The 230,686-nt window shown below is 50.1% G+C and carries 201 protein-coding genes and 2 tRNA genes (1 of these 203 cut by a window edge); 105 read left to right on the forward strand and 98 right to left on the reverse strand.

The features are described 5' to 3' along the window. From BLQ88_RS15305 to BLQ88_RS15340, 8 genes are all read right to left on the reverse strand, one after another. The coding region (locus tag BLQ88_RS15305; RefSeq protein ID WP_090152367.1) for an ISAon1 family transposase N-terminal region protein at nt 1-242 on the reverse strand (242 nt) is incomplete at its 3' end. Nucleotides 243-475: 233 nt separating this feature from the next. Next, nucleotides 476-551: transfer RNA gene (locus BLQ88_RS15310), tRNA-His, on the reverse strand. Nucleotides 552-676: 125 nt separating this feature from the next. Further along, nucleotides 677-1,282, reverse strand: a complete 606-nt coding sequence (locus BLQ88_RS15315; RefSeq protein ID WP_090151600.1) for a superoxide dismutase — start codon at nt 1,280-1,282, stop codon at nt 677-679. 64 nt (nt 1,283-1,346) lie between these two features. Continuing rightward, complete coding sequence (locus BLQ88_RS15320) at nt 1,347-1,823, reverse strand: nucleoside deaminase (protein WP_229212706.1); 477 nt, start codon at nt 1,821-1,823, stop codon at nt 1,347-1,349. Between the two features lie 47 nt (nt 1,824-1,870). Further along, the gene (locus BLQ88_RS15325; protein ID WP_176885000.1) at nt 1,871-5,206 is read right to left on the reverse strand and encodes an Ig-like domain-containing protein; all 3,336 of its coding nucleotides are present in this window, start codon (nt 5,204-5,206) and stop codon (nt 1,871-1,873) included. An 896-nt stretch (nt 5,207-6,102) separates the two neighbouring features. Next, nucleotides 6,103-9,159, reverse strand: a complete 3,057-nt coding sequence (locus tag BLQ88_RS15330; RefSeq protein WP_090151606.1) for a serine hydrolase domain-containing protein — start codon at nt 9,157-9,159, stop codon at nt 6,103-6,105. A 183-nt stretch (nt 9,160-9,342) separates the two neighbouring features. After that, nucleotides 9,343-10,053, reverse strand: a complete 711-nt coding sequence (locus BLQ88_RS15335; protein WP_090151609.1) for an ATP-binding cassette domain-containing protein — start codon at nt 10,051-10,053, stop codon at nt 9,343-9,345. Between the two features lie 166 nt (nt 10,054-10,219). After that, nucleotides 10,220-11,335 (reverse strand): acyltransferase family protein, encoded by a 1,116-nt coding sequence (locus tag BLQ88_RS15340; RefSeq protein WP_090151613.1) that lies wholly within the window; start codon nt 11,333-11,335, stop codon nt 10,220-10,222. 231 nt (nt 11,336-11,566) lie between these two features. Here BLQ88_RS15340 and BLQ88_RS15345 point away from each other — a divergent pair, with 231 nt between their 5' ends. Continuing rightward, nucleotides 11,567-12,040: a hypothetical protein gene (locus tag BLQ88_RS15345; protein WP_090151616.1), complete on the forward strand. Its 474-nt coding sequence runs from the start codon at nt 11,567-11,569 to the stop codon at nt 12,038-12,040. 113 nt (nt 12,041-12,153) lie between these two features. Then, nucleotides 12,154-13,281 carry an ATP-binding protein gene (locus tag BLQ88_RS15350; RefSeq protein WP_090151619.1) on the forward strand — a complete coding sequence of 376 codons (1,128 nt, stop codon included), beginning with the start codon at nt 12,154-12,156 and terminating at the stop codon, nt 13,279-13,281. Between the two features lie 26 nt (nt 13,282-13,307). Here the strand turns inward: BLQ88_RS15350 and BLQ88_RS15355 are convergent, their stop codons facing one another. The 5 genes from BLQ88_RS15355 to asnS all read right to left on the reverse strand — a co-directional run bounded on the left by BLQ88_RS15355 (nt 13,308) and on the right by asnS (nt 21,004). After that, a complete protein-coding gene (locus BLQ88_RS15355; protein WP_090151622.1) occupies nt 13,308-14,975 on the reverse strand; it encodes a complex I subunit 4 family protein in 1,668 nt (555 codons plus the stop codon). A 29-nt stretch (nt 14,976-15,004) separates the two neighbouring features. After that, on the reverse strand, nt 15,005-16,972 hold the full coding sequence (nuoL, locus tag BLQ88_RS15360; RefSeq protein WP_090152371.1) for an NADH-quinone oxidoreductase subunit L: 1,968 nt from the start codon (nt 16,970-16,972) through the stop codon (nt 15,005-15,007). Nucleotides 16,973-17,034: 62 nt separating this feature from the next. Then, entirely contained in the window at nt 17,035-18,246 is a 1,212-nt protein-coding gene (locus tag BLQ88_RS15365) for a serine hydrolase domain-containing protein (protein WP_090151626.1), read from the reverse strand. 96 nt (nt 18,247-18,342) lie between these two features. After that, complete coding sequence (locus BLQ88_RS15370) at nt 18,343-19,479, reverse strand: T9SS type A sorting domain-containing protein (protein WP_090151629.1); 1,137 nt, start codon at nt 19,477-19,479, stop codon at nt 18,343-18,345. 85 nt (nt 19,480-19,564) lie between these two features. Further along, complete coding sequence (gene asnS, locus BLQ88_RS15375) at nt 19,565-21,004, reverse strand: asparagine--tRNA ligase (protein ID WP_090151632.1); 1,440 nt, start codon at nt 21,002-21,004, stop codon at nt 19,565-19,567. Nucleotides 21,005-21,196: 192 nt separating this feature from the next. On the opposite strand from asnS, the gene BLQ88_RS15380 reads away from it, so the two are divergent. From BLQ88_RS15380 to BLQ88_RS15390, 3 genes are all read left to right on the forward strand, one after another. Beyond that, nucleotides 21,197-21,835 (forward strand): hypothetical protein, encoded by a 639-nt coding sequence (locus BLQ88_RS15380; protein WP_229212707.1) that lies wholly within the window; start codon nt 21,197-21,199, stop codon nt 21,833-21,835. A gap of 18 nt (nt 21,836-21,853) precedes the next feature. Further along, the gene (locus BLQ88_RS15385) at nt 21,854-22,633 is read left to right on the forward strand and encodes an enoyl-CoA hydratase/isomerase family protein (protein WP_090151638.1); all 780 of its coding nucleotides are present in this window, start codon (nt 21,854-21,856) and stop codon (nt 22,631-22,633) included. Between the two features lie 88 nt (nt 22,634-22,721). Next, a tRNA-Arg gene (locus BLQ88_RS15390) sits at nt 22,722-22,795 on the forward strand. Between the two features lie 450 nt (nt 22,796-23,245). Here the strand turns inward: BLQ88_RS15390 and BLQ88_RS15400 are convergent. Next, complete coding sequence (locus tag BLQ88_RS15400; protein WP_090151642.1) at nt 23,246-23,668, reverse strand: helix-turn-helix domain-containing protein; 423 nt, start codon at nt 23,666-23,668, stop codon at nt 23,246-23,248. Nucleotides 23,669-23,769: 101 nt separating this feature from the next. Here BLQ88_RS15400 and BLQ88_RS15405 point away from each other — a divergent pair, with 101 nt between their 5' ends. From BLQ88_RS15405 to BLQ88_RS15430, 6 genes are all read left to right on the forward strand, one after another. After that, nucleotides 23,770-24,168: a hypothetical protein gene (locus tag BLQ88_RS15405; protein WP_090151645.1), complete on the forward strand. Its 399-nt coding sequence runs from the start codon at nt 23,770-23,772 to the stop codon at nt 24,166-24,168. 153 nt (nt 24,169-24,321) lie between these two features. Continuing rightward, entirely contained in the window at nt 24,322-25,605 is a 1,284-nt protein-coding gene (locus BLQ88_RS15410) for a S41 family peptidase (RefSeq protein WP_090151648.1), read from the forward strand. 104 nt (nt 25,606-25,709) lie between these two features. Continuing rightward, nucleotides 25,710-26,798, forward strand: coding sequence for a tail fiber domain-containing protein (locus tag BLQ88_RS15415; protein WP_090151651.1), 1,089 nt, complete (start codon nt 25,710-25,712; stop codon nt 26,796-26,798). Between the two features lie 137 nt (nt 26,799-26,935). Next, entirely contained in the window at nt 26,936-27,265 is a 330-nt protein-coding gene (locus BLQ88_RS15420) for an ArsR/SmtB family transcription factor (RefSeq protein ID WP_090151654.1), read from the forward strand. Nucleotides 27,266-27,319: 54 nt separating this feature from the next. Continuing rightward, complete coding sequence (locus tag BLQ88_RS15425; RefSeq protein ID WP_229212708.1) at nt 27,320-27,832, forward strand: DUF6428 family protein; 513 nt, start codon at nt 27,320-27,322, stop codon at nt 27,830-27,832. A gap of 31 nt (nt 27,833-27,863) precedes the next feature. After that, the gene (locus tag BLQ88_RS15430; protein WP_090151657.1) at nt 27,864-28,277 is read left to right on the forward strand and encodes an arsenate reductase ArsC; all 414 of its coding nucleotides are present in this window, start codon (nt 27,864-27,866) and stop codon (nt 28,275-28,277) included. A 9-nt stretch (nt 28,278-28,286) separates the two neighbouring features. On the opposite strand, the gene BLQ88_RS15435 is transcribed toward BLQ88_RS15430, so the two are convergent. Then, complete coding sequence (locus BLQ88_RS15435; RefSeq protein WP_229212709.1) at nt 28,287-29,327, reverse strand: acyltransferase family protein; 1,041 nt, start codon at nt 29,325-29,327, stop codon at nt 28,287-28,289. A 194-nt stretch (nt 29,328-29,521) separates the two neighbouring features. Here BLQ88_RS15435 and BLQ88_RS15440 point away from each other — a divergent pair, with 194 nt between their 5' ends. Further along, complete coding sequence (locus BLQ88_RS15440; protein WP_090151659.1) at nt 29,522-30,967, forward strand: ATP-binding protein; 1,446 nt, start codon at nt 29,522-29,524, stop codon at nt 30,965-30,967. A gap of 159 nt (nt 30,968-31,126) precedes the next feature. Here BLQ88_RS15440 and BLQ88_RS15445 read toward each other — a convergent pair whose 3' ends face one another. The 3 genes from BLQ88_RS15445 to BLQ88_RS15455 form a co-directional block, all read right to left on the reverse strand. Continuing rightward, nucleotides 31,127-31,462 carry a tRNA-binding protein gene (locus BLQ88_RS15445; RefSeq protein ID WP_090151662.1) on the reverse strand — a complete coding sequence of 112 codons (336 nt, stop codon included), beginning with the start codon at nt 31,460-31,462 and terminating at the stop codon, nt 31,127-31,129. Between the two features lie 138 nt (nt 31,463-31,600). Beyond that, nucleotides 31,601-32,077: a PDDEXK-like family protein gene (locus BLQ88_RS15450; protein ID WP_143016855.1), complete on the reverse strand. Its 477-nt coding sequence runs from the start codon at nt 32,075-32,077 to the stop codon at nt 31,601-31,603. After that, on the reverse strand, nt 32,061-32,366 hold the full coding sequence (locus tag BLQ88_RS15455; RefSeq protein ID WP_143016856.1) for a hypothetical protein: 306 nt from the start codon (nt 32,364-32,366) through the stop codon (nt 32,061-32,063). The genes BLQ88_RS15450 and BLQ88_RS15455 overlap by 17 nt, the downstream gene beginning before the upstream one ends. A 208-nt stretch (nt 32,367-32,574) precedes the next feature. Between BLQ88_RS15455 and BLQ88_RS15460 the strand changes: the two genes are divergently transcribed. The 4 genes from BLQ88_RS15460 (at nt 32,575) to BLQ88_RS15475 (ending at nt 35,793) form a co-directional block, all read left to right on the forward strand. Beyond that, nucleotides 32,575-33,183, forward strand: a complete 609-nt coding sequence (locus BLQ88_RS15460) for a gluconate 2-dehydrogenase subunit 3 family protein (protein WP_090152374.1) — start codon at nt 32,575-32,577, stop codon at nt 33,181-33,183. Nucleotides 33,184-33,197: 14 nt separating this feature from the next. Then, complete coding sequence (locus tag BLQ88_RS15465) at nt 33,198-34,913, forward strand: GMC oxidoreductase (RefSeq protein ID WP_090151669.1); 1,716 nt, start codon at nt 33,198-33,200, stop codon at nt 34,911-34,913. Between the two features lie 317 nt (nt 34,914-35,230). Continuing rightward, on the forward strand, nt 35,231-35,572 hold the full coding sequence (locus BLQ88_RS15470) for a PadR family transcriptional regulator (protein WP_090151672.1): 342 nt from the start codon (nt 35,231-35,233) through the stop codon (nt 35,570-35,572). Then, entirely contained in the window at nt 35,569-35,793 is a 225-nt protein-coding gene (locus BLQ88_RS15475; protein ID WP_090151675.1) for a hypothetical protein, read from the forward strand. Before BLQ88_RS15470 ends, BLQ88_RS15475 begins: the two co-directional genes overlap by 4 nt. On the opposite strand, the gene BLQ88_RS15480 is transcribed toward BLQ88_RS15475, so the two are convergent. Then, nucleotides 35,794-37,179 carry a choice-of-anchor A family protein gene (locus tag BLQ88_RS15480; RefSeq protein WP_229212710.1) on the reverse strand — a complete coding sequence of 462 codons (1,386 nt, stop codon included), beginning with the start codon at nt 37,177-37,179 and terminating at the stop codon, nt 35,794-35,796. A 535-nt stretch (nt 37,180-37,714) separates the two neighbouring features. On the opposite strand from BLQ88_RS15480, the gene BLQ88_RS15485 reads away from it, so the two are divergent. Further along, complete coding sequence (locus BLQ88_RS15485; protein ID WP_090151679.1) at nt 37,715-40,150, forward strand: ABC transporter permease; 2,436 nt, start codon at nt 37,715-37,717, stop codon at nt 40,148-40,150. A 33-nt stretch (nt 40,151-40,183) separates the two neighbouring features. Here the strand turns inward: BLQ88_RS15485 and BLQ88_RS15490 are convergent, their stop codons facing one another. The 8 genes from BLQ88_RS15490 to BLQ88_RS15525 form a co-directional block, all read right to left on the reverse strand. Next, the gene (locus BLQ88_RS15490; RefSeq protein ID WP_090151682.1) at nt 40,184-42,349 is read right to left on the reverse strand and encodes an ArnT family glycosyltransferase; all 2,166 of its coding nucleotides are present in this window, start codon (nt 42,347-42,349) and stop codon (nt 40,184-40,186) included. Nucleotides 42,350-42,474: 125 nt separating this feature from the next. Then, nucleotides 42,475-43,422: a D-2-hydroxyacid dehydrogenase gene (locus BLQ88_RS15495; RefSeq protein WP_090151684.1), complete on the reverse strand. Its 948-nt coding sequence runs from the start codon at nt 43,420-43,422 to the stop codon at nt 42,475-42,477. A gap of 10 nt (nt 43,423-43,432) precedes the next feature. Beyond that, a complete protein-coding gene (locus BLQ88_RS15500; RefSeq protein ID WP_090151686.1) occupies nt 43,433-44,587 on the reverse strand; it encodes an ATP-binding protein in 1,155 nt (384 codons plus the stop codon). A 165-nt stretch (nt 44,588-44,752) separates the two neighbouring features. Continuing rightward, on the reverse strand, nt 44,753-47,134 hold the full coding sequence (locus BLQ88_RS15505; RefSeq protein ID WP_090151689.1) for a M1 family metallopeptidase: 2,382 nt from the start codon (nt 47,132-47,134) through the stop codon (nt 44,753-44,755). 27 nt (nt 47,135-47,161) lie between these two features. After that, on the reverse strand, nt 47,162-47,788 hold the full coding sequence (locus BLQ88_RS15510; RefSeq protein WP_090151691.1) for a HupE/UreJ family protein: 627 nt from the start codon (nt 47,786-47,788) through the stop codon (nt 47,162-47,164). 227 nt (nt 47,789-48,015) lie between these two features. Beyond that, the gene (locus tag BLQ88_RS15515) at nt 48,016-49,689 is read right to left on the reverse strand and encodes an IPT/TIG domain-containing protein (protein WP_090151695.1); all 1,674 of its coding nucleotides are present in this window, start codon (nt 49,687-49,689) and stop codon (nt 48,016-48,018) included. Nucleotides 49,690-49,772: 83 nt separating this feature from the next. After that, nucleotides 49,773-52,655, reverse strand: coding sequence for a TonB-dependent receptor (locus BLQ88_RS15520; protein ID WP_090151697.1), 2,883 nt, complete (start codon nt 52,653-52,655; stop codon nt 49,773-49,775). Between the two features lie 113 nt (nt 52,656-52,768). Continuing rightward, nucleotides 52,769-54,262 (reverse strand): M14 family zinc carboxypeptidase, encoded by a 1,494-nt coding sequence (locus BLQ88_RS15525; protein ID WP_090151700.1) that lies wholly within the window; start codon nt 54,260-54,262, stop codon nt 52,769-52,771. 281 nt (nt 54,263-54,543) lie between these two features. On the opposite strand from BLQ88_RS15525, the gene hisH reads away from it, so the two are divergent. The 13 genes from hisH (at nt 54,544) to BLQ88_RS15590 (ending at nt 66,402) form a co-directional block, all read left to right on the forward strand. Then, entirely contained in the window at nt 54,544-55,131 is a 588-nt protein-coding gene (gene hisH, locus BLQ88_RS15530) for an imidazole glycerol phosphate synthase subunit HisH (RefSeq protein WP_090151703.1), read from the forward strand. 21 nt (nt 55,132-55,152) lie between these two features. Then, entirely contained in the window at nt 55,153-55,875 is a 723-nt protein-coding gene (gene hisA / locus BLQ88_RS15535; RefSeq protein ID WP_090151706.1) for a 1-(5-phosphoribosyl)-5-[(5-phosphoribosylamino)methylideneamino]imidazole-4-carboxamide isomerase, read from the forward strand. Nucleotides 55,876-55,878: 3 nt separating this feature from the next. Continuing rightward, nucleotides 55,879-56,652, forward strand: coding sequence for an imidazole glycerol phosphate synthase subunit HisF (gene hisF, locus BLQ88_RS15540; protein WP_090151709.1), 774 nt, complete (start codon nt 55,879-55,881; stop codon nt 56,650-56,652). 92 nt (nt 56,653-56,744) lie between these two features. Beyond that, the gene (gene hisIE, locus BLQ88_RS15545) at nt 56,745-57,386 is read left to right on the forward strand and encodes a bifunctional phosphoribosyl-AMP cyclohydrolase/phosphoribosyl-ATP diphosphatase HisIE (protein WP_090151713.1); all 642 of its coding nucleotides are present in this window, start codon (nt 56,745-56,747) and stop codon (nt 57,384-57,386) included. Nucleotides 57,387-57,399: 13 nt separating this feature from the next. Beyond that, nucleotides 57,400-57,735, forward strand: coding sequence for a phage holin family protein (locus BLQ88_RS15550; RefSeq protein WP_090152376.1), 336 nt, complete (start codon nt 57,400-57,402; stop codon nt 57,733-57,735). A gap of 60 nt (nt 57,736-57,795) precedes the next feature. Further along, on the forward strand, nt 57,796-58,134 hold the full coding sequence (locus BLQ88_RS15555) for a phage holin family protein (protein WP_090151717.1): 339 nt from the start codon (nt 57,796-57,798) through the stop codon (nt 58,132-58,134). A 97-nt stretch (nt 58,135-58,231) separates the two neighbouring features. Continuing rightward, complete coding sequence (locus BLQ88_RS15560; RefSeq protein ID WP_090151719.1) at nt 58,232-58,636, forward strand: hypothetical protein; 405 nt, start codon at nt 58,232-58,234, stop codon at nt 58,634-58,636. Continuing rightward, a complete protein-coding gene (locus BLQ88_RS15565; RefSeq protein WP_090151722.1) occupies nt 58,633-59,406 on the forward strand; it encodes a phosphoglycerol geranylgeranyltransferase in 774 nt (257 codons plus the stop codon). Before BLQ88_RS15560 ends, BLQ88_RS15565 begins: the two co-directional genes overlap by 4 nt. 149 nt (nt 59,407-59,555) lie before the next feature. After that, complete coding sequence (locus BLQ88_RS15570; protein ID WP_090151725.1) at nt 59,556-59,744, forward strand: hypothetical protein; 189 nt, start codon at nt 59,556-59,558, stop codon at nt 59,742-59,744. Nucleotides 59,745-59,812: 68 nt separating this feature from the next. Then, the gene (locus tag BLQ88_RS15575) at nt 59,813-60,427 is read left to right on the forward strand and encodes a SprT family zinc-dependent metalloprotease (protein ID WP_229212711.1); all 615 of its coding nucleotides are present in this window, start codon (nt 59,813-59,815) and stop codon (nt 60,425-60,427) included. Further along, nucleotides 60,405-63,782, forward strand: coding sequence for a type IX secretion system sortase PorU (porU, locus tag BLQ88_RS15580; RefSeq protein ID WP_090151728.1), 3,378 nt, complete (start codon nt 60,405-60,407; stop codon nt 63,780-63,782). Before BLQ88_RS15575 ends, porU begins: the two co-directional genes overlap by 23 nt. A 103-nt stretch (nt 63,783-63,885) precedes the next feature. Further along, nucleotides 63,886-65,043 carry a type IX secretion system outer membrane channel protein PorV gene (porV, locus tag BLQ88_RS15585; protein ID WP_090151731.1) on the forward strand — a complete coding sequence of 386 codons (1,158 nt, stop codon included), beginning with the start codon at nt 63,886-63,888 and terminating at the stop codon, nt 65,041-65,043. A gap of 78 nt (nt 65,044-65,121) precedes the next feature. Further along, entirely contained in the window at nt 65,122-66,402 is a 1,281-nt protein-coding gene (locus tag BLQ88_RS15590; protein WP_090151734.1) for a M16 family metallopeptidase, read from the forward strand. On the opposite strand, the gene BLQ88_RS15595 is transcribed toward BLQ88_RS15590, so the two are convergent. After that, nucleotides 66,403-67,731, reverse strand: coding sequence for a cryptochrome/photolyase family protein (locus BLQ88_RS15595; RefSeq protein ID WP_090151737.1), 1,329 nt, complete (start codon nt 67,729-67,731; stop codon nt 66,403-66,405). It abuts the gene before it with no gap. A 143-nt stretch (nt 67,732-67,874) separates the two neighbouring features. On the opposite strand from BLQ88_RS15595, the gene BLQ88_RS15600 reads away from it, so the two are divergent. Further along, entirely contained in the window at nt 67,875-68,738 is an 864-nt protein-coding gene (locus BLQ88_RS15600) for a 3-keto-disaccharide hydrolase (protein WP_090151740.1), read from the forward strand. A 122-nt stretch (nt 68,739-68,860) separates the two neighbouring features. Here BLQ88_RS15600 and murA read toward each other — a convergent pair whose 3' ends face one another. From murA to BLQ88_RS15620, 4 genes are read right to left on the reverse strand one after another with little or no spacing between them, the layout of a single operon-like run. Continuing rightward, complete coding sequence (gene murA, locus BLQ88_RS15605; RefSeq protein ID WP_090151745.1) at nt 68,861-70,168, reverse strand: UDP-N-acetylglucosamine 1-carboxyvinyltransferase; 1,308 nt, start codon at nt 70,166-70,168, stop codon at nt 68,861-68,863. Nucleotides 70,169-70,213: 45 nt separating this feature from the next. Further along, nucleotides 70,214-71,026 carry a DUF4290 domain-containing protein gene (locus BLQ88_RS15610; RefSeq protein ID WP_090151747.1) on the reverse strand — a complete coding sequence of 271 codons (813 nt, stop codon included), beginning with the start codon at nt 71,024-71,026 and terminating at the stop codon, nt 70,214-70,216. Nucleotides 71,027-71,040: 14 nt separating this feature from the next. Further along, entirely contained in the window at nt 71,041-73,821 is a 2,781-nt protein-coding gene (porU2, locus tag BLQ88_RS15615) for a putative type IX secretion system sortase PorU2 (RefSeq protein WP_090151749.1), read from the reverse strand. Nucleotides 73,822-73,867: 46 nt separating this feature from the next. Continuing rightward, entirely contained in the window at nt 73,868-74,371 is a 504-nt protein-coding gene (locus tag BLQ88_RS15620; protein WP_229212713.1) for a dihydrofolate reductase, read from the reverse strand. Nucleotides 74,372-74,850: 479 nt separating this feature from the next. Between BLQ88_RS15620 and BLQ88_RS15625 the strand changes: the two genes are divergently transcribed. The 3 genes from BLQ88_RS15625 to BLQ88_RS15635 all read left to right on the forward strand — a co-directional run bounded on the left by BLQ88_RS15625 (nt 74,851) and on the right by BLQ88_RS15635 (nt 78,560). Beyond that, the gene (locus BLQ88_RS15625; RefSeq protein WP_090151757.1) at nt 74,851-75,225 is read left to right on the forward strand and encodes a PadR family transcriptional regulator; all 375 of its coding nucleotides are present in this window, start codon (nt 74,851-74,853) and stop codon (nt 75,223-75,225) included. 29 nt (nt 75,226-75,254) lie between these two features. Continuing rightward, entirely contained in the window at nt 75,255-77,795 is a 2,541-nt protein-coding gene (locus tag BLQ88_RS15630; protein WP_090151761.1) for a PspC domain-containing protein, read from the forward strand. Nucleotides 77,796-77,864: 69 nt separating this feature from the next. Beyond that, the gene (locus BLQ88_RS15635; protein WP_090151764.1) at nt 77,865-78,560 is read left to right on the forward strand and encodes a head GIN domain-containing protein; all 696 of its coding nucleotides are present in this window, start codon (nt 77,865-77,867) and stop codon (nt 78,558-78,560) included. Nucleotides 78,561-78,621: 61 nt separating this feature from the next. On the opposite strand, the gene BLQ88_RS15640 is transcribed toward BLQ88_RS15635, so the two are convergent. Continuing rightward, nucleotides 78,622-79,683 (reverse strand): hypothetical protein, encoded by a 1,062-nt coding sequence (locus BLQ88_RS15640; protein WP_090151768.1) that lies wholly within the window; start codon nt 79,681-79,683, stop codon nt 78,622-78,624. Nucleotides 79,684-79,830: 147 nt separating this feature from the next. Between BLQ88_RS15640 and BLQ88_RS15645 the strand changes: the two genes are divergently transcribed. From BLQ88_RS15645 to BLQ88_RS15670, 6 genes are all read left to right on the forward strand, one after another. Next, the gene (locus tag BLQ88_RS15645) at nt 79,831-80,676 is read left to right on the forward strand and encodes an outer membrane beta-barrel protein (RefSeq protein WP_090151770.1); all 846 of its coding nucleotides are present in this window, start codon (nt 79,831-79,833) and stop codon (nt 80,674-80,676) included. Nucleotides 80,677-80,693: 17 nt separating this feature from the next. After that, a complete protein-coding gene (locus BLQ88_RS15650) occupies nt 80,694-81,212 on the forward strand; it encodes an acyl-CoA thioesterase (RefSeq protein ID WP_090151773.1) in 519 nt (172 codons plus the stop codon). 53 nt (nt 81,213-81,265) lie between these two features. Next, on the forward strand, nt 81,266-81,634 hold the full coding sequence (locus BLQ88_RS15655; protein WP_090151776.1) for a Rid family detoxifying hydrolase: 369 nt from the start codon (nt 81,266-81,268) through the stop codon (nt 81,632-81,634). Between the two features lie 35 nt (nt 81,635-81,669). Continuing rightward, complete coding sequence (gene gltX, locus BLQ88_RS15660; protein WP_090151778.1) at nt 81,670-83,220, forward strand: glutamate--tRNA ligase; 1,551 nt, start codon at nt 81,670-81,672, stop codon at nt 83,218-83,220. Between the two features lie 107 nt (nt 83,221-83,327). Next, nucleotides 83,328-83,585: a hypothetical protein gene (locus BLQ88_RS15665; protein ID WP_015813708.1), complete on the forward strand. Its 258-nt coding sequence runs from the start codon at nt 83,328-83,330 to the stop codon at nt 83,583-83,585. Between the two features lie 46 nt (nt 83,586-83,631). After that, a complete protein-coding gene (locus tag BLQ88_RS15670) occupies nt 83,632-84,411 on the forward strand; it encodes a TIGR00266 family protein (RefSeq protein ID WP_090151781.1) in 780 nt (259 codons plus the stop codon). A 55-nt stretch (nt 84,412-84,466) separates the two neighbouring features. Here BLQ88_RS15670 and BLQ88_RS15675 read toward each other — a convergent pair whose 3' ends face one another. From BLQ88_RS15675 to BLQ88_RS15705, 7 genes are all read right to left on the reverse strand, one after another. Continuing rightward, nucleotides 84,467-85,462, reverse strand: coding sequence for a ligand-binding sensor domain-containing protein (locus BLQ88_RS15675; protein WP_090151783.1), 996 nt, complete (start codon nt 85,460-85,462; stop codon nt 84,467-84,469). A 103-nt stretch (nt 85,463-85,565) separates the two neighbouring features. Next, nucleotides 85,566-87,614, reverse strand: coding sequence for a T9SS type A sorting domain-containing protein (locus tag BLQ88_RS15680; protein ID WP_143016857.1), 2,049 nt, complete (start codon nt 87,612-87,614; stop codon nt 85,566-85,568). A 125-nt stretch (nt 87,615-87,739) separates the two neighbouring features. Further along, nucleotides 87,740-89,323 (reverse strand): RagB/SusD family nutrient uptake outer membrane protein, encoded by a 1,584-nt coding sequence (locus tag BLQ88_RS15685; RefSeq protein ID WP_090151786.1) that lies wholly within the window; start codon nt 89,321-89,323, stop codon nt 87,740-87,742. Between the two features lie 26 nt (nt 89,324-89,349). Then, a complete protein-coding gene (locus BLQ88_RS15690) occupies nt 89,350-92,580 on the reverse strand; it encodes a SusC/RagA family TonB-linked outer membrane protein (protein WP_090151789.1) in 3,231 nt (1,076 codons plus the stop codon). Nucleotides 92,581-93,209: 629 nt separating this feature from the next. Further along, nucleotides 93,210-94,721, reverse strand: a complete 1,512-nt coding sequence (locus tag BLQ88_RS15695; RefSeq protein ID WP_090151791.1) for a RagB/SusD family nutrient uptake outer membrane protein — start codon at nt 94,719-94,721, stop codon at nt 93,210-93,212. A gap of 23 nt (nt 94,722-94,744) precedes the next feature. Then, the gene (locus BLQ88_RS15700) at nt 94,745-97,861 is read right to left on the reverse strand and encodes a SusC/RagA family TonB-linked outer membrane protein (RefSeq protein ID WP_090151794.1); all 3,117 of its coding nucleotides are present in this window, start codon (nt 97,859-97,861) and stop codon (nt 94,745-94,747) included. Nucleotides 97,862-98,099: 238 nt separating this feature from the next. Then, nucleotides 98,100-99,191, reverse strand: a complete 1,092-nt coding sequence (locus BLQ88_RS15705; RefSeq protein ID WP_090151797.1) for a Gfo/Idh/MocA family protein — start codon at nt 99,189-99,191, stop codon at nt 98,100-98,102. A gap of 216 nt (nt 99,192-99,407) precedes the next feature. On the opposite strand from BLQ88_RS15705, the gene BLQ88_RS15710 reads away from it, so the two are divergent. The 7 genes from BLQ88_RS15710 (at nt 99,408) to BLQ88_RS15740 (ending at nt 110,112) form a co-directional block, all read left to right on the forward strand. Next, a complete protein-coding gene (locus tag BLQ88_RS15710; RefSeq protein ID WP_090151800.1) occupies nt 99,408-101,447 on the forward strand; it encodes a DUF3858 domain-containing protein in 2,040 nt (679 codons plus the stop codon). A gap of 15 nt (nt 101,448-101,462) precedes the next feature. Beyond that, the gene (locus BLQ88_RS15715) at nt 101,463-103,394 is read left to right on the forward strand and encodes a DUF3857 domain-containing transglutaminase family protein (protein ID WP_090151803.1); all 1,932 of its coding nucleotides are present in this window, start codon (nt 101,463-101,465) and stop codon (nt 103,392-103,394) included. Nucleotides 103,395-103,503: 109 nt separating this feature from the next. Beyond that, nucleotides 103,504-104,436, forward strand: a complete 933-nt coding sequence (locus BLQ88_RS15720; protein ID WP_090151805.1) for a dihydrodipicolinate synthase family protein — start codon at nt 103,504-103,506, stop codon at nt 104,434-104,436. A gap of 248 nt (nt 104,437-104,684) precedes the next feature. Continuing rightward, nucleotides 104,685-106,172 carry an aldehyde dehydrogenase (NADP(+)) gene (locus BLQ88_RS15725; RefSeq protein ID WP_374754763.1) on the forward strand — a complete coding sequence of 496 codons (1,488 nt, stop codon included), beginning with the start codon at nt 104,685-104,687 and terminating at the stop codon, nt 106,170-106,172. A gap of 18 nt (nt 106,173-106,190) precedes the next feature. Further along, nucleotides 106,191-107,192 carry a 4-hydroxyproline epimerase gene (locus BLQ88_RS15730; protein ID WP_090151808.1) on the forward strand — a complete coding sequence of 334 codons (1,002 nt, stop codon included), beginning with the start codon at nt 106,191-106,193 and terminating at the stop codon, nt 107,190-107,192. Between the two features lie 124 nt (nt 107,193-107,316). Next, nucleotides 107,317-108,576 carry an NAD(P)/FAD-dependent oxidoreductase gene (locus BLQ88_RS15735; protein ID WP_090151811.1) on the forward strand — a complete coding sequence of 420 codons (1,260 nt, stop codon included), beginning with the start codon at nt 107,317-107,319 and terminating at the stop codon, nt 108,574-108,576. A gap of 123 nt (nt 108,577-108,699) precedes the next feature. Then, nucleotides 108,700-110,112: an APC family permease gene (locus BLQ88_RS15740; RefSeq protein ID WP_090151813.1), complete on the forward strand. Its 1,413-nt coding sequence runs from the start codon at nt 108,700-108,702 to the stop codon at nt 110,110-110,112. An 83-nt stretch (nt 110,113-110,195) separates the two neighbouring features. On the opposite strand, the gene BLQ88_RS15745 is transcribed toward BLQ88_RS15740, so the two are convergent. After that, complete coding sequence (locus BLQ88_RS15745) at nt 110,196-110,690, reverse strand: SRPBCC family protein (protein ID WP_090151816.1); 495 nt, start codon at nt 110,688-110,690, stop codon at nt 110,196-110,198. Continuing rightward, on the reverse strand, nt 110,680-111,006 hold the full coding sequence (locus tag BLQ88_RS15750; RefSeq protein ID WP_090151818.1) for an ArsR/SmtB family transcription factor: 327 nt from the start codon (nt 111,004-111,006) through the stop codon (nt 110,680-110,682). Before BLQ88_RS15750 ends, BLQ88_RS15745 begins: the two co-directional genes overlap by 11 nt. 158 nt (nt 111,007-111,164) lie before the next feature. On the opposite strand from BLQ88_RS15750, the gene BLQ88_RS15755 reads away from it, so the two are divergent. Both BLQ88_RS15755 and BLQ88_RS15760 read left to right on the forward strand, forming a co-directional pair. Further along, nucleotides 111,165-112,196 carry a hypothetical protein gene (locus tag BLQ88_RS15755; protein WP_090151821.1) on the forward strand — a complete coding sequence of 344 codons (1,032 nt, stop codon included), beginning with the start codon at nt 111,165-111,167 and terminating at the stop codon, nt 112,194-112,196. A 581-nt stretch (nt 112,197-112,777) separates the two neighbouring features. Beyond that, nucleotides 112,778-113,611 carry a DUF3800 domain-containing protein gene (locus BLQ88_RS15760; protein WP_143016858.1) on the forward strand — a complete coding sequence of 278 codons (834 nt, stop codon included), beginning with the start codon at nt 112,778-112,780 and terminating at the stop codon, nt 113,609-113,611. Nucleotides 113,612-113,805: 194 nt separating this feature from the next. Here BLQ88_RS15760 and BLQ88_RS15765 read toward each other — a convergent pair whose 3' ends face one another. From BLQ88_RS15765 to BLQ88_RS15775, 3 genes are all read right to left on the reverse strand, one after another. Further along, nucleotides 113,806-115,374 (reverse strand): glycoside hydrolase, encoded by a 1,569-nt coding sequence (locus tag BLQ88_RS15765; RefSeq protein WP_090151827.1) that lies wholly within the window; start codon nt 115,372-115,374, stop codon nt 113,806-113,808. A gap of 87 nt (nt 115,375-115,461) precedes the next feature. Further along, entirely contained in the window at nt 115,462-116,619 is a 1,158-nt protein-coding gene (locus tag BLQ88_RS15770) for an NRAMP family divalent metal transporter (RefSeq protein WP_090151830.1), read from the reverse strand. 75 nt (nt 116,620-116,694) lie between these two features. Beyond that, entirely contained in the window at nt 116,695-120,546 is a 3,852-nt protein-coding gene (locus tag BLQ88_RS15775; protein WP_090151833.1) for a hydantoinase B/oxoprolinase family protein, read from the reverse strand. Nucleotides 120,547-120,667: 121 nt separating this feature from the next. Here BLQ88_RS15775 and BLQ88_RS15780 point away from each other — a divergent pair, with 121 nt between their 5' ends. Next, nucleotides 120,668-121,069, forward strand: a complete 402-nt coding sequence (locus tag BLQ88_RS15780; protein ID WP_090151836.1) for a HEPN domain-containing protein — start codon at nt 120,668-120,670, stop codon at nt 121,067-121,069. Continuing rightward, on the forward strand, nt 121,045-121,350 hold the full coding sequence (locus BLQ88_RS15785) for a nucleotidyltransferase domain-containing protein (protein WP_090151839.1): 306 nt from the start codon (nt 121,045-121,047) through the stop codon (nt 121,348-121,350). The genes BLQ88_RS15780 and BLQ88_RS15785 overlap by 25 nt, the downstream gene beginning before the upstream one ends. A gap of 6 nt (nt 121,351-121,356) precedes the next feature. On the opposite strand, the gene BLQ88_RS15790 is transcribed toward BLQ88_RS15785, so the two are convergent. The 8 genes from BLQ88_RS15790 to BLQ88_RS15825 form a co-directional block, all read right to left on the reverse strand. After that, nucleotides 121,357-122,229 (reverse strand): AraC family transcriptional regulator, encoded by an 873-nt coding sequence (locus BLQ88_RS15790; RefSeq protein ID WP_090151842.1) that lies wholly within the window; start codon nt 122,227-122,229, stop codon nt 121,357-121,359. 245 nt (nt 122,230-122,474) lie between these two features. Next, nucleotides 122,475-123,458 carry an arabinan endo-1,5-alpha-L-arabinosidase gene (locus BLQ88_RS15795; RefSeq protein WP_090151845.1) on the reverse strand — a complete coding sequence of 328 codons (984 nt, stop codon included), beginning with the start codon at nt 123,456-123,458 and terminating at the stop codon, nt 122,475-122,477. Beyond that, entirely contained in the window at nt 123,458-124,147 is a 690-nt protein-coding gene (locus BLQ88_RS15800) for a DUF3823 domain-containing protein (protein WP_090151847.1), read from the reverse strand. Before BLQ88_RS15800 ends, BLQ88_RS15795 begins: the two co-directional genes overlap by 1 nt. Before the next feature lie 5 nt (nt 124,148-124,152). Then, nucleotides 124,153-126,000 carry a RagB/SusD family nutrient uptake outer membrane protein gene (locus tag BLQ88_RS15805; RefSeq protein WP_090151850.1) on the reverse strand — a complete coding sequence of 616 codons (1,848 nt, stop codon included), beginning with the start codon at nt 125,998-126,000 and terminating at the stop codon, nt 124,153-124,155. A 9-nt stretch (nt 126,001-126,009) separates the two neighbouring features. Next, nucleotides 126,010-129,201 (reverse strand): SusC/RagA family TonB-linked outer membrane protein, encoded by a 3,192-nt coding sequence (locus BLQ88_RS15810; RefSeq protein ID WP_090151853.1) that lies wholly within the window; start codon nt 129,199-129,201, stop codon nt 126,010-126,012. Between the two features lie 274 nt (nt 129,202-129,475). Continuing rightward, complete coding sequence (locus BLQ88_RS15815; RefSeq protein ID WP_090151856.1) at nt 129,476-133,222, reverse strand: PVC-type heme-binding CxxCH protein; 3,747 nt, start codon at nt 133,220-133,222, stop codon at nt 129,476-129,478. A 45-nt stretch (nt 133,223-133,267) separates the two neighbouring features. Beyond that, the gene (gene tnpA / locus BLQ88_RS15820) at nt 133,268-133,741 is read right to left on the reverse strand and encodes an IS200/IS605 family transposase (protein ID WP_090151859.1); all 474 of its coding nucleotides are present in this window, start codon (nt 133,739-133,741) and stop codon (nt 133,268-133,270) included. A gap of 483 nt (nt 133,742-134,224) precedes the next feature. After that, nucleotides 134,225-135,349, reverse strand: a complete 1,125-nt coding sequence (locus tag BLQ88_RS15825; protein WP_090151862.1) for a Gfo/Idh/MocA family protein — start codon at nt 135,347-135,349, stop codon at nt 134,225-134,227. A 303-nt stretch (nt 135,350-135,652) separates the two neighbouring features. Between BLQ88_RS15825 and BLQ88_RS15830 the strand changes: the two genes are divergently transcribed. The 3 genes from BLQ88_RS15830 to bioB all read left to right on the forward strand — a co-directional run bounded on the left by BLQ88_RS15830 (nt 135,653) and on the right by bioB (nt 138,835). Further along, nucleotides 135,653-136,207: a GNAT family N-acetyltransferase gene (locus BLQ88_RS15830; protein ID WP_090151865.1), complete on the forward strand. Its 555-nt coding sequence runs from the start codon at nt 135,653-135,655 to the stop codon at nt 136,205-136,207. A gap of 71 nt (nt 136,208-136,278) precedes the next feature. Beyond that, nucleotides 136,279-137,709 (forward strand): glycoside hydrolase family 125 protein, encoded by a 1,431-nt coding sequence (locus BLQ88_RS15835; RefSeq protein WP_090151868.1) that lies wholly within the window; start codon nt 136,279-136,281, stop codon nt 137,707-137,709. Nucleotides 137,710-137,854: 145 nt separating this feature from the next. Continuing rightward, nucleotides 137,855-138,835, forward strand: coding sequence for a biotin synthase BioB (gene bioB / locus BLQ88_RS15840; protein WP_090151871.1), 981 nt, complete (start codon nt 137,855-137,857; stop codon nt 138,833-138,835). On the opposite strand, the gene BLQ88_RS15845 is transcribed toward bioB, so the two are convergent. The 8 genes from BLQ88_RS15845 to BLQ88_RS15890 all read right to left on the reverse strand — a co-directional run bounded on the left by BLQ88_RS15845 (nt 138,832) and on the right by BLQ88_RS15890 (nt 146,590). Continuing rightward, nucleotides 138,832-139,317: an RNA-binding protein gene (locus BLQ88_RS15845; RefSeq protein ID WP_143016859.1), complete on the reverse strand. Its 486-nt coding sequence runs from the start codon at nt 139,315-139,317 to the stop codon at nt 138,832-138,834. The genes bioB and BLQ88_RS15845 overlap by 4 nt on opposite strands. Before the next feature lie 2 nt (nt 139,318-139,319). Beyond that, nucleotides 139,320-139,790 carry a hypothetical protein gene (locus BLQ88_RS15850; RefSeq protein ID WP_090151877.1) on the reverse strand — a complete coding sequence of 157 codons (471 nt, stop codon included), beginning with the start codon at nt 139,788-139,790 and terminating at the stop codon, nt 139,320-139,322. A 113-nt stretch (nt 139,791-139,903) separates the two neighbouring features. After that, a complete protein-coding gene (locus tag BLQ88_RS15855; RefSeq protein WP_229212714.1) occupies nt 139,904-140,182 on the reverse strand; it encodes a hypothetical protein in 279 nt (92 codons plus the stop codon). Between the two features lie 522 nt (nt 140,183-140,704). Beyond that, nucleotides 140,705-141,097, reverse strand: coding sequence for a transcriptional regulator (locus tag BLQ88_RS15870; protein WP_090152382.1), 393 nt, complete (start codon nt 141,095-141,097; stop codon nt 140,705-140,707). 103 nt (nt 141,098-141,200) lie between these two features. Next, complete coding sequence (locus BLQ88_RS15875; RefSeq protein ID WP_090151887.1) at nt 141,201-142,376, reverse strand: PepSY-associated TM helix domain-containing protein; 1,176 nt, start codon at nt 142,374-142,376, stop codon at nt 141,201-141,203. Between the two features lie 20 nt (nt 142,377-142,396). Then, nucleotides 142,397-144,871: a TonB-dependent siderophore receptor gene (locus BLQ88_RS15880; protein ID WP_090151891.1), complete on the reverse strand. Its 2,475-nt coding sequence runs from the start codon at nt 144,869-144,871 to the stop codon at nt 142,397-142,399. Between the two features lie 217 nt (nt 144,872-145,088). Next, complete coding sequence (locus tag BLQ88_RS15885) at nt 145,089-145,916, reverse strand: sugar phosphate isomerase/epimerase family protein (protein WP_090151894.1); 828 nt, start codon at nt 145,914-145,916, stop codon at nt 145,089-145,091. Nucleotides 145,917-146,161: 245 nt separating this feature from the next. Further along, on the reverse strand, nt 146,162-146,590 hold the full coding sequence (locus tag BLQ88_RS15890) for an META domain-containing protein (RefSeq protein WP_090151897.1): 429 nt from the start codon (nt 146,588-146,590) through the stop codon (nt 146,162-146,164). 258 nt (nt 146,591-146,848) lie between these two features. Here BLQ88_RS15890 and BLQ88_RS15895 point away from each other — a divergent pair, with 258 nt between their 5' ends. Continuing rightward, entirely contained in the window at nt 146,849-147,709 is an 861-nt protein-coding gene (locus BLQ88_RS15895) for an AraC family transcriptional regulator (RefSeq protein WP_090151900.1), read from the forward strand. A 28-nt stretch (nt 147,710-147,737) separates the two neighbouring features. Here BLQ88_RS15895 and BLQ88_RS15900 read toward each other — a convergent pair whose 3' ends face one another. The 7 genes from BLQ88_RS15900 to uxuA form a co-directional block, all read right to left on the reverse strand. Then, complete coding sequence (locus BLQ88_RS15900; protein WP_176885001.1) at nt 147,738-148,064, reverse strand: helix-turn-helix transcriptional regulator; 327 nt, start codon at nt 148,062-148,064, stop codon at nt 147,738-147,740. Between the two features lie 2 nt (nt 148,065-148,066). Beyond that, a complete protein-coding gene (locus BLQ88_RS15905; protein WP_176885002.1) occupies nt 148,067-148,408 on the reverse strand; it encodes a type II toxin-antitoxin system RelE/ParE family toxin in 342 nt (113 codons plus the stop codon). A gap of 91 nt (nt 148,409-148,499) precedes the next feature. Next, nucleotides 148,500-149,933: a Gfo/Idh/MocA family protein gene (locus BLQ88_RS15910; protein ID WP_090151902.1), complete on the reverse strand. Its 1,434-nt coding sequence runs from the start codon at nt 149,931-149,933 to the stop codon at nt 148,500-148,502. 35 nt (nt 149,934-149,968) lie between these two features. Continuing rightward, entirely contained in the window at nt 149,969-150,826 is an 858-nt protein-coding gene (locus BLQ88_RS15915) for a ThuA domain-containing protein (RefSeq protein WP_090151906.1), read from the reverse strand. A 23-nt stretch (nt 150,827-150,849) separates the two neighbouring features. Next, nucleotides 150,850-151,692: a BRO family protein gene (locus BLQ88_RS15920; RefSeq protein WP_090151908.1), complete on the reverse strand. Its 843-nt coding sequence runs from the start codon at nt 151,690-151,692 to the stop codon at nt 150,850-150,852. 28 nt (nt 151,693-151,720) lie between these two features. Beyond that, complete coding sequence (locus BLQ88_RS15925) at nt 151,721-152,506, reverse strand: SDR family NAD(P)-dependent oxidoreductase (protein WP_090151910.1); 786 nt, start codon at nt 152,504-152,506, stop codon at nt 151,721-151,723. Nucleotides 152,507-152,530: 24 nt separating this feature from the next. After that, nucleotides 152,531-153,736 (reverse strand): mannonate dehydratase, encoded by a 1,206-nt coding sequence (gene uxuA / locus BLQ88_RS15930; RefSeq protein ID WP_090151912.1) that lies wholly within the window; start codon nt 153,734-153,736, stop codon nt 152,531-152,533. A 135-nt stretch (nt 153,737-153,871) separates the two neighbouring features. On the opposite strand from uxuA, the gene BLQ88_RS15935 reads away from it, so the two are divergent. Beyond that, nucleotides 153,872-154,903: a LacI family DNA-binding transcriptional regulator gene (locus BLQ88_RS15935; RefSeq protein WP_090152391.1), complete on the forward strand. Its 1,032-nt coding sequence runs from the start codon at nt 153,872-153,874 to the stop codon at nt 154,901-154,903. 70 nt (nt 154,904-154,973) lie between these two features. Beyond that, on the forward strand, nt 154,974-155,528 hold the full coding sequence (locus BLQ88_RS15940) for a Uma2 family endonuclease (RefSeq protein WP_090151915.1): 555 nt from the start codon (nt 154,974-154,976) through the stop codon (nt 155,526-155,528). On the opposite strand, the gene BLQ88_RS15945 is transcribed toward BLQ88_RS15940, so the two are convergent. The 7 genes from BLQ88_RS15945 to BLQ88_RS15975 all read right to left on the reverse strand — a co-directional run bounded on the left by BLQ88_RS15945 (nt 155,518) and on the right by BLQ88_RS15975 (nt 164,926). Continuing rightward, nucleotides 155,518-155,787 carry a Txe/YoeB family addiction module toxin gene (locus BLQ88_RS15945; RefSeq protein ID WP_090151919.1) on the reverse strand — a complete coding sequence of 90 codons (270 nt, stop codon included), beginning with the start codon at nt 155,785-155,787 and terminating at the stop codon, nt 155,518-155,520. The genes BLQ88_RS15940 and BLQ88_RS15945 overlap by 11 nt on opposite strands. Continuing rightward, nucleotides 155,778-155,981 (reverse strand): DUF2683 family protein, encoded by a 204-nt coding sequence (locus tag BLQ88_RS15950; RefSeq protein WP_090151922.1) that lies wholly within the window; start codon nt 155,979-155,981, stop codon nt 155,778-155,780. The genes BLQ88_RS15945 and BLQ88_RS15950 overlap by 10 nt, the downstream gene beginning before the upstream one ends. Before the next feature lie 82 nt (nt 155,982-156,063). Further along, complete coding sequence (locus BLQ88_RS15955; RefSeq protein ID WP_229212715.1) at nt 156,064-157,434, reverse strand: DUF3748 domain-containing protein; 1,371 nt, start codon at nt 157,432-157,434, stop codon at nt 156,064-156,066. Between the two features lie 8 nt (nt 157,435-157,442). Further along, nucleotides 157,443-159,662 carry a ligand-binding sensor domain-containing protein gene (locus BLQ88_RS15960; RefSeq protein ID WP_090151928.1) on the reverse strand — a complete coding sequence of 740 codons (2,220 nt, stop codon included), beginning with the start codon at nt 159,660-159,662 and terminating at the stop codon, nt 157,443-157,445. Nucleotides 159,663-159,675: 13 nt separating this feature from the next. Beyond that, on the reverse strand, nt 159,676-160,725 hold the full coding sequence (locus BLQ88_RS15965) for a polysaccharide deacetylase family protein (RefSeq protein ID WP_090151930.1): 1,050 nt from the start codon (nt 160,723-160,725) through the stop codon (nt 159,676-159,678). Between the two features lie 17 nt (nt 160,726-160,742). Next, nucleotides 160,743-162,986: a ligand-binding sensor domain-containing protein gene (locus tag BLQ88_RS15970; protein ID WP_090151933.1), complete on the reverse strand. Its 2,244-nt coding sequence runs from the start codon at nt 162,984-162,986 to the stop codon at nt 160,743-160,745. Beyond that, entirely contained in the window at nt 162,986-164,926 is a 1,941-nt protein-coding gene (locus BLQ88_RS15975; RefSeq protein WP_090151936.1) for a PfkB family carbohydrate kinase, read from the reverse strand. The genes BLQ88_RS15970 and BLQ88_RS15975 overlap by 1 nt, the downstream gene beginning before the upstream one ends. 569 nt (nt 164,927-165,495) lie before the next feature. On the opposite strand from BLQ88_RS15975, the gene BLQ88_RS15980 reads away from it, so the two are divergent. After that, entirely contained in the window at nt 165,496-166,035 is a 540-nt protein-coding gene (locus BLQ88_RS15980; RefSeq protein WP_090151939.1) for an RNA polymerase sigma factor, read from the forward strand. A gap of 76 nt (nt 166,036-166,111) precedes the next feature. Here the strand turns inward: BLQ88_RS15980 and BLQ88_RS15985 are convergent, their stop codons facing one another. Then, complete coding sequence (locus tag BLQ88_RS15985) at nt 166,112-166,726, reverse strand: hypothetical protein (RefSeq protein ID WP_090151941.1); 615 nt, start codon at nt 166,724-166,726, stop codon at nt 166,112-166,114. Nucleotides 166,727-166,811: 85 nt separating this feature from the next. Further along, nucleotides 166,812-167,642 carry a prolipoprotein diacylglyceryl transferase gene (gene lgt / locus BLQ88_RS15990; RefSeq protein WP_090151944.1) on the reverse strand — a complete coding sequence of 277 codons (831 nt, stop codon included), beginning with the start codon at nt 167,640-167,642 and terminating at the stop codon, nt 166,812-166,814. A gap of 50 nt (nt 167,643-167,692) precedes the next feature. On the opposite strand from lgt, the gene yidD reads away from it, so the two are divergent. Further along, entirely contained in the window at nt 167,693-167,902 is a 210-nt protein-coding gene (gene yidD, locus BLQ88_RS15995) for a membrane protein insertion efficiency factor YidD (RefSeq protein WP_090151947.1), read from the forward strand. A gap of 1 nt (nt 167,903) precedes the next feature. Here the strand turns inward: yidD and BLQ88_RS16000 are convergent, their stop codons facing one another. Together BLQ88_RS16000 and prmC are read right to left on the reverse strand one after the other, a co-directional pair. After that, nucleotides 167,904-168,857, reverse strand: coding sequence for an AAA family ATPase (locus tag BLQ88_RS16000; RefSeq protein WP_090151950.1), 954 nt, complete (start codon nt 168,855-168,857; stop codon nt 167,904-167,906). Nucleotides 168,858-168,884: 27 nt separating this feature from the next. Next, complete coding sequence (prmC, locus tag BLQ88_RS16005) at nt 168,885-169,745, reverse strand: peptide chain release factor N(5)-glutamine methyltransferase (protein ID WP_090151953.1); 861 nt, start codon at nt 169,743-169,745, stop codon at nt 168,885-168,887. Nucleotides 169,746-169,835: 90 nt separating this feature from the next. Here prmC and ribD point away from each other — a divergent pair, with 90 nt between their 5' ends. Further along, entirely contained in the window at nt 169,836-170,900 is a 1,065-nt protein-coding gene (gene ribD / locus BLQ88_RS16010; protein WP_090151956.1) for a bifunctional diaminohydroxyphosphoribosylaminopyrimidine deaminase/5-amino-6-(5-phosphoribosylamino)uracil reductase RibD, read from the forward strand. On the opposite strand, the gene BLQ88_RS16015 is transcribed toward ribD, so the two are convergent. Continuing rightward, complete coding sequence (locus tag BLQ88_RS16015) at nt 170,897-171,670, reverse strand: shikimate dehydrogenase family protein (RefSeq protein ID WP_090151958.1); 774 nt, start codon at nt 171,668-171,670, stop codon at nt 170,897-170,899. The genes ribD and BLQ88_RS16015 overlap by 4 nt on opposite strands. Nucleotides 171,671-171,927: 257 nt before the next feature. Between BLQ88_RS16015 and BLQ88_RS16020 the strand changes: the two genes are divergently transcribed. Continuing rightward, a complete protein-coding gene (locus tag BLQ88_RS16020; RefSeq protein WP_090151961.1) occupies nt 171,928-177,312 on the forward strand; it encodes a S8 family serine peptidase in 5,385 nt (1,794 codons plus the stop codon). Nucleotides 177,313-177,413: 101 nt separating this feature from the next. Beyond that, nucleotides 177,414-178,388, forward strand: coding sequence for a nucleoside hydrolase (locus BLQ88_RS16025; protein WP_090152395.1), 975 nt, complete (start codon nt 177,414-177,416; stop codon nt 178,386-178,388). Nucleotides 178,389-178,393: 5 nt separating this feature from the next. Here the strand turns inward: BLQ88_RS16025 and BLQ88_RS16030 are convergent, their stop codons facing one another. The 4 genes from BLQ88_RS16030 to BLQ88_RS16045 form a co-directional block, all read right to left on the reverse strand. After that, nucleotides 178,394-179,206 carry an HpcH/HpaI aldolase family protein gene (locus tag BLQ88_RS16030; protein ID WP_090151964.1) on the reverse strand — a complete coding sequence of 271 codons (813 nt, stop codon included), beginning with the start codon at nt 179,204-179,206 and terminating at the stop codon, nt 178,394-178,396. A gap of 13 nt (nt 179,207-179,219) precedes the next feature. After that, on the reverse strand, nt 179,220-181,634 hold the full coding sequence (locus tag BLQ88_RS16035; RefSeq protein ID WP_090151967.1) for a hypothetical protein: 2,415 nt from the start codon (nt 181,632-181,634) through the stop codon (nt 179,220-179,222). 3 nt (nt 181,635-181,637) lie between these two features. Beyond that, nucleotides 181,638-182,738: an acyltransferase family protein gene (locus BLQ88_RS16040; protein ID WP_090151969.1), complete on the reverse strand. Its 1,101-nt coding sequence runs from the start codon at nt 182,736-182,738 to the stop codon at nt 181,638-181,640. A 73-nt stretch (nt 182,739-182,811) separates the two neighbouring features. Then, complete coding sequence (locus BLQ88_RS16045; RefSeq protein WP_090151972.1) at nt 182,812-184,230, reverse strand: AAA family ATPase; 1,419 nt, start codon at nt 184,228-184,230, stop codon at nt 182,812-182,814. 215 nt (nt 184,231-184,445) lie between these two features. Between BLQ88_RS16045 and BLQ88_RS16050 the strand changes: the two genes are divergently transcribed. From BLQ88_RS16050 to BLQ88_RS16065, 4 genes are read left to right on the forward strand one after another with little or no spacing between them, the layout of a single operon-like run. Then, nucleotides 184,446-187,052 (forward strand): family 20 glycosylhydrolase, encoded by a 2,607-nt coding sequence (locus BLQ88_RS16050; protein ID WP_090151975.1) that lies wholly within the window; start codon nt 184,446-184,448, stop codon nt 187,050-187,052. 40 nt (nt 187,053-187,092) lie between these two features. Beyond that, nucleotides 187,093-187,923, forward strand: coding sequence for an ROK family protein (locus BLQ88_RS16055; protein ID WP_090151977.1), 831 nt, complete (start codon nt 187,093-187,095; stop codon nt 187,921-187,923). 24 nt (nt 187,924-187,947) lie between these two features. Continuing rightward, nucleotides 187,948-189,219: a sugar MFS transporter gene (locus BLQ88_RS16060; RefSeq protein WP_090151980.1), complete on the forward strand. Its 1,272-nt coding sequence runs from the start codon at nt 187,948-187,950 to the stop codon at nt 189,217-189,219. A 47-nt stretch (nt 189,220-189,266) separates the two neighbouring features. Continuing rightward, complete coding sequence (locus BLQ88_RS16065) at nt 189,267-190,427, forward strand: AraC family transcriptional regulator (RefSeq protein ID WP_090151983.1); 1,161 nt, start codon at nt 189,267-189,269, stop codon at nt 190,425-190,427. Nucleotides 190,428-190,630: 203 nt separating this feature from the next. Here BLQ88_RS16065 and BLQ88_RS16070 read toward each other — a convergent pair whose 3' ends face one another. The 8 genes from BLQ88_RS16070 to BLQ88_RS16105 form a co-directional block, all read right to left on the reverse strand. After that, nucleotides 190,631-192,670: a M13 family metallopeptidase gene (locus tag BLQ88_RS16070; protein WP_090151986.1), complete on the reverse strand. Its 2,040-nt coding sequence runs from the start codon at nt 192,668-192,670 to the stop codon at nt 190,631-190,633. 37 nt (nt 192,671-192,707) lie between these two features. Continuing rightward, complete coding sequence (locus BLQ88_RS16075) at nt 192,708-194,201, reverse strand: peptide MFS transporter (protein ID WP_090151989.1); 1,494 nt, start codon at nt 194,199-194,201, stop codon at nt 192,708-192,710. A 158-nt stretch (nt 194,202-194,359) separates the two neighbouring features. Next, nucleotides 194,360-195,268, reverse strand: a complete 909-nt coding sequence (locus BLQ88_RS16080; protein ID WP_090151992.1) for a DUF8428 domain-containing protein — start codon at nt 195,266-195,268, stop codon at nt 194,360-194,362. A 143-nt stretch (nt 195,269-195,411) separates the two neighbouring features. Beyond that, nucleotides 195,412-196,191, reverse strand: a complete 780-nt coding sequence (locus tag BLQ88_RS16085; RefSeq protein WP_090151994.1) for a TPM domain-containing protein — start codon at nt 196,189-196,191, stop codon at nt 195,412-195,414. Nucleotides 196,192-196,194: 3 nt separating this feature from the next. After that, nucleotides 196,195-196,638 carry a TPM domain-containing protein gene (locus BLQ88_RS16090; protein ID WP_090151997.1) on the reverse strand — a complete coding sequence of 148 codons (444 nt, stop codon included), beginning with the start codon at nt 196,636-196,638 and terminating at the stop codon, nt 196,195-196,197. 67 nt (nt 196,639-196,705) lie between these two features. Then, on the reverse strand, nt 196,706-197,287 hold the full coding sequence (locus tag BLQ88_RS16095; protein ID WP_090152000.1) for a LemA family protein: 582 nt from the start codon (nt 197,285-197,287) through the stop codon (nt 196,706-196,708). Between the two features lie 147 nt (nt 197,288-197,434). Next, nucleotides 197,435-198,625 carry a deoxyribodipyrimidine photo-lyase gene (locus tag BLQ88_RS16100; RefSeq protein ID WP_090152003.1) on the reverse strand — a complete coding sequence of 397 codons (1,191 nt, stop codon included), beginning with the start codon at nt 198,623-198,625 and terminating at the stop codon, nt 197,435-197,437. A 145-nt stretch (nt 198,626-198,770) separates the two neighbouring features. After that, a complete protein-coding gene (locus BLQ88_RS16105) occupies nt 198,771-200,792 on the reverse strand; it encodes a CHU_0125 family OmpA-like outer membrane integrity protein (protein WP_510185988.1) in 2,022 nt (673 codons plus the stop codon). A gap of 352 nt (nt 200,793-201,144) precedes the next feature. Here BLQ88_RS16105 and rpsL point away from each other — a divergent pair, with 352 nt between their 5' ends. Both rpsL and rpsG read left to right on the forward strand, forming a co-directional pair. After that, on the forward strand, nt 201,145-201,558 hold the full coding sequence (gene rpsL / locus BLQ88_RS16110) for a 30S ribosomal protein S12 (protein WP_026350530.1): 414 nt from the start codon (nt 201,145-201,147) through the stop codon (nt 201,556-201,558). Nucleotides 201,559-201,678: 120 nt separating this feature from the next. Next, nucleotides 201,679-202,146, forward strand: coding sequence for a 30S ribosomal protein S7 (gene rpsG, locus BLQ88_RS16115; RefSeq protein ID WP_090152008.1), 468 nt, complete (start codon nt 201,679-201,681; stop codon nt 202,144-202,146). 61 nt (nt 202,147-202,207) lie between these two features. On the opposite strand, the gene BLQ88_RS36745 is transcribed toward rpsG, so the two are convergent. Then, complete coding sequence (locus BLQ88_RS36745) at nt 202,208-202,375, reverse strand: hypothetical protein (protein WP_176885003.1); 168 nt, start codon at nt 202,373-202,375, stop codon at nt 202,208-202,210. Here BLQ88_RS36745 and fusA point away from each other — a divergent pair. From fusA to carA, 32 genes are all read left to right on the forward strand, one after another. Further along, nucleotides 202,374-204,494, forward strand: a complete 2,121-nt coding sequence (gene fusA, locus BLQ88_RS16120; RefSeq protein ID WP_090152011.1) for an elongation factor G — start codon at nt 202,374-202,376, stop codon at nt 204,492-204,494. The two genes, BLQ88_RS36745 and fusA, sit on opposite strands and share 2 nt — an antisense overlap. A gap of 132 nt (nt 204,495-204,626) precedes the next feature. Then, on the forward strand, nt 204,627-204,932 hold the full coding sequence (gene rpsJ, locus BLQ88_RS16125; RefSeq protein WP_015813787.1) for a 30S ribosomal protein S10: 306 nt from the start codon (nt 204,627-204,629) through the stop codon (nt 204,930-204,932). Nucleotides 204,933-205,215: 283 nt separating this feature from the next. After that, nucleotides 205,216-205,836, forward strand: a complete 621-nt coding sequence (gene rplC, locus BLQ88_RS16130; protein ID WP_090152013.1) for a 50S ribosomal protein L3 — start codon at nt 205,216-205,218, stop codon at nt 205,834-205,836. A 4-nt stretch (nt 205,837-205,840) separates the two neighbouring features. Further along, nucleotides 205,841-206,470 (forward strand): 50S ribosomal protein L4, encoded by a 630-nt coding sequence (gene rplD, locus BLQ88_RS16135; protein ID WP_090152016.1) that lies wholly within the window; start codon nt 205,841-205,843, stop codon nt 206,468-206,470. Between the two features lie 2 nt (nt 206,471-206,472). Further along, entirely contained in the window at nt 206,473-206,760 is a 288-nt protein-coding gene (gene rplW / locus BLQ88_RS16140; protein ID WP_015813790.1) for a 50S ribosomal protein L23, read from the forward strand. Nucleotides 206,761-206,797: 37 nt separating this feature from the next. Then, nucleotides 206,798-207,625 (forward strand): 50S ribosomal protein L2, encoded by an 828-nt coding sequence (gene rplB, locus BLQ88_RS16145; protein WP_090152019.1) that lies wholly within the window; start codon nt 206,798-206,800, stop codon nt 207,623-207,625. Between the two features lie 7 nt (nt 207,626-207,632). Beyond that, entirely contained in the window at nt 207,633-207,911 is a 279-nt protein-coding gene (gene rpsS, locus BLQ88_RS16150) for a 30S ribosomal protein S19 (RefSeq protein ID WP_090152022.1), read from the forward strand. A 50-nt stretch (nt 207,912-207,961) separates the two neighbouring features. After that, nucleotides 207,962-208,336, forward strand: coding sequence for a 50S ribosomal protein L22 (rplV, locus tag BLQ88_RS16155; protein WP_090152025.1), 375 nt, complete (start codon nt 207,962-207,964; stop codon nt 208,334-208,336). A 19-nt stretch (nt 208,337-208,355) separates the two neighbouring features. Then, nucleotides 208,356-209,180: a 30S ribosomal protein S3 gene (gene rpsC, locus BLQ88_RS16160; protein WP_090152027.1), complete on the forward strand. Its 825-nt coding sequence runs from the start codon at nt 208,356-208,358 to the stop codon at nt 209,178-209,180. 44 nt (nt 209,181-209,224) lie between these two features. After that, nucleotides 209,225-209,653 (forward strand): 50S ribosomal protein L16, encoded by a 429-nt coding sequence (rplP, locus tag BLQ88_RS16165; protein WP_019941740.1) that lies wholly within the window; start codon nt 209,225-209,227, stop codon nt 209,651-209,653. Between the two features lie 39 nt (nt 209,654-209,692). Beyond that, complete coding sequence (rpmC, locus tag BLQ88_RS16170) at nt 209,693-209,887, forward strand: 50S ribosomal protein L29 (RefSeq protein ID WP_015813796.1); 195 nt, start codon at nt 209,693-209,695, stop codon at nt 209,885-209,887. A 14-nt stretch (nt 209,888-209,901) separates the two neighbouring features. Beyond that, nucleotides 209,902-210,165 carry a 30S ribosomal protein S17 gene (gene rpsQ / locus BLQ88_RS16175; protein WP_090152030.1) on the forward strand — a complete coding sequence of 88 codons (264 nt, stop codon included), beginning with the start codon at nt 209,902-209,904 and terminating at the stop codon, nt 210,163-210,165. 2 nt (nt 210,166-210,167) lie between these two features. Continuing rightward, nucleotides 210,168-210,536, forward strand: a complete 369-nt coding sequence (gene rplN / locus BLQ88_RS16180) for a 50S ribosomal protein L14 (RefSeq protein ID WP_015813798.1) — start codon at nt 210,168-210,170, stop codon at nt 210,534-210,536. 47 nt (nt 210,537-210,583) lie between these two features. Continuing rightward, nucleotides 210,584-210,925 (forward strand): 50S ribosomal protein L24, encoded by a 342-nt coding sequence (rplX, locus tag BLQ88_RS16185; RefSeq protein WP_019941742.1) that lies wholly within the window; start codon nt 210,584-210,586, stop codon nt 210,923-210,925. A gap of 74 nt (nt 210,926-210,999) precedes the next feature. Further along, nucleotides 211,000-211,554, forward strand: a complete 555-nt coding sequence (gene rplE / locus BLQ88_RS16190) for a 50S ribosomal protein L5 (RefSeq protein ID WP_019941743.1) — start codon at nt 211,000-211,002, stop codon at nt 211,552-211,554. Between the two features lie 29 nt (nt 211,555-211,583). Then, nucleotides 211,584-211,853 carry a 30S ribosomal protein S14 gene (gene rpsN / locus BLQ88_RS16195; protein WP_015813801.1) on the forward strand — a complete coding sequence of 90 codons (270 nt, stop codon included), beginning with the start codon at nt 211,584-211,586 and terminating at the stop codon, nt 211,851-211,853. Nucleotides 211,854-211,930: 77 nt separating this feature from the next. Further along, nucleotides 211,931-212,329, forward strand: a complete 399-nt coding sequence (gene rpsH, locus BLQ88_RS16200) for a 30S ribosomal protein S8 (RefSeq protein ID WP_026350532.1) — start codon at nt 211,931-211,933, stop codon at nt 212,327-212,329. A gap of 21 nt (nt 212,330-212,350) precedes the next feature. Further along, the gene (gene rplF / locus BLQ88_RS16205) at nt 212,351-212,908 is read left to right on the forward strand and encodes a 50S ribosomal protein L6 (RefSeq protein WP_090152035.1); all 558 of its coding nucleotides are present in this window, start codon (nt 212,351-212,353) and stop codon (nt 212,906-212,908) included. Between the two features lie 47 nt (nt 212,909-212,955). Next, nucleotides 212,956-213,309 carry a 50S ribosomal protein L18 gene (rplR, locus tag BLQ88_RS16210; RefSeq protein ID WP_090152038.1) on the forward strand — a complete coding sequence of 118 codons (354 nt, stop codon included), beginning with the start codon at nt 212,956-212,958 and terminating at the stop codon, nt 213,307-213,309. Between the two features lie 14 nt (nt 213,310-213,323). Further along, nucleotides 213,324-213,839: a 30S ribosomal protein S5 gene (gene rpsE, locus BLQ88_RS16215; protein WP_090152040.1), complete on the forward strand. Its 516-nt coding sequence runs from the start codon at nt 213,324-213,326 to the stop codon at nt 213,837-213,839. A gap of 33 nt (nt 213,840-213,872) precedes the next feature. After that, nucleotides 213,873-214,052, forward strand: coding sequence for a 50S ribosomal protein L30 (gene rpmD / locus BLQ88_RS16220; protein ID WP_090152043.1), 180 nt, complete (start codon nt 213,873-213,875; stop codon nt 214,050-214,052). Nucleotides 214,053-214,064: 12 nt separating this feature from the next. Beyond that, nucleotides 214,065-214,511 (forward strand): 50S ribosomal protein L15, encoded by a 447-nt coding sequence (rplO, locus tag BLQ88_RS16225; protein WP_015813807.1) that lies wholly within the window; start codon nt 214,065-214,067, stop codon nt 214,509-214,511. Nucleotides 214,512-214,571: 60 nt separating this feature from the next. Beyond that, nucleotides 214,572-215,885, forward strand: coding sequence for a preprotein translocase subunit SecY (gene secY, locus BLQ88_RS16230; RefSeq protein WP_090152046.1), 1,314 nt, complete (start codon nt 214,572-214,574; stop codon nt 215,883-215,885). Nucleotide 215,886: 1 nt separating this feature from the next. Then, nucleotides 215,887-216,684 (forward strand): type I methionyl aminopeptidase, encoded by a 798-nt coding sequence (gene map, locus BLQ88_RS16235; RefSeq protein ID WP_090152051.1) that lies wholly within the window; start codon nt 215,887-215,889, stop codon nt 216,682-216,684. A 12-nt stretch (nt 216,685-216,696) separates the two neighbouring features. Next, nucleotides 216,697-216,915, forward strand: coding sequence for a translation initiation factor IF-1 (gene infA / locus BLQ88_RS16240; RefSeq protein WP_015813810.1), 219 nt, complete (start codon nt 216,697-216,699; stop codon nt 216,913-216,915). A gap of 39 nt (nt 216,916-216,954) precedes the next feature. Further along, the gene (ykgO, locus tag BLQ88_RS16245; RefSeq protein ID WP_015813811.1) at nt 216,955-217,071 is read left to right on the forward strand and encodes a type B 50S ribosomal protein L36; all 117 of its coding nucleotides are present in this window, start codon (nt 216,955-216,957) and stop codon (nt 217,069-217,071) included. Between the two features lie 5 nt (nt 217,072-217,076). Continuing rightward, a complete protein-coding gene (rpsM, locus tag BLQ88_RS16250; protein ID WP_090152054.1) occupies nt 217,077-217,454 on the forward strand; it encodes a 30S ribosomal protein S13 in 378 nt (125 codons plus the stop codon). Nucleotides 217,455-217,499: 45 nt separating this feature from the next. Beyond that, a complete protein-coding gene (gene rpsK, locus BLQ88_RS16255) occupies nt 217,500-217,895 on the forward strand; it encodes a 30S ribosomal protein S11 (RefSeq protein WP_015813813.1) in 396 nt (131 codons plus the stop codon). Between the two features lie 91 nt (nt 217,896-217,986). Continuing rightward, complete coding sequence (rpsD, locus tag BLQ88_RS16260) at nt 217,987-218,592, forward strand: 30S ribosomal protein S4 (protein ID WP_090152057.1); 606 nt, start codon at nt 217,987-217,989, stop codon at nt 218,590-218,592. 134 nt (nt 218,593-218,726) lie between these two features. Continuing rightward, the gene (locus tag BLQ88_RS16265) at nt 218,727-219,716 is read left to right on the forward strand and encodes a DNA-directed RNA polymerase subunit alpha (protein ID WP_041735400.1); all 990 of its coding nucleotides are present in this window, start codon (nt 218,727-218,729) and stop codon (nt 219,714-219,716) included. A gap of 72 nt (nt 219,717-219,788) precedes the next feature. Then, nucleotides 219,789-220,340, forward strand: a complete 552-nt coding sequence (rplQ, locus tag BLQ88_RS16270) for a 50S ribosomal protein L17 (protein ID WP_090152062.1) — start codon at nt 219,789-219,791, stop codon at nt 220,338-220,340. 150 nt (nt 220,341-220,490) lie between these two features. Further along, the gene (gene carA, locus BLQ88_RS16275; RefSeq protein ID WP_090152065.1) at nt 220,491-221,600 is read left to right on the forward strand and encodes a glutamine-hydrolyzing carbamoyl-phosphate synthase small subunit; all 1,110 of its coding nucleotides are present in this window, start codon (nt 220,491-220,493) and stop codon (nt 221,598-221,600) included. Between the two features lie 72 nt (nt 221,601-221,672). Here carA and BLQ88_RS16280 read toward each other — a convergent pair whose 3' ends face one another. Further along, nucleotides 221,673-222,374, reverse strand: a complete 702-nt coding sequence (locus BLQ88_RS16280) for a rhodanese-like domain-containing protein (protein WP_090152068.1) — start codon at nt 222,372-222,374, stop codon at nt 221,673-221,675. Between the two features lie 128 nt (nt 222,375-222,502). Here BLQ88_RS16280 and eno point away from each other — a divergent pair, with 128 nt between their 5' ends. The 5 genes from eno (at nt 222,503) to BLQ88_RS16305 (ending at nt 227,674) form a co-directional block, all read left to right on the forward strand. Then, the gene (gene eno / locus BLQ88_RS16285; RefSeq protein ID WP_090152398.1) at nt 222,503-223,774 is read left to right on the forward strand and encodes a phosphopyruvate hydratase; all 1,272 of its coding nucleotides are present in this window, start codon (nt 222,503-222,505) and stop codon (nt 223,772-223,774) included. Between the two features lie 58 nt (nt 223,775-223,832). Continuing rightward, nucleotides 223,833-224,165, forward strand: coding sequence for an FtsB family cell division protein (locus BLQ88_RS16290; protein WP_090152070.1), 333 nt, complete (start codon nt 223,833-223,835; stop codon nt 224,163-224,165). Nucleotides 224,166-224,205: 40 nt separating this feature from the next. Next, nucleotides 224,206-225,738 carry a 2,3-bisphosphoglycerate-independent phosphoglycerate mutase gene (gene gpmI, locus BLQ88_RS16295; RefSeq protein ID WP_090152072.1) on the forward strand — a complete coding sequence of 511 codons (1,533 nt, stop codon included), beginning with the start codon at nt 224,206-224,208 and terminating at the stop codon, nt 225,736-225,738. Nucleotides 225,739-225,814: 76 nt separating this feature from the next. Next, nucleotides 225,815-226,390: a hypothetical protein gene (locus BLQ88_RS16300; RefSeq protein WP_090152074.1), complete on the forward strand. Its 576-nt coding sequence runs from the start codon at nt 225,815-225,817 to the stop codon at nt 226,388-226,390. A 330-nt stretch (nt 226,391-226,720) separates the two neighbouring features. Beyond that, nucleotides 226,721-227,674, forward strand: a complete 954-nt coding sequence (locus BLQ88_RS16305; RefSeq protein ID WP_090152076.1) for a DUF8428 domain-containing protein — start codon at nt 226,721-226,723, stop codon at nt 227,672-227,674. A 64-nt stretch (nt 227,675-227,738) separates the two neighbouring features. On the opposite strand, the gene BLQ88_RS16310 is transcribed toward BLQ88_RS16305, so the two are convergent. From BLQ88_RS16310 to BLQ88_RS16325, 4 genes are all read right to left on the reverse strand, one after another. After that, a complete protein-coding gene (locus BLQ88_RS16310) occupies nt 227,739-228,632 on the reverse strand; it encodes a polyphosphate kinase 2 family protein (protein ID WP_090152077.1) in 894 nt (297 codons plus the stop codon). A 30-nt stretch (nt 228,633-228,662) separates the two neighbouring features. Beyond that, the gene (gene rdgB / locus BLQ88_RS16315; protein WP_090152079.1) at nt 228,663-229,238 is read right to left on the reverse strand and encodes an RdgB/HAM1 family non-canonical purine NTP pyrophosphatase; all 576 of its coding nucleotides are present in this window, start codon (nt 229,236-229,238) and stop codon (nt 228,663-228,665) included. Nucleotides 229,239-229,396: 158 nt separating this feature from the next. Continuing rightward, nucleotides 229,397-230,308 (reverse strand): FKBP-type peptidyl-prolyl cis-trans isomerase, encoded by a 912-nt coding sequence (locus BLQ88_RS16320; RefSeq protein ID WP_090152081.1) that lies wholly within the window; start codon nt 230,306-230,308, stop codon nt 229,397-229,399. A 47-nt stretch (nt 230,309-230,355) separates the two neighbouring features. Beyond that, nucleotides 230,356-230,686, reverse strand: the final stretch of a protein-coding gene (locus BLQ88_RS16325) for a DHH family phosphoesterase (protein ID WP_090152083.1). It continues 704 nt past the right edge of the window; the window shows 331 of its 1,035 coding nt (coding positions 705-1,035); the start codon falls outside the window, past its right edge; its stop codon occupies nt 230,356-230,358.

Raw genomic sequence — 230,686 nt, forward strand, 5'->3', positions numbered from 1 at the left:
CATCTGCGGCGTTTGATGTGAAGGAAGACCTTATGGCCCCGAATTGGAAAATCCTGAACAGTAATCATCGGAAAGAACCCTTTGGAGAGCAAATTCTTCCTCTCCGGGTCATTCTCATCCGCATTCTTCTCATCTATATGCACGTGAAATACTCCATCCTGACGGTCGATGGATGTCAATTCAAAATTTTCAAGGATAAACTCTGGTAATAGAAACTGGATAATAGGCAAGAAACTCTCCAAAACGAACTAGGTTGATTAAAAACACAAACCTAGAAAATCCTATGCGCTCCACAAGTTTTTGATTTGATCCTAGAAAATCCTATGCGCTCCACAAGTTTTTGATTTGATCCGAACTACACGAATGACGCTGGAAAACATGGGAATTTTTGCATTTTTTGATACTATCTGGAAAACAAAAATGCCCGCAAATCATTGATTTACAGGCATTTTGTTTGACTTTGAACTTATTTCAAGGGAGGGAGACGGGTCTCGAACCCGCGACCTCTAGAACCACAATCTAGCGCTCTAACCGACTGAGCTACAACCTCCGTGTACTATTTTCGATGGGGAAACCCCCGTTTCGAGGACACAAAATTAGGAAAAGGTTTGCAGCGTGCAAGATTTTTTCACAAAATTTTTACAAACCACAAACCCTTCCGCGGGCCGGAGCCCGATTATTTAGCCGCAGTGTACAGTGCGTCAGCAGCTTTCCAGTCTACAACGTTCCAGTAAGCGTCGATGTAGTCGGGGCGCTTGTTTTGGTATTTCAGGTAGTATGCGTGCTCCCATACGTCCAGGCCGATCACCGGAGTGCCTTTTACTTCGGCGATGTCCATCAATGGGTTGTCCTGGTTGGGGGTAGAAGTGATCGCCACGCCGTCGCCGGATTTGATCAACCATGCCCAGCCCGATCCGAAACGGCCGGTTGCTGCTTTTTTGAACTCGTCTTTAAATGCAGCGAAAGAACCGAATTTAGCGGTGATGGCTTTGCCCAGCTCGCCGGTAGGTTCGCCGCCGCCGTTCGATGAAAGTGATTTCCAGAAAAATGAGTGGTTCCAGTGACCGCCGCCGTTGTTGCGTACAGGTGCCGGAGCTTTGCTGATGCCAGCCAACAATTCTTCTATGGTTTTGCCTTCCAGCTCAGTGCCTGCTACTGCTGCATTCAGGTTGGTAACATAAGCCTGGTGGTGACGGTCGTGATGTATCTCCATGGTCAATGCGTCGAAGTGTGGCTCCAATGCATTGTTTGCGTAAGGTAAGGGATCAAGTGTAAATGCCATTTTCAGTGTAGTTTAATGATTAAAGAATTTGTTTCAACAGTTAGGCTAACAGCAGAAAACCGCTTTATGTTCTTAATTCCCTGAAAAATTTGAGTAGTAACTGCTGGGATTCCATGGCCATAATGCCGGTTACAAGCTTGGTTTTCGGATGCAGAAGCGGCTCGCCGATCCTTGAAAATCCGCGCTTTTCATCCATTGCACCGATCACCACGCGCTTCACCTGCGTCCAGTAAAGCGCGCCTGCACACATCACGCAGGGTTCCAGGGTTACATACAGGGTGCAGTCGGTGAGGTATTTGGAGCCGAGGTGGTCGGCGGCGGCGGTGATGGCGATCATCTCGGCGTGGGCGGTGACGTCGTTGAGCCGCTCGGTCTGGTTGTAGCCCCTGCCTATAATCCTGTCTTTGGCAACGACGAGTGCGCCAACGGGGATTTCACCTTCTTCATACGCCTTATGTGCGAGCGCGAGGGCTTCTTCCATAAAGTAGTGGTCCGTAATATCTGCCTGTATGTCCATATGCCGGTAAAGAAAACGGGACATTCATTGCATTGCAACAAATGTCCCGTACTATTTTTTAGAATGAATTATCAGGGTTTCATCACACGCTGAACGGTGCTCAGATTGCCATTCTGGATTCGCAGCAGGTAAAGTCCCGAAGGATAATTAGTGAAATCAACCTCTGTTTTTTGCTGTTTGATAACCTGGGTTGAGCGTGAACGACCGTTGAGGTCTACCACTTCAATTTTCGCTTCCTTCGGCGAAACCGTGCCGGTTACTTCCACTGTGCATTTGCCATTGATCACGGTCGGGTAAACCTTCGCCCAATCTGCCGGAGCCGGTGGTTCTACGCCCAGGATCGGATCAACCTGCACCCTTGCCGTACCAACTCCTCTGCCGATTCCGCAGCCATTGGTCACTTTGGTAATGGCGTAGGTGGTTGTCGTCTTCGGGGCCAGCTTGAAATTGTACGGCGTTGCATTTGCGGTGATCAATGTGTCCTTGGTACCATTGTTAAGCGTCAATGTCCACGGCCCTTTACCGGTAATGTCAGCTTTTAGGTCGGCGGTTTCTCCGACGAGGATGGTTTGTGTTCCCGTCAATGTGGCAACAGGCAGCGGCACGGCGGTGATCGTGAGCGAACCTACATTCCCTTTTACGGTGAAAGCAGCATCGGTGCCAGTGCTGACAACGCGGTAAAAGTACGAGCCTCCTTTGGTTGTATCCGGGAACGTAGCGGATACTGAGTTATCCGTAGCGGTCGATGGGACAGTGTAAAACTTGGCATCGGTATTTTCGGTCGCTACCTGTAATTTGAATGAATTACCCGCAGGGAAATCGCCCGACTGACGGAAAGGAACTGTGAAGGACTTGCTTGCACAAATCTCCGAAACAGCGGCGCTACCGGTATTGATCGTAGGCACTTTCACCGTAACCACGGCCAGGCCGTTCGTGGTGCCTTTGCCGCAACCATTCTCTACCAGGGTGAGCAGGTAGCTGGTGGTAGTACTTGGCTTCACCTGCACCTGATGATCCGCCTGATCGGTGGTGGCAGTGTCACCGTTGGACAATGCATAGCTCCATGGACCATCGCCAGTGAATTTGATGTTAATAGTCGCTGTTTGGCCAAGGTCGATGGTAGGAGTTCCTGAAATTGTCGCCGAAGGTTTCGCTTTGATGTGAATTTTGATCTCCTCTTTCGGGCTCTCGCAGCCATTCGAACCGGTTTGCGTTACATAGAACGAGTAGTCCTGAACTTTCTCGGTGAAAGCCGTAAACGGGACGCCCTGGAAATCGGTGTCATTTGCTGCCCGGTACCATTTCAAAATTGTTCCGGTTGCATCGAGCACGGGCGCCGGGGCGCTCTGGCAGTATTCCAGGTATGTTTTGGTCACCGGCTTCGGCGTGGTATTAATTTTCACGTCGATCTTCGCGCGGTCGCCTGGGCAACCTTCGAGAGTTTGTCCCACATAGTAAGAAGTCGTTCCACCTTCTGCGGTTGATGGCGTCGGTGCATTCGGGCTTGCATTACCGCCTGACGCGTCCGTTCCGTACCAGTCCAAAGTCGCTTTGGCAACCGGAGTAGCTTCGAGGGGTTTCGCAGCGATAAACTGGCAGTATTCGATCAACGGCTGCGAAATGCCGGGTACGGCTGGAAGGGGTTTTACGAGTACTTTCTGCGGAATGCGGGTGGTGCTTTCGCAATTCTTGTTCGAAACCTGTGTAACGTAGTATATGTTTTCTTTGGCGTCTTTCAGGTTGATGGAAGGATTTGCTGTGCCTCCCGTGCCCCCGGTGGCGGCGTTGTACCATTTCAAAGTATTTCCTTCCGCGGCTTGCGTCGGGAAAGTATAACTTTTATCCGTACGCTCCTGGCAGAATGCTTCCGACAGTGGCGTAACGGCAGCCGGGCGCGGATTAACGACAACATTTACTCTCACGCGGGCACTTTCGCACACCAGTGAAGGGTAGCTTGTCGAGAGCGACACGAAATAAGGCGTGGTGCCGTCCTTGGTCGTGGAGGGCTTGAATGTCGAGGCTAAAGGTGAGCCGCCTGTTTCAGCAGCGTACCATTTGTATGTGCTACCGGAAGGCGCGAGTACGTTAGCTGCTTCTCCCACGCAGTACTCGATCGGCGAGACGGTCGGCTTTGCGGCTTCCCGTATGTTTACGACGATCTCTCTGCGGGCACTTTCACATCCCGATGCGGTGCTTTTCTGGCTAACGTAGTAGGTAATAGATTTGGCTTCATCTGTCGGCGGGACAGGAGCGTCGGTTGATCCTGTTCCTGCCGAGGATGTGGTGTACCAAAGCAGCGTATGTCCGGCCAGCGGGGTAGCTTTCAATGCCGTCGCTACCGCAGGGCTTTGGCAGAAGGCTACTGGGGTCACTACGGTTGGGCCAGCGAATTCTTTACACGTAACTGTTACCAATATTTCCGCGCGATCACTTTCGCAACCGATCGCATTGGTTTGGGTAACGTAGTATTTCGTCTCACCTGCCTTTACAGTAGAAGGTTTCGGTGCTGAGGGTAGCTGCGTGGTTGTGTTTGCATCGGCGTACCATTTCAGGTTGGCTCCTGTCGCTGTCAGCACAGGTGCATTGTCGCCGACTTCATATGTTTTGTTGGAAACAGTGGGCTTAGTTGGAGGCGTGCAGGCTGTGACCGTCACTGCAATTTCAGCCCGTTCACTTTCGCAGCCGCTGGCATTGGTTTGAGTTACATAATATTTCGTTGTGCCAGGTGTCGTGGTCGCCGGTTTCGGAGCGGATGGCAATGCAGTCGTAGTGGATGCATCGGCGTACCATTTGAGATTAGTGCCGGTCGCGGTAAGAACTGGTGCATTTTCGCCTACCTGGTATGTTTTATTGGAAACAGTGGGCATAGCAGGTGGCGTGCAGGCAGTGATTGTTACTGTAATTTCAGCTCGTTCACTTTCGCAACCGCTGGCATTGGTTTGGGTCACGTAATATTTCGTTGTGCCAACTATCGTAGTCGCAGGTTTTGGAGCCGATGGCAGGGCAGTTGGAGTGGACGCATCGGCGTACCATTTGAGATTCGTGCCAGTTGCAGTGAGCACAGACGCATTGTCGCCGACTTCGTATGATTTGTTAGCAACTCCTGGTTTGGCAGGAGGTGTGCAGGCTGTGACTGTAACTGTAATTTCAGCTCTTTCACTTTCGCAGCCGCTGGCATTAGTTTGCGAAACGTAATATTTGGTTATTCCTGCTGTGGTAGTCGAGGGCTTCGGTGCCGACGGCAGTGCGGTGCCGGTGGTTGCATCAGTGTACCATTTGAGGTTCGTTCCTGTCGCAGCCAGTACGGGTGCATTGTCGCCTACCTCATACGACTTGTTTATGGTGACTGGGGCCTGCGGAGCGGGAGTAACGTTAACAGTGATTTTTGCCTTCTCACTCTCGCACATTTGAGATGAACTCCTGCTGACATAAATATCTTTCGTCAGAACTGCGTTGGTCGGTATATTTGGAATTGAACTACTGCCGGTCAGCCCGTCGTACCATAGATAACTGGAACCAAACGGGTCATAAGCGGTAATTGCTCCTGTTATTTTACTTTCAGGAATATCAGCATTCTGACAAACGGATATTGGTGAGGTAACGATAGGTGTCGTAGCAACTTCACGAACGATAACTGATATCCCAAACTTTTCACTCTCGCAACCATCAACGGTTTGAGTAACATAATATGATGGTGTCGAAGGCGTCGAGCGCCCAGTTGGAGTGACGGACGGCGCTTCTGGGAGTATTGTAGAACCATCGCTTGCATACCATTTTAGGTTTGCGCCGGAAGCACTAACTTGAAATGCTGGTCCCCCAACGCACAAAAAAAACATATTTGTTCCAGTCGGCGGCAATGGCCTACCCGAGATCGTCAACGTGGAACTCTCGGAGCCTAAAACGGTCGTAGTTATCACACGGATCTTATAACCAGAACCAGTAGCTGTACTAGCTGGGATTGTGACGCTGATAGGAGATTCGGAACTTGAACCAATGCTACCAGTCAATGAAAATGTGCCGGCTGCGTCAGAGAGTTGTACGGCAAAATTGGTGCCAGAAGCCACAGTACCTGTGGTAGTAAACGGTACAGAAACGACACTTCCTGCGCAGACCGGGTTCGGCGTCACTGCCCCCGTAGTAATCGTAGTTTGTCCAAATGAAGCTGCCAGGCTGAACAGCATGGCGAAAATGGTAAGGAAACTCTCTTTAATAAATGTTCTTTTCATGTATCTGTCTAAATATCTTTCCGCTAACCTTTTGACTGGTAAAGTTAGAGATATTTTTCAAATACGCTGAAGGTGATTTAAGGAAGCTGGCTTTTCCGTTGGATCAATGAACTGTACACTACGTCCTGTATTTTCCGCCGCGTACGCTGGGTTGTGATGGCTGTATTTTCGGCGTCCGGATTCACGCGGTTGGACAGAAACACGAACACGAGGTCTTCTTCCGGATCCACCCACACCATTGTGCCGGTAAAGCCCGTGTGCCCGAACGAGTTAACGGAAGCCTGCGGTGATACGTAGGAACTGTTGCCGTCGGCCGGGGCTTTGTCCCAGCCCAGCCCGCGGTGGTGCGACTCGTCGTACATGCGCGAGAAGAATGGCACGGTGGCCTGCTCGTAATAACGTTTTCCGGCGTAGTTGCCTTTCCAGAGGTTCATTTGTAGCAAAACGGCCAGGTCGCGGGCGGTACCGAACAGCCCGGCATGGCCCGAAACGCCACCTACAATAGCCGCCATCTGATCGTGCACGGTTCCTTGCAGCAGTTGCCCGCGGAAACGGTAATCCTGTTCGGTAGGGGCGATCTGTTTCTCAGGGAAACGGCGCAGCGGATTGAAACCGAGATACGCGAGGCCCAGCGGCTCATAAATGTTGGCGGCTACAAAAACATCCAGTGGTTGGCCGGTGATCCTTTCTACAATTTTTTGCAATGTCAAAAAACCGAGGTCGCTGTACAGGTAGCCGTAGTTACCCGCCCGGTCGCGGCGGTTGTTCATGGGTGATTCTACTACCCATTTCCAGACAGAATCGCGCAATGCACCTTTGGCAAACAACTTTGGCGCAACTTGCAGGTAATAAGCAGTATCCTGTTTTGAACTGTAATACTCCGGCAACAAGCCTCCCGCGCTGGTTTTGGTCCTGTCCCAAAGCGATGGATAAAACGAAATCAGTCCCGAGCGGTGCATGAGCAGGTCGCGGACGGTGAAGTTCTGTTTGGTCGTATTTGCCAATTCGGGAAGGTATTTCGATGCTTTTTCGTCCAGGTTGATCTGCTTCCGGTCATACAGCAGCATTACCGCCTGCAATGTGGCCGAAACCTTCGTGAGCGAAGCCAGGTCGTAAAGCGTTTCGGGCGTCACGCGGTCGTTGGTACGGTAGCTCAGCCCGCCGAACTGTTTCTCGTAAATGATCTTGCCTTGTCTGGCCACAAGCACCTCACAGCCGGGGAAAACGTGGTCGTTCACGGCGGCAGTCGCTATTTCATCGATTTTTTTCAACGAAATACCATCCATACCCACGCTCTCCGGCGTACCGAATGCAATGCGGTTAATGGAAGTGGTGTTCACACCGGTGCCCGTTTTGTAGGTCAATACCGAAACCGGCAGACGCCCTTTCGAGCTCAATGCACCGAAAATGATCTGCGGAACGATTTCCTGCTGATCCTTCCCATCCTGACTGGCGCAGATCAGTACGTCGGTTTCAGGGAAAAACGGAATGCTGTAAGGCGTGCCGAACAGGCAGAGGATCACTTTTTTGTTCTGCTGTTTGAGCTGATTTACAAAATCGACCATGCCCGGGGTGATGCCGTAGTTGCGGCCGGGCTTGGAGCTGATGCCGTGAATGTCGACGATCACGGTGTTGTAAGGTTGCAGGTAACCGAGCATTTCGGTAATCTGGTCCGGCGATGACGGCCCGTCGTAAAACGAGTAGCTCCGCATCGGTTTGTAGGTCGAAAGCATTTTCTGGAATGCCATGCTGCTGCCCTCGCCAATGCTCACCGACGCGATGTTGTTGTCGGCCACCGAGCCGATGGGAAGCAGGTTGTTGTCGTTTTTCACGACGGTCACCGAGGCCTCGCACAGCTCACGGTAAAGCTCTTTGCTCTTCTCGCTGTTAAGGTCGGCGTAGAGGTTATTGATGTCGACAGGCTGGTACTTGCTCAGTCCGGCCCAGTATTTGGCCTGCAAAATGCGTTTGACCTTGTCGTCGATGATCTTCTCGCTGATCTGCTTCTGGTTGATGGCATCTTTAATGCGCGTTACCGTTTCGGCAATGCTTTCCGGGTAAAGCAGCACGTCGTTGCCCGCTACCAGCGCTTTGAGGTTTACATCGGCAGGTTTACCGTTTTTGAGCACGCCGCGCATATTCATGGCGTCGGTAAACACCAGTCCGCGGAAACCGAGATCCTTGCGCAGCAGGCCATTCACGACTTTGTCCGAAAGCGAGCTGGCCTGGTTTGGCGTATTATCCAATGCGGGAATGTACAAATGGGCATTCAGAACGCCCATAAGGCTATCCGCAATCATCTCGCGGTATGGATACAGGTCGGTGTTATTGAGTTGTTCCAAAGAATGCGTCAGCACCGGCAATGTAAAATGCGAATCCGCGTCCGTGTCGCCATGGCCGGGGAAATGCTTGGCGGTGGCGATAATGCGGTTGTGCTGCAAGCCTTTCATGTACGCGACCGACTTCCGTGCCACATTCTCTTTATCCTCGCCGAACGAACGTATACCGATCACCGGATTGGCCGGATTGCTGTTGATATCCGAAACCGGCGCGAAATTGATCTGAATGCCGAGGCGCTTGCACTGGCGGGCTATATCGTCGCCCATGCGGTAAATCAGCCGGTCGTCCTGGATCGAGCCGAGTACCATTTGTTTCGGGAAGGAAATCGTGCTGTCGAGGCGCATGCCGAGGCCCCATTCGCCGTCGATGCCTATGAAAAGCGGGATATTGGAATGCGATTGGTAGCGGTTTGTAAGCTGCGCCTGACCGACCGGGCCACCCTGGAAAAATATGAGGCCGCCGATCTGGTAGTCGTTGATCAGCTTATCGATGTATTTGTAATGCGATTCGTCGCGGTTCGAGAAAGTCGCCACCATAAAAAGCTGGCCGATCTTCTGCTCGATGCTCAGGGATTTGAGGGTACTATCCACCCATTCGTTTTCGGGTAAAACGAGTACCGGGTCACGACGTTTTTTAGGGGCTTTGTGCTTCGGTTCAACGGCGGCAGGTGTTGGTTTGACCGTCACCGGCTTCACCGCCATCATTTTCCACGCGACAGACGCCACGGAAGTAAGCACCACCAGCGCCACTACAATCACTACAACACGAAACCGGCCGAACCACCAATTTTTCATACCTGGGAACACTGACTTAACGAGGGAATGTTAGGTTTAAAAACTGCAACAACTGACATTGGTATTGATCAAAAGTTACAATAATAACAATTTTATGGCGCTTTAAATCCTTAAAAATATGGTTTTAATGCAATTCTAATATTTGCTTAACCGAATATGATCATGGTAACTAGTGTCGGAACATCAAGCCTGCTGCGTCAGCTTCTTGAAAATATCTTCCAGTGAATCGCCCGTCTCGCGGAGTTCTTGCAACGAGCTGTCGCTCACTACTTTGCCCTTATTGATGATAATTACGCGGTCGCACAATGCTTCTACCTCCTGCATAATGTGCGTGGAAAAAAGCACTGTTTTGTCTTTCCCGGCCGTGCGTATCACTTCGCGGATCTCCTGGATCTGGTTCGGATCGAGGCCGGTTGTGGGTTCATCGAGGATGAGTACATCCGGATTGTGCAAAAACGATTGCGCCAATCCCACGCGCTGCCGGTACCCTTTGGAAAGCTGCCCGATTTTCTTTCGGCGCTCAGGTTCCAGCCCGCACATCGCGATCACCTCATCCACCCGCGCACGCAATGCTGTGCCATTCATGCCGTACAGTTTTCCCGAAAAAAGCAGGAATTCCGTCACGTACATATCCAGGTACAGCGGGTTGTGCTCGGGCAGGTAACCAATGGCCCTGCGCGCAGGCATCGGCTGCTGTATCACATCGAAATCCGAAACTTTGGCCAGGCCTTCGGTAGGTTTGAGGTAACCCGTCAGGATTTTCATCGTTGTGGATTTCCCCGCGCCATTCGGACCGAGAAAACCTACAATCTCCCCTTTTTTGAGGGTAAATGAAATCCCGTCGACCGCACGCTGCGTTCCGTAAACCTTCGTCAAGTTGGTGACTTCGATCATTTAATTTCGAATGATTGAATGATTGAATGAGTGAATTTTGAATGAGTGAAAAGTCAGGAAATGTCATGTGTAGTCATGTGTTGTCTCTTATATCCCTGACCCCTCCTGACCATTCCTGACCATTCTTGACCCCTCTTGACCATTCCTGACCCCTCCTGACCATCCGTTACACTTTCAGGAATAATTTATTCCTGTAAAGTAAATACATAAACGCCCATTGTACGGCGATAAATGCAATTACTTCTCCTACTGCTTCGAAGCCGTGCGGGAAATAGCTGAGTATGCCGCCGAATATCGCACGGGCGGTGTAGCCGAAGTCTATAAACCGGCCGACCATGTAAATCACAATCGAATTCATGCCTATTACCACGAAGAACAGCGTCCATTTGCGGTAGTTGAGCACGTCCACGATCCAGTAGAACAATGCGAGCAGCAATGTACTGAACCCGCCGGCGCAGAGTACGAACGAGCTGGTCCAGAGGTTTTTGTTGATAGGGAAAAAATAATCCCAGACGAGGCAGACGAGCAGGCTGACCACTCCTGCAAAAACCAGGTAAATGACTTTGCTTTTTTGGGAAAGCACTTCATGGCTCGTACGCAGGAGCTCGCCCGCGAAAATGCCCATCAGGCCTGTCGCAATGGCCGGAATGGTCGAAACGAGACCTTCGGGATCGTGAATGGTGAGGTGGAGGCGGCCGGGGATGATCATTTTATCGATGTAGCTGGCCGGGTTGCAGTCGATGGTCAGCAATCCTGCGCCGCAGCCGGGGACCGGATAGAACATCATGAACAAATAGTAGCCGATCAGCAGCCCGCCGAACCAGATCCAGCGGGCACGGTAGCCGAAGTAGAGGTAAATGATTTGCGCGAACATCCCCGCGAGCCCGATGCGTGCGAGTACGCTCGGGTAGCGCATCTGCGACCATTCCGTTTCGAAAAGGCCGTTGTTATAAATGATACCCAGTATCACCAGGATAATGCCACGCTGGATCACCTTGCGGGCCAGTTGCGACGGCGGTACGCCTTTTTCGAGCCGGCTGCCGAGCGAAAATGGCGTCGAAACGCCGGCCATGAAGAGGAATGTGGGGAAAATGAGGTCGTAGGCACGGAAACCATTCCAATCGGGGTGGGTAAACTGGTGGGCCAGGACTATCGCCCACGACCAGCCGGTCACTTTGGCGAGCACATGGAAAATTTCTTCGCCACCCGAAATCCAGAACATATCAAAACCACGCAACGTATCCAGGGACAATAACCTTTGTGAAGGAGCACTATCTTTCATCTGATAAAACAGGGTGTAGGGAAATAAAATTTGGGAAATAGAATGGAGTTTGAAATAAAACCAATAGCAACTACTGTAAAGATTGTAAAAAATACCATCCGTGCTCCCGTGTAAAACTATATTTATTTGAATAACCCTAAAACTCTGGGAGATAATGAAAAACGGGCGGCATTATATACTACCGCTTCCAAACGCCGTTATAAGCATCGAATTTTAACCCATGATCACCCCATGAAACGAATCCTGACGCTGATGTTCGCCCTCGGCTTGCTTTTCGGCAGCTTTACCACTTCCAATTCCTTCGCACAAAGCCGCCGCGACCGTAATGGAAACGACGACCGCGACAACTACGAACGCCAGGACGACCGCAAAGACAAGCGTCGCAACGACGATGCGTTCCTGAACGACGACGCTGCCAATAGCAAGCTGAATAACCGGCGGTTGGAAAAGAACATGGACAAATACGCCGACCAGCTCCAACTCACAAAACGTCAGCAGAAGCAGCTCAAAAAGATCGACCGCCGTTACGCGAGAATGGAAAGAAAAATGAAGCGCCGCGGCGACAACAAACGCAGCGATCGCAAACGCCTCGCCGAGGAAAAGCGCATTGAAATCATCGAAATCCTGACGCCCGACCAGCAGCAGACGCTGGAAGTATTATCGAAAAAGGGGCGGTTTAGTTTTGAGCAGTTGTTTGGGAGATAAGCCTTTGAGGTCGCCAAAACATGATTATTTGGGATTTAAATCCAAAATAATCATAATATTTTTGGATTTGAATCCTTGAATATCATAATTTTAATGGAATTGAATCCGAAATTATGATAGTTAGGAGCCAACAGCAAGCTGCATTAGATTCTTTATTTAAAGGAAAAGCATTTATCATTTACGGGCCAAGACAGGCTGGTAAGACTACTTTTTCAGAGCAACTGCTTCAAATAGTTGCTAAAAAGACCTTGCGACTCAACGGCGATGATGCCGATACCCGCGAGGCTTTTCTGCGCCCGAATGTCACTTTGCTTGAAAGGATTATTGGAGATCACGAAATCGTATTCATCGACGAAGCGCAACGCATTCAGGATATCGGCGTTGTGATCAAGATCATCGTCGATCGGTTGAAGCATGTACAAGTGATCGCGACAGGTTCATCATCCTTCGAGTTGGCCGGCAATATCAATGAACCGCTTACCGGTAGGCGTTATGAGATGCAGTTGCTGCCCATTTCCTACGAAGAATTAGTCAATTATACCGATTACCTTACCGAGCAACGACTTTTGGAACAAAGGCTGATCTATGGCTCGTATCCCGAAATCGTTACAGACCCGGTGAATGCCGAAAAGCACCTCAAGCTCATCGCTAACAGCTATTTGTATAAGGATTTACTCGTGCTGGAACAGGTTAAAAAACCTGTTTTGCTCGAAAAGATTGTAAAGGCGATTGCATTACAGGTAGGAAGCGAAGTGAGTGTCTCGGAAATTGGCAGGCTGGTCCAGGCAGACAATAAGACCGTGGAAAAATATATTGATCTGCTGGAAAAGGCGTTTGTGCTTTTTACGATACCGGCGTTTTCAGGAAATGTTCGTACCGAGATCAAAAAGGGGAGGAAGATTTATTTTTACGATAACGGGATTATCAATGCGGTAACGAACAATTTTAACCCGCTACAAAACAGAAAGGATGTTGGCGCATTGTGGGAAAACTACGTCATCAGTGAGCGCAAGAAATATCTCAACACGAAAGAGCTGGATGCTAAAATGTATTTCTGGCGAACCACGCAGCAACAGGAGGTAGACTATATCGAGGAAGTAAAGGGCGAGTTGCGAGCATTTGAGTTCAAATGGAACTCCGAAGCGTCTGTCCGCTTTCCATCGACTTTTTTAACTAACTACCCTCATGTAGCAACTGGGCTGGTTACTCCGGCAACAAGGGACCAATTCCTGACCTCCTGACCACCACCTGACAATACCTGACCTTACTACTTCAACCCATCCAACCAAGCCTCAATCGTAGGCCCCGACATATCAAACAACAACCCCGGCAAAATGCCGACCAGGATCGTGAGGATAACCAATGGTACGAGCATGGCTTTTTCCCGCCGGGTGAGATCGGTAAGGACCTGGGTGGTGGCGTTTTTGTACCAGAATGAACTGAAAAACATGCGCTGGTAGGTCCAGAGGAAGTATCCGGCGGCGAGGACGATGCCTAATGTGGATAATGCGGGAATCCATACGGGCAATGCGTCGGACTGGAATGCGCCCATGAGCGTGAACAATTCGCCGACGAAGCCGGAGAAGCCCGGTAAGCCCAGCGATGCGAAGAATGCAATGCCCGTGACGACGGTGTATTGCGGCATGACGGTGATCAGGCCGCGATAATTGTCGATGCGGCGGTCGTGGGTACGGTCGTAGAGCACGCCGGTGAGCAAGAATAGCATTGCCGATAGTATACCGTGACTAACCATCTGGTAAATGGCGCCATTGAATCCCTCGGGCGTGAACGCGGCGATACCCAGTAATACGAAACCCATGTGGGATACCGAGGAGTAGGCGATCATTTTCTTCAGATCGTGCTGGCCCAATGCATTGAAACCGCCGTAAACGATCGAGATCATGCCCAGAATGGCGAGCGGAATGGCGCTGTACAATGCCTCGGCCGGAAAGAAGCCGTCGACGATCCGGATGAAACCGTAACCCCCGATTTTCAGCAAAATACCTGCGAGCACGACGGATATGGGCGTGGGCGCTTCCACGTGCGCGTCGGGTAGCCACGTGTGTACGGGCACGACGGGCAATTTTACCGCGAAACCGATAAACAAGAACCAGAATGCCAGCAAACGTACCGGAACATCGGCGATGAAAAACTCGGATGCGGCGCTCAGGATCGAGCCGGGAATGTAGTTGCCGGGATCGGCCAGGTAGGTGAAACGGAATGTGTGAATAAGTTGCTCCGGCGCGATTTTACCGTCAAAAAGCCATTGCTGGATCTGTGGGATCATGTCGGGGTGGATCGCGTCTTCGGGACCGATGAGACCCACCGCACGCGCCGTTTCCACCGGATCGATTACCGAAAGGTACAGGCCGATCATTACGATCAGGATCAGTAACGAGCCCAGGAATGTGTAAATGAAGAATTTCAATGCCGCATATTCGCGCCGCGGGCCGCCCCACAAGCCAATGAGGAAGTACATCGGCAGGAGCATGAATTCGAAGAACAGATAGAACAGGAAGAAATCCTGCGCCAGGAAACAGCCCATTACGCTGCCGCAAAGCAGCAAATACAAACCGAAATAGGCCCGTGATTTGTGATTGACATTCCACGAACTGATCACACCCACCAGCAATACCACCACGGCCAGCAGCACCAACGGAAAACTGATTCCGTCCACAGCCAATGCGTAATCAATGGAAACCACACCCAGTGAACCGATCGGCAGCGTGATCCATTCCCTCACCTCGGAAAGTTGCAGCGCGGCGTCCTGGCTATTGAATGACAAATACGATACCGCTGTAACGACTACTTCCAGCAGCAATGCCACCAGTGCGATGAGTCGGAAATTGTGCTGGCTATCGACCGGCCAGAATGCGACGGCCGCGGCACCCAGTAATGGTATGGCAATTAAGAAGGTGAGTATATGATCAATCATCAAGCATTAATTTAACCGGCCGGTGCGCGTCAGATCGCAACCAACCACAATATCAATAAAAAGACGCCCATTACGGCCACGATGTAGTACGACTGGATCCGGCCGCTCTGCATATTCCGCGCGGCCTGTCCGGCGGAGCGGATCGAGAAGACGGTGAGGTTCACAGCACCGTCGACGAATAACCTGTCGACCCAGGCAATGAAATGTCCGAACACCAGGCTGCCTTTCGCAACCAGATCGACGAGGGCGTCGACAATATTTTTTTCGAAGGCTTTGAGGTACTTCGCGATCAACTCGAACGGAATGAGGAAATAATGCTCATTGGAATAACCCCGCAGCCAGTTCCACGGGCTCTGTGCAGGTTCGCCTGCCGGTATCGGGTCGTTCACTTTGAATGGATTAGTGGCGGCCGTTTCGCGGTAGGCAAGGAAAATCGACACAAATGTAACAGCGCTCGCGACGAACGGCACCCATACCAGATGCTCGCCGTGCTCTTGGCCGATCCAATGCAGGAACCAACCTTCCGCATTGAACGGATTCACCGAAAACCAGAAGAACAGCGATAATGCCGAAAGCAATGCCATTGGCAGCCACATCGCCACCGGCGACTCGTGCGGGTGTACAATCGCAGGGAAACGTTTTGCTCCGAAAAATACCAGCCATACCTGTCGCGTCATGTAAAATGCGGTTAACCCGGCCGATAAAATGACCAGTACCGGGAATATGTAGCCCAACGCGCCAAATTCCGCAGCCCAGAGGAAGCCTTCCGTGATGATCGCGTCTTTGGAGAGGAAGCCCGAGAAAAATGGTAACCCTGCCAATGCAGCCGCGCAGATCAAATAGCAGATAAATGTAATGGGCAATGCCTTGCGCAAACCGCCCATGGTGCGCATATCCTGCGGGTCATAACCCGGCAATTCGTTCCCAGGCAATTCATTGCCTGGAGTGACCGCGTGAATCACCGAACCTGCCGAAAGGAACAATCCCGCCTTGAAGAACGCGTGCGTCGCCAAATGGAACAATGCCGTTTGCCAGCTTCCAAAACCAACCGCCATGACCATCAGCCCGAGCTGCGACATGGTCGAATAAGCGAGCACTTTTTTGATATCCCAACCTTTCAATGCCTTTACAGCGCCGGTGACCATCGTAATGGCGCCGATAGTGAGAATGACCAAACGGGCGTCGACAGTTAGCAAAAAGGATATTCTTGCCAACAAAAAAATCCCTGCCGCAACCATCGTAGCCGCGTGGATCAATGCGGAAACGGGTGTAGGGCCCTCCATGGCGTCGGGTAGCCAGCCCGAGAGCGGAAACTGGGCCGATTTACCTACACAGCCGCCGAAAAGACAAATGCCGATGGCCGTCAGAATGCCGGGGTGGATCGTACCGATTTCAAGCGAAAGCACTTCAAAGTCCGTAGAGCCAATATAGTAGAAGAGCATTAATATACCTGTCAGGAAGGCCGCGTCGCCAATGCGGTTCAGCACAAATGCCTTCTGTGCTGCCCAGACAGGTCTTTTTTTAGTATACCAAAAACCAATCAGCAGATACGACGACAGCCCGACAAGCTCCCAGAAAATGTACATGACCAGCAAACTTCCCGCGAGTACAATGCCGAGCATCGAAAAAAGGAAGAGCTGGATGAATGCAAAATAACGGTTCACATTCTGGTCGTCGTGCATGTATGCGGTCGAAAACAGCTGCACGAGCAACGCTACGAAATGCACGATGACGAGCATCATCGTCGAGAGCGTATCGAATCGAAAGGAAAGTTCTATGGAATGGCTGCCGATGGTAAGCCACTGAAAACGAATGTAATGGTCGGCTCCGGGATCGGCGGAAGTAACACTAATGAACAGCCCGACGGCTGTAACCAGCACCCCGATCCAACCCGCAAATTTATTTAGACTCGTTCCACCAAGCCACAGCAACAAAAAGCACGAGAACGGCAAGCCCAACAGCAAATAAGCAGGTAAGTGGAATGCGGTGTCGGGCATGAGAGCGGGAATGCGTTTAATTTCGGCAAATATCCTGAATTCGCGGCCGAATTCAAACAATGCTAGATGTCTTTCTCGATGTCGTCTATCTTCACTGAACCATGAACGACTTCCAGCAGTTCCCGGAGATCGTACGTGGAGCGGTTATACGTATTGCCGAGAACGATAATCACCGCGTCGTCTTCGGGGCAAACCCACAGCATGGTGTTGTACCCTTTCCACCAGCCGCCGTGGTAGATAAACCGGGGCGAATGGTCTTCCTTGATGTGCATACGGAAGCCGTAGCCGTAATTGCGGATGCCGTCGCGTTCGAAGCTCCGGGGCTTGAATGCCTCGTCGAGCATTTTCCTTTCGAGGATCAATCCTTTGGTGAGGCCGTTGTAGAACCGGTAAATGTCTAATGTAGTGGAATAGAGTCCCTTATCGCCGACTACCTCGTCGTAGTAATCCTTATCCAAACGGCGGCCGTACTGGTGGCCGTCGGTGCGGTTTTTGGTGGCGGCGATGGTCGTGTCGGTAACCAGGTAGGTGTTTTGCATACCCAGCGGCGTGAAAATCTGGCTGTTCAGGTATTTACCGAACGAATCACCGGTTACTTTTTCGACGATCGCGGCGAGGACGCAGTAATTGGTATTGCAATAGTTGAACGAGCGGCCGGGGCGGTTGTAGGGCTGAGGCGTGGGTACTACTTTGGCATACCAATCCATAATATCCAGGTTATCAGGATATTTCCTGCCGTGGCGGACGCTGTCGTTGAATGAATAAATGTAATTAGGCAGCCCGCTGCGGTGGCTGAGCAGCATATCGACCTTCACACCGTGGTAGGGAAAATCAGGGAAAAAGCGTTGCACCGAGTCGTCGAGCGCCACGCGGCCTTCCTGGATCAGTTTCAAAACGGCCACGGCCGTAAATGGCTTGGAAAGCGACGCCAGCTGAAAACGGGAATCGCCCGTGAGCGTGTCCTTCGCCTTCATGTGCGCGAAGCCGAAAGAATTCTGGTAAAGTATTTTGCCTTTCTGGACGATGAGTACATTCCCATTGAAACCAGCCTTGCGTTTACGCCTGAAAATATCTTCGATTTTGGCAATTTTCTCCGCCATAGCGGCATCGGGATTTGTCACCGCGACTGGGTCGAGGTTTTTGACATTTTCGCCAGACACGGCCACGTCCGGGGAATCGGTTTTGTTTTTTCTGACTAATCCCCAGGAAATCAACAAAATAACCAGGACGGCAATGGCCGTCCACCACACTTTCGGCTGCACTTTTTTCAACATAGGCTTTTGGCCTTTAATATTCAGAACGTTGCTTTGCTAACGACGCGTCGTCAACATTTTCTATACTTTACCATTACAAATTAAGCGCAGAATGCTTTACGGAACCAACACTTTCAATTGTTCTTTTTGACCATTCTTTACATATACTACAAAATAAATGCCAGAAGCAAGCGGCTCGTGAGGAGTGAGGAATATACGTCCGCCCGAGCCATTTTCGCGGCGGAATGGTACAGCAACGCCCGATTTGTTGTACAAATTGAGTAACGCTTCGTGGCTGTTGGGGGCGGTTATTATGATGGTGCGCGAAGACGCCGGGTTAGGCGTGACCTGCATGCCGGAGAATGATTGGGGATTGAAAACAGCGATCGGTTTGCAGGTCGTGAAGTCTGCGTTTTTGTCTATTAGTTTTAACCTGTAATAATTGTTTCCTGCCGCTGGATCATTATCAATGAATGCATAAGAAGTACGTCCGGTCGTTTCACCGGAAGCTGCGACCGTCCCGATCGGTGTGAATGCTTTCATATCCATGCTTCGCTCGACGACAAATTCCTTTGCGTTTTTCTCCCAGCCCGTTTCCCAATCCAGCGCTACCCGCCCGTTTTCCGCCAAACCCTTGAAATAAGTAATATCGACCGGCAGCACAATGGCAAGGACGTCGCCATTGACCGAAATTTCATCAAACCACAAAGTCCCGTAAATGTCTACCGAATTGTAGGCGTAAATGCGAATGCTGAAAGAATTGCTTGAAAGATTGTTATAGCTGACCGGAATATTGTACGTGTTGAAAGTACCATTGTTACTGATCACAAATGCATTCAGATCGGTTGAGAAACCATCCATACTTGTCCGCACTTTAATGCTGTTCGGCCCATTGGGAGAGCGGCGGAGACGAAAGCCGATGGAAGATATATTGTATTTAAAGGAGTTGGCCGTAAATGTGAACTCCATGTAGCGTGAAGCCGAAAAGCTCACAGGCCAGGGTCTGATAATGTAGCCTACCACATTGGCACCGCCGCCACCGCTGTACACCGTGGGCAGTGTAAATGTGTTCGGCCCGCCAGCTAATGCGGCCGCCGATGGCGTGAAATTAGCATGGTCCGAAACGCCGGCCTGCGTGTAATCCATCGTCCATCTGACATGGAACGGCTCATTGGCATGAGCATTAAAAACAAAAAGCAGTATCGCGACCGCGGCCACCATACTGCTTTTCAGGAAATGCGTGTTCTTTTTCATGTGCGTGTTGGTTTAAAGTAAAACTTACACTGACTGCTTTACTTTTTACGTAAAGCCATGAAAAAGGTAACAGCTTGTAGAATAATTAAAATTCTGCGCTCTTAGGGTAACGCGGGAACGGGATCACGTCGCGGATGTTGCCCATGCCGGTTACGAACTGCACGAGGCGCTCGAAGCCCAATCCGAAGCCCGAGTGCGGTGCGGTACCGAATTTGCGGGTTTCCAGGTACCACCATACGTTTTCGGGATCGATGCCCACTTCGTGTACGCGGCCGAGGAGCTTATCGTAATTCTCTTCACGCTGGCTGCCGCCGATGATCTCGCCGATGCCCGGGAAAAGTACGTCCATCGCGCGAACCGTTTTGCCATCCTCGTCGAGTTTCATGTAGAACGACTTGATCTCGCGCGGATAGTTGGTCAGGATCACCGGCTTTTTGAAATGCTTTTCTACCAGGTAACGCTCGTGCTCGCTCGACAAATCGATGCCCCAGCCCGTCACCGGGAACTGAAATTTGCCTTCTTTTTGTGGTTTTGATTTCAAAAGGATTTCGATCGCCTCGGTATAGGTCAGACGTTCGAATGGGTTATCCACCACAAATGCCAGTTTTTCCAGCAATGGCAATGAGCGCTCGTTCTGAGGCTTGTTCTTTTCTTCTTCTGTGAGGCGGTTTTGCAGGAAATTCAAATCATCCTTGCAGTTAACTAATGCATAAGTGATCACTTTTTTGACAAAATCTTCCGCCAGGTCCATATTGTCTTCCAGCTCGAAAAACGCCATTTCCGGCTCGATCATCCAGAATTCGGCGAGGTGGCGCGTCGTATTGGAGTTTTCGGCACGGAATGTAGGGCCAAAAGTATAGATCTTCGAAAGCGCCATCGCGCCCAACTCGCCTTCCAGCTGGCCGGAAACGGTCAGGTTAGCTTCACGACCGAAGAAATCTTCTTTAAAATTGATCGCGCCTTCTTCCGTACGCGGCAGGTTGTTCAAGTCGAGCGTCGTCACACGGAACATTTCGCCCGCACCTTCCGCATCCGAAGCCGTGATTACCGGTGTATGCAGGTAGAAAAAGCCTTTTTCATTGAAATACTGATGCACCGCGAACGCCAATGCGTGGCGGATGCGGAGGATCGCGCTGAACGTGTTCGTACGTGGGCGCAGGTGAGCGATCTCGCGCAGGAATTCCAGCGAATGCCTTTTCGGTTGCAACGGATATTGCTCAGGATCAGCCGTACCGTACACTTCGAGGTCGGTGATTTTTACCTCTACCGCCTGTCCCGAGCCTTGTGATGCGATCAGCTGGCCGGTTACTTTCAGGCACGACCCGGTGGTTACTGTCAACAGCAATTCGGCAGAAAACTGACCGGGTTCAGCCACTGCCTGTATATTATGTATGGTCGACCCGTCATTCAACGCGATGAAAATCGCGTTTTTGCTTTCTCTTTTAGTTCTTACCCAGCCCTTTACGACAACCGATTGGTTTTCAGGCGCAGTTTGTAAAATGTCTTTGATTTGCAACGGTCCCATTTTGTTCAATTCAATCTTTAAATGTCAGCCGGGAAATGCCCGGTTTTTTACGAATGAGGCGCAAAATTACAAAATCGGCCCCGAAAACCTATTGTAGCGCTGCAACTTACTTTTCTGTGGAACCCAATCATTGTACAGTCTGGTTTTCAACGTAATTTTGCCCGCATCAACCTGATTAAAGACCCAATTACCTTGAATAACCGACTTGCCATTATATTATCGGTGGTTTTCCACCCACTGATACTCACCACATACTTGTTTGCATTGCTCTTTTTCCTCGTGCCCGACCTCGTGGGTGTGAGCGCGTTCGAGCTGCCCGCGCTGGGGAGCCTGCTGATGCTGCTCTGGATCAATACTTTTATTGCGCCGGCCGTTATGATGTTTTACTTCAAAAAGACGGGTATGATAACCTCGCTGCACGTCGAGGACCCCGTTGAGCGCCGCATTCCCTACATTTCCTGTGTGGTCATTTACGGGTTGGCGACTTATCTTTTCGGATGGCAACTGCAACCGATCGGAGAGCTCGCGCCGCAAATTTCCGTCATTCTGGCCAGTGTCACACTTTCGCTTGTGGTAGTAGCGATGGTGAGTTATTTCTGGAAAATCAGCGCTCATGCCACCGGCATCGGCGGGGCTATCGGCATGCTGTCGGGCCTGATGATCCGGTTCGACGAGAGCGCATTACTGCTGCCGCTGCTTTTCACCATATTAATCGGCGGCTGGATCATGAGCGCGCGCCTGCAACTGAACGCCCACACGCCCGGGCAAATCCTGGCCGGCGTATTTTGCGGGGTATTCGTCAGTAGCGCCACCGTGTATTTCTTCTTTTGAAGGAAAACACTTCACAGCATGTACGAACACCTCATTTTCGAAAACCACGACGGCATCGTTCGCATTACGCTTGACCGTCCGGATGTATTCCACGCATTAAGCCCGGCATTGATCCGCGAAATCACGCAAGCCATCGGCGTCGCCACCGAAGACCCGTCCGTGCGCGTGGTACTGCTCACCGCCACCGGCGAAAAGGCATTCTGCTCCGGCGCCGACCTCAAAGAAGCCAACGCCTCGGGCATGAACGCGGGCGAAATCCTGCGCGACTACTACGAGCCCATGATCACGGCGATCCGCGACATTCCCAAACCCGTGGTATGCCGTATGAACGGCCTCGCCGTGGGTGCCGGCTGCTCACTGGCATTGGCCTGTGACCTGGTAATCGCCGCCGAAGATACCTTCCTGAGCCTCGCATTCGTGCAAATAGGCCTGATGCCCGACGCCGGGGCAACGTTCATGTTGCCAAGGCTGGTTGGTCTCTCCCGGGCCTTTGAACTCGCCTCTACCGGCCGACGTATATCCGCTTCCGAAGCTGCGCAAATCGGACTCATCGCGCATTCCGTCCCGCGCGAGTCTCTCGACGAAGCAACCGAAAAGCACATTGCCTACTACCGCCACGCGCCAACCCGTGCCATTGGTGAAATGAAGCGTGCATTCAACCAATCGATGCACTCGAACCTGCCTCAAATGCTGGAAACCGAGCGGGAGAGCCAGGAAATGTTGTTTGGAACGCGGGATGTGCGGGAAGGAATTACCGCTTTTTTAGAAAAAAGGAGGCCTGATTTTCAGGGCTTTTAGGCGATTTTGAGAAATTTTTTCTTAAATTTATTTGCCAGAATTTGTTACTGCGGATTTCATCCCTACCTTTGCAGTCCAATTCGGAAATGGTTGCGTAGCTCAATTGGATAGAGCACCTGACTACGGATCAGGAGGTTTGGGGTTCGAATCCCTACGTGACCACGAGTTAAAGCATCTGAGCATTGTTCAGGTGCTTTTTTGCTTTTATTGCACTTGTCAGCGGATCAGGAGGTTTGGGCCGGGCCGCCGGGCGGTTCGAATCCCTACGTGACCACAGAATTAAGCGCCTTTCGAGAGATTGCGCTTTTTTGTTTCTAGCCGATTGAAAGATATTTTTGCATAGAATATCTTACTCACACACTCATCTAATATGGACATTACACCGTATCCAACGTACGAAACTGGAAGTCTTGAATATAGTTTTTATAGTGTAAGGCACTCGGGAGTAATTGAACTGCGAATGCGCATTGCCCTAATAGACGCCAGAACGAGGTTTTACAATATTGGATTTGGGGTCTGGGAGCTGTGGAGAAAGGATTTGATCGGAAGGCAGAAGAAATGAAGGCTTTTTTGAAACGAAACCCTGTTCCAAAAGAATTTCTGAACTAGCATTTATTTCCCAACCAACCGCTCCAACCGCCCGATCATCTCATCCTTCTCCCTCAGCATCCGCTCATAAAGCTCTATTTTCTCATAGTGCAATTTCCTGATCTCGTCGATGGGATTGACATGGAAAGTGGCTTGTGGATTTCCCACGTAGTAGGCTTCGCTGTTAAACGTATTCGAAATAATATTCACAGCCTTCTCCTCATCAAAATTCCGGATCGCTTCCGCAGGGATTTTGAGAATCGCTGAAACTTGCTCCAATATCTCCGAATCGATCTTCTCACGTTGTTCGAGGAGGGAGATTTTTTGCTGGTTCCAGTCCTCGCCGAGCTCGAATGCGAGGTGATCTTGCTTGATTCCGAGCATTTCGCGGAAGCGTTTCAGGTTGCGGCCTTCGTGGATAGTCCGGTCGGTGGTAGTATGTGCCATATGGAATGGGGCTTGTTAAAAAGGCAATTTATGTAAATCTGCGTGGAAGTGCGCGGATACTTACGAGGCAGATCAATGTTATTTTGATATTTTCACTCCGCATGAACATTGGGATAAAACAGATGGTGAAAGTTACTATTTCGCAGCGGCTTAACCGGGATAGCGAAATAGAGGCCAGTTATAAATCGAAAGTCATTATGAAACAGTTGGTATTTGTCGTTTTCATACTAGTAAGCAACTTTTCATTCTCGCAGATCCATACAGGCAAAATATCAGAATCCAAGCAATGGGCGAAAGCGGAAGGCGATAAGGAGTTTGATAACGGTTCTACGCTTACCCGGGAGCAATTGCAAAAAATCCCCGGCAATGAGCTGGCCGAATTTGGCAAAATCTGGGGATTTTTGAAGTACCACCACCCCGCCGTGGGTAGCGGCAAATACAATTGGGATTACGAACTTTTCAGGATACTGCTTAAATACAAGGAGGCAGGGAGCAAATAGGCGAAGCAAACGCTAATATCATCCTGGATTGACAGCCTGGGGACATTTGAAACACGAAAACATGCCGAGGCGAAACCCGGCGGAATTGCGCTCCTTCCTGATTTAAACTGGATTCGCTCTTCCGGTTTTCATGAGGAGTTAAAAGCCCGGCTAATGGCAGTTAGAAACGCCGAAAGGACGGCGGACCATTACTATATTGGAAATACCCCGTATGATAACCCGGAATTCAAAAACGAAAATACTTACGAATCAATGCATTACCCGGATGCCGGGTTCCGGTTGTTGGCCCTGTTCCGCTACTGGAATATGATCCAGTATTATTTCCCGTACCGAAACCTGATCGACGGAAACTGGAACGACGTCCTGCTGGAATTTATCCCGGAATTTCTCGCTGCCCCCGATGAGATACATTATAAATTAACAGCTCTGAAACTCATTACCAGGGTCAACGACACCCATGCGGACATCCAGGGTGACTCGGTGCTGAACAAATATTTCGGTGATAGAAATGCCGCGCCCGATGTCTCATTCATAGAAAATGAAGCTGTTGTAACAGGTTATCACCACAAAGCACTGGGTGAGAAATCGGGTCTGAGAAGGGGGGATGTACTCCGAAAAATAAACGGGAAAGCTGTTGCGGAGATTATCCGCGAGTCCCTTCCGGTCACGCCGGCTTCCAACTATCCGACACAGCTGCGCAAAATAGCTGCCAAACTTTTGCGGACCAACGATTCGCTGATTGTGGTGGACTACAAACGCGGCTCCGAAACCGGAAGGTTAACGCTCAAAAGTTATGACCTGAAAACCATGCAGGTGCCGCGGAAAAATCAACGGAAAGACACTTGCTTCCGAATGATCCGGACCGATATTACTTATCTCTATCCCGGCTCATTCAAAAACCGGTACTTACCGAAAATAACGCCGGAGATTCTTAAATCCAGGGGCCTGATCATCGATCTGCGGTGCTATCCCAGTGACGACCTGGTGGACACTTTTTCAAATACATTACTTCCTTCTCCCCGGAAATTTGTAAAATATTCCGTTGCGAAATTGACCGAGCCCGGTCTTTTTCAATTCACAAATCCCATTCAGATCGGGGCGGACAATGCGGAATATTTTAAGGGACAGGTTGTAATCCTGATCAACGAACTCACCCAGAGTGCCGCCGAATATACGGCCATGGCATTCCGAACGGCACCGAAGGTCAAAGTAATCGGAAGTACCACTGCCGGAGCGGATGGTAATACGTCCGCCATCTACTTGCCGGGCAATATCATGACATACATCAGTGGCATAGGCGTGTTTTACCCGGATGGCCGGGAAACCCAGCGCGTCGGCATCATTCCCGACATTCAAATCAACCCTACCATTAAAGGGATCACGGAGGATCGTGACGAATTAATAGAAAAGGCCATTGAAATTATCAACGGCAAATAGCCGTAGGTTAGAAATATTTCTACTTATTACAACTGCTTTTGAACTACGGAAGGAAGGCGGCCGTAAAAGTGACCAAACAATATCTTACATTAATTTAACCAAGAATGAAAAATTTACATACTGCCCATTTTCAAGTTGGAATGCGTTTGAAGTCCTTAAATCATCTGGCGGCACTGATTGTGCTGCTCCTTATTTCGTTGCAGGTCCAGGCCCAGGTAGGGATCGGTTTAACACAACCCAAAGCTTTTTTGAACGTTGCGGAAGGAAAAACGGTGCTATTCGGAGCGGATACTGCGGGCGTACTATCACAGAATCCAGGGACATGGGATGTACCAAAAATGATCTGGTACGGCAGCAAGGGGGCCTTTCGGGCCGGTGGGATCCGAATTGAGGAAAACCAGTATACCTATTGGGACAACGCGAATGTAGGCAGGTATTCCTTCGCCAGCGGTGAAGGTACCAAAGCCGGCGGGGAGCATTCAACGGCTATGGGCTTTGGTACACAGGCAAACGCGGAAAGCGCAACTGCCATCGGTGCCTGGACATTTGCAAATGCTGATCGTTCAACGGCCATGGGTTATTCTGTCGTAGCAAATCACAGAGGTTCATTTATCATTGGTGATGATAGCAATTGTTTGGGTTGTACCTACAACACGACAGCTATTAACCAGATGATGATGCATTTTGCGGGCGGGTATATTTTGTATACCAGCAACGCCCGCCAAGAGAACTCCCCATCCGGAATACAGCTCCAACCCAATGCTAATGCATGGTCGGTGATATCCGACTCGACACGGAAAGAGAACTTTCGTGCTACCGATGGCGCGCTGTTTCTAAAAAAGATCAGCGGGATGCGGCTGGGAAGCTGGAATTATAAGGGCCAGGACGTGAAGCAATACCGCCATTACGGCCCTATGGCACAGGACTTTTTTGCAGCCTTCGGCCACGACGAGTTGGGGGTAATCGGAGAAGATAAGTCCATTAACCAGGCTGATTTTGATGGTGTAAACCTGATTGCAATCCAGGCTTTAATCAAAGAAGTAGAAGCTTTGAAAGCAGAAAACAAAAGCCTGAAAATGGCAGAGACATCCATGAAAGCCGAAACGCAGTCACTGAAAGCAAAAATGGAGCAATTTGAAAAGCAACTTTCCACATTAATGAACGCCGGCACGGTTTCAGCGGTAACAAAGTAAGGGTAAATGGAGAAAAGAACGGCGCGGCAGACCGGATATCCGACGCTGAATCCAACAGTGAATTTTTTAGAACCGTCATTAATAAAAACTTTCTATCGCAATATTGCGATAGAAAGTTTTTGTCGTATGTTTGCATCATGGGAGTTACGAAAACGGAAATATTCACGGAACAACAGAACCGTATCGCGGATTTGGCGAAAGCATTTGCACACCCGGCGCGGGTAGCGATTTTGCAGCTGCTCATTGCCCGTAAAGCGTGTGTCTGCGGCGACCTGGTGGACGAATTGGAGCTCGCGCAAGCGACGGTATCCCAGCATTTGAAGGAATTGAAGCGCATTGGGATTATTCAAGGCGAGATCAATCCGCCCCGGGTTTGCTATTGTATCAATCCGCCGGTTTGGGAGGAAGCGCGGCAAGCTTTCGGCTCGATCCTGGAATCTTTTGAAGGTGCGAGCTGCTGCAATTGAGCAGGTGTTTTTTTGGGTATATCAATCGTAATATTACATTATAACAATGAAGCTATGACAAATCTATCGAATCCGGTGACACCGCGTGCAATGACCTGGGGCGACTTTAAAAGCACGCTCGAACAAAATCCCGATCTGCACCTGCAATTCGAATATGAAGCGGGGAAGTTTGTGGATAGCGCGTACCATATCACCGAAATCAAGCAGGCGCCGGTCGTCTCGGTCGATTGCGGCGGCCAAATGAATAGCTGGACCGAGGTTATCGTGCAGTTGTGGGAGCCTTCTAACCAGGAAGTGGATCGTGCGATGAAAGTGGGTAAGGCTCTCAAAATTGTCAGTCTTGTGGAGCAATCACTGCCTTTGGACCCGAATGCAGTCGTAAAAATCGAGTTTGGCAATTCGAAATTCGATACCCGTCAGATGTATCCCGGCGAATTTATTGCGGAGCGTGAGACGTTTACGGTCAGCCTTGTTCCCGATTTTACGCAATGCAAAGCGCTTACACGCAATCAAAGTTGTGGGACGTCCTCGGGGAATGCTTCCTGCTGTGGGCCTGCTCGTGGTTGACTATCTTAGATCTTGGTAATCAATTAAATAAATGAAGAAAATTTTAGTGCTATGTACCGGTAACAGTTGCCGGAGTCAGATCGCGGAAGGATATTTGAGGCATTTTGCCGGAAGCAAAGCCATCGTATACAGTGCCGGGGTAGAAACACACGGAGTTAATCCGAAAGCCATCGCCATCATGGCCGAAGACGGCATCGACATTTCTAATCATACTTCCAACCACATCGACGAGTATAGCAACATCGACTTTGATTTCGTCATTACGGTTTGTGATAATGCGAAAGAACGTTGCCCTTACTTTCCGACTAATGCGAAGAAATTTCATCACAACTTTCCCGATCCGGCAAAAGCATCGGGTACCGGGCAAGAAGTGATGAATGCATTCAGAGCCGTTCGTGAGCAGGTAAAAGCTTACTCGGAGACGTTTGTAAAGGAAAACCTGTAAGCGGCGACATTACCGTAACATTCGCCTCACCGGCTCATCATACCATTTCCAACTCGCGTAAGCCAGCGCCACAGCGCCCGCAAATGTGAGCAATGCATATGGCCATGCCTCTAATAACGTAATGCCTTTGTGATTGCTCACCCAAGCCACATAGAAGTACACGAGCACATAATGCGTCATATATAGCGGGTACGAAAGATCGCCGAGGAATTTGCAGATCCTGGTTTCCATTGGACCATGTACCAGCCCGCTGGCGCCGAGGTATACAATGAGTGGAAATACAATGATAATGCAAAAAGCTTCGAACAATCCATTCATCCACAGATGTTCCGCGCCGCCGATCCTGGGCATCAGCAAAACGGCCGCTATCAGCAGGCTACACCAAAGGAATGCATTTTTAACCTGGCCCGGGCGCGCTACCCGGGAGAGCAGCAAACCGGCAAAAAACGGGAATATCGTACGCGTGATACCCACGCGCATATGCTCGAAATTCAATGTCCAACCGCCGGTAACGTCTCCGTTCGGGCTGGTAACAGCGAAATGCAGGAGGACGGCGCCTGCCAGTACCACAAAGCAAGCCAATGCTTTATTGGACAGTTTCCGCAGCCCCAGCGCGTAAAGGACGTTGGCGATATATTCGAAAAACAGCGACCAGGCGACACTGTTGAGCGGATGCATTTCCTGCCAGCCCCGAATGTCCATCGAAAGAGGGATCGGCAAAACCGTCCATCCGATCAGCATCACGACGATCAGTTTCCAGGCCGGAACCGTATGAATGAGCGGCCATATCGGCGAATCGGTAAAGTAGAAACCGATGGCGCCGAGCGTCATACCGAGCACGACCAGCGGTTGCAACCGCTTGAAACATCGCAGGAGAAAACTACCGATGGTTAGCCTGTCCCACCGGTCGTCGTACGCGTAACCAACTACAAAACCTGAAAGAAGGAAGAAAAAATCAACTGCCAGATAACCGTGGTTCACAACATTATCGAGGCGGCTCGTCGCCAGCGGCTCGGTAAGGTGGAAAAATACGACGATGATGGCTGCCACGCCCCGAAGGCCGTCCAGTATGGATAATGCGGCTTCGTGCCGGGGTTGTTGTTATTCATTAATGGTAGGAAAACCCGCAATATACGATGGCATAGCCGTTGGATAGTGTAGTATATGTAGATACTGGTAGAATTTTTCGATCAGTTTCTTAGTGAAGCAGAACGCCTATCTTTGAAGAAGAGAATACAACGCGAATGAACGAGCAGCAACTGATCGAATTATTAGACGAATTGGTTAAACATCCTCAAGAGAGTGAATGGGTTGAGTTCAAGCTTAATTTTCATTCACCGGAAGAAATTGGTAAGCGCCTTTCCGCGCTTTCCAATGGGGCATGCATGCACAATCAGAACTTTGGCTATCTGGTTTTCGGTATCGAAGATCAATCGCACATTGTTAAAGGCACATCGTTCAAGGCAAAGTCACACAAAAAGGGAGGTGAAGATCTGGAACATTGGCTTACCACGAGGCTAAATCCAAGGATCGATTTCACCGTGCATGAATTCGACTACGACGAGAGCCGCCATATTTCACTCTACATTATTCCTGCTGCTAAAAACCAGCCGGTGGAATTTCATAATCAGTCATATATCCGTATAGGGAGCATTACCAGGAAGCTCAATGAGTATCCTGAGAAACAAGCAAAAATCTGGAAAAGAGATGTGGTGCCTTTCGAGAAGGAAATTGCCATGGATAATTTATCTGCAATAGATATTACCAGATATTTGAGTACGGAGACGTATTTTGATCTGATGAAACTACCCTATCCTTCCACACAGCAGGGGGTGATCGACAAATTTATAGAGGATGGTCTGGTGATCAAAAACAGTGGTTTTGCTATTACCAAATTGGGTGCATTGCTCTTTGCCAAGCAGCTAAAAGATTTTGAAAGCGTCGCCCGAAAATCCATTCGGGTGATTGTCTATAAAGGGAAAAACAAAGTCGAAACGGAGCGGGAGCAAATGGGGGGGCGGGGCTACGCAATCGGCTTTGAAGGTCTGGTAATATGGATAAACAGTCAACTTCCGGCCAACGAAGAGATTGGAAAAGCATTGCGAACGGAATCCAGAATGTACCCGGAGGTGGCGATTCGCGAATTGGTTGCTAATGCACTAGTTCATCAGGACCTGAATGAAAAGGGCTTCCCTATGATCGAAATCTTCTCTGACAGAATAGAGATATCGAATCCGGGCAGACCACTTGTAACGCCAGAGCGATTTATAGATGCTTACTTATCCAGGAATGAGAAGCTGGCCGACATCATGCGTCGCTTGGGCTTTTGTGAAGAAAAAGGAAGTGGTCTGGATAAAGTGATTTTCAACATCGAGTTGTATCAGTTGCCGCCACTGAACGTAACTGTGGCGGAAAACAGGACCAGTGTAGCGATGTTTAGCTACAAGGAACTGCTTGATTTGGACAAGAAAGAAAAAGTGAGGGCTTGTTACCAGCACGCATGCCTTAAGTATGTTTCAAATGAAAAGATGACCAACCAGTCTCTTAGGGACCGCTTTAAGATTGCGGACCATAACTACGCTGCGGCTTCAAGGATAATCAGGGATTCATTGACAGAAGGGGTAATCAAAGAAGATGACCCCGAGAGCAGGTCGAGAAAATATGCTTCTTACATTCCCTATTGGGCGTAAATCTTATGTGACGGTAATGTGATGGTAAGACATTTTAGATTTTTAAGTAACTGATTACCAGTAAGATCTTATGTGACGGTAATGTGATAGCTACCTTATTATGGTCCTGAATTCTATAATTATCAACGAAACAGCGCCCTTTGGTCGGCTGCACGACTTTCAGCACATCTTACTTCCATTCGGCACATTGCCCTGAACGGCCGTCAGTACAATATCCCCGTTGGCATCGGCAAAGCCCGTCACCAGAAATTCGGACATAAACTTACCAATCTGTTTTTTCGGAAAATTGATCACACCGACAATCTGCCGGCCGGGTAACTCCTCCAATTTGTAATGTTTTGTAATCTGCGCACTGCTCATCCGCACACCAAATTCGCCAAAATCGACTTTCACCTTATATGCCGGCTTACGCGCCTCCGGAAACTCGAACGCTTCCAGGATCGTGCCCACCCGTAATTCCACTTTCTCAAAATCCGCCCAGGTAATTTCTTGCATGTTAGTAGTTCAATGATTGTTGCTTGAAGAAGGCAACAGGATGCAATGCTTTCCCGTTCCGGTTGATCGGTTGTGAACTGCGCGATGCGTTCAATGTAATTGAGAAAGGGAGGATTGCATGTGCGTAGTGTGGCAAAATTAATGCGCTATTTTAGGGAAGTCCGTATAATCGTTCACGTACCTGGTAAAATCTTGTCCCGAACATTCCACTATTCCTTTGGAGTACGAAAAATAGAATGTAATGCTTCCATTCGCCTCGGAGCCCACTTGATTGTTCTCAAAATGATCAATTAAATAATCCTGCCTTATGATAACAGGCTTCGACCATTCGTCATGGTTTCTGACGAGGAAGACGTAGTGAACCAGAATGTTGGAAATGTTGCGGAGATTTTTGACGGATACGTTGAATTGAGCGCTGAATCCATCTTTCCTTACCGTAGAAGTCGAAGTTTTAACCTGAACTCGTCTTAATGTGCCGCTATCATCCTGAACAACGAAAATATCATCCCCGATATCAACCTCAGGAATGGCGACATTCCAGCCAAGCATTAAGAATTCAGACATTACCGACAGATGCCCGGCCTTGCCCAGATACTGATTAAATTTTTTCGTCACGTGGGGTCACTTTATGCAGGACGTGTCCGGTTTGAGTGTCAATGAACTGTATCTCTTTGAGTTGGTTTAGATCTTCCTTTTTGTCGACACCTAGCAATGCCGGGTAAATCTGGCTTTCGAGCTTTCCGATATAAATTTCGAAATTGCTTTTTGTGTCGTAACCCACAAATATGTTGTTGGCTGGATGGGCATTGGGAAAGAGACTTTTGATAAAATCACGTATAGATGGAGCGATACTAAATGAGTAGCCGTCCATTTGCTTGTTTACGTTTATTCTAATTGCGTCCATTGCCAAAAAGTTTGATAACCAAAGATAGCTAATTCCGGGGACAAAGATATTTGCGATCTCCGCAGTGGTAATTTTCGTACGAGAACTGCCAAGCAGTATTTCTCTCGACGCAAACATGGGTAAACATCAAGAGCCTGAGCCTTTTCAGCTCGTTCCATTGAATCTGTTACTCGGCATTAGCTACACAATTTCCCCCAACCACCAACCCATGAACAGAAGAACCGCCATTACCCATGTCGCAACCATGCTGGGAGGAGCATTTTCGGCCCCTACGTTGCTGGCCATGAGCCGGTGGGAAGACCGCCTGCCCTCGGAAAGTTTGCCGGCCGGGTTCAGTTTGACCGAAAACCAGAAACTGATCGTCGCGGAAGTGGCGGAAATGATCATTCCGAAGACGGCGACGCCCGGGGCGAAGGATGTGGGTGTTCCGGCGTTTGTGGTGATGATGTTGCAGGATTGTTACAAGGCGCCGGAGCACAAGAGTTTCGTGGCAGGGTTGGATAACCTGGAAAAGAAGCAGTTCCTGAGCCTGAATGTGGAACAGAAAATAGCAGTTTTGAAGCAGGTCGAGGCCGATTCGGTTGAAGAAATGAAGGCATACCAGGTGCAACAGACCAAAATGGGGGATAATGAAGACCGCGAACAAATGGCGGCGCAGGCGAAAGGATTACCGTTCTGGCGCCTGGCGAAGGAGCTTACCATGCTGGGATATTTCACTTCCGAGCAGGGAATCAAGTCGTCTTTTGAATATGTGCCCATTCCCGGAAAGCTGGAAATGATCACAATGAAGCCTAACCAGAAATCTTTCGCGTACTAATTGCCCATTTCACCATGAACTTGAATTTGAAATCTGATAAAACACATACGTTCGACGCGATCGTGGTAGGATCGGGGATGACGGGCGGTATGGCGGCGAAGGAACTGACCGAACGAGGCTTGCAGGTGCTGATGATCGAGCGCGGGCGGGAAGTGAAGCACATTGAAGACTACGACACGGCAATGAAAGGCCCGTGGGAGTTTGATCACAGGGGTAGGGTGTCTATCCATTCGGCGGAGGAATACTGGGCCAACAACCGCTTCGGGACACTGGCAAATGAGGAAACCGGGCCGTTTTTTACCGACGATAAAAAGAATCCGTACATAGAAAAACGTCCGTTCGACTGGATCAGGGCGTATCATACGGGCGGGAAATCGATGCATTGGGGGCGGCAGTCGTACCGGATGAACAAAAAGGATTTCGAGGCGAATGCCAAAGAGGGCATCGCGATAGACTGGCCGATCCGCTACGATGACCTTGAACCGTGGTATACGCATGTAGAGAAGTTCGTGGGCATCAGCGGCCAGGCGGAAGGCTGGGAGGTGTTGCCCGACGGGCATTATCTGCCGGCAATGCCGATGAGCGCGCCGGAGAAGTATTTCAGGGACACGATGATGAAAAAGCTCAACCGGCCCGTGACGATCGGGCGGGTTGCCAACCTTACGAAGCCCCAGCCCTGGCATACCGATCTGGGCCGGGCGTCGTGCCAGTACCGCAGCAAATGTGCCCGCGGATGCCCGTATGGCGGTTATTACAGCTCATTATCGGGTTCGATACCCGCGGCGCGGAAGACGAACAAGCTCACGGTCTTGCACGATACCATTGCCAGCGAGATCATTTACGACGAAAAAACACAGAAGGCCAAAGGTGTCCGCGTGATCAACCAGAATACGATGGCGGTGGAAGAATTTTTTGCCAAAATCATATTCCTGAATGCAGGCTCGATGAATACGGCGGCGTTGATGCTGAACTCGAAATCCAGCCGTTTTCCGACCGGGCTCGGCAACGATAGCGACCAGGTCGGCAGGAACATTATGGACCATCACCTGGGCGTGGGCGCGAATGCGACAGTCGAGGGATTTGAGAACGATTATATTTTTGGCCAAAGACCTAATGCATTGTACATCCCGCGTTTCCGCAACTGGGGAGCCGACAAAAAGGACTTCCTGCGGGGGTACGGCTACCAGGGCGGCGCGAGTAAGTCGGATTGGAAGCGCGGCATTACGATGAATGGTTTCGGGGCCAGTTTCAAGGAAGATATGTCACACCCCGGCACGTGGACGATGGGCTTTGGCGGCTTCGGGGAAATCCTGCCCGACCCGGCCAACCGTATGTTTCTGGATAAAGACAAAAAAGACAAATGGGGCATTCCGATGATCGTTTTCGATGCTGCTTTCGGCGAAAACGAACTGGCGATGCGCAAAGATATGATGGCCTCGGCGGTGGAAATGCTGGAAGCGGCTGGTTTCAAAAACGTCACCGGCTTCAACCGGCAGGACACGCACCCAGGCCTGGGTATACACGATATGGGCACGGCGCGCATGGGAAAGGACCCGAAAAATTCGGTATTGAACAAATACAACCAGGTACACGCCAGCAAAAATGTATTCGTAACCGACGGTGCCGCGATGGTATCATCCTCCTGCGTGAACCCGTCCATTACCTACATGGCCATGACCGCCAGGGCCGCGGATTATGCGGTGGCGGAATTGAAGCGGCAGAATTTGTAGAGAGGGCATTATTGTGGAAGTAAATTTCGTTGCTGAAACTTCGAATGAGCTCGTCGCCGTGGTTGACACCATTAGTTTTTCAATCACAGGCAAGCCCAACGCAACCGGCCAGCCGCAGACGGAATATGAAAAGAACCTGGCATAAGCATCGTTGATCGTCGTACTTGTTAAATGTCCGGCAGGAATTATCACCTGTCCGTTTACGAACATCCCAAATCCATTAAAACCTAAAAAAAGGCCTTTTCCAGTCAGGAGCGGCCTTTTTCTTAGACTGGCATCACATTTGTACGATAAAATAGAAAATAATACCTAAGCTCATGCGCCGGACCTATTTGGGTGAATTTGAAGAAATGGTTTTACTAATGGTAGCCATCCTCGATGGGGACGGCTACGGTGTGACGGTCAGCCAGGCGCTGGAAGAACACACCGATCGCGTCGTTACATTCGGGACGGTCCATAACACGCTCATCCGCCTCGAAGAAAAGGGATTTGTACGGTCGGAGCTGGGCGGCGCCACAGCCGAGCGCGGCGGGCGGCGAAAACGCCTGTTCCGCATTACCTCGCTCGGGAGCCGTGCATTGCAGGAAATCCAACAGCTGCGCCAGGACCTTTGGCAACTTTTACCGCCGGGTAACCTTCAATTAGGCGGAGCAGCATGACCCGGGAACAAGCCATTGAAGAAGCGACGAGGGTCGCTTCTTCAATACCTGTAACAAAAGAGAGCCCTCCGATGACCGTCCCTGTTGCGGACGAGGACGCTTCCATTTGCTGGATGGTCACTTTCAAGCCGGACGAATATTCCCGGATGGACGAACGGGGTTACTGGATGGATTGGCTCAGGTGGGCATTCGAAAGTGTCATTGAGGCGCCTTTGGAATAACTACTTCCGGATCAAAACCTTCTGCGCTTCAATCGCGCCATTCATCCGGGTTACGGCTACAACGTACATGCCGGAAGTCAGATTCGTGAGGTCGACACCGGCGGATGTGACTTTCTCAGCCTGGTAAACTTTGCGTCCGGACAGATCTGAAATAGTTAGCGAGCGGACATTGGTATTATTGTACACTAAAATTCTTTCAGAAGCAGGGTTCGGGAATACTGCTATTGCGGCACCCGTTTCCATTTTCACGCGCTGAATGCTGCTGTATGCAAAGGTTTGATCCAAATCCACCATTTTGAGGCGATACAGATTTTCCCCACGCGCCGGAGACGGGTCGGCAAACGAATAAGTCAGCGACTGGTTGCTTTCTCCATGAGACAAAACGCTCCCGATGCGGTCCCAAACCTTGCCATTAATGCTCCGTTCGATATCGAAATGGCTGCTGTTGGTTTCCGAAGTGGTGGTCCAGCTAAGGTTGACCGCCGTATTTTCCGCGGAAGCCGTGAATTTCACCAGCGTAACAGGCAGCACAATCGGACTTTCGCTGAAATAGAAGTTGTGGAATTCAAATCCGTTCTGCTGGTCGAAGTGCCCGCCGATGATCGACTGTCCGTTGATCGACCCGCCATTGCCGCTCAGGCTGGCTTTCGGCGCAAGGAAGCTGCCGAGGAATTTAAAGCTTTTCAGGGAAATCGAATTGGCAAGCGGAAAATTGAACAGTACCCGCACATTCTCCTTGTCGGCACCATTCATGCGCATGCTGCCGCCATCGATAGACAGCGTCTGGTTCTGCACATTGATAATGGCCCACGCCCCGGCCGGAATATCCACCCGGATTTCGTCGCTGCTCATATTTTCAGGTAAGGTAATGTCGAAAACGTTCAGACCTAAACTCGTTCCGGTGAGGGTATACTGGTGATATCCGTCGAAAGTCATCGTTCCGGTGTTCGTGAGTGCATCCAGTGTCCCGCTCAGTGTTCTGTAATAGTTCAGAAGCTTGTTATCCGAAAACCGGATGTAGTCAAATTTCCCACTTTTAATGGTACTCACGGTCGGGGCGATCAGGCTTGGAAATACCGTGCTGCTCGGTGCCGTGTTGTAAACCAGATTTCCCCGAAGGCCCCAGTTCCCGATATTGTTGAACTGTCCGTTGACAACGAGGTTATCTGTCGTGTCCGGCGCATTGACGCCCACGCTGCCCGTGCCGACGCTATACCCCCTCGTGGTAAGGTTGAAGTCGCCGGCGACAGCCAGCCGCCCTTCCACATCGCCGGAATTGCTCTGAAAATTCCCGAAAATGATCGCATTGAAATTGCCGGTTCCGACAAATTCGGACGAAAGAAACTCGTCGGGAATGGTCAGTGAGGTCTTTGTCCCCTGAGCCATAGCTGGCTGTCCGATCGACGCCAATGCGGTAAAACTAATTAGTAGTGCCCGATAGAATTTAGAGGACGGGCGAGTGTGAAGAATTCTATAAAACTTTTCCATAACATTTTGATAGAGAAGGAACTGAGTAAATTGTTACTAGAATTTACATCATGAAAAATGTATAATTCAAGAAAATTTTCACTTATCGTTCACTTCCTTTCAAACTGGTTTTGGAACCTAAAAAATACCGACAGAACTAGTTGACACAGCTGAATTTTGTTTGAAATGCTTGTAGAAATAGTGCAATCGATGCCTGGCAAAACGGCTATTCCCGCATAAGAAAGTAACCTCAGGTTATACAAGCTATATCGGCGGTCCGGCGACCCGGCGGTCCGGCGACCCGGCGACCCGCCTTCGTTCGCCTGTCCGTTTCCGCGCCGGGGTTGTTCGCAAATGAACATACCTATACCGTTCAGGCTGCGAAATTGCCGTTTTCAATGAGTACAGGCCCATTTTGCCAGTTTGGCCGGATATTTGCACAACTTAACCAACCATGTATCAGAAATACCTCAAAACCGCCTACCGAAACCTTACGCAGAGCAAGGTCTATTCGGGCATAACCATATTCGGCCTCGCGCTCGGCCTGGCAGTGAGTTCGCTCAGCATCCTTTACGTAATGGACGAGCTGCGATACGACCGCTTCAATCGAAAAGCGGACCGCATTTACCGCATCAATAGCGACATTACCTATTCGCTCAAAGCGTCCAGGGCGGCCGTTGCGCCGACACCGATGGCGCAGACGTTGAAACAGGATTTCCCCGAAGTAGAAGAAGCCGTCCGTTTGGGAAAGTATGGTAGCCATTTGGTAAAAGGAGAAAGGGCAGCCATCCGCGAGCAACGCGTCCTTTATGCCGATTCTACGGTTTTCAAGGTATTTACATTACCCGTCATCGCCGGAAATCCCGAGAAAGCATTGACCGAACCGAATTCGGTGGTGATCACAGAGCGAATGGCCCGGAAGTACTTTGGCACATCGGAGGCATTAAACCGGACGCTAACCTTTGATACCGGCGTCGTCAGGCGCGTGACGGCCGTTATGGCCGACATTCCTGCACAATCGCATTTCCAGGCCGATTTTCTGCTGCCCCTGCACGAGACGCCGGAGGCGAAGGTGAACAAATGGGGTAACCACATTTTCAATACCTATCTGCTGCTGAGGCCCGGTACCGATCCCCAATCGGTAGAAGCCAAATTCGAACACGTGCTTCAAACCTACATGGACCCGGCGTTGCGACAGTTTTTTCAGACGACCCTCGCCGAAACCCGCAAAGCAGGCAACAATTTCAAATACGCGTTAATGCCTTTGCGCGACATTCACCTGCATTCCGACCGCGCGGGGGAGTTGCTGCCAAACAGTAGCATTCAATACATTTATCTCTTCCTGGGCATTGCCTTCTTCATCCTGCTGATCGCCGTATTTAACTTCATCAACCTCTCGACCGCCCGCTCGGCCAGGCGCGCACGTGAGGTAGGTGTGCGCAAAGTAATGGGTTCCTCCCGAACCGATCTGATTGGCCAGTTTCTCGCCGAATCCCTGCTGTTTACATTTCTCGCATTGCTGGTCGGTTTGGGGTTGGTGTATGTGTTATTACCCGATTTCAATGTACTTGCGGCGAAATCACTGTCGTTCGGCGACATTGTTAATGGGCGGACGGTCGGCGGCCTCATGGCGGGGACTTTGCTGGTGGGCACCCTGGCGGGGCTTTATCCGGCCTTTTATTTGTCTTCGTTTCAACCGATCGAGGTGCTGAAAAGCAAGTTCTGGATCGTTCCGGGGCGTTATAACCTGCGGGGTTTTTTAGTGGTATTTCAATTCGCGATGTCTGTGCTGCTGATCATCGGTACGGTACTGATCCATCAGCAGCTGCATTTTATTCAAACCAAAAAAATAGGTTTTACCAAAGAGCAGGTACTGGTAGTGAAAACCGCTGAGACCTCGGCATCGGACATTGCTGCCTTCAAAGAAGAAGTACTGCGCAATGCGTCGGTGAAAATGGGGGCCGTGAGCGGTTTCCTCCCCGTGGCATCGAACCGCTGGAATGATATGTGGTACCCGGCGGGCACGACCGATCAAAAGCATTCAATTAATATGCAGGAATGGAAAGTGGATACCGATTACATTCCGACGCTCGAACTGAAACTGTTGCAAGGGCGGAATTTTGAACCGGGCCGTGCGGCCGATAGTACCGCGGTCGTCATCAACGAGCGGGCGGCGCAGCGGTTGGGTTATACACGAGCGGTTGGTAAAACCATTCACAAATCAGGAGGCGAGGAATTGACCATTATCGGAGTGGTGCAGGATTTTCACTACGAATCGCTGCGGACGACGATCGAGCCGGTAGCCCTGGTGATCAATGCCAAAATGCTCGGCAGCACCGTCGAAAAGATGGCGCTGGAAGCCGTTTCGTTCCGGTTGAATACCTCCGACATTGCCGCTACCCTGCATGCCGTGGAGGCAACCTGGAAGAAAACGGCGCCCGGGCGGCCCTTTGAATACACATTTTTAAGCGACGAATTCGATGCGCTATACCGCACCGAGCAGCGCATCGGGCAGCTGTTTACCTGCTTTGCGGTCGTGGCTATCCTTATCGCCTGCCTGGGCCTCTTCGGACTCAGCGTATTTGCCGCCGAGCAGCGTACCAAGGAGATCGGCGTGCGCAAGGTAATGGGCGCTTCCGTGGCGGGCATTACCGCATTGCTGGCCAGGGATTTTCTAAAACCCGTCCTGATCTCGATCCTGATCGCGTCACCCATTGCATGGTTCGCCGTGGATAACTGGTTACAGGACTTCGCGTACAGAGTCGATGTCGAATGGTGGGTCTTCGCGTTCTCAGGGCTTCTTGCCGTTGCCATTGCGTTGGCTACGGTGAGTTTTCAGAGCGTGAAAGCTGCCTTGGCGAACCCGGTGAAGAGTTTGCGGAGCGAGTAGTATCAATGCTTTGAATTCAACGCCGTTTCTGGCTCAGAAACGATACTTCTCGCAACTGCTCTTTTTAAGCTCTACCAAATGCAGCAGCTCGCTGGAATAAATGCGGGCGATATTGTCCTTCGGGATGAAAGAGTCGATCAGCGTGGGGTCGTCGGAAAGGATATAATCGTAGCAGAATTCCTTCTGTGCGTTTTTCAACGGGGAGAGTTCCTTCATGTAACGGATATAGTCCATCTGGCCGGCACGGTGAATGTTGTTGTCGGTCGCACTCCAGAAATGGTAGTAACCCACATTCCGGCGGAACATAACGCCCACGTTCCGGTCGGCGGGGATGTGCGGGCTGAGCTGTTTGAAACTGAGGTAGTTGTCGGGATTGCTGAGGAAATACGCCCTGTCACGGCTCATCGAAATAATATTGGAAGTGCGGTCCTGGTCGTAGTAGCCCGCTTTTTCCAGCAATGCAAACACTTTGGTCCTTTCGGCGTAATCGGGCCATCTTTTCAGTGGATGGCAGTTGTCTTTGCCTGGGAATCCGTAGTAATCGCTCAGGTATTTTTCATAAATTTTACCTACCTCGGCGCTGCTTTCGCAAATGGCGATGGGAATATGCCCCAATGCTTTCCGCGTAACGAAATTGATGGAAACAAGCTCCTTGCTGGGGTTACCGTAAACGAACGGCAGCGATGAAAGCAGCAACGGTACCGCGAGATAAACTGCCTTCCAGCGAAGTTTCAACGAGTACACACACGCGATCATGATCGCGCCCATGGTGAACAGGGGCATTTGTGTGCGCGTGCTCCAAAGCTGGAATTTCATGAGTGTACAAAAAAGCAGGAAACCCAGCGCCGCACAGGTCCAGAACCATTTCACATCCCTGTTTAAAGGCAGGAACAGCAGCAGGACAGCCGCGCCCACGATCAGCCAGAAATGGATCGTGTTCGGGATCATATCCTCGTGAACCGAGTATTTGACCGAAAACGGGTCCACACTCAGGTCTGGGTCGTCGACATCCACGCCGATGGTTTTATGAAAAGCCCTGATCTTGTCGTCGAGCATCCGGTTGAAGCTCGTATTGGGCAACCCGATATTCAGTCCGGCATTCTTGATCACATTGGACAACGTGTAAACGACGGAATGCTTTTTGGCGGGCAGCTCTTCCGAAGCAAACGGCGTGTTCTGCAACGGGCTCATCACATGCCCGAAAAGCGTGTAGTTGCGGTAAAAGAAGGGCGAAAAAGTGATGGCCATCAATGCAAGCGCCACGCCCAGCACTTTCATGGCGTAGGCAAAGCGGTATTGCAGTAGAATGCGCACGCCGAAATAGATCACGAACGGAATGGCGAAGATCAGGATCGTGTATTTGGAAAACCCTCCGAATGCGAGCGATTGCATCATAGCGATCAGCGCCAGCGTCGATTTGTTTTTCAGTAATTCAAATCCGAAATACACGAAAGCGATGAAGAAAAAGCATGCGCAGAGGTCGACCTGTGTGCTGGTGCTTTCAAAAATCACGATCGGCAATGTCAGAAAACAGATCGTCGCGAGCAATTGGCCGTCTTTCGCCAGTCCGAGTTTCTTCGTGATCAAACCGACGCCACAGATCGCGCCGATGAATGCGCCAAACTGGATAATGCAGGCAAACTGATCGGAGCCGGCGAGCAGCACCGTATCCAGCACGAGGTATTCGGCGAATACATTGAGATAAAGCTGCTGCAAATGCATGGTAGGGAAGTGATCCAGGTTACCATTGTAAATCCAGATCAGGATCCGGTTCAGATGGTACATATGCGTATCAAAGTTGTTTGGAGCCGTATAAATGGCCAGGAACAGCAATGGCAGAATGTATAACAATGCAACGGAGGCGATCACTAACTTGTGTGTTGTGCCAAATCCGGCCAGGCGGAATGTGCCTTTTAATGCGCCCAGCTTTTTCAGATCGATTTTCCCCGATTGATGGAGATAGTAAACCAGCCCTGCCATACCCAATGCTTCAATGGCCCAGAAGACAAGCGCCGACGTAGCATTAAGCGCATTGAAGAACGAGGCTATTTCATTGTAGATAAATATGATACCCGCGTTGGCTATCAACGAAAGTATGAACGACCGGCGAAGATTGGTATAAGTGCCCGCCTCGGAAGAACGCAGGAAGAAAATGGCAAAAATACAGGCAAACGAAACGAGGAGTAAACTAACACCCATATTGGAAGAATGGACTGAAAAATATCGGATTGCGGGCTTTTACGGTGCAAAGGTACGTGAATATTCGGGCCGGAAGCAGGATTTGTTAGTGTACGTGCAGTAAACACATACTTTTTATCCTGACCTCAGGAAACCACATTGCGCGGATTCCCCGATTGAAAACCTGCCAGATTATCGGCCACCATTTGCAGCAACCGCTCACGCGCCTCGAACGTCGCCCACGCTACGTGCGGCGTAATCACGCAGTTGGGAGCGGATAGTAATGGATTATCGGCCTTGGGCGGCTCCACGGAAAGAACATCGAGCCCGGCCGCGGCGATGGTCCCGTTTTGGAGCGCATCGGCAAGGTCCTGCTCGTGGATAAGCGGCCCGCGGCCCGTATTGAGGACAACGGCGCTGCGTTTCATTTTGGAGAGACTATCCCGGTTGACGATCTCACGCGTTTCTTCGGTAAGCGGGCAATGCAGGCTTACGACGTCGCTTTGCCGGAAGATCTCGTCCAGCGAAACCATTTCTACCCCTTCCGTCGGAGCGGGATGCTTCCGGTATGCGATTACTTTCATGCCAAAAGCCGCCGCGATCCTGGCGACCTGTGAACCGATATCGCCGAGGCCGATCAGGCCCATGGTTTTTCCGGCCAGCTCGGTGAGCGGCGTTTTCCAGTAGCAGAAATCGGCGGAAGCGGCCCATTCTCCGGCGAACACACTCTGGCTATGCGTTTCTACCCGGTTCACAATCGCCAGCAGCAATGCGAACGTCTGCTGCGCTACCGATGCCGGGCCGTAGGCTTTCACATTGGTAACGGTAATGCCCTGCTTCCTGGCGGCATCGATGTCGATATTGTTGAAACCCGTGGCCATCACCCCGATATATTTCACTTTCGGCAGCTGCGCCAGCGTGTCGGCGGAAAGCACTACCTTATTGACCAGCAAAACTTCCGCGTCACCCGCTCTGCCGACGATCTCTTCTTTCGCCGAGCGGTCGTAAATAGTCACATTGCCCAGTTTTTCAATCGGCGCCCAATCCTGGTCGCCGGGGTTGAGGGTATATCCGTCGAGAATTACGATGTTCATAAGGTTGTATTTAAATGTTTTTCCAGGCTTTTACTGTGTACTGCGTCCTGGCCTGGTTGGTACTACCGCCGTATATTAAAGTCTTTTCTCCGGTGTTGTTCTCGGAAATCTCGCTAAAATAGTTAAGCCCTGCAAAATGCTCAGTCATAATCGTCTGAGTGGATTTGATTTCAAAAATATCGTACAGGTTTCCGTTTTGAGTCATCAGGTCAATCTCGTGCCCATTGGAGTCTCGCCAGAACCAGTAGTCACGATGGAGATAGCCGTGTTCGTTTTGCTTCTGAATTTCGGCGATGATCATATTCTCGAAAATGCTTCCGCGCAACGGGTTTTCGTTGAATGTCGCTGTATTCCGTATGCCCAGCAGATGGCACAGCAGGCCGGTGTCATAAAAATAGATTTTCGGGGTTTTGACCACCCGCTTGCTGAAATTCCGGTAAAACGGTTGCAATTGAAAGGTAATGTAGCTGCTTTCCAGGATCGAAAGCCAGGCTTTTGCCGTAGGCTGGGATATCCCGCATTCGTTCGCGATCGACGATAGGTTCATCAATTGCCCAACGCGGGCTGCACACAAACTTAAAAAAGTACGGAATTGCCTAAGGTCACGGATGTTGGCAAGCTCGGTCACATCACGTTCCACGTACGTTTGAATGTAATTGGCGTAAAAGTTCGTGGGATCGATGTTTCGGTCGTAAATGGCCGGGTAAAAACCGTTCAGGCATACTTCCGGAAATGTATCGCCCAGCAAATCTGCCGATTTCATTTCTGAAAAATCAAATGGGAGTAGTTTAAAAAGCGCTACGCGTCCAGCCAGACTTTGGGTAATGTTGCTAAGCAGCTGGAAGTTTTGCGAGCCGGACAATATGAATTGTCCCATTTGCCGGGATTCGTCCACAAGGGTTTGAATATAGGAAAATAGACCAGGCACCTGCTGGACCTCGTCGAAAATCATGCGCTCAGGATATTCACGAAGGAAGCCAACCGGATCGTCCGTTGCGAATGCGCGATTATCCGGATTTTCCAGGGATATGTACCGATAATCTTCAAAAACGGTTTTAAGCAGCGTAGTCTTGCCCGACTGCCTGGGGCCAGTGATGGCAAGCACCGGGTATTTTTCTTTATGCTGCCTGACGACAGCTTCCATTTGCCTTTCTACGAACTTCATAAGTGCTTTATTAACAGCACAAATATATTGCTATTTTGAAATTACATAAACTTTGATTTGAAATTACATGAAGTTTATTTTGAAATTACATAGACTCTATTTTGAATTTGCATAAAAAAGCCCTTCCAAAATATCGGAAGGGCTTTGACTATATCACTGATAACGCTAATTCTTTGGGTCGGTGCTGATCTTGGTGCCGCCTGCGCCTTGCATTTGCATGGGGTTGAGGGCTTTCTTCTGCTGTTGCTGCTTGAAGATCTGGAACCGGGTCGGTTGCGCGATGCGCGGGAACGAGTTGTTCTCGGTGTCGATGTCGGCGATTTGCTGGTAAGGGTCGAGCGTCCATTGTACGACTTTCTTTTTGGTAGCAACCACCTTGTTGATCTGCGCGTCGTTGAAACGCCAGATTTCGGCAGGGTATACCGCCACGGAGTCGGTACCGTCCTCGAAGCCCATTTTTACAATCACGGGCATGGGTACGCCGCCTTTGTTTTTGATAGACAATGTGTAAAAATTGGTATTCTCCTGGATCAGCTGACGCTCGTTTTCCGTCAATGTCGCCAGGTATTGCTCGTACTTCTGCTTGTCGGCGTCGGTTACTTTAAATGGATCGTAGCGGTTGTAGAAATCGGCCATGGTCGAATCTTCGGCTACTACGGTTTCGCCCTTGGTTTTGGCATCCTGAATTTTGCTCATCGTCGTTTTCTTGCGCGCGTCTTCCTTGCGGGCGATCTCTTTCTCGATGGCCGGGTTTTGCGTGTCGATGCTGAACCAGTCGACGGTCACCAGCTCCTGATCCACGGGTTCGGTACCATAGAACCAGCCTTTCCAGAACCAGTCGAGGTCTACGCCCGAGGCGTCTTCCATGGTGCGGAAGAAATCGGCCGGGGTAGGGCTTTTGAACCGCCAGCGGGTAGCATATTCCTTAAATGCATGGTCGAACAGCTCGCGGCCCATCACGGTTTCGCGGAGGATATTCAATGCGGTTGCCGGTTTGCCGTAAGCATTAGGGCCAAGGCCGATGATGTTTTCCGCAGAAGCCATGATCGGGCTCAGTACCGATTTGTCCGACGACATATATTCGGTAATCTGGTTGGGCTCGCCGCGGCGGGTCGGGAAGTTGAAGTCCCATTCCTTTTCGGCCAGGTATTGGCAGAATGTATTCAACCCTTCGTCCATCCATGCCCATTGGCGCTCATCGGAGTTGACGATCATCGGAAAGAAGTTGTGTCCTACTTCATGGATGATCACGCCGATCATACCATATTTAACGGCTTCGGTATAAGTGCCATCTTCCTCCGGACGACCGCCGTTGAAGCTGATCATCGGGTACTCCATTCCGCCGCCCGCTACCGAATGGCAGGAGATCGCCACCGGGTAAGGATATTCAAATGTGCGTGCGCCGTAGGATTTCAAAGTGTGGGCCACTGCGCGGGTCGAGTACTGTTCCCATAGCGGGTTACCCTCTTTGGGATACACCGACATGCACCAGATCTTGCGGCCGCTTTTGTACACATCGCTCTGCATGGCGTCCCAGATGAACTTCCGGCTGCTTGCGAATGCAAAGTCACGCACATTATCGGCTTTGTAAATCCAGGTTTTCTTGCCTGGGTTTTTGTTCTCGCGCTTTTCAGCCTTTTCCGCTTCCGCCTGTGTTACGATCATCACGGGTGTTTTGGAAGTTTCGGCCTGTTTGAGGCGCTGTTTCTGGGCGGCGGTTAGTACCTGCGCGTAGTTCTGGCATTCGCCGCTGGCTGCAACCACGTGGTCGGAAGGAACGGTGATGGCTACTTTGTAATTACCAAAAATCAATGCGAACTCGCCCTGGCCGAGGAACTGCTTGTGGTTCCAGCCATTCACGTCGTCGTACGGGGCCATGCGCGGAAACCAGTGCGCGATGAAATAGTTGGCATTGCCGTCTTTCGGGAAATACTCGTAGCCGCTTCGGCCGTAGTATTCGGTGATATTGTAATTCCAATCCACACTGAACACGAATGCGGTACCGGTTTTCATCACGAGCGGAAGGTCGATGCGCATCATCGTTCCGTTGATCGTGAAGGGCAATGCTTTGCCGGCCTTGTCTTTTACGGCGGTAATGTTGTAGCCGTATTTGATTTTCGGGTCGAGCGTTGCACCGCGGGCGCTGTTGAGGTCCTGCAACTGGGTGGTGGTCATACCTTTCTCGTTCACCGTGCCAGTGCGCGAGCGGGCGGCGATGCCGTCGTTTTTGAACAGGTTCTGGTCGAGCTGCATCCAGATGTATTTTAAATCATCCGGAGACTGATTGTAGAATGTAATGGTCTCGGTACCGATAATGCGGCGGTTGTCGTCGTCGAGTTCGGCTTTGATGTCGTAGTCGGCCCGTTGTTGCCAATACTCCTTACCCGGCGCGCCGGAGGCTGTCCGGTAGGTGTTGGGTGTGGGCAGTGTGGTGCCCAGCTGCTCAAAACGGTCGTTGGCCTGGTAGTTGGGGGAGGTGGGAAGCTGCTGTGCCCTGGTGCCTAGCGACACGAGCAGCATGAGTAACGGGAGCAGCGTTTTTTTCATAATTGGTTGGTCATAAATAGTTGGTTGTCATGAATCCACAGGCATGCCTGCGAGTGTGCGGAAAAGTTCGTTATTGAGAATGAGCGAGAGCGCCATGCCAAAAATAATACCGGATAATATCTGAATCCAGCTCAGTTTTGACATCCGCAGCAGCTCGATCATCGCAAATGCGATTACTAATATAATAAAGACGATGATGAGTTGCCCCAGTTCGAGCCCGACATTAAAGCCGAGCAGCGGATTGAAGATATCCGCTTCCTTACCCAATAGTGCCCTCAGGTAATTGGAAAAGCCCAATCCGTGGATCAAACCGAATCCCAGCGCAAGCGGGTACCGGAATGCCGGCGACTTCTCTTTGGGGGCAAAGGAGCTCTTCGGGGTTTTGTAAAAAAAGTTAAGAAAAGCGGTGATCAGAATGGTAATCGGGATCAGCAGCTCGATGACGTCGGGATTTACATTGACATAACCCAATGTGGACAAGGCGAGCGTAACGGAGTGCCCCGCCGTGAATGCGGTCACCAGCACAATTACTTTTTTCCAGTCAACCAGCGTGTAAACAGAACAGATGGCCATGATGAAAAGAATGTGGTCATAGCCGTTGGAATCAGTGATATGGTTGAATCCTAATTGAAGGTAAGCCTGAAACTCGGACATTAAAATTAAACTAGGGTTAGGAAATTGTGACGTCCGACAATTTAATTGTCAAGACAAAAATAGTTAAACCCGAAGATATTTCTTTCGGTAGTGTAAACCAACAATGTGGTGATAATGCTACATGTAGCCTTATATTTTTACTATAAAACGCCAAAGAAAAAGACCGGAAGCATCTGCTCCCGGCCTTTCCAAATTCTGACACCAATTATATAAGATTTTTATAATGCTTATTTGTAGATCGTGTTTTGCGGATCCCAGTTGGCCCATCCTTTGGTCCAGTCTGTTGTTCCGAAAGCACCTCTGAAAAGTTCTTTTGTGAAGAATGCATCAGCACCTTTTCCTTCCCAGGTAGCACCAGCCAAAAGAGGGGAGGTAGCCTGTGGCAGGAAGTTAGGGGCAGCGAGGTTGAAAGTGGCGGTGTTCAACAACAGGGACGCCATGTCTTTAACCTCGTTCTTGCGTGCAGCAGTATTGAAGTAGGTAGTAGCCTGGTCGTTAGTGATATCAGCCTTGCCAACGATTGCAGTGAGGTTGTTCGACAATACGATACCTCTCAGGTCCAGCTTGCCATCCTGAGCGTTTTTCCAGGTTCCGGTAGCAGTTCCGTCGAGACGAAGTCCTTCCGGAGCACCTACGAATACCGAGTTAAGGATGCTGATCGCCGTGTTTCTGCGCAAGTGCATTGCCGACTGGTATGAACCGCTTCCGTTAGGAGTTGGGGCAGTTGAAGGCGTTTTGTCTGTTACGAAATGGCTTACGTTTGCGAATGTAGGCTCTGTCAAAGGAAGACCGTTGTTAGGACCTGTCGCAGGCTCGCCCGGGCTGTAATTGTCTGATTCGAATCCGTTAGAAGCCGATTGGTCAGCAACCTGAGGGTCACGGAGCGAAACAGCGTACTGAACTTTACCTGTGAAGCCCCAGTCAGTATCGAAATCATCATCGAAGCCGCGGAAAGCGATCAGGTTTTTAGCGTTCACAGTTCCACCGAACCATTCGTATGAATCATCACCCGAGTAAGAAACCTGTACGTGATCGATTACTGTACCTGAGCCTACACCGTAAAGTGTCAAACCGTTGATCTCGCTGTTTGCGGTTGCGCTCAATGCGATACCACCGAATTCGATACGTACATATTGCAATGTTCCTGAATTGTCGTCAGCAGCAGTTCCTGTGCCGATAGTTCCGCGGATACCACCTTCGAATGCTGTTGCACCCGGACGGTTGTTAGGCGCTTTACCGATCAACACAACACCACCCCAGTCGCCGTAGTTACGTTTGCCTGGATCGTTGGCAGAAGTGAATACGATTGGCTCCTCGGCAGTACCGATTGCCATTACTTTCGCACCTGCTTCAACGATCAGGGCGCCACCTTTTCCGGAAGCAGTAGGATCTGCATCCTTGCCTGCACCTTTGATGATCGTTCCTTTTTCGATAGTCAGCGTGTTGCCCGAAGTCACGTAAACAAAGCCTTTCAATACGTAAAGCTTGTCTTTGGTCCAGTTTGTGTTGGCTTTGATTTCACCAGTTACTTCCACAACAGCGCGGTCCGAAATAGTGAAGCTTGCAGCGCTTTTTGCGGTAACACCACCCACGGTTACCGAGATAACGCCGGCGGTAGCACCAGCAGGAACAGTTACTTCCAATGAAGTAGCAGTTGCAGCCGTTACAGTAGCCGGTGTTGTGTTGAACAATACGGTATTGTTAGCGGGCGTCGTGTCGAACTTTGTACCGGTAATCGTTACTTTGGTACCAACAGGGCCTGATGATGGCGCAACAGCCGTAACAGCCAGTGAAGGTTGCGGAGGTGTAACCGGCTCATCGTCATTGTCGCAAGCCGTCAAGCCTGCTACCAGACCTGTCAGGAGGAGTAATGAGTAAAGTTTGTTTTTTAAGCTAATCATAGTGAATTCAAGTTTGTTTACAATTGGATGGTTTTTACTGATTGTGACTGATATTACTCCGGCGCTCGCCGTTACTGATTGAATTATGGTATGATTGTTCTTCTTCCGAAATTGAAGGCAGCGGTCAATGTGAAGTAGCTGCCGCGTCTGAACTTGCGGATATCCTGGTCAGCATTCGGTCCTTTGGTAGTCACGTCGCTGCCGATTTTGCCGTCGTGGTTGAAATCCTGCGAGAAACGTACCGGCTGGTTGAGCAAATCCTGGATGCCCAGGCGCAGTTCGAGGTTGTTTTTGAACTTCTTGCTGATGTTCAGGTCGATCACGTTGCGGGGCATTTCGTAAACCGTCGGGTTATCGACATTACCTACCGCGAAAATTCTTTGTCCGAAAACATTGTAAAGCACATTCCACTGCCAGCCGCTTGGTTCGGCGTAGTACACACCGGCATTCACGAGGTATGGCGATTGGTTAGCCATCGGACGTTTGGTGTCGGTGATGCCGGTCAGGTCGTATTTTTGAATAGCGCCGCTCAAATCCGGGCCTTCCACCGTTTGGCCGAGGTCTACGCTGCTTTTGATAAGCGAAGCATTAGCTACCAATGTCAGGTTCTGGAAGAAACGGTTTGTTGACTCTGCAAAGCCTTTGCGAATCTCTGCTTCTACCCCGTAGCTGCGTGCCGAGCCTGCGTTGATGAACGTGTAAGCGAGGCCATTACCTGTTGGAATAAGGAATGTTTCGATCGGGTTCTTGAAATGCTTGTAGAAACCGGTTACCGAGATCAGCTCGTTGGTAGTCGGGTAAAACTCCCATTTCGCATCGATGTTCTGGATTTTCGCGGTTTTCAGCGCTGTGTTACCACGGATGTCAGCCAGGAGGTTGAAATCGAAGTAGGTAAATGGCGCCATTTCACGGAATTCGGCACGGTTAAGGGTGGAGGAGTAAGCCAGACGCAGGTTCTGTTTTTCGCTCACCTTATAAGTGAAGTTCAGGGATGGCAGCGGGATGAACACGATATTGTTAACAAGCTCTTTCCGCTCGTTCACGATCGTTGAATGCAATTGCTGGTTGTTGTATTCGCCGCGGAAACCGAGGGTCAGGATCGCTTTTGAACCGAAGTTCACATCGCCGCTCAGATAGGCCGCATAGTAGTTGTTGATACCCGTGTAAGAGTCGAGGTCTTTGGTACCGTCCTTAATAGTCAACCCGCCATCGACACCGGTAACGTTTTGAGGAGCGAAAATCGAGCCGAGGTCACCGCGGAGGATTTCAGAAGCGTTGCCTACATTGTTATACCCATAAAAACGGGCAGAATAGTCGCGGTCTTTGCGTTCGCCGTAAACCCCGAAACGGATCTTGTTAGGTTCGCGGTCAACAGGGTTACCGAATGTATGCTCGCCGTTTACAGCCAATGTCACTACGCGTTCGTGAAGTTTCGAGTAGAAGCGTCCGAGGTCGATCGGGTTAGGGTCGATCGGCGCAACAGCCTGGTAGGGGATTGCCTCGCTTCCAGCATCGGGGGTCGGGCGTTGGAAACGGATCCTTTTCCAGTCCGGCTCCCAGCGGCCTGTGTAGCCGAAACCGGTGATCCAGTTCAGTTTCGTAAGATCGCCGATTTTGTGATCACCCGAAACCTGGGTAGTTACAATGCTGCGGTTTTCGAAACGCTGTGAGTAGTTTTTAATGTCATAACCATCTACTACACGCTGGCCGTCGCGGACAACCGTTTCGGTGTTACCCATCTGGTTGAACAACGTCTTCCATTCCAGGTTGAACACAGGAGAGAAGCGGAACGTCCAGTTATGCAGCACACCGATACGCGTCTGGCGCGAGTAGTTGGAGTCTTTGTATTTTTCAAAAACATCATTTGCATTCAGACCATTCTGGTACAATTTCAGATCGATTTCTGAAAACTGGTTGGTCATCGAATAGTTGATGTTTGTAATGTTGCTCACATCTACATTACCGATGTCGAAACGGCGGCCCATGTTGAATGCGAGGCGCAAGTCGGGAGACACTTTCGTGTCTTTCAGAGCCCAGCTGTTAGGAAGGAGTTGTCCAAAACCCGCTCTTTCTTGTGAGCTAAGGGTGTTGAAATCTGCCGAACGTTTCGGGAATGCGCTGGAAAGGGTCTGATCGGCACCCCACAAGCCAAGCCAGTTGGCACCGCTGCGGGTATGTGACTGCACGTCCTGGAATGTGGTATTGGCACGGTAACCACCTGTAATGGCTACGTCGGTGAAGTTCTGGTCGGGACGGCGTTTGGTGTAAATCTTGATAACACCACCCGCGAAGTCGCCCGGAGATTCGGCTGAACCGGATTTGTAGACGATCATCCGGTCGATGATGTTGCTCGGCAGAAGGTCGAACGAGAATGAGCGCGTATCCACCTCGGTAGAAGGCGTGATCACGTCGTTGATCAGTACCGCATTGTAGCGGGAGCCCAGACCGCGGATCATTACGAAACGGTTGTCGACAATGCTGATACCCGGCACGCGGCGGATGGCGGCAGCGGCATCACGGTCCTGCGATTTCTGGATTTGTGCGGCGGAAATACCTACTGCAATGGGTTTGAGCTGCTTGATTTCGCTGATAACCGCCACCTCGGTGTTGGTAGCACGGTTTCCGCGAACGACAACTTCCTGCAATGCTTTGCCTTCTTCGTCGAGCTCCGTGTCGATCACCGTAATGTTCCCGGATTCTACGCGGACATTAGGGATTTCTTTGGTTTGGTACGAAACGAAGGAGATGATGATTTTGTGCGTGCCGACGGGAACGTTGCTTAGTACAAAATTCCCGTCGACATCGGCGGCAGCACCTATTTGTGTGCCTTCTATGAGAACGGAGGCTCCGATAAGGGCCTCTTTGGTTTTAGCGTCTTTGATCGAGCCACGTATCGAGCCCGGATCTGCGAATGCCGTGACGACGGCGGCGAGGGTGAACAGTAATGTAAAAAGCTTGGTTTTCATCTTAAGGTGTCAAATTTTCGACACAAAAGTAGATCGCCAATGTTACCCCAATGTTAACGGTATGTTACGCGTCAATTATTTAAAAATTGTACTTTTCCTTAAAAATCAGCCGCTTACTCAACAATTCCTTGTCCTTTTTCGGCATTGAAGTCATCTAAATCATGCACGAAGCCGTTGATGACGGCATATTTCACTTTTCCGGCCTTTTTGAGAATGAACGTGGCAGTGTTACCTAATCCCGGTGTACCTGACGGCACCGCTTGCCCGCTTCGCAGGATATGCAGGGGTGTGGTGGTGAAATACAGGCCTAGCGCACGCGTGTTGGCGTCGGGCGCGAGGCGTACGTACGTGTAACCTTCTCTGAGGAGGTTCAATGCATTCAGCTTGCTGATCTCGCTTACGTTCTTATAAGCGGTAGGATAAACCTTCCCTTTTTCGATGGTAAGCCCCGTCGCGTCGAGTTCCTGGCTGCCGTATTGCGGGTGCAGATCCCCGAAATCCTCGATTTTGCTGTAATAGAAAAACTTCGTCGCATTGGAATAACTTATCTCATTACGATTTATCCCGAGGTCCGCTGTGAATGATTTGCCGGACTGCCGCACGGTCGCATTGCGCACTACAAGGTCGTACACCCAGCGGCCGTTTTCGGGGATGTTGTAATATTCGTCCCGCTTCTCTTTGGTCAGTGAATTGTCTGAAATCTTATCCAATGCCGACAAAATAGCCATAAAGTTGAGCTGGCGGATGTATTGTTTCTCGGGATCGCCCACATAGCCGCCCGACTCGATCAGTACCAATGTGGTACCCCATTTCTGCACATTATCCCCAAACCCGCGCGGCTCGTGGTCGTCGGCGTAGCGCGCCACCTGGCCGGGAATGTACTTTTGAAGGACTTTGTTCATGCCCACGATCAGCTGCATCGAGCGCTCGCGCACGTCGTTGATCGACAGTTCGTAATCATAGGAAGTCGCCAGGAATGAAATCGTTGCCACTTTCTGGCTGCGTCCGGCGGAGTAGCGCGGGCTTTGGTCGTGGAGGTTGAAGCCGTAATCGGGTTTGAGGCGATCGACGAGGCCTTTTAGTATCTGTGCTTCGGGCGTCTGACGGGCCGCGGCGTCGCGGTTCATGTCGATTCCCTGCATGGTACGGCGCTGGTAGCGTTCTGCCCCGTCGGGGTTCAGCATGGGTACGAAATACAATGTCGTATTATCGAGCAGCTTCTTGCGGAGGTCGTCGAAACCGTCGTTTTTGCCTTCCAGGAAATTGAAAATATCGAAGCTCGCCATGGTAGCGGTCGGCTCGTCGCCGTGCATTTGCGTCCACAGCAGCACTTTCTTCTTGCCATTCCCGATTTTGAGCATTTGAATGGTTCTTCCCTCAAAAGATTCGCCCACTTTTTCGATCTGGTACATCGCATTGCCTTGCCGCTTGGAAATCAGGGGGAGAATATCTTTTTGCTTGAAACGGCGCTGGGTGAGGGACTGCTCGCGGTAGGTTTCATGAACTTTGAAAAGGCGGTCGGCAAGGGCCTGGGATTGTGCCTGGGAATCAACGGTAATCAAGGTAATGAGCAGGAAAAATAGTGGCAGAATGATTGGTTTTGTCATGGTTCAGGGCCATTTGTTAACCGCAAGGTACGAAGTTTCTCTAAGCAAATTTTAATGTAATATTTACGAGTCTTGTTATCCGCTTATTGTAATTTTTGCTTACATTTGTGCCATGTTAACAGCTGAAACATATCATTTGCATCATAGCCTCTTGGCTTTCGGACGTCTAGGGTGATGTGTTTTTGCAAGTAGTGTTGTAATAAGGTTGAATACATAGTATCCCAGAAGCCCGATTGTTAAGATCGGGCTTTTTTGTTGTCGATTTCAAGCACAAGATTGGTATGAAAACCGTCATTATCAAATACAATGCAGGCAACGTGCAGTCGGTCATGTACGCGCTCGACCGCATTGGCGCAAGCTATCTTTACACCGACGATGAGGCCGAGATCCGCTCTGCCGACAAGGTGATTTTTCCGGGCGTGGGCGAGGCCAGCACCACTATGAGTTACCTCCGCAATGTGGGCCTCGACAAGGTAATTCCTTCCTTAAAACAGCCGGTTTTCGGGACTTGCGTGGGCATGCAGCTCATGTGCCGCTTTTCGGAAGAGAATAATACCCAATGCATGGGTATTTTCGATGTGGATGTGAAGCGTTTTCCGGCAGATGCAGGCCTGAAAGTGCCGCATATGGGCTGGAACAATATTTCCAGCTACCAGTCGCCGCTTACCGCCGGCCTGCCCGACAATGCGTACGTCTATTTCGTACACAGCTATGCGGCGCCGGTGTGCGAATATACCGTCGCGAGCTGCGATTACGCATTGCCATTCAGCGCGATGCTGCACAAGGACAACTTCTACGCGGCCCAGTTCCACTGCGAGATAAGCGGGAACGCCGGCCAGCAAATCCTCGAAAATTTTCTCAAACTCTGATAACCGTCTGCCCCGAAACCCATGATCCAGATTATCCCCGCTATCGACCTGATTGAAGGCAAATGCGTACGCCTTACCCAGGGAGATTATGGTCAGAAGAAGATTTACAATGAAAACCCGCTCGAAGTCGCGCAGCAATTCGAAGACGCCGGGCTGAAAAGGCTGCATTTGGTGGATTTGGACGGTGCAAAAGCGAAAAAGGTCGTCAATTGGAAGGTATTGGAAAAAATTACTTCCAAAACTTCCCTGCATGTGGATTTCGGCGGGGGTGTACAATCGGATGACGACTTGAAAATTGCATTCGAAAGCGGCGCGAAGCAGGTTACCGGCGGAAGCATCGCCGTAAAGCAGCCCGATCTGTTCGAGCATTGGCTTAAAACTTACGGTGGGGAAAAGATTATTCTCGGCGCGGATGCGAAAAACGAGAAAATCGCCGTCAGCGGCTGGGAAGAAGGTACCAGCATTTGGGTGTATGATTTTGTGGAAGAATATGTGGAGAAAGGCGTGAAATATACCATCAGCACCGATGTAGCCAAGGACGGCCTCCTGCAAGGCCCTTCATTTGATTTATACAAAAACCTCCAAGACAAATGCCCCGACCTGAACATTATCGCCAGCGGCGGCATTGCGGGTATCGAGGACGTGGAGAAACTGGCGGAAATGAATATCTACGGCGTGATCATCGGTAAAGCGATTTACGAAAACCGGATCAGCCTGGCCGATTTACAGCGTTTTTCAGTTTAAAATATGCTTACGAAACGAATCATTCCCTGTCTGGATGTTAAAGACGGCCGGACGGTCAAAGGGGTCAATTTTGTGAACCTGCGCGATGCGGGCGACGCCGTGGAGCTGGGCGCGATGTACGCCGCGCAGGGCGCCGACGAGCTGGTTTACCTCGATATTACCGCCACTGTCGACGGCCGTTCGACATTTATCGACCTCGTCCGCAGAGTAGCGCAGACCATTAATATACCTTTTACGGTCGGCGGAGGCATTTCCTCGATCGCGGACGTGTCGGCGCTCCTGCATGCGGGCGCGGACAAGGTGTCGATTAACTCGGCTGCTGTGCGGAATCCCGATTTGATCAACGAACTGTCGCTGGAATTCGGGAGCCAGTGCATTGTAGTGGCGATCGATACGCGTTATATCGAAACCGAGAACGGCTTCGAGCACATCGTGCACACGCATGGGGGCAGGAAAGCGACGGAAATACGGTCGATACCCTGGGCGAAGGAGGTGGAAGAGCGCGGCGCAGGCGAAATCCTGCTCACATCGATGGATACCGACGGTACGAAAGCCGGTTTTGCACTGGAGCTGACCTCGACCATTTCGGGTAATGCGAATATTCCGGTGATCGCTTCCGGCGGCGCGGGGAATATGGAGCACTTTTACGATGTTTTCACCGAAGGAAAAGCCGACGCCGGATTAGCGGCAAGCATTTTCCACTTCCGGGAAATCGATATTCCGGATTTGAAGGATTATCTCCAAAACAAGGACCTGCCGATCCGGATGACCCGGTAATGGCGCGGAGTTTTATCAAATACATTAAACCGGCAGGCCTGCGAGCCTCCATGCTGCGGACCGGACGGATGTTTTAATTGACATAACCACAAATGAGCGAGACGTTTTCAACCATTGACTTCAATAAATCGGCCGACGGCCTGGTACCGGCTGTTATCCAGGATGTGAATACCGGTAAAGTGCTGATGCTCGGCTATATGAATGCCGAAGCGCTGGACGTGACCCGCCAGCAGGGTACCGTTACTTTTTATAGCCGCAGCAAACAACGCCTGTGGACGAAAGGGGAGACGTCGGGTAACTTTTTGTTTGTAAACGACATTGCAGCCGACTGCGATGGCGATACATTGCTCATTAAGGCCACCCCCGCAGGCCCGGTTTGCCACACGGGTGCGGATACCTGTTTTGGGGAAAAAAATAGCCAGCCTGAAATTGCCGACACACGTTCGGGCGAAGCTGCATTTCTGAATTATCTGCAAAAGGAAGTAATTCGTGAAAGAAAACTCAATCCTTCGGACGAGTCTTATACGAGCAGCCTTTTCAAAAAGGGAATCAATAAAATCGCGCAGAAAGTAGGGGAAGAGGCGGTCGAAGTTGTCATCGAATCGAAGGATAATGACGACGGTCTTTTCAAGAATGAAGTGTCGGATTTGCTGTTCCACCTGCTCGTTTTGCTGGAACAAAAAAACATTGACTTAGATGAGGTAATTGACGTACTTCGTAGCCGTCACCAATAAAAACCAGATCGGTATGAAATTACTCCTGCGTCTTGTAATCAGTACTTTGGCGATCGTTGTCGCCGCTAATTTGGTGCCCGGTGTATGGGTTGCAAGTATGGGCACGGCGGTTATTGTAGCCATTGTGTTGGGTATCCTGAACACATTCCTCAAACCAATCCTGCAAATCCTCGCATTACCCATTACAATCCTGACGCTGGGGTTATTCTATTTCGTCGTCAATGTATTTATCATTTACCTGGCTGCTTCGCTGGTCGATGGTTTCCGGGTTGACGGTTTCATTTCCGCACTCATATTCGGTCTGGTTGTTTCAGTAGTCTCGGCAATCCTTGGTATGTTTTTGGATTAATGTGAAAAAAGTCTGTTGTTCAGACCTAAATACATTTCACATGATTTGAAATTTACCGCTATGCTGAGTCAACTGGAAGAAATCAAGGACACCCTTTTTAAATATTTCGAAACACGCATCGACCTATTTAAAATCGAGACCCGTGACAAGATCGAGCGGGCCGTCGTAATGGGGATCTATGCGGCCATACTGCTTTGCCTGGGCCTTACGATCCTGATTCTGCTCGTCATTTTGCTCGGGACATTCCTGAACAAGTGGCTGCACAGCGACTACCTGGGCTTTGTGATATTGCTCGGTGTATTCATTCTCAAACTGACTGTTACTATCATCTGGAGAGAAACCTGGATCAGGCTGATCCGGAAAATAATCGTTCGTTTTGTCAGCGTGAAGGAGGAATAATGCTTTTTGGCTGCTTTATTTGGCAATAAGTTTCTCTGAATTGCTATTTTTGGATTCCTTTTGAAAAATTCTCAGGCACTATTTAAACAGATATGAAATGAGTTCTTCAATAGATTCTTCGGTAAAAATCACGAAGCCGTTTTCATCGGACACGGACAAGGACAAAGAAGATTTGTTGCAGGATGCAGATCTGTACCGCGACAAGCTGGAAACACAATGGAGCGGGCTTAAACAGGAAGCCACTACTTACGGCAAGCAGGCGCTGGTGATCGGCGGGGTAATGGCGACGACGTTCGTGGTCATGAATGCATTGCTGCCTAAGGGGAAAAAGAGAAAGGAAATTTTGGTCGAGCCGGTTAAGCCTGTCGAAAAGAAAGTCACCAAAATCAAAACCCAGTCTGCGGTCGGACAAGCCGTTCAAAGTTTAGCCTGGACATTGGCTGTGGGGTGGGCGCGCCAGAAGCTGAAACATTTAATTGAAGACGAACGTAAAACCGAATGAAAGCAGCGAAACATCAAATCGCAGACCTCCTTTCCGAACGTAAAGCAGAAAAAAGGAAATCGTTTGCTGTTCTCCTTGATCCGGATAAAATTAACCTTTCCACATTCCCGAAATTCCTCGAATACGCGGCTGGGCACGGCGTTGACTTCTTTTTTGTAGGCGGAAGCCTCATTACCAATTACGCCATCGACAAGCTGATTGCCGCCATTCACGAATATACAAGCATTCCCGCGATACTTTTCCCCGGCAGCAGCCTGCATATCGAGCCCTCGGCCGATGCCATTCTGCTCCTTTCGCTGATCTCCGGCCGTAATCCCGAGCTGCTGATCGGGCAGCACGTTATCGCCGCACCGTTACTCAAAAGAAGCGGCCTGGAAGTGCTTCCGACAGGCTATATGCTCATCGAAAGCGGCAAGCTCACCACCGTATCCTACATTAGTAATACCACCCCGCTCCCGCGCGACAAGCCGGGCATTGCGGCCTGCACTGCATTGGCGGGTGAATACCTGGGTTTGCAAAACATTTTCCTCGACGCTGGAAGCGGTGCATTGTTCCCGGTTCCGGGTGAAACCATTGCAGCTGTCCGCGCGGCTGTGGACACGCCGATTATCGTCGGTGGCGGCATCGATTCTTACGAAAAAGCCGATGCGGCATTGAACGCCGGCGCGGATGTGATCGTAGTCGGTAACGGCATCGAAGCCAACCAGGAATTGTTACCGGAAGTGGCTGCATGTGTGCGGGCTTACAACGAAAAGTTGCAGAGTGTTTAGGGGGATAGGGGGAATTAATAGGACAAATTAAAGCGAATTAAGAATTTTCTAAGGAAATTTTAAGTTCTTGGAAAAATACAAACTCAAAATTTAGGAATATTCAATTCGATGATATTACCTTTGTATCGAACCTTAATTACACCCAAGAAATGAAAAAATTCTTTGCATTTGCGTTTGTTGCCGGGATGGTAGCTTTCGCTGCTTGTACTAGCAAACCTGCTGACGAATCAGCTGATACTACTGCTGTAACTGTTGAAACTCCTGCTGTTGACACAACTGTTGTTGATACAACTGCTGCTGCTGCTGACACTACTGCTGCTGATACTACTAAGAAGTAATCAGACGTACAAGTCGAAAATCTTGAAAAGCCCTATGAAAGTAGGGCTTTTCTTTTTTTATTCGGGGTATGAAAAATGTGTCTTTGGGTTCGTATGTGCCGGATGGAACGGCTGAGTATTGCCAGGAGTTGTATCGCACCCACCGCTTTGATTTCTTTCTCTCGCGCCCGCGCCGTACCCGCCTGGGCGATTTCACGGTAAAGCCGGGCGTGGTGCCCCGCATCACGGTGAATGTCAATCTGAATCCTTACAGCTTTCTCATCACTTACCTGCACGAAGTAGCGCATTGTGTGGTACATTATAAGTACAAAGGCCGCGGCCGCAGAAGGGTAGCGCCCCACGGTGCCGAATGGAAGCACGAGTTCCGCGAATTATTATTGCCGGTCATGCATGAAAGCATTTTTCCCGAAGACATTCTCGTGCATTTGCTTCGTTATGCTCAAAACCCCGCCGCGTCTACCGGCGGCGACCAGAAATTGTTTAATGCGCTCAGAAAATACGACGAGCAGGAATTGACTACCGGCAAAGTATGCCTGTTTCAGCTGGACGAAGGCACGAACTTCGTGTTCCAGAACAGGACATTCACCCGCGGCACGCTCAGGCGCACACGCGTACTCTGCACAGACAAGGCCTCTCAACGTCTCTACACGATCCCAGCCCATGCATTGGTTGAAGCATGCTGATGTCCGGAAAATAGCCCTTCGTACAGCTTTGAGCTGTGTGGCGGCGCTGGTTTCCTTTTTTTCCTATGCACAAAAATCGGTATTGTCGGACGGGCAATGGTTCAAGCTGGCTGTGACGGAGTCGGGCATTTACCGTGTCGATGCGGAACTGCTTTCCAAAATGGGCGTGGATGTTGCCTCTGTGAAGCCCGCGGGTATTCGTATTTACGGAAATGGTGGGGCAATGCTGCCGCAATCCAATAAATCGGGCTACGTGAATGCATTAACGGAGAATGCGATCTGGGTCAGCGGCGAGGAGGACGGGAAGTTCGACAAAGGCGACGCCGTCTATTTCTACGCCGAAGGCCCTCACGTCATTCAGTATAATGCGGCAAAAGCCGAGCTCCGGCATCAGATCAACTACTATTCCGATTCGAGTTTTTACTTTATCACGTTTGGTGAAAGCAATGGTTTGAGGGTCAAATCCGGCACCGGGCTTTCAGTTAATGCTTCCAAAACCGTCAACCAGTTCGATGATTACTGGTACCACGAAACGGAATCGTCCAATACGCTTAAATCGGGTAGGGAATGGTGGGGCGAATACTTGGGTGGCTCGGGATTTAGTACGAATGTAAATATGCCGGGCGTGGTTCCGTCCTCGGACTTTATCGTGAGGACGTCGGCGATCGGGGCCGCGCAAGTGCCGACCCGCTTTATTTGGCAGGTAAATGGCGGCGAGATTGGTCAGGAAGGGATTGGAACAGTAAGCCCTGGTACTTACGATGTGAAGGCGTTGCAGTCGGGCGCTACTTATATTGTCAAGAATGTGCCGGCTTCCGGCAATTTTACAATCGGTGTTACCTATAATAAGAATGGACAGAGCTCGGCGGAGGCTTACCTGGACTATGTTAGCTTACAGGTAAAGCGGGAATTGAGGCATTATGAAGGCCAGCAAATCTATAACTTCCTGCCGCAGTTGTCGGATACCGTTACCTACCAGTTTGCAGGTTCTTCAGAGGATTTCAGTCTTTGGAATATAACAAATCCGCTGACGCCGCTTTCCATTTCTCAAAAAGATGCAACCGGCGCTTTCCGCTGGACCGCTTCGGGAGCCAAAGTCCTTCAAAAATACATTGGTTTTAAACCGGGGGATGCGTTCCAGCCTGCACACTGGCAGCGTGTCGCCAACCAGCATATCGTAGCATCGCCAACGCCCGATATGCTCATTGTGACGCCCGCGGCTTGGGCGCAGGAAGCCAACCGCCTGGCCGGGTTCAGAAATAGCCATGATGGACTGGACGTGCTCGTCGTAACGACGGACCAGATATATAATGAATACGCCTCGGGCCGACCGGACATTACCGCCATCCGTGATTTCACCCGCCAGCTTTACCAAAAAACGCCGGGCAAATTGAAATACCTTTTGCTGTTCGGCGACGCGACGTACGATTACCGGAATTTGCTTCAAAACCAGTCGCAGCCGCAGCGGGCAGCGTGGGTGCCTGTGTACGAGAGCCGCGAGTCGCTGAACCCGGTTTATACCTACTCTTCCGACGACTATTTCGGGTTCATGGAGGCCAATGAGGGCGATTGGAACGAAACGACGGCCGGTGACCATACAGTGGACATTGGCATTGGAAGGTTACCCGCAAAATCACTTGCAGAAGCGAAAATCGTGGTGGATAAGCTGGTGCGTTACGAATCGTCGTTCGGGATATGGAAGAATTCGGTGCGGTTCGTGGCCGACGATGGCGACGGGAATATTCACCAGCGTCACGCCGACCAGCTTGCTACGCTTATCCAGGGACGGATGCTTCCGGCGAGGTCGTTTATTGACGAAGTACCACAAACCACGACTGACGCCGGACAGAAAGCGCCCGCCATCAACAAGGCCATTCGGAATGCGATCGACAATGGCACATTGATATTAAATTATACCGGCCACGGAGGTACCAGCGGCTGGGCAGAGGAGCAGGTACTGACGCTCGCTGACATGCTTTCGAGCCGCGGCATCGACAATTTACCGTTGTTGATCACGGCTACCTGTGATTTCGGCCGTTACGACGACCCGGGAGTAGTTTCCGGTGCCGAATTAATGGTTCTCAGCCCGAAAGGAGCGGCGGTAGGCGCGATCAGCACTACAAGGTCGGTTTATTCCAGCACTAATTTTGCTTTAAATAAAGCATTTTATGAAGCCCTGCTGAATGCAAAGCCAGGCGAGCGGCTGGGTGATTTTTTTGAATACACCAAAAACAATGCGCTGGCTGGCAGCCTGAACCGGAATTTTACACTACTGGCCGATCCGTCGATGCTCTTGACGCCCGGGAAGAAAGGAATGCGGTGGAATGCACCGCCCGACACGCTACGCGCTTTACAAAAAATAACGCTTCAAGCCGAAGTTTTCGACCGGGAAACCGGCAAGCTGGATGCGGATTTCAACGGTACGGCCAGGCTGGTGGTTTACGACAAGCCGATCGAGTTCCGGACATTAGGGAATGAGGGCAGCCCGGAGGCGTATACCGAGTTTCGGAGCAAGCTTTTTGATGGAAATGTGTCGGTGAAAGCGGGCCGGTTGCAATGCAGCTTCCAAATGCCCAGGGATATCGATTACCGCATTGGGATCGGGCGCGCGAGCTTGTATGCCGTGCGTAGCGACAGTACGGAAGATGCTTCGGCGCAGCTGGCAGTTGTCGTCGGAGGAAGCGCCGCGCAGCAGAAGGATACCATCCCGCCGAAGCTTGCGGGTTACCTGAATACGCCTGCATTCCGGGATGGAGATACCGTTGAACCGTCGTCGGTACTGGTGCTGCAAATGAGCGATGCGAGCGGGATCAATATCTCGCGGGCTGGCATCGGGCACGACATTACGATGACTTTAAATGATACTTTGACGGTCGTTTTGAATGATTATTACGTGGCGGACCTCGATAATTACCAGTCGGGGACTATCAATTATCCGTTAAATAATCTGCCTGCCGGAAAATATATTGTCCGTGTAAAAGTATGGGATGCGTATACTAACTTTTCTGAAATAGCGTTCGGGTTTCTAGTAGGTCCTGCCAAGGGAATAGCACTCAACACCTTTAACATTTACCCTAACCCATTTCAGAAAGATCTTACATTGGAGCTCGGGCACAATCGGGTGAATGATGACGTAGAATTAATTTTTAATATATTGCTGGTTAATGGGCAACGTTTGGGCACTTTCAAAAAGCTTTATTATAACAGTGAACCGGTTATCAGCGAAGTGTTGGACATGACGCAATGGCTGAATGCGATGCCGGTGGGCCAATCCTTTGTTTACCAGTTATTGGTCAGATCGTTAAAAGACAATTCTGCCGATCAGAAAGCAGGGAAGTTGATCCGGTCTCCTTAGGATAATAAAACTTGTCAATATTTTAGTAAAAACTATCTTTCATTGTATTTTTGACCCTTTAAAGAAGCTGATACAGGCACTTCCTATCGCAAATCCAATTTCTATGAAACTTTTTTTTGTTACATTATCCTCACTATTCTTTTTAACATCAGGTACGCTTTTCGCTCAGCTGGATTCTACAAGGAGAATACCCGCATCACCACTTTCCTTTTTGACATTTGCCCCTGATGCAAGAAGTGCAGCGATGGGAGAAGCCGGTGTAGCACTTAGCCCCGATGCCAATTCAACTTACTGGAATGCGGCAAAGCTTCCTTACAATACCAAAGATTTCGGCGTTTCAGCTTCCTACACACCATGGCTCCGTTACCTGGTAGATGATATGTGGCTCGGCTATATCAGCGCTTATAAAAAACTGGGCGATCGCCAGGCGGTGGCTTTTTCCGTTAACTACTTCAACAACGGTGAGCTTGACCTCCGCGATGCGATCGGTAACAATATCGGTTATTTCAATTCAAGAGAGGTTGCCATTAACGGTACCTATTCACGCCAGCTCGGCAGAAACTTCTCGATGGGTCTGACCTTGAAGTACATCTCCTCCAACCTTGCGGGAAATGCCGTAATCAACAATGTTTCGCTTAGCCCTGCACGTGTGGCGGCCGGTGATATCAGCGCTTACTACAAAAAAGAATTCAAGAATGAAGATACCGGCAGCGAGCTCGTTTGGTCGTTGGGTGCGGTACTTTCCAACCTGGGTGGTAAAATCAACTACGGTTCAGGAACAGATACTGAAAACTTCATCCCTACCAACCTGAAAATCGGTACCGGCTTGTCATACACCGGCGACGGAAGAAACCGCTTCAATTTCATCGTCGATTTCAGCAAACTGATGGTGCCAACCCCGGATGGCAAAACCAATGTGAACACGAAACCGCTGCTGGACGGCGTATTCGGCTCATTCTCGGATGCTCCGGACGGGTTTAAAGAAGAAATCCAGGAAGTAGCGATCGCAACCGGTCTGGAATACTGGTACAACAATATCTTCGCTTTGAGAGCAGGTTATTTCAGCGAAAACAAAAACAAAGGCGACCGCCGTTTCTTCACCGCCGGTGCAGGCCTTCGCTTTGCCGACAAATGGGGCGCCGATTTCGCTTATATGTTCCCTACAACACAGGGAAGCCCGCTTGCGCAAACATTGCGTATCACTTTGTCGCTTCAACTGAACAAAGCCGAGAAGCTTGACGTGACCGACAGCGAAAACTAAGATTTAACAGAAATTTAAATATTCAGAACGAATGGCGTTATTGCAACGTCATTCGTTTTTTTATACTCACTGCTGCACATGTCACTGGACCGTACCATTGCCCCTGATTTCAAAATCATTCAAACCGTAAACCTGCCGGAGCCTCAAACCCACACCCTCGACAACGGGATCGCATTGCACGTGATCAACATCGGGGAGCAACCGGTGGTACGTCTGGAATGTATTTTCGAAGCGGGTAACTGGTATGAAACCGAAACGGCGGCGTCCTATTTCGCCGTGAAAATGCTGACGGAAGGTGTCGAAGGTATCACATCGCAGGAAATCAGCGAGGCGTTCGATCAGCTGGGCGCATTCACGGAACTGACCCACACATCCGACCGCGTCGGAATCGTCGTGTACTGCCTCTCCCGCTTCCTGCCGGAAGTGCTGCCGCTGGTGCAAAAACTCATCCGCAGCGCTACTTTCCCGGAGAAGGAGTTTCAGGAGTTGAAAAATATTACCGTACAGAATCTGAAAGTGAACCGCGAGAAAACGGCTTACCTGGCTACGACGGAGTTCAGGGAGCGGCTGTTTGGCGCTGGCCATCCGTACGGACAAAGCCAAAGCACCGAGGAAATCGATGCATTGGAGATCGCTGCAGTGAAAGCACATTATGAGCGCTTTATCCGGAATGGCAAGTTTACAGCGGTGCTCGCCGGCCAGGTTACCGACGCCGATGTACAGCACGTAAACGCGACATTAGGGCAAAATTCATTCGATGCAGCGTTGGGTGAATTCTCTTTCCATGCTTCCGAGGCTTATCATGGCGATGAGCAGATAGTGGAGCGGCCGGAAAGCGTGCAATCATCGATCAGGATGGGCCGGGTGCTATTCAACCGCCACCATCCGGATTATTTCAAAATGCTGGTTACAAACGAGATTTTAGGGGGTTATTTCGGGTCGAGGCTGATGAAAAATATCCGCGAAGAAAAAGGCCTTACCTACGGCATTTCCTCGCACATGGTGACCCTGCGCCACGAGGGCTACCTGATGATCGGTACGGATGTGAAAAAGGAGTTTACCCAGCAAACTATCGACGAGATCAAAAAGGAAATACACCGGCTGCAAACCGAGCTTGTCGGTGCGGAAGAGTTGCAGACTGTGAAGAGCTTTATGGCCGGTGAGTTTGCCGGCTCATTGAATACCGCATTCGAAGTGGCCGACCGGCGGAAGATATTGCTGCTCGACAGCCTGCCTGCCAATTTCTTTAACCAATACATTGATCGCGTTCACGCCACCACAGCTGAGGATGTGCTCGAAATGGCCCAAAATTACCTGCGCCCGGAAGATATGGTGACGGTAATCGCGGGCGGGAAATAGTTATTGGTTTGCCTTGTCGAGGGCATCTTTATATGCTTTCAGGCAACGTTCCCGCGCTTCCTTGTGATCGACCATCGGCCCGGGGTATTCGTCGGTACCAAACTCCGGGACCCATTTTTTGACATACTCCATTTTAGGATCGAACTTCTCGGCTTGTGAAGCGGGGTTGAATATGCGGAAATATGGCGCGGCATCAGTACCTGACCCCGCGGCCCATTGCCACCCGCCATTGTTGGCTGCGAGGTCGTAATCCAGTAATTTTTGCGCGAAATAAGCTTCCCCAAGGCGCCAGTCGATAAGCAAATGCTTGGACAGGAAGCTGGCCGTGACCATGCGCACGCGGTTATGCATGAAGCCGATCGCATTGAGCTGCCGCATGCCGGCGTCTACCAGCGGATAACCCGTTTTTCCCTCGCACCATTTCTGGAAGTCGGCCTTGTCGTACCGCCATTTGATGAAATCATATGCCTTCCGGAACGCCTCGCCCTTGCCTACGTGCGGGAAATTGAAGAGGATTTGCTGGTAAAAATCCCGCCAGATCAGCTCGTTCAAAAACGTATCGCTGTGATCACGCGCCTGACGTGCAAGGTCACGTATGCTAACGGTCCCAAAGCGCAGGTGAATGCCGATGCGGCTGGTACCTTCCTTCGCCGGGAAGTCGCGTTCTTTGGCGTAGTCTTTCAGTAGCGCATTGTCGACGTGGTTGGAAGGGAAGTCGAAATCGTTCCTTTCAAAACCCATTTCCTTTAATGAAGGTAATGCGGGCCCGGCCCATTTTTGAAAATGCATGAAATACTTTTTGTTGGGGTAGGATTTGAGGTAAAAATCATTGAGCTTCTCTTTCCATGCCCGGCTGTAAGGTGTAAAAACGGTGTAAGGCGTTCCCTGGCCGCTCAGTATTTCCTGTTTTTCAAAAATGACCTGGTCTTTGCAGGTTTTGAAAACAATGTCCTTTTTCTTTAAAATCCGGTAAACTTCCTTGTCGCGGTCGGTGGCGTAAGGTTCGTAGTCGGTGTTGGTGTACACTTCGGCGATGTCGTACTCCTCGACCAGTTTTTCCCATACTTTCGCCGGGAAACCATATTCGACGAGCATGTCCGCATCTCTTTCTTTCAACTCGTTTCGGATACCGTCAACGGTTTCATGGATAAAGGTCAGCCGAGGATCTTTCTTATCTTCCAGGTCGTCGAGAATGTTCCGGTCGAAAATGAAGAGCGGTACCACCGGGTAGCCCGAGCGCAGGGCGTAGTAAAGTCCCGCATTGTCGTGCAGCCGGAGGTCGCGGCGAAACCAGAACAGCGTGATTTTGTCTTTCGTTTTCAGGGCCATACGACGTTTTTGATCAGGTATGAAGGTGTTTTTATAAAACTTAACTACGAAGTAACTGCATTTTTGGATTGGAAAGCGGCCAATGGGAGCGGGTTTTAAATTGTATATTGCATTGCAATACAATCTTAACTTAACCTGCATTCATGAAATTACAACTCACGATCCTGTTCAGCCTGCTGTGCCTTACGGTTTTCGGCCAAAAGAATAATGCCGACAAGCAGGAGTGGAAGCAGCTCTTCAACGGAAAAAACCTGGACGGCTGGGACATCAAAATCCGCGGTTACGAACTGAACGACAACTACAACAACACTTTCCGCGTGGAAGATGGTAAAATGGTGGTTCGTTACGACAAATACGACGATTTTGCCCAGAAATACGGCCATATCTTCTACAAAGGCGATTTTTCCTACTATCGCGTGGCGGTGGAATACCGCTTCGTAGGCGAGCAGGCGCCCAAAGGAGAAGGCTGGGCATGGCGTAACTCGGGCGTGATGGTGCACGGCCAACCTGCTGCTACAATGGGTAAAGACCAGGATTTTCCGGCATCCATCGAAGTACAATTATTAGGTGGCAACGACAAAACCCGCACGACCTGCAACCTCTGTACACCCGGAACCAATGTGGTGATCGACGGCAAGCTTGTGACGCAGCATTGCGTGAATTCCAAATCCAAAACTTACAATGGCGACCAATGGGTGCGTGCAGAAGTGCTTGTACTCGGCGATTCGCTGATCCAGCATTTCGCGAACGGTGAAATGGTGCTTGAATACAACAAGCCGCAACTCGGTGGCGGCAACCTGGGCGGTGCTACTGATCCGGAAGTAAAAATCGCGGGCAAGCTGCTCGATCACGGATCGATCTCCCTGCAAAGCGAAAGCCATCCTGTGGAATTCAGAAAAGTTGAGATTCTGGATCTGAAAGGCTGTATGGACCCGAAAGCGACGAATTATAAATCCTATTATATGAAGGCGGATAATAGCTTGTGCAGCTACGGGAAGAAGAAATAGCCTAAAACGGAGAATGTCACCCCGAGCGGGTTTGATAGATGTCAGTCTGAGCGAAGTCGAAGACAGTCCGTACTGCGACCATCGCGCACGGCCCTTCGACTCCGCTCAGGGTGACATTTATTTTATAATCTCACAATTTCCGCGCCGATCGCGTTCAGGCGCGTATCGATGTTCTGGTAACCGCGGTCGATTTGCTCGATGTTGTCGATAATACTCACGCCTTTGGCAGACATCGCTGCGATGAGCAATGCAACTCCGGCGCGGATGTCGGGTGAAGTCATGCGGATGCCGCGGAGCTGTGTCTCGCGGTTATGGCCGATCACCGTCGCGCGGTGCGGATCGCAAAGGATGATCTGCGCGCCCATTTCGATCAGCTTATCTACGAAGAACAGGCGGCTTTCGAACATTTTCTGGTGAATGAGCACGGTTCCCTGCGCCTGTGTGGCTGTGACGAGCACGATACTCAGAAGGTCAGGTGTGAAGCCCGGCCATGGTGCGTCGGCTACCGATAATGTAGAGCCGTCGAGGTAGTTTTCGATGCGGTAGCGTTCCTGTGCGGGAATGAAGATATCATCGCCGCGGAACTCCATTTGAATACCCAGTCTTTTGAAAACATCGGGAATAATACCCAGCTCGGCAATTTGGCAGTCCTTAATGGTAATTTCCGACTGCGTCATTGCCGCCAGACCGATGAAGCTACCGATTTCGATCATATCCGGCAGCATGGTATGCTCTGTTCCTTTCAGCTCGCTCACGCCTTCCACAATCAGCATATTGGAAGCTATGCCTGAAATTTTGGCACCCATGCGGTTCAGCATCTTACAAAGTTGCTGCAAATAAGGCTCGCAGGCTGCATTGTAAATGGTAGTAGTACCTTCGGCCATTACCGCAGCCATCAGCACGTTTGCGGTACCGGTTACAGAAGCCTCGTCCAAAAGCATGTAGGTACCTTTCAGGTTTGCGGCATCGACGCGGTAGAATCCGCCATCTTCTTCATCATAGCTGAACTCCGCTCCCAGTTTCTCGAAGCCCAAAAAGTGCGTATCCAGTCTTCTGCGGCCGATTTTGTCCCCACCCGGACGAGGAATGCGTCCTTTGCGGAAACGTGCGAGCATCGGGCCGAGCAGCATTACCGAGCCGCGCAATGCAGCCGCTTTCTGGCGGAACGAGTCCGATTCGAGGTAATCGAGGTTGATATCGTCGGCTTCGAAACGGATGGAGGTTTCGCTCAGACGCGTGCGGCGTACACCCAGATCGCCCAGGAGGTTGATCAGTTGGTTTACGTCGCGGATATTCGGGATGTTGTGGATGGTTACGGGCTCTTTGGTGAGCAGCACTGCGCAAATGATCTGCAATGCTTCGTTTTTAGCGCCTTGCGGCACGATTTCACCCTTGAGACGGCGATCCCCGGTAATTTTAAATGATGCCATAGAAAATTTTGGGCAGTTGAGACTGTATAAAATGAAACCTGGATTTTACATTCCAGGTTTTTTGCGGTTGTTGTTGTTCCGGTTGTTGTTACTGTTGTTGTTCCGGTTCTGGTTCTGGAACTTGTTGCTCCGGTTGCGGTTCTGATTGCCCTGGTTGTTGCCTCCCTGCCTGTCGGAGTTGTGGGATTGGGCTTTGAAGTTATTACCCCCGCCTACCTGGTTCACGCGGTTGCGTTCCTGGTTGTTGTTGCGGTCTTTCGGCGCGGCTTCTATCGGCCCTGATTTGCGGATGTAGTCGATTTCTTCTTTCAAACGACCCTTGCTCAGCTGTTCGAGCTGGTTGAGAAGCACGCTGTCTTCGGGGTTATCCTTGTTCCAGGCGTTGAAGAACGAGCGCATCAGGCGGAAAATGTAGGAAACGAATGCGAGACGGTCCTCCGGGTTTTCGGTTTGCGACGCTTTTTCCAGAAGCAGGTCAATATTGCGGCCGTAATGGCGGAATTGCAGGTTTTGCTGGTTGTATTCGACACGGAGCGGTTTTTTGCCCAATGCTTCCGCGGATGGCGGTGGGAAAGGGCTGTCGACGTCCAGCTCGAACCCGGAGATAATGTACAGGTCATCCCACAACTTGTTGGTATAGTCCTGGTTATCCCGCATGTTGGGATGTATCTGACGCATAAGCTCGACCAGGATGTGCGCGTAGAGGGTGCGCTTAGCCTTGTCCTCGATCGTGACGATGTGGTCGGCCAATTTTTGTACGTTACTACCGTATTCTTTCAATGGGATATCTTTTTTATAATGGACAAAAATAATAAGTTTTTGTGGAAACAAAATGAGGTACAGCGGTAAAACAGGCATTCCACGGCGCTGGCTCAGGGAGCATAAAGCAAATGCCCGCGCATACTTTCGAAAGGGAATGCCGGATGCCTGGAAGCTTCCGCGGCGCTGATCGTGTAATGGTAAAGCCCCGCCGGTATACCCGGGGAATGCATTGCCGGATGCCAGAAGTGTTCGTTGCGGCCGACAAAACAATGTAACACTTTCCGGAAGACGGTCGTTCCCAGCACGTTCCGGATCGTCAGTTCAAGGTCGTTGGGGAGCAGCCGTTTGTTTTGAATCGTGAACCTGAACCATTGCCCGGATGGGTTCGGAGAAACTGTCGCGGTAATAGGCCCGTCGTATTCAGCTACTTCGAAATCAATCTGGTACGGAGCCGCTGAATGGCCCGTTTTGTCGCGGCATTGCATGGTGAGCAGGTATTTGCCGGATGTTAATGCTGGTTGAAGAATGATTTCGTAAAACTTTCCTTCGACATTCCTGCCAATCGCGGTTTGTAAAGGTATTCTTAAATCAGTGCAACCGGTACAATGTTTTTTCAGCCAAATGGAGACCAGCGTTGTGTCATCGTTAATTACGGGAAGATTTTCGTCGAAAATCCGGATGGTCAAAACCGGGTTTTTTGAAATAATATCATCATTTACCAACAGTCGTCCGTCAACCAGAAGTTGCATTAACGGCGGCAAATCAACCGATGGGTTATCGGCAACGGTATCCGGCAGCATGGAAGGGAAAATGCGGATGGCCGGGTCACCGTGGAGCGTCATTTGCTGGATGGTAATGCTGTCCAGGATGCCCGGGTTGCGGTTTAAATTCCTTCGAATAGCTTCCCGCTGGATCATGCCGAACGGCTTGCTGGTAAATGGAGAGTCGGCAAGGACTTCGTAAAACAGTTCGGTGTAGCGCCTTAATGCGGTCGACGGGCCGTTGAATGTGTGTGCCAAAAAAAGCACCGCGCCGCTTTCGGGAGCGAAAATCCAGTCGCTGCTTAATGTCTGGGTCGAATAGAAAATGCTACCTGCTGCGCAGCCATTGACGATCATCGCCGGGTAATGCGGATGGTTCCGGTAATTGCGGGCAGGATCGGTAGCACGGCCAATATCGATGTCGGTAACATCGATAGAGGAATGGCCAAATAACGTAACCAGTCCCACGCCTTCATTGATTTGTTTATCGATACGAACCGGTTCTACTGCATTGTCGGTCAGTTTCGAAATCGTGGTTACCTTCCCGGCGAGCGGTGTGTTGTCAAGTTTCTTTTCAAAAAATTGCATATAATCTCTAAAGACATTCAACTCATCTTTAGACCTCCCGCCGCTTAAATGTAAAATCCGTTTTCGCCACGCTGCCGTCGCAGGTTCCGCTTCCATAGCCTTTACTTTCAGCAGGTAATCGAGCATTTGCCGCGCATTCAAGGCATTAATGCGACCGATAGGAACGAGCGGGTTGAAATTGCCTTTTTGAGTAGCCAATGCAATGTCGGAACCCGGCCAGCCTGCATTAGGTACCATGTCCGTTTGCCATGAATCCTTCATTTTTCGCGCTTTCTGCGGATCAATGGATCTCCCGGCCAGCAACACGAACTTCAATTTCCCCTGATCATGCAGCCAGCGGATAGCATTCCGGATGCCATGCGGACCGGGCTGGCCAGCATTGAACTGGTCATAAAGTTCATAACTGTGAACAATCGAAGTATGGTACCCGCCACCCGCATCCGAAGCCCGGTACTGCGCATAGTCAGCTACGGCGTCATGCCCATTCACAGGCGTGCGCATGAGCGGATGTGTGATGATGAGATATTCCGTTTCAGGATGGATGGAAGAAAACCTTACAATGCGTGAAGGCGGGGTAGGCAAATGTCCCGGCGCGACGCGCGGGCCTGCCTGCGGGTAGCGCATACGTGCGTACGAGAGCGACACGTGCCCGCCTGTGCCGACGGGCAGGAGTGTTAAAACCAGCTGCCCGGCTTCGTCGAAATCTGCGATAGGTATTTTGAACCGGATAGCCTTTGTTTCCCGACCCACAACATTCAAATCAAATAATCGCCTCTTCAAATTTTGAGCGCCACCCAGCCACAATGCAAATGAATGCACACCCGGCGACCAGCCCGCGAGGAGTATTTCACAGTCAATATCGGATGGCGTTTCTTGGAAGAGCCGATTGGTTTTAAATACAATTTCAAAAGACTTATGCTCCGCTATTTCCGGGCCCGTCCAACCTTCACCTTCGTCATAGGCTGTCAGTAGCGAGCCGGTTTCATAGTTGCTTTCAGGTGGGAAGAATCGGCCGGGGAGGTAATGCGAGGTGAAGAGCTGCATTGTTTCTTCCCAATGCAATGCAGCGCTGTGGGTAACGGTGCCCGGAGCGGGGAAGGTGGTCCTTAGTCCGCCTTGATCGGTTTGCCAGGTGAGAAAGTAGGCGGTGGTGTCGGAGTAGAGATTATAGTAGGTATGAGGCATGGCGTCGGGCTTTGTGTAAAGCGCGGTATCTGCATAACCGTCATTCTTTTTACCTGCAAATAAAAGGTATCCTTCGCTTGCTAACCGGCCCGAGGAATCACCCACGACCTCAATCGGTACCTCGGTGCCATGCGCAAACAGCTGAATGCCCGCCGTTCGTATCGAATCAGCGGGAATGCCGGCCCGTGCGAGTTCGGTGGCGGTGATTTTGTAAATGCCGGTTTCGACTACGGGAATGCGGAGGTAAGTCTGCCGGTAGTCGATCCATTCGTTGCCGTAGCGTTGTTGCGCAATGCATCCGGAATAGCAGAGCACACCGCAAAAGAGCAGTAAGGTGTGTGTAAATGTCCTTGTCATTACATTCGGTTTAATGCACAAAGACAGCTTGCAAAGCTCGCCTGACTTACTCCGGCCGCTTTCGGATGTACAGGTTCATGGAAAACGAATAGGCATGATCGTCATCGGCGCCATGAAATTCTGAACTGGCCAATTCCCAGTCGGCCATATCGAATGCGGGGAAGTAAGCGTCGCCTGCTACTTGTGCGTGTACAATGGTCAGATACATTCTGTCGGCGAGCGAGAGCATTTGCTGAAAAATACTGGCGCCGCCTAAGATGAATACGTCGGTTTCATCGGAAAGTAACGCGATGGCCCCGGAAATATCTTTGGCATATTCCACATTGGGCCCGGCATGCGCAGGCGGCCGTGAGGTAATGATCACATTCCGGTATTCCGAGTGCAGCGCGTCGGGCGCCTCGAAGCTCTTTCGGCCCATAATAAATGCCTTGCCCTCAGTGACCCGGCGAAAATGGGCCCATTCGTCGGGTAGGTGCCAGGGTAGGTTGTTGTTTAGGCCGATTACATGGTTTTCGCTCATCGCAGCGATGATGTATAGTTGCAGTTTCATGTTGATTGTTGATAGTTCAATGCCCTCCTGTCAATAATTATTCTCTCAATTCTCTCTAATAATTATTCTCTCAATTTTCTCTAATAATCATTCTCTCAATTTTCTCTTTCTCTCTCAATTCAATCCCTTTCTCCGTCGGTTAAAACCGACGGCAAAAGATAGTCTATTACCGTCGGTTTTAACCGACGGAGTGAAACTACTAGTAACCGAGGGAGTTCAACTACTAGTAGCCGAAGGAGTGAAACTACTAGTAACCGGCGGAGGGTAGCCCGGGAGTATTAACTCGGTTGCGGCTTTTAGTACTAAATTAATTTTTTGCCGATCGGCACTTTAAAACTACCATTCATCCTAACAACATCATCTTTTTAACATGGTACCTTGCATCGCAAAGTACCTGTGTATACCTTTGTATTGTTAGAAGCCTAAATTCTATCTATTAGCCATGAACATATTCATTTAAAATTAACTCATGAAACCACATGAATATTGAAAATGCCCAAGTGCAGATGCGGAAGGGAATTTTGGAATTCTGCATCCTGCACATCATATCCCGGGGCGAAGTGTATGCTTCGGATATGTTGGATGAACTGACGTCCGCTCACATCATGGTGGTGGAAGGTACATTATACCCTCTTCTTACCAGGTTAAAGAACTCGGGCTGGCTGGATTATAAATGGGTGGAGTCGTCTTCGGGCCCTCCAAGGAAATATTATGTTTTGACGGATGAGGGGAAGGTCTTCCTGGACGCAATGCAAGCTACGTGGTTTGAGCTCGCCGACTCGGTGCAAACCGTGATTAAACGTACCGAGGAATTGAGCAAAACGGCTTCAAGCAATCTTCCTGACCCTAACTGATCACTCAAAGACATTCGATTATTTCAATCATGAAAAAGACAATCAGCATAAATATAGGCGGCATTATCTTCCACATCGAGGAGGATGGCTACGAGAAACTGAAAGGGTATCTCGCCTCTATCCAGAAGTATTTTTCTTCGTTCGCGGATAGCAAAGAGATCCTTTCGGACATTGAGGGCAGGATTGCGGAGCGGTTTCTGAATAAACAAAAAGTAGAGAACAAACAGGTGATCTCGCTCTCGGACGTCGACGAGCTGATCGCCGCCATGGGTACCGTGGCCGATTTCGAGGCCATCGAGCAGGGCGAAGAGTTCCTGGCCGATCCGTTGGAGACGGCTTCCGCATCATCTTCCGCACCAAAGCAGGAGACCTATACGTCCCACACCGCGCCGAATGCGCCTAAAACGGACCCCGTAAATCCCGGCGTACCCCGGAAATTGTACAGGGATTTGCGCAGGAAGCTTCTGGGTGGTGTGGCGGCTGGTTTGGCACATTACTTTACGATCGACGCGATATGGGTGAGACTTGCATTCCTTTTTGCAGTAGTTGGCTTGCCGGCTGGTTCGGGTATGCTGGATATGAATGCAGAGGAAATATTCGGGCCGATTTCTGGGTTTAGCGTACTGGTTTACATTGCCATGTGGGTTGCATTCCCCGGCTCGGTAACGCTCGAAGAGGATGCGCATATCAAGAAATTCTACCGCGATCCGGACCGCAAGGTGGTAGGTGGTGTGGCAGCCGGTGTGGCTTCCTATTTCGGGGTCGACCTGGGTGTGGTGCGTTTCCTGTGGGTGCTGTCTATTCTGCTCTTCGGTACGGGTTTCCTGATCTACATTGTATTATGGGTCATTGCGCCTAATGCAAATACGCTCACCGAAAAAATGGAAATGCAGGGGGAGCCTATTACCCTCTCCAATATTGAGTCGAACATTAAGCAGAGTCTCAATTTGGAAGAAAGAGGGGGAGAAGAGCATGTTGTAACGAAGATATTGTTGCTGCCTTTTCGCGCTATCGGATTAGTGGTGGCGGCGGTGGGGAAGTTGCTTAGAGGGCTGGGGCCTATTCTGAGGGTGTTGATCGGCGCATTTCTGATCGGTATGTCGGCACTCGGCTTGCTGGGTATTGTGATCGCGGCGGGTGTAGCCCTGGGACTTACCAGCGCCGGCGCATTCGACAACCTGCCGATCCCGATGCTGATTTACCAGGAATTACCCGAAATACTGATCCTTTCCGGAATCCTGGTGGCGGCTATTCCTTTGGTAACCTTCCTTTTGCTGGGCCTTACATTGATTTCCAATAAAAGGATTGTCGGCGGAAGCGTCTGGCTGACATTGCTGGGGCTCTGGATCGTGGGCGTCATCGGCGCTACGGTGGGTGGGGTAAATTACCAGCGGAATTTTGCCAAAAGAGGTGAAGTGAGCGAAACCAGCTACTATGCAGTGCCGCGCGGGACGCTTACTTTGGATTACAATTATTTATATGATGAAGAGAATATCGATGTAGATGTACGACTGGCCGGGTTTAATGCTGGCGATAGTATCAAACTTGAAAAGACATTGCACGCAAGGGGACGCTCCCGCGAGGATGCGGAGAAAAATGCACGGGAGATCAAATACACCCCGGAGTTCCGCGACTCGGTGTTCGTGCTGACGGAAGGGCCTACGCTTTCGACCCGCTCACGGTTCCGCGATCAGCAGATCGACCTCACGCTGAGCGTACCTTATAACAAGCCTTTTGCAATGAAACGCGATTTCTACCATCAGTTGAATGACTGGGACAGAAATCAGCAGAATATCAAGAAATACGACCTGCGCGATGCCGACGATATTACCTGGAATAACCTGGTGTGGGTAATGCGCCGTGACTCGGGCCTGGTTTGTACCAATATTCCCCTGAAATACATCCGCAGCGCAAACAGCGAAGGCGATCAGGACGGTTATTCTTTCGAGTACAACGACAACAGCGACCTGGAACTGGGCGAGCGCGGAAGTTACAGCAAGCAATTCCCGGTTTCGGACTTCAAAAAAGTGGATATCGGCGGCGCGTATTCGATCATCATCCGCCAGGGAACGGAATACAGCGTAACGGCCGATTCGGATAACCAGGAGCAGATCGACGATATCAATGTAGTGGTGGAAGACGGTGTATTGCGTGTAAAGCGTACCCGCGATTTCAACCTCTTCGATCACCAGGACTGGCAGCGTGTGGGCGTTGTGGTTACCATGCCGACCATTGAAAACCTGTCGCTGTCCGGCGCCAACAAAACATTGGTGACTGAATTCAAGGATCTGCCAAAGTTGAATGTAGATATTTCGGGCGCTTCCAAAACCGAGCTGAATGTGTTTGTGGATCAATTGTCGGTGAATGTCTCCGGCGCTTCCAAGGCTACCCTGCGAGGTTCGGCCCGATCGGCCAAGCTGGATGCACACGGAGCCTGCAAGCTGACGGCCACTGAAATGAACATTCAGAATGCGGAAGTAGCTGCTTCCGGTGCCTCGAAGGTGGAACTGAGCCATGTTCCTAACCTGAACAAGCATGCCAGCGGGGCGAGCAAAATCAATGTCCAGTAAAATTTTGAATGCCGGTGCAACATCGCCGGCATTCTTTTCATCTTTTCGGAAAATCTAACTTGTCAAACCATGAAAAGAACCCAACTATTCCTTTTTGCAGCCCTTTTGATCACCGCATTGTCGTGCCAGGTATCCGCACAGGAAACCCGCAAATTCTCCGCGTCGGGCTTTACCAAACTTGCGATGGGCAGCGCATTCAAAATAGATGTGAAGCAGGGAAGTAGTTTCAGCATAACGGCAACCGGCCGCTCCGAAGATGTCGACGACCTGGAATCGGCTGTGAAAGGCGGCACGTTTCATTTGGGTTATAAAAACAACGGCTGGAACAAAAACCGCAAGATGGTCGAAGTGAGCATAACAATGCCTGCGCTCGACGGTGTGGATTTCTCGGGCGCTTCCAAAGCCAATGTAGCCAGTTTCAGCGGCGTCAAGAGCATGGATATTGAAGTTTCGGGTGCATCGCAGGTAACCATGAGCCTGAAATCGCCGAAGGTATCCGTTGATCTTTCCGGTGCATCGTCACTCACGCTCAATGGCGAAGGCGACGTGCTTACCGGCGAAGTTTCGGGCGCATCATCGCTCAAAGGCCGCGATTTCTCTGCCAAAACCGTCAATATCGACGCGTCTGGCGCCAGCAGCGCAGCCGTACTCGCGAGCAACACCGTGAATGCCGAAGCCAGCGGGGCCAGCAGTATCCGTTACTCGGGCGGCGCGAAGGATATCCATTCCAGCACCTCCGGCGCCAGCTCGGTCAAAAGAGATTAAAGAGAACTATTAATATACACCATGAACTACAAACAAGGCCTGCATTGCGGGCCTTGTTTGTTTATGGGCATTTGTAGCGGAATGTGGTGCTGGAAATTGGGTTTGAAGGGGCGCTTACAGGCGTGAGCACCACCGATTCAGGTAATCCGTAAGCATTATATTGATAGTTGGCCCTGTTCTCGAAAGTGATGTTACTCTGGCTGTTCTTAGTTCTTTGGAAGAGAAGGTTATTGGCACCCTGGGTGGATTGCACAGTTACGATCGGGTCAGGAATGCCTTTAAAGTATCTTGGAATATGGTATTCCGGGTTTTCGTGATTGTCGTATTCGTATTCCTCGTGGGTGGTTAGGGTTCCTCTGTCCCAGTGTTGAATGCTGATCAGATTTTCATTAGCATCATATTTTCTCTCACTTCGGGAAGGGCCTAATGTAACTGTGGCGGCAAGTCCCTGGGCATTATAAGTGGTCAGAGAGCCTTCGTTTCCGCGATCATCAGTTTGCTGGATGCTGGTTATTTTTCCGCCGCTGAAACTGGTGAGCGTGTTGCCCGAAACGGCGGTAAGCAATGCAGAAACAACGTTATCGCCACTATACTCATATTTTTTGCTGCGTTCGGTATTCAGCACGATGGGATTGTCATTATCGCCTTTGGTGGTGTTTACATTCTTGAAAGACACGGTTGCTACACGTCCGTTAGTGTAAGAAAACACAGCGGTTTCGATGTTGTCCAATCTGAAATTTTTGTACAACTTGTCAAAATAGTAATAAGTCTCTTTTTCCGAGCCTTCAAACAGTATTGACCTACGGGTGACCATCGTGGTGAGAAAGCCCTCGTTATCGTAAGTAAAGCTATACACTGTTGCATCGGTGGTTTTTGAAACGAACTCCGTGCCTTCGGAAGCTTCGTCGACGAGCGTTTTGCCGGCAGTTTTTAACCGCTTCTCCGCATCCTGATCGTACTCGATGGTATTGGTGACTTTCCGATGATGCGCGGCCTGATATTCAAAAATCGAAGTTTTGCCGGTGAACAGGCACGTTGTTTTCGTTTCAGGCTCCGAATTTTTGCAGGAAAGAAGAAATGCGAATAAAGATAAATAGATAATGAACCTAGGAGAAACGCGCATGGATTGGAACCGGTTTGTGATTTAAAGGGCGATTATAGCAGTAGCGTATGACAAAGTTGCAAGTAACCCAGATTAACTTTAACAATTTGGGATAAATCAGTTTCTTTTACAACTTGCATCACTCAACACGCATTACTGACATCACACATGAGCAGAAAATATTTACTTACGGTTGCATTCGTCCTGACGCTCTTTCACCAGATGGCGGTGGGGCAGGGCCGCTCCAAGTTCGGCGGTCGCTATACCGATCCGTTTGGTGTGCTGAGCGTGCAGGCGGGAGTGGGCGTGGCTTATTATATGGGCGATTTGAGTGACGGCGTAAATATGAAGCACCTGGGTCTCGGCCCTTCGATCTCGGTCGGTGCATTGTACCGCCTTACCGAGCACGTGAGCGCTCGCGGCGAGCTGCGTTTTTACCAGGTTTCCGGGGATCAGCAGTATTCCAAAAATTTCCAGAATAACCTTTCATTCAAGACATTCAATCCGGACATTAACCTCGGATTGCAGGCCGATTTGTTTGCCTATAACCGCCAGGCACCCATTAATCCTTATCTTTTTGGAGGTGTGGGCGCTACGTACCTCAGCCCGAAAGCGAAACTTGGCGGCACCTGGTACAGCCTGCCGGAGCTTACCACGGAGGGCGTAAAGTACAAGCGAATGCCGCTGGTATTCACCGCCGGGATCGGCGTTTCCATTAAAACTACCCAAAGGCTGAGCCTCGGTCTGGAACTCTGCAATAACTTCGTCAACTCCGATTACCTCGACGACGTGAGCACTGTTTATCCCAATCCAGACCAGTTGCCGAGCGACATTGCCCGCGCACTTTCCGACCGCGCACCCGAAATAGGAGAGCCGCAACGCCAGCCGGGCTGGAACCGCGGAAGCGCCAAAAGTAAGGACAGCTACCTGTTTTTGCAGGTGCGGGGCACTTACCTGATCGGCAACCGCGCCCAGAACCAGGAGCGCAAAAAGACCCGCTGCCCCAAGTTTTAAATCATCACATTTCCAACATGCTGAAATCGAAAAAGCCCCATCAATCCGAAGTAACCATGACCGAAATGGTGCTTCCCAACGATACCAACACACTCAATAACCTGATGGGAGGACGGTTGCTGCACTGGATGGATATTTGCGCGGCCATTTCGGCGCAGAAGCATTCCAATCGCATTGTGGTGACGGCTTCGGTGGACAATGTGTCGTTTACAGAGCCTATCCGCCTGGGTAATATCGTGACGATGAAGGCCAAGGTGACCCGCGCGTTCAACTCCTCGATGGAGGTTTTTCTCGAAGTGTGGGCGGAGGATATTCCGGCGGGCCAGCGCGTAAGTACCAACCGCGCATTCTACACATTTGTGGCCGTAGACCAGAACGGCCGGCCCATTGAAGTACCGCCGCTGGAACCGGAGACCGACGAGGAAAACGAGTTGTACCTGAGCGCCCTCCGCCGCCGACAGCTGCGCCTCGTACTGGCCGGACGGCTGAATGCAGCCGAAGCTACCGAACTGAAAGCGCTTTTTAAGGTGGAATAAGGCGGTAAGCATGGCATAATTTGGTAATTTTGCGGCATTAACTCTTGTCACTTATGCCCAAGCAAATCATATTTTCGGATAAAGCACCGGCCCCCATTGGTCCTTACAGCCAGGCTGTTAAAGTAAATGGTACTGTTTATGTTTCAGGCCAAATCGCTGCCGAGCTTGCGAAGTCCGGGGATATCAAGGCTGAAACCGGGATGGTGATGCAGAACATCGGGCATATATTGGGCGCGGCCGGTCTTGGTTTTCAGAATGTGGTGAAAGCCAGCATTTTCCTCCGCGATATGAACGACTTCACCGCTGTGAACGAAATCTACGGCGGCTTTTTCACCAAAGATCCTCCCGCCCGCGAGACCGTGCAGGTAGCACGCCTGCCGAAAGACGTGAATGTCGAAATTTCCGTCATCGCGGTTGAGTAACAGCCTTATATCAGTAGAAAATAATCTTTTAAATAATGAATAATAGACCTGTCAGGGTACGTTTTGCGCCTAGTCCTACCGGTCCGCTACATGCGGGCGGTGTGCGTACGGCCCTGTATAATTACCTGTTTGCGCGCCAGCAAGGCGGCCAGATGTTGCTTCGCATCGAAGATACCGATCAGAACCGCTACGTTCCGGGCGCCGAAGCATACATTCTGGAAGCATTGGAATGGCTGGGTATCGGCATTGATGAAGGCCCGCAGCAAGGCGGCCCGCACGCGCCTTACCGGCAATCGGAAAGAAAAGAAATGTACCGCGAATATGCGGAAAGGCTCGTTCAGGAGGGAAAAGCGTACTACGCATTCGATACCACCGAACAGCTGGATGATATGCGTAAGCGCCTGGAAGCTGCGAAAGTGGCTGCGGTGCAATACAATGCAATTACCCGTACGGAAATGACGAACTCGCTGACGCTTTCAGCCGAAGAAACCAGGGCGCGTCTCGAAAGCGGCGACCCCTACGTGATCCGGATGAAGATCAGCCCGAAAGAGGAGGTCCGTTTCAACGACCTGATCCGCGGCTGGGTGGTAGTACACTCGTCGCAGATCGACGATAAGGTACTTCTGAAATCGGATGGCATGCCTACTTACCATTTGGCCAACATCGTGGACGATCATTTGATGGGCATTACCCATGTGATCCGCGGGGAAGAATGGCTGCCTTCGGCGCCTTTGCACGTGCTGCTATACCGCTACTTCGGCTGGGAAAGCACCATGCCGCAGTTCGCGCATTTGCCGCTGCTCCTGAAACCGGACGGCAACGGCAAGCTCTCGAAACGCGACGCTGACCTGGGTGGTTTCCCGATCTTCCCATTGGAATGGACCGATCCTAACACCGGCGACAAAGCACGTGGTTTCCGCGAAGAAGGCTATCTGCCCGGCGCGACTGCTAACTTCCTCGCATTGCTGGGCTGGAATGCAGGTACCGAGCAGGAAATTTTCAGTATGGACGAGCTCATTGCCTCATTCAGCTTCGAACGCGTACATAAAGCGGGCGCGCGATTCGATATTCAGAAGGCCAACTGGTTCAACCAGCAATACCTGAAACAACTGGACGATGCGGCCATTATCGAAGAATTGAAACCATTATACAGCGCCAAAAGCATTAATGTAAACGACGATCAGCTCGTGCAGATCGTACATTTGCTCAAAGACCGCGTGCACTTTATCAAGGAGATCGTTTCGGAATCGCTCTTTTTGTTTGCGGCGCCTGAGGAGTACGACCAGGATGTGGTGATCAAGAAATGGAACGAAGAGGCTGTGAATGCAATCGGTGCTTTTAAGGATGCATTGGCTGGGTTTGAAGGAAACTTTGTGGCACACGATATCAAGGAAGTACTTTCCGCGGCGATGGAAGCGGCCGGTATTAAAATGGGTAAAATCATGCAGGCATTGCGCCTGGCGGTGACCGGCGCGGGCGCTGGCCCGGATTTGATGATCATCATGGAGATTCTCGGAAAAGAAGAAGTCGTGAAAAGGCTCGAAACAGCGCTCAGCCGTTTATCAGCACAAATCAGGCTGGCGTAAACCCAAGGCGACCGCAGGATCATTTTGCATTGGTACGGCGGGGATCATTATATATTTTCGTAACAAGTGAATAACGGACCGCGCGGCGGCTCATTGGCATCAAACACATGGCTAAGAAAAAACAATCGGAAACGTCCAAGCCTGCACCGGAAAAACCGCGCGTGCACAAAGACCTGGAAGGTTTTGATATCCAGATCAATTCGTTCGGTGAGATCACCACGAGCTTCGATATGGACCGTATCAATGAATTTTTGAATAAAAATGTGGATGACAAAAAGCTCCGCGACCGCGAGGATATCCCTGGTCGGAAAACCCGGAAATCGAAGAAAAAGAGTTCCGAGGAAGAGGAAGAGGAGGAAGAATAGCAGGCTGCATTCGTTTTGACCAACCTATAAAACCTTTTACGAAAAAATGATCTCACACGAAATCGATTACAAAATCATCGGCGACGACATCCAGGTCGTTGAAATCGAACTCGACCCGAACGAAACCGTGATAGCGGAAGCGGGTGCTATGCTTTTTATGGAGGACGGCATTCAGTTCGAAACCAAAATGGGCGACGGCTCAGAAGCCAACCAAAGTATAATGGGCAAGATTTTCCAGGCGGGAACCCGCTTGCTCACCGGCGAATCGCTGTTTATGACGCATTTCACCAACCGTGGTGTAGGCAAGAAGAAAGTAGCATTCTCGGCGCCTTACCCCGGCACGGTAATGCCGATCGACCTGTCGAAAATCTATGGTAACGAGCTGATCGTTCAGAAAGACGGTTTCTTGTGCGCGGCCATGGGTACGAGCATGAAAATCCATTTCAACCAGCGCTTCGGATCGGGCTTGTTCGGTGGTGAAGGTTTTATTCTTCAAAAACTGAAAGGCGACGGGATGGCGTTCGTGCATGCCGGGGGCGTGGTCATGGAGAAGCAACTGAACAATGAAACGCTGCGCGTAGATACGGGTTGCGTGGTCGCATTCGAGCAGTCGCTGAGCTTTGATATCCAGCGTTCCGGTGGTTTGAAATCGATGGTTTTCGGTGGGGAAGGGATGTTCCTGGCTACATTGCGTGGCACAGGCCGTTGCTGGATCCAGTCGATGCCGATTTCCAAACTCATCCAGCGACTTTCGGTGGCAGGGCCTAATGCAAGAAAAGAAAGCGGCTCGGTAATCGGAGGTTTGGGAAGCCTTTTCGAAGATTAATCGGTATAAATACTAATATGAGAGAGGCAAGCTTTAACCGGCTCGCCTCTTTTTTTTATTTCAGAATGTAAATCCCTTTTCCCGCTCCGAGCCATATTTCCCCGTCGGGAGCCTGCGCGATCGCAAATATGCCGCCGCTTTCGTCGATGTCTTTGAGCTCCCACTTGCCGTTTTGCAATACACCGTATTCCCTGTCGCCCCAGAATGCAGCCCAAATACGGTTTTTACGATCAACAAATACTTGCTGGGTCATGTAAACCAACTTGTCGTCCTGCGGAAGGTCGATAATTTGGCTCGACTGCCCGTTGAACCGGAATATTTGCGGTCGGCCTGGAACCATGGTGCTCGACAGCCCATAGTTGATGGACGCCAGCAGCGCATCGTTTTTATCGACGACGATATTACCGTAGTAGTAAGGATTGAAACCCAGTTCTTTTTCCCCGAAGATATCCCATTTGCTGCCGTTGATCCTTACGATCGAGGTAGCAGTGACGCCATCGTTGAGCGCCACCCAAACTGTGTTTTTTGAATCGATTGCGATGCCGGCGATGAGGTTGCCGGGAAGCTGTGAGTTATCAGGGGTAAATGCGGTAAACTGATTGCCGTCGTATTTTACCAGGCCGCCCTGCCGTGACGCACCTGCCGAGAACCAGACATTGTTTGCGCCATCCACAGCCACCGAACGCACCGCATTGCGGGGCAGGTTATAATGGCCGGAGCCGTAACGCGTAAATTTCGAACCATCATATTTCACGAGATCGTCGGTACCCAGCCAGACGTTCCCTTTTTTATCGACTTCGATGTCCCAGATAGCCGCTTTGGTCAAAATAGAATTGGTGGAATCGAAAACGGCGATGCTGTTGCCGCTGTGCCGGATGAGCCCCTGGCCGAGCGTACCGAGCCAGGCAGTACCTTTTGAATCGAATGCGATGGAAATGACGTGGTAATCTTTCAGTTTGGCGTCCGTAATTTCGAGTGGGACGGGGTTGTCGCCCGATGTGCAGGCATTAATCAGGAATGCGAGGAGCAAAAAGGGTATCAGTCTTTTCATAGCGTAAAAAATTGCGGTTTCAGGAACGGAGATTTGTTCTCATGGACACGCCGGGTTAGGTGATAGTTGGAAGATGTTGACTATTAGCAAGATATAGTTTGTATTAATAGAAAACAACGCTTTGTGCCCGCTTCTGACCGCCGGATGTCACTTGAAGTACATATTTCCCGGCCGGTAAAGGGTAGCGCGGCCGAACGGAGAGCAGACCGACCGCCTCCCGTGCCGAGCTTTGAATGGGATGTTCGCGACCGGCTGCGTCGAAAAGGCGGCAGGTAATGCCGGTTTCAGTGCCCGTGGAAGCAGGAATAATGTAAAACTGCTGCTGCGTTACCGGATTAGGGAAAATAGTCCAGGGAGCAGGAGCACCCTCGCGGAACAATGTGATGATCGTCGAATAGGCGATAGTGCCATTGGAATACACCATTTTAACCCTGTAAAAGATTGTCCCGCTGCCTGCATTTTCATCCGTGAAAGCGAATACGCCGGATGTGCCGGTCGCCGGAGCCGGTAAGGTTTCGAGATCAATGTATTGCGAGCCGTCCGTCGTTTTCTGGACCGTCATCGATGCCAGCCCGGGTACCGGCGCCACAGCCCAGGCAATGTGAATATCGCCCCCCGCATTCCGTACGCCGATGGTATTGACATACTGGACGCTCCGCGACGAGCGCTCGACGTAAACCGGTTGCGAAACGCTGCCGGGAAGTATCGGGTTTAAGCCGGTGAGCCGGATATGGTATTGGCCGTCGGGGATGTTGGTCGGTACTTGAATTTTGAGCGGTGTGGCATTGCCTGTACCAATCTGCGCAACAAACTGCCCTTGCACATCCAGCAGTTCGGCGGCGATTTGCAATACGGCCGGCGCATTGCGCGAGATTGTAAACGGCAGATCGAATGTCGCGCCCGGGTACACATTGGCGGGTGTTACCCCTGTGTGCAATGCGTACGCGGGTTGTAGCGGGACGGTCTTCGCAATGGAGGTATCTGCCAGGCTTCTGTTCCAGGCCCTGGCTGCCAGCGAGAGGCCCTGAATGCCGCCGGGCACGTTTTCAAAATGCGAGGAAGCCGGGCGGGGGATCTGGATCGTGTCGAGAAAAGGCCCCTGGAATGCATTGAAACCGGGCAATGCGATCAGGCGGTTTTGGGCATTCAGCACGGGCAGGTAGGGGTCTTTCAGCTGATTACTGGCCGAATTTCGGGCGATGTACCAGGCAATGTTGTAGCCTGAATCCCGCCGACCGTTTTGAATGAGCGTCCGGATGCCATCGAAATACTGCTCCTCGTTGAAACCCAGCTGTGCGTCATTTTCCCCGTGCGACCATAGCACCGCCCTCACGCCCGTCAATGCGGTCAGGTAGCGCATCGTGTTGACGATATTGGAATAGGGTTGCCGGTTGGGCCAGAATTTCCCTACATATAAATTGTAAGCATCCACACCCGAAGCCGCGTCGCGGTAATTCTCGGCATTCGCAGCTGCCCAGGCCGCATTGAAAAACAGCACCGGCGTTTTCCATCTTTGAAATAGTAAATCACCCAGTTCGCCCCAATACCACGAAGTTTCTCCATTGGGAAAAATATTACCGGCACTTTTGAGTGGCTCAAAAGCCGGAGGGGGCATCGGGCTGTCGGGGGCAACGGTAATGTTTTCGGTGTTGAGTGTTTTATTGATCGCATTGAATGAGACCACATTCGCGGAAGCATCCTTTGCGCCGAGCCCTGGCAGGCCCATGGCATTGGAATTACCGGTTACGAGGAAAACTTCGCCTACGCCCACACGGTCTACCACTGCCGAGTCGACAATGCCGTTTCCAGCCGTACCGGTAAGTTTGAGTCGGTACCAGCCGGTGCGGGCGGTGAATGAAGTATGGAAAAAACCTTCGCTGAGCTGCCTGGCATCGAACTCTTGCTCCTGTGCGGCATTTGCATTGCCTTCGATGGGGACCAGCGAGGCGTCGACGCGCGTATAAGGGTAATGTGCGTAACCCGTGACCGAAATGGCGGCAGTGCCTGCTGCATTACGCTGCATTACCTGGTTTGATACAGGGCTTGTGATGACGAGTTGCGCCTTCACCGGTATGATGCCTATGACAAGGCAGATGATCACTATCCGGCAATATGTGCGGCCTCCGGCAGCAAGACGAATCCATTCCAGCATCTGCAAATCGATTGGGTAAATCTGTTCGTGAATATAAAGGAAAATGATTTTCGGCAGGGGGCAGCCATAAGAACGAAAAAAGCCGGCCCTCAGATGAAGGCCGGCTTGGAAACTAAGATAAGAAATTATTGCTGATAACCCGGGTTCTGAGGTTTCAGGTTCGGGTTGTTCCTCATTTCCTGGATGCCCAATGGGAACAACAGGTGTTTTTCCAGCAAAGGAGCACCACCGCTCACGTTGAGGTTTCTGTGGCCCACGAAGTTGTCGAACTTCTTGGTTTCCTCATTGAACACCTTACGCAGACGTACCATGTCGAACCAGGTAATGCCTTCGTAAGCGAATTCGTGCCAACGCTCTTTCCATACCGCCTCTTTGAAGGAAGCAGCAGTGTAAGTGCCGGCAGCTGGGGTTGTTAGCTTCGCGCGGTCGCGGATCGCCTTGAATGCTTCGTATGCTGGCGTGGTAACGCTACCCAGTTCAGCTTGTGCTTCTGCAAACATCAGCAACACGTCAGAATAGCGCATCTGGTTTACGTTCAGGTTGTTCAGACGGGTAGGAGTGATGCCTGGGCCACCCAATGCCGCGATGTTGAAGTACTTGAACACGTAAGGAGCGCCCAGCTCGAACCGATCGCCGGTACCATTGGTGAAGTAGGTGGTATAGAACCAGCCTTCCTGATCTTTGGTACGGAGGTCGCCTGTTTCGTACGACTCGTAGAACGATTTCGTTGGCACGGTGCTACCTGTTCCGCTAGGTCCTGAGTAGGTTACCGCCTTGAAGTTCGGGAAGAAATCGTTCAGCGGGAAACCTGCCACTACGGTGTTGTACTGGATCTGGAACAAATGCTCCATACGGTTTTTCAGCTTCTCGTCGTGCAGCTCCTTGTAAGTGTTGAACAGGCCAAGCGTGGAAGGGTTAGCCTTAGCGTAGTTGATTACTTCGAGCGCTTTTTCGGCAGCCAGCGTGTAGTGCGACTGTCCTTTTGACAAAGGGAAGCCAGCCATTGTGAGGTACACTTTCGCCAGGTAAGCTTTCACTGCCATTTTGGAGACACGCCCGTTGGTGTTGAAATCAGCGAAACCGGCAGCTTCGGCAGCTTGAAGGTCTTCCACGATCAGTTTGTAAACTTCTTCCTGCGGCGTTCTGGAAGCGAAGAAATCTTCGGATTCCGTCGTTTGTGGCTTGGTAACCAATGGTACATCGCCCCACAATCTTACTGCATAGAAATAAGCCCAAGCGCGAAGGAAACGCGCTTCACCCATCAAACGCACTTTCTGAGCCTCGTTTGCGGCAGGGAACTGAATGCCCGGGATCTTTTCGATCGCCAGGTTCGCATTCGCGATCACACGGTACAAGCCGTTCCACCAGTTGCTGATATGGCCTGTGTTACCGTCGTAAATGAGGGCATACAGGTTGTTCAGGTCGGAGTTCTGGCCTGTTTCGGTAGTAGCGGTACCCGTTGGGGCTTCGAGCATCTGCCAGTTGGCCGAAAAGATACCGGCGCCATCACCGAAGAAACGCATTTCCGCATAAGTAGCCGCAATGGCTGCTTCCGCGTGGTCAGGGATGGTATAGAAGGTATCCGGTTGCAAGTTCGACGGATCTTGCTCATCGAGGAAGTCGGAGCAAGCAGTCGGTCCCAGCAGGATCGCTCCGCAGAGCAAAAATTGATAGAATTTTTTGTTATTAAGTTTCATGCTGAATGTCATTTTGAATGATACAACGGTCCCGTCGATTAGAATGCAACCTGAATACCTCCCAGGAATGTGGTTGGTTTAGGATAGCTGTGCCAGATCATACCTTGCGAGAATACGTTGTCGCCATCACCACCGCGGATTGGAGTCTGCTCAGGATCGCCGAACGGATATTTGCTGATGATAAAGAAGTTCTGAGCAGAAACATAAAGTCTCAGTTTGCTCATTTTCAGCTTGCTCGCAATTTCCGATGGGAAGTTGTAACCCAGCAACAGGTTGCGGCCACGGATGAACGAACCGTCGAAGATCCAGCGCGTATCCACGTTGGTCACGTAACCAGCCTTGGTATCGCGGATTTGTGCGATCGGCGTGTTCTGGTTTTCAGGAGTCCATGCATCCAACACGGTAGCGTAGCTGTTCGCCAATGCCTGGCGGTCTTCGCTGGCGTGCAGGTTCATGTCCATCAGGTCGTTTCCGTACGAGAATTGCAGGTCGAGGGTAAGGTCGAAGCCGTGGAAACGAACGCTGTTAGAAAGTGATCCCCATCCTTTTGGAGAACCGTTACCGATAATGCCGCGGTCGGCATCGGTGATCGCATTGTCGCCGTTCACGTCTTTGTACTTGATATCACCTGGAAGCATTTTCAGGTTACCACGGTAGCTGGTGAATTTAGCAGCCTGGTCAGCTTCTTCTGTGCTCCAAGTTCCCAGACGGGTCAATCCCCAGAATGCACCTGCCGGTTCGCCGATACGGATAACACTGGTCTGGTTGGTGATCGAAGGACCGCCCACTCCGAAGATGTCAGCAGGAGTCGCCAATGACAACACTTTGTTCCTGTTGAACGAGATATTGAAGCTGGTGTTCCATGAGAAGTTCTCCTTTTCGATGTTCGTCGTGTTCAAACCGAATTCGAAACCTTTGTTCTCCATCGAACCGATGTTCTTTCTGATCGTCGCGTAACCGCTGGTACGTGGTACGGGCGCATCGAGAAGCATGTCGGTGGTTTTACGATAGTAGTAATCCGCTTCGAGTGAGATTCTGCCTTTCAGGAAGCTGATTTCCAAACCACCGTCTGTCTGAGCTGTTTTTTCCCAACGCAAATCGTTGTTGGCAAGCCTGTTGATACCGGTTCCACCGAAACGGGTGTCGCCGTAAACAGCACCATAGTTAGACCGCAGCAAGCCGAGTGACGAGTATGGAGGAATTTCCGAGTTACCTGTCAAACCGTAGCTGGTACGAAGTTTCAAGCTTGAAATGATCGGGTTGCCTTTCAGGAACTCTTCATCAGACACTTTCCATGCCAAAGCCGCCGACGGGAAGAATGCAAATTTGTGGTTGTCCCCGAATTTGGAAGAACCATCCGCACGTCCTGTTACGGTAACAAGGTATTTGTCGAGCAAGGTATAGTTCAAACGGCCGAAATACGAGTTAAATGCAAAACGTGATGCACCCGAAACGTAAGGGCTGGACGAAGGAGCTACTGAACCTGCACCGAGGTTATCGAATGTGTAGTAATCCGTAGAGAAGTTCTGTGCGCCTACACCGGTTGTAGCCACATTCGTTTCCTGCCATGAAATACCGACAAGGGCGTTGATCGAGTGGATACCGAATGTTTTGTTATAGGTCAACAAGTTCTCCCATGACCAGAAAGTCTCTTTTCTGGTTTCTTTTCTGGCAGTACCCAGTTCACCAGGAGTCAATGTACGCGTTTGCGACTGGTTTACTTCCTGGTTGATCACGTTCACACCCAATACGCTCCGGAATTCGAGGCCTTTGGCAAGTGTAACGTTTCCGTAAAGGCTACCCAGGGTAGTTTGCGTGTTCAGGTTGAACTTACGTCCCATCAAACGGTGTACCGAGCTGAAAGAACCCTCAGCACCCGGATAATCGCGGTTGTTGGCATAAGATCCATCCGCCCATTTCACCGGAAGGAAAGGGAAATCTTCCACCATCTGGCGAGGTACGGCGTCGTTGATATCGACGAGGTTTTCAGCCTGGTTGTTGTAGCTCAGAGTACCTCCGAGACGCAACCATTTCTTCACCTGGTCGTCGATGCTGAAACGGGTAGAATAGCGTTTCAGGTAAGACGTTTTGATCAGACCCTGGTCGTCGCGGTAGTTGAGTGACAACGAGTAGGTTGTGCGCTCGTTACCGCCGCTGAAACCAAGCTGGTGGTTTTGAGATACACGGTTTTGAGTAGATTCGTCGAACCAGTCGGTATCGTAGTTAGGAGCAAATGTGCCATCCGCGCGTTTGGTGAAAACCTCCGGGTGGGCAGCGAACAACTGCGCACGACGTACGAGCGGATCGTGGGTTTTGTATTTACCCGCGTCCCAGCCAGCCTTGTCGAACTTCTCCATGTTCTTGTAGGAAAGGTCTTCCACGTCCATATATTGCTGGGCGTTCAACACTTTCGCTCTTTTCGGGCCCACTGTCGGTACGCTCAGGTCCAGACCATAAGTAATGGTGCTTTCGCCTGATTTACCTTTTTTGGTGGTAATCATGATAACCCCGTTGGCACCACGCGCACCGTAGATCGCCGTGGACGAAGCATCTTTCAACACCTCTACCGACACGATGTCGTTCGGGTTGATAAAGTCGATCGCCTGGCTCTGCTGGTTCTGGTTACCTTGTGGAAGCATTACACCATCCACCACGTACAACGGGTTGTTGGACGAGTTGATGGAGCTGAAACCACGGATACGTACGTTGGCACGGCCACCCGGACGACCCGAGTTTACGTTCACCTGCACACCCGAGATTTTACCCTGCAATGCCTGGTTCAATGAAGGAGCAGGGCGCTCTCTCAGTTGTTCTTCTTTTACGGAACCTACGGAACCGGTAAGGTCGGATTTCTTCGCGGTACCGTACCCGATCACGACTACTTCGCTAAGTGCTTTGGAATCAGCGGCTAGTGAAAGGTCAAGGGTAGTGCGGTTACCGACAACTACTTCCTGGCTGATGTAACCTACAAAGCTGAAAACCAGCGTTGCATTATCAGGTACGGAAAGCGTATAGTTACCGTCTCCGTCAGTGGTAGTACCGCTGCTGGTACCTTTCACGACAACGTTCACACCTGGAAGACCGTCGTTGGTTTCCTTGTCGGTGATTTTTCCTTTGATTGTTTTATCAGCGCGGATTGTCGTTGTAATGCCGGAGTTGGCGAGGGCTGCGTTCACCAGCAATGGGCTTGCGAGCGCGGGCAGGAGCAATAAAGAGTTACGGATGTTCCGCATTTGGAACAACCATGGATAGGTATCGGAAATTTTCATGTAGTAAGGCTTGTTAAACGTTTTTCATGCAGTCTTGGAAAACACGTAGAATTTTAGTCTTAGATCTCTGTTCGTTAGGCTTTTGCGTTTTTTGTTTAATCATAGTTTACGGTTTACAGTTAAAATGGTTTCGGCGAGTAGTTAAAAAATTATAGTTGGTATTCAATAAATCACATTCCATCGCGGCCGCAACTATCCTAGCCAAGGTTTTGAAATCAAATTATGATCACATCTCCTGACTGCACTTGTCAAAAAAGGCAAAAAAGATACGTTACGTTTTCTCTGACGGAGGATGGAATGGACGGCGGATTTCGGGACTGCACCTGTAATCTGCCTGTTAATGTTAAATAGTCTGTGGCGTCAGTTTCGTATTAATAAAAGTCTTTAAGAAAACGCGTTGCAATATTATAATATTTAACAATAGATTTCGAATAAAGGCAGGGGAAAATATGTAAATTTTTATGCAAACGTTTGCATAATATCGGTAAAAATGGGGTGCTTTTGCGCAGTAAATCAGCTAGTTACGTCACGAATTTTGAACCAAAAAAACCACCTCCGGAGTGGGTCTCCGAGAGGTGGCTTTGTGCAAAAATCCTATAATTAAGGATCAGGATCTCGCCGGTTTGGAGCTAAAATCCTATATTCTGCTGCAACGATTTGTTGTTGTCAGTCTCACGCTGTGGGATGGGCAAAAGCAGGTTCTTTTCGGCGAAGGTTTTGCTGTAAACCGTCTTGTGTCCCACAAAATTGTCCCATTGTTTCGTCAGGTCATTGCGCACCTTCCGGGTACGGAGCATGTCGAACCACATCTTGCCTTCATAGCAAAGTTCGAAGTAGCGTTCTGCCCAGACGGCTTTTTCAAACTCGTCGACATTAGTCGTTGTCACCGCCGGTAGCTGTGCACGTTTACGGATATCGTTCAAAGCTTTTTGTGCCTGCGCGTTCGGTTTTCCCTCCACGCGGTTGGATGCCTCGGCGTACATCAGCAATACTTCCGCATAACGGTATATCGTATAGTTAATGTTCGCCTTGGCGTCGCTGTCAATGGCTTGTTTATCAAACCACTTGTAAATGTAGTAACCGCCGAGGTTCAGACTGTCGCGCCGCGGGTCGCCGGCGGGGTAATCGCTCGGGTGGCCTTTGTAGTAGGTGTAAAAGAATTGCTTCTCTTTGGCACGCTTGTCGCCCTTCTCGAAGCTTTCCACAAACTCTTTCCGCGGCAACAGGCCGCCATACTCATCGGAGTAGGAAGCAATGCCGTTGAATGCGGGTAAAGTTACCGGCGTAAGGCCGTTGTTACGGATATCCTTTTCGTGCTGAACCTGGAAAATAAACTCGGTCTGGTTACGGCTCGCGGGCATGATCATGTCGGTGTACTCCGCAAACAGGGAGAATGCACCGTTGTCGATGATCTCCTTCGACCGCTTGGCCGATTCCGTATAGGCGGGCATGCCTCCTTGCGCGGGGAAGCCCGCGTAGGTCAGGTATACGTGCGCGAGGAGCGTTTTGATGGCGCCCATCGACATCCGTCCGGCGGTGTCACGCCAGGGTAATGTAGACTTTTCCGCTTCCAGAAGGTCAGGAATGATGATCTCGTCGTAAATCTCCTTCACCGGGGAACGCGGCGTCTGCACGTCGTCCAGCGAGGTAATGAGCGTCGTGATCTTCGGTATATCTCCGAACATACGCACCAGTTGGAAATAGTATAATGCACGCATTGCCCGCGCTTCGGCGATCATATTGGTCTTTGTCGCGGCCGGCAATGTGGTGATTTCCCCAATCTTCTGAATGGCTAGGTTGGCACGCGCAATGCCCGAATACATTCCCGACCACCAGTTGTCGATGTAAAACGCCCGTGCATCGTATTCGAGGTTGAAGAATTTGAATGCTTCGGTTTGCGAGTTGCCGTCGGCTTTGCCGGTCATGAATTCCACGAGGGACGCATTGTTGCCGCCCCAGCCGCCGCCGCCATTGTTGAAAGTCGTGATTTGCGAGTAGGCGCCATCCACGAATGCCCGGGCGATTTCAGGACTGGAAACGGAAGAGCCGGTGGTGAGCTGGCCGGTTGGATTTTCGGTCAGGAAGTCGTTGCAGGACGCCATTCCCAGGACCATACAAGTATAAAGAATATGCTTTTTCATGTGAAAGTCAGTTTTGGATCACCTTAAAAAACAATGTTCAAACCGAGGTTGTAGGTACGCGGACGCGGGTACTGGAAGAACTCCATGTTCGCATTCAACTGCCCGCCGAAACCTGTAAGCGCTTCCGGATCGTAACCCGAATAATCGTCGATCAGGAAGAAGTTCTGCGCGCTGGCGTAAATGCGCAGGCGCTGGAAGTTGACCTTCCCGAACTTGGTCGGCAGCGAATAGCCCAGCATGATGTTCTGGCCACGGATAAACGAGCCGTCTTCCACCCACCAGTCGTCCATGTGCGTGTCATAACCGGCATTGTAGTGGCGGATCTGGGCAATGTGCGTGTTCTGGTTTTCGGGTGTCCAGGCATTCAGCACCGTGCGGGAGCTGCTGGCGATGGCCTGGCGGTCTTCCACGGAGTGTTTGGTCGCATTCACGGTGTTTACCCCCATCACAATGCGGATATCGAATGAAAGGTCGAACTTGCCAAGCTGGAATGAGTTTGAAATGTTCATGTTCCATTTCGGATAGGAGCGGCCGATGATAGTCTCATCCTTACCGTCGATCTTGCCGTCCTTGTTGATATCCTCCCATTTCAAATCACCCGGCAGGCGGTTGTACTTCGCGGCTTCGTCGGCTTCCGCGGTACCCCACGTTCCAAGGCGGCGGTAACCCCACAGCGTACCGATCGGCTGGCCGATGCGGAGAATGTTGGTATTACCGAGGAAGTTGGGGCCGGGGAAAATATCGTCGCCGTTTCTGCCGAGTTTGAGCACTTTATTTTTGTTCGCCGAGAATGCCACGTTGGTGCTCCATGTGAATTTCTCCGTGGAAATGTTGCGGCTGTTGATGCCGATTTCGATACCGGTGTTTTGCACCGAGCCAATGTTCTGAGTTACAGAGCTAAGGCCTGTCGACCATGGAATAGGCGCATTCAGAAGCAGGTCTTTGGTGACTTTTTTGTAATAATCAAAAGTCAGGTCGATACGGTTGTTGAACAGGCCGATGTCGGCACCGATGTCGAGCTGGTTGGTATATTCCCAGCGCAAATCGGGGTTACCGAAGGAGCTCCGCCACACGAACGTCTGCCGCGAGCCGCCCAGGAGCACGTCACCGGTGCCCAGAAATTGCTGCGATGCGTAGTTTCCTATTTCCTGGTTACCCGTTTTACCGTAACTGGCGCGGATTTTCAGGTTTGTAAGCACACTGTTGGATTTCAGGAACTCCTCGTTGGTCACATTCCAGGCTACGGCCGCCGAAGGGAAGAATGCATATTTGTTATTGGCCCCAAATTTCGACGCACCATCGTAGCGTCCGGTGAATGTGAACAGGTAGCGGTCGCGGAAACCATAGTTGAAGCGCGCGAAGTAGGAGTTTAGCGACCATTCACCATCTCCCGAGCTGGGTTTCACCAAGGTATTGCCCACGTTCACATTGTGCCAGCCCCAGTAATCGTCGATGAAGTTCTGCGCCGTCACACCGAAGTTTTCCCACGACCGTTTTTGCCACGATAAACCGAGCAATGCGGAAATGTTGTGGTCGCCGAAGGTTTTGTTGTAATTGAAATAATTCTCAAACTGCCAGTAAAACTCGTTGTTGGCCGAAATGCTGGCCGAGCCCTTCTGGTCCGCCGACAATGCATTCAGATCGCGGCCGGAGTAGAAGTTGTTTTTATCGAAGCGCAGCTCGTAGCTGTAATTGGTACGGAGACTAAGGTCAGGGGTAAATTTGATATTGGAATACAAACTACCCAGGATTTCGGTACGGGGGTTGGTCTGTGTGCGTTGGTCGGCAATGCGTACGGGGTTTTCACCGCCTTCCATACCGGGCCAGTCCTTGTTACGGCCCCAGCTGCCGTCGGGGTATTTGGTTGGTAAAATAGGAATGGCTTCGAATACCATCCGCGGTACGTTCAGCCCGCCCGAGCCGCCGTCTACTTCCTTGATCACCGCTTTGTTGAGGAAAATGCTACCCCCGACTTTCAGCCATTTCGTCGCGTCATTATCGAGCGTCAGCTTGGCTGAATAGCGTGTCAGATTAGAATTCCGCATCAGACCGCCCTGGTCGGTGTAGCCAACCGAAATGCTGTAAGCGCTCTTCTCGCCGCCGCCACGCACGGCCAGCTCGTGGTTCTGTGCCCAGGTGGGCTTGTAAATTTCCTTTTCCCAGTCGGTATTGTATTTGGGCTTGCCATTGGCATCGAACAGGTTAGGGAAGTTGGCAGGCAGGTTGCGCACATATTTGCCGTCTTTGAAACCCTGCTCGTCGAATTTGGCGGCATTGTCGTAGGCCGTGTTGTACACCTGCATGAATTCGTCGGCGGTAAGCGTTCCGAGGCGGCTGGCAGGGGTAATGTAAGATCCCCACACATCGTAGGAAATCTGCGTCGTCCCCGATTTGCCGCGTTTGGTGGTAATGATAATCACCCCGTTGGCGCCGCGCGCACCGTAAATGGCCGTTGCCGATGCATCTTTCAATACTTCAAGTGATTCGATATCGTTGGGGTTCAGCAGGTTTGGATTACTTACCCCCACAATGCCGTCGATCACATACAATGGTTCAAGACTTGAATTGATAGAACCCACCCCCCGTATGCGAATGCGCGGCTGGTACCCGGGGGCGGAGGAGTTCACCGCCACATCCACACCGGGAATGCGACCCTGTAACGACTGCGCCACGTTGGTCGCCTGCCTGTCGAGCAGCTTTTCGCCCTTGATAGCACCCACCGAACCGGTAAGATCGCTCTTGCGGACGGTTCCGTAGCCGATCACCACCACTTCGTCCATACTCTTGCTATCCACTTTCATGACCACGTCCACCGTGGTACGCTCGCCTACGGGCACTTCCAGCTTTTCATAGCCTACAAAGCTGAAAACCAGTACTGCACTGTTGTCATTCACATTGATTTCGTAATTCCCGTCCGAATTGGACGAAGTGCCCTGGCTGGTGCCTTTGACGATGACATTCACACCGGGTAATGCGGAACTGTTTTCGGAATCGGTAATCCTGCCTTTGATGGTCTTGTCCTTCGGGCCGGCCGCCATTGCGGCAACCGATAGCAGCAGGAAAACAATTAACTGGGGCAAAGAAGAATGTGGTATAACGCCGGACGGCGCTACACGCAGGGGAGTAGTTTTCTTTTTCATTTGTTAGGTTTTTGGAGTAGTAATGAAAATAAGAAGTACTGGCTGGCGCGGCTGCGCAAATCACGCGTACGGATGTTGCATAGGCAGGAATGGGTTAGGTTTGTTTGAATTATCGAAATTAATCTCGATTTAATGCAAGAAGATCAGGCTGCTATATTTTTACCCGCGCTTGTAGTAATGTATAAACAAATAGCCCTGCTCCGGAACCGGAACAGGGCTATGAAATGGTGTTGGTATATTAAACGAGATCCACGGTGCGGCCGGTCTTCACCGACTCGTCGCAGGCGAATGCGATCTGCAAACTCATCACTGCATCCTGCAAATGGTCGGTCAGATCGAGGTTCTCGGTGATCGCGCGCAGGAAGTAGCGCTGCTCGCGGTTGCAAAGCTCCTGGTGGTCCGGCTCGTCTTCGAGGTTGATCCAGGTATCTTCTTTTACAAATTCATCCGAACCGTTCAGGTCGGCGTGGTGTACGCGGATCGATTCGGTTTTCGTATGCGCTTCTACGGAAGATGATTTGCCGCTGCCGCCCGCATCTTTCGCTACAATCGACGCCGATCCTTTCGGGCCGATTACGTCTTTCACGAAGAATGCCGTTTCGCTGATCATCGGGCCCCAGCCCGCTTCATACCAGCCTACCGAACCGTCTTCAAACCAGATTTGCAGCTGGCCGTAATTATAGTTTCCTGCCGGAATATCTTCGGTCAAACGCGCGCCGATCGCATTCACACGGAGCGGCTTAGAGCGGGTCATCTGGCACATTACGTCGATGTAATGCACGCCGCAGTCCACAATCGGGCTGAGGCTCTTCATGAGGTTGCGGTGAACGCCCCACATATAGCCATGGCTTTGCTGGTTGAGGTTCATACGCATGACCAGCGGCTTGCCCAGGCCCTGCGCTTCCGTTACGAAACGCTCCCACGACGGGTGTACACGGAGGATGTAGCCTACGACCACTTTTTTGTTGGCTTTTTTAGCAGCTTCCACCACGCGTTTTGCGCCGTCTACGGTGTCGGCAAGCGGTTTTTCGATAAACACGTGTGCGCCTGCTTCGAGCGCTTTCACTGCGAAATCTTCGTGCGTATCGGGGTAAGTGGAGATACAAACCGCGTCGGGCTTCGTTTCGTTCAGCGCTGTTTCGTAGTCGCTGAAAAGGGCGTAACCGCCGCCGAGTTTTTCATTCAATACCTCCTTGCTCTTTCCGGTCGAAACGATCCCGCAGATCTCGAAACCGTCCAGCAGCTGGTAGGCAAAAGCATGGGAAGCACCCATATTCCCGCAACCGACTACCAGTACGCGGATGGGGCTTTCGTTTTCAAAAGATGACATAGATTAAAGATAAATGTTAAGATTATGGGTTAGCAGGAACAAGCGGGAGGCAACGTTGCAGTCCGCTTTGTCTGTCAAAATTAGGCATTAAAATCCGTATTCGGCCAGTTTCGGGCTAAGTGAAAAAAAATCCCGCATCGGTGATAAAATTCTCTTTGAAAATAGAAATAACTGTACGATAATGCATGAATTTTGTTACTCCTCATCTACTTGTTCATGACTTACTTTTTACTTCCTATCAGACTGTCCCGTCTGTGCCGCAGGAATGTTTTGTCCATCCCGTTCCTGCTGTTTTTCTTCATTTTCCAGGCTTTCGCGCAAGATGATTTCAAACCCAAACTGGGGCTGATCGACCGTGCTTCGCTTGAAATGAATGCCTATCCCGGCGACAGTACCGCCGAGGCTGTTTTTCTCTACGACTACGGCAAAGTGACCTTCTCGTACGACAACCTCAGAGGCTTGATGATGACGACCAACATTTGGGTCCGTGTCAAGATCCTCAAAGAATCGGCGCTTGAAAGAGCATCGGTTGACATACCCTACTACATGGGTTCCAGCTACAAGGACCAGGAGTGGGTGGAGGACCTGAAAGGTTATACCTACAATCTCGAAAACAACCAGATCGTCCGCACCGAGCTCGAAAAGAAGGCGATCCGTCGCGAAAAAACGAGCGATACCCAGACTACTGTAAAGTTTAACCTTCCCAATGCGAAAAAAGGTTCGATTATCGAGTATTCGTACTCGCGCGTTTCGCCGATGAGTGTGCGGCATGAGCCGGAAATCTGGACGTTTCAGGGAGCGGTACCGCGTAAATGGAGTGAGTACAACATTATTATCCCGGGTTTCCTCGATTACAAGATGACCATGGGCGGCTACATCCCTTTGGATATCCACAAGCAGGAACCGTTAAACGTATCTGTCGGGCATTCGACTTATGACGGGCCGGGACTTTCCTACCGTTTTGTGATCAAAGATGTGCCCGCGTTCGTCAATGAGCCATTCATCACGACGGCGTCGGATTATGTATCCAAAATCAACTTCGAACTCGCGAGCATTAATGTGCCCGGCGAAATGAAAAAGAACTTTTCGCAAACGTGGGACAACGTGGAAAGGACGCTCGACGAAGCCACGTGGTTTGGCGGCGAGCTCCGGAAGAGCGGGTTCCTGAAAGATATGCGTGATGAAATCGCCGCGAAAAGCACCGACCCGCTCGAACGCATGAACCTCGCATACAGGCACATTCAGGAGCGCATGAAGTGGGATGGGTATTCGGGCCTTTTCGCAGCTGGGGGCATCAAAAAGGCGTATGATAACCGCAAAGGCAATGCATGCGACATTAACCTGATGCTGACCGTGCTGCTGCGCGAACTGGACCTCGAATGCGACCCTGTGCTGCTCAGCACGCGTGCGCATGGTTACCTGCACCAGGAAATCCCGATGCTGGAAAGCTTCAACTATGTGATAGCACACGTGAAGATCGGAGAGAAAGCGTACTTTCTGGATGCCTCGGAATCATTTGCGAAGCCGGGGCTGCTACCCGAAAGGGCATTGAACGGCGTTGGAAGAATTATTCCTAAAAAAGGAAAAGGCCGCTTCCTGGAAATCATTCCTGCCGACTCGCAAAGCAAACTCGAAATGATCACCGCCAACATCGTTCCCGAAGACGGTACCATTAAAGGAAGTTACAGCATTTCATATGGTGGCTACGAAGCGCTCGACTGGCGGTCCAAATATGGTGCCGAAGGCGACAATGTATTTCACGACGACCTGAAAAAAGCGGTACCCGAATGGAACATTCAGAAAGTAGCGATCCAGAACAAAGCGGAGGATTTCAAAGGCACCGTCAATGTGACTTGCCAGTTTGAAATGGAGGATGAAAACGCATCGCCGGCCGTGTTCTATTTCAATCCGGTACTGGCGGGGCGATGGACGAAGAATCCGCTAAAAGCCAAAGAACGCATTTACCCGATCGACCTGGGCACGGGCATTTCGGCATCGTTTATCGGAAATTTTACATTGCCGGATGGCTATGCATTGGAGGAAATGCCGAAAGCGGAAATCATCGTGCTGCCCGATAAGGGAGGGAAGTTCTCTTACCAGGTGCGCCAGGTAGGCAACGTCATTCAGGTGAATTCGACAATCATCGTCAGCCGCACACGCTTCTTGTCCGAAGAGTATGCGGATCTCAAAGAATTTTTCGAGCGCGTCGTACAGAAGCATGCGCAGCCATTGGTGATCAAGAAAAAGAACATTTAATATCCTCTCGTTTTCATGCAAAAGTTAAAATCAATGCTCGGGCGTATCGTGGTGATATGTCTGATGTCGCCGGCAGTTTTCGGGCAAACGGATTTCAACATTACCAAAATCAACCCGGTACTTTTAAAAGATGCCGATGCGGTGGTGCGGCTGGACGAAACGGTGTGGGAAATCAAATCCCAGGCCGAGGCGGTGATGAAATGCCGGTCGGTAGTGACGGTATTGAATGAAAAAGGAGAGGATGGGCACGGGCAACTGCGGGTGCGCTACGACAAGTTTACCAAAATCATAGACATCAGCGGCAATATTTACGATGCAAGCGGCAAGCAGGTCAAAAAGCTGCGGAATTCGGAAATCGAAGACTACGGCTACGGCGGCGGAGCCGACAATATTTCCGATGCCCGTGTGAAACTGGCCAGTTTCGGTAAGAAAAGCTACGCCTATCCCTACACCATTGAATATGTGTACGAAGTCCGTGACCGCAATATGATGTCCTACCCAGGCTGGTCGCCCGATCAGGAAGAGGGTTCGGCGGCGGAGTTGTCGGTGTACCGCATTCTCGCACCGGCCGGGTTCAAATTCCGGTACAAGGAATACAATGGTGTGCCCGCTGTCGTGAAATCCAAAGGAGCCGAGGGGGTGGACGTTTATGAATGGTCGATGAAAGACCAGCCCGCCCGGAAGTCGAGCGACTTGTACCAGTTGCCGGCCATCGACCGGACTCCGCTGGTGATGGCAGCTCCTTCCGATTTCGAGGTACAGGATTACAAAGGCAATTTCAATAGCTGGGAGGATTTCGGCAAATTCTACGGCACCCTGAATGCTGGCCGCGACGCGTTGCCGCCTGCGGTAGCGGCCGAAGTAAAAGCATTGACGAAATCCGCCCGCTCGGAGCGCGAGAAAGCCGAATTGATATACAAATGGATGCAAGCCAAATCCCGGTATGTAAGCATTCAGCTGGGCATCGGCGGCTGGCAAACCATTGATGCGACAACCGTAGCGAACACCGGATACGGCGATTGCAAGGCATTGACCAACTTTACCCTGGCAGCATTGCGATCGGTGGGTATTAATTGCTATACCGCATTGATCAGGGCCGGTGATGAGGAAGTGATCAAGCCCGATTTCCCTTCCAACCAGTTCAACCATGCCATTGCCTGTGCGGTAGTGGATAAAGACACTATGTGGCTCGAATGTACGAGCCAAACGACGAAACCCAACTTTATGGGCTCTTTCACGGGCGGGCGCTATGCGTTGCTCGTGACGCCTGATGGCGGCAAGCTCGTGCGTACGCAGGATTACAAGGCGATCCAGAACGTGCGGAACAGCCGTGCGCTTGTAAAACTCGGCGAGACCGGCGATGGCGAGGTGGACGTAAAAGTACTGTACACCGGCTTGCAGCACGAAAGCCGCGCGAGGGTGATCAACAGCGGCTCCAAGGAAGAGCAGAAGAAATGGCTTTTGAACCACATTAACCTGCCCAGCCTCGACTTGCAGCGATTTGAACTGATCCAGGGCCAGGACCCTTCCGTTACCGAAAAACTGACATTGAACGTCCGCAACTGCGCCACCAAAACAGGTACCCGCCTGTTTGTCAAGCCGAGCCTGCTGAGCCGGCCGTTCGAGCTCCCTGCCGTGACTGAGCGCACGACGGATTTCTATCTGCCGGTTTCGGATTACAACTTTACCGATCTTGATACGGTATCGTACGAAGTTCCTGCCAATTACAAATTGGAAACCACATTGCCCGCATTCCAGATCGCTTCCGCATTCGGCAGCTATGAAATGAAAACGACGTTCGAGAATAACAAGCTCATTTGCGCGAGGAAAGTGGTAATGAACGGCGGACGCTACGGATCGAAGGATTTTGCAGCGTGGGTCGATTTCCTTAAAAAGATCAGAAAGGCCGACAGGGCGCAGGTGGTGTTCGTCGAAAACAAGCTTTAAGGCGATTTTGGGGAGTATGTTAAAATATGTAAGGAATTGATTAAAACATGTGAATATCCGCATGGAAGCATGGATTAATTTTGGACTAAAATTTTAACATAAGCAGGATATGAACAAAGAAGCATGGTCTGGCATTTTCCCAGCGTTGGTGACGCCATTCAAATCAGATGATACAGTTGATTTTGAGCTGTTCGGCAAGAACCTCGAAGCGCAGGTAGAGGCAGGTATTACCGGGGTGATCGTAGGCGGTTCGCTCGGAGAAGCCAGCACACTCACCCGCGCCGAGAAAATGGAGCTGGTGAAATATGCTAAACAGGCACTTCCTGCCGGCCTGCCAGTAGTACTCGGTATCGCCGAGCAATCGACAGCCGAAGCGGTAAGCATCGCGAAAGAAGCTGAAAGCGTGGGCGCCGACGGTCTGATGATCCTGCCACCTATGCGCTACAAAGCCGACGACGCTGAAACCGTGCATTGGTTCAAGACGATCGCCGAAAGCGTATCGCTTTCGATTATGATCTATAATAATCCTTACGACTACAAAATCGAAGTGACGCTGCCGATGTTCGAAGAACTGGCGAAAGTTCCGAACATTCACGCCGTCAAAGAATCGACCCGCGATGTAAGTAATGTAACGCGCCTGTTTAACAAGTTCGGCGACCGTTTCCGTGTCTTCTGCGGTGTGGACACGCTCATTATGGAAGAGGTAATGCTTGGTGCCGACGGTGTGATCGGCGGCCTCGTGGATGCATTTCCGAAGGAGACCGTTGCGATTTTCAACCTCGTGAAAGCGGGTCAATACAAAGAAGCATTGGCGATTTACCGCTGGTACCTGCCTTTGCTGGAACTCGATATTCATCCCAAACTGGTCCAGAATATCAAACTCGCCGCCGCCAAAATGGGTATCGGCTCGGAATATGTGCGCGAACCGCGTTTGCCGCTTGCCGGTGCAGAGCGCGAGAAAGTGCTCGCGATCATCGACCAGGCCATTGCTACACAACCCGAACTGCCGGATTATTTGAATTTGGCGGTTGACGTGGCGTAAATTTGCTACTACAAGTATTGCGCTGCTCCGCACCTTGCCGGATCGCGAACGGTGCAGAGCACCGCAACACTTGTAGTAGTAGAATGGTTGATTCGGGGGATTGAATGTCAGGTGCAGCGCACCGCAAGAACATGACATTTTCGAAGTGTGTGTTGTGTCCGGATGGCCATACCCCGGCCAATAACCGTAATATTGACAAAAAAAGCGCCGTATCATCGTTAGATTCACTGCGCGGGATTGTTACCATTTTGTCAAAACATCAAATTATGAATTCATCCGATTTAGATCTTATTCTTGAAAAAGCCCAGGAAGCATTCGTTGCGATGAACGCTTACGCATTGCGCCGCCGGGTTGCATTGATGAACACCATTGCCGACGAGATCGAGGCGCTTGGCGCCGAGCTCGTGCAAACCGCAATGGCCGAATCCAACCTGCCCGAGGCGCGTCTGAACGGCGAAAAAGCGCGGACGGTGTTCCAGTGGAGAAGCTACGCGCAGGCGGTTGAAAACGGTTATTCGCTGGATGCCAGCATTGATACCGCTAATCCGCAACGTGCCGTGCCCAAGCCGGATATCCGCAAAACGAATGTAGGGCTGGGTCCTGTGGCCGTTTTTGGTGCAAGTAACTTTCCATTTGCATTCTCTACGGCGGGCGGCGATACTGCCAGCGCCATTGCGGCCGGTTGTCCGGTTGTCGTGAAAGCGCATCCCGGTCATCCGAAAACTTCGCAGATCATGGCGGATGCGATTAGCCGTGGTGTAGCGAAAGCAGGCTTCCCCGAAGGCACATTTGCCCATATTTTTACTGAAACCATTGAAGAAGCGCAGGCATTGGTGAGCCATCCGGTAATCAAGGCGGTCGGTTTTACGGGCTCGAACCGGGGCGGACTCGCGTTGGTGGAGGTTGCCAATAAGCGCAAGGAGCCTATTCCGGTTTTTGCTGAAATGGGTAGCATTAACCCTGTATTTCTGTTGCCGGGCAAGCTGAGTACTGCCGGTGCGGAGTTGGCAAAACAATATGCAGGCTCGCTCACACTCGGCGTAGGGCAGTTTTGTACCAATCCCGGCTTGCTGATCACGGAAGATAATCCTGCATTGGACGGCTTTATCGAAGCATTGAACCAGGAAATCGTGAACATTGTCCCCGCGCCGATGCTGAATGCGGGCATCGCGGTCGCGTACCGTGGTAACCGTGAAAAGGTAATTGGTCAAAGCGGTGTGGAGCTGGTGGCAGTAGCGGCGAACGAAGCTGCCGACGGCCAGGGTGCTGCTACTGTGGCAACGGTTTCCGGTGTCGATTTTCTGATTAATGATGAATTGCAAACCGAGGTTTTCGGGCCATTTGCATTGATCGTGAAATGCAGGAATGCGGAGGAAATGCTGGCGGTGACTGAAAAACTGCACGGTCAGCTGACTGCGACATTGCTGGCGACGAGCGAAGATCTTGCCTCGCGCCGCGAGTTGGTAGCCGCTATCCAAAACAAATGCGGCCGCATTATCTTCAACAATTTCCCGACGGGCGTTGAAGTATGCAAATCGATGCATCACGGCGGGCCATTCCCGTCGTCGAGCAACAGCCAGTTTACGTCGGTAGGCCCGGATGCGATCAAGCGGTTTACCCGCCCGTTGAGCTTCCAGAACTGGCCAGACGAATTTTTACCGGACGAATTGAAAAATGCCAACCCGCTGGGAATCTGGCGGACGGTGGATAACGAGATAACCAAAGCGGCGCTGTAACATCAGCCCGGGAGCATTATGCGTAAAACTTTTTTCTGTATCGACGCCCACACCTGCGGCAACCCCGTACGCGTAGTCGCAGGTGGCGGGCCGCTCCTCGAGGGCAACAGTATGATGGAGCGCAGGCTCCATTTTTTGAGGGAATTCGACTGGATCCGCAAGGGCCTGATGTTCGAGCCGCGCGGCCACGATATGATGAGCGGCAGCATTCTCTACCCGCCCATTGATCCGGCAAACGACATTGGTGTACTCTACATTGAAACCAGCGGATGTTTGCCGATGTGCGGCCACGGGACGATCGGTACCGTTACAATCGCCATTGAAGAAGGCTTGGTAACGCCAAAAGTACCGGGCAAGCTGCGCCTCGAAACGCCCGCCGGATTGGTACTGGTGGAATATGTGCAGGAAGGCCGGAAGGTGAAGTCCGTCAAACTGATCAATATCAAATCATTCCTCGCGGCGGAAAAGCTGACCGTCGAATGCCCTGATCTGGGGACATTGACAGTCGATGTTTCCTACGGCGGTAACTTCTACGCGATCGTCGATCCGCAGGAGAATTTCAAAGGCATTGAAAACCATACCGCCGACCAGCTGATCAGTTGGAGCCGCGTGTGCCGCCAGCGGATGAACGAGCAATATTCATTCGTGCATCCCGAAAACGAGCATATCAAAGGCCTCAGCCATTTCCTGTGGACCGGCGCCCCGCTTGATCCGACATCTACCGCACGCAATGCCGTTTTCTACGGCGACAAGGCCATCGACCGCTCGCCATGCGGCACGGGCACGTCTGCGCGTATGGCGCAGTGGCATGCGAAGGGTAAGCTCAAAAAAGGCGACCGTTTCGTGCACGAGAGCATTATCGGTTCCAAATTCACTGGTACAGTCGAAGAAGAAACGACCATCGGCGACAAACCCGCCATGATCCCGGGCATCGAAGGCTGGGCGGTGATTACCGGCCACAATACCATTTTCATAGACGACGAGGAAGATCCTTATGCGTTTGGTTTTCAGGTGATTTGAGTTATAGTTTATAGTTTAGAGTTTAAAGTCTAGAGTTAAGAGTTAAGGGTTAAGAGTTTAGGGTTAAAGTTTGGGGTTGAAAGTTCAGAGTTGAAAGTTTTAAGTGCTTGAAGTTTAAATTGAAATGATTACAAAAAAGGGCAGCGCCGTCGTTATTGGTGGCGGGATTTCGGGTCTGGCTTCGGCCTATTATTTGCTCAAAAGCGGGTGGAAAGTGACGTTGCTCGACAAGGGCGATCTGTTCGATAACTGCTCCATCGGCAATGCGGGTATGATCGTGCCCAGCCATTTCATCCCACTCGCTGCCCCGGGCATGGTTTCGAAGGGTATCAAATGGATGTTCAACAGCCGCAGCCCTTTTTATGTAAAACCATCGCTCGATTTTTCGCTGATTTCATGGGGCTTGAAATTCATGAAAGCGGCTACCGAAGCCAATGTGGAACGCGCCGCGCCGCATTTGCGGGATTATCATTTACTCAGTAAAAAACTCTACGAAGGCCTCGTCCGCGACGAAAAACTGGATTTTGGACTGGAAGAGAAGGGTATATTAATGCTCTACAAATCCGACAAAACCGGTGAAGAAGAAATCCACGTCGGTAAGGAAGGCCAAAAACTCGGGTTGGACATCAATATGCTCAGCCGCGAGCAAGTGCAGGCATTGGAACCGGGCATTAAACTCGACGTGGCCGGCGCCGTGCATTACCGCTGCGACGCGCATTTGTACCCGACTGCATTGGTGAATGGTTTGATCCAAAGTATTATCAAGCTTGGGGCGGAAATTGTTAAAAACACAGAAGTAACAGGTTTTGACATTCAAAACGGCGAAATCAAAAGAGTTAAAACAGCTACTAAAACCTACGAAGGCGACTTGGTGGTGATGACCGGCGGCTCGTGGTTGCCGCAACTCGCGAAACAAGCCGGCCTTTCTATTCCGGTAATGCCCGGTAAAGGCTATTCCTTCATGGAGCCGAATGCCGCACATCCCATTACCCATCCCGCATTGCTCCTCGAAGCCCGCGTGGCTGTAACACCCATGAACGGACAGGTGCGCTTCGGCGGTACCATGGAACTTGCACCGCTCAACAACCAGATCAACATGAACCGCGTGGAGGGCATTGTGAACTCCATCCCCCAATATTACCCCGAGCTGAATGTGGCTGTACCGCATAAAGACCGCATTTGGTACGGTTTCCGGCCTTGCTCGCCCGATGGATTGCCTTATTTGGGTTATTCCAAAAAGCTGAGCAACCTGATCGTCGCGGGCGGACATGGTATGATGGGTATCAGCCTCGGACCTGCTACCGGCAAGATCGTAGCAGAAATGGCCGACCGCAATAGGCCTTCCGTGAACGTCTCGCTGTACGACCCGGAAAGGTATCAGTAATGTAACCGAAACGGCATTTTTAGTGGCCATTTTAACGGGTGGTGAGGGGTAGATATTGTGAGTAGTCCAAATACTTCGTAGTTTACACAGTTTAACACCTGACCTAATAACCTATTACCCTTTATGCCACAAGAAAACACCTCGTTCAAGCCCTCGCTGGGCCTTGTTGACGCCACCATGCTCGTTGCCGGCAGTATGATCGGATCGGGCATTTTTATTGTCAGTGCCGACATTATGCGCAACACCGGCAGTGTGGGCTGGCTGATGTTCGTGTGGCTCATTACCGGTTTCATGACGCTCACGGCCGCATTGAGCTACGGCGAGCTCAGCGCAATGTTCCCCAAGGCCGGTGGGCAGTATATTTATCTCAAAGAAGCGTACAACCCGCTGATCGGCTTCCTGTACGGTTGGAGCTTTTTTACCGTGATCCAAACCGCTACTATCGCCGCCGTGGCCGTTGCATTCGCCAAATTTACGGCTTACCTCATTCCGCAATTCAGTGAAGACCTCGTCGCATTGGACCTCGGGTTTCTCAAAATAAGTCCGGCCCAGCTACTGTCCATTGTTGTGATCGTACTGCTGACGTTTACGAATACACGTGGTGTTAATAGCGGGAAAATTATCCAAACCACATTTACATTAACAAAACTACTGAGCTTGCTTGGGCTCATTGTTTTCGGGTTAATTTATATGAAACCCGAAGTATGGGCCGCCAACTGGGGCGAAGGCATGTGGGACCTGCACAAACTGAGCCCGGACGGCAGTATCGAGTCCTACACCACCATCGCCGCATTCGGCGCGATCGCCGCTTCGATGGTAGGCTCTATTTTCAGCAGCGACTCGTGGAATAACGTGACATTCATTGCCGGGGAAATCAAAAACCCGCAACGCAACATCGGCCTCAGCCTTGCATTGGGAACCATCATTGTAACAGTCATTTACGTACTTACAAACGTGATGTACACCGGCGTGCTTTCATTGCAGGAAATAGCGGCATCCGACAAGGACCGCGTAGCTGTGAGCGCCTCTCACGTCATTTTCGGCAATGCCGGAACGATTGTCATTGCGGTGATGATTATGATTTCCACCTTCGGTTGTGATAACGGTCTCATCATGTCCGGCGCACGCGTTTACTATTCGATGGCCAAAGACGGCCTGTTTTTCAAGAAAGTAGGGGTGCTGAACAAGAATGCAGTACCGGAAATCGGCCTTTGGCTGCAATGCGTCATTGCGTCGCTATGGGCGCTGAGCGGAAAGTATGGTAACTTGCTTGATATGATTTCCTTCGTGGTTGTGGTGTTTTATATGCTCACCATCATCGGTATATTTATTCTAAGAAAAACGCGCCCCGACGCTCCACGGCCTTACAAGGCATTTGGTTATCCGTTTTTGCCGATTATCTACATTATCATGGGCATCGCATTCTGCGTGCTGCTCATTATCTACAAACCTGAATACACCTGGCCGGGACTTATTATTGTGCTGCTGGGCATTCCGGTTTATTATATGGTTGCCAGGAAAGATGTGGCGGCATAAACACCAATTCTACAAATATTTCGGTGCGCTGCACCTTCAATATCGCCAAGGTGCGGCGCAACGAAATATTTGTAATGCCAGAATTACTTTTCCAGCAGCTCATCCAGATTACCAAGCGCCATCGTGAAGCCTTCCTGGAAGCCCATCTGCATGATCTGCTCGATATCCTCATATTTGTCATACTGAATCGAAACCGAAACAGTTGTTGTACCGTCAGCTTCCGTGAACGTATTCGTCCAGGTCGAGCGTGCGAAGTCCGGGCTCGGATTTCCTTCCGAATCGCAGAATGCATCGATTGCCGAGAAGCTGCTTTCCGCATCGATCGTAAGATAATCCGCCTTCGACCAATGCTCTTCGCCCTCGGGGCCTACCATCGCGTACAGCCACGTACCGCCTTCGCGGAAATCCATCGACTTCGTGCGCGCCTTCCATGGGCGTGGTGCCCACCATTGGTCGAGCAGCTCACTTTGTGTCCAGGCTGCCCAAACTTTCCCCACTGGGGCGGCAAATTCACGTTCTACATTGACACGGTTATTCTCCTTGTCTACCGAAAAATTCATTAACAGATTACTTTTCATTGGAATCGGAATTTAGGTTGATTAAAAGTTGATCTAACTGATTAAAACGGTCCTCCCAGTGCTTTTTGAACTGTTCCAGCCAATGGTCCAACTCTTTCATTTTGACGGGATTAAAGTAGTAATGGATCTCTCTCCCGACTTTATTTTGCTTCAAAAGTTCGCAATCGGCAAGTACCTTGATGTGCTTCGAAACCGCCTGCCTGGTAGTATCAAAATGTTCTGCCAGCGCATTGGGCGTCATGGACTGCGTCGCGATCAGCACCAGGATCACCCTGCGCGTAGGGTCCGCAATTGCCTGAAATATATCTCCTTTCATACGCGGTCGAAATATGCAACTTGATGGTTGCAAATATATATGCAACTTTTGAGTTGCGCAAATTTTTTTGAGAAAAATTTGGCCGCTGAAATAAAGCGTAGCGGGAAGTGACATTTAAATTGTAGTTTCGGTAACCGATTTAGAACTACCACCTCTTTATGAAACCGCTATCAAAACTGGTCATTGTCATACTATTCTTTATTGCAGGTAATGCGGTTTTGGGCCAGGAACTCAGCAATTTTCGTTGGATCTCCCAGGATACCACCACCGGGTCCGTTCAGGTAGTGGCCGACTGGCAAAAGGGAGAAAAGAAGAAATTTCGCGCATACAAATTCGACAATCGGTATCAGGGTGACAGCTTAGTATCCGAAAAAAAGATTCTCGACTGCATTGTTGAGTTTGCTGTGATGGACTCCACTACTGAATCTTACAGCATGACATTCAAAATGCTGGAAAACAAAATGACCAGCTCCGCTGGCTCGGACCTGCGTTTGGAGCAACTCAATATCCGCGACGAAGATTTGACCTTACGCTATTCCACAGACGCCAATGGAACATTCGCCGCATTCAAAAACCGCACGGAAGTGGAAGGCAAACTGGATGAGTTGATGAACCTAATCAAGCAAAAGCAGAAGGAACAATTTAAAGCCAAAAACGAGGCTGAGAAGAAGGTTTTTGCAACTGTACTCGACCAGATGGCGAATGGAAAGATATTGTTTGGAACTATGTTTGAGACGTTCATCGCGCAAGTTCACGGCATCCACGGCTACCGCACAGGAATTAACGATACGTTGTTTTTTAACGAAACCGTTCCGCATCCGATGGTGAACAGGCCCATTCAATTTGACTGCTACCTGTATGTGGCTGCGCTCGACACCCTGGGTATGGTACAATTCGATACCGAGAAATTTGCCGATATGGAACAATTCTCGCAGGACTATGTCGCTTTTATAAACAAAACCCGCCAGGATTCGGGACTGAAACCCGATAAGAAGCTGGACGACCAAGTGGGGACGCTCAACATGGAAATGGAGACCTACTCGTCGATCGTTTTGGATCTTAATAGTGGCTGGCCGACGTACCTGAAACTAAGCCGCGTAATTACTGCAAAAGCCGCTAAGGAAGAAACCGCGGCGAGGTACGAGGTGTGGGAGCTGGATAGTGACTTGGAGTATAGGGTAAAAGACTAGCTGTAACGCCGATGAAGAGATCAAAATTGTCAACAGGTGTTCCCGCTCGTTGCAGCCGTGCCTCTATTTGGCAAACAGGTCTTCTAAAGCATCCTATTACTATGCTCGATAAGTGAAATCTGCCGGTTATTTATTTCAATTTGAATTTAGCATTTGAGGCTTTGTAATTAACAATAAGCGATTTAAGTTTGCTCCGTCCAATCCTGAGTTAAGATGAATGCTGCCGTAGTTTTTCGTAGCCGATAGCGTGGTTATACTGAGCATATATGGCAAAGAATGTTGCCGTAACTACCGAACCAGAATAGGTCCGGTCGTCTTTACTTAGGTTGGACAACGGCAAGTGCGGCACCTTTGTTTTGCCGCATTCCATCATCAACCTGATCGATATGCACACCGATTTTCATCAACAGCGCCGGGATCATGCGGCATTTAAATTGTTAAAAGACTTTCTCAACGACGAAACATCTCACGATAGCACGCGCTATATGCGATGATAATAGTGAGGTTTTGATGAGGTTATCGCGGAGTTTGGAAAGAATGATGAGATGTTTTGAATATAAAAGTTACACATTCAATTAGTATTGGAGACACAATCTACTTTATTATCATCTTGTGAATTTCGTCAACATCGTTTCCTCGATGAGGCGGGCGATGCGACATTTTATGGAAAAGGTAAAACCCCGGTCGTCGGTCAGCAGGGAGTCTCTAAATGTTTCATTTTAGGCATGTTGACAATCAACGAACCGCTGGAAGATGTGAGAATGAAGGTGTCGCGGTTACAGACCTCTATCGAGCAGCATCCTTATTTTCATGGCGTTCCAAGTATTCAAAGACGAAAAGAGAAGAATGGATATTATCTTCATGCAAACGATGATCTTCCGGAAATTCGCTGGATGGCTTATGAGCTCATCAGCACAATTAATTGCAGGTTCGAAGCAATCGTAGCGCGAAAGATATACGGCATTTTTGAACGGAAGCACAATAGAAACGAGGCTGAGTTCTATGCGGATATGCTTTCGCATCTTTTGAAAAATAAGCTAAATAAATACGATCGATTGATTTTGAACATTGCCAGCCGATCTAATTGCACGACACATTCAAATTTGAAAAGGGGACTTGAAAAATCAATAAAGCGCTCAATCCTAAGAAATCCGGGCCAAGCCAATGATTGCGAAGTATTTTTTAATGTCCAGGAGCCAACGTTAGAGCCGATACTAAATATTGCAGATTACTTTTGCTGGGCAATTCAGCGGATATTCGAAAAAGGAGAAACAAGATTTTATGATTTTGTAAGTAACAAAGTAAGTCAAGTTATCGACATTTATGACTTTGAAAACTTCCGGAAACCGAACGGTAATTCAGGTGCGCATTACGGTAAGCGACGCAAGCTGACAAGTGAAAACCTTATAAAATAAAAAAAGCCCGTAAGTGCACTAAGAGGGATACCCCTCGACGACGCGTGGTCGACCTTCATGCATAACAGGCTAATTCAAAGATAAACAATATTTGCCGGAAATATAAAAGTTCTTGATTTTTCTTCAACATTATTTGAATTTTCCAGGTGTTGAGCTTGAAAAATGAAGAACTTTTAAATAATCGGAAATTGTCACTACCTATTCAACACAACAGTCATCATCCCGCGTGCTGGTACCTTCATTCCGCTTTTCAAATTCCCAACCTTCTCCATCCGCATATCAACCCCCTTCTCCCCGGTGGTTAGGTAAGTATTTGCAGCCTTCACCTTAAACCCACTAATCTCCGGCTTCAAAGTCCGTTCTTCATTGGAATAATTAATTACTACCAAAACCAGCTCTTTCTCACCCGCATAGGCCGAAACCATCAGATCCTGGGCGATTTGCACGGGGGAGAGTTCGTCGTTTCGTTTGATGTTCAACCGGTGCATGCCAGGGCGGATGAAGCGGCTGTAATGGCCGAGTGCCCAGAGGTTTTTGGTGGCGGTGATGGTGCCGGAAGTGTATTCCTTGTTGGCGGGATTGAGGGCGATGAGGTAATAGCGCGTGTCGAAATCGGGGTTGCCGGGTTCCCAGCTGTTCCAGAGTTGCCAGGCGGCGGCGTTGCCGTAAACGAGGTCGTCGTGGATGACTTTGGAGAGGAAAAGGGCGCAGTCGATGGCCGGGATGCGGCCGGCTTTGCCCTCGCGGTAGCCGTCGGCGAGCATGGAATATTCGGTTTGCCAGAAGGTGGCCCCGTATTTGCGCGTGGTGTCGGCCACGTGGCGGCGGATGGCGATGCGGGCGCTGTCGCCTTTGTCGGTGAAGTAGCTGTGGCCGCCGATGAGGGGCGGGAGGTGTTTCAGAAGTGCCAATGCAAGCTGGCTTTTCGGGTTGAAAAAGGCTTGCGTTTGTTGGTTAGCGTTACCGGTTTTGGCATAGAGGTAATCGAGCTGGGCGGCTTCGGTGAGGAGGATCTTAGAGGTCGAATTAGTAGCGGTCAATGCGCTGTCGAGGGCTTTGGCGACGTGCGCGATCTCCTCGTTGCGCCACGGGCTTCCTTCCTGCTTGGCACCCTGGCCCGGAGCGTGCGACCAGTCCCACTGCGGCTCGTTGACAGGGCTGATGTAATTAAAATGTAAACCTTCGTCATCGAAATGCTTCAAAACCGTTGAAAGAAAGCCCGCATAATCGCCATAATGCTCCGGTTTGAGGTTTGAAATGTAGTCCTTGGTCGTTTTATAGCCCCGCCCATTCTTCGTAAACTGCACCGGCGGGGTGTTGGAAAATGCGATCAGGTTTTCGACGCCATACTCCTTTGCCCTTTTGGTAAACCATACATAACCTGCCTGCTTCGACCAGTCATAAGTGCCGTCGGGCCGCAGAAAGCATTCGACGCGCTTCCGGAAGTCGGTTATGCCGCTGCTGTCGCCCTGCTCGGTTGTCCCCCCGCCGATGTTGAAGCGCCAGGCCGAAAGACCGATGCCTTTGGGATTACCATTTTTGTCAAATTCTTTACTGAACAGCCATTCGGCCATTTGCTCTCGATTTTGGCCGGGCCAGTTTTTGGCGATGCCTTCGGTAAACCACGCCCCGGCCGCGCCGAAGTTGTCGATTTTCTGGGCTTTGTTTTGAATGTCTATTTTGATGATCAATTCTTTCGGCTTTTGCGCGAAGGCTGAAATAGCGGTGAGAAAGTAAAGGACTGTTGCGAGAAGTTTTTGCATGGTAAAGGCTTGTGAATGCATGATAAGCGTCAGCGAATGTTAATTCAAGGTTAGGGATGATAGATGATCATTAAGTGGCGATCAAGATTAAAATACATTGAAACCCATTGCCAGCAGGATCAATACCACGACCCAGCCGGCAACTTGAAGCAAAACAGAATGCTTGTAACTGCCCATTAGCCGCTGTTTCCGGCTTGCGACCAGCAATATGCCGAGGGCGACGGGGAGTACAAAGCCATTTAATGTCCCAACAAAGACGAGCACTTTCACCGGCCTGCCGACGAGCAGGAAGACGATGGTGGAAATGAGTATGAAAACAATGGTAATGTAGGACTGGTAACGCTCGACCAACGGATGAAACGACCGCAAAAATGATATCGAAGTATAGGCCGCACCAACGACCGAGGTAATGGCGGCGGCCCAGATCATAAGCCCGAAAAGTTGCTTCCCGAATGTACCAGCAGCATTTTCGAATACCGAAGCGGCTGGGTTTTCCGGATTAATGCTTGCACCGGCGAGGATAATGCCGAGCGTGGCGAGGAAGAGTAAATAGCGAATCAGTGCGGTGATGAGAATGCCGGTGGATGCGCCGCGGTTGACTTCCTTTAAGGCACTTTCCCCGCGCACACCCGAGTCGAGCAGGCGGTGTGCGCCTGCGAAGGATATGTATCCACCCACGGTCCCGCCTACGAGGGTGAGGGTGGCGATGGCGTCGAATTTTTCGGGGAAAAAGGTGTGTTCTAGTGCATTTCCTAACGGCGGGTGGGAGGTGAATGCGACGTAGAGAATGAGAGCGATCATGACGAAACCGAGGACTTTGGCGAAGGTGTCCATCGCCTTACCGGCTTCTTTGAACAGGAAAATGCCGATGGCGATGGCGGCGCTGAGAATGGCGCCGGTTTGCACGCTCACGCCCGTCATGGCTTCGATGCCGAGGCCTGCTCCGGCGACGTTGCCGATGTTGAAGGCGAGCCCGCCGGCTACGATGAGGAATGCGAGGAGGTAGCCGAGGCCGGGGAAAAGGTCGTTGGCGAGATCCTGGGCGCGTTTTCCTGAGACGGTGATGATCTGCCAGATGTTGAACTGCACGGCGAGGTCGATCAGGATCGAGAGCAGGATGATAAAGCCGAAGCTCGTCGCCAGCTTTTCGGTGAAGACGGTCGTTTGCGTCAGAAAGCCGGGGCCTACCGCGGAGGTGGCCATCAGGAATGCGGCGCCTAGCAGGGCATTTTTGTTTTTTGACATTTTTTTGTTGCCACGAAGGCACGAATGTCCACGAAGACGTTTGTGCACCTTTGTGTCTTCGTGGCATATAAAAGTTTAAATACCATATCCTCCACCACCAGGAGTTTCAATAGTCAAAACATCCCCCACAATCACTTTCAGACTACAAATACCCGGTAGCTCATTATTCAAACCATTCGATAACAGCATATGCCGCCCGCAAAGCCCGTCACCACCGCCTGCTAATCCGTAAGGCGCGTACCGACGGTGCTGGCCGAGCAAGGTAACCTGCAATGGTGCCAGAAATTCCAGCTTCCGCACGATGCCATCGCCGCCGCGCCAACGCCCCGTGCCCCCGGAGCCGCCACGAATGCCGAATTCCAGCAGCCGCACAGGGTATTTCCGTTCCAGCTGCTCGGGATCGGTAATGCGGGTGTTGGTCATGTGCTGATGCACCGCAGAGCGGCCGTCAAAGCCATTCCCTGCGCCCACACCGCCGCCGATCGTTTCGTAGTAGCCAAACTGGTCGTTGCCGAACAGGAAATTGTTCATCGTCCCCTGACTACAAGCTGCCAGTCCGAATGCCTTCAACAGGGTATCCACCAGCCGCTGGCTCACTTCTGTATTCCCGCCCACTACCGCCGGACATTGCAGCGGATCATCCGAAAATACCGGATGCAGGAAGCTATTTTCGGGTAATTTGATCTCTACATCACGCATCAAGCCATCATTCAGTGGAATTTCTTTGTCTACCAAAAGTCTCAGAACGTAGAGAATGGCACTATACAAAATCGAAATATTGGCATTCAGATTATTCGGATGAACGCCCGATGTGCCAGTGAACTCGAAGGTTTGCTTATGATCGGATATGCTGATTTTTACATTTATCCGATGATTGTCGTCCAGCAATTCCGATGCTTCAAAAACCTGCCCTTGCAACGGCTGTAACGCATTCCGGAGCTGAGAAATGGCAGTTTGTTTCAGCATACCCATGTACTTGCGCACGGTTTCCAATCCATGATTTTCAACCAGTTTCAACAACTGCGCGCTGCCTTTTTTCAATGCGGATAATGCCGCGATAATGTCTGCCTCGTTGGAAATGAACGAACGGGTAGGGTAGGGCCCGCCTGTGAACAACTCGCGCAATGCGTCCCATTGAAATTCGCCCGCTTTCACCAGGTATTGCGGCACGATCACCACGCCTTCTTCGGCCAGACAAGTCGCGTCCGGCGGCATCGAGCCCGGCGTTTTTCCGCCCACTTCGGCATGGTGGGCGCGGTTGATCACGTAGCCGACACAAATGTGATCCTCCGTAAAAACGCCGGAAATCAGCGTTATATCCGGCAAATGCGAGCCGCCGTAGCGCGGGTGGTTGGTAATCACCACATCGCCCGGACCGATCGCGATGGCCTCGCGCACGAGGCGCCCGCATATGCCCATGCTGCCCAGGTGCACGGGAATGTGTTGCGCGTTCACGAGGAGTTCGCCGTCGGCATCGAGCAATGCGCAGGAGAAATCGAGGCGCTCTTTGACATTCACGGAAAAGGCGGTACGCTGCAACTGGACGCCCATTTCATCGGCAATGGCTTTGAAACGGTTGGTGAAAAGTTGCAGGGCCACTTCCTCGCTTTGCTGCGTATTATTGGTTTGGGCGGATTCGGTGCGCCATGCGACCGCGTCCTGGTCGCGCTGGATAACCAGTTTCCAGCCTTTTGGTAAATAAGTAGTTGAAGTATTGTTAAGCAGAATGGACGGGCCTTCCAGCTGATCGCCCGGTTGGAGGTTGTCCCATTCGAATACCACTGTTTCGGAATGGTTTAATGGCATTACCTTTCGGCCACTTTCGATGATCGATAGGGGCTCATCGCGCCTGCCTTGTTCCTGCATTTTAAGCTTGATACTCTCGACTTCCACCTTTGCATTGGCCGGGAAATAACCGAATTGACCGCGATAGGTTTCTTCAAATGCGTTGAGCGTTTTTTCACCCTGGTAAGGTACTTCAATTGTATTCTCCTGACCTGCAAATCGTAGGTAAACATGACAGAAAACGGGTTCAAAAGCGTGAATGCCCTGCCCACGTAAAATTTCAGCCGCCTGATCAGCCAGAATGTCCTGCCATTCACCGAGCCTGTCCGCTGCGTCGGCCCAAAAAAGTAAAAGCTGTTTGGAAACGATGGTACTGATCAGGGCCTCACCAATGCCCGCCGCGCTGAAAAGCCCGCCGTCGTAGGGCAGGAGTACCGTGTCCATATCGAGCAGTTCCGCGAGCTGGCAAGCATGCAAGCCGCCTGCGCCGCCGAACGTTACGAGCGCGAATGCATTGGGGTTAATGCCTTTTTCGACCGAAATCTTACGGATCGCGTCGGCCATTTTCTCGTTGGCGATGCTTTCCAGACCGGTCAGGATTTCGTGGTGGCTCAGCAGGTTGCCTGTTTTCGTTTCAATGGTGTTTCGCAGTTCTTCCAGCCTTACGATGGCCGCTTCAGGGCTGATGGGAATGCTGAATTTCGAAGTTTCGAGCTTGCCCAGCAGCAGATTCACATCGGTAACCGTCAAAGGCCCGCCCGCACCGTAGCAAGCCGGGCCTGGCGACGCTCCGGCACTATCAGGCCCCGCCTGCAAGGAAAAGCCATCAAACCAGCAAACCGACCCACCGCCCGCCGCCACGGTTTCAATGGCCAGGGTAGGGTTATGGAATTCGATCCCGTCGATTTCGGTGATGTATTTCAGTTCCGGCTGGCCGTCTATCAGCGCGGTATCGGTGCTGGTACCGCCCATATCGAAGGTAATGGCTTTGAGAAAACCCAGCTTTCGGGCAAAATTGGTGGCAGCGACCATCCCGCCCGCCGGGCCGCTGAGCAGGCTGTCTTTGGCACGGAAACCGCTTACTTCCGACAGACTGCCGGTGCTGGTCATGACTTGCAGGGTACTGCGGTTCGAGGCATGGGCGCTCTGGCCGCTATTATTTGGGATGTCGCCAGGCAGTGTCGAACTGTCGCGTGCGGCATTAGTTATTCCTGCATGGCCCAATGCGGAACTTCCCAGCCCGGTGTTGCTTAATGCTGCACGGATATTTGTTAGGTATTGATCCAGAATCGGATCGAGGTAGGCATTCACGACCGCCGTTTGCGTTCTGCGCAGGTAATGCGAAAACGGAAACAGGTCCGACGATACCGAAATGTATTCAGCCCCATTCTCCCGGAACAATGCCGCGACTTGCTGCTCATGTTCAGGATTTTGGTAAGAGTGCAGCAAGGAAACCGCAACTGACCTGTAATTGGCAGGCTTTGTAATTGTTTCAAAATCAGGCAAATCCAGTGAGTGGATCACGGTTCCGCTGGCATCCAGCCGCTCTTCAACTTCCAAAACATGGCTGTAAAGCAGTTTCGGCTCCGGAATATTCAGTTGGAAAAGAGACGGCCGTTGCTGGTTGCCGATGTAAAGCAGGTCTTTAAATCCTTTCGTAACGACCAGCAACGTCTTCGCGCCCTTTCTTTCGAGCAATGCATTGGTACCTTTCGTCGTACCGAGCCGCATTGCAATCGGTGGGAGCGGTTGATCGAGCGGTGTTTGTGTGAGTAAGCGTGCCGCGAGAATGGGCGCTTCTTCACCGGTGGTTATTTCAAAATCGACAGGGGCCGTGAATGCCAGATCGTCGGTTAATGTAATGCTATGTGTTTGCCGGTCAATGTGTTTGATGCGGCTTTGCGCATCGTTGCCATGCAGTTTGAATGTATAGTCTTTGAAAAGTACGCCGTCGTAGGGCCAGGATGCTTCGAAATGGTAAGTATAAGCCGCGAGTTTCGCGGTAATGCGTCCCCGGAGGCAGCTGGAACTGAGTACTTTGATGCGGCTTTTGTTCCCGGCAGGGTCGATTGCAAGGCAGTCGGTAAATGTCCCGCCGGTATCGATCCAGATTTGCCAGGTGTTTGCAGGAGTGGTTTTCAAAATAATGGATTTGAGCAAAAATTCAGTGATTCCGAAGGTAGGCGCTATTTACCTGTTTTAAAAGTGGAGGCATTAGAGGATTGAACAAATTCTATGTATGTTTGAATAAACAGAAAGCACTATGGGAGAGAGCTTTGATGAGAACAAAACCTATCAACATTGGATTGAAACTTCTGACAGAGATTTTGAGACGATGGAACATCTCTACAAATCGGCCGACTATCACTGGTCGTTGTTTATTGGACATATAGTTTTGGAAAAATTGTTGAAGGCGTGTGTTGTAAAAAGTACATTAGCACATGCACCGTTCACGCATGATTTGGTGAGATTGGCCAAGTCCACGGATCTGGAGTTTTCGGACGAGCAATTGGACTGGATGGATACGATTACTACTTTCAATATAAATACCAGATATGACAGTTACAGACAATCTTTCTATCTGAAATGTACTCCTGACTTTACAAGCAACTGGATCACAAAAATCAAACAGCTACGGTCATGGATAAAAGAGAAGCAATCTTGATAGCGAGCCAGTACGTGGCACTGGTCAAAAAAATATATCCCATTTCCAAAGCATATTTGTTCGGCTCATTTGCAAAGGGGACAAATGATTCGGACAGTGATATTGATATCGCTTTGATCCTGGACGAGGCCGATGACATCATGGATGCACAAGTTGGATTAATGAAGCTACGCAGGTCAATTGATCTAAGAATTGAACCTCATCCGTTTGTATTCATGGATTTCGACAAAGCAAATCCAACTGCGTTCGAAATTATGCAGAATGGGATAGAATTGAAATAATGATCCTTAAATATCCCGAAACCCCTTCTGATATTCCCCTGGCGACATGCCGGTTGTCTTTTTAAACACCCGGTTAAAGTTCGTCACGTGGTCGAATCCCGTCTGGTAGCAGATATCTGAAAAGCTGTCAAACTTGCCCGAAAGGATGATTTTACACGCTTCATTGATGCGCACCTCGTTGAGGAAGCTCACGAATGTCTTGTCCGTATGCTTTTTGAAATACCGGCAGAATGCCTGGGGAGTAAGGTTGGCGATTTCGGAGATTTCGGCGAGGGAAATGTGGCGTTTGTAGTTCGTGACGAGGTATTGGAAAATTCGGTCCATGCGGATACCCTCGACTTCCGAAATGACCTGCTCGCTGTTGCTGGTCGCGAGCGGTTTCAGTTCGCGGGTGGTGGAGAACTGGTAAAGGAGTTTGATAAAAGCCGCAACCCGCTGACTTTCTTTGTGATGGATGATTTCCGAAATGATTTTCTGCACCGCCTCCCGCGCTTCTTCCGGAATTTGAAAGCCGTTGTGTACGCCGTGGACGAATTTCCGGATATTCGCCATTTCCGGCAGACTCAGTATGTTTTGGGATAAATAATTAGGATCGAAAAAAATGGAGACCGAGTGGATTTGCCGTGGCTCCTCGGGGTTGAAGTATGATTCGTCGTTTTTGAAAATGTGTGACTGGTTGGCCCCGATAATGTAAATGTCGCCCGATTCGAACCGCTGCATATAATTTCCCGCCACCAGGATGCCCGAGCCTTCCACCACCCATTCGATCTGCACTTCGCGGTGACGGTGCAAATGCGGGTAGTAATGCGGCAGCTTCTCCTCCTGGACAACAATTGTACTTTCGCGGGAAACAGGTATGGTGAATTGTACGACTTTCATGATACTAAATATACGCAGGAGCCACGGTTAATGCCTCATGCGGATTTGAATTTTAGAGGTTGATTTGCATTTTTTCGGTTGTGGTGTCTGCATTGAGGTCGTTCGATTGGTTGTTGCATGCCTGACGGCATTGTCAGAATCAGTGCCGCAGTTCGTGTTTCGGGCGACCAGTCGCGTGGCGACGCAACATTGGTAGAAATCAACCGCCATCGACAGTTATCCCAAATTCCGTCAGGGATGTAACGTCAATGCATACGCAACACAGGCCAGGCATCCTGCCAATCCAACTGCTCCACACGCAACTTCGAACGACCCTTATCCTTCGCGTCATACCCATGAAATATCAAATAATCCACTCCGTCAAACGTGCAAACCGCATTATGCCCCACACCGTGCCAATCCGCATTGCCTTCGAGCAGCAATGTGCCACCGCCTTGCGTCATCGGCTTGCCGTCGCGGTCGAGATAGGGGCCGGTGAGTGATTGTGAGCGGCCTACACGCATTTTGTAAGTGCTTTTTTCGCCGCGGCAGCAGTAATCGTAGGAGGCAAAGAGGTAGTAGTAATCTGCTTTTTTGAAAATAAATGGCGCCTCTATGGCTCCGTTACCAGCTGTGGAATCGCTCCCAGGCTTTGTGCGCGGAACGCTGGCGAGGGTAAGCCACGTTTGCGGCTTGGCAATGCTGCGGGCGTCGGCGTCGAGTTTGACGAGCTTGATACCATTCCAAAAGGAGCCGAATGCGAGCCAGGGTTGCTTTTGGTCGTCGATAACCAGGTTAGGGTCGATCGCATTCCATTCATCGCGGCCGGGTACGGATTCGACTACTTGTCCGTGGTCGGTCCAATGGAAGTCGGGGTTGGCGGGATTGAGCGTTTTGTTGGTGGCCAGGCCAATGCAGGAGCGGTTCTTGCCGAATGTGGAAATGGAGTAGTAGAGGTGATAAAGACCATTGTAAAACGAAATATCCGGTGCCCAAATGTGTCCCTTGAAACCCGGAACAGCCTTCACTGCCCACTCTGGCGGTGTGCCGAAAACGGCTTTCTCCTTTTTCCAATGCTGCATATCCTTCGACGACCACACGCTGATGCCCCGGCCCGTGGCGAAAGCATAGTACGTCCCGTCCTGCCGGATCATCACCGGATCATGGACAGGAATGTTCGTTTGCAGCGAATCCTGGGCGCGACCGATTTGCGCGCCCAGGATGAACAATAAGAAAATGAATCGCTTCATTATTTGAGCATTATCTTCTGCGGAGTACCGAAAAGCATTTCGCCCACACCCGAAGTCTTCACACCTACACGCGCATAAATGTACTCGCGTGAGGCGTGCGCTGCGGGAATGTTGACGGTCAGCGTTACCGGTTTCGACAGGTCGGTGAGGTTGGCGGCCACTTCCTGCGCATTGGCTACATTGTTGTTCGGGTCCACAATGGTGGTTGTGCCAATGTACAGGTTTACGCGCTCGATCGTGCGGCCCGTAGCGATCTGCTGCACATTGAAAGTAGCCGAAACTTTGCCTTCTCCTTTGGCATACACATCATTTTTAAGCACAAAATAAGGATTCACCGGCACATCGATCTCCTTCGACCCGCGCAGTTCCACATCGATGGAATCGGTATTGTCGGTCCATGGGCCATTGCCGCGTAGCCGCACGAGCTTGTAATTGCCGTCAAAAAGGGAGGCGGAAAATGTGCCGTCCTGGTTGATATGCACGGCGATTTTGGTAAAAAGCTGGTACCCGCGCTGCCACAGTTCGAGCTGCACGCCGTTGGAACGCACGCCTACCGGTTGCCCGTCGAATACCACGCGGCCTTTCAGCACCGATTTCGGCTCGGTGCGGTTATCTTTTTCGCATCCCGAAAGGCCGACCACTAATGCCAGCAGCAATGCGGGAATGCATTGGATGATTTTGGATTTCATTGCGATTAATGGAATGGGTTACGGATGATTTTCGGGTTGTTGTCGATCACGGCCTGGTCGATAGACGAGTAGTAATTGCCCATCTGGAAAAAGCGCGGCGCACGGAAACGCGGCGCTACCAGCTTATCGAACACATATTTGCCGTGCGTGGCATGGCCCGGACGTACAACGCGGTAGGGATACAGGGCGTAAATCACTGCATCGGGGTTCGATGCGTTACCGTTCCACACCTCGTGCGCGATCCGCCAGCGCATCAGGTCCCACACGCGGTGGTCTTCGAATGCGAGTTCCACGCGACGCTCGTTTTGCAGTTTTGCAAGGGTAACCGATTTCAGGCTGTTAGCAGGGAAGCCGGCGCGTTCGCGTAATGTATTGGTGTATTTCAATGCGTCAGCCGCTTGTCCGAGTTCCAGTGCGGCTTCGGCTGCATTCAGGTAAATTTCACCCAAACGGAACCGCACCCACCACATATCGCTGCGGATACCACGCGTGCTCGACATGGCCGTCTGGTCCACGTATTTGCGCAAATAGAAACCGGTGTTCGAAACCTCGGTCTGCGAACGCTGCGGGCCCGACGAGCCGGTGAGCAGTCCGCCGTCCTCGTAAGTAGAGCCCAGCACATTGGATTCGACGGTTTTGAATGCATTGGTCGCATTGTCCCAAACCTTCACTCCGGCCTGAATCTGCACTTCGGTAGCGCGGAAGGAAGTGCCGGGGTAAATGACCGTTCCGTACAAGCGGGCATCTTTGTTGGCAAAAATGTCCTGTAACTTATCGTAATACACGTAATCGCTGTTACCCGCATTGCGGTTTTTGAGCTCGCCGGAGGTGCCGTCGAGGTATTCGTAATCTTCCACGAGGTTCAGCGAAGGCGTGATGGATGACGACGACAGGTTATCTTCCCGGACATTCCGTGCGATGTTGTCATAAGTAAAACCATGCCGTTTGTCTTTGCTCACCAGGAAATCCTGCGCCCAGATCACCTCGCGGTTGGCGCTTTTCTTCGTAACAGCCTCATAAAAATTCACGCCTTTATCGGGGTTGGTTTTATAAAGCTCATAGCTGCCGCTGTTGATAATTTCCTGCGAAGCGGCCAGCGATTGGGTGTAATAATCCTTCGCACGTGCCGCGGAAATGCCTACTTCGCCGCCGGGTGTGGAAATGGGCGATGCCAGCTGGTTGTTATACTTTGCAATGGAGGCGGCGTACAGCATTGCGCGGCTCTTTACAGCCAATGCAGTGAACTTGTTCGCACGGGTGTTGCTCGTGCCATTGCCCAGCACATCCTTCACAGCATCAAGTTCGCTCGCGATGAAATCGTACACTTCTTCCTCCTTATTGCGGGGGTTTTGCAAGGAAGAAGGGTCACCGCTGAAATCGTAGATAAGTTGCTTAGTAATGAGCGGAACGCCACCCATACGCTTCACATGTTCGAAATACACATAGGCACGCAGAAAGCGGAGCTCGGCATTGAACTGCGCTTTTTGGGCGTCGGAGAGCTTTACGGCGTGTTTATCAATGCTTTCCAATGCGAGGTTAATGTCGCGGATCAGGCCGTAATCCCACAGCCGCCAGCGCTCGAAAGGATAATTGATGATGTTGTTGCGGCCGTCGTCGTTGTTGGACCACATTGCCTCGTCATACGCCGCAAACTCGGCCCAGCCGGTGGTGAGCGAAGTGTGGGCAGGCAGGCGGTCGTAGTAGTTGGCGAGCAGCCCGGTGATCATTTTGGGGTCGTTCCAGACCTGTTCTTCGAGGATAATGTTCTGCGGCTTGCGTTCGAGCCAGTCGTTGCAGCCGGCGAAGACGAGCATCGAGGCGGCAACACATATTTTCAGTGATAATTTTTTCATAACCAGTTTTTAGAAAGTGAGGTTAAAACCTGCATTGAACAAGCGCTGCTGCGGGTATACCAATGCATTACCCGATGAAATCTCCGGATCGATCTCGTACTTCTTCACGTTGTCGATCGAGAAGAGGTTGGAAGCATTTACGTAAATGCGCAATGCCGAAAGACCGATCTTTTTCGTGATTTTCGGGTCGAAAGAATAGCCCAGCTCGATGTTGCGGAGGCGGATGTAACGCACGTTGGTGATCCAGTAATCGCTTTTGCGGAAGTTTACGTGGCTGGTATTGTCCTTGCGGATGGCCGGGTAAGTACCAGGAATCCATTTGCTGTTCGGATCGAACGGATCTTCGCGGTGCCAGCGATCTTCGAGCATGAAATGCGGCGAGGTACCGTTGTTCTGGTAAGGGATTTTCAACTCCCAGTTACGCTGGAAGCTCTGCAACGAGGCCCCCGCGAAATCGAAGAACATCGAGAAACCTTTGTAGGAAACACTTCCGTTCAATGCAAAGCTCAGGTAAGGATTGGCGCCTTCCGCGTAGCCGATCGGACGTTCGTCGAGGGCGTTGATGATGCCGTCGCCGTTCACATCCTTGTAAATGAAATCGCCCGGAAGCTGGCTGCGGTTGCCCTGGCCGTCATTATCCACGGTATGGCCCTCGATCTCCTGCATAGACTGGAACTGACCCACCACCTGGTAACCCCAGTTGATATTGCCCCAGCGGTCTACGTACGAATCGCGGTATTCATTGTATGAGTTACCAAAGCGTGGTTTGTAAAAATCGAGGTCGCGGCGGCGGGAGAGGGTCGCATTGGCGCTCAACGTGTAGTCCACCTGTCCTACATTGCTTTTGTAGGTCAAAACACCTTCCAGACCGCGGTGCGTATCCGAGTTCAGGTTTTCATTGGGCAATGTGTAGCCCACTTCCGAGGGTAGCAGCACGTCGTAACGCGCCGCAGGAAGGCCTTTTCTTTTTCTTTCAAAAATATCAAACTGACCCGAGAGCTTTCCGTCCATTAACCCGAAGTCGAGACCGAAGTTGGTGGTAATGTTGGTGATCCATGAAAGCGTGGTGATCGGCAAGCCTCTCGGACGAACGCCGATGGTGTAGTTGCCATCGAAAATAGCGCTTCCCTGCAAGAAGTTGTAACCCGGCAGATAACTGAAAGGTGCCACGAGGAATGCGTCGTTGCTCAGGCGGTCGGCACCCGTGCGGCCGTAAGAGGCGCGGAGTTTCAGGCTGCTGAATACATTTTCCAGTTTTCCTTTAAAGAAACCCTCCTCCGAAATACGCCATCCCGCCGAAACGCCGGGGAAGAAACCGTACCGCTTGCCCGGCGCGTAAAGGAACGAGCCATCATAGCGGCCCACGAGTTCGAGCAGGTATTTTTGCTTAAAATCGTAATTAATACGCCCCACATAACCGGCCCGCGCCTCGGTGCTCCATTCGTCGATGAGGATATCCTGGTTCGCGAAGGACATGAGCGGAATGTAGTTGTTCGGCGGAACGGTGTGCACCACGAGGTAGGTATTCACATTGTCGGAACGCTCGTAAGCGGCCACGGCCGAAATGTCGTGGTTACCGAATGCTTTGGCATAGCTCAGCTGGAATTGCGCAAACCGGTCGACGATGTTGCGTTTCCGACGCTCACGCCAGGGGTTCTGGTTACCTCCGCCGGGTACCACATTGTAGGTATCGGTCTTTTGGTCGTACGTGTAGGCATCGTACGTATATTCAAAACCGTCGAAGTCGAAGTTGGTGAATGCGTAGGAATAAGTCCCTTTCGCTTTCAGGCCGAATTTGAAGTCGTATTCCGCGTAGAAGTTACCCTTTACATTCCGCCATACTTCGTCGATGTATCCGGTTACATCCCGCTTGTAGGTGGCCGGATTTACGTTCACGTTGTGGGTCTGGTTGATGTACGCCGGGTTGTCGTTGGCGTAAGGGCGCTCCGTAGGCCACATGGTGAAAATACTGAGGAACGGGTTGAAATAATCGTCCAGCCCCGGTACACCGATCTGGAAGCGGTTTTCAATGCGGCCGCTGATCTGCGTTCCTACTTTGAGACCTTTTGTAAGGCTCGATTCGAGGTTAGCCTGGATGTTGGTGCGTTTGAAGTTGTAGTCGCGGATCAATGCATCCTGGTTTAGATGGCTGATCGACAGGAAGTAGTTCATTTTCTCGCTGCCGCCCTGCACGCTCGCATTGCCGAAGTACTGCGGTACATTCGGGCGCATGACCATATCGTAGTAATTGAAGCTCTGATAGCCCTTTTCGGTACCCACGCGCCATTTTTCCAGCTCAGCCGGCGTAATGGACGGTGTGCGGCCCTGGTTTACATCCGATTCCACGAGGCCGCGCATGTGCTGGTACGCATTCGCAGGCTTGGGGTAGCGCGTGAAGTTTTGCAAGCCATAGTAACCCGAGAGGCTGATCTTCGTTCCGTCGCCCGCTTTTCCTCTTTTTGTAGTTACCAAAACCACCCCGTTGGCGGCGCGCAGACCGTAAATAGCTGCCGAAGCATCTTTCAGGATCGACACGGATTCGATATCGTTCTGGCCGAGGTTGTTGAAACTGCCCACATCGGAAGGTACGCCGTCGATGACAAACAGCGGTGTACCCATGTTCCGGATCTGGATAGTGGTAGCGGCACCGGGACGGGCATCGGCTTTACGCGCCGTGATACCCTGTACGCGGCCTACCAATGCATCCGCCGTTCCGATGGAAGGCGTGCGGATCAGGTCTTTTGCCTGGATGTTGCTCACCGCCCCGGTTACCGCCGCCGAAGACTGGGTGCCGTAACCCACGACCACCACTTCGGTCAGTTCTTCGCTGCTGGGCAGCAATGTTACCTGGATGTTCGACTGGTTGCCGATCGTGATTTCCTGCGAGGTGTAGCCGATGAAGGAGAATGCGAGGGTAGCAGCATTGTCGGCCACGCTGAGTGAATAGGTACCGTCGGTACCCGTAATGCTTCCGATGGTAGTGCCTTTCACGACCACGCTTACGCCGGGCAGCGGGTTGTTTTTCTCATCGACTACCTTTCCTGTAATCGTTTTGTCGACCAGCTTCCGATAGGCAGTGGCCGGTTCGACGCGAAGATCGGCCGACCAACCCATCTGGGGCGACAGGCAACCCGCTGCCAAAAGGGCAAAAAGAGGCCTGCGAAGCCCCAGAAGGGGGTTTCGTCTGTTTTGGTTGTTCATTGTTAACCTGGGTTAGATGTGAGTAGTTGTTACAGCATTATGTTTTCTGATTGTATTCTAATTATTTATTAATAAAAATTATTGAATAAATACTATTTAAAAAATGGTAAAAAATAACCCCTCCGGCGGGTCGCAACAACCCGTCGTCCTTTCGTTCTTGAAAATCAGCCATCCAGATTCGCAGGAGGCACTTTGAATGCCCTGCGAATCTGAACGGTGATTGGTATACGCTAAATTGAAATTGCTTTTAAAACCATAGGCTGGCAGTTAAGAATTACAACCCTTTTTCCTTTACAACTTTCATGACCCCGGTCATTAAGCGCCAGTGGCCAGGGAACGTACATACATACGGATAGTCTCCAACCTGATCCGGTACTACAAACTTCAAGCGGTAAGTCTGGCCGGGGTTTACGAGCGGTGTCGCAGCCAGAACCTGGGGGATATTGGGTACATAATTCTTCTCTGCGCCGTCTTTGGCGGTGATCATTTTGTCGGCAGCAGCGCCGATGATCTCGGTGGACTTGGGACGTCCTACCACAACATTGTGCTGCATCGCATCCGGGTTTTCGAACACGATTTCAACGGTTTTTCCGGCAATCGCCGTGAATTCTGTAACGGTAAACTTCATTTCCTCGCGGATCGCCTTGATCGTCACGACCTGTACATTCGGGTCGGCAGCCACTTCCTCTTTAATGCCGTACGATTCCAGCAGCGTAGTGTATTTGCTTGCCTGATCGTCAGGAATGGTGCTTTTCACGCTTACCAGCAGTTTTTTGCCTTCGTCGCTGGCGGTTTCCTTGCGTTTCGGGTTCCACGCGCCGAGGATGCCTTTGATCATCGCATTACGGCCTTGCGCGTCGAGCGATTGTGAAGTTTGAAGCAATTTCAAAACATCGTCGCCGCTTGCGTAGGAAGTATAGCCGCGAACGGTACGCTCCAATGCAAAGTCAGAAAGGCGGTCGAGGCGACGCACTTCGAACGATTTGCTCATCGTGTTGTTTTTGTTCTCGTCTTTTTCGGGAACCACATTATCCACGTCCACGGTAGCAGTTACATTCACTTTGCCTGCTTCGTCGGAAGTGAAACCGAATGCCGTTTTCCACGGGCCGTTGTTACCTTCCACGAGCTTCACCGTTTCGCCCGGCGCGATGCCGTTGGTCAGCTGACGGCTGATATAGTTGGTGTTCAAAGAACGGCTGCGGATACCTACATTCACTATTGGCACTTGCTCTTTGGTAACGGGTACCGAGCCAATGTTGGTTATCTCGATCACCACGCGGGCATATTCACGTACGTAAGGCGTTTTAGGTTCGATCACGATGTTGGTAATCGCAAGGTCAGCAGCACCCTGGACCGTCACTTTGCTTGCGCCGTGGCCTTCGTGGTTCATGGCTGCATGATCTGCGTGGTTAGCCGCGGTAGCTTGTTGTGCTGCTCCGGCTGAACCTGCTTTCGCTACGCGCTGCGCGAGGTATTTGGTACGCAATGCGCCGTCGTGCGAATTGAGGATAGCGGCAAATGCATCCGGCATCCAGCGGTCTTCCGCATTGGAATAGTTATCCAGCAATGCAAGCACAGTCGTTTCGATCTGCGGGGTCAATGGGATTTCGGAGAATGCGAGCAATGTGTTCAGCACTACCAGAGGCTCCTTGTCGTGCAATGCATCGGCAGTAAGCAATACTTCGCCGGTTGCTGCGGTGCGTGGGAGCACTTTTACAGCTGTTTTGCGCACGTCGTTGGATGGGTGTTTCAATGCTTCAACCACTGCCGGCAATACCTGCGCATCACCGATGGCATTCAAGCCTTCCAATGTCCACAATGCATGGATAGCAGCAGTATTCAGGCCGATTTCGTCCACTGATTTGTCTTTGACAAGCTCAACCAACTTCGCTACCACGTCTTTGTTGCCGCGTTCCACCAAAAGGCGTTGCGCATGCTGGCGCCAGAACATGTTGTTGTTTTTCAAAGTCGCCACCAATTCTTCCGGGCGCGATTTGCTTAATGTAATCGGCGTGTATTTCGGTGCATTCTTCCAGCCGATGCGGTAGAGGCGGCCGTGGGTGAAATCGCGCAATGGCGTTTCGTAGGCATTACCTTTTCCGTTTTCGGAACCCTTAGGAGTAGGGTTGTGCTGGATAATGTAGCTGTACCAGTCGGCTACCCACACGGCGCCGTCCGGACCTACTTCCGCGAACACGGGCGCAACCCATTCGTCGGCGCCTGCGAGGAGGTTAAAGCCCAGCTGATCTTCGTAATCCGTACCTTTTTTCACCATCACGTTCTGGTGCAGAATGTGGCCGGTAGGCTCGGAAACGAATGCGACTTTGTTCCAGTATTGTTTCGGATACGCGCGGGCGGTGTAGAAGTTATGGCCGGCTGCGGCTGTAAACCCACCGAAAACGTCCACCTGACGCACTTTCGGCGTGATCGGCTGCATATCCTTGTGGGTATCCGTGCTGCGGCTTCCATTATCGACTTTGCTTGCACCGAAATAGCGGTTAGGAATGGCGCTGTACCAGCCGTGCGAGTTGTTGGCAGTAGAGCCAAACAAGTCGCCTGCCTCATTGAAGCCCAATCCCCAGGTGTTATTAGAGGTTTTAGCTACAATTTCCATATCCGAACCATCCGGTTTGAAACGGAACAATGCCTGGCCAAAATCGAGCTGATCGCTGTTGCCTACTTTGCCTTTGAAGCCCGAGTAACCTACCGAGCCGTAAACCCAGTTATCGAAACCGTAATGCAGGTTGGATGGTCCCGCGTGGGTATCACCCGTGCCAAAGCCCGAGAAGAGGATTTTCTTCACGTCAGCCTTGTCATCACCATTGGTATCCTGCAAAAACAGCATATGCGGAGCCTGCGAAACCACCAGACCACCATTGGCGAATGCCATACCGGTCGGAATGCTGAGGTCATCGGCGAACTTGGTGAATTTATCGGCTTTGCCGTCGTTGTTCGTGTCCTCGCAGATCAGGATGTAGTCGCTACCGCCAGTGTCCTTGCGTTCGTTAGGATAATCTTTGGTGATCAAAACATACAATCTGCCGCGCTCGTCCCACGTCATCGCGATCGGGTGCATGACGTCCGGCTCGTGCGCGAACACGCTCAATGTGAAATCCACCGGGATTTGAATGTGTTTCACCGATTCTTCCGGTGAAAGCGGCAATTGCTGCAACTGAACGCCGGGACGTTGTTCGTAGTTAGGCAGTTTCGCCTCGCGGTATTCGAATGGTTTCGGTGCCAATGCGGCCAATGCCTTGCGGGCATCGTCGTTCACAGCCCACAGAATACCTTTTTCGATCAGATCCTGGAAGCCTTGCGTGCCCCAGGTACGCTCGTCGTGACCATATGCGGTGTAGAAAATGCGGCCTTTGCCGTGGGTTCTCACCCAGGTATAAGGCTCTTTCTGCTGTCCGGGACGGTCTTTCTCCTGGTCTTTCTGGATCAGGCGCTCGGTGAGCACGATGTTGTCGGGTTGCAGCAAAGTGTGCAGGTATGTTTCATCCACGGTTTTGAATGGCTTCACACCTGCGATGGCAGGGTGATCGGGCTTCGTCCATACCGGCTGGATCGTGTCCCAGGTATGGCGCCAGAACTGTCCGCCCATCAATTTTACCACCTCCGCGTTGTTGCGGAAGCAATAGGAAGCGCAGTGAACGGGGATAAAACCTTTTCCGCTGGCCACATAGTCGAGCAGCGACTTCGCCTGTTGCGGCGCAATCGAGTCCCAGTTGGCGTACAGCATCAATGCGTCGTACTTGGCGAGCGTTTCGGGGTTCAGGTCGTTAAGGTTATCCGTGTAGGTAAAGTTGAAGCCTTTGGGACCCAATGCAGCCATGATCTGCGGAACGCGTTCGGCGGGCTTGTGATGGCCCTTGTCGCCCAGGAACAGGATTTCCAGCCGGCGCGCCTTCGCTTCGCCCTTGGAAGAAGCAGTTTTAACCGACGCGTTCTGGGAATTTTGCTGAGAGGCACATCCCAGCAGGACAATACCTAGGATAAAGGATAACGCTTTGGTTTTCATTGAGGTTAATTGTTTCTTGTTGTATTTGGGACTAGGTAAAATCTGTTAACTCCACGCGAAAATTTCCTGGAAATCAAACAGATATTCGTTTTTGTATTCAACTTCAAAGTCTCGCAACATTTGAAGGTATTCTTCGCGGAACGTCTTTTTCCTGTGATGCTTTTCCTGATTGGCAATGTACCGGATCAGTTTGTCAAGGCTACTTCGGCTATATGAAAATGCTCCATAACCCTTTTGCCAATTGAAATTCACCACATTGAAATGCTCCTTGATCCATTTGTTCGAAGAGGTTTTAATTTCTTCAACCAGCGTCGGCAATGGTGTTGATGGGCTGTAACCGACCAGAATATGAATGTGATCGGGCATTCCATTAATCGCCAAAGGTTTAGAGCGATGGTTGAGGATTATCCCTCCGATGTAAGCATACAAATCGTTTTTCCATGCTTTGCTGATCAGGCTTTCACGGCCTTTTACCGAAAAAACAATATGTATGTATAGCTGTGTATAGGTATTTGCCATTTTTGATAATGTGTGTTGCTGTAAAAATATGGCGTTCAGCGAATTTTCCGCACACCATTCATGATCTACAAATCTTGCGGTGCGCTGCACCTTCGCGTTTGTGTTGATTTGCGTCGTGTTTCACATATTCTACAAATATTACGGTGCGCTGCACCTTGGCATTTGTATTGTTTCGCAACGTATTTTATACAAATCTTGCGGTGCGCTGCACCTTCGCGTTTGTGTGTTGATTTGCGTCGTATTTCGCATATTCTACAAATCTTTCGGTGCTCTGCACCTTGGCATTTGTGTTTTTTCGCAACGTATTTTCTACAAATCTCACGGTGCGCTGCATCCAGGGTAATTTTTATCCTCAACACATGGTGCAGAGCACCAAAATACTTGTAGAAAATTCAATCGTGACCCCTTTTTCAAGGTGCAGAGCACCGAAAGATTTGTTGATGTCGCAATGGTGATAATTTATTTATGCCTCACTCCCCTCATCTACACATTCTGAAAATCAGGCAACTTGATAATCGCACCGCCTTGCATCGCCGACTCGTGTGCGAGGATACCTACGCTTGTCCAGTTGGCCGATTGCCATGCGTTCGGGAACGGCTCGCGGTCTTCGATCAATGCGCTGATGAACTCGTGCGCCAAATGCGGGTGCGAGCCGCCGTGGCCGCCGCCTTGTACGAACGACAAGTGGGCATTGTCATCCAGGTTGTAAACGCCATGACCCGTAAAATGACGGATTTCCTCCGGCAGATAATGCGCGTAATCCGGCGTCGTCACTTTCTCAGGGATTTCATGCTCAGGCTTTTTCGCGGTGTGGATCACCGGATCTTCGCCTTCGATCAACGGCCATTCGAATGATTTTTTGCTGCCATAAACCTCGAAGCTCTCGCGGTACTGGCGCGCCACATCGAACAACGAGCGGTATACATAAGCCGACAAGTCGCTGTCTTTGAATTTGATATGTGCCGATTCTACTGCGAATGGCGAGTTGTGGATCTTGATCAGGTCCTCGGAGATTGTTCCTGAACCGAAGCAGGAAACATATTCCGCTTCCAGTTTCAGCAAGCCTGCTACCGGGCCTACGCAGTGCGTCGCGTAATGCATCGGAGGCAATCCCGGCCAGTAATCGGGCCAGCCTTCCATATCCTGCTGGTGGCTCGCTTTAAGGAACTGCACTTTGCCCAGCTCACCTTTCTCATATAATTCTTTTACAAAAAGGAATTCCCGTGCGTACACCACGGTTTCCATCATCATATATTTCTTACCTGTTTCACGGGTTGCTTTCACGATCTCGATGCAATCCTCTACACTCGTAGCCATAGGTACGGTACACGCCACGTGCTTGCCCGCGCGAAGTGCTTTCAATGTCTGTTCTGCGTGGTTGGGGATAGGGGAGTTGATGTGAACGGCGTCGATGTTCGGGTCTTTCAGCAGTTCGTCATAGTCGGTATAGCGCACTTCAATGCCGTACTGGTCGCCGACCTCGTTCAGTTTCGACTCGGTACGCTGGCAAATCGCGTACATATTGGCATTGGGATGTTGCTGATAAATGGGGATAAACTCGGCGCCGAAGCCTAATCCGATAATGGCAACATTAATTTTTTGAGACATATTGATTAACAGGTTAATGATTCAGTAGATCAGTGGTTTAGCCAAAAACGGATTGTTTTTGACCCGGACCGCCCGCCGGATTGCCCGGCATTTAAAGATGAGTTGGTGTGGATAGTAATCGACAATACAATTTTAAAGCAAAATAGTGCTAAAAACTTTTCGCGTTTTGATTAGTACTGTGCGTATTTTGATCTATTTTTAGGCTAATATCTGTTTTAGTGCAAAAAATAGCTAGAAAAAGCCTTTGAAAAGGCCGATTTTGCGATAATTGAGCCATTTTCTTTACCAAAATTCCCCCAATTGATGATCCGACCTGCCCGACCCGAAGATGCAAAAGCCGTTGCGCCATTACTGGTGCTGGCGATGGGCCACATCGCGGGTATATTCGCACGTTCCACACGCTATGAAGATGCGATCCCGTTTTTTGAAGTATTTTTCGAAGACGGCGCCAACCAGTACAGTTATGCCAATACACTGGTTTACGAAAGCGAAGCGGGCATCATCGGCTCGATTACCGGATACGACGGCGGCCGCCTCCACGAATTGCGGCAGCCGGTACTCGACAAGCTCCGTGAAGCCGAGCCCGGTTTCACGCCAGGCGACGAAACCGGCGCGGGCGAATATTATATTGACTGCGTAAATGTGCATCCCGACCACCAGGGCAAAGGGATCGGCAAGAAGCTGATCAATGCTTTTTGCGAGCACGCGGGTGTGCAGGGTTATGCGCGCGTGGGACTTATTGTGGATATGATTAATCCTTCTGCGAAGCGGTTATACGAAAATTTGGGCTTCCAGGTAGCTGGCGAAAAGGACTTTATGGGGCACCGTTATTTTCATATGGTACGGGACAGGTCGTAATTTTTCGAATTTGTCTATATTGCTTTTTAATATTTTAAAAGCACCCATATAACCCATTAATACCCTACCTCATGTTCTTGAGAAGAGATTTCATCAAAGCGGGCGCGCTGGCGGTCGCTGGCATGGCTATGCCCAAATGGTCGTTTGCCAAAAGTGCAGATTTTCCCGTAGTCCGCATTCCGGCGGATAAGCGCAGTTTCACAAGTCCGGCCGTGGAGGCGACGATCGCCCGCATGAAGAAAGTCATCAAAGACCCCGAGCTGGCGTGGCTTTTCGAAAATTGTTTCCCGAATACGATCGACACCACCGTGCATTACAATCCCGTCGACGGTAAGCCCGACACTTTCGTGATCACCGGAGATATCGACGCCATGTGGCTCCGCGACAGTACGGCGCAGGTGTGGCCTTACCTGCCGTTGCTGAAAGACGATGCGAGGCTGAAAGACATGGTGGCCGGTCTCATCCACCGCCAGACCAAATGCATCCTGATCGACCCGTACGCGAATGCGTTTTACGATCGCCCGAAAGAAAGCGAATGGAGTAAGGACCAGACCAAGATGAACCCCATGCTCCACGAGCGCAAATGGGAGCTGGATTCACTTTGCTACACCATTCGTTTGGCTTATAACTATTGGAAAACGACCGGCGATACCAAGCCATTCGACGCCGACTGGTCGAAGGCCATGGAGCTGGTGCTGCAAACCTGCAAGGAACAGCAGCGCAAAGACGGGCCGGGGCCGTACCGGTTCGGTCGCGTCACAAGCTGGTCCACCGACACCGTGCCGGGTAATGGCTACGGTAACCCGATCAAGCCGGTGGGGCTCATTGCCAGCACATTCCGCCCGTCGGACGATGCGACGATATTCCCATTCTTCATTCCTTCCAATTTCTTTGCAGTGGTCTCGTTCCGCGAGGTAGCCGAAATGCTGGAAAAAGCATCCGCCACGAAAAATGCGAAGCTTGCCGCCGATTTCAGGGCGTTGGCTGCGGAAGTGGAAGCGGCGATCAAGAAATATGCCGTGATAGAACACACCCAGTTTGGCAAGATCTATGCTTTCGAGGTAGATGGTTTTGGAAACCAGGTGATGATGGACGATGCCGGTATTCCGGGGCTGATCAGTTTGCCTTACCTGAATGCGGTGTCGGTGAAAGACCCGATTTATATCAACACCCGCAAATATGTGCTGAGTGATACGAACCCTTATTTCTTCAAAGGGGAAGCCGGTGAAGGACTTGGTAGTCCGCATACGCTGGTGAACCAGATCTGGCCGATGGGCATTATCGCGCGTGCTATTACTTCTACCAGCGACAAGGAGATCGAGGCACAGCTGAAACTCCTGAAAACGACGCATAACCACACCGGTTTTATGCACGAGTCGTTTGATAAGGACGATGATTCGAAATTTACGCGGAAATGGTTTGCCTGGGTTAACACGCTGTTCGGTGAGTTGATCCTGAAACTGGAAAAAGAACGTCCGCATTTGCTGGCGAAAGTTTATTGAGAAGCTGTTATAGTGCATTATCCAATGCCTTCCGGACTACAAACCGGGAGGCATTTTATTGCTCCGGACTATCGGTGAACTACTGAACCGGACGCAGTGCGGGTCCGGTGGGCCGTCTACATTTGGAGCAAAAACCAATGCAGCCATGCCTACCGCAACCATCCGTAACGACTGGACGTCCGACGAAATCGAAGCAATCTACAACCGCCCCTTAATGCAGCTGATCTATGACGCCGCCACCGTGCACCGGCAATGGCACGATCCGGAGCGCATCCAGGTATGCACGTTGCTGTCCATCAAAACCGGCGGCTGCCCCGAAGATTGCGCCTATTGCGGGCAGGCCGCCCGGTACCAGACCGGCATTAATGTAAAAGCATTGATGAAAAAAGACGACGTGGTGGCCATCGCCCGCCGCGCCCGCGACGGCGGTTCGAGCCGTTTCTGCATGGCCGCCGCCTGGCGTGAAGTAAAGGACAACCGTGACTTCGACCGAGTACTAGAAATGGTGACCGAAGTAGCCGCAATGGGCCTGGAAGTATGCTGCACCCTCGGCATGCTCACCGAAACCCAGGCCGAAAAGCTGAAAGCCGCCGGTCTGTACGCCTACAACCACAACCTCGACTCTTCCGCCGAATATTACGAGCAAATCATCACCACGCGCACCTATGACGACCGCCTCCAAACCGTCGACCACGTGCGTAATGCGGGCATATCCGTCTGCTGCGGCGGGATCATCGGCCTTGGCGAAACCCGCAATAACCGCATTCAAATGCTCCACACCCTCGCGACCATGCCCGAGCACCCGGAATCCGTACCCGTGAACGCCCTCGCCCGCGTACAAGGCACCCCGCTAGGCGACAAGCCGAAAATCGACACCTGGGAAATGGTCCGCATGATCGCCACCGCCCGCATCCTCATGCCCAAAGCGATGGTCCGCCTCAGCGCCGGGCGCATGGAAATGAGCGAATACGAACAGGCGTTCTGCTTTATGGCAGGGGCTAATTCCATTTTTACAAATGAAAATGGGGAGTTGCTGGTTACGCCTAATCCGGGGATGGGAGAGGATAGGGAGATGATGGAGGTTTTGGGGTTGAAGGGGATGGTTAGGGGAGGGGTGGAAGCTTAGTGAAGCAAAATGTAATGCCTGAGGTTTTCATTTTGTGTTAGCTCGCAGCATTTGATATGGATTTTGTCAAATTGCGCTGGGTACTTTCCACAAAAGTATTGCATGATGGTGTCCAAATGTCGAAGCGCTCTTGCCAGGTGGATAGCGTGGATAAATGACGCTTCCGAGTTTTCACTGGTAGAATCATTGACCAGATAGCGGGCTCTTCTCGAAAGCGATTGCAGTTTGACATAAGCTTTGTAAATGCCTTCCGGCACCCGAAGACTTTCAATGTTCCCGAACGGGCTTATAGCATTTTTGACCGACTCATGCGTCTGATAATGTAGGTTAAAAGTCGCAAGGTGAGCATTGATGATATGCACAGCGGTGTAAAAGCCAATGGTAACTTGCCAATCGCTATTAGGCGAAATGGAATTACTCACCATTTCCAGGAATTTGAAATTCCGCTTTGCTTGTGAAATGTGCTCTGCTGCCGTTGCCAAAATCAAGCTGTTTTTGAATGTGCTAATAACTGATAGTAGCTCGGAATCGGCAATTTATCGCATTCCTCGACATAAGTAGTACTGATGTTGAACCCAAAAGGATGGTACTTGGAATTCACCTCTGCTTCTGCCATGATCAATTTGTCCTCTATATCTTCTCTGCCATCGGGAATCTCAGTCCACACCAGAAGTCCTGAATCGTGAAAGCTAACGGCGAGTTTGCTAAATGCATGGAATCCGCCGAGAACCTTTACATAATCAAAGAGCATTCGCTTAACATAGTACATTCTTGCTATTGCTAGTGCATTGTCGATCAATGGTTTTACTTCTCCATTCATTAAATTGTCGTACATCACTGCTTCCTCAGGTGAAATTATTCCGGCCTCATAAGCAAGTTGGTCCGCTCTGATCTGCGCGACTATGTCATCAAACCATTGCTCTGACTTGGCTTTTTGATTGATTACAGTTTCCATGGAATGTTTTGCTTATCATCAAAAGTACTGACATATCAGTTGCATAAGTAACTTTCATTCTGCATTTACCTCTAACATAGGCGCCTAGCAGGATAACCGGTTGCTTTGAATAATTATACGGTAAAAATTTCTTTTACAAAGTCCTGGTTGCTAGCATCCAACTTCGCAATCAATGTTGCTACCCGCAGCTGGTTGACGATATGCTCTCGCATTTCAGGTGTTACACGTGAGAGGTTTTCTGTAAATAGATAAGCTTCGATTAATGTGTTAAGAGATTCTATCATTTCAGGACAGCTGTCCTTCTGAAAGAATTCTTTAACTAAGTTTTGCTGAGCTGTTGTCGCTTCGTTTGCTGCATTTGTTGTGGCTGTTTGCTTTTGAAGTGTGTTCATAGTTTAGAAAGTTGATTGAATATTTGTGCATTTTTCCAACAAATTCATTTCAAAAAAAATTACTTCGGAGAGTACTTAATCAAAGTTTGCACTTCTATCTCTCCGTACTCAGAAAGGATTTCTTTCATTCTGGCTTGTGAAATGCCTCTGTTATAAGTGAAGTCTCTCCAAGCGTAGGTTAATTTTCCTTTCTTTACTTCGGCTGGAAGTGATGGATAGATGTTCGTCAGCCACCACTGAAAAGCCTCCTCCATGGAAGCAAATGTCTTCATTAAGACAAATATAGTAATTTGTGTAGGTTTCCAACAAGTCTCTACTTCAATTTGAAAGTGATGACGACTTTTTCAGAAATATTTCCAAAATCCGAAAGTATGTCCCTTCTGCGTTTCTGTGAAATGCCTTTTTTGAAAGTATAATCACGCCACGCATTTCTGTATCTGCCCACTTTTGCACTCGGTGGTAGTATTGGGTAAATGGCTTTTATCCACCATTCGAATGCTTGTTCAAGTGAAGTAAAAGTCATTACAACTTTTGGATATAGTTTGAGATAACTTCGGCAGAAATGTCCAGTTTCTCTCTGATAACATTCAACAGTTCAATTTCCGCCCTCTTATCTTCCCACATAATCATTTCAAGCTCCTCCTGCGAAATTCCAAGCATTTGAGCGAGATCCTGATGCTTCATCCTCATTTCATACATTTGTCGCTCCAAAATACCTTCGAGCGTGGAAGGTTCGGGTATCTCATAAATGCTCTGTTCATAAGCCATCAAAGCTTCGCCCATCGCCCGGATATGCTGTCGTTGTTCCCGAGTGGTATTTGCTTCACTTATTCTCATCAATACATCTACCTTTTTGAGGATAGCGGCGTGCTCCTCGTCATTTGTGACTTTGTAGGTGATTTTATTTCTTTTCATAAACATGTTGATTAAAAAAAATACCCGATAAAATTAAGAGCATCTTAATCCTATCAGGTATCTATTTATCAACGAACCGGAACGACTTATCCGGCGGGATCGGCTAACTAACGGTCGCTCCTGTTCGCACGGCCGGACGAGGAACAGCAGGGCTTTTTCGGGTCACCTTCTTCTCCTTCTTAAACTTCCTCCCAACCCAAATCACCACGCCCGTAACAGGTAGCGTCGCGGTAATCAATGCAACGATCAATGCCAGTACCTTAGTAGGCCAGCCCCAGATGCTGCCGCTGTGAATGGGCAATACGAGGCGGCGAACCTTCATACCCGTGGTTTCATTGTCGTAAAGGCGTTTGCTGATGAGCGTTCCGTCGGTTTGGTCGAAGTAAAGGAAATCGACGACGTTGTCGACGGAGGCGGTTTCGTTCTCTTTGGAAATCGTGATGGAAAGGCTGTCGGATTCCGGGATCGCTACTTGAATGCGGCCTGGATAGGCGAGCTGTCGGTTGGTTTCGGTGAATATCCGGGCTAGCACGACAGATGTTGAAGTGCCGGTGGATGAGACGTTCGCGGGTGCTTCGCGCTTTTGCTGCGGCTTGCCGTCGAAGGTAAGAAAGATCATACTGTTCACCCATTTGTAACTCCAAACAAGGCCGGTGAGGGCGATGAGGAAGGTGAAGGGCAGCACGTAGAAGCCGAAAACGGCGTGCAAATCCCAATTAAGACGCTTGAATTTGGCATCCCATTTGATCGTTAGGCGCTGTTTGGTTTGCTTGCGGTTGGGCCACCAGAGCACGAGGCCGGTGATCATGATCACGATGAACAACACGCACGAGACGCCGGTAATAGCCTTGCCGGTATCTTCGAGGCAAAGATACCGGTGTAGTTGCAGTACAACGTGGAAGAACGAATCGTTTTCGCGGCGTGTGTCGGCGATCTCAGCAGTGTAGGGATTTACAGCCACTGAAAATACATCCTTTTCTTTCTTGCCTTTTACCAAACCGAATATAACCGTCCGGTTGAGGTCGGGTTCGATGGCGATGCGGGTGATGCGTTGCTTCGGATAGGCATTTGCAACGGTGGCCCGGAGATTATCCAGCGGAAGTGCCGACTGACCATTCGGAGCTTCCACGACATAAAATCTGGAATAAATCACCGGTTCCAGCTCATCTTCGAAAACGAGAATGCTGCCTGTCAGCGCCACTATAAAAACCACAAGGCCGGAGGAAACCCCCAGCCATAAATGTAGTTGCGATGCAATTTTCTTGAATGTCTTTTTCACCGGTTATGAAATAGCATGCATTAGAAAGTATAGGAAATAGTCGCCATGAAGTTGCGCGGTGCGCCAGGGAACAGGCGCAGGTAATCGTAGCCGCCTACCCAGTGGGTCTTGTTGGTGAGGTTATTAAGGTTTACCTGGAACTGGAATTTGTCGATTTTGTAGTAAACAGCACCATTTAGCAGTTGGTAACCCGGCAATGTCTGGTTGTTGTTCAGCGACAGGTTACGCTCGGTTACGAAGTTGCTTCCGAGGCCTATCCCGAATCCGTTCAGGAAATTGTCCACGAAGGTATATTTGGTCCAGATGCTTCCCTGGTTTTTCGGAGCATTCGGCTTTTGCAAATTCACCAGCACCTGATCGGCCGCCTTTTGGCCTGCATCGGTGATCTTCGCATCGTTGTAGCTGTAAGTGGCAATCACGTTCCAGTTCGGGAGGATGTTTCCCGTCACATCGAATTCCACACCCTTCGCAGTCTCCTTACCCACCTGTATCATCAGGTCCGGACGGTCGGCCGCATTGGCAGAGTACAATGTGTTGGTCTGGGTGATTTTGTAGACCGACACGTTCGCGGTCAGGCGGCCGTCGAGCCATTCCGTTTTCAAACCGGCTTCCGAAAGGCTGCTACGGATCGGGTCAAATGGTCCGCCGGACAATGGATTGCTCTGTACCACAGGATCTTGCGGGTTATAGCCCTGGGTGTAAGTTCCGTATACATTAATGTGGTTATTGACCGTGTACACCGCCCCGATGCGTGGCAGCAATGCGTGCTGCGTTATATTTTGCTCATTATTGGTAGTGTAGCCTTTCTTATCGATGTAAGTATCGTAGCGCAACCCAAGTAGGATCTGCAAGTTCTTGATCTTCAATTGTTCCTGCAAATACAAACCGTGCAATTTGTAAAGTACGGGCGTGGTCGCCGCATTGGCCGTAACATTGTAAATGTATTTGGAAGGATCTTCCATGTTGTTATTCTGCAGCGTGAGGTCGTAATGCGAGATGTTCGGCTTGGGAATGCTGTACGTAACGCCGTTCTCGGTATAGTTATAGAAAACAAATTTTTCAGGCGTTTTAGGGTTGTAAGCAGCCACGCCGCCCGCTTTGAGCAGGTAACCATTGGCAGTTTGCTGGCCGGAGCCTTTCGGCGTCGACGACTGGATAAAGTCATAGCCCGCCACCAGTTTGTGCTCCGCAATGCCGGTATTGAAATTGTGGTTGAAGAACAGCGACACATTATCCATGAACGACTTCGTCTTACGGATAAATACTTGCCGTGCTACCAGGTTATCGATCGCCTTTCCCGCCGAATCGACGCCATTCACATTGCTGCTGCGGTGTTCGAGCAGGTCTTCGGAATAGCCCGTGCGCAGGTAAGCGACGTTGAAAGAGGTGTTTTCGGTAAACTGGTGGTTCAATGAAGTCGTGATCAGGTAAGTTTCTTCATTGAGATAATCATTCACCGCATTGAGCGAAGTGCGGATAGAGCTGGAATAAAGGTCGTTTCCTTTTACCGACTGGCCACGGTCGAGGCGGCTGTTGGAGCGGTTGAAAACAAGGTCGAAGTTAATGCGGGTTTTATTGGTAGGAAGGAACGATACCGAAGGTGCGACGATGATGTTTTTGTCAAACTGCATATTCCGGAAGCCCTGCGCATTCACATAACCGAGGTTGAGGCGGTAAAGCAGCGTCTTGCTTTCGTTCATCGGACCGGTAAAATCGGCCAGGGTACGCAGTGTATTGAAGCTACCGGTTGTAAAGCTGAGTGATTTGCGCGCCACGTCGAGCGGCTTTTTAGTCACGCGGTTGATGGTCCCGCCCGGCGAAGTATTTCCGTACAATGCCGAAGCTGCACCTTTGATCACTTCCACGCGTTCGAGGTAGTTTACCGGCGGCTGTTTCCAGAATCCGGAGAAGGTCCGCAAGCCGTTTACGAGCTGGGTAGTGCTCCCGCCGTTCATACGGAAACCGCGGATGGTCAAGTCGTCGTAAAATGTAAACTGGTTCACACCGCTCATGTTTTTCACGGCATCACCCATCAGGAACACGCCCTGGTCGCGCATTACTTCCTTGGTAATATAGGAAATCGCCTGCGGCACATCCTTGATCGGTGTGGCCGTTTTGCTGGCGATGAATGAAAGGTCATTTTTATAACTCGTCCCCCGGTTACCGACGATCTCGACGGTTTGGAGCTCCTGCGCATTTTCCTCGGAAACGATTTCGAGCGTAACGGTCTCGTCCGCCTTCACGTGCACGCTGCGGTCGATACGTCGGATGCCCACGCCCGTACCCACGAGCTGATAATGGCCTGGGGCTAATGCATTAAATTCAAATTTGCCTTCTGAGTCAGTCAATGTGCCTTTGCCTGTTCCTTTGAGAATCAGGTTGACAGACTCCGCCGACTGGCCCGCGGCGTTCTTGATATTGCCTTTGATCTGGCCCGTTTGCGCAAATGCGACGGAGCAGCAAAGTGAAAGGATGAGTACAGAGAATATTCTCATTATTTGTAGGGGTTGATAAGCTGGCTGTTGCCAAAACGGTGGCAAAAGTAGTCTTATTTAGACCAATCCCAAATAGAGAAAATGCTTATTATGTACTCACTTTTTAATTCGTTCTAATTATTCAATTTTTTCTGCTAATACTTTTATTACCAGTTAAATGTGGCTAAAAGTTACATTTAACTGGTAATCACTTGAATGAGCAAAAGGACGGAATGAATTATCCGAGGTTGGATTTAATGAACGCAAGCCCATCGCGCATGAGCTGCTCTTCCGAATCGAACATCTTGCGCCAGATATTGGCCACCGGCAGTTTCGGACTGAATGCTTCGATGCTGATCCAGCCGTCGTATTTGATATCGCGGATCGATTGGAACACGCCTTCCCAATCCACATTGCCCTTGCCGGGTGTGGAGCGGTCGTTTTCGGAAAGTTGGATGAACGAAATGCGGTCGCCGGCCTTACGGATGGTATCGCCGATATTCTTCTCCTCGATGTTCGCGTGGAAAGTATCGAACATGATTTTGCAGTTCGGGTGGTACACATCGTCTACAAATCGGATAATCTCGTCGCCGCAGCTGGTCAGGTACAGTTCGAAGCGGTTCAGGTATTCCAAACCCAGGGTAATGTCGAGCGACTCGGCATAATCGGCTACTTCCCGAATTCCTTCGATTCCCCATTGCCATTCTTCTTCCGTAGCCGGTTTACCCGTGAAAACGCCAAGTGCGGAATGGTACGGGCCCATCAATCGGCTTGCACCGAGTACCAATGAGCAATCCAACGCACGTTTCAAGTGATCGATCGTGTGGCGGCGCATCGCCGGGTCGGCGCTGATCAGATGCTCCGACGGCCCGCAGATGGTGTCGGTCTCGCACGCAAGGCCCAAGCTGTCGAGCTTCTGGCGGAATGCAAACCAGTGTTCGGGGTTTGTATTGAAAATCGGCACCTCGACGCCGTCAAAACCGATCTCTTTAATGAGTTCGAGGGTAGGAAATAGGCTTTCGTCAATCTGGTTTCCCCACAAAAGGAGGTTCATGCTGTACTTCATCAAAATCGAATTTATCTCGCTGGCGAATGGATTTGGCGGGAGTTAGGTGCCCGTGTCTTTTCAGTATACAATCTTAAAGTAAAAAAGTACTGTTCAATATACATGTTTTGACGAGTAGTTAGCTGATATTGATAAGTTGGCGCACGCTTGCCGGAATATCGGGGTAAAATTGACTCATAACCTAAATGCAAAAATGGCGGCCCTCGGGAGAGGACCGCCATTTTTGAGCCTTATATCAAGTGCATTTACTGCACTCTGCTGAAAATGAGCTGTTTATTGTCTTCGTAATACAGTACCAGCCTGTTGGCTTTCAAATCGTAGAGGTTTACGCTAGGCAGTGCGTTCACGAAAAGGTTGCCCCAGCTCGTTTCCGCTCTTTCGGTACCGCCGCCACCGATCTGGATGGTGTTCTGCTGGGCAGTTTCGTAAAAACCAGTCAGGATATTGGTGGAAGTAGTGCCTTCCAACTCGCCTTTTTCTTTAAAATTGAGGCCTATGTCCATCACACCCTTGCTGGTCGCCGGTTTGCTGATGGTGTCATCCTCCTGCACGATACTTTCCAATTGCCATTTGCCGGTCAACTCCACGTTGCTGCTGATTGTGGTTGTTTTTCCACAACCCGTAAGCAGCGAAAAAAACAGCAAGGATGCTGTCGGAATTATGAGGGCTTTCATATGTGTAAATAAATTTCGAAACTACCTATGACTGACATCGTACTCGCAAAAAAGGTTGCAAAAAAGTTGAGCGGCTCTATAAATCTACAAAAAATATGCCAGCCGTCCGAGCATGGACGGCATAATTTATAACGTTTCCAGACCCATATTCTTTTACGGATGGTTAATCTATTTTTTGTGAATAAATTCGAGTAATGATCATATTTTGATAGTAATAATGTAATATTGCTAATCTTTTGGGTAAAATCCTGACAGAATATGAAAGCACCGATCCACAAAAATATCGAAAGCCAGGTTCGGACGGTAACCGTTCACGAGCTCAAAGAGCCCCATTTCGACCCCAACTGGCATTTTCACCCGCATTACCAATTATTCACCGTTCTGGAGGGAACCGGCAAACGGTTAATCGGAGATTCCATCCAGACGTTCGGTCCGGGTGATACGGTATTTCTCGGCCCGGATGTGCCACATCTGTGGCGCAGCGACCCGGCCTATTTTGAAGCAGGTTCCCCATTGATGACGCATGGCATCGTGCTCTATTTTCAGGAAGATTTTTTAGGAAAAGATTTTCTCGACAAACCCGAAATGCTCGGACTCCGCCAATTGCTAGCAGACTCGAAGCGGGGGATTTGCTACAAAGGCGCGCTTTCGGAGCATATCCGCGAGGAGCTGGTCTCGCTTACTTCCGTTGAAGGCTTCAAAGGCATTCTGCAACTCCTGACGCTGCTCGACAAACTCGCGCACGACAATACCGGTGAGTTCATTTCGAGCTACGGTTATGTCAATAACTTCAAAGTGTCGGAAACGGAGCGGATGCAGAAGGTACACAACTACGTCCTTCAACATTTCTTCCAGGAAATCCGTCTGAGCGACGTCGCCTCCCTCGCCGGCATGACCGAAGCCGCATTCTGCCGCTACTTCAAAGCCCGCTCGAATAAAACCTTCATCGATTTCGTCAACGAGATCCGCATCGGTCACGCCTGCAAACTCCTCCTCGAAGACAAATGGACCATCGCCCAAATCGCCTACGACAGCGGCTTCGATTCGCTATCGAATTTCAACAGGAATTTCAAAAAGTACATCGGGCACACGCCTAGGGAGTATAAGGGGAATTATTGATGATATCTGTCGCTCTTCGGGTTTGCCATTAACGAATTTGCAATGCCTGCTGGTCAACGGTGATATTGAATTCGATCTCTGCTTTTAAAGCGCTGAAAACTTTCAGTATTGTATCAATTGTGGCGCTGTGATTGCCGTTTTCGAGCTTGGAGATCTGCGCTTTTTGCACCCCTACCAGCTCTCCAAGTTGTTCTTGTGTGAGACTGCGTTCTTTTCGGACGGTTCTGATAGCCCGTCCAAGCAAGGCCATGCTTACCTTATTTTCATGCGCATTTCTGGCCGGAGTGCCAATAGGGCCGATGTACTTATCCTTCATCTCATCCAGTGTGTACACCTTCATTTTTGATTTTCCCATAACTATTTTTGTTCTTCAAAGTATCTCGCTCTAATTCTTAGTGCCCGCTGAATCTCCTGAGACGGGATTTTTGCGGACTTTTTAATGAAACCATTGGACGCGACTACCAAAGTTTGTTGGGAATCAGATTTATCCCAAAATGCAAGTAGCCGAATTTCGTTGCCGTTATACGTAGTTCTGAATTCCCAGATATGTTGATGAATTTTCTTCAATAGTCTGGGATCGTTTGTTTGTGCCGCCATATCAATGTTAAAGAATATTTTATCGATTGCTTGTTGAGGCAGGGTAGCAAGAAACCGATTGGCTTCATCTAACATCAATATGTTGAAGTAGTGTGTAGGCATATTAAATATAATGTGTGTTTCTAAATTTGGAAACTTCTAAGTTGTAAAAATATCCTGACCGGTCGATGCCAGGCCAGGATATTTCAAAGGATCAACCCTTCACATTATTAGTCCCATACTTGCCGCGCTGCGGCCGGGAGAGCATTGCGGTTGCTTCCTTATCATTGATAAATTGCTCCTTTTTCGGGTCCCATTTCACTTTGCGGCCGAGTTTCATGGCCGTGTGTGCGAGGAGGCATGCGGTACATGAGCGGTGCGCGATTTCCGCGTGGCTGATGGTCTGCTTGCCGCTCTGGATGCTTTCGATCCAGTTCTGGTGCTGTTCGGGGCTTTCGTACAAATGGATTTCGTTAGCCTGGATGACCGAGCCGAGGATTTTAGGATCACTGGCGTAAAATGCCTTGTTTTCTTTCGCATTCTGAGCCGCCACAGGGTCGGAGGCTGTAACGCCTACATTGCCGCGTGAAACGAAGATCCAGCCTTCGGTACCTTCGAATTTCACACCATTCGGATTAGTACCGCCGATTTCCATTGTCACGCCATTGGCATACAATGCATTCACCAGAAAATCGCCATGCACATCCCAGAGGCCGGAGCCCTGCGCCGGGAAAGTGGCCTTGCCTTCGATCTCGATGGGTCCGGTGAGTTCGGTATCCATGCCCCAATGCGCGATATCGATGTGGTGCGAGCCCCAGCCGGTGATCATACCCGCGCCGAATTGTTCCAGACGAAGCCATCCCGGACGGTCGTTGATATCCGTTTGTGAATGCACGCGGTCCAGGGTGTAGAAAATCTCGGGCGTCGAGCCGAGCCACATATCGTAGTTCAGGTTGGAAGGAACCGGCATTTGCGCAGTGCTTCCGCCCGCCGGATCACCCGGAAGGCCCACATATACTTTTTTCAACTTACCAATGCGACCGTTACGCACAAGCTCGCAGGTACGTTTGAACTGCGGCCACGGGTTCACCGAACGTTGCTGGCTGCCCAATTGGAATATAACCCCCTTTTTTTTGATCATATCGGCCATCTGTCGGCCTTCGCGGATCGTGAGCGAAGTCGGTTTTTGCATGTAAATATGCTTTCCGGCAACGGCCGCTTCCATGGCGGGCTGTGCGTGCCAGTGGTCGGGCGTACTGATGATCACCGCGTCGATGTCTTTCCGGCCCAATATTTCGTGGTAATCATCGTAAGTTTTCACTTCGAGGTATTTCTCCTTGCCGGTACGCTCCACGTATTTCCGCTCGATCCATTCCTTGCCTTTGGCCAGACGGTTTTTGTCGAGATCGGCTACGGCTATAACATGCGCCGCCTCGTTTTTGATTACTTCCGGCAAGTCGTGTGTGGAGCCGATGCGGCCGAAGCCGATCTGCCCGATATTGATCTTATTGCTCGGCGCATTCTTGCCGAAGACGCTCGACGGCACGATAGTGGGGAACATCGACGCCGCGATAATGCCGGCAGTTCCTTTTGCCGTAGCTTTCAAAAACGACCTCCTGTCCTGGTTTTGCTCCTTCTGATCTTTCATTTTGTATGCAGATTTCGGATTGATGACTGATATGTTTATTTCGAGAGTGCCGGAATGGCGTTCCGTACCGCGTCTTGCGGGCTGGTTGCGTAAGCTTTACTGTAATTTCTTGGTTTCTGCGGCCCGATAGCCCATTCAATGGCGCCGAGGATATGCTTCCGCAGGTCTTCCTTTTCATAGTCTTCCTTCTGGTGCCCGAGCGAGGTGTAGAAGGAACGCCCGCCGTCGTACTCATGCCACCAAACCGACGGGAACACGTCGCCGAATGTATCCAGTGCCTTTCCGGCCGGTTTTTGAACCGTGGAATGATCGTTTACGGCGAGTACATTCAGGTTTACACCCAATTCTTTGATAAAATAAAACTCGTCGATCTGCCGCGGCCAGGTTTTGCCCAAATGCGCCAGCGAAGGATTTTTTGTATCAAGAATTTTTACCGAAAAACTCTGTCCCGGCTCATGCCAGAAGAACGTGCCGCCCAGCAAATCCTTGAACCACCGCCATTTACGCTCGGTGCCGGAAGCTGAATGTAGCCCTACAAAATTGCCGCCTGACTGAATGTAGCGCATGAATGCAACCCGCTGGGCATCGGTATCGAAAACGTCGTTATTGGTATTCGAAAACACCAGACAATCGTACTGTTTCAAATTTTCGTCCGTAAACTTCGATGGGTCGGAAGTGGTATCGACCGCAAAGCCGTTTTGTTTCCCCAAAGCCAGGATCGCCACCTTGGAACTGGCAATGTTATCATGCACGTAACCCTTCCCGTTTTTGGTATAAACCAGGACTTTCACCTTGTCCCATTTAATCTTCTGAGCGTGTGTACGCACCGGCCACCCCAGCCCAAGGAATAGCAGGCAGAGCAGGCATGTTTTCAGGATGTTTTGTTTTTTCATTGATACTTAAAGAAAAGGTTTGATTATTTGATGCTTCTTTTATTCTCCGCAACATTTTCAGGAAGCTCTCCTTTTGCATTTGAGCCGGAGATGATGCTTTTGCCGGTTTTCGCTTCAATTTGTCGCCTGGTATTCCCAGCAATGCTGCCGCCTTCATGTGCGACCACCTTGTTTTGGTCAAATGTATCCGGCTGATTCTGTTGGGATATTTCAGTTGTTGTGGCCTCCGCGAGCATATTGAGTACCAACTCCAAGTTGGTCATGTGATCACGCAGGCTTTCTTTTTTGAGATCTTTAAACTGTTTGTATTCCTTGACTGTCTTTTCGCTCCAAGCTTGTGTAATGATGTCGGTAAGTATAGCAAACTCCCTCCCGGCTTTTACCCCCCGCCGATCCCATTCGTCGGTCAGTTCTTTTCGAACCTCAATGCTTTTTAGGCGTTGATTGATCCACTCTTTGGAATAGCCTTTGCGCAGATAACTTTGCATTGCGCGATCGATACCAATTTCAGGGTCTTCGGTTTCCTGTATTCTTTCATTACCCAATTTGGCCAGCCACAATTTGAATGGCTCTGCTTTAGGCGACGGAATTGACTGGATAAGGCGAAGAATTTGCTCAATATCCGCTACGTCCGTTAGATAAAACTTTCCGTCCGCTGATTGCATTTTCAGTTGACTACAATTTGTAGCCAACTCGCTTCCTTCATTTTTTAGCCTGGTTTTAAGAACACTCCAGTATTTTCTGGGGTTAGGACTGCCCGTTAAAACACGGACTATATCGGTTATTGAAATGTACCATTTCTCGCTTTTATCATCCCAATGGCTGCGGATTTTTTCTTGTGTGAATTCTTCCAGATTGTGTGACATATGCGTGTATAGTTTTGTGTGACAGATTCTAAAATCCAATAGAATTCCCTCCATCCACAGGCAGCGAGACGCCTGTAATGAATTTCGCGGCTTCTGAACTCAGGAATACTGCTGCCCAGCCGATATCGTCCGGTTTACCCCAGCTAGCCATCGGTGTGCGGTCCATGGCTTTATCGCGTCGTGACGGGTCGCCGTTCATGGCGGTGAGCATCATTGGTGTTTCGATGAAACCTGGTGCGATGGCATTTACACGGACATTATAGGGTGAAAATTCGGTGGTTAATGCCTTCACCATCCCGCCGACGGCTGATTTCGATGCCGTGTAAGCTACTACGCGGTCGATACCGTATAATGCGGCCATGGAAGTGATCATCAGAATGGAGCCGCGCTTGCGTTCTACCATACGTTTGCCGCATTCGCGGGTGATCGAGAAAACAGCGTGCAGGTTGGTTTGGATAACACGGTCGAAATCTTCATCTGTGACTTCGACAGCGTGTTTTTTCATATTAATACCCGCATTATTGACCAGGATGTCGATTTCGCCGACTTGCATTTCGATAGCCTCGATCAATGCCGGCAATGATTTGAGGTCGGTGATGTCATTAACAAAATAGCGGGCATTCGCGCCAAGCTTGGGTAATGCTTCTTTCAAAACATCTTCGCGCCTGCCTGTGATCACGAGCTGTGCGCCCGCCTGCGCGAGGCATTGCGCAATGTAAAAGCCGATGCCGCTCCCCCCGCCGGTGACGAGGGCGATTTTGCCTTCCAGCGAGAAGACATTCAATGATGATTCGGAGTGATTTTGAACAGACATGTATTTAAAAATCAATTAAAACAATTAATACTCCTGAACCGACCGTGCAATGCTCATTTCCAGCCCCCGAAGTTCCGCCAGCGCTTTGAGCCGGCCGATCATGGAGTAGCCCGGATAGGTCTTTTTGTGCAGATCGTCGAGCATCTGAAAGCCGTGGTCGGGGCGCATGGGCAGCAGATTGTCGGTATAATGTGCGGCACGGCGGCGCAGTTCTTCCTGGTGCAATGCTTTCACGACCTCATACATATCCACATCACCATTTAAATGCGGCGCTTCATGGAAATTGCGGTTGTCCTCGGCTTCTCTTTTGGTCGTTCGGAGGTGCACGAAATGGATGCGGTCGCCCAGCCGCCGGATGATCCCCGGCAGGTCATTGTCAGCCCGGACGCCCAGTGAGCCGGTGCAGAATGTAATGCCGTTGGCCCGGATGTCGCACGCATTCATAAGTTGCGCGAGATCGGCTTCGGTACTAACAACCCGTGGCAGGCCGAGCAACGCCCGCGGCGGATCGTCGGGGTGAATGCAGAGGTTAATGCCCGCTTCCTGCGCCACCGGTGCTACCTGGCGGATGAAGTAATACAGGTTTTCGCGCAATTCTTGGTCGCCGATTTCCGCGTATGCATTGAGTAGTTCCTGAAAATTGGCGAGTTCAAATGCCTCTTCGGAGCCTGGTAAGCCCAGTAAAACGGTATTAGTCAGCAGTTGAATCTCGACGGGCGACATACTCTGCAACTTCTTCCGGCCTGATTCCTGCACTTGCTGGTCATAGTCTGCTTCGGCACCGGGCCGTTGTAGGATATAGAGGTCGAACAACGCGAAATCCTCCCACACGAAACGTAGCGTTTTATGGCCTTCGGGGAAGGTATAGGTCAGGTCGGTGCGTGACCAGTCGAGTACCGGCATGAAGTTGTAGCATACCGTTTTGATCCCTTCCGCGGCAAGATTACGCAGCGAGGTTTTATACTTCTCGATGTACTCATCGCGTGCCGGCAATCCTTTTTTAATATGCTCATGTACGGGAAGACTTTCTACCACGAGCCATTTTAATGACGTATATCGCTCATTACCAACCTCGATCAGTGAAATTCTTTCCCGGATCGCCTCTCTCGTCCACACCTCGCCGACGGGCATCTGATGCAGCGCGGTCACGACGCCACTACATCCAGCCTGGCGGATGTCCATCAGCGAAACCGGATCATTGGGGCCGAACCAGCGCATGGTTTGAATCATAATGCAATGTGTTTTTATTAAAATATAAATATAATATTGTATTGTAACCGATTGCATTAACTTGCCATAAATTTTGGCAACAGGGCTTTCTGTCAAAAGACGGAAAATGCCGACGTAATCCCTTACATGGAAAGGATGATGGAAAAGGAAATTACCATTTATGACCTCGCAAAAATACTGGCATTGTCGCCTGCGACGGTAAGCAGGGCACTGAACGACCATCCTGCGATTAACGTCAAAACCAAGGCGCTCATTGCGGAGAAGGCGGCCGAGCTCGGCTACCGTTCCAATACATTTGCGAGCCATTTGCGGACCCGCAAAACCAACACCCTGGGCGTGATCGTGCCGAGGCTTAATAGTAATTTTATGTCGACTGTCCTCGCCGGAATGGAAGAGGTTGCTAATAATTTTGGGTATAACTTGCTGATTAGTCAGTCGTTAGAGTCTGAATTGAAAGAGCGGGCGAATGCGAAAACGATGTTCGACAGCCGTGTGGACGGTCTGCTGGTATCCGTAGCTTACGACACCGATTCGATCGACCATTTCGTCACATTCATCAACCGCAACATCCCTGTCCTGTTCTTCGACCGCATTATGGATCACCCTCGATGCGGTGCCGTAATTATCGACAACGAGCAGGCTGGTTACGACGCGACGCGCCATTTGCTGGATCAGGGCTGCCGCAGGATCATTCACGTCACCGGCGACCTGCGAAGAAATGTGTACGCCGATCGAATGAATGGTTTCAAACGCGCGTTGGCTGGACAAAACCTGCCGCAGGATAATCGCTTCATTATATCGACTGATCTGAGCCAGGAAGCCGGTCGGCAAATCGCCGCGCAGATTGATCAAATGGCGGAAAAACCCGACGGCCTCTTCATCGCTAACGACCTCTGTGCGGCGATTTGCATGCAGGTTCTGAAAGAAAAAGGTTACGCCATTCCGGACGACATTGCCATTGTCGGTTTCAACAATGATCCTGTGTCACAAGTAGTGTCTCCCCAACTCACTACCGTTTTTTACCCGGGCTATCAAATGGGTAAAACGGCGATGACTACGATGATCGGCCAACTAAATGGTACGAAGCTAATAGACCACTCCGAACCAATTATTCTCCGCTCGGAACTGATTATCAGAAGGTCGTCGATTCGCTTTGAGAATTTGTAAATTGCATTACATTCAACGTTTGCCAAACGCATTCACCTGTAATTCACTATTTTTGAAAACAAGCAGAAATATGGAAGCTGTGGCTGAAAGACTCTATTCACTGGAAGAATACTTCGCCTTTTGTGAAACCCACGAAGGTAAGTTTGAATTCGTCAACGGAGAAATCATAGAGATGGCAGGAGAAACTACCACTTCCAATCGTATTGCTGGCAACATTCATCGCTATCTAGGGCATCTCTTGGATGAGGGGCCTTATGAGTTTTATCAAAATGATGTAAAATTAAAATTGGAAGAAGGAAAGGTTGTACGTCTTCCTGATTTCATGATTTGCGAAGAAAAGGGTGACGCCATTCGCTATACCACCCTTCCACTTCTGATCGTCGAAGTGCTGTCCGAAAGCACAGCCAAAACCGATCGCATTGATAAACTTCGCGAATATTCCTCGGAAGCTTCTTTGCTTTATTACTTGATGATCGAGCAGACCAAATGCGGCGTTGAAATGTACATCCGCGACGGCGAGCGGTGGTATACCGAGTTCTACGAAAAATTGGAAGATGTGATCAAACTTCCTTACTTCAATGCTGAGCTGCCGGTCAGTGCAGTTTACCGAAAGGTCAAGTTTTAAATTTGTAATGCCCTTTTAACGAAAAAACGACGATTTTGTCGTCGTTTACTGAGTATACCATTCTGTGTTCCTTATCGATTCTTCTAGACCATTTCCCGGAGAGGTTTCCTTTTAGACCTTCTGGTTTGCCAATGCCTTGAAATGGGGAGGTTTGAATGGCATCCAGTAGCTGCCTGACCCTTTGAAGAATCCGCGCATTGCCGGATTTTTTCCAATGCTGCAAATCCTTTAAAGCGTCGGAGGTCAGCTCTATTTCCATATATCATCCAGCGTTATTTTGGTAGTGCGCCCCGCCACAACGTCCTCTTCGCCCCGCTTCATTTTTGCAACGAAATCAGGATCGTAAAGACCTTCGCGCTCCTCCATTTTAAATGAGATATTTAATTTTTTGAAGAATGCTTCGATTGCGTTGCGTTCGTCCTGGTCCTTCGGTTGTACAATGAAAGTTTCCATGCTGATACTGGTTTATATCAAAGTTAACGCTTTTCGAATAGTCGTCCAAAGACGCGCCAGGTATCAGAATTAGGTAATGGTTTTAAGGTAAGCCTAACACAAACACCTGTTGCACCCCCTTCCCAGCCGCATTCTTAACCAGCCGGTTAAATGCCAGCACCTGCCCATCCGCAGACCACACCAAATTGCTTGTAACAAACTCCGAAGGTTCAGTTAGTACCTGAATTCTTTCTTTAAACGGTACACTACCCACTTCACAAAGCACGATGCTACCGTCAAAAACATAGGTAACATGCTTCCCGTCCGGATGCCAGCGGAGGTTGCCGGTAATGTCGGATGCGCATTCAGTGACCTGGCGCGGCGTGCCGCCATTCGGCGAAATGGTGAATATCTGATTGGTGCCGTTCTCATCTTTCGCAATAAATGCCAGCTGGCTGCCATCCGGAGAGGAGCGTACAATGCCGGAGCAGCCCGGATGCGGCGTATTGGCCGTAAATGTGAGGCGGCGCTGGACGGCACCTTTCGGAGGCATTGGAAAATCGGTATCGGTGCCTTCCAGCGGGCCGAGCGGGCCGGGCGGGGTGATGTCTTCGGGAATATCTACGATGAAAAGCTCGGGTACGTCTTTGCCATTTTTATCATTGACCGTTCCGAGAAATGCGCGGGCGATTTGCCGGGTACCATCTTGCTTTAGATAGCCATTTGTTCCTACCCAGCTGTCACTAGCGGCATGGCTGATTGCGTCGCTTCCCGGTGCAGGGTTTGGAACAACCCGCACCACTAATGCACTAAACCATTCACCCGAGACATTCTCAATATTCTCATCGACTTTAACAGGCCTTCCTTTTTTAGAAACACCGATCGTTCGCAAATTTCGCTTCTGTCCCGTCGAATCTTCCAATGCTTTGAGAATAGCATCATTATAGGTGAACCCGATCCACTGGCCGTCGCCGCTCCACTCGTGCCGGTGCGTGCCCCCGCGTAATGCGCCGGGTGTGTACGGGGGCGTCACGTCGCGGGCGTCCATGTACACGGGTACGTTCGGGCGGGCGTCGTGGATGATCACGCCGGTGCGGCGCCATTGCTGGTAGGGATTATCCTTGGTACTGTTTGCGAGGCCGTGAATGAATACGACGGCGTTTTCTTTCGGGCTATAACTCACAGCTCCGGCGCCGGGCCCCCAGGCGGCATTGCCTTTTATATCCAAAAGAACTTGTTTCTCTCCCGTTTCAATGTTCACCCGCTCGATCCGCGCCGATTCCGCGATACCGCCCTCATCCGTTCTGGTGTCGTACACGAGCCATTTGCCGTCGGGCGAAAAGTTGTCGTTGTTGTCCAGGTCGTGGTGGTAGGTCAGATCGTGGGTGATCTGTTTTTCTGCGGTGTCGGTCTGGCAGGATTGCATGCTGGCGAATGTTAGGAACGTTAAAACCGGGATAGAAACAAGTCTCATGGCAAAATCTACTTTTGGGGCGCGGAGATAATGCCCAGGTAACGGCCCATCCAATAGGGCAGGAGCCAGATGTCGCCTGCGCTATGCTCGCCCGATCCATTGCCGCCAGTCCGGTCGAGGTTGAACATATTGCCGTTGTGGCGTTGAACAGGGCGCTCGTCAGGGGGCAATACTTCTTTGGTGGTCTGTTTACGGAAGTTGGGTTCCAGCTTCTCGATGTCCTTGCGGTGGCTGTTTTTGATTACCCAGTCGATCAGGTCCATCGGGTGCTCCCGCAAATACCAAACGGATTCGTTCAGGTCAAAATCTTTTGTGCCGGTTACGGCCGTGAAAATATTCCAGGCACCTTCCTTTTCGGGGCGTTCCGCCTGCCAGTGGTCGATGATCTGCTTTTTGTAACTGGCTTTCAGCGTATCGTTGAGTGCATAGCGATACAGCCCCCAGTAGCCCAGGAAGTACATTTCATCATCGGAATGGTTCCAGCCATCCGACATATGCTTCGCATGCTCGTCCGCATCTTCCGGCGCGCGGCCGATAATGCTCATGGGGCGCATCATATTCTCATAATAGCCGTGTTTGTTCATCAATTCGAATGCCTTGGCCTTGTATTTCTCTTTTTTGGTGAAATGGTAGGCGGTTTGCAGCATGGCCACAATGTTGGATGAGTTCAGTTTACGGTCGCCGACATTCGTAGGAAATGAATTCACATAGTCGGGATGCCATTTGCCCCATTGGGTAGGCTTGCCGTCATAGTCGATGAGGTACATATTGTTTTTTACAATGTGCGACATGACGGTATCGATGAGCATAATTGCCTGTTTCTTGATTTTGGGGTCGTCGACGAGTTCCGCTGCGGCACCGAATGCGAAAATGTGGCCGATCACCTCGTCGCTGCTGGTAGTTGCCTTCCAATCCCATTCCTTTTCGGGCGAATGCTGCCAGCGCTCGATGTCGTGCAGCTCATTGATATGCCCCGAACGCTCAAAGGAACGTGCCGGGAATCCTGCAACAGGGTTCACGGTGAAGAGGCGTTCCATGGCGTCCATCGATTCGCGGCAGTTCTGCAATGCGTCGGGATCTTTGGTGGCGGCGTAGCGGAAAATCTGCCCGCCGAGGTACATGGCGGTCCAAAGCCCGTCGTTGTCCGAATCTTCCGTAAAGCCGGTCGACAAATCCCCGTGGGTTAGTCCCGTCAATTGTGAGTTGAAGCCGTTCCGGATATGGCGAAGGCGCACTTGCTGGTCGAAATGCTTAGCTTTTTCTTCCAATGTCATCGATTTGAACTGAATTTGGCCTAAACCTTTGGTACTAAGCACTAAAACCGAATTTTTAGGGCCTTTTGCAATGTCAATAACCGCATTGCCTGGCAACCAGCGTTCACCGAAATAGTAGTCGAATTTCCCATCGGCGCGTAATGCAAATGCACCCATATCCGAGCCAAACCATACTTTGCCGTTTACTTCTTTTACAGCCGTGATTTTAGTCGCAGGCAACTTGCGGTTCATGCTGCCGGTTTGTTTTCCGGTTGGTATATCCAAAGAAATATAGCCGTCGACGGTACCGATGACGATTTTGCTTTCTTTTGAGGCAATGTCAAAAGCTGTAAAATCGGTTCCTGAAAGTACTTTGGTTAGTCTTTTGTCCTGAACGCCCACTTTGTAAACCGATTTGTTTCCCAAAATCCAGAACTGATTGGCATTGCCCTGAAACGCCAGGCCGATCACCGAATCATCGGGCAACTTGCCGTTCCAGAGGCTTTTGGAGTCTTTGATCAATTCCAACGAAGCACCATCTGAAATCAGAAATGCGAAATCCTTGCCGCCGGCGAACAGCTTCGCATTCGGAAGGCTGTGTTTCGAAAACAATGTTCCGGCCCAGGCATTGCTGAATACGACCTGGTCGGTCAGGTAAACGAGCTGATCCTGATAGGAAATAATGGCGCTGATGTTTTTGTCCTTCATGTACCGGTAGTTCCGGTCGGGAACGACTTTGCCTGGGTAAAGAAACTGGCCTGCGGACGTATGCCGGAGCCCTTCCTTCGCAAGCATCTGGATAATGCCGTTGCGGTCGGAAGCTACTTGTTTCAGGGAGCTTTGAGTAGTATCAGCGTAATATTTAATGCTGAAATCCTGTAAATAGGGCTTGTCCTTATACACAGGCTGTACCTGCGCATGCGTGAAGGTTACGCCCGTCAGTAATAGGAGGGAGAGTAAAAGGTGCTTTTGCATTGTATTGAGTTGGTTATTGTACTTTTTTTCTTCTTTCCATCATCTCTTTCCAGGTGGTCAGGACAATGCCTTCCGACTGGATGAATGCTTTCAGCTCAGGATCGAGCATTGAAAGCATATCGGCATAGCGCGAGCCGCCCGAGGCGCTGATGTATTTGAAATCGTCGGTAACGTCGCTGCTGTGGACGATCATCATGGCCACGCCCGGCTGCATTTTGCGGATCGTTTCGATGAATTTTTGTGCTTTGAATTTGCCCCATTGCGCCGGGGTAACGTCGTTCCCTTCCGGCTTCCAGTCGCCGCTGATGGTGTGCAGGTCGTCGAGCACGGGCAAGCCTGCGGCCCATATTTTCTGTCCGAATTCGCCTGAGCGCTTCGTGATCTCAGGCTCGGGAAGCTCCATTCCTTCTTTCCATTTGCCCTCTGCTTTCAGTTTTTTGACCAATGGATTATTCAAACATTCTTTCAAGAGCTGGTTATTCCCACCTGGGAACATGACCGGAATGTCATATTCGGCCCCGACTTTGATATACCTTTCCAGATAGGGAATGTGTGCGAACAGCGTGCCCATGTGCGAATCCATATGCGTGGGCTTCAATCCGAGTTTCAATGCACGGCTTAGCTGTGCGCGTATCTCCTGCTCCACCACATCCGGGCTGGCGTGTTTGATCACATCTTCCACTTCATGCCACATACAGCCTTCGTCGTCCACCAGTCCTTCGGAATGCGCGATGCCGTTCAGTGGCGGCCAACGGTATTCTTTCCATTCCGAGGTAAGCGTCAGGTGCAGGCCGGCATCCATACCGGGGTTGGCAATGGCATATTTGGCAAAACTGGCCGCCCACGGGCACGGCATCATAATGCTGGATGAGGTGGCGATGCCGTTCTGGATCGACTTTTTGGCTCCCTCGTTTGAGTAATGCGACATTCCCGCGTCGTCGACGTGGAATATGATCACTTTTTTGCCCTTCGGCCAGCCGAGTTTTTCGGCGTAGGTCTGTTGTGCTGATATTTCTTGCATGACCAGTAATAGCAGGTTGATGAGCAAAAGATAGGTCTTCATGATCAAATGGTTGGCTTCTATTTTGAAATCATTCCCAGATACCGGCCCATCCAGTAGGGCAACAGCCAGAAAACCGGCTCACGTTCCACCTCGGGGTTACCGCCTGCGAGTGTCCAGGGATTTTTATCCCAACGGACGGTCAGCCGTATGCTGGCAGGTTGCAATTCACTCACTTGTTCGTCCTCCATTACCGGCGTGCGTACGATCTGTATATCCTCCCGTTTCCGGTGATCGATCGGCCAGTCTACGAGATCCAGCGGCGTGTCGGTGAGGAAATCCACCGAGTTTTTCAGTTCCGCTTTCTTGCCCAGGCATTCGTTGTAAATGAAGTTGATCAGTGGGTTATGGTCGCCTTTGCGCTTTGTAAACCATTCTTCGAGATGATTTTTGTAGAATTTCAGGCGCTCGGGATCTTGCTCGCAGTGGATCAGGATCGGATAGAGGTAGGCTTGCAGTACCACATCGAAATAGATGAGCCAGGCCAGATTTTGCTTCGTCACCTCTTTCATATTGTCGAGGTAATGCTCCTTTTCGATCAGCCGCAGGTACTCGTTCTGGTACCTGGCATTACCGGTCATAAAATGCGCCAATTTGAGGAATGCGAGCATTTCCATGGAATTCTGGTTGCGGTCGGGCAGCCATTCCGGGTCACGGTTCAGCTGGTCCGGCGACCATACCGACCAGCGGGTGGCTTTACCATCCACATCCGCGAAATTGAGGTTATGGTGCATGAGGTAATCCACGATTCTGCCCACATGCGCTGCGATTACTTTCTTCTCTTCTGCATTGGCCGCCAGTGTGTAATAGTAATAGTAGCCAAACATATGCCCGCACATTTCATCGCTGCTCGTATCGCCTTTCCATAACCACTTCTTATCGTTGGATAAATGCCAGCGCGTTTCCACCGGTTTGAAGCGCGGTTCTTTCACGAGCTCGTCCGCGCGTTCGCGTTCCGTGTACGTACGGTTGCCATCGTGCATGCGCGTCCAGGTTGCGGGTATGATCGTGCGTGCGAAGAAGCCGTCGGTACCCGTCACTTCCTGCAATATTTTGAGGAAACCGAATGCTTTTTTTGCATTCTCCCGCGCAACCGGATCTTTGGTAGCAGCATAGCGGAAGCTTTCCATTGCCAGGTAATTGCCGGTATACTCGCCGTCGTTGTCGTCATCCTCGGGCTCCCAGCTCGTCGTATCGCCCGGAATGCGCAAATGTGCCTGCCCGGCGATCCAGGGCGCGCGGATATGCCTTTTCATTAATACATCGTAAAAGAATGCGCTCTTGGAAGCCAATGTCATTTCCCGCTTTTTGATGGCACTCACACCCTGCGGCGTCGCTATCCAGGCGGTTCCTTCATTGTCGAATGCAATGTCGTTGACCTGATCGTCTATCAACCAACGCCTCGAAAACAGCAGCGAGCGGCTGCCATCTTTTCGAAAGCGAACTACGCCATTTTGTGTGCCAACCCACATCGAGCTGTCGGGAGCAAGGCGCACGGCTGTGACGTAAGTCGAAGGAATGCCGTCAGCCGTCCGCAGTTCCGACTCTTTTTTACCATTATTTTGAATGGTAACCCCACCCAGTCCGCCGATCCAGAGCTTTCCATTATGATTGTACGCTAGACCTTTGGTATAGGCAGCGATCAGCGCGTCGGTTTTGTAAGTATGTTCCAAACGCGAGGGTGTCCAATGGTAAAGCCCCACATCGGAGGCTATCCAAAGGCCGTCTTTGCCGTCAGTGATTACATCGCGAACAGACCTCGCTATTACGGCTTTTTGTAATGTAAATCCATTCGTATCGCCTTTCCAAAAGCCATTCGGGCCGATAGCATACACAATGCCGCCCTTTGCACACATGGCCGAAATGGGGCCGATAGGGTTGTTTGCTTTGGTTACTGCGCCGTTTTTGTATTGGTAAAGACCATTCCAGTTGCCAAGCCATATCGTGCCGGTGGAATCTTGCGCCAATGCGAATGAGGTGCCATTGTTTTCATTGTCCATTACCTGTTCCCAGGTGCGGGAACCCTTCATTTTACGAAAAACACCTTTTGCCGTAGCTGCCCATACGTTGCCGTCTCGGTCGGGGAGGACCGCGCGAACGTCGTTGCCTTCCATCGGATACGCCTCATGATACTCCTGGCCGAACGCCACATCCTGGTAAAAGGATGGTTCGTCTGCGACGGTCTTATCATTACGGCAGCACCAGAGCAACGGCAGGAAACCGCAAATCAGCCAGGTAACCGGTTGTTTTCCGAATGGTCGCATCAGGCCTCCGCGTAGTTTTCGCTTTCCTGAAATAGCAGGCTGATCAGTTTCTTATGCTGCGAAAAATCGGGGATCAGGAGTTGCGCGCCGGCGCGTACGAGGCGCGGACGTTTGGCTGGGTTATGCCCGAAACGCTGCACTTCGTTGCTGGTAATGCCTACCGAAATACCGCCTGCGCGACGGCCTTCGCGGATCTCGTCGGGGCCGTCACCGAAAACGGCTAGTTCTTTTCCTTGCAGGTTATTGTCGCGGATGATCTTTTCAATCACCATTTTTTTCGAAAACTTGGTGTAATCGCGCAATGCGCCGTAAATGCCGCCGTCGAACAAGTCGGCGTAACCGAGCATTTCGGCTTCGTTTCTAACGTCGTCGGCATCGGTCCCGCTGGCGAGGTACATGGTTACGCCGCGTTCTTTGAGCTGTTTCAGGAATTCAACGGCGCCTTTCAATGTATAATCTTCCTGGCCGAGCTCTCCTTTGGCAAGCTTCTCCATACGCTTGTTCACCATTTCCATCAGTCCGTCGTTGTAAATCTCCTTGTACTGGAATTTATCGAGGATCTGATCTTCGGGTACAAAACCGAACTCGCGCACGAGGTTTACGAGCCCTTCCATCTGGTAAATGGTCTGAATACCGGTGGTTTTGTGGATAAATGCCTTGCATTCGGCCTGCACTTTATGAAATGTTCCGGCGTCGATCGTGTCATATTGCTCGCCGAGAATGGACTTCATCATCACTGGTTCCATAATCTCCTCCCAACCCTGCCGGAGCGAGCTAATCGTGCCGTCATGGTCGAAAACGGCGTAGCGGATGTGCCCGAGCTTGTCGAGGATCTCGGGAACGCATATTTCAAACTCGGTTTCAGGATAATAAGTCGCCACACGCCGGGTGCCGGGCCACTCATTTTCGGCGAGGTCGGCATTGTAAATGTAATCCGGGTCTTTGGCTACAACAGCAATTTCCTCGCCGGTTGCCGTGCCGGTTGTAAACAGCTTCTGAACCGTCACCGCTGCCGCAAAGTTGCCGAACAATGCCGCCTCAGCAGGCGATAACCCGGCTGCCAGGCAAAGCGTGATGGCACTGATCGCCGTATCTCCCGCGCCCACGGTGTCCAGCTTGCCTTTCAGCTGAATGCCCGGCACCTCGTGGTAACCCGCCTCGTCGAACGCGATAATGCCGCGCTCACCGCAGGTCACGAATACCGGCTTGCGGTACCGTTCGAATATGGCCGCGCCGTAACCTTTCACGTCGCTTACCGGTACATTTTCGTCCGGGGTAACTTCCAATCCGTTCAAAGAAGCGATCTCGCGGTCGTTGCATTTAAGGTAAGTATTCCGGAAACTGTCGTTGAAATGCCGGGAGTCCAGCATGACTATTTTATCAGGATACTTCTTAAAGAGCGCATTGACGTCGTCGATAAACGAAGCATTGGTAATGCTGCCCGTAACCTGCTGGTTAAAAATCAATGCGTCGCATTCCTGTAATGCCTTTTCAAGTGCGGCTACGAGTTGCCGGTCGGTTTCAATGCTTCTTTCATTATATACCCCAAAATCGATGCGCGGCTCTTCCTGGCCGTCGACGAGCCGTTTGAGATAACTATATGTATTGAAATTCTCTTTCTGAACAATGAATGCGCTGGTGTCCGCGCCGAGCTGTTGAAGCTGCGCCGTCAGTTCCCGTCCCTGCATATCGTCGCCCACGGCCCCGATGACCCTGATGCCGGCCGGTTTGAGGGCGGCGAGGTTGGCCACGACATTCCCCGCGCCTCCCGGCGTATAGTAGTGGCGGGCAACGGCCAGGGCCTGTAAACCGGTTTCGATGGACACTTCGGATGTGCGGTCGTCCATGATCCAGTAGGAGTCGAGACAGAAGTCGCCATACACGGCGACCCGAACGGCGGAGATTTTCTCCAAGATCTGATTGATGCGGCTATGATCCATGCGCAAAGGTTGGTCTGGATTTAGGATAAAATGGTTTTGGGTATCGAGCTGTTTTGGTTAATACGGCCGATGCCGGAAGGAGGGCTATCGGGAGGCTCCGCGATTTGCGGCAAATGTTACAGAATTGTTAAATGCGCCGCCGGGAAGAGAGGTGCAAAACAGCCGGTTATTTCATCGTATTTTCTGCTAAGAAGTAGCTGGTAATGAGCAAATATGCAATTAATGATAAGTTACTATTATGTTATGATTAAATCGTACAATGCTACGCAAAATGAAGATATTTTTACGCAGTTTGCGATTCAAATGTCAGACTGAGGAGTGTAGATTTATCAAACAATTAGAAAGACGCCGCTCCATACAAAGCATCGCCGATCATTTCAAAGGCAGAATTTTCACCTGTCAGGGCGATTTTGGAAATAACTTTATTTCAGTACCTCATCGATTACCAACTACTACAAAACGTGAATTGATGCCGTTAAATAAATAGGATCAATCCAAGAATAAAAGTTTTTTAATTAATAAATCTGAGTACCTAAGTTCCCTTTTCTATAAGCTAAAACTGTACGACTGTGGCCTACCCCGACGAAAATACCCTGATCAGAGTGACGCAAGGCGACGAAGCGGCCTTTGCAGCATTGTATAACTACTACAAAACGCCTGCACTGCGGTTTACGGTTTCGTTGCTCAAAGACGAGGAAGAAGCTGAAAACATGGTTCAGGATGTGTTTATCAAAATCTGGGTTAGACGTGCCCAGATCAAGCCTGACTATAATTTTAATTCATACCTGTTCACATGCCTGCGCAACATGGCGTTCGACCATTTCAAGAAGCTGGAAAAGAGCGAGCAGCTGCGTAAGCATTACATGGATGCAATCCGCGCGGCAGGCGATGAGGAGAAAGAGGAAGCCGAGAGAAGGCTGACTGTCGTTCAGGCGGCCGTAGAGTCGTTGTCGATCAAGCGCCGTCAGATTTTGAAACTGAATATCGAAGAAGGGAAATCCTACCAGGAAATAGCGGAGTTTTTAAGAATATCCAAGAATACGGTCAAAAACCAGTTGGTAAAAGCAAAACAGATCCTGCGAGAAAAAGTGGATCTGGCAACGATATAGCACCCTGGTTAACCCAGCATTATATTCCTAAAACCTTAAAAAGCAGAAGCGTTATGCTTCTGCTTTTTCGTTATAGTTACTTCATATCGCTCAACTTGCCCAGATCGATGGCTTTCAATGCGTCTTTCAGTTGATCAACGCTCAGGTTATCGCCTTCGACATTCACCACATACCGGTCGGCGACCAGCACATTGATTTCGCCGGATTTGCTTTCGTTGTTATACTTCTCAAAAGCTTTGTAACCCTCGATCGTCGTGGTTTTTTCGTAGCCCGTGGTTGTTTCCTTATCGATTTCTGCGATGGACCAGGCTGCCAATGCCATCGTCGAAACGCCGGCGATACCACCCGTATCCACGATTTCGACGTTCAATGAGCCATCGGAGCTTCCTTTATATTTCGCCTGCGCCGTTGAAACGGTAAAGCCCATTGCCCCGGTTTTCTCGCCTGTCGCTTCCGTGCGGCTCATACCAGCCAGGGTTTCAGGCAGAAGGTCTTTCAGTTTCCGGAAATCCACCGGGTCGACGGCCTCGCGGTCGCCCATTTCCTTGGCTTTATCGGCAATGGCCTGAAGGGCGTCGGCCGGGCTATCTGCGGCGGCTTTTTCTTCGGCTTCTTTTTCTTCCTGTTTGCTGCCGCAACCGGTGAGGAGCAGCGCACACGAAAGAAATGCGGCTATGATAGAAGTTTTCATCTTACGATTGTTAGAGTTGTTTCAAACTAATTACAATGTAGTGAAAACGCCGCACTGATGCACGCCTACTGCTTTTCCGGAACAATTAGCTGGCCAGTTCCAGCGGATTCCTGCGCGAGCGGATGATAAAGTACAAGCCGAGCAGTACCGCAGGGATACTCAGGATCTGTCCCATATTCAACGCGTAGTTCGCTTCGAATGCTTCCTGGTTTTCTTTCAGGAATTCATACAGGAAGCGCAACGTGAATACCCATACGAGAAATACCCCGACCATCAGCCCGCGTGGTGTGGCTGCTTTGTATTTGTTCCAGATCGCGATCAGGACGAATGTGAGAATGAAGCAGCTGATAGATTCGTAAAGCTGTGCCGGGTGGCGCGGGATTTGCAGAAATTCAGTGTTTTGCTTGAAAATGAATGCCCAGGGCAGATCGGATGGTCTTCCAACGATCTCGGAGTTCATCAGGTTACCAAATCGGATGAACGAGCCGCCCAATGCGAACGTGATTGTCAGACGGTCGGTTACCCAGAAGAATGTCTGGCCTGTGCCCCGGCGTGAGCGCGCATATAGAACCAGCCCGATCACGGTCCCGATCACCGCGCCATGGCTCGCAAGCCCAGCGTAAGGCGGTAATATCACCTCCAGGGGATTTTTAAACAGCACTTCGGGTTCATAGAAAAGAAAGTGGCCTACGCGGGCGCCGATGACGATCGAAAGCACCATATAGAGTGTAAGCGAGTCGATATCTTCCAGCGTCTTTCCTTCTTTCTTGAAAATATAGATCATAATTTGCTGGCCGATCAGGAAACCGGCAGCGAACAGAAGACCATACCAACGGACAGGGAAGGGACCAAAACCGGCGATCTCCGGAATGGTGAAAATTTCGGGACTTGCGTCCCACATAATGTATGAAAGCATGCGTTTGTGATGTTAATGACCAAATATACTAATATGAGACAAGACGCGAAATGAAATTTTTACTCATAGCCCTCGTGCGGTTTTATCAGGCGGCGCTTTCGCCTTATTTGCCCAATTCGTGCCGTTACACACCCACTTGTTCACAATATATGATCGAGGCCGTGCAGAAACACGGTCCGTTCAAAGGCGGCTGGATGGGGCTGAAACGCATTGCGCGCTGCCATCCGTGGGGCGGCCACGGGCACGACCCGGTGCCGTGAATTATCCAATGGCGACTTTCCGCAGAATGGAGTCGATGATGGTCATCGTACGCACGCCGTCGGCCTCCGCTTCGTAGTTGAGCAGGATGCGGTGGTTCATAATGTCGGGAGCAAGCTCTTTGATATCCTCCGGCAAAACGTAATCCCTTCCTTCGAGGTAAGCCAATGCTTTCGCAGCCCTGTTGAGGTAAATGGTAGCCCGCGGCGACGCGCCGAACTGAATGTAACGCGCCTCATCGCGAAGGCCGTAATCGAGCGGGCGGCGGGTGGCGAATACGAGTTCGATAATGTACCGTTCGAGCGTATCGGAGATATTGACCTTGTTGACCTCGTCGCGGATCGCAAAAATTTCCTCTTTATTTAAAATAGGCCGGATTTTGTACTCATAATTAATATCCGACATCCGGCGCATTACTTCCAGTTCCTTCATCTTATCGAGGTAATCGACATAGACTTTCATCATGAACCGGTCGATCTGTGCCTCGGGTAGCGGATAGGTACCTTCTTGTTCTACCGGGTTTTGGGTGGCAAGTACTACGAATGGGCGGTCGAGGAGAAAAGTTTCGTCGCCGATCGTCACCTGCTTTTCCTGCATCGCTTCGAGTAATGCGGATTGTACCTTGGCCGGAGAGCGGTTCACTTCGTCGGCCAGGATGAGATTGGAGAAAATAGGCCCTCTCTTGACTTCGTAATCGCCGATTTTAGGCTTATAAATCATCGTACCGATCAAATCTGCGGGAAGCAGGTCGGGCGTGAACTGAATGCGCTTGAATTCCAGGTGGAGGACTTTGGCCATGACGTTGATGGTCAAAGTTTTGGCTAGCCCCGGAACGCCTTCGAGCAAAATATGCCCGCCGGTAAAGAGGCCTATCAGCAGTCGGTTCAGGAGCTTGTCCTGCCCCACAACCACCTTGCCCATTTCGTCCAGGACCTCCCTGATTTTTTCTATGTACATGAAAATTGGGTCAAAAAATGAAATGGATCAGGCCCAGATAGCTCTCACGAAGCGGTCCTTACCATTGATATCACGAAGGATTTCCACCTTTTTGTAATTCCTTTCTTCAAAAACCTGCTTGGTTTCCGCACCAAAATGCTCGTTGATCTCCACATAGCATTTGCCGTGCTGTTTCAAATGGTGCACGCCAAAATCGGCAATGGCTTTGTAGAAAAGCAATGGATCATTGTCCTCGACAAATAATGCCTCATGCGGTTCGAAACGGAGTACATTCGGGCGCATGCTTTCGGCCTCGGAGTAGGTCACATAAGGCGGGTTGCTCACCAGGCAGTCGAATTGCACGATATTGCCGGGCAACGGGAAGGTCACATTGAGCATATCCTGCTTCGCGAAAGTGACGTCGGCGATGAGCTGGCGGGCGTTTTCTTTTGCTACTGCCAATGCCTCGTCGGACACGTCCCACGCGTGCACGCTCACATGCGGGAGGAAACGCGCGAGCACGATGGCAATGCAGCCGCTGCCGGTACCGATATCCAGAATGGAGATGTTTTTATCGGGCTCGGCGTAGTCGCGCGTCACCATTTGAACGAGCTCTTCGGTTTCGGGACGCGGGATGAGTACCGCCGAAGAAACGCGGAATTCGAGGCCGCAAAACTCGGTGGAGCCGATGATATGCTGAACGGGCTCGTTGTTGTTGAGGCGTTTGATGATGTTATCCCAGTCGGGCTGTGCCGTATTTTCGGGTATGGGGCGGTCCACCAGCACGTCGATATTGCGAAGGCGCATATAATGCTCCAACAGCATGAACGAGATAGCTTGCGCCTCTTTTTCGGGATAAACGGTAATGTTTTTAACGATATATAAATAAAGCTGCCGTGCGGAAGTCATTTTCACTGATTTTGATCCAATGTCGGAAAGTTAGCAAATTATAGGAACTCCCGAAAGTTGAGTTTAAAAGGGCATTTGTATTTTTGCCACATGGAGACGCACAATCAATGGATGGAACGGGCCTTGCAGCTCGCCGAATATGGCCGCGGTGCTGTGAGCCCGAACCCTATGGTAGGCTGTGTGATCGTCCATGAAGGCCGCATTATCGGCGAAGGCTGGCATCGTGCCTACGGAGGCCCGCACGCTGAAGTGCGGGCGATTGAGGATACGGATGCGAGAGGTAATTCGCATTTACTGCCACAAGCGACGGCCTACGTCACACTTGAACCTTGCTCGCATACAGGCAAAACGCCACCCTGCGTGGACCTGCTGGTGAGCCGCCGGTTGCAAAAAGTGGTCATCTGCAATAACGATCCGAACCCGCTGGTGTCCGGCAATGGCGTCCGCCGCCTGCGCGACGCGGGCATTGAGGTCGAATGCAATGTGTTGGAAGCTCGTGGGCTGGAACTGAACAGGCGGTTTTTTACGGCCATGACCCTCAAAAAGCCTTATGTGATCCTCAAATGGGCCGAAACGGCCGACGGTTACCTCGGCTACGAGGCGGGTACGCCGGTTCAGATCAGCGGCGCATTGTCGGGCATGCGTGTACACCAGTGGCGCACGGAGGAGGATGCCATTTTGGTAGGTTTTAAAACTGCATTAATGGACAACCCGCGACTGAATGTACGCCATTGGACCGGACGGAACCCGGTACGGATCGTTACCGACAGGCACCTGCAACTGCCTCCTAATCTGCATTTGCTGGACAATTCACAAAGTACGATCATCGTCAACTACGATCGCGAAACCGCAATTCCAGCTGACCCGGAACGCTATGCAGCACCCTCGACTGCATACCTCAAAATTGACAAGGAACATAATGAAATAGCCCAGCTCCTGGAAGGCCTGCACCGGCGTAAAATATATTCGGTACTGGTCGAAGGAGGAGCGGCGGTGATCAATGCATTTCTGGAAAGCGGCTTGTGGGACGAGATCCGGCGCTGCCAGGGCAAGCTGACGATCGGCAACGGCGTAGCTGCGCCTGCGCCGCGGGGCCTCTTCAAAGGTTCAGAGCAGATCGGTGACGATTTGTGGACTTTCTACAAGCGGGTTTAGACGCTCCAGAGGTTTTCCTCGGTGTTCCATATTTCCCAGGCTTTTTCCGCTTGCAATTCAAGCATTTTCAGCCCGTTCATCACAGTAGCACCTTGCTCGCTGCCCTTTTTCATGAACAACGTCTCTGCCGGGTTGTACACGAGGTCGTACAGGTAATGAGTTTTTGTAATCCACTCGTACGGGATCATCGGGCATTCTTCGGTGTTGGGGAAAGTGCCCAGCGGGGTTGTGTTGATGATCAACCGGTGATTCTGAATTATCTCCTGGGTAAGGCCCTCGTAAGCTACGCAGTCGTCGCTTTTCTGGCGTGAAACGAGCGTATATTCCATTTCAAGATCCTTTAACGCCACCTGCACGGCCTTGGCGGCACCGCCGTTACCCAATACCAGCGCCTTGATATACTTGCAGGATTCGCCCCGTTTGTCAAACCACTCCACGAGCGATTGCTGGAAACCGTAGTAGTCTGTATTGAAGCCTTTGGTACTGCCGTCGGCGTAAATTTTAATGGTATTCACCGCCCCGATGCGCTCGGCCGAGGCGTCGTCGAGGTCGTCGAGGTAGGCAATTACATCTTTTTTATAGGGGATCGTCACATTCAACCCGCGGAGGCCGTGTTTCTGTTTCAGCAATTCTGGCAATGCTTCCAAAGATTTCATTTCAAAAAGCTCATAACTGCTCTCTTTGATCTTCTCTCTGATGAATTTGTCGGTGAAATAGCGCTTTGAAAAAGAGTGTGTAAGCGGGTATCCGATCAGGCCGTATAAGTTCATAGGGATGCGTGCAAGGACGGTAAAAAATGAGGCTGCTAAGTTATACCAGCCACCAGCTAATTACAAATGCATGCAGAATTAGGGTCGTATTAAATTGGCGTATACAGGCCATGGTTGCCATAGCCTTCAGGCCTCAGTCAGCTGTATATCAATTAGTTCTTTGTGGAGGTTAATTTATATTAAACAATGCCCGAATTAATTTGCATAATTACGTTAAATGAGGTAGAATTACCTATCCTTTATCTGTACTAAAATTTATGAAATTGAAAAATCTTTGCTACACACTATTGCTGACATGCCTGTTGATTGGCAATGTTAGCGGCCAGAAACGGGGGGATTATCAGATCCTTCTCCAAAGTGGCTCATTTGTCCCCGAGCGGAATATTTCCTCGGCTACCAGCCGCGCCAACGCTGCATTCAGGCTTTCTACTGCCGGGCAGAAATCATTTGTCATCATACAATTCGACGGCATCCCCACCGAAGAAGAGCGGCGCGAACTTCGCGGCCAGGGTATCGAACTACTGGAATATATTCCTAATTACGCCTACACCGCGACGATAGCGGCCGGCAGCAATCCCGGTGCATTGGCCCGGACGAAAGGGCGGGCGATTGTGGAGTTGAGTGCGGAGCAAAAAATGCAGCCGGGACTGGCCAACGGTAACATACCTTCTCACGCATTTGCCAGCCCCACCACCGTGGATATCTGGATCAGTTATCCCAAATCGTTCAGTGACGAGGAGGTTCAGGCGGCCTTGCAAGGCCTGCAATACGAACTTGTTTCGGATAAATTCAAAAAATACCAGATACTCACCGTGCGTGTGCCGGTAAAGGAGCTGAAACGCCTCGCGGGACAGCCATTCGTGCAATATGTACAGGCGGCGCCGCAGCCCGATCGGCAGCTAAATAATAAAAGTACCGTGAACGGCCGGGCGAATGTCCTGAAATCGTCCCTTCCCGGGAACCGCAACCTGTCGGGAGCCGGTGTGGTAATTGGCATCGGGGACGAGTCCAATCCATTGCGCCATATCGATTTTAACGGGCGGGTCATCAACAGGGCGCCCATCGAGGGTGGTTCGCATGGCTTGCACGTAATGGGCACGATGGCGGGTGCGGGCATTATGGATGAGCGTTACGCGGGTTACGCGCCCAAAGCGACAGTAGTTGCGCAAAGCTATTCTTCGATCCTGGCTTACTCACCCCAGTATGTGCAGGATTTCGGCATGGTGATTACCAATAATTCTTATGGATCGGACGTGATCACCTGCGAGACCAACGGGACGTACGACCTGTACTCCTACATTCTGGATCAGCAGGCGTTTGAAATGCCCTACCTGCAACACGTTTTTGCCGCAGGAAATAGCGGTTCTACCACCTGCGCGCCATTTGCGCCAGGTTTTGCAACTGTTTTGGGCGGATACCAGACGGCCAAGAATGTTATTACCGTTGGTGGTACCGGCGAAACGGGGGGAGTGATGTCGAATTCCAGCCGCGGGCCTGTGAAAGATGGCAGGCTGAAACCGGAAATTACTGCCATGGGAAATGGGGTCGTGTCCACGATCCCTGTAAACCTGTATGGAGCGGGAGCCGGAACGAGCATGGCTGCTCCGGCAGTGTCGGGCGGACTGGCGTTGCTGTACGAGCGCTATCGCCAGCTGAACGGTAACCAAAACCCCAGGAATGGTTTGATGAAAGCATTGCTGATCAACGGAACGGTCGATAAAGGCAACGAAGGCCCCGATTATAGCTATGGTTATGGCTGGCTGAACCTGCTCCGCTCGGTCAAAATGCTCGAATCGCAGAGTTATACGACGGCGCAGGTGGCGCATCAGGACTCGAATAGTTTCTCGATCAATGTTCCGGCCAACACGGCACAGGTGAAAGTAATGCTCTACTGGAACGATCCCGCCGGAAGCACGCTGGCATCCCAGAACCTGGTGCATAACCTCGACCTTACGGTCACTAATCCCGCTTCGAATGTGGTATTGCCGCGAATCCTCGACCCGTCGGTGGCGAATGTGAACAATGTTGCCACCACTGGGGTAGACAACCGCAACAATATGGAGCAGGTGGTGATCGATAATCCTGCCGCGGGGAACTACAAGATTTCAGTGAAAGGTACTACCATCGGGCAGTCGCCTTCGCAGGAGTATTTTGTGGTTTACGATATTATCCCCAATTCCATCACCATTACCCACCCGATCGGAGGGGAACGCCTGAAAGACGGCGACGGATTATATATTTCCTGGGATGCTTTCGGCAATAGCGCCAGTACCTTTACGGTACAATACAGTGGTAACGGGATTTCGTGGTCGAACATTTCAACATCCGTTCCCGCAACTACCCGACAGATAGCGTGGGCGATCCCCGGCTTACGGTCCGACAAGGCGCGTGTGCGCGTGATCCAGAACAGTACCGGGGTGCAAAGCGTTTCAGAACCTTTTACGTCAGTTGGCATTCCCACGCTCACATTGTCGGCGCTGCAATGCGAAGGCTATATTTCCCTCGACTGGACGGCCGTGACGAGTGCGGCAGACTACGAGGTAATGATGTTGAAAGGAAATGAAATGGTGCCCGTAGCGACAACTGCCGGCACTACCTATACATTGGGCGGGTTGTCGAAAGATTCGACCTACTATGTGTCCGTGCGGGCAAGAATTGTCGGGAAGCCCGGCCGCAGGGCGCTGGCCATTTCGCGTAAGCCGGATACGGGAACTTGTGCGGGCAATATTTCGAACAATGATCTTAAAATTGAGTCCGTCCTGACGCCGGCATCGTCGGGCAGGAAAAATACTTCAACAGAACTGAGCGGGGCTGTTTTTGCCAAAATCAGGATCAAAAACCTCGACGATGTGGATTTCAATGGCTCTCTGGACGTCGGCTACGAGCTCAACGGCGTAGCGGTGCCCATTGAGACGATTACTCCTTTTATCGAAAAAGGAAAAACTTACGATCATACATTCGAGGTGCCTGCCAATTTTTCCAACCCCGGGGATTACACTTTCAAGGCTTATATACACAGCAATGCGGATGTTGTTACCGCTAACGATACCCTGGTGAAGCTTTTCAGGCAACTGTCCAACGACCAGTTGGCATTGCCCTTCAATGACAACATGGAAAACCTGCCGGTACAGAATGTGACCGCCGAGCAGATCGGGTTGACGGGAGACGGCCGGTACGATTTCAGCGCCAACACCGACGCCGGAAGGATCAGGACGTTTATTAATTCAGGCTTTGCGGCATCCGGTCAGAAAGCGTTGACGCTCGATGCGAACCGGGCCTATTCAGCAGGTAACACGAGCTATCTGACGGGGACATTCAACCTTGCCGGCTACAATATCAATACCGATGACCTGCGATTGATATTTTCCTACAAGAACCACGGGCAAAAGGCGAACGATAACAATAAAGTGTGGATAAGAGGCAAGGATACCGATACCTGGATCGAGATTTACGACCTTTTTGCAAACCAGAAACTCACGACGGAAGGTTATAAAACGACTGCTCCGCTGGAAGTAAGCGCGCTGCTTTCGGCGAATGCGAAAAACTTTTCGTCGAGCTTCCAGGTCCGCTGGGGGCAATGGGGCAAAATGATCACTTCCGATTACAGTAACGGCGCGGGGTATTCTTTCGATGATATCCGTATTGTTTCGGTTACCGACGACATTCAAATGCTGGCTTTGCTGGCTCCGCCTACGGAAAGCTGCGGATTGGGCAATGCTGAAACGATCTCGGTCCGTATCCGCAATAGCTCCGCGCGGGATATCACCGACCTGCCGGTAGCATTGTCGCTGCCGAACGGGACCATCCTGCGTGACACCATTCCTTCACTCACCAAGCGCACAACCATGGATTTTACTTTCGGTCCCAAGGCTGATCTCTCGGCCATCGGTGCCTTGAACCTCAAAGCATGGTCGGAGCTGGGAACGGACAGCTTCCGGGACAATGACTCGCTGGCGGTGAAAGTTTTTAACGCACCGGTATTGAGCACATTCCCCTATCTCGAAAACTTTGAAAATGGAGATGGCTTCTGGAGTACCAAGGGAACGAATAGCTCGTGGAAATGGGGAACGCCAACTTCTTTAGCGCTGAACAAAGCGGCCAGCGGAACGAAAGTGTGGAAAACCAACCTTGCCGGGTCCTATAATGATAAGGAAGAATCGTACTTGTACTCGCCTTGCTTCAACGTGAACAGCCTTAGCGCACCTACGCTGAGTTTCAGCGTGGCACTGGATCTCGAAGTTTGCGAGCCCACGCCTTGCGACTATGTATACGTCGAATACTCCGGTAACGGTGGCGCATGGACACGCCTGGGCTCGGTAGGGCAGGGTACCAACTGGTATAACAAGACCTATTCGGGCAATGGGGCGTGGGCCATGCAGGATTACCTGCGCTGGCATGTGGCGAGCATTCCTTTGCCTACCGGCTTCGCGAACCTCAAATTGCGCTTTGTATTCGTTTCCGACGGTTTTACCCACCGGGAGGGAATTGCCCTGGATGATATTCACATTTTTGACAAAACTTCACAAATACTGGACAATGGCGGCGGCGTGGCTACCAAGCAGGTTTCAGGTTCAGATTGGGTAAATTTTACAACCAACGGGAAGCTTATGGTGGCTATTAATGCCAACGGCCAGAATATGGGTAACACCGAGGTGCAAACTTACCTGAACACCGTAGGCGTCAGAAACGGTAACGGACAGTATTATCTCGACCGGAATTTCACGATAAAACCTGCAAACAACGACCTGGCGAACCAGGCCACGGTCCGGTTTTACTTCCTGGAAACAGAGAGCGAAGCATTGATAAACGCGGCGGGCTGTGGTACTTGCGGAAAGCCGGTGAATCCATTCGAACTGGGAATTTCAAAATACCGGAACGCCGGCAATACCGCGAAGGAGGACGGCAATTTGGCCAACAGTACCGAAGGCGGCTGGTCGTTCCACCCGGCCGGTGAGGTGACGATCGTTCCTTACGACAAAGGGTATTATGCCGAAATGAACCTGAAAACATTCTCGGAATTCTGGCTTTCGAAAGGATTTGTCGGAAATCCGGGCGCATTGCCGGTGGACCTGGTGAGTTTCAATGCGCGCAAAAAGGAGGACGACGGGCAGTCGAAGGATGTGATCCTGGATTGGGAAACCGCTTCCGAGGAGAATTTCGACCATTTCGATATTGAAGTAGCAACAGGCGACGAGGCCTATCGCCGGGGCAAATTCGTAAGGCTGGCGCAGGTTTTTGGAGAAGGTAATCTGAAAGCGGGAGGAAAATACGAGTATGTGGATCAGCTGCCGGGTAAATGGGGCAATCTCTATTACCGGTTGAAAATGGTGGATATCGACAGTACCTATCAATACTCCCGTGTGCGGACGGTCGCATTCGAGGCGCAAACGGCATGGTCGGTTTACCCTAACCCCTCGAAAGGTGTATTCTACCTGGGCGACGACGTTCCCGCAAGCCGTTCGGTGTCGGTGAATGTATATGATCTACACGGAAGAATATTGAAGCAACTCAACGGAGACGCATTGAACCCGGCGCAGAAGCGCAAGGTGGATCTCTCGGGCCGCGAATTTTTGGAAGGAATATATGTTCTGGAAGTAGTGAATGGAGAAACAAAACAGGCATTCCAGGTGTTGAAAAACTGATGTAACCGTTGCTATCGCGCAAAAAATCCATCCCATGCAGCATATAGCCGGGGAAAAGCGAATAGCTTTACAACAGACCGCTTTTTTGAACAATGAATGTCATGAATAAAGTATTACTGATCCTTTGCCTTCTTACACTCTCTCATGCGCATGCTCAAACCGGCAGGCCGGCCAATGCATTGATCCTCGATACGGACATCGGCCCGGATTACGACGACGTAGGCGCCATGGCGGTTATGCACGCATTAGCCGACAGAGGGGAAGTGAAGCCGCTGGCAGTGATTTCTTCCAATAAAAATGAACTGGTAGTACCTACGATTGAAATCCTGAATACCTATTTCGGCCGGCCCGAGTTACCCACCGGCGCGCCGAAAGGCAATGGTGCCAACTTCGGTGCCACGCAAAAATGGCCTGAGATGCTGGTTGAGAAATACCCGCACAAAATTGCCAAAACGTCGGATGCGCCGAATGCCGTAGAAACCTATCGCAAAATACTCGCCAAGCAGCCCGACCAGAGCGTTACAATCGTTACAGTAGGTTTTTTAACAAACCTGGCAGATTTGCTGGATTCCGGACCGGATGCCAACTCTCAACTTTCGGGTAGTAACCTGGTTCGTAAAAAGGTGAAGCAGCTCGTGTCGATGGCGGGCCATTTCCCCAAAGGCCGTGAGTACAATGTACTGGTGGACTCAGTCGCCTCCGCGAAAGTTTTTAAAGAATGGCCTACCGAAATTCTTTTCAGCGGACTGGAAATTGGGAAAGAAATAAAAACCGGTAAACGCGTAATCGCGAACGAAAACCTGAAAAGTCCTGTAAAAGAAGTTTTTGCGATGGCTATGCCGCTCTCCAAAGGCGATGCGGACGGACGGATGAGCTGGGATCAGACAGCCGTACTCGTGGCTATCCGTGGAATTCAGCCTTATTTTGGTGTAAAACGCGGTAAAATCGTCATCGACGGAGGCAATAACAGCTGGCAGGACGACCCCATGGGCCCGCATGCATACCTCACACCCGCAATGCCCTTCGAACAACTTACGGCGCTGATCGAAGGACTGATGATGTGGCAGGGAAAATAAAGGGGCTATACCACCATTGTAGTATCGCTATTGGCGGCTGGAACATCACCGGCCGCTTTTTTTATAATATCAAAATCCGCATTCAGTTTCTGCACAAAAAGCGCCACGTCGAAACTGTGCACGACGATGTTCGCGCCTTCTTTCATCCATTGTATCTGCCGCTCCGGTTCCAGTGAAAAGTGAATACCGATGGCCAATCCTTTCGCTCTTGTGGTGCGGATAATATAGGAAACGGCCTTTTCGAACTCGGGATGGTCGTATTGCTCAGGGAGGCCGAGGCTTACCGACAGGTCGTGCGGGCCGATGAAAACGGCGTCCAGCCCAGGTACCGACAGCAATGCTTCCAGGTTGTTCATCGCAGGTACGCTTTCAATGTTGGCAATGCAGATATTCCCTGCATTGTACCTGGCTACATAATCCTGCATGTGTCCGGGCATCTCCACGGCCCCGCTGAGGTAATTCTGCAATACCTCGCCTTTCAGCGGGCGGTATTTCGTAGCACCTACCAGCTCCCTGATTTGCGCCGTGGATTCGAGGTAGGGTGCCACAATGCCTTTTGCACCCGCATCGATGGCCTGGCAGGCGAGGTAGGGATCGGGGCAGGGAATGCGGACGATCGGCGTAATGCCCAGATGCCGGAATTGCTGGCACAATGTCGCCATTTCCGTTCTGCCCAGCGGTATGTGCTCGGTATCGATGAACACGAAATCGACGCCGGTTTTCTTTACGGCCGCGGGCCACATCGGGCCGGTGGAGGTAATGCAGGTGCCGTATACATTGCCCCCGTTTTTCAGTTTTTCAAGTAATGCGGATTCCATTGTGGAGTCTCTGTTATTGTTTCATTAGCCATATTTCCGTCACCTGCGAGCCGCGTTCGCCCTCGCCGCATGTCCATTCAAATTCTACTTTGCCATCGGCGGTAGCTGCTTTGGGTACATTGAATTCAAATGTGGGTTGTTCGCCGGTCTGGATAAAATCGTGGATGGTAAGGCCGTCGTCGGTTGTCATGCGCATACGTGAGCGGAAGCGCCCGGTGTACGAAATGCGAATGCGGTAGGTCGCGTCCGGGTCGAGGTTATCGTACCGGATGCGCAACGGCTGGTCGTAAAGCGTTTTGGCCTGCTTCATCCAGGCGCGCGGCGTCACTTGTCCTTTGAAGCCCGTTGCCTGAATTTCGTCCACCCATTCTTCGCCTACCAAACCGACCCCGAAACCAATGCGGGGCGATTGCAAGCTACCGGGATCTTCTTCCCATGAAAGGTTTGGAACAACACGGTACCAGCTTTCCGGATCGCCGAAATGGTCGTAAAAACCGCCCGGGCCCGGGTCGGTACGATGCAGGAGCTGGTCGATTTCCCGCAGCATTTCCGCCTCGCTGCTCAGCTTCCCGATCCTTTTGAATTGATCCAGTAAATAAGGCGCATCGTTCAGCGGCATATTGATCAAGTCCATAAAATTGCCCCTGCCCGACATTGCACCATGCTTTTGAATAGTCAGCTGCGCACCGATGCTTTTGAACAATGAATCGGCAAGGTCTGCGCACTTTTGTTGATAATCGTTAAGAATGGGCTCTTTCCAGGCCTTTTCCAATACTGCTTCCGCATTGCGCATAGCCTTCACCACGCCCGAGGTAGCGGCAGAAGCCAGTGCCCGGCGTGCCTGCTGTTCGAGTTCGGTTTCGTAAATGACTCGCTGGCGGGTGTAGGCGTCGAAATAGGCCCGGATGAGGCCCATCTGGAAGCGTGGATTTTGCAGTAATGTCAGTGGCGCGTGCTTTTCCATCATCTGCCATTGCCGTAGGGTAATTTCAATGCCCTCGTTTGTGATCACCTCGCCGCGCCAGTTTTTTTCTAAATCCACGATGGCCTGGGCGGCGGCTTCCTGGTACCCAGGGCCAAAGAATAGCCTGGAATAATCACGCAAGGTTTCCATTACGGGCATTTCGGGGTCCCAATCCTGGTCGCTCCATACAAACTTGTTGACGTCGTCGTTGGTACCTTCCGAATAGCTCACACTACCGATGCCATACTGGTCCAATGCATTGTGAATGGCCTTTTCATCGAACGGACGCGGGTTAATGCTCTCGCGCCCGAGCGTCATCGCCCACGCGAGGTCCCAATGCGGGACGGGGTATTGCGCGGAGTAGTTATGGGTAATGTCGGGATAATGCCGGATCGGGATCGAAGGTTTGAGCATTTCCCGGATCTTTTGCACCGGAATTTTTACCCAAGGCCCGAACACCACCCCGCCGAACCACGGATATTCCTTATTGGCATGGCTGAAAAACGCATCGAACCACTTTTGGGTCGGCCTGAACACCTGAGGCGACACCCAGATCTTGGCTTTGGGATGATATTTCTGTAAAACGACTGCCTCTTTTTCCAGCCACGCAAATAGCACATCCGGCTCCAACTCGCCGGGATCACCCGCCGGTACAAACACGCCATCGAGCTTGGGCAGGCTCGCAAACACCTGATCGCGTTCGGCCAGCTCTTTTGCAATGGAATCCGGGTGGACGTAGTTTTTGCCCATATTCGGGTACCAGATCGACACGTCGAGGCCATACGATTTGCAAATGCGCGATTGCTCGACGATCATTTGGGCGGCAGGTATTTTCATATGCCGGCTGGTAGCATCGTCGTCGGTGCGCGGAGGAAGTATTTCAATGGTATTCGCACCGAACAATGCCAATTCACGAATGTACTGGTCGAAACCGGCGACAGTGAAAGCATCGTAGGCATTTGTTTTGGGACGGTAACCGAGCTGGTGGCCACGCATCGGGTATTTCGGGCTGGTACTGATCGCCAGCCGGTCGCTAACCTGCAACTTCCCTTGGCTCATTTCTGCCTTCCGCAGGAATTTTCCTACGCCGTACAAAATTCCACGAGCGTCCTTTCCTATAATCACAATGGTATTTGAAAGCCCTGTAACAAGTTTGAAACCTTCGCTTTTGGTTTCAGGCAATGCCGAGGCGGCGCTTCTGTACGGCTCCGGCAGCTTACCCAGGTCGGTTTCGAGCGCGATCAGGATCGCATTACCGGCCTTTGGAAGCTTTTTCGCAACAGGTAATTTAATGCCGGTTCGCTTTGTAACTTCATTTTGTAATACCTCAATGCTCCTGAGTAATGCAGCCTTGTCGGTCGGACTGTAAATCTGACCTTTGGATAAATCGATGAATTGTGAAAACGCGAGGCCGCTTCGCAGGGTCAAGCATAGCAGGATAAAAAGCCGTAGAGGAAAGCGCATGGGTCAGAGCTTGATGAAAATCCGTTTTTTGTAAAGCAGGTAAGCCGGGATGAAATTGATACACACAAAAAAGAGCGCGAAAAGCATGCTGGCCAGGCGCGGGTCCATGCCGGTTTGCGATAGAGCGCTCACCGCGTGATGGTTCAACGTGTCGCTTCCAACGGGCATAATGTAAAAGAGCAATGCAAGAATATCCCCCAGGACGTAGGCGGTAATGGCATTTGCCCCGAAAATGACACCGGGCGCAATGCCTGCCGTATTGCCGCGAATGTCGATCAGGAAATACAATGCACCGAGCAGCATAGACGCGAAGCCGGACGTGACGAGTACGAATGAGCTCGTCCAGAGATTTTCGTTGACCGGGAAAATCAGGTTCCAGAAATAGCCCAATGCGGCTGTCGCAAAGCCGACGGTGAGCAAGAAATTACTCTTTTCGTTGGCCGAAAGGGGCAGGAGCATCAGCCTGCCTGCGAGCATGCCGGTAATGGTCGTCGCAATAGACGGAAATGTGCTCAGAATCCCTTCCGGATCCCAGTTGCCCTGCCACATCTTGCCGGGCAAATACTGCTGATCGACCCACGCGGCAATATTTACGCCCGGTTCCAGCATGACCTTACCAATGCCCGGCGTCGGAATGGTGGTCAGCGCAAGCCAGTAGAGAACGAGAATGCCGACGGCGATGCCGAGCTGCTGTTTCCAGTTGGTATTCAAAAAAAGGATCGCGCACACGAGAAAGACGATGGCGATACGGTGCAGCGTGCCGGTATAGCGCAGGTCGGCGAAGTTGAAGTCGGGCAGCATGTTGAGGAACATGCCCACGGCAAATATTTTCAGCGAGCGGACGAAGATTTTGCGGTATAATGCCCCTTTCGGCGCATCCAGCTTTTTGGAATAAGCCAATGTAATCGAAACGCCGACGATAAAAAGGAACGTGGGCGCGATGAGGTCTGTAAAAGTCAGCCCGTTCCATTTGGTATGCCGGAGGGTCGGGAACACGAAATCCTCATGCCCCGGAAAATTGACCATAATCATCGCCGCAATGGTGAAGCCACGCATGGCATCCAGCGAAAGTAATCGAGACACTGAGCCCGAAGGGTTTTCCATGATAGCCGTTTATAGGGTTATGTACGGAAACCTCCTGTGGAAGGGCTATTGGGAAAAGGAAGAAAATGTGGGATTAATTAAATAAGTCGTTCATTGTAACCTGGTTCTGAACAAGGCCCAACGAGTTGGTGTTTTCGACCGTCCCGAATGTCGTGATCATCGTTAGGAAGGCCGATTTGTTTGTTTTTGTTTCACTTCTGAAAACTGCCAGTTTCTTCTCCAATTCAGCTTTGTAGGACTTAGTGATGATGAAGGGATTTTGCGAAAATTTGATTTCACAAATGGATATCAAGCGGTCTCTTCTGTCTATCAAAAGGTCTATCTGGGCCTCCTTCTTTGCGCTAAGCCAGGATGAAGTTTCCGTGTAAATACCGCTGATTCCCAGCGCCCGCTTCACGTTGTCGATATGGGCAAACACAATGTTTTCGTATGCGTAACCACTCCATGCGCGCCATGCAGGACTATCGATGCGGCTTAACCAGGTGCCGCTACCGGCAGCTTTACTGTTTTTGATGAATTTGAGGTAGAACAACGAATATTGGTCTGTCAGGCGGTAAATGCTTGTTTTGACCTTTTTTTCAAACGGAAGTGATTTGGAAATAAAACCGCTTTCCTCCAATTCCTGTAATAGTTGCGTCAGTGTCCCACCATTAACGAGTGGCGAAGTCCGGATAATTTCCTCGCGTGTCAGTCCTTGTGTTTTGGCAGCGAGTGCTTCAATGATGGCAATGTGCCTTTCGGCCTTCGAAAAAAGCGAGCGGTAGAGGTTTTCGTACTCAAAAGTAAGGAGGCCACCTTTGGTAAAACACGTTTTATCAATTACCTGAAATGCACTTAAACCGGGCTGGACCTCATTTAAATAAAAAGGAATGCCGCCCATTGCCATGTATAGCTGAATGATCTGGTAGTGGTCTAATACGATGTTTTTAATCTTGAAGAAGTGTTCTGTTTCTTTCAGGGTAAATGGTTCCAGTCTGATCCGCCTGGTAACCCGGTTGTGCAAGCCTCCTTTGTTATGAATCAGTTTATTGAGCATCCAGGAAGCGGCCGAACCGCAGACGACCAGCACGATGTCGGTTCGCGCGAAAGCCCAGCTGTTCCAGAAATGTTCCAGGCTTGACAAAAAGCCGGACCTGAATGTATCGATCCACGGAAGCTCGTCAAAGAGGATTACTTTTCTGGATGCTTTGAGGTTTTCCAAAAACCCTTTGAGCTGTTCAAATGCTGAAAACCAGTTGCCTGGTATGGTCCTTAGATTCTCGCTTTTCTCTGCACTTTGCAATGCGGAAGAAAAGTTGGCAAGTTGTTGAGCCATGGTCGCATTTGCGATGCCTGTCATCTGAAAGACGAGTTCTTTTTGATAGACATTTCGTATGAGAAAAGTCTTCCCAACCCTTCTACGCCCATAAATGGCTAAAAACTCGGCCTTCCCGCTCAGCAGAAGTTGTTTCATCTGAGCCTGCTCGTCCTGCCGACCTGCAACTTTCTCCATTTTATATCCAGCTTAATCTATACAATTATAGCTACTTTAAGCTGAATATAAAATCAAACTCAGCTTAATCTATACTTTCAGACCCACTTTAAGCTGAGTTTGATTTTTCCCGGCGACGCTTTTTGCACCCTTCACTAGTATATTTTGCGCAATTGTCAGTAATTAGGAAGTTGTATTCTGAACACCGAAAATCAATCCCCAGCCTTTTGAACCCTATGAAGAAACTATTTCCGCTTTCGCTGATCCTGTTTGGTGCGCTGCTGCTTGCGAGCTGCAACAAATCGGGCAATGTATCCAAAGAACAGGCCGAGAAAATCGCGGTGTCGTGGAAGCTCGTTAGCAATTTTATAGAGCCCGAGGGGAGGTTTGAGGCGCAGTTTACGATCCGAAATGGAAGCGATTTTGGATTGGATGGCTCCAACTGGAAGCTGTTCTGGAATATGTCGCCCAGGCCGATCCAATCGAACAAAACACCCCAGCCGGCGATCGTCGAGCATATCAATGGCGACTGGTACCAGATGATTGCCGCGAAGGATTTCAAACTGGCGCCGGGCGATTCGGTGGTGATCAAATATACGGGCACCGAAGGGGTGGTGAAGGAGACGGATGCGCCGCTGGGCTTGTATTTCGTGTTTTATGATAATGAGGGCAAGGAAAAGGACATTGTTCAGGTTGCTGATTATAAGATTGAACCATTTACTACCAGAGAGCAGATCCTGCGGGGCAAAATGGACCTAAAAGAGGTACCGACAGCCGAAACGCGTTACAAAGCCAATGCCGGATTTACGAAACTGGGAGAGGAGCAGCTTTTGAAAATTATCCCAAGCCCCGTGAAACTGGTTCCGGGAGCGGGTACTTTTTCGCTGACGGGCAAAACCAATGTGTATTACCAGGAAGGGCTTGAAAACGAGGCCAGATACCTGATCAGTAAATTAAAGACATTAACAGGCACGGATCTGCCGATTCAGGCCGGATTGCCGAATAAGCCTTCGTCGGAGGAAGCCGTTATTGTGTTGAAAACCGGTAAAGTCGCAGTCAATGGTGTTTCAACCGAAGCCTATAATTTGAATATCAATCAAAGTGGCATCACGATCGAGGGTAGCGACGCTGCGGGGGTATTCTATGGCGTGCAAAGCCTGTTGCAGCTCGCGCCGACGGAATCCTATCAAAAACCGGTCGCGTCGGTCGGCTTTGGTTTCGTGCAGGTGCAGGACGCGCCGCGGTTCCAGTTCCGGAGCCTGCATTTGGATGTAGCGCGTAATTTCCAGACCAAGGAGTCGGTGAAACGCATTATAGACCTGCTTTCGGGTTACAAGGTTAACCATTTGTTGCTTTATACCACCGAGGACGAAGGCTGGCGTATCGAGATCGACGGTTTGCCGGAGCTCACGCAGGTGGGCGCGCAACGCCAGCACACATCAGGCATGAATGCGAACGCATTGCACCCGGGTTACGGGTCGGGGCCGGTTGCTAATGAGAAAGACAAGCACGGAAGCGGCTACTATACCAAGGCCGATTTCATTGAAATACTCAAATATGCCCATGAGCGGCACATCAAAATTATCCCCGAGCTGAATTTTCCCGGCCATGCGCTGGCGGCGATCAAGTCGATGGAGGCGCGGTATGAGCGGTTGATGAAGGAAGGTAAGGAGAAAGAGGCGAACGAGTACCGCCTGATCGATCCGGACGATAAGTCGGTTTACATTTCGGCCCAAGGTTATAAGAACAATGTCGTGAGCCCGGCGCGGGAATCGACCTACAATTTCTTCGTGAAAGTAGTGGATGAAATCGCGAAGCTCTACCAGCAGGCCGGTTTGAAAATGGATACATTCCACACCGGCGGCGACGAGGTTGCGGACGGTGTCTGGACGAAATCGCCGATGGCGGCCAAGCTTTTGGCAGAACATCCGGAGGTGAAAGGGCCACGTTACTTGCAGACCTATTTTTTCAGAAAACTCCTTCCTATGCTCGAAAAGCGCGGCCTGAAAGTGCACGGCTGGGAAGAGGTAGCATTGAACAAGACGGAAACCGGCGCTTACCTGGCCAATCCCGAGTTTGTAGGGCGGCAAGTATATCCGTATGTCTGGAACAATGTGTACGATGTCGATTTGGGTAATCGTATGGCCAATGCGGGTTATCCCGTGGTGCTTTGCAATGTGACCAACTTCTATTTCGACATGTCATATAACAACGATCCGAAAGAACCGGGCTTGTACTGGGGCGGGTTTGTGGATACGCGCGACAACTGGGCATTTGCGCCATTCAATATGTTCCGTACCACCGAGGAAACTTCGATGGGCAAGCCGATGAAGCAGGAGTTTGTTGGAAAGCAATTAATGAAACCGGAGGCGAGAAAGAACGTTTACGGCGTGGAAGCACAACTTTGGAGCGAGACGATCAAGGGCCGCGATATGATGGAATATTCCATTTTGCCGAAGCTCCTCGGCTTCTCCGAAAGCGCCTGGGCGGCCGAGCGGAAGTGGGAAAATGTGGCCGACGATGCCGCCAGAAAAGTCATGATGGCCGAAGGCTGGAATATTTTTGCAAATTCGATAGCCCAAAAGCACTTGCCGAGACTAAAGTATATCAACGGGGGCTACAATTACCGCCTGCCTCAACCGGGCGCGATCATAGAAAACGGAATGCTGAAAGCGAATGTGGAACTGCCGGGCCTGGCGATCCGCTACACGACCGACGGTTCCGAGCCTACCGAAACTTCGCAGCTTTATGAAAATCCGGTGAAAGTTTCGGGTACTGTTACGCTGAAAAGCTTCGATCTGGCCGGACGATCGAGCCGCAGCAGTGTAGTGACAGCCCGTTGACGCAACACATCGTTTAACGCAGCTCAACTCCTCACCTTCGATGAACATTGGTGTAGATATCGGCGGCACGAATATTCGTGCCGGTATCGAATCGGGTGGCCATATTACCCGGCAAAATCAGACATTACTGGCCAACAAGCATTCACTCTCGGCCACGCTCGACCAGTTGATGGACGTGATCCGTCCATTGACGGCCTATCCCGTGAAGGGTATCGGCATCGGCGTGCCTTCCGTGGTGGATGTAAACAAAGGCATTGTATATAATGTGATGAATATCCCCTCGTGGGAGGAAGTGGCATTGCGCGACATCGTGGAAAAGGAGTTCAACCTGCCCGTTTCGGTGAATAACGACGTGAACTGCTTCATACTCGGCGAGCACCGTTTCGGATTGGCGCGGAAGTTCCAGTCGGTGATCGGGCTGGGGATCGGAACGGGGCTGGGCTCGGGCATTATCATCGACAACCACTTATATGCGGGCAAAAATTGCGGGGCAGGGGAGATCGGGATGCTGCCTTACAAGGATTCGATATTGGAGAATTATGTTTGCAGCCGCTTTTTCGAAGATTCACTGGGTATCGATGCCTTTGCGGCGCACGAGGCTGCATTGAAAGGCAGTAAGAAAGCCATCGAAGTCTGGGAAGAATTCGGCGTGCATTTGGGTGCGGTGATCAAGGCCATTATGTACACCTACGACCCGGAGGCGATTGTCATGGGCGGCTCCATTGCCAAAGCGAACCGGTTCTTTCAGGAAAGTATGCTGGAAAGTATCCAGGATTTTGCCTATCCGGAATCATTGAAAAAGCTCACTTTACTGCTATCCGAAAACGAGAACATCGCGTTGCTGGGCGCAGCGGCATTGCTCGACGATTGACGTAACAAAACCAAAACCCTTCCAATGCAAAGGAACATTTTCATCGTAGTACTGATCTTCCTGATCTTTTTCGTCATTTCCTTTCTGACCAATATCCTCGGGCCGATCATTCCCGACATTGTCAAAAGTTTCGACCTGAGCATTGGTCTGGCTGGCTTCCTGCCGTTCGCTTTCTTCGTCGCTTACGGGGTAATGTCGATTCCGGCGGGATTGATGGTGGAGAAGTTTGGTGAAAAAGTAATGCTGATCGGTGCGTTTCTGTTAGCATTCGGCGGTGCATTGCTGTTTGCATTGTTACCCGGCTTTTCTGTGGCATTGTTCTCTTTGTTCCTGATCGGCATTGGAATGGCCATTTTGCAGGTAGTGATTAACCCGTTGCTGCGTGTTTCGGGTGGGGAGGAAAAGTTCGCATTCTATTCGGTATTGGCACAGCTGTTTTTTGGCGCGGCGTCGTTTCTGAGCCCGTTGCTTTACAGCTATCTGGTGCTGAATGTGCATTCCCGGAATGGATATTCGGCGAATTCCGGTTTTTTAATTGATATACTCAATGGACTGGTGCCTGAAAACCTGAAATGGGTATCGCTCTACTGGGTTTTCGCGGTGATTGCGCTGGCGATGGTCGTGGTGATTGCATTGGTGCGCTTCCCCAAGGTGGAACTGCTGGAAGACGAGCGGATCGATGTGGGCAAGTCATTCAGCGAACTGGCGAATAACAGGCTGGTATGGCTGTTCTTCCTGGGCATATTCGCGTACGTGGGCACGGAGCAGGGTATTGCGAATTGGATCTCCCAATTTTTACAAACTTATCACGAGGTCGATCCGGCGACGACCGGCGCTTCCGTGATTTCCTATTTCTGGGGTTTGCTGACAATCGGCTGTTTCCTTGGATTGATATTGCTGAAAATCTTCGATAGCCGGAAAGTACTGTTATTTTTCACTTGCGGCGGCATTGTCTCATTACTAATGGCGCTGTTCGGCCCGAAAGGAATGGCATTGATGGGCTTCCCGATGGCCGGATTTTTCGCCTCGGTAATGTATTCGGTGATATTTTCACTGGCATTGAACTCGGTACCGAAGCATCATGGCACATTTTCCGGCATTCTGTGTGCAGGTATCGCTGGTGGCGCGGTAGTTCCGCTGATCGTCGGTGGGCTGGGTGAGCTGGTAGGGCTGCGGTTCGCGATGCTGTTTTTGCTCATTCCTTTGGGTTACATTGCGAGCATTGGTATTTGGGCCAAACCGCTGGTCAATAATGAAACGGTTTCGAGTGTAAAAGAGCTGTTCAAACTGGGTTAAAATTTAAGCGTCGCAAGATTCCGCTTGGCCGGCATTCCCTCATTTTTATGTACAAAATAATTCTCCTCCTCGATTTTGCCGAAGAATACAGCAAGAGCCTGATGAAGGGGATCAATGCGTATTCCAAGGAGTTCGGCCCCTGGATTTTCTGCCGGATGCCGCTTTTCCATCGGGAAACGATCGGGATCGACGGTATCCTCAAATGGGCGCTCGAATGGGGCGCCGACGGCATTGTGGGGCAGCTTTACAATAAGGAAATCGACAAAATCCTGCGGGCCGGAATCCCGGTCATCGCGCAGGACTTCAAAGAACGCTTCACCGAAATTCCCAACATTACGGGCGCCTACCATGAAGCCGGGCAAATGGGTGCGGATTACTTCTTGAAAAAAGGCTTTACCAACTTCGCATTCTACGGTTTCAACGACATCGTGTGGTCACGTGAGCGTGCGGAAGGTTTCGAAGAGCATTTGCGTAAGAAGGGCCATAAAGTGCACTATTTCGAACATAAAAAGGCGCGCTCGACGGAGCTCTGGTACTACAAACCCAGCTCGCTGAGCCGCTGGCTGAAATCACTGCCCAAGCCGATTGGCCTCATGACGTGCGACGATAACCAGGGCCAGCATATCACGGAGGCATGCCGGCACGTAGGCATACGCATACCCGAGGAAGTGGCTGTGCTGGGTGTGGATAATGATGAAATGATTTGCGACCTTTCCGATCCGCCACTTTCAAGCATTGCTTTGGATGCGGAAAAAGGCGGCTACGATGCCGCAAAGCTGCTCGATCAGATGATCAAACACGGCACGGCGGGGTATTATGATGTGATCGTGCGGCCTACGCAGGTTATCACCCGGCATTCCACAGACATTTACGCAACCAACGACGACCACATCGCCTCGTCGTTGAAATACATCCACCAGAATATCGACAAAAACCTGCACGTGGATGAAGTAGTGAAGCAGGTGCCTCTGTCGCGCCGGGCGTTGGAAAAGCGTTTCCTGGAAATCACCGGCTACCCCATTTACAAGTACATTTTTAATCTGCGCATCGAGAAATTCACGCAAAAACTGCTCGATACCGATATGTCCGTATTCGAAATCGCGCTGGACATGGGGCTGGGGGATAGCAAAAATATAGCCCGCCAATTCAGGCAGGCTAAGGGGTGTAGTCCGAGTGCTTATCGGAGTAAATATCTGGCTGGGAAATGAGTTTAGAGTTATGAGTTTAGAGTTTATGAGTTAAAAGTTTATGAGTTCAGAGTTTATGGGTTTAGAGTTCATGAGTCGAGAGTTTATGAGTTTAGAGTTTATAAGTTCAGAGTTTATCAGTAAAACCGTAAACTCTGAACCTTAAACTTATAGACTTTAAACTCTCGACTCATAAACTCTAAACTCTCGACTCATAAACTCCACTACCAGATCACAATCCTTGATGAATCCGGCAGTATCATTTTACTTCCTGCGCCGCAGGTCCATGCTGCCTGGAATTCTTTTAAATGCGGCAGCGGGCCGTTGATGCGGTCGCGGGCGGGTGAATGCGGGTCGGTTTGTACCTGGTTGCGCAATGCTTCGTTGGTCGTGTTCATGTGCCATACCTGCGCCCAGCCGAGGAAAAAGCGCTGTTTCCAGGTGAAGCCATCGATCGGTGCGGGTTCTTTGCCGTTGAACGATTTTTCCAAAGCGTAGTAGGCCAATGTCAGACCGCCAAGGTCGGCTACGTTTTCGCCGATGGTCAATGCGCCGTTGATCTTGAAGCCCGGCAATGCTTCAATGCCGCTGAAATAATCGATATAACGCTTGGTCAGTTTGTCGAAATTGGCGCGGTCGGAGGCTGTCCACCAGTTTTTGAGGTTCCCCTCGTCGTCGAACTGCGAACCCTGATCGTCGAAACCGTGGGTGAATTCGTGGCCGATCACAGCGATAATGCCGCCGTAGTTGATCGCATCATCCGCATTGCGGTTGTAGAACGGCGGTTGCAGGATACCGGCCGGGAATACCACTTCGTTGTTCAACGGGTTGTAATAGGCATTCACCGTCTGCGGCGTCATGAGCCATTCTTTCTTATCCACTTCCTTGCCGATCTTTTCCACTTGCTCTTTGTGCTGGAACAACGACGCCGCGATCACGTTTTCAAACAGCTTTTCGGGTGCGATTTCGATGGAGGAATAATCCTTCCATTTATCAGGATAGCCGATTTTGTAGGTAAATGCTTTCAGTTTCTTATGCGCTTTGGCCTTGGTGGAATCGCTCATCCAGGTCAGCTTGTCGATACGCTCGCCGTACACGGTACGCACGTTTTCGATCATTTCGGATACCTTTTTCTTGTCCTCTTCCGGGAAGTATTTTTTCACAAACAGCTTACCCAGCGGCATCCCCAGCAAACCATCGGTTGAGCGGATCGCCCGTTCCGTGCGGCCTTTCTGCTGCTTGGTACCACGCATTACAGTAGCGAAGAAGCGGAAATCTTCCTGGTCAAACTTTTTGGGCAGGAAGCCTGCGAAATTGGAAAGCAGCTGCCATTTGGTATACAGTTTCAATGTCGCGATGGGCGTTGCTTTCAGGAGTTTGTTCAGATTTTGGAGATAGGGCTTGTTCTGAACGATTACGGTATCCGTCTTGATATCCTGTTTATCCGCAAATGCCTTCTGGTCGAAATCGGGGATCAACTTTTCGAGATCGGCGAATGCCATTTTGTTGTAGGTCTTCACCGGATCGCGGAGCTCCACATTGGTCAGTTGCAGTTTCGCGACTTTCGTTTCGAAGTCGAGAATGGTCTGGCCCGGGTTAGCATCGGGGAAACCCGCCATCGAGAACATCTTGTCGACGTGCTTCACAAATTCCCCGCGTACTTTCACTGTGCTGGAATCGGTGCGGTCGTAGTAGCTACGCTCGCCGAGGCTCAGGCCGTCCTGGCCCTGGTAGAGGATATTGACCTTGCTATTTCTCAAATCACCTTCCACACCGAAGCCGGTGACGGTTTCGACGCCTACTTTTTGCAACTCACCCGTTACGGCGGCGAGGTCTTTGAGGGAAGTGACTGCATTGATTTTGTCGAGGTAAGGCTTCAAAGGTTCCAACGCACGTTTCTCTACTGTTGCAGTATCGAGGAACGATTGGTAGTAATCGGCTATCTGCTGCTCTTCGCTACCTTTCTTACGGTCCTGCACCTTGGTGATCTCTTCGATAATGCCTTTCAGGCGCACCTCCTTATTTTCCTTGTCCAATATCCCGAATGCGCCCCAGCGGCTTTCCGTACCGGGTATAGGGTTGTTCTTTTTCCAACCTCCGTTCGCATAGGCATCGAAGTCGTCACAGGCTTTCGCCGTCGAGTCGAGCGAGGTCAGCTCGAAGCCGGGTACTTTCGTCGTGTCGGTTTCTTCCTTTTCTTTTTTACATCCTGCCAGGCTCACCACAAGGGCCAGCGCGGCAGCGCGGAATGCGACTGATTTCATTTTTTGATGTATTTGTTTTTGAAGTATATAAAAAGACTTAGTGAATGCCGCCCATCCAGCCCTTGATCGGCTTCCAAAACACGAGCAGAATCAGACCAAAAATGGTGGTGATAATGGCCACCTGATTGAACAGTGCCGGCATTTGCATGATATTCGATTCGTCGAAACCACCCGCGAAAAGTCCGGCGATGAGGTTACCCAGCGACGCACCTACAAACCAGATACCCATCAACTGGCTCACATAGCGCTTGGGCGCCAGTTTGGTGTAAGAACTCAAACCCACAGGGCTAACGCAAAGCTCGCCGATCGTATGCAGGAAGTAAGTAAATGTGAGAAAAAATGGTGAAGCCAGCTCGCCTTTCACCGCAATGTTCGAAGCTGCAACCATTACGAAAAAGCTTAGACCAAGCAGTATCAAGCCCATCGCAAACTTTACGGGAATGGAAGGGTTGCGGTTTTTGGAAGAAAGCGATATCCAGAGGCTCGCGAGCACGGGAGCGAAGATCAGTACAAATGTAGGCTGGAAGTTCTGGAACCAGCTGGATGGTACTTCCCAGCCGCCGATCATGCGTTGGGTATGGCGCTCGGCGAAGATCTGCAATGAAGTTCCCGCCTGCTCATATCCCGCCCAGAACAATGCAATGGCCAGAAACAGGATGATCAGCACGCCGACACGGTATTTCTCCACGCGTGTGAGCCCGCCTGCTACGAGGATAAATAGGAAGTACGCCGCAGAAATAGATACGATAATGATGCCGGCACCTTGCGCGAGGCCTTGCGCGGTAGTCATATTAATAATGCCTGTCGATTGCAGCACGACCAGGAACACAACGAGCAATGCAATCAACCCGTAACCCAGCATTTTGCTGTTGCCTGATGCCGGTGCGGCAACTTCCTCGCCGGCTTCCCTTGCAGACGGCACTTCGCCCAACCCTTTCAGGTGTATTGCGCTTCCATAGCGGAATACGATAAGGCCCAGTAACATTCCAATAGCGGCCGCTCCGAAGCCCATATGCCAGTTTACCTTTTCACCCAGATATCCCACAATGGCAATGCCCAGGAATGAACCCAGGTTGATACCCATATAGAAAATAGAGAATGCTGCATCACGCCGCGCGCCGCCTTCCGGGTACAGTTCTCCCACAATGGAGCTGATATTTGGTTTCAAAAGCCCGGTACCAATGGCAACCGTACTCAATCCCAGGAAAAATATCGCCGAACCGGCCGGAATTGCCAGGATAATGTGCCCCAGCATGATGACGATCCCCCCGTACCAGATGGCTTTTTTCTGGCCCAGAATATTATCTGCCAACCAGCCGCCGGGCAATGTGAGCAAGTAAACGGATGCGGTATAGAGCCCGTAAATGGCAGTGCCTTCGCCTGCACTCATTCCCATTCCGCCTTTGATATTATCGAGGAGAAAAAGCAGAAGAATGGCCCGCATGCCATAGTAGCTGAAACGTTCCCACATTTCGGCAAAGAACAAGACATACAGTCCTTTGGGGTGTTTTTGGGAAATCTGTGAAGACATAGAAAGAGAAGTGTTTTATTTGGTTTTTGGGGTTGTAAACAGATGTTTTTATCGTGCAAGATAGGAATTATGGGTAAATATCAATCACTCACCAAAATAAAAGCGGTAGCAGTGTGTAACCACTGCTACCGCTCAGAATAAACGGTTTAGCTACCGGATTATTTAACGGAGAATGACCCTTCGCCGATCGAAAATCCTTCGGCATAAAGCTCGATCGTGTACTTGCCCGACGTGAATGGCGCGTCGCGGTCGTACATGATACTTACGTCCTGGTTGTTGTTGGAATAGGTAATGTCTTTGCTGATCGTGTAACCCTGTTCCTGTCCATTATACTGGAAAACGCCGGAACCGGTTTTGGTATCCGAAATGGTGGCGCCGCTCGGATCGATGATGCGTAAATAGACGGTTTTGTCATCGGCGGCGGTCAGCGGGTTCTTTTCCAGGATGAAATCCACCCGCACTTTATCCACTCTTTTAGACTTTACATTCTCACCTTCGCGGACTTTACCTTTGGACGATACTGCGTACACCTTCACGTTACGTGCGCGCAAAGCTGCTGCCATCGTTACCTTCGATTCGAGCTCGGTGTTTTGGGCCTGAACGCCGGTGAGCGAGTCGCGTACTGCCTGGCGGCTGGTCTGCAACTCGGTTTTCTCCTGGGTAAGGCCTTCGTTCTGGCTGATCAGCTGCTGGTTTTCTTCGCGAAGCTGAGCAATCTCGGTGTCCTTTTTGGTGAGAAATTCCTCATACTCTTTGATTTTCCGGCCCATGTTCGCATTGCCTTTGCGTAATGCGGCACGGTCGTTTTCGAGGGAAGCTTTCACTTTTTGCAGTTCAGCCACATCGCCGCCAAGGTTTTGCACTTCCAGAATGCGGGCGTCGAGCTGTTTGGAGATAGAGTCCAGCTTGATTTCAGAAGATGCGAGTTCCTGAACCCGGGCTGTGAGGTCAGTTTCCTGCTTTTGTGTGATGTTGTGTTCTTTGTAATAAAGGTATCCGAACACGGCTGCCAGAATAGTCATCAGGATCAATCCTACGACCAGACCGGTATTGCTTTTTCTTTCCATAATCTACGTTTAGGTTTTGGTGATATAGTTTATGGAATATGTACAAAAAAGCATGCCACTACTATACGTTGTATGAAATGCCAACAAGCAAAAAGCGGATGGAAGACTTTGCTTCCACCCGCTTTTGCATATTCTTTTAAATACTAATAATCACCTCCGGCACCGCCGCCACCAAAACTACCTCCGCCAAACCCTCCGAAGCCGCCACCATCGCCGCCTCCAAATCCACCCCAGTTGCCGGACGAACTGCCGCGACCAGAATGCGTTTCGTAAGGGAAGAAGATTGGAGGAATGCCCATATTGCCGTAGCCGCGGTTACCGCCTCCTCCGCCACGGTTTCGGAATATGATAATCATAATGATGATGAATATGATCACGACGATCAGCAGGGGAGAGAAGCCGCCGCCTTCACCACTATCCTGCTTCGGATCGGCCTTGTACTCACCCGTCGCATACTTGAATATCATATCGACGCCGTCGTTGAGGCCCTGGTAAAATTGCCCGGCCTTGAACTGCGGCGTGATGACTTGTGATACTATGCGTTTGGCAATGGCGTCCGGTACGGCGCCCTCGAGGCCGTAGCCTGTGGCAATGAAAACCTTCCGCTCCTTGGGTGCCCAAAGCAGCACGATGCCGTTGTTTTTACCTTTCTGACCCACACCCCATTCGGTCCCGAGCTTAAATGCATAGTCGGCAATGGGGTAATCCCCGAGCGTAGGCACGATCACGATTACGATCTGGGATGACGTAGAGTCGTTGTAGGAGACCAGTTTCTGTTCCAATTGCGCCTCCTCCGACGGGTTGAGCTGGTTGGCGAGGTCGTTGACGAGCCTTGGCGGATCGGGCTTGGGCGGAATATCCTGCGCCTGCACACCGGCGAATGCGGTGATGACCAGTAGCAGGTAAATGATGAATTGCTTCATAGGTTAGTGGCCGAACGAAATATCATCCGGAAGTTCATTGATGTCGCCGGACTGGTAAGGGAAGTATTTTTTCAGTTGAATACCGGCTTCGAGAATACCGTGGCGAAGCCCTTCCTTGAATTCCCCGGCTTTGAAATGGTTGCGTAAAAGCTCTTTGGTACTGTCCCAAAAACTCGCGGTTACCTTTTCATCGATCCCCTTATCACCGAGTACTGCAAATTTCCGGTCTTCGTAAGCGAGGTAAAACAATACCCCGTTGCGTTCGGCGGTTTCGTGCAGGTGCAGGAAGAGGAACACCTCTTTGGCCCGGTCCATGACGTCCGGTGTGGGGCATTTCTTTTCAATATGCACTTTTACTTCACCGGAAGTCTGTTTTTCCGCTTCCTGAATCGCCTCAATAATGTATTGCTGCTCTTCGTCGGTGAAAAATAAGGGTTCGGTTGCCATGGGGCCGGATGATACGGATGGATGAAAAACATTGCGCCGGGCTATTGAATGGGCCCGGCGCTGAAACTTAGAATTGTACGGTAGGCGCTTTTTCGGAACCCGGAGCGGCGGTGAAGTAGCCTTTCTGGGAGAAGCCGAACACCCCGGCGAAGAGGTTGGTCGGGAAGGTGCGCACTTCCTGGTTATAGTCTTTCACCACCGTGTTGAACTTGCCGCGTTCCACGGTAATGCGGTTTTCGGTGCCTTCGAGCTGGGCTTGCAGTTCGAGGAAGTTCTGGTTGGCTTTCAGCTGCGGATATTGTTCCACCGAAACGAGCAGGCGTGACAACGAACCGCTCAACTGATCCTGCGCCGCCTGGAATTTAGCGATGTTTTCAGGGGTAAGCTGGTCGGCATTGATCGTCGTTTGCGTGGCTTTGCTACGCGCTTCGATCACGGCCGTCAATGTGCTTTTTTCAAAATCGGCTGCACCTTTTACGGTGTTGACGAGGTTGGGGATAAGGTCGGCGCGACGCTGGTACTGGCTTTCTACGCCTGCCCAGGCTTCTTTTACAACCTCATCTTTTTGTACGAGGCCGTTATATTTACCGCAGCCAACGAATCCGAGAATCAGAACTACGACGATAACTGCAATGAGTCCTTTTGACATTTTATATTCAGTTTAGTGTTATTGAATTGGATTCAAAGTTGACCAAAGCTAGCAAAATCTTTAAGAAAAACTACATAACCGGTTCCCTGAGGCAATATGGGTCTGCTAGCACGGGATGGCGGGTTTTTGAAGTAAAAATCAGGTAAATTAATCTTCTCCGACGCCTGCCAGGTTGTTCCACCGGCCCCAGTTTACGGATGCCTCGTAGTCCAACAGGAGGCTTTCGAAATACATTGCGCCCCATGTCCAGTTGATGTCCAGGTCGTCGACCAGGTAGCTGGTTGCCGACTCGCGCTCCGCTGCCGTAATGAAGCCGGTATCAGTTAGCTTCCGGATAATGTCATTTACTGTATGACTTTCGGTTTCGCCATTTGTCCATTTCTCGAATGCCGCATTATCGTTCTTCCAGCGACGGTTGAAAAGATGCTTCACGCCGCTCGGCTTAAACATGCGTGGGCCAAACCGGAGCAATGTCCAATGCAGGTACTCTCTTCTCAGGAGGTTTGTAATAATGGCATCCTCCGTTACCGCGTGCGATTGGGCGGTTTTTACGCTGCGATAAATATAGGATGCCGAAATGCAGCCCAGCGAGAGCCAGTCGGAAAGGCGGGTGTCGGTGAGCGGCTCGGCGGAAGGGTAGGTAATGTCTTTTTTGACATATTCCGCTACATACTCTTTCAAAATAGCCAATGCCTGCGTTTCTCCGCCGGATAATGCGGCTGCGGTGTCTGCCGGTATTTCATTTGGATCGATGCCTAGCTCGGGTAATGCCGGAATAGAGCCAGCTTCAATGTCGGCAGGTAATGTGATCTTTTCCGGCGTCGGGAACTGGTCCTTTATTTTAAGGTCGTTGCTCAGCAAGCGCTCAAACTCGGGAAAGCCGGAAGGGAGCTTGGATACCGGGAACGGCAGGTCGGGCGCACTGATCATCGTGTCCATCCAGAACAGCTTGATGTCGACATTCGCGGTTTTGAGGTTTTTACTCAATGAAGACTCGATGCGGGTTTCCTGCGGCGCTATTTCCTTACTCGTGTAAACATAGTCGGCATTGTAATCTTCGGCGAGTTTGGCCACGATCTCCTCAGGCTTGCCGGTGCGAATGAGCAGGTCGCCGCCTTTCTGACGGATATTTTCGCGGAGCTCGGCTACGGATTCAATCAAAAAACGCGCGCGCAATGCACCCGTTCTGCGGAAACCTAGTTTTGTCTTTTCAAACTGACGGGGATCAAATACATATATGGGGATGATTTCATCTGCGGAACCAGCGGCAGCGGAAAGTGCCTGGTTATCCTTTAACCTCAAATCATTCCTGAACCAATAGATAATGCGTCGGGCCATTGATACTAACTGATAATTACGCTTGGGGATATATTATGAAATGCAAGTATACAAAAATGAACCGGCCACGATGGCAAGCTCCTATAGGAAAAAGCCCGCTGCGAAAACGATCGGTTCGCAGCGGGCTTTTCTACGGTTGAGTAAATCAATAACTCAAAATAGTGAATTCCGTACGGCGGTTGCGCTGGTGCTCTTCCTCTGTTTTGGCGTTGGGAATAATGAGTTCCCTTTCGCCATAACCTTTGGCTTCCATTCTGTCGGCTTCAATGCCTTTGGAGTTCAGGTATGCCACTGCGGATTCGGCGCGGTTTTGTGAGAGCGTCATGTTATATGCGTCGGTTGCACGCGCATCCGTGTGTGAGCTGAGCTCGATGGTCATCGTCGGGTTGTCTTTCAGGATCTGAACCAACTTATCCAGCTCTACCGCCGCGTCGGGGCGGATATTGTATTTGTTCAAATCGTAATAAATGTTTTCCAGAACGAAGGTTTTGTTCAGTTCCAGCTTGTCGAGCTTGATAGTCACATTGAAAGTAGTATCCGTCAATTCTTTGGTCAGGAAGATCGGCGGAATGTTGCGGCCCGACATCGAAAACGGCTCCCGCTTGCTGATATAGCCTTTACGTTGAACGAGCAACTGGTAGGCCTGGCCTTCTTCCACCGGCTGTCTGCCGAACTTGCCATCTTTCGCCGTCGGAAACTCGGCGATTTGCGTATCCGAAGTATCCGGCAGGATATGTACCACCGCAGAATCGATCGGGGTAGGGGTTTCACCATTCGCGACCACATTTCCGGCGAGGAAGTAGCGGACTACTTTGCGCTTACCGTTAATGTAGTTGGGATTGTTCGGATTAAGCGGGTCGTTCGGATCGTTATTTTTGGCGATTTTGGTCGTGTCTTCCTCTTCCGGTCCGGCGAAGTAATAAATGTCGTCGTCGCCTTTGCCGCCATCGCGGTTCGATGCGAAGAAACCTTTGGTCAGGTTTTGGTAAAATACTAATCCAAAATCGTCCTGCGGGCTATTGAACGGCAGTCCAAGGTTTTCAATCGTAATGACACCCTGTGTTCTGGTTGCCGAGAACAAATCCAGCTTGCCGAGGCCGGGGTGGCCGTCGGAAGCGAAGTAGAGTTTTCCGCCTTCGGCTACGTAAGGGAACATATCGTCGCCGGGCGTATTAATGTCGCGGCCCATATTCACCGGACGGCTGAACCGGCCCGATGCGTCCATATTGGTACGGTAAATATCGATGCCACCAATGCCGCCTGCACGGTTCGAAGCGAAGTAGAGCGTTTTGCCGTCACGCGAGAATGCAGGCGAGCCGTCCCATGCGAGCGAGTCGTTAATGGGCAGCGAAGCGGGAGGTGTCCATTGGCCATTGATATTACGGCTCATATAAAGGTCCACATCGACGCTGCTGTTTTTCTTGCCTGTGTTTCCTCTTGCAAAAACCAAAGTCTTACCATCCGGGGAGAATGCAGGCGATCCTTCATTGGCATCGGGCGAAAATATCTCCTGGCTGAATACAACAGGGCTTCCCTGCGTGTTGCCCGGGTCGGATGCGATGTTGATTTTATAGAGGCCCAGCATCGGCTGGCCGTTGTTCTTATAAATCTTTTCTTTTTTCGAAGAAGAGAATACCAGTTCGTTCCCTACGATCGTCGGCGCGAATTCGGAACCTGCGGTGTTCAGAGGCAGGTCTTTCAGCTCGACCTCCATTTTATTGGCCTTCAAACGGTCGGCAATGCGAATGATTTCCACTTCACGTAATGCCCTTTCCTGTAAGTTCTGCGGAACGTTCTCGGTTTTGGCAAATTCGGAAAACTGGGTGGAGGCGCCGGCGTAGTCTCCGGTTGTTTTCAATGCATAAGCATATTGGAAACGGGCATCCGGATTGGTAATGCCGCCGTCGAGCGCTTGTTTGTAGTAGGGAACGGCTTCTTTGAAGCGGTTGGAGAGCCGGTAGGATTCCGCGATCAGGTAGCTCGTTTGCACCGGTTCGATATTGGCTTCGGCGGCTTTCTGGAAACCCTTGATGGCGAGGTCGTATTCTCCGTTCGCAAATTTCTTTTGGCCGTCTTTGTAGGCCTGCATCGCCGAGTTGCAGCCGGACAAATATAAACACGTGGCAAAACAAACTATGAGAGTAAAGTAACTCCGGAAAAGTTTCATAATGTAGAGTATAAAATCAAACGATTCGACGCGCACTGGGTTTCTGAAAAACAATACTAATAAACAACGATTGGAAATAAAATTCGGGATACCAGATAGGAAGAATTTTATTCGAAAAATGAGCATTTCACGATTTATACCCGCTTTTGTTCCTCAAAACTGCCCATTCGATCCAAAACTAACGGTTACTTCCTGACAACCGTCAATGGAGAAAGGTGGGGAGAGTGTAAAAAAAGTTGTTAACGGTTTGTAAATCAAGGATGGTTTATTAATTTTGCAGTCCGATTTTTCGGGAAAAGTGTTTATATAACAAACGGCCGATTAGTTAATCGTGTCAAAATCAAATTGTTAAATGCCTACTATTTCACAATTAGTCCGTAAAGGTAGAGAGACCATTACATGGAAATCCAAGTCTCCGGCTTTGGATTCATGCCCTCAGCGCAGGGGCGTGTGCACCCGGGTGTACACTACTACGCCTAAGAAACCGAACTCCGCACTTCGTAAGGTAGCGCGTGTTCGTCTTTCGAACAACAAGGAGGTGAATGCCTACATTCCAGGTGAAGGCCACAACCTGCAAGAGCACTCGATCGTATTGATCCGCGGTGGTCGTGTGAAGGATTTGCCAGGTGTTCGTTACCACATCATCCGTGGTGCATTGGATACTGCGGGTGTTAACGGACGTAAACAACGTCGTTCTAAATACGGTGCTAAGCGCCCGAAACCAGGACAAGCTCCGGCAGCACCAGTAAAAGGTAAGAAAAAATAAAAAGTAACTCTCTCTGCTTTTATTAAGTAATTCAATTCTTATAAAAGGGAAGTAATCCTGGCAATTACCCCAGGGTGAATAAGTTGCAAAACGAAACCTCGTTAAAAACATTAAGACAAAATGAGAAAGTCCAAACCAAAGAAAAGATATATCCTTCCTGATCCGAAGTTCCGGGACGTACAGGTTACCAAGTTCGTTAACAACCTGATGTACGAAGGAAAGAAAAGTATCGCATTCACCATCTTCTACGACGCATTGGAACTGGTTGAGAAAAAAACCAGTGAAAGCGGCCTGGAAACTTGGAGAAAAGCATTGAACAATGTTACTCCTTCTGTGGAAGTAAAGAGCCGCCGCGTTGGTGGTGCTACTTTCCAGGTTCCTACCGAAGTTCGTCCGGAGCGTAAGCAGTCACTCGGTATGAAATGGTTGATCAACTACGCACGTAAGCGTGGTGAGAAAACCATGGTTGACCGTCTGGCTGGCGAAATTATCGCTGCTGCGAAAGGTGAAGGTGCTGCTGTGAAAAAGAAAGACGATACGCACCGTATGGCAGATGCCAACAAAGCGTTCTCGCACTTCCGTTTCTAATCAGGGAAGCAAGAATACAATGGTCGGGAGCCTGGTTAATCCGGGTTCCCGATTTTTTATTTTAAGGTTTTTGTAAAAATAACTTTTCCTTAATTGTTTTTATACTCAACAATTTATACTTTTGCGCTCTGAATTTTGAAAACCAGCGATTTGCGCTGAGCGAAAAATTCAAAACAGCTTCGCGCAGAATTGCACTTTGAATATATAAAAACACATCACCATCTGTCATGGCACGTGATTTAAGATTAACAAGAAACATTGGTATTGCTGCGCACATCGATGCCGGTAAAACAACAACAACGGAGCGTATCCTTTACTACGCAGGGGTTAGCCACAAAATCGGAGAGGTGCACGATGGTGCTGCTACGATGGACTGGATGGAGCAGGAGCAGGAGCGTGGTATCACTATTACTTCCGCTGCTACGACTGTTAACTGGAACTACCGCGACGAAAAATACCACATCAACATCATCGATACCCCGGGCCACGTGGACTTTACCGTTGAGGTAAACCGTTCACTCCGCGTATTGGATGGTCTTGTGTTCCTTTTCAGTGCAGTAGATGGTGTTGAGCCTCAATCTGAAACAAACTGGCGCCTTGCTAACAACTATAATGTAGCACGTATCGGTTTCGTAAACAAAATGGACCGTTCGGGTGCTGACTTCCTGAAAGTTTGTACGCAGGTGAAAGAAATGCTGGGCAGCTACGCTGTACCTCTTCAATTGCCGATCGGTGCAGAAGATACTTTCCGTGGTGTGGTTGACCTCGTTAACTTCCGCGGTATCGAGTGGAACGAAGCTGACAAAGGTATGACTTTCACCGAGGTGCCTATTCCTGACGATATGTTGGAAGAAGCTACCGAATGGAGAGAGAAATTGCTCGAAGCGGTTGCTGAGTTCGACGATACTTTGATGGAAAAATATTTCGAAGATCCTAACTCGATCTCGGAAGACGAAATCCTTGCTGCATTGCGCGCTGCGACTATCAGCATGAAGATCGTTCCGATGGTTTGCGGTTCTTCTTTCAAAAACAAAGGCGTTCAAACCATGCTGGATTACGTGATGGCTATTTTGCCTTCACCGCTGGATCGCGAGAACATCGTTGGTACAGATCCACGCACAGGTAACGAAATCAGCCGTAAGCCATCAGAAACAGATCCTTTCTGTGCATTGGCATTCAAAATTGCAACTGACCCTTACGTAGGTCGCCTTTGCTTCATCCGTTCTTATTCGGGTGTGCTTGAATCAGGTTCTTATGTGTTGAACAACCGTTCAGGAAACAAAGAGCGTATCTCCCGTATCTTCCAAATGCACGCTAACAAGCAAAATCAGATCGATAAGCTTGAAGCGGGTGACATTGGTGCGGTAGTAGGTTTCAAAGATATCAAAACAGGAGATACCCTTTCTGAGGAAAAATCACCGATCGTTCTCGAATCGATGGTATTCCCTGAGCCGGTAATCGGTTATGCGATCGAGCCTAAGAAAGCTGCGGATAGCGATAACTTCTCGAAAGCGATCACTAAACTGATCGAAGAAGATCCAACTCTTCAGGTTGAATCTAATGAAGAGACTGGTCAGACGATCATTAAAGGTATGGGTGAGCTTCACCTTGAAATCATCATCGACCGTATGCGTCGTGAATTCAAAGTGGAAGTAAACCAGGGTGCTCCTCAGGTTGCTTACAAAGAGATCCTTACCAAGAATTTCGAACACCGCGAGGTTTACAAGAAACAAACGGGTGGTCGTGGTAAATTCGCCGATATCGTATTCGAAATCGGGCCACGTGACGATAACGAAGAAGGACAAGAGCCGAAACAAGGTTTGCAGTTTGTAAACGAAGTTGTGGGTGGTGCTATCCCTCGCGAATTCATCGCTCCTGTACAGAAAGGTTTCGAAGCTGCGATGGTCAACGGTGCCCTTGCCGGGTTCCCATTGGATTCCATGAAAGTGCGTTTGTTCCACGGTTCATTCCACGATGTCGATTCAGATTCACTCTCTTTCGAATTGGCTGCTAAAATCGGTTTCAAAGAATCTGCACGTCATGCAGGATCGAAATTGCTTGAGCCTATCATGCACGTGGAAGTTCTGACTCCGGACGAGTACACAGGACCTATCACTGGTGACCTTAACCGTCGTCGTGGTATCATGCGCGGTATGGACACCCGTAACGGTGCGCAGGTTATCAAGGCTGATGTACCTTTGTCAGAATTGTTCGGTTACGTAACTGACCTTCGTACAATGTCATCAGGCCGTGCTACTGCATCCCTGACTTTCGCTTACTACGAAATCGTACCGAATAACATCGCAGAAGGTGTTATCGAGAAGGCGAAAGGCCTCGTTAAAGCTTAATATAGATAATGCGTTGCAGGAGCCATTCTGTAACGCATTTTAATGATATAGCCTGTGAAGTAAATGGTTCTTTTGCAGGTGTAATTGTCGGGCAACCGGCGAGATTTTCTGAACCGGAAACAAACCAATACAATGAATCAAAAGATCCGTATCAAACTTCGGTCGTTCGACCACAACTTGGTTGACAAGTCAGCTGAGAAAATCGTTAAGGCAGTAAAGGCAACAGGCGCGGTAGTAAGCGGTCCTATTCCTTTGCCGACAAAGACAGAGAAATTCACTGTTCTTCGTTCGCCGCACGTTAACAAGAAATCGAGAGAGCAGTTCCAGCTTTGTACTTACAAGCGTTTGGTGGACATCTTCTCGACAAGCGCAAAAACGGTAGACGCTCTAATGAAGCTCGAATTGCCTAGCGGTGTTGATGTAGAGATCAAAGTTTAGTATTACCAGCTTATTCAGTTAAGCAATTACATAAATTGGATGAAGGTCCGGGTTCCTCTGGAAACCACATCTGAGCTCAGAAAAGCCTGACAGGCACAGGGTTACACCGATAACCAGTCAGCTTCTTCGAAAATGAGGTCAGATGTTCGTTCATCTGACCTTTTTTGCTGATTATCAGCGAGAAATATTTTTGGGCTGTTAGGATATAAAATTCGTTTTTTCTACCTTTGCAGTCCGTTTTAAAGAATAAGGGGTTTTTACCTGCTAAATTTAAATTTCAAACATGTCTGGTTTAATTGGTAAAAAAATCGGAATGACTAGTTTGTACAATGCTGACGGGCAGGCTCTGGCATGTACTGTGATCCAAGCTGGTCCTTGTGTTGTTACACAAGTTAGGTCCGAAGAAAAGGATGGCTATAAGGCTATCCAGTTAGGTTTTGGTGAGAAGAAAGAAAAGAACACCTCCCAGCCTCTGATTGGCCACTTCAAAAAAGCCAACACGACTCCCAAGCAAAAATTGGTTGAGTTCAAGGAATTCGAAGTGGAACATGAACTTGGAACTTCATTGTCTGTAAAGGACATCTTTGAAGAAGGCGAGTTTGTTGACGTAGTAGGATCTGCCAAAGGTCGTGGTTTCCAAGGTGTTGTAAAACGCCACGGATTCGCCGGGGTAGGTGGTCAGACACACGGTCAGCACAACAGGGCCCGTCACCCAGGTTCGATTGGTGCTTGTTCATTCCCATCACGCGTATTCAAAGGTATCCGTATGGGTGGACGCATGGGTAACAATCGTGTAAAGATTCAGAATTTGCGTATTCTGAAAGTGATACCTGAGCAAAACATTCTCGTAGTGAGTGGCTCGGTACCTGGTTCGAAGAATTCATTTCTAATCATTGAGAAGTAGTACGATGGAACTGTCCGTATTAAATATAAAAGGAGAAGATACCGGCAAGAAGGTAACTGTGTCTGAGGAAGTATTCGGCATTGAACCTAGCACGCACGCGATCTATCTCGATGTGAAGCTTTACCTGGCTAACCAGCGTCAGGGAACGCACAAATCAAAAGAGCGTGCAGAGATAAATCACTCTACTCGCAAAATCAAACGCCAAAAAGGAACTGGTGGAGCTCGTGCAGGTAGCATTAAGTCTCCGGTGTTCGTAGGTGGTGGTCGTATTTTCGGTCCACGCCCACGCACTTACGGTTTCAAACTGAACAAGAAAGTTAAAGCTTTGGCTCGCCGTTCGGCACTTTCTGTTAAGGCGCAAGCTAACGCCGTTTCGGTTTTGGAAGCATTCACTTTCGATGCGCCTAAAACGAAATCATTCCTGAATGTTTTGAATTCCCTTTCACTGGCGAACACCAAAACATTATTGATCCTTCCTGAGATCGATAACAATGTATACCTGTCGAGCCGTAACATTCCAAAAGCGAAGGTTACTACTGTTGACTCGGTAAATACATATGACCTGATGAATGCAGACCGTCTTCTGATAAGTGAATCTGCGATTTCTATTTTGGAAACCCAATTGAACAAATAACAATGAGTGTACTGAAACGTCCGATTATTACTGAAAAGGTAACGGCTCAGGGTGGTCAAGGTAAATACGCTTTCGAAGTCTCCCTTACTGCAAACAAGGTAGAGATCAAGAAGGCTGTTGAGAAACTGTTCGGGGTTACCGTAGAAAGCGTTCACACCATGCGTAGCATTGGTAAAAGCAAATCCCGCACATCGGGAGGTAAGTTTGTCACTGGAAAAACGTCAACGATCAAAAAGGCGATCATCACAGTAGCCGAAGGCGAAGCGATCGATATCTACGGAGAAGCCTAGTTGAACGATTTCAAATCATTAGACGAGTTAATAGCAAATGGCAGTTAAAAAATTAAAACCTACAAGTGCTGGTCAGCGTTTCCGCTCGGCTCCTACATTCGAGGAGATCACCGCGTCGAAGCCTGAGAAGAGTCTTCTGGAACCCATCAAAAGAACAGGTGGTCGTAACAGCCAGGGACATCGTACCATGCGATATATTGGTGGCGGTCACAAGAAAAAATACCGCGTTATCGACTTCAAAAGAAATCGTTTCGACGCTCCCGCTACTGTCCTTACAATCGAATACGATCCAAACCGCTCAGCGCGCATTGCCCTGATCCAGTTTGAGGACCAGGAAAAACGTTACATCATCGCACCAAACGGCCTGAAGGTTGGACAAGTTATCGTGTCTGGCAATTCGGTAGCTCCTGAGGTTGGAAATGCCCTTCCATTGGGATCTATGCCTGTCGGTACGATCGTACACAATATCGAATTGACGCCTGGTAAAGGTGGTCAGTTTGCAAGAAGCGCCGGTGCTTACGCGCAGCTGGTAGCGAGAGAAGGTGGTAAATATGCCGTATTGAAAATGCCATCAGGCGAAATGCGTATGGTATTGGCCACTTGTATCGCAACAGTTGGAGTTGTTTCAAACGCCAGCCACATGAACGTATCGCTTGGAAAAGCGGGGCGCAGAAGATGGTTGGGACGTCGTCCACGCGTACGTGGTGTTGCTATGAACCCTGTTGATCACCCAATGGGTGGTGGTGAAGGCCGTTCGTCAGGAGGTCAGCCTCGTTCTAGAAATGGTCAGTTCGCGAAGGGTCTTAAGACACGTAACCGCAACAAGCATTCTGAGAAATTGATTATCAGCCGTCGTAAAAAATAAGTAGAACATGGCACGCTCATTAAAAAAAGGACCATATATCGACTTTCGTCTCGAAGCCAAAGTTGAAACGATGAACAATGCATCGCGTAAATCTGTCATCAAGACCTGGTCGCGGCGCTCAATGATTTCGCCTGATTTTATCGGGCATACGTTTGCAGTTCACAACGGGAACAAGTTTATCCCGGTTTATGTGACTGAAAACATGGTAGGACACAAACTGGGCGAGTTCTCTCCAACCCGTAACTTCCGTGGCCACACCGCTAAAAAAGATAAAGGAAGAAAATAATTTGTCGACGTAGCTGGTCCTAACGGACGAGCCGATATCTGAAAAGAAACATGGAAGCAAGAGCTATATTAAAAGACGTGCCTACCTCTCCTCGCAAGATGAGATTGGTGGCCGACATGATTCGCGGACAGAAGGTCAGCAAAGCGTTGGCACTTTTGAAATTCCAACCGAGAGCTTCATCGCCGGTTTTGCACAAAGTTCTTCTTTCGGCTGTTGCCAACTGGCAGCAACTGAACGAGGGAGCGAAACTGGAAGACGCTGACTTGATCGTTAAAACCGTTTTCATCGACGGTGGACGCATGTTGAAGCGTTTGCGCCCTGCACCGCAAGGACGGGCACACAGAATCCGTAAGCGTTCCAACCACATCACAATCGTGGTAGACGACGCGTCGGTGTCAGTAAATGAAGCAGTAATCGAATCATAAGTAAAACGATCTATTTCGAATGGGACAAAAGGTTAATCCGATAGGTCTAAGACTAGGAATTGTTAGAGGATGGGAATCTAGCTGGTACGGAGGAAAAGACTTCTCTGACAAACTGGTTGAAGACGAGAAAATCCGTAACTACATCAAAGCACGTATCCCGAAAGGATCGATTTCAAAAGTAGTTATTGAACGTACATTGAAGCGCATCACGTTGACGATTCACACTGCCCGTCCGGGTATCGTGATCGGAAAAGGTGGTAGCGAAGTTGATAAAATCAAAGAAGAGCTTAAAAAGATTACAGGCAAAGATGTTCAGATCAACATCTACGAAATCAAACGTCCTGAAATCGATGCGAAACTGGTAGGCGAAGCTATCGCTCAGCAATTGCAGGCTCGTATTTCTTACCGTCGTGCGATGAAGCAATCGATCGCTTCTGCAATGCGTGTAGGAACACAAGGAATCAAAATTCGTTTGGCAGGTCGTCTGGGTGGTGCTGAAATGGCCCGTACAGAAGAATACAAAGAAGGACGTATTCCTTTGCATACATTGAGAGCGGACATCGATTACGCTATCTCCGAAGCACAAACTATCTACGGTAAGATCGGTATTAAAGTATGGATCTTCAAAGGTGAATTGTACGGAAAGCGTGACCTGACTCCAAGCGCAGCAACTGCGGCATCAGACAGAGCTGACAGAAGCGCAGGTGGTGGCGAGCGTGGTAACGATCGCGGAGGACGTGGCGACAGAAGAGGTGGCCGTGACAGAAACGATGGCGCTCCACGTGGCGAAGGCGGTGGTGGTGATGCAGATCGTCGCAAACGCAACAAGAACAAGAAGAAGTAATCAGATACTTTCCGGTATCAGACCGGTTCAAATAGATTAGAATCATGTTACAGCCGAAAAGGACAAAATTTCGCAAGCAACAAAAGAACAAAGGTTCGCACAACGGTCTCGCGACCCGCGGACATGAGATCGCTTTTGGATCGTTTGCAATAAAGGCACTGGAACCAGGTTGGTTGACTGCTCGTCAGATCGAAGCAGCGCGTATCTCGGTAACACGTGCGATGAAACGCGAAGGTCAGGTTTGGATCCGTGTATTCCCTGACAAACCGATTACCAAAAAACCTGCTGAGGTTCGTATGGGTAAAGGTAAAGGTGCACCTGAGTATTGGGTAGCTCCTGTTAAGCCTGGAACTATCATTTTCGAAGCGACTGGTGTAGCGCTGGATACTGCAAACGAAGCATTGCGTTTGGCTGCACAGAAGTTGCCAATTAAGACAAGGTTCGTCGTACGCCGGGATTATCAGGAATCATAGTAGTCCGAACGTATTTAGAACCGCTAATTATCAAAAGCAATGACTAGTAAAGAAATAAAGAATCTGTCGCAGGATCAGCTTAAAGAGCAGATCGCCCAAGAGAGAGAGCGCTTACTCCGGTTGAAATTTGCGCATGCTATTTCTCCAATTGAGAACCCTTTGCGTATTCGCGCCTCACGTAAGGAAATTGCAAGACTCTTAACCGAGCTGTCGGCTAAATCTAACCAACAGTAAACAGTTTAGAAATTATGGAGGCAACAGTAAGAAATTTACGTAAAGAGAGAATTGGCAAAGTGGTGAGCAACAAAATGGACAAGTCCTGTGTGATCACCGTTGTGCGTAAAGTGAAGCACGCCAAATATGGTAAGTTTATGACTAAAACTACCAAATTGATGGTTCACGACGAAACAAACGATGTGGGTATTGGCGACACTATCCGTGTAATGGAAACTCGTCCGCTTAGCAAAAACAAGCGTTGGAGAGTAGTAGAAATCCTTGAAAGAGCGAAGTAATCATGGTACAACAAGAATCAAGACTGTCAGTAGCCGATAACAGTGGCGCAAAAGAAGTACTCGTAATCCGGGTATTGGGCGGAACTGGAAAGCGTTATGCTTCGGTGGGCGATAAGATCGTCGTGACGGTGAAATCCGCTCTGTCTTCGAGCAACATGAAAAAAGGAACGGTTTCCAAAGCCGTGGTTGTACGTACTAAAAAAGAGGTACGTCGCAAAGATGGAACTTACATCCGGTTTGAAGATAATGCGGCAGTTTTATTGAACAACAATGATGAACCCCGTGGTTCACGTATTTTCGGACCAGTTGCCCGCGAGTTGCGCGAGAAGCAGTTCATGAAAATCGTATCACTGGCACCAGAAGTGTTGTAAGAAATCAAAACATCAGTATTTCTTTAAACTGTTAAGAGAATACCTCAATGGAAAGTACAAATAAAAAAGCACCGGCAAAATTGCACGTTCGCAAAGGTGATACCGTGAAAGTGATTTCAGGTAACGCAAAAGGCGAAACCGGCGTGATCACCAAGGTGCTTGTAGAAAAACAGAGAGCAACTGTGGAAGGTGTGAACATGATCACCAAGCACGTTAAGCCAAACGCGCAAAACCCACAAGGAAGCATCGAAAAACGCGAAGGCGCTATTCACATCAGCAACCTGATGGTAGTGGATCCTAAAACAGGTGAAGCTTCAAGAACAGGCCGTAAAGCGAACGACAAAGGAAAACTGCAACGCTTTTCGAAAAAATCCGGAAACTTATTGTAATCCGGATTTGCCGAAAGCAGTTGATTTTTATAACCAAGCGAGTGGGTCGGCAATCCACATAATCACTTTCAAACATGGCGACGCCTAGATTAAAAGAGAAATACGTTAGCGAAATCGTTTCGCAATTGAAGGGGAAATTCCAGTACAAATCAAGCATGCAGGTTCCCCGCTTGACAAAGATTGTTATCAACAAAGGTATCGGAGCTGCTGTGGCAGACAAGAAACTTGTTGACACCGGTGTGGAAGAGTTGAGCCTGATCACAGGACAGAAAGCAATAGCTACTATCTCCAAAAAGGCTGTTTCTAACTTTAAGTTGCGTGAAAACATGCCTATCGGAGCGAAAGTAACGCTTCGTGGTGACAAGATGTACGAATTCCTTGACCGCCTTACAACCATTGCAATGCCACGTGTACGTGACTTCAAAGGTATCAGCGACAAAGGGTTCGATGGACGTGGAAACTATACGTTCGGTGTGAAGGAGCAGATTATTTTCCCTGAGATCAGCATCGAGAAAGTGGCTAAAATCACTGGTATGGACATCACATTCGTGACCTCTACCAACTCTGACGAAGAGAGCTACGAACTGCTGAAAGCATTGGGAATGCCTTTCACCAACGCGAACAAATAAGAAAATACTACTAAGATTATTTACCGACAATGGCAAAAGAATCAGTAAAAGCACGGGAGAGAAAAAGACAAGCGCTAGTAGAGCGTTACGCTGAAAAACGTAGCAAGTTGAAAGCTGCCGGTGACTGGGTTGGTCTTGACAAGTTACCACGTAACTCTTCTCCTGTACGCCTGCACAACCGGTGCAAAATCACCGGAAGACCTCGCGGTTATATGCGTAAATTCGGAATTTCCCGGGTACTCTTCCGCGATATGGCGTCAGATGGAAAAATTCCAGGAGTTACAAAATCAAGTTGGTAAGAATACTTTCAATTCTGATTTCAATTACTTAACTTTGCACTCCCGTTCAAAAGGGGGTGTTTAAACTTGGCATAAACATGTTAACGGATCCCATAGCAGACTATCTGACGAGACTCAGAAACGCTATCAAAGCGAAGCACCGGGTTGTTGAGATACCTGCATCCAACATAAAAAAAGAGATTACAAAGGTACTTTTTGACAAGGGGTACATTCAAAGCTACAAATTCGACGAGGTTGGTCCTCAGGGAGTTATCAAGATCGCTTTGAAATACAATCCTGTGACAAAGCAATCTGCAATTGTGAAATTGGAGAGGGTTAGTAAGCCTGGACTACGTAAATATTCAGGTTCATCAACACTGCCACGTGTATTGGGCGGCTTAGGAACAGTGATCATCTCTACATCGAAAGGTGTAATGACAGATAAAGAAGCTAAGACACTGAATGTGGGTGGTGAAGTGTTATGTTTCGTGTATTAATATTTAAAAGTTATTCAGGAAATGTCACGAATAGGAAATAAAGTTATCGTTTTGCCCGCAGGTGTATCTGTGTCGGTTGCAGAAGATAACGTAGTATCTGTAAAAGGGCCGAAAGGCACTCTTACCCAGGCAGTAGATAGCGATATCACTGTGGAGGTTGAGGGTAGCGAACTGAAAGTTACGCGTCCTACTGAACAGAAGCGTCACAAAGCATTGCACGGTCTTTACCGCTCACTGATCAACAACATGGTGATCGGTGTAGATGCAGGTTACAAGCGTGAGCTTGAAATTATAGGGGTAGGTTACAAAGCGAGCTCGGCGAACAACGTTCTCGAACTTCAATTGGGTTACTCGCACAACATTTTTATGGCGATCCCGGAAGAAATCAAAGTGGTTACGACCTCAGAAAAAGGTCAGAACCCTAAGGTGATCCTGGAAGGTATCGACAAGGAATTGATTGGTGCAGTAGCAGCGAAAATCAAATCTCTCCGCAAAGTTGAGCCTTACAAAGGAAAAGGTATCCGTTTTGTTGGTGAAGTGGTCCGTCGTAAGGCAGGTAAGTCTGCTTCTAAGAAATAGTGCGTAGCCACCGATCAATGTTATAAACAAGTAAGATAAGATTAAAGATGGCTAACGTAAAAGCAGATAGAAGACAACGCCTGAAACTTCACATCCGTAAGCGGGTGAAGGGAAGCGCGGAGCGCCCAAGACTTTCGGTCTTCCGTTCCAACACAAGCATCTACGCACAGATTATCGATGATATCAAGGGCATTACCCTTGCAAGTGCATCTTCGGTAGAGCTGGGAGGCAGAAAAGAAAACACTAACGTGGAAGTTGCTGCTCAGGTAGGTAAGAAAATTGCTGAAAAAGCACAGGAAGCAGGTATCCAGGCAGTGGTTTTTGACCGTAATGGATATTTGTACCACGGTAAGGTAAAAGCATTGGCCGACGGAGCTCGTGAGGGTGGCCTGAAATTCTAAGTATAACAAAGACTATGTCTACAAATACAAGACCTTCAAAGGTTAACGAATCAGACCTGAAAGAGCGCGTTGTAGCGATCAACCGGGTTGCAAAAGTAGTAAAAGGTGGTCGTCGTTTCTCCTTCTCTGCCATCGTGGTAGTAGGAGACGGAAACGGAGTTGTAGGTTACGGATTGGGCAAAGCCAACGAAGTAACTGACGCGATTGCCAAAGGAATTGACGATGCTAAGAAAAACCTGATCCAAATTCCTATGCTAAAACATACCGTTCCTCACGAAATGGAAGGTAAGTTCAGCGGCGGTTTCGTTCTGATCAAGCCGGCTGCTCCTGGTACGGGAGTACTGGCAGGTGGCCCGATGCGCGCGGTATTGGAAAGTGCAGGTATCAAAGACGTACTTGCGAAATCCAAAGGTTCATCGAACCCGCACAACGTAATCAAGGCTACAATTGACGCTCTTTTGAAAATGAGAGCTCCGCATCAGGTTGCTTTCCAACGTGGCGTTAAATTGGAAAAAGTATTCAACGGATAATCCTTCGGGATTATCCTCAATCTGAGAGCAATCATGTCAAAAGTACGTATTACACAAGTTAAGAGCACAATTGACCGCCCTGAGAACCAAAAGTTGACGATCAAAGCGTTGGGTCTTGGTAAACTGAACCGGTCTGTTGAGAAAGAAAACAGCGATGCCATTGCCGGAATGATCCGCAAGGTAAGCCACTTGGTTAAAGTTGAAGAAATTTAATATACGATTAGTATGAATTTAAGTTCATTAAAACCGGCTGCTGGTTCCGTTAAAGTTGGAAAGCGGGTTGGACGTGGTCAGGGTTCCGGTAAAGGGGGCACTGCTGCACGTGGACACAAAGGAGCGCAGTCGCGTTCAGGTTACAGCCGCAAGCTGGGCTTTGAAGGTGGTCAGATGCCTCTGCAAAGACGTTTGCCGAAATTCGGTTTCAACAACATCAACCGCGTTGAATACAAGGCGTTGAACCTGGACGCAATCCAGGCATTGGTTGAAAAAACCGGAGCTGCGGTAGTAACGTTAGATCTGATTCGTGAAAATGGTCTCAGCGCGAAGAATGACCTGGTTAAGATCCTTAACCGTGGTGAAATCACTTCTGCGGTTGAAGTTCAGGCTCATGGGTTTTCTGCTTCGGCTATCGAGTCGATCGAGAAGGCAGGTGGTAAAGCAGTTAAATTGTAATTTAGCTGCGATACCCGACAGAATTTGTTTACTTTGAACAGAGCGTTGTAAGCCCAGAAGATGAAACGATTTTTAGAGACTATAAAACACATATTTGCGATTGAGGAGTTGAGAACACGTATTCTCAACACTCTTTTGTTTATAACGATCTTCCGGTTGGGGTCTTACGTTGCGTTGCCAGGTGTTGAACCTGATCAAATGAATGTATCCTCTGCGGGGTTGTTGGGTTTGCTTGATACTTTCCTAGGTGGCGCTTTCAGTAAAGCGTCCATTTTTGCGTTGGGTATCATGCCTTACATTTCCGCTTCCATTGCGATCCAACTGTTGACTATGGCATTGCCATATTTCCAGAAGATGCAGAAGGAGGGGGAATCAGGCCGTAAAAAGCTGAACCAGATTACCCGGGTTCTGACTATCGTTGTTACACTTGTTCAAGGTACCGCGTATTTGAATACTACTGTACCTGACGAGGCTCTTCTGGTTTCCAGAAGCATGTTCACCATTTCGTCGGTTTTTGTACTGACGGCGGGTACAATGTTCTGTATGTGGCTCGGCGAGAGAATTACTGACAAAGGTATCGGTAACGGTATTTCGATGCTGATTATGATCGGTATCGTTTCTCGTTTTCCTGGTGCGATCTACAAAGAATTCGTATCGAGAGGTAGCGGCGGTATTCTGATCTTCGTATTGGAAATCGTTGCACTGTACTTTGTAATTATGGGTGCGGTGATGTTGACCCAGGCCGTTCGTCGTATTCCTATCCAGTATGCTAAGCAGGTGGTAGGTAACCGCGTAATGGGTGGTCAGCGCCAGTACTTGCCATTGAAATTGAATGCGGCGGGTGTAATGCCTATCATTTTCGCTCAGGCTCTGATGTTCATTCCTTCACTGGGTGCATCTTACTTCGCCGAGAAAAGTGATTTCGCCAGTAACGTAGCGACGATTTTCGCTAACTACACAACCTGGCAGTACAATCTCCTGTTCGCAGTATTGATTATTGTATTTACGTTCTTCTATACCGCGATTTCGGTAAACCCTCAGCAAATTGCTGATGATATGAAGCGTGGAGGCGGATTCATTCCGGGTGTTAAACCAGGTCAGCAGACTTCTGAATACATTAGCTCTGTACTCGACCGTATCACCTTCCCAGGTGCATTGATGCTGGCAGTAGTAGCTACTTTACCTGCTTTCGCGAGCCTTCTGGGAATTTCGACTGACTTTGCTCACTTTTTCGGAGGAACATCGTTGCTGATCATGGTAGGTGTAGTTTTGGATACTTTGCAACAAGTTGAAAGCTACCTGCTGATGCGCCGCTACGAAGGTTTGATGAAGTCGGGACGTGTAAAAGGGCGCACCGAGAGCGTAGCAATCTGAAATGATTTATCTTAAAACAGAAGAGGAAATCAACCTGATAAAGGTTAGTGCTCAGATCCTCGGCAAGGCACATGCGGAAGTCGCTACCTGGGTAAAGCCGGGTGTTACAACCGGTAAGTTGGATGCGGTAGCCGAGGAGTATATCAGAGACAATGGTGGAATACCTTCATTCAAGGGATTCAACAAATTTCCGGCTTCTCTTTGTATATCGGTCAATGAAGTTGTAGTCCACGGGATTCCCGGGGGCTACGTGCTAAAAGAGGGGGACATCGTTTCCATCGACTGCGGGGTTAAGCTGAATGGCTATCATAGCGACAGCGCGTACACTTACCCGGTGGGAGAAGTTTCCAAAGAAGTGATGAACCTCCTTACTGCAACCAAGAAGTCCCTGTATAAGGGAATCGAGCAAGCGGTAGATGGCTTTCGGATCGGAGATATTGGCCACGCGGTTCAGAGTTTTGTTGAAGACCGTGGCTATACAGTGGTGAGAGAATTGGTAGGACATGGGGTAGGCAGGGATCTGCATGAGGCTCCGGAAGTACCAAACTACGGAAAGCGAGGCAAAGGAATACGATTGAGAGAAGGAATGGTGTTGGCGATTGAGCCGATGATCAACCTGGGCGCGAAAGCAGTAGTGCAGGAGCGCGACGGCTGGACAATCCGGACCAACGACAGAAAGTATTCCGCGCATTTCGAACACACCGTGGTAGTGAGAAAGGGGAAGGCAGAAATTCTGACAACATTCGATTACATTGAAAAAGTGACGGCCAACACCAGCCTTATGGTTGAAGTACAGTAACAAACGCTACGAATGGCAAAACAAGCATCAATCGAACAAGACGGAGTAATTCTCGAAGCATTGTCAAACGCAATGTTTCGTGTTGTATTAGAGAACAAGCATGAAGTGATAGCGCATATCTCGGGTAAAATGAGAATGCACTATATCAAAATATTGCCGGGTGACAGAGTAAAGCTGGAAATGTCTCCTTACGACCTATCGAAAGCCCGGATTACATATCGTTACAAGTAAGGAGATCGATTACCTTAAATTAACACTTAGTTTAATCAGATGAAAGTCAAAGCATCAGTAAAGAAACGCAGCGAGGACTGCAAGGTTATCCGCCGGAAGGGTAAAGTGTACGTTATTAACAAGAAGAACCCACGGTATAAACAAAGACAAGGATAATAATTATGGCACGTATTGCAGGAGTAGACATTCCAGATCGCAAAAGAGGCGAAATCTCATTGACTTATATTTTCGGGATCGGCCGTAGCTCGGCTAAGAAAATCCTCGAAAAGGCAGGTGTTGATTTGAATAAAAAAGTGATCGACTGGACCGACGAAGAGTCTGGTGCGATCCGTGGGGTTATTGCTGGGGAATTTAAAGTAGAAGGCGCTCTTAAGTCTGAAGTTCAGTTGAGCATTAAGCGTCTTATGGATATCGCTTGTTATCGTGGCCTCCGTCACCGTAAAGGATTGCCTTTGCGTGGTCAGAGAACGAAAAACAACTCACGTACTCGTAAGGGTAAACGCAAAACTATCGCGAACAAGAAAAAGGCTACTAAATAATAAAGTGAGCGGTGGAGCGATCCACAACTTATTATTCCAACAGCAATGGCACAGAATAAAAGAAAAGATAAAGCAAAAAAGAGAGTGGTTGTTGTGGAGCCTGTTGGTCAGGTTCACATCAAAGCTTCTTTCAATAATATCATCATCTCGATTACCAACAGCAACGGACAAGTTATCTCTTGGGGTTCTGCCGGTAAAATGGGATTCCGTGGTTCTAAGAAGAACACTCCATACGCAGCACAAACTGCTGCTCAGAGCGCTGCGCAAGTTGCGTTCGACCTCGGAATGCGTAAAGCAGAGGTTTTCGTTAAAGGACCAGGATCAGGCCGTGAGTCTGCGATCCGTACTATCCAGAATGCAGGTATCGAAGTGACCACTATCCGTGACATCACTCCGCTTCCGCACAACGGATGCCGTCCTCCAAAACGTCGTAGAGTATAGTAATTAGTTAGTACCGAAAGGTACCCATTCGTAATTTGGACACTGGGGTTACAGAATGGTATTTATCAATTTTAGTTAACAAAAAGTTTTAATGGCACGTTATACAGGTCCCAAAACCAAAATCGCAAGACGTTACGGAGAACCCATCATGGGTCCAAGCAAAGCGCTTGCAAAGAAAAATTACCCTGCCGGAATGCACGGAAAGGGTCGTCGGTCAAAGAAATCGGAGTACGCTCTGCAATTGGCTGAAAAACAAAAAGTGAAATTCATCTACGGTATCCTCGAAAGACAATTCCGTAGCTTGTTCGAGAAAGCTGCCGTGAAAGCAGGTCTGACTGGTGAAAACCTTTTGAGATATTGCGAAGCACGTCTTGATAACACAGTTTACCGTTTGGGTATTGCTCCAACTCGCCGTGCTGCTCGTCAGCTCGTTTCGCACAAGCACATCCTTGTGGACGGTGAGATTGTAAACATTCCTTCTTACTCATTGCGTCCGGGCCAGGTTGTAACTGTTCGTGAGAAATCTAAATCTCTCGAAGCAGTAACAGATAGCCTTGCAGGACACAGCGCAAAAGGTTTCAACTGGTTGGAGTGGGACGCTCAGCAACTGTCTGGCAAGTTCATTACATTCCCCGACCGTGAGTCAATTCCAGAAAACATCAACGAACAGCTGATCGTTGAGTTGTATTCTAAATAATAATCTTCATATTACATGCACTCCCCGAATATTCGGGGTAGTGCTTTTTTTGCTGGCAACAGCGCAATTTTGCGATCGCAAAGGTAAGGTAGCGTGATCAACTATCATTTACTACTATAAAAGGAGCAAGGACTATGTCAATATTAGCTTTCCAAATGCCTGATAAGGTCGTCATGGAGAAAGCAGACGACTTTCACGGGTTGTTTGAGTTTAAGCCTTTAGAGAAAGGATACGGCGTAACCATTGGTAATGCGTTGCGTAGGATTCTCCTTTCGTCTTTGGAAGGTTACGCCATTACGAGTGTGAAGTTCCCAGGCGTGCTTCACGAATTTTCTTCTATCGAAGGTATAGTTGAGGATGTTACGGAAATCATCCTGAACCTGAAAATGGTTCGTTTTAAAAAAGTTTCTGACCTGAGTGAGAGTAGGATCGTAGTAAACCTGAAAAATGTTTCTGTCATCACTGCCGGCGACATTGGCAAGTTTACAAGCGCATTCGAGGTGTTGAATCCGGATCAGGTCATTTGCCATATAGATGATCAGAAGGAGTTCGAAATGGAACTTCTCCTGGATAAAGGTAGAGGATACGTGCCGGCAGACGAACCACGGGCTAATGAGCTTCCGTTCGGCTACATCGCGGTAGACTCGATTTATACGCCTATCAAAAATGTGAAATACAGCGTTGAAAACACGCGTGTTGAACAGCGTACCGACTACGAACGTCTTTTGATCGACATCCAAACCGATGGTTCCATCCACCCGGAAGATGCATTGAAAGGTGCTGCCAATATTCTGATCCAACACTTCATGCTGTTCTCTGATCAAACAATGACGTTTGAGAAGCAGAAAGCGGAAGAAGACAATCAGGTTGATGAGGAAATGCTGCGTATGAGAAAACTGTTGAAGACTTCATTGTCTGAACTGGATCTTTCCGTACGCGCTTACAACTGTTTGAAATCTGCCGATGTGAAAACATTGGGTGACCTCGTAAGACTCGAAATTTCTGATATGATGAAATTCCGGAACTTCGGTAAGAAGTCACTCACCGAGTTGGAACAACTCGTAGCCGACAAGCAGCTCACATTTGGAATGGACGTGTCGAAGTACCGTCTGGACGAGGATTAATTAAATTCCATCATAAGTATGTATTCTGTAGCGCGCTGACCGCGCCGCTCGAAGCAACTAAACAACAAAACAATGAGACACGGTAAAAAGGACAATCACTTAGGAAGAACAGCATCTCACCGCAAGGCGATGCTCTCGAACATGGCTTCCTCTTTGATCCTTCACAAAAGAATTGAAACAACCCTGGCTAAGGCAAAAGAACTTCGGAAGTTCGTTGAGCCTTTGCTGACTCGTGCGAAAGAAGATACTACCCACAACAGAAGGATAGCATTCTCTTACCTGAACGACAAAGAATCTACGAAAGAACTTTTCGGTGTCGTTTCAGACAAAATCGCATCTCGTCCGGGTGGTTACACTCGTATTATCAAGTTGGGCAACCGTCTTGGTGACGCGGCTGAAACTGCTTTGATCGAGCTGGTTGATTTCAACGATGCACTGTTGCTTGCCAATGCCGATAAACCTGCTAAGACGCGTCGCAGCAGAAGAGGTGGTAAGAAAGAAGGAGCTGTTGAAGCTGCTCCTGTTAAGAAAGAAGATCATCCGATCGTAGCGGAAACTGAGGCTCCTGCCGAAGAAGAAGCTCCGAAAACAGAAGAGACACCAGGCGAAACTGAAAAAGAATAGTTTGGAAATCGGATATTGAAATATAGGAAAAGGGTTGAACGGTTTCGTTTAACCCTTTTTTTTGAGTGAAAAATTGTATTTTTGCACCAAAATTGATCCGGTAGTCTTAAAAACATATAAAATCGCCGGGAAATAGATTTAAACCATAATATGAATCAGAAAAAGGAAGCTCTGTTGTTGCTAGAAGACGGAACAGCATACAAAGGACTCGCTTTGGGTAAAAGTGGAACCACCGGTGGCGAAATTTGCTTTAACACGGGCATGACGGGCTACCAGGAGATTTACACAGACCCTTCCTATTACGGTCAGATTATCGTGAACACCAATTCGCACATCGGTAACTACGGCGTGCAGCTGGAAGACGAAGAAGAATCTGGCTCGGTAAAGATCCGCGGGATGGTTTGTAACACATTCTCACAGATCTATTCGCGCGACACCGCTGATTTCTCTCTGCAAGAGTATTTCGAACGTGCAAACGTCGTAGGCATTAGTGGCGTGGACACACGTCACCTCGTACGCCACGTGCGCGAGAAGGGAGTAATGAACGCCATTATCTCTTCCGAGATCCTCGACGAGGTGGAGCTGATGAAAGAATTGAAGAAAATTCCTTCGATGGATGGATTGGAGCTTTCTTCGGAAGTGACTACCGAGGAGCCTTACTTCATGGGCGACGAGGCGACGGCCAAATTCCGCGTTGCGGTAATGGATTATGGTATCAAGAAAAGCATTCTGCTGAACCTTACTTCAAGAGGCTGCTACTGCAAGGTTTTCCCTGCAAAAACATCCTACGAAGAAGTGTTGGAATGGAATCCGGACGGTTTCTTCATCTCCAATGGTCCTGGTGACCCTTCGGCGATGGAATATGCGGTTGAAAATGTAGGTCAAATGGTGGAGACAGCTAAGCCGCTTTTCGGTATCTGCCTCGGTCACCAGTTGCTCGCATTGTCAAGCGGTATCAACACCTACAAAATGCACCACGGCCACCGCGGTTTGAACCACCCGGTGAAAAACCTGATCACAGGTCTCTGCGAGATCACTTCGCAGAACCACGGTTTCGCGGTGAAGCCGGATGAGATCGAAAGCCACCCGGATATCGAGGTTACGCACATTAACCTGAACGACAAGACGATCGAAGGTATCCGCAGAAAGGATTACCCGGCATTCTCAGTACAGTACCACCCGGAAGCGTCGCCAGGTCCGCACGATTCACGTTACTTGTTCGACGAGTTCCTCAAATTGCTCGAAGCAAGCAAAGCATAAAAAGAAAACCCTCCGCATTACGTGGAGGGTTTTTGCTTGTATGGGTTTGAGTTCGAGTTTAGAGTTTAGAGTTTAAAGTTGAGCGTCGAGCAGTGCCCGGAACTCTTTTTCTTCCATGAAGCCATTCTTCTGGGTAACGAGCTTCCCGTTTTTGTAAAGCAGGAATGCCGGAATTTCATCCACGCCCAGTTCTTTCACCAGTGTTTTATTCGGGTCAAATGCGATGGTTTCGATTTTGGCCTTCCCCGCATATTCCTTTTGGAGTTTCTCGACGGTAGGCAGCATTTTCACGCAGGGCGGGCACCATTTGGCGTGAATGTCGATCAGGACGACTTTTTCGGAGTTTATGATTTTGTTAAATTCTGCTGAACTCAACCCCTTCACGCCGGCCTTGTTGGCCCCGGCCACAGCCTTGCCCGAGGTGTTCCATTTGAGGTAGCCGCCTTTCATATCATACACCTCCTTGAAACCGCTTTCATGCAATGCCGTAGCAGCCGCTGCGCTTCTTCCGCCGGAGAGGCAGTACACATATACCGGCTTGTTTTTGTCCAGTTTGGTAATTTTTTCCTTGAAATCAGCGCTTTTGTAGTCCACGTTGGCTGCATTGGCTAAGTGCCCTTCGCCGTACTCGTCGGGCGTGCGTACGTCCAGGAGTTGTGCATCGCCGGCTTTGTTCAATTGTTTTTCAAATTCTTCTGTAGTGAGCTGTTTCTGAGCTTGTAATGCAAATGGCAGGCCGACCAGTATGGTAGTCAGAATGTGGGTTATTTTCATAGTAAACGGTGTGGTTGACTCGACCGTAAATTTAGCCTAAAATGACCGGGAGTTTATGGATGACCATTTTTTTTGCGTTATTTTGTAGCGTTAACCATATTCCAATTTCATTAAACCACAAGCTGCAAATGAGTACGATTCAGTCAGTACATGCAAGACAAATTCTGGATTCAAGAGGAAACCCCACAATAGAAGTTGATATTCGTACCGAGAATGGTTATCTGGGCCGCGCTGCGGTTCCTTCCGGAGCTTCTACCGGTAAGCACGAGGCAGTTGAGCTTCGCGATAACGACAAAAGCGTTTACGTTGGAAAAGGAGTTTTGAAAGCGATTGAAAATGTAAACGACATCATTTTCCCTGAACTGATCGGTTGCTCCGTATTCGAGCAGAACCTTATCGATAAAATCATGCTGGAACTGGATGGCACGCCTAACAAAGGTAAGTTGGGTGCAAACGCTATCCTGGGTGTTTCCCTCGCTGCTGCGAAAGCTGCTGCACAGGAAGCGAACCTTCCATTGTACCGCTACGTAGGTGGTACCAATGCCAACACATTGCCTGTACCGATGATGAACATCCTCAACGGCGGTAGCCACGCGGATAACTCCATCGATTTCCAGGAGTTCATGATCATGCCTGCGAAAGCAGATACATTCTCGCAGTCATTGCGCATGGGTGTTGAGGTTTTCCATACTTTGAAAACTGTATTGAAAAGCAAAGGCTACTCGACCAACGTAGGTGACGAAGGTGGTTTTGCTCCAAATATCAAATCAAACGAAGAAGCCATCGAGGTTGTACTTCAGGCAATCGAGAAAGCAGGTTTCAAACCAGGCGAAGATATCTTCATCGCAATGGATGCTGCTGTTTCTGAATTCTACGAAGATGGTTTGTACCACTTCAAAAAATCGGATGGCCGTAAATTGAGCTCTGATGAAATGGCTGACTACTGGACTCAGTGGGTGGCTAAATATCCTATCATCTCAATTGAAGACGGTATGGACGAAGACGACTGGGCTGGCTGGAAGACTTTGACAGACTCTATCGGCAAAAAATGCCAGCTGGTAGGTGACGATTTGTTCGTAACAAACGTAACCCGTCTGCAACAAGGTATCGAATCACAAATCGCTAACGCGGTATTGGTAAAAGTAAACCAGATCGGTTCTTTGACTGAAACCATCGATACTGTAAACCTTGCAAAACGCAACAGCTATAAGAGCATCATGTCGCACCGTTCAGGTGAAACAGAAGACTCGACGATCGCTGACCTTGCGGTGGCATTGAACACAGGCCAGATCAAAACCGGTTCGGCTTCACGTTCTGACCGTATGGCGAAATACAACCAGCTTCTCCGCATCGAAGAAGAACTGGGCGAAAGCGCATACTTCCCAGGATTGAAATTCTAATTCAAACCATCAAGAGCCGGAGCCCAGCGCTCCGGTTCTTGTTTAAGGGTATTTCAATATGAAAAACCGCTCATTCTGGTCTCTGCACACATTAAAGAACTTCTATATAGCCACATTCGTCGTGTGGCTGATATGGATATTGTTCCTCGACAATAACAATATCCGGATCGTGATGTCGAACCGGATGAAAATGAAGGACCTTGAAAAGGAGAAAGCGATTCTTCAAACCAAGATCCGTGAGGTAAAAAAAGAGCGGAATGAGGTTTTCGGAAATCCCAGAATGCTTGAAAAATGGGCGCGCGAGAAATTTATGATGCGCCGGCCCAACGAAGAAGTATATGTGATTGTGGACGAAAACAATCAGCCTGTCGAAAGCAAAAAAGAAGAGTAGCACATTACTCTTTTAAATCTCATCTTAATTTCAGCATACATTGAGCAAGAAAGTCATCCTCATTATCATGGACGGCTGGGGAATCGCCAAGTCCGGCGAGGAAAGCCGTTCGGCTGTTTTGGCAGCAAACACCCCATTCTACGATTCCATCCTTCAAAAATACCCGCATAGCAAACTTGAAGCGAGTGGCCTGGCCGTTGGTCTGCCCGATGGACAAATGGGTAACTCCGAAGTAGGCCATACCAACCTCGGTGCCGGTCGCGTGGTGTACCAGGATTTGGTAAAAATCAACCTCGCGGTATCCGAAGGTACGCTCGCGCACGAACCCGCGCTTGCACAGGCACTCGACTACGCGAAGTCGGAAGGTAAAAGGGTACATTTCATCGGTCTGGTTTCGGACGGCGGCGTGCATTCGCATATCGAACATTTGAAAGGCCTTTGCAAAATTGCTTCCGACCGTGGTTTGAGCGACGTATTCGTTCACGCATTCACCGACGGCCGCGATACCGATCCGAAAAGCGGATTAGGCTTCCTGACCGAACTCAGCGAATCGATGGCGCAAAGCACCGGCCGCATTGCCAGCATTACCGGTCGCTACTACGCCATGGACCGCGATAAGCGCTGGGAACGCGTAAAACTCGCTTACGACGCGATGGTACACGGCGAAGGCCAGCATGTACCCGCAGGTGATGTTTTGAAAGCCGTACAGGCTTCCTATGAAGAAGGCGTTACCGACGAATTCATCATGCCGATTATCGCTACCAATGCCGACGGTTCCCCGCTTGCATTGATCCAGGATGGCGACGTGGTATTATGCTTCAACTTCCGCACCGACCGCGGCCGCGAGATCACCGAAGTGCTTACTCAGCAGGATTTCCACGAGCAGAATATGCACAAGCTTAATTTGAAATACGTCACCATGACCAACTATGATGATACTTTCAAAGGCGTGGATGTCATTTTTGATAAAGACAATTTGAATAACACCCTCGGCGAAGTGCTCGAATCGGCTGGTAAGAAGCAGATCCGCATTGCTGAAACCGAGAAATACCCGCACGTGACATTCTTCTTCTCGGGAGGCCGCGAAAAGCCTTTCGAAGGTGAAAGCCGTTTGCTATGCCCTTCCCCGAAAGTAGCGACTTACGATTTGCAACCAGAAATGTCGGCATTCGACATTCGTGATGCGATCGTACCGGAGCTGGTAAAGGAAGATGTGGATTTCGTGTGCCTCAACTTCGCTAATCCGGACATGGTAGGACATACCGGCGTTTTCGAAGCGGCTGTGAAGGCTTGCGAGACTGTTGATCAATGTGTACAGGCTGTGGTAACGACTGGCTTGGAGCACGGTTATTCATCGATCATCATCGCCGACCACGGGAACTCGGATTATATGTCGAACGACGACGGTTCACCGAACACCGCGCATTCATTGAACCTCGTGCCGTGCATTCTGGTGGATAACGAATACCAAAAGCCGATCAATAATGGTAAGCTGGCCGACATTGCGCCGACTATACTTGAATTGATGGGAATCGCCAAACCCGCGGAAATGACGGGAACAAGCATTCTCTAAAACTTAAAGACATCCATTGATGTTCACTAACAGAGGGTCCCCCGGGCTCTCTGTTTTTTTAGCCACATTGAAATCCATGCATTACCGCTTCCTTACCATCGTCGCAGCAGTTCTGGTCTTTTCACTCGTTTCCTGTCGCCAGGAAGAAACCCGCGACGACGCTCCCAAGGCGTATTACGATTTGAAAGGTTTCATCGAAAACCAGATCGAGTATTTAAATGACAAGAAACCGGAGGTGAGCAAAACGGCGGTTCTGGGAAGCAAGCATGAGGCTTCAAAGACGCGCGAGGTAGATTGGAAAAAGGAGCTCGAACTGTTTGTACAGGCAGATATTAACAAGCCATCCTACCGCCAGAGCTACGAAGTGGTGCAAAACGGCCCGCTGCATTATGAATACCGCCTCAAACCAGGAAATGACCTGCCGGTAGCTTATCTTAAAATCGATACAGATTCGGTTTTAAAGCAGCCGCTGCGCGTTGAGGCATTAATCCAGGCATCGAATAAGATCTATAATTCGGAAAAGAAGATAGTGCTGAATGCTGTGAAACGAGATAACCTCTTGGGAGTAAACACTTATGAGGTAAACGGTTACCAGAAGCTCATCTTTGTAGATAAGAAGCTATTTAGCATTCGGGGGGAAATAGGATTTTAACGGGGCAATTGCATTATTCTCAATGTACCTCCACACCATATTTTGTGGTAACATTACCCAATTTTCCAGTGTCAAGTTTGAGATAACCAGCGGTTTGTAAGAATTTTCCATATCTTAAAATATCCTTTTAAAAGAGCCAAATTCATGATAATGAGGCTCTTTTTTGCATTTCAGGAGGATTCGGTGATTTGGATCAGATGACCATTCCGGGCCGTCGGCATTGAGCGGCACAGAATTGTTTGAAATGAACGCAGAACAGCATGTAGACCCGGATCTAATTTTAACCTGTCTCCATGAGAAACTAAATCACACAAGTAAAACTTAATATCAATGCAACAAGAACAGAAAAATAAGCAAAGCATCGCCTGGGCAATGGTAGTTGTCCTTGGGCTTGCAACGGCCATGTTCGGCTACTTGTTCACTACTCAGAAACAAGAGTTGACCCAGCAAGAGTCAATGGTAGTCGAAAAGGCAAGAGAGTTGGCTGTAACCAAAACTAAACTGGATTCTATTTCCACTGTATTGGATGCGAAGATTGCAGAAGTTGAAAAATTGGGCGGTGATGTTACTGAACTGACCAAAATGAAGGAAAAACTCGAAGCTGACAAGGTAGCATTCAGCCGCAGCAGAAGAGTGGAAACCAACAAGTATCTCGGAAAAATTAAGGAATACGAAAAATTCCTGACAGAAAAAGACGAGATGATCGCTCAGCTGAAAGCTGAAAACGAGCAACTGGTAGCAAGTAACGACTCCCTGCACACACACGTAGGAACGCTGACCAGCGAACGCGAGAAACTGGTACAGCGCCAGGCTGAACTGACAGACTCTGTTACCACATTCACTGCGGCTAACAAAGAACTGAGCGCGAAAGTAAGCAAAGCTGCTGCCCTCAAAGCGCAGAACCTGAAAGTGCTGACAGTTAATTCAAGAGGTAAAACCAAAGATCGCGAAGAATACAAAGCGAGCCGTGTTGACAAACTGAAACTGGTTTTCAACCTGCCGGAAAATGATTTGACTGCCCAGGAGCCGAAAGACATCTATGTTCGGGTACTGGATCCGGACGGAGCAGTTGTGTCTGACGACGCTACCGGTTCAGGTGAGTTCGAAATCGATGGTGCTCCATCTAAATTCACTTCCCGCGAGTCGATCGCTTATCAAAACAACAACCAGAAAGTGGAAATGTTGTACGATAACTCTGGCAAGTTCCGCCCAGGAAAATATAATGTGGAGCTGTATGCAGAAGGATACAAAATTGGTGGCGGTAACTTCACCATCAAGAAATAAGATATAACTTCACACCATGCATAGCTATAAGGCCGCTGATCGACGATCAGCGGCCTTTCTTTTGTTACGGTTCTTGCGTTTGCGCATTAATGATATCGATAAAATGCCTCAGCTCCTCGGTCCGTTGCGGGCCGGATTCGGGGTAGGTCATTTTCATCTTCTTTAATTCCTCGGAGACGATTTTCGCAACGGTCAGGCGAAGGTTCTTCTTATCGTCGGCCGGGATCACATACCATGGTGCTTTCTTGGAAGCGGTAGCATTGATGGCGTCTTCGTAAGCCTGCATATATTCTGCCCATTGGTCGCGCACTTTTACATCCTGCTCCTCGAATTTCCAGTTTTTAGAAGGATCTTCAATGCGTTCGATTAGTCGTTCGGCTTGTTCTTCTTTCGATACATTAAGGAAGAACTTGATTACCCGGATGCCATTCCGGTAAAGATACTTTTCGAGGTTTTTAATATCCGAGTAGCGGTTCTTCCAAAGCTTATCCGTGTCTTCGGTCAATTCCACCGGAAGGCGCTGCGAATGCGTCAGGATTTCGGGCTGTACTTTTACTACCAACACTTCCTCGTAGTAGCTGCGGTTAAAAATTGTGATGGTACCGCGTTGAGGCAATACCAGGTTCGTACGCCAGAGAAAATCGTGACCCAGTTCGGTTTCCGTCGGCCTTTTGAATGAGTGGATTTTTACGCCCACCGGATTGACGCCTGAAAGCACATGCTTGATGGTACCGTCTTTCCCGGCAGCGTCCATGGCCTGGAAAATCACCAGCAGGCCGTAGCGATTGTGCGCGTACATCATGCTTTGCAGTTCGTCCAGCTCTTTGGCCGATTCTTCCTGCATGGCCTCATACTCGGCTTTATCGGCATAAATGTCCTTGAACCTCGTTTTGGCCTTACTAATGTCAAATTTCTTGCTACCGTCGTAGCGATAATCATCCGAATTAAAGTCCGACATGTCCGTACGATTTAATGTGAATTGAAATGGTCAATGGTTATCGAGGAAATCGACCAGCTTGGCGAATGCAATGGAGCGATGGCTGATCTGCGATTTCTCGGCCAGGGTCATTTCTGCAAAAGTCCGGTCCTGGCCATCCGGAACGAATACCGGGTCATACCCAAAGCCGCCGGTGCCGCGTTTCTCATCGATAATGGCCCCCAGCGCGCGGCCTTCGAATGCATAGTAATCGTTTCCGAGACTTAGTGAAATGACGGTCAGGAAGTAGGCGCTGCGATCCGTTTCGTTGGTAAGGTTGCGTAAAAGAAGATTGATATTGTCGTCGTGGCTGCGCTGCGGGCCTGCGTAGTAGGCAGAATGCACACCTGGTTCACCGTTAAGGGAAGGTACAACGAGGCCGCTGTCGTCGGCGAAGCAGTCGATGCCGTATTTTTCACGTACGTAGCTTGACTTTGCCTTGGCATTCTCCTGGATCGTTTCAAAAGGCTCGGGTATTTCCTCGAAGCAGCCGATATCCGACAATGTAACGAGCTCGAACCTGTCGCCCAGGAGTGCCTGGATTTCTCTTAGTTTGTTTTGGTTATTGGTAGCGAAGCAAAGTTTCATGGGCAGGTTGTGTTAATGGGGTGCATTTTACGAAAAAATAAGTAGGGTTTAAATGCCACCGCAGCGGCGGACCACGAAGGCACGAATATTCACGAAACGTCTTCGTGTCTATTCGTGCCTTCACGGTCCGCCGCTGCGGTGGCATTTAAAAACTATAATTACTTAGCCGGAGCAGGAGTCGGAAGCGCAGGTGCGCCAGCTGGCTTAGCACCTTTTGTAAAGTCGATCAGCTCCATTTCGAACTGCAATACCGAGTTACCCGGGATTGGTCCGTAAGTTTCAGTTCCGTAAGCAAGGCCCGAAGGAATCAAGAGTAATCCTTTTTCGCCTTTTTTCATCAGGGTAAGGCCTTCATCCCAGCCCGCGATCACCATTCCGGCGCCTACTTGCAGATCAAGCGGTTTGCCCTGGTTTTTAGAGCTGTCGAATTCTTTGCCATCTAGGAATTTACCTGTGTAATGCACTTTTACATTGTCGCCAGGGGTAGGGCTCGCGCCTGTGCCTTCTGTTTGTGGTATGTAAACCAAACCGGAAGCGGTTTTTCTGGCTTTCGCTTTCAGGTTGTTTTTAACCAAAAAGTCCTCGATGGTCTTCGCATCGATATCTTTTTGCTTTTTGCCAGCCTCAGCTTGTTGCTTCTGGAATTCTTCCGAAGTCAGAACGCTCACCACTTTCACAGTGAAGGTCAGTTCAGAACCTTTTTTGATCATCGGAGGCATTGGCTGACCGATTTTCGCGAACAATGTATCCGCATTCACCAGGAATTTGGCGCTGTCGCCGGTAGCGAGCATGGTAAGGCCTTCTTCGAAGCTGCCTTTGTAAGGAGGAGCCTGCAACACCATTTTCACCGGGTTCTTCTCTTTATATGTATCGCGGAGCGTAGAGTCGGTACCATTCTTCAATACCAGGTGGAATGTCATGATATCCCCCAGTTTAGCCTTTCTTGCATCGTCTTCGTGATCGAAAAGCGTGTATTTAAGGCCGCTTTCGGTTACCTGCTGACGATGTTGATTGCAAGCGGCTGCGAGAATAGTTATGCCCATCGCATAACCGATTGTTTTTAAATTCATTGGGACGTGTTAATTAGAAGATATTTTGGTGAATGTGGAATTTAAGTTTAGTCAACGCTCAAAAGTTCTTCCCGGTAGGCGGGAAGTATACTTAAAAATCTTGCAACTGTTTCATTTACTGATTGTTCTGAACGGCCTCCCGACGCGTTCTTATGCCCGCCGCCACTGAAATGCGCACTCGCCAGGTCTCTTACCGAAAAGGTACCCACCGACCGGAAGGAGATTTTAACCTCGCCTTTACGTTCGATGAACATGGCAGACATCACTACATTCTCAACCTGTAAACCGTAGTTCACGATCCCCTCCGTTTCGCCGGATGCCGAATTGAACTTCTGTAATTCCGCTTCGGTCAACACCATGTAAGCCGTGCGGTATTCG

This window comes from Dyadobacter soli (genome assembly GCF_900101885.1).
GTDB classification, from domain to species: domain Bacteria; phylum Bacteroidota; class Bacteroidia; order Cytophagales; family Spirosomataceae; genus Dyadobacter; species Dyadobacter soli.

Excerpts from the sequence above, each read along its gene's own strand:
- fusA (WP_090152011.1), top strand. The coding sequence starts at position 202,374 with ATGGCACGTGATTTAAGATTAACAAGAAACATTGGTATTGCTGCGCAC.
- BLQ88_RS16035 (WP_090151967.1), bottom strand. The coding sequence starts at position 181,634 with ATGCGCTTTCCTCTACGGCTTTTTATCCTGCTATGCTTGACCCTGCGA.
- gltX (WP_090151778.1), top strand. The coding sequence starts at position 81,670 with ATGAATAATAGACCTGTCAGGGTACGTTTTGCGCCTAGTCCTACCGGT.
- rplO (WP_015813807.1), top strand. The coding sequence starts at position 214,065 with ATGAATTTAAGTTCATTAAAACCGGCTGCTGGTTCCGTTAAAGTTGGA.
- BLQ88_RS15455 (WP_143016856.1), bottom strand. The coding sequence starts at position 32,366 with ATGGACGCAATTAGAATAAACGTAAACAAGCAAATGGACGGCTACTCA.
- BLQ88_RS15755 (WP_090151821.1), top strand. The coding sequence starts at position 111,165 with ATGAAACCGCTATCAAAACTGGTCATTGTCATACTATTCTTTATTGCA.
- BLQ88_RS15915 (WP_090151906.1), bottom strand. The coding sequence starts at position 150,826 with ATGAAAAAACAAAACATCCTGAAAACATGCCTGCTCTGCCTGCTATTC.
- BLQ88_RS15710 (WP_090151800.1), top strand. The coding sequence starts at position 99,408 with ATGACTTACTTTTTACTTCCTATCAGACTGTCCCGTCTGTGCCGCAGG.
- rpsH (WP_026350532.1), top strand. The coding sequence starts at position 211,931 with ATGTTAACGGATCCCATAGCAGACTATCTGACGAGACTCAGAAACGCT.
- BLQ88_RS16050 (WP_090151975.1), top strand. The coding sequence starts at position 184,446 with ATGAAGAAACTATTTCCGCTTTCGCTGATCCTGTTTGGTGCGCTGCTG.
- rplW (WP_015813790.1), top strand. The coding sequence starts at position 206,473 with ATGAGTGTACTGAAACGTCCGATTATTACTGAAAAGGTAACGGCTCAG.
- rplP (WP_019941740.1), top strand. The coding sequence starts at position 209,225 with ATGTTACAGCCGAAAAGGACAAAATTTCGCAAGCAACAAAAGAACAAA.
- tnpA (WP_090151859.1), bottom strand. The coding sequence starts at position 133,741 with ATGGCAAATACCTATACACAGCTATACATACATATTGTTTTTTCGGTA.
- BLQ88_RS16065 (WP_090151983.1), top strand. The coding sequence starts at position 189,267 with ATGTACAAAATAATTCTCCTCCTCGATTTTGCCGAAGAATACAGCAAG.
- rplV (WP_090152025.1), top strand. The coding sequence starts at position 207,962 with ATGGAAGCAAGAGCTATATTAAAAGACGTGCCTACCTCTCCTCGCAAG.
- BLQ88_RS15350 (WP_090151619.1), top strand. The coding sequence starts at position 12,154 with ATGATAGTTAGGAGCCAACAGCAAGCTGCATTAGATTCTTTATTTAAA.
- hisF (WP_090151709.1), top strand. The coding sequence starts at position 55,879 with ATGCTTACGAAACGAATCATTCCCTGTCTGGATGTTAAAGACGGCCGG.
- ribD (WP_090151956.1), top strand. The coding sequence starts at position 169,836 with ATGGAGACGCACAATCAATGGATGGAACGGGCCTTGCAGCTCGCCGAA.
- BLQ88_RS15645 (WP_090151770.1), top strand. The coding sequence starts at position 79,831 with ATGAGCAGAAAATATTTACTTACGGTTGCATTCGTCCTGACGCTCTTT.
- BLQ88_RS15720 (WP_090151805.1), top strand. The coding sequence starts at position 103,504 with ATGAACAAAGAAGCATGGTCTGGCATTTTCCCAGCGTTGGTGACGCCA.
- BLQ88_RS15690 (WP_090151789.1), bottom strand. The coding sequence starts at position 92,580 with ATGAAAATTTCCGATACCTATCCATGGTTGTTCCAAATGCGGAACATC.
- BLQ88_RS16090 (WP_090151997.1), bottom strand. The coding sequence starts at position 196,638 with ATGGCAACCGAACCCTTATTTTTCACCGACGAAGAGCAGCAATACATT.
- BLQ88_RS15590 (WP_090151734.1), top strand. The coding sequence starts at position 65,122 with ATGTCACTGGACCGTACCATTGCCCCTGATTTCAAAATCATTCAAACC.
- BLQ88_RS15695 (WP_090151791.1), bottom strand. The coding sequence starts at position 94,721 with ATGAAAAAGCATATTCTTTATACTTGTATGGTCCTGGGAATGGCGTCC.
- BLQ88_RS15565 (WP_090151722.1), top strand. The coding sequence starts at position 58,633 with ATGAAAGCAGCGAAACATCAAATCGCAGACCTCCTTTCCGAACGTAAA.
- BLQ88_RS15415 (WP_090151651.1), top strand. The coding sequence starts at position 25,710 with ATGAAAAATTTACATACTGCCCATTTTCAAGTTGGAATGCGTTTGAAG.
- nuoL (WP_090152371.1), bottom strand. The coding sequence starts at position 16,972 with ATGCCCGACACCGCATTCCACTTACCTGCTTATTTGCTGTTGGGCTTG.
- BLQ88_RS15345 (WP_090151616.1), top strand. The coding sequence starts at position 11,567 with ATGAAACGAATCCTGACGCTGATGTTCGCCCTCGGCTTGCTTTTCGGC.
- BLQ88_RS15905 (WP_176885002.1), bottom strand. The coding sequence starts at position 148,408 with ATGCCTACACACTACTTCAACATATTGATGTTAGATGAAGCCAATCGG.
- rplQ (WP_090152062.1), top strand. The coding sequence starts at position 219,789 with ATGAGACACGGTAAAAAGGACAATCACTTAGGAAGAACAGCATCTCAC.
- BLQ88_RS15655 (WP_090151776.1), top strand. The coding sequence starts at position 81,266 with ATGCCCAAGCAAATCATATTTTCGGATAAAGCACCGGCCCCCATTGGT.
- BLQ88_RS15355 (WP_090151622.1), bottom strand. The coding sequence starts at position 14,975 with ATGATTGATCATATACTCACCTTCTTAATTGCCATACCATTACTGGGT.
- BLQ88_RS15325 (WP_176885000.1), bottom strand. The coding sequence starts at position 5,206 with ATGTGCGAGAGTGAGAAGGCAAAAATCACTGTTAACGTTACTCCCGCT.
- BLQ88_RS15520 (WP_090151697.1), bottom strand. The coding sequence starts at position 52,655 with ATGAAAACCAAGCTTTTTACATTACTGTTCACCCTCGCCGCCGTCGTC.
- BLQ88_RS15620 (WP_229212713.1), bottom strand. The coding sequence starts at position 74,371 with ATGAAACTGCAACTATACATCATCGCTGCGATGAGCGAAAACCATGTA.
- BLQ88_RS15870 (WP_090152382.1), bottom strand. The coding sequence starts at position 141,097 with ATGAAAAGAAATAAAATCACCTACAAAGTCACAAATGACGAGGAGCAC.
- rpsC (WP_090152027.1), top strand. The coding sequence starts at position 208,356 with ATGGGACAAAAGGTTAATCCGATAGGTCTAAGACTAGGAATTGTTAGA.
- rplE (WP_019941743.1), top strand. The coding sequence starts at position 211,000 with ATGGCGACGCCTAGATTAAAAGAGAAATACGTTAGCGAAATCGTTTCG.
- BLQ88_RS15420 (WP_090151654.1), top strand. The coding sequence starts at position 26,936 with ATGGGAGTTACGAAAACGGAAATATTCACGGAACAACAGAACCGTATC.
- BLQ88_RS15320 (WP_229212706.1), bottom strand. The coding sequence starts at position 1,823 with ATGTCCCGTTTTCTTTACCGGCATATGGACATACAGGCAGATATTACG.
- BLQ88_RS15465 (WP_090151669.1), top strand. The coding sequence starts at position 33,198 with ATGAACTTGAATTTGAAATCTGATAAAACACATACGTTCGACGCGATC.
- BLQ88_RS15740 (WP_090151813.1), top strand. The coding sequence starts at position 108,700 with ATGCCACAAGAAAACACCTCGTTCAAGCCCTCGCTGGGCCTTGTTGAC.
- rpsQ (WP_090152030.1), top strand. The coding sequence starts at position 209,902 with ATGGAGGCAACAGTAAGAAATTTACGTAAAGAGAGAATTGGCAAAGTG.
- BLQ88_RS15945 (WP_090151919.1), bottom strand. The coding sequence starts at position 155,787 with ATGGAAATAGAGCTGACCTCCGACGCTTTAAAGGATTTGCAGCATTGG.
- BLQ88_RS15490 (WP_090151682.1), bottom strand. The coding sequence starts at position 42,349 with ATGGGTGTTAGTTTACTCCTCGTTTCGTTTGCCTGTATTTTTGCCATT.
- BLQ88_RS15525 (WP_090151700.1), bottom strand. The coding sequence starts at position 54,262 with ATGACAAAACCAATCATTCTGCCACTATTTTTCCTGCTCATTACCTTG.
- BLQ88_RS15800 (WP_090151847.1), bottom strand. The coding sequence starts at position 124,147 with ATGAAATCCAAAATCATCCAATGCATTCCCGCATTGCTGCTGGCATTA.
- BLQ88_RS15785 (WP_090151839.1), top strand. The coding sequence starts at position 121,045 with ATGGATAAAAGAGAAGCAATCTTGATAGCGAGCCAGTACGTGGCACTG.
- BLQ88_RS15670 (WP_090151781.1), top strand. The coding sequence starts at position 83,632 with ATGATCTCACACGAAATCGATTACAAAATCATCGGCGACGACATCCAG.
- ykgO (WP_015813811.1), top strand. The coding sequence starts at position 216,955 with ATGAAAGTCAAAGCATCAGTAAAGAAACGCAGCGAGGACTGCAAGGTT.
- BLQ88_RS15630 (WP_090151761.1), top strand. The coding sequence starts at position 75,255 with ATGAAAAAGACAATCAGCATAAATATAGGCGGCATTATCTTCCACATC.
- BLQ88_RS15900 (WP_176885001.1), bottom strand. The coding sequence starts at position 148,064 with ATGGGAAAATCAAAAATGAAGGTGTACACACTGGATGAGATGAAGGAT.
- BLQ88_RS15440 (WP_090151659.1), top strand. The coding sequence starts at position 29,522 with ATGAACGAGCAGCAACTGATCGAATTATTAGACGAATTGGTTAAACAT.
- BLQ88_RS15885 (WP_090151894.1), bottom strand. The coding sequence starts at position 145,916 with ATGAAGTACAGCATGAACCTCCTTTTGTGGGGAAACCAGATTGACGAA.
- BLQ88_RS15445 (WP_090151662.1), bottom strand. The coding sequence starts at position 31,462 with ATGCAAGAAATTACCTGGGCGGATTTTGAGAAAGTGGAATTACGGGTG.
- BLQ88_RS15765 (WP_090151827.1), bottom strand. The coding sequence starts at position 115,374 with ATGCAAAAACTTCTCGCAACAGTCCTTTACTTTCTCACCGCTATTTCA.
- rpmD (WP_090152043.1), top strand. The coding sequence starts at position 213,873 with ATGTCAAAAGTACGTATTACACAAGTTAAGAGCACAATTGACCGCCCT.
- BLQ88_RS15780 (WP_090151836.1), top strand. The coding sequence starts at position 120,668 with ATGGGAGAGAGCTTTGATGAGAACAAAACCTATCAACATTGGATTGAA.
- BLQ88_RS16070 (WP_090151986.1), bottom strand. The coding sequence starts at position 192,670 with ATGAAATCAGTCGCATTCCGCGCTGCCGCGCTGGCCCTTGTGGTGAGC.
- BLQ88_RS16025 (WP_090152395.1), top strand. The coding sequence starts at position 177,414 with ATGAATAAAGTATTACTGATCCTTTGCCTTCTTACACTCTCTCATGCG.
- rpmC (WP_015813796.1), top strand. The coding sequence starts at position 209,693 with ATGACTAGTAAAGAAATAAAGAATCTGTCGCAGGATCAGCTTAAAGAG.
- BLQ88_RS15940 (WP_090151915.1), top strand. The coding sequence starts at position 154,974 with ATGGAAGCTGTGGCTGAAAGACTCTATTCACTGGAAGAATACTTCGCC.
- BLQ88_RS16075 (WP_090151989.1), bottom strand. The coding sequence starts at position 194,201 with ATGTCTTCACAGATTTCCCAAAAACACCCCAAAGGACTGTATGTCTTG.
- lgt (WP_090151944.1), bottom strand. The coding sequence starts at position 167,642 with ATGCTTTCATACATTATGTGGGACGCAAGTCCCGAAATTTTCACCATT.
- rplX (WP_019941742.1), top strand. The coding sequence starts at position 210,584 with ATGGAAAGTACAAATAAAAAAGCACCGGCAAAATTGCACGTTCGCAAA.
- uxuA (WP_090151912.1), bottom strand. The coding sequence starts at position 153,736 with ATGATTCAAACCATGCGCTGGTTCGGCCCCAATGATCCGGTTTCGCTG.
- BLQ88_RS15330 (WP_090151606.1), bottom strand. The coding sequence starts at position 9,159 with ATGAAAAATTGGTGGTTCGGCCGGTTTCGTGTTGTAGTGATTGTAGTG.
- BLQ88_RS15315 (WP_090151600.1), bottom strand. The coding sequence starts at position 1,282 with ATGGCATTTACACTTGATCCCTTACCTTACGCAAACAATGCATTGGAG.
- BLQ88_RS15425 (WP_229212708.1), top strand. The coding sequence starts at position 27,320 with ATGACAAATCTATCGAATCCGGTGACACCGCGTGCAATGACCTGGGGC.
- BLQ88_RS15685 (WP_090151786.1), bottom strand. The coding sequence starts at position 89,323 with ATGACATTCAGCATGAAACTTAATAACAAAAAATTCTATCAATTTTTG.
- hisA (WP_090151706.1), top strand. The coding sequence starts at position 55,153 with ATGATCCAGATTATCCCCGCTATCGACCTGATTGAAGGCAAATGCGTA.
- rplF (WP_090152035.1), top strand. The coding sequence starts at position 212,351 with ATGTCACGAATAGGAAATAAAGTTATCGTTTTGCCCGCAGGTGTATCT.
- BLQ88_RS15635 (WP_090151764.1), top strand. The coding sequence starts at position 77,865 with ATGAAAAGAACCCAACTATTCCTTTTTGCAGCCCTTTTGATCACCGCA.
- secY (WP_090152046.1), top strand. The coding sequence starts at position 214,572 with ATGAAACGATTTTTAGAGACTATAAAACACATATTTGCGATTGAGGAG.
- BLQ88_RS15400 (WP_090151642.1), bottom strand. The coding sequence starts at position 23,668 with ATGGCACATACTACCACCGACCGGACTATCCACGAAGGCCGCAACCTG.
- BLQ88_RS15680 (WP_143016857.1), bottom strand. The coding sequence starts at position 87,614 with ATGCTGGAATGGATTCGTCTTGCTGCCGGAGGCCGCACATATTGCCGG.
- BLQ88_RS15960 (WP_090151928.1), bottom strand. The coding sequence starts at position 159,662 with ATGCAAAAGCACCTTTTACTCTCCCTCCTATTACTGACGGGCGTAACC.
- BLQ88_RS15560 (WP_090151719.1), top strand. The coding sequence starts at position 58,232 with ATGAGTTCTTCAATAGATTCTTCGGTAAAAATCACGAAGCCGTTTTCA.
- porV (WP_090151731.1), top strand. The coding sequence starts at position 63,886 with ATGAAACTTTTTTTTGTTACATTATCCTCACTATTCTTTTTAACATCA.
- rplD (WP_090152016.1), top strand. The coding sequence starts at position 205,841 with ATGGAACTGTCCGTATTAAATATAAAAGGAGAAGATACCGGCAAGAAG.
- BLQ88_RS16040 (WP_090151969.1), bottom strand. The coding sequence starts at position 182,738 with ATGGAAAACCCTTCGGGCTCAGTGTCTCGATTACTTTCGCTGGATGCC.
- BLQ88_RS15505 (WP_090151689.1), bottom strand. The coding sequence starts at position 47,134 with ATGAAAAAAACGCTGCTCCCGTTACTCATGCTGCTCGTGTCGCTAGGC.
- BLQ88_RS15340 (WP_090151613.1), bottom strand. The coding sequence starts at position 11,335 with ATGAAAGATAGTGCTCCTTCACAAAGGTTATTGTCCCTGGATACGTTG.
- BLQ88_RS16080 (WP_090151992.1), bottom strand. The coding sequence starts at position 195,268 with ATGGAAAGAAAAAGCAATACCGGTCTGGTCGTAGGATTGATCCTGATG.
- porU2 (WP_090151749.1), bottom strand. The coding sequence starts at position 73,821 with ATGACAAGGACATTTACACACACCTTACTGCTCTTTTGCGGTGTGCTC.
- BLQ88_RS16305 (WP_090152076.1), top strand. The coding sequence starts at position 226,721 with ATGCAACAAGAACAGAAAAATAAGCAAAGCATCGCCTGGGCAATGGTA.
- rpsD (WP_090152057.1), top strand. The coding sequence starts at position 217,987 with ATGGCACGTTATACAGGTCCCAAAACCAAAATCGCAAGACGTTACGGA.
- BLQ88_RS15570 (WP_090151725.1), top strand. The coding sequence starts at position 59,556 with ATGAAAAAATTCTTTGCATTTGCGTTTGTTGCCGGGATGGTAGCTTTC.
- BLQ88_RS15920 (WP_090151908.1), bottom strand. The coding sequence starts at position 151,692 with ATGTCACACAATCTGGAAGAATTCACACAAGAAAAAATCCGCAGCCAT.
- BLQ88_RS15405 (WP_090151645.1), top strand. The coding sequence starts at position 23,770 with ATGAACATTGGGATAAAACAGATGGTGAAAGTTACTATTTCGCAGCGG.
- yidD (WP_090151947.1), top strand. The coding sequence starts at position 167,693 with ATGAAATTTTTACTCATAGCCCTCGTGCGGTTTTATCAGGCGGCGCTT.
- BLQ88_RS15495 (WP_090151684.1), bottom strand. The coding sequence starts at position 43,422 with ATGAACATCGTAATTCTCGACGGATATACCCTCAACCCCGGCGACCAG.
- BLQ88_RS16095 (WP_090152000.1), bottom strand. The coding sequence starts at position 197,287 with ATGTCAAAAGGACTCATTGCAGTTATCGTCGTAGTTCTGATTCTCGGA.
- BLQ88_RS15855 (WP_229212714.1), bottom strand. The coding sequence starts at position 140,182 with ATGAACACACTTCAAAAGCAAACAGCCACAACAAATGCAGCAAACGAA.
- carA (WP_090152065.1), top strand. The coding sequence starts at position 220,491 with ATGAATCAGAAAAAGGAAGCTCTGTTGTTGCTAGAAGACGGAACAGCA.
- rpsE (WP_090152040.1), top strand. The coding sequence starts at position 213,324 with ATGTCTACAAATACAAGACCTTCAAAGGTTAACGAATCAGACCTGAAA.
- BLQ88_RS15965 (WP_090151930.1), bottom strand. The coding sequence starts at position 160,725 with ATGAAGACCTATCTTTTGCTCATCAACCTGCTATTACTGGTCATGCAA.
- BLQ88_RS15430 (WP_090151657.1), top strand. The coding sequence starts at position 27,864 with ATGAAGAAAATTTTAGTGCTATGTACCGGTAACAGTTGCCGGAGTCAG.
- BLQ88_RS16020 (WP_090151961.1), top strand. The coding sequence starts at position 171,928 with ATGAAATTGAAAAATCTTTGCTACACACTATTGCTGACATGCCTGTTG.
- BLQ88_RS15890 (WP_090151897.1), bottom strand. The coding sequence starts at position 146,590 with ATGAAAGCCCTCATAATTCCGACAGCATCCTTGCTGTTTTTTTCGCTG.
- BLQ88_RS16030 (WP_090151964.1), bottom strand. The coding sequence starts at position 179,206 with ATGGAATCCGCATTACTTGAAAAACTGAAAAACGGGGGCAATGTATAC.
- BLQ88_RS15835 (WP_090151868.1), top strand. The coding sequence starts at position 136,279 with ATGTTCTTGAGAAGAGATTTCATCAAAGCGGGCGCGCTGGCGGTCGCT.
- BLQ88_RS15650 (WP_090151773.1), top strand. The coding sequence starts at position 80,694 with ATGCTGAAATCGAAAAAGCCCCATCAATCCGAAGTAACCATGACCGAA.
- BLQ88_RS15770 (WP_090151830.1), bottom strand. The coding sequence starts at position 116,619 with ATGTCAAAAAACAAAAATGCCCTGCTAGGCGCCGCATTCCTGATGGCC.
- BLQ88_RS15475 (WP_090151675.1), top strand. The coding sequence starts at position 35,569 with ATGACCCGGGAACAAGCCATTGAAGAAGCGACGAGGGTCGCTTCTTCA.
- BLQ88_RS15335 (WP_090151609.1), bottom strand. The coding sequence starts at position 10,053 with ATGATCGAAGTCACCAACTTGACGAAGGTTTACGGAACGCAGCGTGCG.
- hisH (WP_090151703.1), top strand. The coding sequence starts at position 54,544 with ATGAAAACCGTCATTATCAAATACAATGCAGGCAACGTGCAGTCGGTC.
- BLQ88_RS16085 (WP_090151994.1), bottom strand. The coding sequence starts at position 196,191 with ATGAAGCAATTCATCATTTACCTGCTACTGGTCATCACCGCATTCGCC.
- BLQ88_RS15970 (WP_090151933.1), bottom strand. The coding sequence starts at position 162,986 with ATGCGACCATTCGGAAAACAACCGGTTACCTGGCTGATTTGCGGTTTC.
- BLQ88_RS16105 (WP_510185988.1), bottom strand. The coding sequence starts at position 200,792 with ATGAAACTTTTCCGGAGTTACTTTACTCTCATAGTTTGTTTTGCCACG.
- rplR (WP_090152038.1), top strand. The coding sequence starts at position 212,956 with ATGGCTAACGTAAAAGCAGATAGAAGACAACGCCTGAAACTTCACATC.
- BLQ88_RS15805 (WP_090151850.1), bottom strand. The coding sequence starts at position 126,000 with ATGAAAAAATTATCACTGAAAATATGTGTTGCCGCCTCGATGCTCGTC.
- asnS (WP_090151632.1), bottom strand. The coding sequence starts at position 21,004 with ATGGGACCGTTGCAAATCAAAGACATTTTACAAACTGCGCCTGAAAAC.
- BLQ88_RS16320 (WP_090152081.1), bottom strand. The coding sequence starts at position 230,308 with ATGAATTTAAAAACAATCGGTTATGCGATGGGCATAACTATTCTCGCA.
- BLQ88_RS15575 (WP_229212711.1), top strand. The coding sequence starts at position 59,813 with ATGAAAAATGTGTCTTTGGGTTCGTATGTGCCGGATGGAACGGCTGAG.
- murA (WP_090151745.1), bottom strand. The coding sequence starts at position 70,168 with ATGGCATCATTTAAAATTACCGGGGATCGCCGTCTCAAGGGTGAAATC.
- BLQ88_RS15850 (WP_090151877.1), bottom strand. The coding sequence starts at position 139,790 with ATGGAAACTGTAATCAATCAAAAAGCCAAGTCAGAGCAATGGTTTGAT.
- BLQ88_RS15910 (WP_090151902.1), bottom strand. The coding sequence starts at position 149,933 with ATGAAAGATCAGAAGGAGCAAAACCAGGACAGGAGGTCGTTTTTGAAA.
- BLQ88_RS15810 (WP_090151853.1), bottom strand. The coding sequence starts at position 129,201 with ATGAACAACCAAAACAGACGAAACCCCCTTCTGGGGCTTCGCAGGCCT.
- BLQ88_RS16310 (WP_090152077.1), bottom strand. The coding sequence starts at position 228,632 with ATGTCGGACTTTAATTCGGATGATTATCGCTACGACGGTAGCAAGAAA.
- BLQ88_RS15955 (WP_229212715.1), bottom strand. The coding sequence starts at position 157,434 with ATGAGACTTGTTTCTATCCCGGTTTTAACGTTCCTAACATTCGCCAGC.
- BLQ88_RS15975 (WP_090151936.1), bottom strand. The coding sequence starts at position 164,926 with ATGGATCATAGCCGCATCAATCAGATCTTGGAGAAAATCTCCGCCGTT.
- BLQ88_RS15985 (WP_090151941.1), bottom strand. The coding sequence starts at position 166,726 with ATGAAAACTTCTATCATAGCCGCATTTCTTTCGTGTGCGCTGCTCCTC.
- BLQ88_RS15730 (WP_090151808.1), top strand. The coding sequence starts at position 106,191 with ATGCGTAAAACTTTTTTCTGTATCGACGCCCACACCTGCGGCAACCCC.
- BLQ88_RS15815 (WP_090151856.1), bottom strand. The coding sequence starts at position 133,222 with ATGAAAACCAAAGCGTTATCCTTTATCCTAGGTATTGTCCTGCTGGGA.
- porU (WP_090151728.1), top strand. The coding sequence starts at position 60,405 with ATGCATTGGTTGAAGCATGCTGATGTCCGGAAAATAGCCCTTCGTACA.
- BLQ88_RS16100 (WP_090152003.1), bottom strand. The coding sequence starts at position 198,625 with ATGGCCCGACGCATTATCTATTGGTTCAGGAATGATTTGAGGTTAAAG.
- BLQ88_RS15705 (WP_090151797.1), bottom strand. The coding sequence starts at position 99,191 with ATGTCATCTTTTGAAAACGAAAGCCCCATCCGCGTACTGGTAGTCGGT.
- rpsJ (WP_015813787.1), top strand. The coding sequence starts at position 204,627 with ATGAATCAAAAGATCCGTATCAAACTTCGGTCGTTCGACCACAACTTG.
- BLQ88_RS15365 (WP_090151626.1), bottom strand. The coding sequence starts at position 18,246 with ATGTTGAAAAAAGTGCAGCCGAAAGTGTGGTGGACGGCCATTGCCGTC.
- BLQ88_RS16300 (WP_090152074.1), top strand. The coding sequence starts at position 225,815 with ATGCATTACCGCTTCCTTACCATCGTCGCAGCAGTTCTGGTCTTTTCA.
- prmC (WP_090151953.1), bottom strand. The coding sequence starts at position 169,745 with ATGACTTCCGCACGGCAGCTTTATTTATATATCGTTAAAAACATTACC.
- rpsS (WP_090152022.1), top strand. The coding sequence starts at position 207,633 with ATGGCACGCTCATTAAAAAAAGGACCATATATCGACTTTCGTCTCGAA.
- rdgB (WP_090152079.1), bottom strand. The coding sequence starts at position 229,238 with ATGAAACTTTGCTTCGCTACCAATAACCAAAACAAACTAAGAGAAATC.
- BLQ88_RS15610 (WP_090151747.1), bottom strand. The coding sequence starts at position 71,026 with ATGCCTGTTTTACCGCTGTACCTCATTTTGTTTCCACAAAAACTTATT.
- BLQ88_RS15750 (WP_090151818.1), bottom strand. The coding sequence starts at position 111,006 with ATGAAAGGAGATATATTTCAGGCAATTGCGGACCCTACGCGCAGGGTG.
- BLQ88_RS15480 (WP_229212710.1), bottom strand. The coding sequence starts at position 37,179 with ATGGCTCAGGGGACAAAGACCTCACTGACCATTCCCGACGAGTTTCTT.
- BLQ88_RS15555 (WP_090151717.1), top strand. The coding sequence starts at position 57,796 with ATGCTGAGTCAACTGGAAGAAATCAAGGACACCCTTTTTAAATATTTC.
- hisIE (WP_090151713.1), top strand. The coding sequence starts at position 56,745 with ATGAGCGAGACGTTTTCAACCATTGACTTCAATAAATCGGCCGACGGC.
- BLQ88_RS15470 (WP_090151672.1), top strand. The coding sequence starts at position 35,231 with ATGCGCCGGACCTATTTGGGTGAATTTGAAGAAATGGTTTTACTAATG.
- BLQ88_RS15640 (WP_090151768.1), bottom strand. The coding sequence starts at position 79,683 with ATGCGCGTTTCTCCTAGGTTCATTATCTATTTATCTTTATTCGCATTT.
- BLQ88_RS15385 (WP_090151638.1), top strand. The coding sequence starts at position 21,854 with ATGTACGAACACCTCATTTTCGAAAACCACGACGGCATCGTTCGCATT.
- BLQ88_RS16055 (WP_090151977.1), top strand. The coding sequence starts at position 187,093 with ATGAACATTGGTGTAGATATCGGCGGCACGAATATTCGTGCCGGTATC.
- BLQ88_RS16265 (WP_041735400.1), top strand. The coding sequence starts at position 218,727 with ATGTCAATATTAGCTTTCCAAATGCCTGATAAGGTCGTCATGGAGAAA.
- BLQ88_RS15715 (WP_090151803.1), top strand. The coding sequence starts at position 101,463 with ATGCAAAAGTTAAAATCAATGCTCGGGCGTATCGTGGTGATATGTCTG.
- map (WP_090152051.1), top strand. The coding sequence starts at position 215,887 with ATGATTTATCTTAAAACAGAAGAGGAAATCAACCTGATAAAGGTTAGT.
- BLQ88_RS15880 (WP_090151891.1), bottom strand. The coding sequence starts at position 144,871 with ATGAGAATATTCTCTGTACTCATCCTTTCACTTTGCTGCTCCGTCGCA.
- BLQ88_RS15460 (WP_090152374.1), top strand. The coding sequence starts at position 32,575 with ATGAACAGAAGAACCGCCATTACCCATGTCGCAACCATGCTGGGAGGA.
- BLQ88_RS15925 (WP_090151910.1), bottom strand. The coding sequence starts at position 152,506 with ATGTCTGTTCAAAATCACTCCGAATCATCATTGAATGTCTTCTCGCTG.
- rplB (WP_090152019.1), top strand. The coding sequence starts at position 206,798 with ATGGCAGTTAAAAAATTAAAACCTACAAGTGCTGGTCAGCGTTTCCGC.
- BLQ88_RS15830 (WP_090151865.1), top strand. The coding sequence starts at position 135,653 with ATGATCCGACCTGCCCGACCCGAAGATGCAAAAGCCGTTGCGCCATTA.
- rpsN (WP_015813801.1), top strand. The coding sequence starts at position 211,584 with ATGGCAAAAGAATCAGTAAAAGCACGGGAGAGAAAAAGACAAGCGCTA.
- BLQ88_RS16290 (WP_090152070.1), top strand. The coding sequence starts at position 223,833 with ATGAAAAACCGCTCATTCTGGTCTCTGCACACATTAAAGAACTTCTAT.
- BLQ88_RS15700 (WP_090151794.1), bottom strand. The coding sequence starts at position 97,861 with ATGAAAAAGAAAACTACTCCCCTGCGTGTAGCGCCGTCCGGCGTTATA.
- BLQ88_RS16045 (WP_090151972.1), bottom strand. The coding sequence starts at position 184,230 with ATGGAGAAAGTTGCAGGTCGGCAGGACGAGCAGGCTCAGATGAAACAA.
- rpsM (WP_090152054.1), top strand. The coding sequence starts at position 217,077 with ATGGCACGTATTGCAGGAGTAGACATTCCAGATCGCAAAAGAGGCGAA.
- BLQ88_RS15410 (WP_090151648.1), top strand. The coding sequence starts at position 24,322 with ATGGCAGTTAGAAACGCCGAAAGGACGGCGGACCATTACTATATTGGA.
- BLQ88_RS15485 (WP_090151679.1), top strand. The coding sequence starts at position 37,715 with ATGTATCAGAAATACCTCAAAACCGCCTACCGAAACCTTACGCAGAGC.
- rpsG (WP_090152008.1), top strand. The coding sequence starts at position 201,679 with ATGAGAAAGTCCAAACCAAAGAAAAGATATATCCTTCCTGATCCGAAG.
- BLQ88_RS15515 (WP_090151695.1), bottom strand. The coding sequence starts at position 49,689 with ATGATTAGCTTAAAAAACAAACTTTACTCATTACTCCTCCTGACAGGT.
- infA (WP_015813810.1), top strand. The coding sequence starts at position 216,697 with ATGGCAAAACAAGCATCAATCGAACAAGACGGAGTAATTCTCGAAGCA.
- BLQ88_RS36745 (WP_176885003.1), bottom strand. The coding sequence starts at position 202,375 with ATGACAGATGGTGATGTGTTTTTATATATTCAAAGTGCAATTCTGCGC.
- BLQ88_RS16060 (WP_090151980.1), top strand. The coding sequence starts at position 187,948 with ATGCAAAGGAACATTTTCATCGTAGTACTGATCTTCCTGATCTTTTTC.
- BLQ88_RS15595 (WP_090151737.1), bottom strand. The coding sequence starts at position 67,731 with ATGGCCCTGAAAACGAAAGACAAAATCACGCTGTTCTGGTTTCGCCGC.
- rpsK (WP_015813813.1), top strand. The coding sequence starts at position 217,500 with ATGGCACAGAATAAAAGAAAAGATAAAGCAAAAAAGAGAGTGGTTGTT.
- BLQ88_RS15825 (WP_090151862.1), bottom strand. The coding sequence starts at position 135,349 with ATGTCTCAAAAAATTAATGTTGCCATTATCGGATTAGGCTTCGGCGCC.
- BLQ88_RS15935 (WP_090152391.1), top strand. The coding sequence starts at position 153,872 with ATGATGGAAAAGGAAATTACCATTTATGACCTCGCAAAAATACTGGCA.
- BLQ88_RS15665 (WP_015813708.1), top strand. The coding sequence starts at position 83,328 with ATGGCTAAGAAAAAACAATCGGAAACGTCCAAGCCTGCACCGGAAAAA.
- BLQ88_RS15675 (WP_090151783.1), bottom strand. The coding sequence starts at position 85,462 with ATGAAAAGACTGATACCCTTTTTGCTCCTCGCATTCCTGATTAATGCC.
- BLQ88_RS15735 (WP_090151811.1), top strand. The coding sequence starts at position 107,317 with ATGATTACAAAAAAGGGCAGCGCCGTCGTTATTGGTGGCGGGATTTCG.
- BLQ88_RS15790 (WP_090151842.1), bottom strand. The coding sequence starts at position 122,229 with ATGAAAGTCGTACAATTCACCATACCTGTTTCCCGCGAAAGTACAATT.
- BLQ88_RS15500 (WP_090151686.1), bottom strand. The coding sequence starts at position 44,587 with ATGAAGTTCGTAGAAAGGCAAATGGAAGCTGTCGTCAGGCAGCATAAA.
- BLQ88_RS15550 (WP_090152376.1), top strand. The coding sequence starts at position 57,400 with ATGAAATTACTCCTGCGTCTTGTAATCAGTACTTTGGCGATCGTTGTC.
- rplN (WP_015813798.1), top strand. The coding sequence starts at position 210,168 with ATGGTACAACAAGAATCAAGACTGTCAGTAGCCGATAACAGTGGCGCA.
- rplC (WP_090152013.1), top strand. The coding sequence starts at position 205,216 with ATGTCTGGTTTAATTGGTAAAAAAATCGGAATGACTAGTTTGTACAAT.
- BLQ88_RS15625 (WP_090151757.1), top strand. The coding sequence starts at position 74,851 with ATGAATATTGAAAATGCCCAAGTGCAGATGCGGAAGGGAATTTTGGAA.
- BLQ88_RS16280 (WP_090152068.1), bottom strand. The coding sequence starts at position 222,374 with ATGAAAATAACCCACATTCTGACTACCATACTGGTCGGCCTGCCATTT.
- BLQ88_RS15950 (WP_090151922.1), bottom strand. The coding sequence starts at position 155,981 with ATGGAAACTTTCATTGTACAACCGAAGGACCAGGACGAACGCAACGCA.
- BLQ88_RS16000 (WP_090151950.1), bottom strand. The coding sequence starts at position 168,857 with ATGTACATAGAAAAAATCAGGGAGGTCCTGGACGAAATGGGCAAGGTG.
- BLQ88_RS15895 (WP_090151900.1), top strand. The coding sequence starts at position 146,849 with ATGAAAGCACCGATCCACAAAAATATCGAAAGCCAGGTTCGGACGGTA.
- BLQ88_RS15795 (WP_090151845.1), bottom strand. The coding sequence starts at position 123,458 with ATGAAGCGATTCATTTTCTTATTGTTCATCCTGGGCGCGCAAATCGGT.
- BLQ88_RS16015 (WP_090151958.1), bottom strand. The coding sequence starts at position 171,670 with ATGAACTTATACGGCCTGATCGGATACCCGCTTACACACTCTTTTTCA.
- BLQ88_RS15510 (WP_090151691.1), bottom strand. The coding sequence starts at position 47,788 with ATGTCCGAGTTTCAGGCTTACCTTCAATTAGGATTCAACCATATCACT.
- BLQ88_RS15370 (WP_090151629.1), bottom strand. The coding sequence starts at position 19,479 with ATGAAAAAGAACACGCATTTCCTGAAAAGCAGTATGGTGGCCGCGGTC.
- BLQ88_RS15745 (WP_090151816.1), bottom strand. The coding sequence starts at position 110,690 with ATGAAAAGTAATCTGTTAATGAATTTTTCGGTAGACAAGGAGAATAAC.
- BLQ88_RS15600 (WP_090151740.1), top strand. The coding sequence starts at position 67,875 with ATGAAATTACAACTCACGATCCTGTTCAGCCTGCTGTGCCTTACGGTT.
- rpsL (WP_026350530.1), top strand. The coding sequence starts at position 201,145 with ATGCCTACTATTTCACAATTAGTCCGTAAAGGTAGAGAGACCATTACA.
- eno (WP_090152398.1), top strand. The coding sequence starts at position 222,503 with ATGAGTACGATTCAGTCAGTACATGCAAGACAAATTCTGGATTCAAGA.
- bioB (WP_090151871.1), top strand. The coding sequence starts at position 137,855 with ATGCCTACCGCAACCATCCGTAACGACTGGACGTCCGACGAAATCGAA.